The organism is Konateibacter massiliensis, from assembly GCF_900184995.1.
In the GTDB taxonomy this organism is placed as follows: domain Bacteria; phylum Bacillota; class Clostridia; order Lachnospirales; family Lachnospiraceae; genus Lachnotalea; species Lachnotalea massiliensis.
This window is the reverse complement of sequence record NZ_LT860098.1, coordinates 524,042-754,727: the sequence shown is the minus strand read 5'-3', so window position 1 is coordinate 754,727 and position 230,686 is coordinate 524,042. Positions and strand designations below refer to the sequence as shown.

Genomic DNA, 230,686 nt, shown 5'->3' with positions numbered 1-230,686 from the left:
AACGGGCAAGTCTTACAGTGGAGACTGCACTGGTATTACCTCTTTTCTTATTTGCAATTTGTTTTTTTATGTATTTTACGGAGGTAATAAGGACAGAGGCTGAAATCGGAAACGAGCTATATAAGCAAGGGAAAGACCTCGCACTTTATGCTTATGTATATAGCCGGGCAGAGAGCAACAGCTTGATTGCGAGCGGACAATTGAAAGATGTGGCAGCAGGAGCACTCAGCAGCGTGTATGTAGGCAGTCAGGTGAAACAGGAGTTAGGAGAGTACTATTATGAGCATAACCATATTGAGAGTGGAATAAATCTTCTGTTGTCCTCCTTTATGAAAGAGGACGATATGGTAGATATCGTGGCGCTCTATAAAATAGAAATTCCATGTAATTTTTTTAATTTAAGCCAGGTGCGAGTGATGCAGCGGGCAAGAATCAGGGGATGGACAGGCTATGAATCTGCGAAAGGAGAGGGAGAGGATGCCGAGGAGGAAATTGTATATATTACAAAGACTGGAACGGTTTATCATAGAGACAGATTATGCACCCATATCAAACTCTCCATCTCGACGGTAAGCAAGGGGGAGATCGCTCTGCTTAGAAACAGCAGCGGAGGAAAATATCATGAGTGTGAAATTTGCGGGGAGAGGCCGGACACTGATTTCTATTATATTACAGACACGGGAGACAGATATCACAAGGTGCGAGATTGTAGCGGTATCCGAAGGGATGTGACTGCGATTCCGATTTCTGAGGCAGGGGATAGGACACCTTGCTCAAGATGTGGGTATTAGAATAAGGAGGGCTTATGGATACAATAAAAATACTGGTGGCAAGTATGCTTGGAATTGCCGGAATAATGGATTTGGTATATAAGAGAATCAATGTATTGTTACTGTTCCCCTTTATCGTGGCAGGGGTTGCATGCAATTTTATATATAAACCTCTTTCCCTGCTCTCTATTCTAGGGGGGATGACAATCGGGCTGGCAGCGCTTTTGGTGTGCTTTGTCACAAGGGAGAAAATTGGAAAAGGAGACGGCATTGTTTTGGTTGTAACGGGATTGTTTTTAGGTTTTTTTGATAATTTATTTCTTCTTATGTCTGCCGCATTTCTTGCCGCAGGAGTTGGTATTTTACTTTTAATCGGTAAGCTGGTGGGAAGAAACTATGAGCTTCCGTTTATCCCGTTTTTGTTTCTTGCTTTTTTGGGGGGCTTAATGGTATGGAGTTAAAGGGGAGCTATACGATAGAGGCGGCTTTGCTTATGCCTCTTATTTTAGGAACGCTTGTTGCATTAATTTTTATAAGCTTTTTTCTGCATGACAGGGCGGTAATAGCCGAGGGTACGATCATTCTGGCAAACCGATATACAAACGAAAAAATCTTGTCAAATGCGCAGATAAAACAAAAATTGGAGGAGGAAAGTCAGAACGTCATTTTGAATAAAGTGATTGCAACAAAGGGAATCACGACAGATATTCAGGTGGAAAACAAAAAGATTACCGTGACATGCAGCGGGAAATTTCAATTTCCAAGTATGTATCTTGTATCATCGGTCTTTTTAAAAAATAATTATACAATAAACGCTGAAAAATCGATGAAACGGTTAGAGCCGGTAACATTTATCCGAAATTGCAGGATTTTAGAAAATTTGCTTGGGCGGTAAAAGATAGGGGGAGTTTTATGAACCGGGAGTTTAAACGGGATTTAAACAATAATTATATGATATTAAGTGATGAGGCAGCGGGGCTCGTTGAGGACTACCGCATGAGGATGTTGATTTCAAATGAGATTCCGGCTATATTGAGATGCAATGTAAGAAAGCTAGACGGAGTCGTAAAATATTTTTATGAAATAACCTCAAAGCAGCCGCTTGCCCGTATTTATGAAAAGAAGAAAATTGGGGAGACAGAGCTGAATGTGATTATCACAAGCTTTCTAAAGGTAATTGAAAACAGTGAGGAATATCTGCTGAATCCAAATGATTTTGTACTGGAACCGGATGTTATTTATATGAATATTGAGACCAGTCGGATATATTTTTGTTATATGCCGGGCTATGAACATGATATCAGCGAAAGTTTTCACGCGCTCACGGCGTATATTCTTGAGAGAATTAACCATGAGGACAAGCATGCGGTGGCGACTGCCTATGAGCTATATCGCCAGACGATGAATGAAAACTATTCCCTAAAAGATATTTTAAATTCCATTGCCAGTGACGAAGGGCAGGAAAATGAGGAAGGAAAAGAAGATATTGCTGAAAGTGAGACAGAGTTAAAACGTGGTAAGAGAATAGAGAAAGGCAGCAAAATAGAAAGAAGTAACAAGATAGAGGGGGGCAGAAAAATAGTGACAGAGCCGGCTTATCTTGATACAGAGGAAAGACAAGAAAATGATGCTTCCCAAGAAAAGGAAAGGAGTAAGAAGCTGTATGCAATGGGAGGTATCGTGATCGTGACAGCTCTGGCATTATTGAGTTATTTTCTCTATCAGAATAGAGAAGTTATAAGCGATTTAAAATTAAGTAATGATATTTTCCTAAAAATTGGCGGTGTGCTTCTAATTACAGCGGTGCTGACAGGTTATATGTTTTATAAAAAATATGAGGCAAAAAAAGAGGAGCAGGAGGAAAGCTTGATTGTCATGGAGGAGGAAGAAAAACGGGGCAGAACAGTGGCAGTGGAGCCGAATTGGGTATTAAAAAGGGAAACAGGAGCAGCAGCATCCCAAAACGTGACAAGATACAGTCAGATGGAAAGCGAAGGTTCTTTGATAAGTGAAACGGTAATAAGAAACTTTCAACCGGAGTCGGAGGCAGAAAGCTACGGAAACACCGTACTGCTTGCATGCCGTCAGCCACGGCACAAGCTTTCACCAAGCAAAGAGAAATATCCAAGCTTTGAGCTTTCAGAAAAAGCCTTTTTAATCGGAAAAATGGAAGAGCATGTGGACGGAGTGATACAAAACGAATCAATAAGCAGGATTCATGCGGAAATTAAAAAGGATGAGGGGAGCTATTATCTCACGGATTTGAATTCCACGAACGGAACCTTCCATAACGGAAAAAGACTGGAAGCAAATGAAACGGTGGAGATTTTTCCGGAGGATACACTTCATTTTGCAGCAGTGGAGTATGTGTTTCAATAAAGATATGTAGTTTTCAGTAAAAAATATCTGGCTTCTCGCTAATTGACATTCTTCTCGTAAAGTGTTAATGTCTCTTTATAAAAAAACAGGAGAGACTGACGATGTTTCGAGAACTTAAATATAAAATAGAAAGAAATGCTTTTTGCACGAATTTAATTGTTCTGATTAATATCATGGTATTTATTGTGCTGGAGCTTGGCGGCTCTACACAGGATTCCAGATATATGATAAACCATGGTGCTGCGGTTGCACCTCTTATCGTGGATTATGGGCAGTATTACAGATTATTTACATCTACGTTTTTACACTTTGGGATAGAGCATTTGTTCAATAATATGCTTGTGCTTTTCTTTCTGGGGGATAATCTGGAAAGAGCGGTCGGAAAAATCAAATTCCTCATTATATATCTGCTTAGCGGGCTTGGCGCCAGTGCTTTGTCTTGCGGTTACAATTATCTGCAGGGAGAGATTGTCGTATCGGCAGGTGCTTCGGGAGCAATATTTGGAGTAATCGGAGCGCTATTTTATATCGTAATCGTGAATAAGGGGCGATTGGAGGATATGACGTCGGCAAGGCTTGGACTGCTTGTCATTTTTACGTTATATCACGGTTTTTCCGAAAACGGAGTCGATAATGCGGCGCATATTGGCGGTTTAATCTGCGGAATTATTTTAGCAATTTTACTTTATCGGAGAAAAAAACATTCTTGCCCTTTAGACAGTGATATTATACAATAAGGAGTAGAGAATCGTTTGAGACAATGCAGGAGGTAGATATGAGAGTTAATATATATTACGGGGGAAGAGGATTGATTGATGATCCGACTTTGTATGTAGTCAATAAAATGCAGCAGGTGTTAACTGAGCTTAGGGTTGAGACGGTTAAGTATAACCTGTTTGAGCAGAAGAATGCCATTATGACATTGCCTCAGACGCTGAAGGAGGCAGACGGCATTATTTTAGCAACAACGGTAGAATGGCTTGGAATTGGCGGTTATATGCAGATGTTTTTGGATGCATGCTGGTTATATGCGGACAAGGAGAAGCTTAGTAATGTATATATGCAGCCGGTAGTTATGTCAACCACATATGGTGAGAGAGAAGCAAGTCTTACACTCTCAAGCGCATGGACTTTGCTAGGTGGTTTGGAATGCAACGGTATCTGCGGATATGTGGATGATTTGGCAAGCTTTGAGGTGAATGAGGACTACGCCGTTTTGATTGAAAAGGCATCGGAAAATCTATACAGAGCGATTTCACAAAAGCTGAAGAATTTGCCGACAAGCAATATGGCAGTAAAGCAGAATGTGCTGAGAACGAAGGGCATGGAGCTTTCACCGCAGGAGACGGAGCAGTTGTCCAAGTACGCTTCGGATGACCAGTATGTGAAGAAGCAAAAGGAAGATATTGAGGAGCTTGCAAATCTCTTTAAATCAAAAATGGATTTTAAAGAGGTATCGAATGAAATGGAATATATCAATGACTTTAAGTCACACTTTGTTCCAAACAAAGAGGTGAAGGTCAGCTTTGGCATTACTGTCACAGATAACCAAAAACGTCTTATTTTAGAGGTAAATCGGGGTGAGCTGAATTGTTACTACGGTGACCGGGAAAATGTAGGGGTTGACATAAAAATATCAAATCAGATTATAGAGAGTATTATAAACGGAAAAATGACGTTCCAAAGAGCCTTTATGTCGGGCGAGATGACGGCAAAGGGTGATTTTAAAACGCTTCGCCTGTTAGATGAAATATTTGTATTTTAATCTTATCAAGGAAGTCCCCCGCTTCTTCAAGCGAGGATGCAACTTGCCTGTTTCAGTAGGTGTTCAAGCACCTACTGAAATACCACGAAGTGGTAATAAGGTTATGAGTAAGTAGCGTAGCGGATTACGAATATCCGCTTTGACTAATGCAAGTGACAATTTTTGTGCCGGGAGGATATGACATTTCACCGGCACAAGTGTTAGTTAGGAGAAATCGGCAAGGTTATGTAAAAGGTTGTTCCGATGTTCTCCTGTGTTTCAAAGGTAATGCTTCCGCCATGCGCCTCCACAATATTTTTGCAGATGGGCAGACCAAGGCCGGAGCCATTTGCCTTATGTGTAACAAATGGTTCAAATATCGTATTTTGAAACTCAGCCGGTATTCCAGATCCATTATCCGCGATGGATATTTGAAATTTATCCGGATTAACATCCAGTATGGTTACCTGAATAGAGCCATTTTCAGGATTAACAGCATCTTTTGCATTTTTAATCAGGTTAGTTATCACCTGACGAATCTTAATGGCATCGCCGGTTATTTTCGGAAGTGATTTGCTGTATGTGCAGGTAAGCGTGCAAGAAGAATCGCAGATATCATTGCGAACAGCAAAACAAACAGAATCCACAAGCTCACCTATTTCAAATTGAGATAGATTTAAAATATCACTCTGGTTAAATTTGCTTAATTCATCAAGCAGCGAGAGGACATATTGAATATCAGCCATTGTTTCATTCCAAAACCGAAAGTCTTTTACCTCCGGGTGTTGGGCTTCAATCAATTGCAAGGAGCTGCTGATAAGCGTAAGCGGATTTCGCAGCTCGTGCGAAAACTTGCCGATATTAAAATTATAACTTTCGGCTAACCTAGATACTATATTTTTGAGCTCAGGATTTGTTTCCGTTAATTTTTCTAGTTGTTCTCTGTCATTGTTATTTAGCATTTATTAATCACCCCAACTAAGTCTAGCATTAAAATATAAATATTACAAATGAATTAATGTAACATAATGTGACATTATCAGGAAGGAGACTGTAAAATGAAGGATAATAACTGTATTTTCTGTAAAATCGCGCAAGGAGAGGTTCCGTCTGTTGTAATCTATGAGGATGACAAATTCAAAGTAATTTTGGATATGGGACCGGCAGCGAAGGGGCATGCATTGATTCTACCAAAGGAGCATGCTAAAAACATTTATGAGTTAAGCGAAGAAACGACAGCAGAGGCATTTGTTTTGGCAAAAAAAATGGCAGAGAAAATGACAAAAGCACTTTCCTGTGATGGCTTTAATATTGTTCAGAATAATGAGCCAGCTGCGGGACAGACGGTATTTCATTTTCATATTCATCTCATCCCCCGCTTTGAGGGTGACGATGCCAAGGTTGGCTGGAACACCCACGAGATAACAAAGGAAGAGATGGAAGCGATTGCTGAGCAGATAAAGGGATAGTATCTTGCAGCAATAAAAAAGAATGTGCAAAGCACATTCTCCGCGCACGAGAGGGTCTGCATTATTTCTGCGGACCCTCTGTTAATATGTGTATATTTTTTACATATCTTGAAGCAATTTTACGATAATACCAATCGCATCTGATTGCTTGCTTTTTGACATTTTGTCAATGTAAGATGATCTATTTTGATACACCTTGTCAATCGTGTCAATCAAGAGAGTATCATTCACTTTTTCCTCTTCTATTACCTCACTGAAGCCCTGCTTTTGAAAAGAAGCGGCATTTAATAGCTGATCGCCCCTGCTCGCGGCAGCAGACAATGGTATCAACACATTTGGCTTCTTTAACGCGAGAAGCTCACAGATGGCATTAGCGCCGGCTCTTGACACAACAACGTCTGTCATAGCAAATAAGTCTCGCAGCTCCTCTTTGATATATTCAAACTGAACATAACCCTTTGTATCGTTAAGAGAATCATCCAACTTTTCTTTTCCACATAAATGAACGACCTGATAACGCTCAAGAAGCTTTGGAAGAGCACTTCTGACAGCGTTGTTCACAGCAACGGCACCCATACTTCCGCCAATGACAAGGATGACAGGCTTATTTGCGGTAAAATTGCAAAATTTTAAGCCGGCAAGCTTATTGCCCGAAAGTAGTTCCTGACGAATTGGTGATCCGGAAAGTACAGCCTTTCCATCGGGAAAATATTGAAGCGTCTCCGGAAAATTGCAGCATACCTTATTTGCAAAAGGGAGAGACAGCTTATTGGCGAGTCCCGGCGTCATGTCTGATTCGTGAATTACAACCGGAATATGCAATCGTTTGGCAGCATAAACAACCGGAACTGATACAAAACCGCCCTTTGAAAAGACTATGTCAGGTTTTAGCTGCTTCATTATTTTAACCGCTTCATTCAGTCCTTTTAGAACCTTGAACGGATCGGTAAAGTTCTTTATGTCAAAATATCTTCGAAGCTTCCCGGAGGCAATACCATGATATGGAATATTAAAGTCACAAATCAGCTTTTTCTCAATGCCGTCATAGGAGCCGATATAATGAATATCATAATTTGCCTCCTTAAGCGTTGGAAGCAAAGCAATATTTGGTGTCACATGTCCGGCAGTCCCGCCGCCGGTAAGTATAATTCGTTTCATAAAAAAACAGCCTCCAGATTATTGTAATGCCTGACGAAGTGCTATCGCGAGCTGGTCAGGGCATGAAGTAGGACGGAAACCGCATCTGATGCCTTCTAAACGATGGATTGCATCGTTTATATCCATGCCTTCTATCAAGCGAGCAACGCCTTGGGTATTTCCGGCACAGCCGCCTACAAATTCCACTGATTTTATAATAGAATCTTCTATTTCAAAGTTAATTTCTTGTGAACAGACTCCTTTTGTCTTGTAGTTCATTTCAAGACCTCCTATCTACATTTCATGTTACTGTTCACACTTGCGGTGTTCACAGCAATATGATACACACAAATCACCAAAAACGTGATTTGGCGCTTGTAGCCCTCGCAAAATTGTGTAAACACATAATTTTGACTTCGCGGGATATTGCCCAGTAAACAGTAACCATTTCATTTCAAGTATAGCAAAAAATATTGAAATATACTAGGTTAATAAAAAAAAATTTGCTATAATGAAGCTATGGCATGGACAAACGAACATAGTATACAAAACTTAAACATAGAAATAAGGAGATTAAAATGAGCGTAACAGGTATCATCGGAGCGATGGAAGAAGAAGTAAATATTTTAAAGGATAAGATGCAGGTGACCGAGATTGTAAAAAAGGCGTCAATGGAATTTTACAAAGGAACGCTGAATGGTAAGGAGGTTGTGATTGTAAGAAGCGGCATCAGCAAGGTGAACGCGGCGGTGTGCACGCAGATATTGGTAGATGATTTTGGAATTTGCCGTGTGATTAACACCGGAATTGCAGGCTCTCTGCAAAACAAGATTGATATTGGAGATATTGTAATATCAAGCGATGCGATGCAGCATGATGTAGATGCGACGGGCTTTGGATATGAGCTTGGTGTGATACCGAGAATGGAGACGTCAACGTTTATTGCTGATAAAGAGCTGATTGATTTGGCAAAAAAGGTTTGTGAGAGAGAGATACCGGATATCACCGCCCATATCGGGCGCGTTGTGACGGGCGATCAGTTTATCTCGGATAAAGGTGTAAAGGATAGAATTGAGAACAATTTCCATGGCTATTGTACGGAGATGGAGGGAGCTGCTATTGCGCAGACCGCTTATCTGAATCAGATTCCATTTGTAATTTTGCGCGCCATTTCTGATAAGGCAGATGACAGCGCAACGGTAGACTATCCGACTTTTGAGAAAAAAGCAATTGAGCATTCCGTCATTTTAGTGGAGAATATGCTTAAAGAGTTGTAAAAATGTCAAAAACCCTTGTAAATAAAGGCTTTTTGTAAAACGATTTTCCCTTGTCCCATCTTTTTTTTCCATCCCGCATAAGCTATAATCGTTTATGAGGGAAAGCCATAAGGACATTTTGAGAATGGAAAGAGAAAGGGGTAGTTATTTTGGAAGAATTATTAAAAGGGGAAATCATTCGATATGCAATTATTATTGCGACCGTATTTGCGGTGGCTGTCAAGGTGGTACAGACACTTATTTATATTAGGCTGATGGAGGAGTCAGAAAATGTTCCTGCATCAAAAAACAAGTTGATTAAACAGATGAAGCTGAAATTTGAGAACTGCCATAAATTAAACTTGGGCGTGAACAACGTACATATTTTTGTAAATAAATATATGTATAAACACAAGGTAGGGAAAATAAGTATGTACCATTACAACCGTATTCCGATTGTAGCGGCGTGGCTTTGCGGCACGGCTGGGATAGCAAGCGGTTGTATCTGCTATTTAGCGAATTATAGTGTGAAAATGGGAGCACTCTATGAAATATACGGAATAGGCTCCATTCTTATTCTAAAGCTTGTAGATGTCATCCTAGATACGGATTATAAGAGAAATGTAGTTTACACAAATCTTGTTGATTTTTTTGAAAACTCGCTTCAAAATCACCTGACGCATGAGGTTGTAAATGTAGGTGCCATAACGGAGGAGGAGCGGGAAATGCTCGAGGAAATCCCGGCAATCAGTGAGGTGAAGAGAGAAAATAAAGAGGTTCTCTTGCACTATCACAAAAAGGATAAAAATAAAAAGCCGGATACGGAAACTTCGTTGGACAGCAATGCACAGGCGATTATCGAGGATGTACTGACTCAATTTTTATCTTGATTTCATAGAGCTACTTTGCTACAATATAGACTGATAAAATAATAACAATAAACCTGTGATATAAAGGAGTGTGTACAAATGGGAAATAAAGTTACATTTGATTATTCAAAAGCTTTATCGTTCGTAAATGAAACAGAAATCAGTATGATGGGCGACCTTGTAGAAGGCGCAAAGAAAAAGCTGGTATCAAGAAGCGGTGCCGGAAATGACTTTTTAGGATGGATTGACCTTCCGGTTGACTATGACAAGGAAGAGTTTGAAAATATTAAAAAGGCTGCACAGAAAATTCAAGGAGACTCAGATGTTCTCTTAGTAATCGGTATCGGTGGCTCTTATTTAGGAGCGAGAGCTGCAATTGAGTTTTTAAGACATAACTTTTACAATTCTGTTTCTAAGGAAACCAGAAAAACTCCTGAAATATATTACGTTGGAAACAGCATAAGCAGTACATATATAAAGCATTTGATGGATGTACTGGAAGGAAAGGATTTCTCTGTGAACATCATTTCCAAATCAGGTACGACCACAGAGCCTGCAATTGCTTTCCGTGTATTTAAAAAATTATTGGAAGAAAAATATGGAAAAGCAGAGGCTGCCAAGAGAATCTATGCGACAACCGATAAATCAAAGGGAGCATTAAAGATGCTTGCCACAGAAGAAGGCTATGAGAGCTTTGTAGTGCCGGATGATGTAGGCGGAAGATTTTCTGTTCTGACAGCAGTAGGCTTGCTTCCAATTGCAGTAAGCGGAGCGGATATCACAAAACTGATGGAAGGCGCGGCAAGCGGAAGAAAGAGAGCATTAGAAAATAAATTTGAGGATAACGATTCCTTAAAATATGCGGCAGTTCGAAATATCCTGCTAAGAAAAGGAAAACAGGTTGAGTTTGTTGCCAATTATGAGCCAAGCTTACACTATGTATCCGAATGGTGGAAGCAGTTATATGGCGAGAGCGAAGGAAAGGACCAGAAGGGTATTCTTCCAGCGGCGGTTGATTTGACAACAGATTTACACTCAATGGGACAGTTTATTCAGGACGGCGCCAGAATCATGTTTGAGACGGTACTTAATGTAGAGAAATCACAGTGCGAAATCCTATTGGAGGAGGAGCCGGTTGATTTGGATGGATTGAACTACCTAGCAGGAAAGAGCGTGGATTTTGTAAATAAAAGTGCAATGAATGGTACGATTTTAGCTCATACAGACGGTAATGTTCCAAACCTTTTGGTTCAAATTCCGGAGCAGAACGAATTCTATTTAGGTGAGCTGTTCTACTTCTTTGAATTTGCATGCGGTATCAGCGGTTATCTGTTAGGAGTAAATCCGTTCGATCAACCGGGTGTTGAAAGCTACAAGAAAAACATGTTTGCATTGCTTGGCAAGCCGGGATTTGAAAAAGAAAGAGAAGAATTATTAAAGAGATTGTAAAAATAAGACAGGAAAGCGTAGAGATTATGCTTTCCTGTTTTTAATATCATAGGAAATTGCGTTGCAATTTGTTAATATTCATTATCATACAACTTCGTAATGAAGTTCAACGAATTGATTAAAGCGGTTGATACTTTTCAATGATAAGGGCGTTTGAAAACTATTGTTTCGGAATAGAGGAATTCCCTTACCAAGTAAAATCGGAGAAACAGTGACAATAAGTTCGTCTACTAACTTTTCTTCGATAAAAGTGTTAAGCAAGTCTCCTCCGCCGACAAGCCAAATGTTTTTACCTTTTTTATTTTTTAAATCTTTTGAGAACTGAATGATATCTTCGCAGATAAAATTTACATGTTCGTTATCATCCTTCTTAGTTCTGGAAAAAACATAGCATTCCTTGCCTTTGTATGGAAAATTACCTTTTTCATGGTCAATAATCCAATCATAAGTTACTCTTCCGATTAGAATCGTATCTATTGTCTCATAAAACGTTGTATAGCCGTTATCGCCCTCACCTTCGACGGCGAATAGCCAGTCCAAGTTGTGCTCATCTGTGGCAATATATCCATCTAAGCTTGAAGCGATATACAATACTAATTTACGCTGACTCATCACCATACCCCCATCTTTTTAAAATCATCCAAATAAAACATTCCCGATAATCCGGCTAATCAAAGAAAGCATCTGTCTTGTATCATTAGGCCACGAGCAGTGAATGGTGGAACGTTCGTAGCTGATAATTCCCTGCATATTGTCCTCTGAATCCAACAACAGACACTGATAGTAGGAGGTGGAGGAAATACTTGCGAAATAATTATAAATTTCACCATATATAAACTCAAAATTACGGATGTTTGCGGCGCAATAGGAATCCTCCTCCTCTTCAAACTGTGCCAGATAGTCATCTTGAAAAAGTGCCGGAAGAGAAACGAGCACATTTTCATCATCAAAGCTTAAATTTTCATGGAGCTCACCTGAAACATAAATGGATATATTATGTAAATCATAAAACTCTTTTAAAGTTTTAAGCATATCAGCTAACGCATATTTTCCTTCAGAGTAAAGCAGGGAGGTTTGCTTTTTTACGTCAGCCAAGGTTGCTGTTGCTGTTTTAGGAGCTATCTGTGTGAGGATGGAATTATCGGCACAATTGCAGGAAACCGGACCGTGAAGCTGGTGATCATATATAATATAACGGTTTTTCCCTTTGTTTTTAGCAATATACAGCGAATAATCGGCAACCTTAAACAGCGTGTCATAGCTTTCGCCGTCTCTGGGATAGCAGGTAACGCCCATCGAACAGCCAAGCTGAAAGGCAGAGAGCTTTTCGCGATAAAGCCACTGAATATTGGCACGGATAGAGCGGAGCATATTTCGAAGGAGAGCCTCAGAATCTATATTTTCCAAAATAACCAAAAACTCATCACCGCCGATGCGTCCGGCTACACCATGCTGCTGTATCGTATTTTTCAAAATTGCGGCAACATCCTTTAGGATTTCATCGCCGAACATATGCCCGAACGTATCGTTGCACTGCTTGAAATTATCGAGGTCCATAATAAACAAATAGACGTTGTTTTCAGGAGAATGGCGCAAGGTTTTCTCGGCATATTTTGTGATTTCTCTTTTATTTAAAAGCCCGGTTAGTTCGTCTTTGTGCAGGGTGTCCATAAAGTGATTTTCTTTGAGCTCATGAATCGCATTAAAAGAAAACCAGACCCCAACCACTATTTTTTTATGCTGATGGTTTTTGATTGTAAGACCCTTCACCTTGGTCGTCTCAAAAATCTCACCATCGGATAAAATACTGGAGGTAAGCTGGTATTCAAAACTTTTGATGCAATTTTGGATGGACTCACACATATCAAAAAAGACAGACCAATCCACACAGGAAATATAATCATGATGTTGGACATCCTCCTTCCATGTGGAAAAGAGGCCGTTAAAATACATGACATTCTGCTTATCATTGACCCAGTAAAACTTGAATTTATCGGTTTCCGGGTCGTATTCAAAAATATTGTCCCCCGCAAGCGTAAATAGGGATTGATATTTTATAAGCTCGTGCTCAAGGCGGGCATGCTCATTTATAATATCGGATAAATACTGAAATTCAATTCTTATCAGCCTGTTCGCCTCGATGTAATTAAAATTGAGAAGCATATGATGATATTCATTATCGCTGTATAAAATTGAAAAAACATCAGTGACGCTTTTTCTTTTCTCAATGGACTTAATACACTCTGTCAGACGAGCACGGTCTTTGGGAAGTACTACCTTATAAATGGAAAAAAACAGATCATTTCCGATTAACGTGTACAAAGACTTATTTCCGTATTGCAGTGTCAGCTTCAAATCTGTAATTGCAATCGGAATTCTGGAATCGGAAATAGAATGAAAAGAAATATCCTGCATTTATACCCACCCCTGTAATTAAAAACAAATGATTAATAAGTTAGTCTTCTTCAATCACGTGAATTTCCAAAAAATCAAAATCAATTTCGTCAACAAAAGAATCCTTTGTAAAGCGAGCCTTACTGTGATGCTTAAATTCCTTGATATTTGATTCAAGCCAAATCGGTTTACTAAGGTCAAACGCATAGCAAATCTGTTCCAATGCATGAAAAACCTTGTGAGTTCTGGTATCTGCGGAATCATCTTCGATTGTTATATCCTTAATAAGGCGATTGCTTGTATATATTTTAGCCCACAAACGGAACATAGGTTAAAAATCCTTTCTTTAAATAACTAAAATATGGAAGTAGGAAAATTGTACCATACAAATATTATTATAACACTTATAAATAGGTTTCACAAACTGTTTATCGTAAAAATCAAAATTATTTAGCCCACTCTCTCTACCATGCTCTTTCTGTAATGCAGCGGTGAAATCCCATAATATTTCTTAAACAGCTTGCTAAAATGATATACATCATCATAGCCGACCAGATTGGCAATCTCCTTGATACTGTCCGAGTGAAGCGAAACAAGCATCTCCTTTGCCTTCTCAAGCCTTATTTTAATTAAATAGTTAATCGGTGACTCACCCGTCTCATCCTTGAAAATTTTGGAGATATAAACGGAGCTTAAATACATATTCTGTGCAATATTATCCAGCGAAATTTTCTCATTATAATGAGTGTCCAGATAAGAAATAATCTGATTTACCACATCATTTTTGTGGTGGCTGTCAAAATGATAGCTCTCCTGCGGATGGCTAGGTTCCACATTCTGGCGAATGATGAGAAGGAGAAACTGAATTAAATTTGCCTTTATCATAAAATATTTTCCGGCTTGGTTTGTCTCGTTCTCGGCAAGCATCGCATAACAGCACTTGATAAGCTCTTGTCTGAGCTTGCTGTTTGTTCGCATCAAATAATCTCCGTTTTTTAAAGTAATGATATTACACGGCATATTTTTAAAATGGAAATTCGTAAAGCCCACGAAAAATTCTGTGGTCGGCTCCTTTTCATTCAATACTATATTATTATGGTTTACACCGGAATTACAGATTAATAAATCACCGGCAGAAACGTCATAGGTAATGCCCTCCACAAGGTATTGACCCTTGCCGGACAAAATAAAGGTGATTTCCGTGAAATCGTGATTGTGGTAACGGGAATTTTTCGTCATTTTTCCCTTGCTTACAAATAGTACCGTAGGGTTTAAATCATTGTAAGTAATGTCGAATCTGCAGTCACACATATGTTCCTCCGTTGCTTAAAGATATTGCCAAAAACCTTTTTAATACTCATATTTTATCATGCTTCTTTATAATAATATACATCATGTGTGTCGAAAAGTACATTTTATTTTGGGCTAAATTTCGATATACTCCAATAACGATAAAGATAAAAGGAAGGGAATTTGGTTATGACACCGTATAAGTGGTTTTATACACATCTAAGAAAATACGCCAGATATATTTTGACCGGACTGGCAATTATCCCCATTGCGTCAGCGCTGGCGGTTATCAGCCCGAAGGTTTCAGGGTCAATTGTAGATCTCGTTATAAAGGGAGGACAGACAGGTTTACTGCCGCAGCTGATTTTGCTCCTTGTAGCGACAACGATTGTCCGAAGCATAATTCGTTTTGTTATGATTATGACTATGGAAAAGGCGTCTCAGGGTACACTCTACAGCCTGCGAGATTCCGTTTATAAGAGACTGCTTTTGCAGGACTTTACTTTTTATAATAAGAACCGAACCGGTGATTTGATGTCAAGACAGACCGGAGATATGGATGCAATCAGACATTTTATTGCGCATGTCATCTATGCCACAATGGAATCTGTCTTTGTGTTTGTCTTTGCGCTTATTATGATGTTTACGGTTAATGTGAAGATGGCGCTCTTGATGATTGTTGTTCTGCCATTTACGGCACTCACGACCTATCTTCAGGTGAAAAAAATCAAGCCTGCTTTTGTGAAAAACCGACTTGCATTTTCAAGCCTCAATGCGTTTGCACAGGAGAATATAAGTGGAAACAGAGTTGTAAAAGCTTTTGCAAAAGAAGACTATGAGATAGAAAAATTTAATAAGGAAAATGATAATTTCAGAGAAGTACAGTTGGAGGGTGCCGATATATGGGCAAAGTACATACCGGTTTTCGAATTTTTGTCAAACGTGCTGACCTTTATTTTAATGCTTCCGGGCGCAATTATGGTAGTGCGCGGTCAGATGACACTTGGAAATATGGTAACGATAAACGGTTATCTGTGGATGCTCACCACCCCGCTTCGTACTGCGGGCTGGCTGATTAATGATATTCAGAGATTTATGACATCCATTGAGAAAATATTTTCCACAATTAGCCATGAGCCGGATATCCAGAGGCCGAAGAATGCTGTTGTGAAGAAGAAGCTAAAGGGTACCGTGCGCTTTGAACACGTTTCCTATTATGCGGATGACGAGGATATCCTGCATGACGTGGACTTTGAAATCAAATCCGGACAGACGGTAGGTATCATCGGAGCGACCGGAGCAGGAAAGTCCACGCTTATGAATCTTATGTGCCGCTTTTATGATGCAACGCAGGGAAACATTTATGTCGACGACATCAATGTAAAAGATATGGATTTGTATTCGCTTCGCCAGAATATCGGAATGGCAATGCAAGACGTATTTCTATTTTCCGATACGATTGAGGGAAATATTGCCTATGGCAGACCGGACTGCTCCTTTGAGGAGGTAGAATGGGCGGCGAAGGTGGCAAATGCAGATGGTTTTATCAGAGCAATGCCGGACGGATACGATACTATTGTAGGAGAGCGGGGAATGGGACTTTCCGGAGGACAGAAGCAGAGAATTTCGCTTGCGCGGGCACTTTTAACCGATCCTGCCATCATCATTTTGGACGATACGACATCGGCGGTTGATATGGAGACGGAGACGAGAATTCAGGAGGAGCTTTCGGGCTTACAGAATAAAAAGACCGTGTTTATCATTGCGCATCGAATTTCTTCAATTAAGGATGCAGACGTCATTCTTGTACTGAATAACGGAAGGATTGTGGAACAGGGAACACATGAGGAGCTTATTGAGAAGAAGGGCTATTATCATACCGTGTTCAGCCACCAGTACGGAGAATTTAATCATTTGAAAAACAACAAGGATTTTAAAGAATACATAAAAGGGCAGAAGAGGAGGAAATAATTATGGCTAGAAATAAATATGATATTGATGAAACCTTAGATTCTGGCTTTGATTTGGGGCAATTAAAGCGTCTGGCGCACTATGTCGGACCCTACAAGGCGGACATGATAAAAGCGATTATTATTATGCTTGTATCCAGTGCTCTCTCCATGCTGACGCCAAGATTTTTTATGACGATTATGGACGATTATATTCCTGCCGGAAATATAAAGGGAATTGTAATACTCAGTGTTGCAACAATGGTGATTGCCGTTATTGTATGTGTCAGTCTCAAAACGAAAATTATTCTCACGAACCGCGTCGGACAAAATGTTATTCACGCGCTGCGAAAAGACTTGTTTGTCCATTTGCAGGAGCTGCCGTTTTCCTACTATGATGACAGACCGCATGGAAAAATTCAGGTTCGTGTGGTAAACTATGTAAATAATCTAAGTGATTTGCTTTCCAATGGTATTGTAAACACGATTACCGATTTGTGCAGCTTAATTTTTATCATCTTTTTCATGCTGAGTATTAACGTAAAGCTGGCAATCATCTGTATGTGCGGTATTCCGGTTTTGGCGGCTCTGATTTGGACGGTTAAGAAAAAGCAGAGAAGGGCATGGCAGATTGAGAGCAATAAACAGTCCAATCTAAACGCCTACATAGCGGAGAGCTTAAACGGTATCCGCGTAACGCAGTCCTTTGTAAGGGAAGAGACGAACCGAAATATATTCAACCAATTAAGCAGCGATTACCGGAGTGCATGGATGGAAGCAGTGCGCTATAATATGATGCTTTCCCCGATTGTAGATACGATATCCGTTTTGACAACGTCTTTGGTGTTTGTGCTTGGAATCAACTGGATGCTCGGCGGAGAAGCTGCAATCACGGCAGGTGTTCTGATTGCCTTCACCGGATATATCAGTCGTTTCTGGACACCGATTACAACACTTGCAAGCTTTTATAACTCTCTTCTAACTTCCATTTCCTATTTGGAGCGAATCTTTGAGACAATAGATGAGCCGGTTTTGGTAAAGGATGCAGAGGGAGCAACTGAAATGCCTGAAATTAAGGGTGAGGTGGAATTTAAAAAGGTAGATTTTGCCTATGATGATGGAATCAAGCGTTTGGATCAGGTAAGTTTTGGGGCAAAAAAAGGAGAGACCTACGCTATCGTGGGACCGACAGGAGCCGGAAAAACAACGATTATCAACCTGCTAAGCCGCTTTTACAATATTCAGTCCGGACAGATATTAATTGACGGCATTGACATTAATACGGTGACAATCCAGTCTCTTCGAAAGCAGATGGGCGTTATGCTGCAGGACAGCTTTATTTTCTCCGGTACTATCATGGATAATATTCGCTACGGAAACAAGGAGGCAACGGATGAAGAGGTCGTCTTGGCGGCAAAAACCGTATGTGCTCATGATTTTATAATGGATATGGAAATGGGGTATAATACGGAGGTAAACGAGCGAGGAAGCAGACTTTCCCAAGGACAAAGACAGCTTATCTCTTTTGCAAGAGCGTTGCTTGCAAACCCGAAAATATTGATTCTAGACGAAGCAACCTCAAGCATCGACACCGAGACGGAAATGATGCTGCAGGAAGGACTTGCAAAGCTTTTGGAGGGAAGAACATCCTTTATCATCGCTCATAGACTGTCTACAATTAAAAATGCCGATTGTATCATGTATATTGACAAGGGGCAGATTAAAGAGATGGGAAATCATGAGGAACTGATTGAGCAGAAGGGAGAATATTATAATCTTTATATGTCGCAGTACAGTTTTCTTGTATCATAAAAATCCTTTTGGATTTTTATGATACAAGAAAAAGATGCGCACTCGAGCGTGAGGAAGATGTCGGCTGCGTGTCCGCCCTCGGCGCAAAAATATGCTGGGGCACATTTTGTATCATAAAAATCTCATTAGGATTTCTTGCGTATAAGAAATAGGAGGGTTACAGCATGGAAACAGGAAAAATACACATTTACTGCGGGGACGGAAAAGGAAAAACCACGTCTGCTATGGGGCTTGCTATCCGCGCGGCTGGGTTTGGCATGAAGGTGCTTATCTATCAGTTTATGAAGGACAATACAACGAGTGAGAGAAATGTGTTAAATCAAATCTCGAATATTACAATAGTGGACGGTTTGGAGCAGGAGAAATTCAGTTTTCAGATGACCGAGCAGGAAAAAGCAGAGCGTCTTCGCTTTTATACGGATAAGTTTAAGGAAATTACCAGAAGAGCTGAGGCTGAGCAGTTTGATATGCTCCTTCTTGACGAAGTGATATACACGATACGGGCAGGGCTTATCAGTGAAGAGATGATACTCTCCTATTTGAAAGAAAAGCCCGAAGATCTAGAGGTAGTTATGACCGGCAATTCCCCAAGCGCCGCGCTTTTGGATGCCGCCGACTATGTGTCCGAGATAAAAAAAATCAAGCACCCTTTTGACCAAGGCTTGAGTGCGAGATACGGAATAGAAAAATAACGAAATCCTTAAAATATTGTGAAATTTTTGTCAAATAAACACAAATCCGCTTGCTTATGGTATAATTATTTCATAGGCGATTATATCATGCATACTGGTATAAGACCGCAGTAAGCTAAGAGGGAAGTGAATTTATGGATTTTACGGAAGTATTTTATGATGATATTGATTCTTGGAAAACAGTTATGTTTTTGTATAAATCAGCATTAAAAGAAATTGTGACAAAAATTGATATATTGAATGACGAGTTTCAGCATGTGCATCAATACAATCCGATTGAGCATGTGAAATCAAGGTTAAAAACACCGGAAAGCATTGTCAAAAAGTTGAAAAGAGAAGGGCATGAATCAACGATTGACAATATGGTGAAGTATATTAATGACATTGCAGGCGTGAGAATCACCTGCTCTTTTACGTCGGATATTTATCGGATTGCAGAGATATTGAGCAACCAGAGTGATTTGAAAATATTGGCGGTCAAGGATTATATTGAAAGCCCGAAGGAGAGCGGTTATAAAAGCTATCATTTGGTTGTGACTGTTCCGATTTTTATGTCAGATAAGGTGGTTGACACGAAGGTGGAAATACAAATTCGAACCATTGCGATGGATTTCTGGGCAAGCCTGGAGCATAAGATTTATTATAAATTTGAGGGAAATGCGCCGGATACCATTCAGGCGGATTTAAAGGAATGCGCTGACATGGTGTCTATGCTGGATGCGAGGATGTTGTCCTTGAATGAGGCAATTAAGCGGTGTGAGAGCGGTGAAAGCAAGGAAGCGGTGTAGAGGAGCAAAATGAAAATATTTGTAGATGCTGATGCCTGTCCGGTAGTAGGAATTGTAGAAAAAATTGCAAAAGAACACAATATTCCGGTAACATTGCTCTGTGATACCAACCATGTGCTTACGTCAAATTATAGTGAAATAAAAATAATCGGCGCAGGAGCGGATGCGGTTGATTTTGCACTGATTAATCTGTGCAGCAGGGGCGATATCGTTGTCACACAGGATTATGGAGTGGCAGCGATGGCGCTTGGAAAGGGTGCATTTTGCATTCACCAATCCGGGAAATGGTACACAAATGATAATATAGACCAGATGCTGATGGAGAGACATATAAGCAAAAAGGCACGGCGGGCATCCGGGAAAAATCATCTGAAAGGACCTAGGAAACGGACTATGGAGGATGATGAACGATTTGTGGAGGCTTTTGAGAGATTGATTGAGAAAGCTGTTAAGTAGAGAAATAGGGCAAAGAGCCTGTTTCCCAATAATGTTAATTAGTTAAGATAGTTGATAGTAGCCTTTTCTTAAAGGATAAGACACCCGAAAGCATGTTTAATGTTTTCAGGTGTTTTTTAATATCCTAGAAAAGTTCTCCGGGCACTGTAAACTAATGGTAAAAGTTGACAAGATATAAAAGTAGGTATATTATGTAGAAAAGAATGAGAAAAACGTTTTACGAGAAAAGTCGGAGAAAAATTAAAAAGAAAAAAATGGATAGGATGATAATATGATTAGTATAAAAGATGTGGCAGTTCGGGCGGGAGTTTCTATTTCTACAGTATCAAATGTACTGAATAAATCAAAATATGTCAGCCCCGAATTAGCAGAGCGAGTAGAAAAAGCAGTTGAAGATTTGGGATATGAAGTGAATCCCATTGCAGCCAGTATGAAGAGTAAAAAATCTGGCACCATTGGTGTAATTACAGAGGACATGTGTGGAGTTTTTTATCCTTATGTTGTAAGAGGGATTAACACAGTTGCAGATGAAAGAGGATATAAAATAATTATCTGTGATGTAAATGGGAAAAGAGGAGGAATAACAGCACTTGAAAAAGAAAGGGAGCTGTTTTATAAACTATTAGCGAGTCGTGTGGATGGAATTATTTTTGTTTCGTCAATATCAGGAATCGGCCAAGATAAATATTTTATTGATTTGAAAAAAATGGCAGATCAAAGACATAAAAAAACGCCAATCGTAAGTTTGGAGAGAGATTTAACTAGGATAGGAATTGATTCTGTCTATTTTGATAACTATAGTAATGCCCAAAAGGCAGTTCAGCATCTGGTTGAGTGCGGATGTAAAAAAATATGCCATATCGCCGGATCAAATGAATTGCAGATTGTTCAGGAGCGTATTGAAGGATACGAAAAATGTTTGGCTGAAAATTGCTTGGAATTGGATAAGGATACAATGATTGCATATGGAGACTATACTCATCAAAGCGGCTATATTGCGATGGAAAAACTGCTGAATGACGTGCCCGATATGGATGGGGTGTTTTGCAGCAATGATCAGATGGCAATTGGAGCCCTTAGGGTACTAAAAGAAAAGGGGAAGGCAGTACCGGAAGAAATAAAGCTAATAGGATATGATGATGTTTTTGTATCCAGCATTGTAGAGCCACCAATTTCAACAATACATATTCAGAAGAAAACGGCTGGAAAGAAAGCCGCGGAGATATTGTTTGATAGAATTGAACAACAAGGTAAAAATGATTTAGCGGTTGGTATAAAGCTGGAAAGCCGTTTGGTTATACGGAAGTCTACAATGGAGGGAGTAACGGAAGACTGGGATTTAAATGAGTGGTAAAAAATGAAATGCTTTTATTTAAGAAAAGACTGGCGTATAGTCAGTCTTTTTTTTGCTTAAAATGAAAAAACGTTTCTCTAAATGATAATGATGTTCATTAATTTATTCAATATAGATGTGCAATTTGTATAAAAATCACTGATAAAATATATTAAATATGACAGAAAAATTAAAATAATAAATTGATTTATTGACAAAAGTACTAGCAAAGAGTATATTAATCGTAGAAAAACGTTTTTCCAAACAGGAAGGAATAAAGGTGAAAGATATGGAATATGTCCTAGAAGCTACAGGTCTATGCAAATCCTTTGGTGGGGTACCCGTATTGAGTGGCGCAGAGCTTTCTATTGTACCGGGTGAGCTGCATGCTCTAATGGGAGAGAACGGTGCGGGGAAATCGACCTTGATGAAAATTATTATGGGAATTTACACAAAAGATGAAGGGAAGATTCGTCTTGACGGACAAGATGTAAATTTTACATCTGCAAGTGAAGCGCTAGCTGCAGGAATTTCTATGATCCATCAGGAACTAAGCCCAATTCCTGAAATGACAGTTGCTGAGAATGTCTATCTTGGAAGAGAAGAAAAAAAGATAAAGGGGCTGCCGTTTGTAAACAAGAAAGAATTAAACCGAAAGACCCAAAGATTACTTGATGAGTATGAGCTTTCAGAATTTATCAAACCAGAAATGAAAATGAAAAATTTGAATATTGCTCAGATACAGATGATGGAAATTATAAAGGCTGTATCTTACAATTCAAAAATTATTATTATGGATGAACCAACGTCATCACTTTCAAATAAAGAAACGGATATATTGTTTCAAATTATTGATAATTTAAAATCAAAAAAAGTTGGGATTATTTACATATCTCATCGAATGGAAGAAGTATTTAAGTTAGCTGATAGAGTATCAGTCTTAAGAGACGGCAAATTTATTGGATGTGTTAAGGTTTCAGAAGCGACACCGGAAGAATTAATTAATATGATGGTTGGCCGTGAATTGGAAGGTGGGTATCCAAAGAATACTGCTAAAAAAGGTGATGTAGTTCTTGAACTTAAGAATTTTACAAAAAAAGGTGTATTTGAAAAGGTAAATTTAAAAGTACATGCGGGAGAAATTTTGGGTATGTCCGGGCTTGTAGGCGCTGGGCGAAGTGAAGTAATGAGAGCGTTGGTCGGATACGATTCGTTAGACTCCGGAGAGGTTACCCTTGAAGGTAAGGCAATTAAAATTAAGCATCCAAGTGATGCGATTAAAAATCATATTATTATGGCTTCAGAGGATAGAAAAGAGTTGGGATTAATTCTGGATAGGAATATTAAAGAAAATATTTCGGTGCAAAATTTCAACAAACTAAGTAAAGCAGGATTTATTAATCAGCCTAAAGAAAAAAAGGTATGCGACGAGTATGCAAAACAGATGACAACTAAGATGAATGGAATTGAAGATATGGCAAGCAGTTTATCTGGTGGAAATCAACAAAAAGTAGTATTAGCGAAGTGTATGCTTTCAGAACCAAAGGTATTGATTATGGATGAACCAACAAGAGGTATAGACGTTGGCGCAAAAGCAAAAATTTACAGTCTTATGCAGGAGATGACAAAAAGGGGTATTGCAATTATTATGATTTCTTCAGAAATGCCTGAACTGATTGGAATGAGCGATAGAGTAGTCATTATGGCAGGCGGTAAGGTTGTAGGAGAACTAGAAGCAGAAGAGATAAAAAGCCAGCAGACAATTTTGAAATTAGCACTAGGAGGAGATTAACATGGAAAAGTTTAAAGAAAGAGGAACATCGCTCAGAAGTTTTGCACTTGTATTTGTAATTCTTGCGATTGTAATAGTAATGACCTTTGCATCACCAGTGTTTATGACATCAAAAAATATCATTAATATTATTCGACAAATTTCAATTAATGGAATTATTGCGGTTGGAATGACCTTTGTTATATTGACAGGAGGAATTGATCTTTCGGTGGGAGCTGTTGTAGCGATAACTAGTGTTATTGCGGGATATTTGCTGGAGCAGGGAACATATTGGCTTGTAGCGTGTCTTGCAGCTGTCTCAATTTCACTTGTTTTTGGAGCTTTCAACGGTGTAATGGTTGCTTATGTTGGTTTTCAGCCGTTTATCGCAACGTTAGCCACGGTTACTATGGGAAGTGGTATAGCACTTGCTTTTTCGGATGGAAAGCCATTCACCATCAAGGATGAAGCGTTTCTTGCAATCGGTCAAGGATATGTGGGTGCAATACCTATTCCAATCATTCTTCTTGTGCTTGTAGTTGCAGCAGGGTTAATTATTTTAAAAACGACAACCTTTGGCCGCTATGTATTTGCCATTGGTGGCAATAAAAATGCAGCAAAGCTTTCCGGTGTAAGAACAAAAAGAGTAGAGCTTATGGTTTATGTAATTTCTGCATTCTGCGCTGCCATTGTAGGACTAATCCTTTCGGCTCGTATCAGCTCAGGACAACCGACTGCCGGTGAGGGCTATGAATTGGATGCAATTGCTGCGACAGCTATTGGCGGAACCAGTATGTCAGGTGGTGTAGGCTCTCTTACGGGAACAGTTTTTGGTTTTATGATTTTGGGACTGGTGACTAACTCCATGAATCTTTTAAATATTAACTCGTTTTATCAACAAATCGTTAAGGGAATATTAATTGTCCTTGCAGTATTTTTAGATATGTATTCAAAGAGAATGAAAAAGTAAAGTGGCTTTAATATCAACATGATATTAAACATAAAACACCAAACAAATTAAAGGAGGATTTACAAAATGAAAAAGAGGGTATTAGGAGCATTGTTAGCAACAGCTATGGTTATGTCAATGGTAGTAGGATGCGGAAGCACAGATTCAGCAACAACAGGAAACACAGATTCAGCAACAGCAGAAAACACGGATTCAACGACAGCAGAGAAAACAACAGACGAGGCTTCAGGAGATCAAATTACAATTGGATTTTCCTCAAAAACAAATTCAGATATGTTTGTTAAAGCTATCGCAGATGCAGCACAGGCTGAGGCAGATGCAAGCGGTGTAAAGCTTGTAATGGCTGATGCACAAGGAGATGTCAACAAACAGATTAGTGATGTTGAAACATTGATTGCTCAAAACCTTGATGTACTGATTGTTATTCCGCAGGATGTTGAGGGAAGTGCGCCGGTAGTATCTATGGCAAAAGAAGCAGGAATTCCGATTGTTATTTGCAATGGTGATATTGCCGACAAGGACTATACTGCATTTGTAGGATGTACAGATCAAGAATCGGGTGAAATTCTTGGAACATGGTTCAATGAAAACCTTGAAAAAGGATCAAAGATTTGTATTATTGAAGGACCTATGGGACAGTCGGGACAGGTTGGTCGTTACGCTGGATTTGAGAAAGTCGGAATGCTTGACAATTTCGAGGTGCTTTCAGTACAGACAGCTAACTGGAAACGTGATGAGGCAATGGCACTTACAGAGGACTGGTTAACTACATATGGCGATGAGCTTAAAGGTATTGTGTGTGAAAATGATGATATGGCTTTAGGTGCACTTTCAGCTTGTAAAGCAGCAGGAAGAACTGACGTTGTAATCGGTGGCGTTGATGGACTTGATGATGCGGTTCAAGCAGTTAAAAATGGAGAGCAAGGAGTTTCTGTACTCCAGGATTCATCAGGACAGGGAGCTGGAGCTGTTGATGTAGCGATTAAGATTGTAAAAGGAGAAGACTATGAAGCAGATACACGTATTCCTTTCCAAGCAATCACAAAAGATAATGTAGATGCTTACCTTACAGGTGGAGTGGAAGCAATTTCAAAATAATTTTATTTTAAAATAAAAACTCACAACAATATAAAGGTATCACTCGATGATACCTTTTATTGACAAAGAAGGTGTAAATATGTTGAAAAAAATACCGAAAATTCTTCCTCCGGATTTGGTGAAATACATGATGGAAATGGGTCACTCCGATTATATCGTGATTGCAGATGCGGGGTTTCCGGGAACGGCTCATGCAAAACGTGTTGTTCGCATGGACAGTGTAGAGATACCTGAATTGTTAGAAGCCATTCTTCCGTTTTATCCCTTGGATTATTTTGTAGATAATTCTGTACGTTTAATGGAAAAGCTGCCGCATGAGCCAGAAGTTACTATTTGGGAAACTTATAAAAAGCTTCTTAAACAGTATGATACGGATAAGGCATTCAAGGAGTTTGTTTATCTGGAAAGATTGAAATTTTATGAAGAGGCTGAAAAAGCATATGTAGTAATTCAAACAGGAGATACATCACGTTATGGCAATATTATTTTGCAGAAAGGTGTATGTGTTTAACGATTATGAACTATAAAGAAGAAAAAAAATATGTTGGTCATAGAGACCAATTAATTAGAGCAAAGAAAATTCAACTTCAAGATGGTAAGGCCAATGGTGTGACGATGATTGATGTTCAAAATCGTTCTGGAATACATTTTGAGGTGAATGTAAGTCGTGGACTGGATATTACAAACCTTGATTTTTTGGGAGAAAACTTTGGATTTATATCTCCTTGCGGAATAGTATCTCCTGAGTACTTTGATGACAAGGGCCTGGGATTTCTTAAGAGCTTTACAGCGGGATTTATGACAACCTGCGGACTAAAAATAGCAGGGGCGCCATGTGAATATGAAGGAAATAAATATGGTCTTCATGGAAATGCTTCCCACACCCCGGCAGAGGATGTCACGTATGTGATAGAGGACGAGGAAGATAACCCTTATGTAAAGATAACCGGTACAGTCAGAGATGCAATTGTTTTTGGAGATAAGCTGGCGCTTAAAAGAGAAATAAAATGTGGCTATAAAGAGAGAAAAATTACAATTAAAGACAGAGTGGTAAATGAAGGATATAAAAAAGCGCGTCATATGATTCTTTATCACTGTAATATTGGATATCCTATTTTGACTTCAGAAAGCGAGATATTTATTCCGTCAAAGGAAATAAAAGCCAGAAATGCTCATGCAAAAGAAGGAATTAAGGACTGGATGAAGGCCCAGCTTCCTGATCCGAATTATGAGGAAATGTGCTATTATCACACATTAAAAAGTGATGAGCAAAAAATGACGGCAGTAGCAGTTTTTAATAAAGAATTGAATATGGGAGTGGCAATTGAATTTGATACAAATTCTCTAGATCATTTTATGCAGTGGAAAATGATGGGCGCAGGCGATTATGTAATGGGATTAGAGCCGTGTAATTCTACGATTGACGGAATTGAGGACGCCACCCTGAATGGATCCATGAAATACATTAATCCTGGCGAATGTATGGAACACACCATTACGTTTTGTATATTAAATAGTCACGAAGAGTTTGAAGCGATAAAACAAAGATTTTAACAAAGAGTTGTTAAGTGCAGCGAAAGAAAGGAATATGGATATGACAGAAAAAGAATTGACAATAAAAGCAGGAGATGAGCTGGATGCAAGACTTGCAGAGGCAAAAGCAACCGGAAATTTGGTTGTTTCAGATGCAACAGAGGATGAAGCGGTTGTTAAGAGTACCTTTGAAAAAGGAGAAGGGGTATTACGTCTCTTTCCGGCTTTTGTTCCGAGAAGATTTGGAAAAGCAGGTCACAGACTAAAACTTCATCCGGATGATTATTTTGCATTTGGTATGGAAAGAGGGTCTATTACTGAAAGATGGTTTGCCTCAACAATTGCAGCCCAAAATGGTGTACTTGCAAAAGCAGATGAAGGTATGGCGTATGTATGCGTGGACTATAACTCTGATGAAAAATTTTCTTTGAGAACAGCAGTTAAAGTTCTGGGCGAAGATTTAGTGGGAAAAGAGCTCATGGAGAAATACAATGGCTGGCCGATGTACTCCAAGTATTTTGATAACGAGAATCCATTATTCCATCATTTGCATTTAACATTTGAAGATGCAGCCAAAGTAGGAAAACTTGGAAAACCAGAATGTTACTATTTTCCAAAACAGCTAAATAATCATCTGGGAGAAGCAAATTATACATATTTTGGATTTGATCCGGATATTCAACCGGAAGAAGTGAAGGAAAGAATTCGCCGTTTTGCGGATGATGATACAAGAATAACAGATATTTCAAGGGCTTACAGAATTGAGCTGGGAACGGGATGGTATACACCGGCAGGAGTGATTCACGCACCGGCATCGGTTCTTACATACGAACCGCAGTGGAATTCAGATGTAAATTCAGTTTACGAAAACATTGTATCAGGAGAAATCTATCCTTATGAAATGCTTAATGAGGAATGTGAAGCTGATGACAATGGTGTTGATGCGGTGTTTAATCTTTTGGATTGGGAAAAAAATGTGGATCCGCATTACAGAAAACATTATTTCCGCAAACCTTTGATTGAAACGGAGACCAAGGAATACACACAAAAGTGGATCACATATGCGAATCCATATATATCGGCAAAAGAATTGACAATCAATCCGGGACAAACAGTTACGATTAAGGACGGCGCTGCATATGGCTGTATCTTTGTGCAGGGACACGGCAAATTTGGAGTTTATGACTGTGAGGCTGCTACTCTTCTTCATTTTGGACAGCAGAGCACAGATGAGTTTTTTGTATCTGAAAAGGCAGCAACAGAGGGCATTACAATTACAAACTTAAGTCAAGTTGAGCCTTTGGTTCTTCTGAAGCATTTTGGACCAAATTGTCCGGGTGTTCCGACGGAGGTATCAGAAAATTAATCCAAAGGAAAGTCCGGAGTACAAAAGCTATTCCGGACTTTGTAAAAAGCTGATTTCATCTTAAGGAGCGGAAAGGACAAAGCATGAAATATTTGATGGGAATTGATAATGGAGGAACATTTTCAAAGGTGGCAATATTCGATGAAAACGGAAAGCAGATTTCTGTCGCAAGTGAGCCAACGGTGACAATTACGCCAAAATCTGGTTATACAGAGAGAAATATGGATGAGCTGTGGGATGTGAATGTTGCGGCGATAAGAAAAGCAATTGAAAAGAGCGAAATTAATCCCGAGGATATTGCGGGGGTATCTTTTTCAGGACATGGAAAGGGATTATACATGGTTGGTTATGATGGGAAGCCATCGTATAACGGCATTGTTTCTACGGATACACGCGCATGGGCACAGGTAGAAAGATGGTACCAGAATGGTACAAATGAAAAAGTATATGAAATGACATTCCAAGAAATATTGGCTGTGCAGCCGGTCAGCTTACTTGCTTGGTTTAAAGAAAACAAACCAGAGGTGTTAGAGGCAACCAAGTATATTTTTGCTGTAAAAGATTATATCCGCTACATGCTGACCGGTGAAGCATATAGCGAATACACAGATTGCTCAGGCTCTAATCTGGTAAATTTCACAACAAAGCAGCATGATAAAGAGCTAATGAGACTTTTTGGGATAGAGGAATGCTATGACAAGCTCCCACCGCTGCGAAATTCTTTTGATATTTGTGGTCATATTACGAAAGCTGCAAGCGAAAAAACGCTCTTGCCGGAAGGGATCCCGGTTGCCGCAGGTATGTTTGATGTAAATGCTTGCGGAATTGCGTCTGGGCTATCGGATGAAGAGAAGATGTGTATGATTGCGGGGACTTGGAGTATCAATGAGTTTATTAAAAAGGAGCCGGTTACAAATGGAACGGTGGACTTAAACTCTTTCTTTTGTATCCCGGGATATTTTCTTGTAGAAGAAAGCAGTCCTACTTCAGCCGGGAATATGGAGTGGTTTATTAAAAATTTAATGAATTATGAGAAGATAGGAGCAAAGGAGGCACGGGGTTCGATCTATGATATCACCAATGAGTGGGTGTCATCTATTGAACCACAGGATAGTAATGTTATCTTTTTGCCATTTTTGAACGGATCAAATGAGGATCCTTTGGCGAAAGGGACGTTTATTGGGCTGACAGCATTTCATAGTAAAAAGCATATGCTGCGTGCGGTATATGAAGGAATTGTATTTTCTCATGTGACACATGTAAAAAAATTACTTAAAAATCGAGAGGTGCCTAAAAGCATCAGTTTATCAGGCGGAGCGGCAAACTCAGATGTCTGGATTCAGATTTTCGCAGATGCATTGCAGATTCCGATTGATGTAATTGAAGATAAGGAAATTGGAGCCCAGGGAGCGGCTATGGCGGCAGGAATAGCTGCGGGGATTTACAACGACTATCAGGATGCAGTAAAACGTACCGTTACCATTACAAAAACAATAGTTCCAAGAGTAGAATATAAAGAAATTTACGAAGAAAAGTACGCAACATATCGTGCTGTTATTGATGGACTTGGCGGTGCATGGAGTCACTTCAAGAATTAAATATGAGGAGTAATGTTGTGAAAAAATATAAAATCGGACTTTATGAAAAAGCAATGCGAAATACGCTGACTTGGCGTGAAAAATTGAAATGCACGAAAGAAAACGGATATGATTACTTGGAAATCAGCATCGATGCATCAGAAGAAAAAATAAATCGCATTTATATGAGTGCTGATGAAAGAAGAGAAATTGTAGATACGACGTTTGAAATTGGGCTTCCAATTGGTTCTATGAGCGTTAGTGCGCTTACGAAATACGCGCTTGGTGACTCATCTGAGGAAGTGCGCAAAAAAGCTATGGAAATCATGGAAAAATCAATTGAGCTTGCTGCTGATTTAGGGATTAGAACAGTGATGCTTCCTGGATATGATATTTATTTTGGTGAGTCAACTGTTGAGACAAAACATTATTTTTTAGAAAATGTTAAAAAAGCAGCACACATTGGAGCGAGAGAAGGGGTTCTTCTCGGGTTTGAAACCATGGAAAATAATTTTATGAATACCACAGGAAAAGGTGTCAAATATGTAAGTATGGTGGAATCACCATATTTGAAGATATATCCGGATACAGGAAATATTACAAATGCGGCAGTATTGGATAAACATGACGTATGTGAAGATTTGGGACTGGGAAAGGGAAAATTAATTGCACTTCATTTGAAAGAGACGTCCCCTGGAATATTTCGTGAGGTTCCGTTTTTCAGTGGACATGTAGAGTTTGAGCGACTTATTTCCACAGCATGGAACATGGGTGTTCGCCGTTATGTTACAGAATTATGGGATGTTGGACAACCGAATTGGGAGGATGATATCCGGTTTGCAAATAAAAGTATGAGAGAGATTCTTGACAGACAAAATTAAAGATTAGATGGGAGGAAGAAAAATGATAAAAATGGCGATTATGGGTGCAGGAGCAATTGCGAGTAAAATGGCATATACCGTCAATTCTATGAAAGATATTGAAGTATATGCAATTGCATCCAGAGAGATACAAAAGGCAGAGGTATTTGCTCAAGAGCATGGAATTGCTAAGGTCTATGGTTCCTATGAAGAGATGTTACGGGATGAAAATATAGATTTGGTTTATATTGCCGTTCCTCATACGCTTCATTATAAATGCGCTAAAATGTGTCTCGAAGCAGGAAAAAATGTGCTTTGTGAGAAACCATTCTGCGTAAATGCAAAACAAGCAAAAGAAATTATAACGTTATCAGAAGAAAAGCAACTGCTGTTAACAGAGGCTATTTGGACAAGGTACATGCCTTCCCGCAAAATGATTGATGATGTCATTGCAAGTGGTGTTATTGGAGAAGTGACCTCCCTTACTGCAAATTTAGGATATGAATTGAGCGAGGTGAAACGTATATGGGACCCTGAATTGGCAGGTGGTGCGCTTTTGGATGTTGGAGTATACCTGATTCATTTTGCAAGAATGGTATTCGGTGAAAAGGAAGCAGAGATTACAGCCAAGGCATTGTTTAAGGATGGTGTTGATATGGTAGACAGTATTGTAATGACCTTTGAACATGGAAAAGTGGCAACGATGCAATCTAATGTTTATGCGGTACAAAATAGGAACGGTTCCATATTTGGTACCAAGGGATACATTGAAATTACTAACATTAATAATCCTGAGGAAATCAGAGTATTTAATTCGGAATATAAAGAAATCCAACTTATAAAAGTACCGGAACAAATTACAGGATATGAGTATGAAGTGGAGGCTTGTATAAGAGCAATTGAAAAACGTCAAATTGAGTGCCCTGAAATATCTCATTCTGAGACCATTAAGGTTATGGAAATTATGGATAGTATTCGCACTGCCTGGGGTGTAACGGTGCCTGAAGTACAATAATCATGATTGGAATAGAAGGGTGCGAAGACAATGGAACAGTTAGAAATTTTGGAAAAGCAAGAAGAGATGCTCCGATTTAAAAGGTTTGACCATGAGGAAGCCTTCAAATTGGGAAATTTCATGGTTGAGTTTGCGAAAAAAAAGAAAAAAACAATTGCTGTTTCCATTCGTATGAACAGCGGATGCATTGTGTTTCAGTATTGCCCGGATGGAACGAATCTGTTGAATCAAAAATGGATGGAACGAAAATTTAATACAGTCAAATTAATGGAAAGAAGTTCACTATTATCTGCATTATTATGGGAAGCGGATGGTACCGCCACAGAAACTCACGGGTTGAAAAATGAGGAATATGCATTGTGTGGAGGAGGTTTTCCTATACGAATCGAAGGCGTAAGCGTTACAGTTGGAGCAGTTATTGCCTCCAACCTGTATCATATTGAAGATCATGAATATATTGTGGATTGTTTGCGAGAATATTTAAGCTGTAAAGATGTACCTGCATACCTTTATGAACATCCTTAATGATTGAAAGAAACCAGAAAATGGTATGAAATATGCCAAGTAATACTTGAAGAAAGGAGCTATAGAATATGAAACAAAAGGAATTGGTAGAAAAAGCACTGGAGAATGGGGGAGGCATTTTTAGACTGGCACCGACATGGGTACCACGTTCATTTTGTCGTCCTGGAAAGAGAATTAAGCTGCATCCCGATGATTATTTTGTGTTAGGGCAGAGGGGAGGCATTGATGAACGTTGGCTTTCTTCCACTACATGGGCTGAAAACGGACCAGGAACACCGGAGGATGAAGGACTAAGTTATATTGTAGTGGATGAGGAAGGAACAGAGAAAATACTACTCAGAGATGCAATTGAACTTATGGGAGAAGAGATTATCGGTTCTGTTCTTTGGGAGAAATATCATCGCTGGGCAATGTTTTCCAAGTTTTTTGATAACGCAGGGCCTCTTCCTCATCATATACACCACAGGCAGGAACATGCTGCCCGTGTAGGAGCAGATGGAAAACCGGAAATGTATTTCTTTCCGGCGCAGTTGAATAATCATGGCGGAGAATTTCCGTTTACCTTTTTTGGGTTTAATCCTGAGACAACGAAAGAGCAAGTGCTTGATAAGTTACAGCAGTTTAAAAAGGGCGATAATGATATACTGGGACTTTCCAGAGCGTATAAGCTTCAGCTGGATACTGGATTTCAGGTAGATCCTGGAATTTTACATGCACCAGGCTCACTTTGTACATATGAACCGCAATTTGCTTCCGATGTATATGCAATGTATCAGTCAGTGCTGATGAACGGACAAATTGTTGGTGAAGATTTATTGTGGAAAAACTGTCCGGAAGAAGAGTTGGGTAATTATGATTACTTATTGGATGTGATAGATTGGGATAAAAATGTAGATCCTGATTTCCACGAGCAGAATTATATGATACCAAAACCTGTTCGCCCATTAGAAGACATGAAAAAAGAAGGATACATTGAGGAGTGGATTTGCTATAAGTGTGATTGTGTTTCTGCAAAACGGTTAACGGTTCTACCAGGGCAAACGGTAACGATTGTTGATTCGGCACCATACGGCTTGATTTGTCTGGAAGGACACGGAAAATTTGGAACATGGGAAATAGAATCGCCTGCATTGATTCGTTATGGTGAATTGACTCATGATGAGTATTTTGTGACAGAAAAAGCTGCAAAAGAAGGTGTAAAAATTCAAAATCTTTCCTCCACGGACCCAATCGTGATTTTAAAACATTTTTCTGATAATCCTGATTTGATAATAGAATAGAGTGAGTGGAATAAAGGAGGAGATACAGTGCTTGAGAAATTAAAAAAAGAAGTATATGAGGCGAATATGCTTCTTCCGAAATATGGACTGGTCACATTTACTTGGGGAAATGTAAGTGCGATTGACAGAAAAAAAGGTCTTTTTGTAATCAAACCAAGTGGCGTGGACTATGATAAGCTGACACCTGAGGATATGGTTGTTGTAGATTTGCAAGGAAATAAGGTGGAAGGAAAATATAATCCTTCCTCAGATACAGATACTCATGTAGAACTTTATAATGCATTTGCAGATATCGGAGGCATTGTACATACACATTCACCTTGGGCAACGAGCTGGGCTCAGTCTGGCAGAAGTATTCCGTGTTATGGAACAACCCATGCAGATTACATCTATGGAGAGGTACCATGTTTAAGGTGCCTGACAAAAGAGGAAATAGATGGTGAATATGAGAAAAACACAGGGTTGTTAATTGTAGATTTTTTTAAAGAAAAAGATTATAAAGCAGTTCCTGCTGTCTTATGCAAAAACCATGGACCATTTACATGGGGAAAAAATGGAGAGGAAGCAGTACATAATGCGGTTGTTCTGGAAGAAGTCGCAAAAATGGCAGCACGCTGTGAAATGATTAATAAAGTGGTTGAGCCGGCACCGCAAGAATTGCAGGATAAACACTATTACCGAAAACACGGTGCAAATGCTTATTATGGACAGAAGTGACTAAAAAGGAGATAAAAACATGAAATTTTTTATTGACACAGCAAATGTGGAGGATATCAAAAAAGCAAATAACATGGGAGTTATCTGTGGTGTAACAACTAACCCATCTTTAATTGCGAAGGAAGGAAGAGACTTTAATCAGGTTATTGCAGAAATTTCTTCTATCGTGGATGGTCCAATCAGCGGCGAAGTAAAAGCTACTACAATTGATGCGGCGGGTATGGTTGCCGAAGGTAGAGATATTGCTCAAATTCACCCGAACATGGTTGTTAAGATTCCAATGACAGTAGAAGGCTTAAAAGCGACCAAAGTATTAGCAAGTGAAGGAATTAAAGTGAATGTTACCCTGATTTTCTCGGCAAATCAAGCGCTTCTTGCAGCTAGGGCAGGTGCAGCTTATGTTTCACCGTTCCTAGGACGTTTAGATGATATTTCGCAGCCGGGTATTGATTTAATCCGTACTATCGCAGAGATTTTCCAAATTTACGATATAGATGCAGAAATTATTGCGGCAAGTGTGCGTAATCCAATTCATGTTACTGATTGTGCATTAGCCGGATCACATATTGCAACGGTTCCTTACAGCGTAATTGAACAGATGACAAAACACCCATTAACAGACCAAGGAATTGAAAAGTTTCAGCAGGATTACAAAGCGGTATTTGGTGAATAAAGAAAAGGTGGTAGCAAATGAACAAATTAGAACTTCAAAAGATTGCCAATGAAATTCGTAAGGGCGTCATTACAGCAGTTCATAGCGCAAAATCAGGACATCCGGGTGGATCTCTTTCTGCAGCTGATATTCTTACTTATCTATATTTTGTAGAATTAAACATTGATCCGAAAGACCCTAAAAAAGCAGGCAGAGACCGTTTTATTCTTTCTAAGGGACATATTGCTCCCGGTCTTTACTCGACATTGGCTCACCGTGGTTTTTTCCCGGTAGAAGACTTAAAATCATTACGTCATGTAGGTTCTTATTTGCAGGGACATCCCGATATGAAGCATATCCCAGGTGTTGATATGTCCAGTGGTTCTTTGGGACAGGGAATTTCAGCCGCGGTTGGTATGGCATTATCTGCAAAGTTAAGTAAGGATTCTTTTCGTGTTTATACATTACTTGGGGATGGTGAACTTCAGGAAGGACAGGTTTGGGAAGCTTCTATGTTCGCCGGACATCGTAATTTAGATAATTTAACTGTTATTGTAGATAATAATAACTTACAGATTGACGGGGCGGTATGTGATATATGTTCCCCGTATCCGATTGACGAGAAATTCAAAGCATTTAATTTCCATGTAATCAATGTGGATGCTCATGACTTTGACGCTTTAGCAGCAGTATTTAAAGAAGCAAAAGAAACAAAAGGACAACCTACTGCAATTATTGCAAAGAGCGTAAAGGGTAAAAATGTATCCTTTATGGAAAATAACGCCGGATGGCATGGAGCAGCACCGAATGATGAACAGTACGCAGCTGCAATGGCAGATTTGGAGAAGGTAGGTGAAGCATTATGCCGGAAGTAAAAATGATAGCAACAAGAGAGAGTTACGGTAATGCTTTGGCTGAACTTGGTGCACAATATGATACCTTAGTGGTATTAGATGCAGATTTAGCAGCAGCGACCAAAACCGGTGTATTTAAAAAAGTATATCCAGACAGACATATTGATTGCGGTATTGCAGAGTGTAATATGATGGGTATTGCGGCGGGACTTGCAGCTGCCGGCAAGATTCCATTTGCCAGTACATTTGCTATGTTTGCAGCAGGACGTGCATTTGAGCAGGTTCGTAATTCAATTGGTTATCCACACTTAAATGTAAAGATTGGTGCCACTCATGCAGGTATCTCCGTAGGGGAAGATGGAGCAACCCATCAGTGTAATGAAGATATTGCATTAATGAGAACAATCCCGGGTATGACCGTCATTAATCCGGCTGATGACGTCGAAGCAAAAGCGGCAGTAAAAGCAGCAATGGAATATGATGGACCTGTTTACTTGCGTTTTGGAAGGTTAGCTACTCCGGTATTTAATGAGGAAGCAACCTATAAATTTGAAATTGGCAAAGGTATAGTTCTTCGTGAAGGGAAAGATTTAACGATTGTTGCAACCGGCCTTTGTGTAGCGGAATCTTTGGCAGCAGCTGAGAAATTAGCGGCAGAAGAAATTGAGGCGAAAGTAATTAATATTCATACCATCAAACCCTTGGATGAAGAGTTAATTATTGCAGCAGCAAAGGAAACAGGAAAAGTAGTTACTGTGGAAGAGCATTCTATAATCGGCGGGCTGGGAAGTGCAGTGTGTGATACATTATCTGCCAATGCTCCGACAAAAGTATTAAAGATTGGTGTAAATGATGTGTATGGAGAATCTGGTCCGGCTGCTGAGCTAATCAAGAAATATGGTCTGGATGCAGACGGTATTTATACAAAAATCAAAGCGTTTTTTAAGTGGTCTCAGTCTAGTTGTCAGCAATAAAAAAGCTGCCGTGAAAGGCATTAAGAAAGAAACAGCAACGATTGTTTATAAACTGAGCCGGAGATAAACCTCCGGCTTCAGTGTTTTCTATATCTTATTTTCTAAAAACTAAGCAATAAAAATTTTCCCCTAGTTCAAATCGCTTTACTTCTTCAAATCCATTTTCAGTTAAAATATCCGCGGCATCCTTCTCTGAAATCCTATGTTCTACGGGCGGTCCAATCGGAGTAACGGATTTATGAAATTCAATAACAGCTAACAATCCGTCATTTTTTAAAATCCGCTGTATTTCTTTTAACATTCCTGCCGCATCATCTAACTCATGAAGCACCGTACACAGAAGTGCAATGTCGCAGGAGGAATCAGGAACTTTGCTTACAGAATCTTCTATCAAAACATTTGGTGCATTGTTTCTTTCATGCAAAATTTCTCTCATGGAAGCGGATATCTCAGCCGCATAAATATTTCCCTTGGTTGTCTGAGCAGCGGCAAAGGTAAAAATTCCGGTACCTGCACCGATATCGCAGAAATCTCCATGTTCGGAAAGCCCGATTCTCATAAGTGTCTTTTTTGGATTTAATTCTTCAATCCGCTTTGGATTGTCTAATTTGTGTGTCATGATTTTGTACCCTTTTCGTATATGATAAATTCATTTGACGGGCAACTGGCTACTTGAAGTGGATTTCAGTCTTCCATACAGCAATAATACTCTTTTAACACAGAAATAACAGCATCAACTCTGTGATCAGCAATTGAATAAGTTACGTTCTGTCCGGACTTTTCCGAGTCCAAAATTCCGTGGGATTTCAAAAGTGCTAAATGCTGTGACAACGCTGATTGTGTGATGTTTGGCATCTTTTTCCCAAGTGCACCTACGGTTTTGGGACCCGCAATCAGCTCACAGAGAATAAGTAGCCGGTATTCATTGGCGAGAACCTTTAACATTTCAGCAATTTGCTTTGCTTTTTCTTCCATCTAAATCATCCTTTCTATGCTTAATCTGGCATATTCCCTGTGTCATAGTTCCCATTGGGCAATAGACACACCAAGAGCGGGGTTTAAATAGCATCATGGTAATAAGACCTAGCACTGTGGAGGTTAACATAACACTATAAAATCCAAAGGCAAACTGAGCCACCCACGGTGTTACACCGGGAACGCCAGCCCAATGCCACGGAAGCTTGAATACCCACAGCAATGTCACGACCTCCTTAAGTGACATACCTCCAAAGACAAGGTAGGTTGTGTAGAGCATCAGAATAAACATGGTCATAAAAAAGGTTAAAAATCCATAACGAAACCATTTGGAACGCAAAAATTTCGGAGGAGCAGCCTTTCGGGATAATCCAAATCTGCCGCCCAGAAGTTCAAAGAGCTGCCCGCGTCCGCAATACTTGTTGCAGTAAGCTTTGTTTCCGTTGATAATAGAAATCAAAAGAGGAATCATAAAGCAGAGGAGTCCGAACCACGCAAATAAAATATTGAAAAATCCTAGAATAAGATAAACAACAGACACAATCCAAAGGTAATCGTACCAGCGCTTTTGCTTTAACATAAAACTGCCTCCTTCGCCTCAATTGTGATAACCTGTGCAGGGCAGGCGGTCGCACATTTTCCGCAGCCGACGCATTTATTTGTATCAACGGATGCATATAATCCTTTGTATACTGATATTGCGTCGAGAGGACAGACCTTCACACAGCAGCCACAAGCGACGCAGTCTTTTGCAACATAAGCTTTTTTTTTTGCCATAATAATCTCCTTGATAAGTATATTAGTAATTTCTAATATACTTATTTATCTGCAAATTGTCAAGTGTTTTGGTATTTTTAATCATGTCATTATTCATTAATGACAAATTAACGTTTGTTCAAATTGAAATTTTAGTACTTTTGCCATTATAATGAGTGTATGAAAAGAAGATGACTGATCAATCATATCTTAAGTACCATCAATTTTTTTCGAAGGAGAGGGCAAAGATGAAAGAAAAAGTTCAAGTATTTGGTAGGTTTTTAAGCGGCATGGTAATGCCCAATATTGGAGCCTTTATAGCATGGGGATTAATAACCGCGTTTTTTATTCCGACAGGCTGGCTTCCAAATGAGAGTTTAAGCGGGCTGGTAGGCCCGATGATTACGTATCTGCTTCCACTGTTAATTGCTTATACCGGCGGTAAAACAGTCGCAGGAGACAGAGGTGGAGTAATCGGTGTTATTGTGACAATGGGTGTTATCGTAGGATCTGATATTCCGATGTTCTTAGGAGCTATGTTAATGGGTCCGCTAAGTGCATGGATACTCAAGAAATTTGATAAGGTAATACGTGAAAAAATTCCGACAGGATTTGAAATGTTGGTAAATAATTTCTCCGTTGGTATCATTGGTGCAATTTTAGCAGTTCTTGCAATGAAGGGAATCAGCCCGATTGTAGTGGGACTAAGTGCAGCAATGGAAGCAGGTGTTGGTTTCTTCGTAGATAACAACATTCTTCCGCTCGCAAGTATCTTTATTGAGCCGGCAAAAGTATTATTCTTAAACAACGCAATTAATCATGGTATTTTGTCACCAATGGGTATTGAGCAGGTAAGTGAAGCAGGAAAATCCATTTTCTTCTTACTCGAAGCAAATCCAGGTCCGGGTCTTGGAATTTTAATCGCATACTGTCTTGTTGGTAAAGGCTCTGCAAAGACCTCAGCACCGGGTGCAATTATTATCCACTTCCTTGGCGGTATCCATGAAATTTACTTCCCATACATACTGATGAACCCTGTTCTTATTCTTGCAGCAATGGCAGGTGGAGCAAGTGGAATCTTTACACTCAGTATTTTTGGCGGCGGCTTAGTAGCACCGGCTTCTCCAGGAAGTATTATCGCAGTACTTGCAATGACACCAAAGGGCGGTTACTTTGCAGTATTGGCAGGCGTTTTAGTAGCAACAGTGGTATCTTGTGTAGTAGCTGTACCGTTATTAAAAATATTTGGTAAAAATGTAGAGTTAGATGAAGCAAAAGATAAAGTGAAAGATATGAAAGCAGCTTCCAAGGGACAGAGAAGCGAAGCAGCAGCAACAATTGAAGTAGGATCTGTTCAGAAAATCGTATTTGCTTGTGACGCAGGCATGGGCTCCAGCGCAATGGGAGCAACCGTACTTCGCAAGAAATTAAAGGAAGCAGGACTTGAACGTATCGAAGTAGTTCACTCTTCCGTTTCCTCCATCCCGGCAGATGCCCAGGTGGTTGTAACACATGAAGAATTAAGAGAAAGAGCAGCACACAGCAATCCAAATGCGAAGCTCGTTCTGATTAAGAACTTCCTGTCAGCACCAGAGTATGACATACTGGTAAATGAATTGAAATAAAGGAAGGCACTAGGGGAAATATTATAATGATACGGACTGGGAGAGGAGAAATCCTCTCCCGGTCTAAGTTGACCTTGTTATCACTGTAAAAATTGTATAAGATAGAACTAAAGAAGAATAAAAAAGGGAGTGAGCATATGGTTTTTTCACCGCGTCTTCGACAAATATTACTGATTATGTTAGAGGAAAATGATATTGTATCAGTTAAAAATTTGGCAGATAAAATTAAGGTAAGCAAACGAACGGTGCAAAGAGAATTGGAATGTACCGCGCTTTCCCTGAAAAAATACGGGATATCCCTGCAAACGAAAACAGGCATCGGAATATGGCTGACTGGTGAAGAAACGGACAAAAAGAAGCTCCTTGAAGCGCTGCAGGCGGAAGACATAGTTGATTCTGCAGACAAAGAAGAGAGAAGAAAACGGTTAATCTTAGAAATATTAAAGGACAGAACACCTAAAAAGCTGTATTATTACGGAAATATATTTGGTGTAAGCGAGGCGACAATCAGCAATGATATGGAAGTCATAGAGGAGTGGTTTCACCAATTTGACTTAACCATCATGAGAAAACAGGGTTACGGTGTTGTCTTGGAAGGCAGCGAGAAAAATTACCGCCTTGCCGTGAGAAAATTTATTGATGAGAATATAGACAGCAAGCTTATCAAAAATCTCTTTGAAGGAAAAGAGAGAACAATCTTAGAAGTAATCGGAAACAAGAAAGGTGACATCTACAATCTTTTAAATGATGATATATTAAAGCAGGTTATTACTTGTTTCCTGAGCATACAGGACAAAAGAATACTGCGGCTGACAGAGAATTCGTATGTCGGTCTGATTCTTCATGTTACCATTGCGATTAACCGGATTTTACAGCAAGAAATTATAGAGCCGAATGAAGAATTACAAAAGCTGACACAGCGAGATGATGATTACAATTTGGCACTTCATATTGTAAATTCTTTGGAGGAGGAGTTTCAAATAGAGATCCCGGATATCGAGATAGATTATATCTGCCTTCACATCAAGGGAGCCAAGCTGCAATACGTCACGGAGGACGGAATGGAGGGGCAGAGTCAGAGAGAGCGGGAAGAATTATTAAACTTTATCAATGAGATGATAGAAGAATATGATGATAAGCTGTCCTATGAACTAAAGCAGGATGAGGAGTTTATCGTCGGGCTTTTGGCACATTTGCAGCCTACATTTGTCCGTCTGGGAAATCAGATGAACATCTACAATCCGTTACTGGAGCAGATTAAGGAGACCTATCCAGAAATATTCCAAAAATGTATGCGGGTAGGAGAATTAATTGAGAGACGCTATTCGTACAAAGTGCCGGAAGCGGAGGTTGGTTTTCTTGCTATGCACTTTGGTGCGGCGTCGGTTCGTCTTGAAAATCAGAAGGAGAACAAGAGGAAGGTTGAAATTGGAATTGTCTGTGCCAGTGGTATTGGTATATCCAGATTAATGCTGACAAAACTGAAGAGATTTTTAAGAGAAAGAGCTGCGCTTATGACGTTTGGAAAAGAGGATTTGACCCCTGTTGTGTTAAAGCGGGTGGATTTCCTTATTTCAAGCATTGATTTGAATGATGTCGCGGCGGATATTATAAGGGTCAGCCCTCTTTTGCCGGAGGAGGATTTGGTACAGATAGAGTCTAAGGTGAGGCTTTATGAGAAAACTCCGAAGAAAAAAAATGTAGAAACAGAATTTTCCAGTCAGCTTGAAACAGTCAATTTTGTGGTGGCTCAGATAAAATCTATGATTAAGGATTTTCAATGTATGAAGGTCAATAATGATATCGGGTTTGATGAGCTTTTGATGGCAGTGACAGAGAAATTGTCACCTTACAATGAAAAACGCATCTTAATTCAGGAAGATATTAAGCGAAGAGAACAGATTGCAACGCAGATTGTACCGGAACTGGATTTTGCTCTTCTGCACACGCGCACAAAGGGAGTTATAAAGCCAAGCTTTTCCATCTGTTTAACCAAAGACTTAAAAGCTTTTTCGGATCCTTACTTTAAGTCCATTCACGTTGTTATCATCATGCTTTTGCCAGACGATGAAAACATTGAAATAAACAGAAGAATACTGGGGCATTTGAGCAGCAGTCTGATTGAAGACGAGGAATTTTTAAGTACTATTTTTGGGGGAGATAAAGAGGAAATCAAAGGAATGCTTGCCAAACAATTGAAGATATATTTCAACCAGTATATAGACGGAGTGTAGCAAGAGGGTGTTGCCAAATCACTAAAATAAAGTGATGGGGCAACACCCTTTTTTTACATGCATAGCATAGTGACATTGTGCACAGAAAAATATGTATTATTTATATTATATTGTAAAATATCACATGAAATAATTTTGATTGATTTCAAGTTGATAAAATAATGCAACATTTATTAGAATTTTTCATGGATAAGTTATTTGAATTATATAAAATTAAGATGGACGGCATAGGAGAACCAAAACAAAAAATAAAGAGTCCCCCTATGCTGTCGTATCGTAAATAGGAGGGGACTAAGGGAGGAGAAGAAAAAGAGTTATGAAGGGTATTATGAAGAGAAGTAAAGGAGGCCTTGCAATACTGCTTGGCCTGAGTATGATTCTGCCCAGTATGCCCGGGGGCATAAGTTTTGCGGCAGGAACAGCTACTGTCTATGGGGCAGCTTATCAGTCTGCGACCAATATTGCAGACACCACATTGCCTGATTCGGTAGATGTGAGCGGGGTACAGACCCCTGTCACATGGTCGTTGGGGAAAAATACTTTTTTAGTTCCCTATGAAACCGTACAGGTAACAGGAAGTACAGAGGCGGGAGATACGGTGACCGCACAAGTGGAGGTAATTCCTTCTAGAGAAAACGAACTTGTATATTTTGTTGATGCAAGCCGGGATACAGGAAAAGAATCCAAAGCTTATACGTCAGTACAAGCTCTGACTCCTACCACTTTATTAAACAAAGCGGCAGATCAGGTGTATAATACAACGGACAAGTGGGGAAGAGTAGGAACCAACTTCAGTGAAAAAGGAACTACCGGACTGGATGTGACGAAAAAAATTCAGACAGGCTGGTACAGTTCCGGCAAAACAACAGCTCTTACTTACCAATATTATCTGGAGCCAGGAACTTATACTCTGACCGCCGGATTTTATGAGTGGTGGAATGGGAGAAGTATGAAGCTGGCACTAAGCGGAACGGGTATGACAAGCGTTACTTCGGAAACAGCTACCGTATCCGGTATTGGAAGTTCTACGGTAAAATCCGTAAACTTTACCGTAGACACTGCGTGTACTGTTACGATGGCAGTACAAAATGCCACAGGCGGGGAAGCTCCCGTGATTAGTTGGTTTGCTGTAGCCAAAGGAGAAGTGCAAATTCCGAACAAGCCTACAGAAATTGTTATAGACGGAGCAGATGTAGCAAAAGCTGCAGCTAATAAAAACGGATTGACCTATAAAGGCTTTGGTGTATTAAGCGGCAACAGTACTAGTAACCTTCTGATGGATTACAAGGAAGAATATCCGGAAGCTTATCAGGAAATGCTTGAGGTGCTGTTTGGAGGAGAACATCCGTTAATTGACCATGTGAAGATGGAAATGGGAAATGACGGAAATAACTCTACCGGTGCAGATGCGTGTACCATGCGTTTTGAGGACGAAGAAGCGGACGCTTCCAGAAGCCCGGGCTTCCAATTGGCAGCAGATGCAAAGGACATCAATCCAGATGTAAAGGTGAGCTTTTTGCGATGGGAAATGCCTACGTGGGTAAGCAGCGCATGGAGCAGCGACAAGACAGGTGCCGGCTATGAGGCGGTATATAAATGGTATAGGGAAACCATTTTTGATGCCTATGAAAAATATCATTACATAGTAGATTATGTGGATCCGGATAAAAATGAAACAACGGACCCGGATGAAGCATTTATAAAATGGTACAAGAACAGGGTAGCGACAGAAACAGAGTTTCCTGCGTATATGGATGAGGAAGCAATAGAAGCTTACCATAATATTAAAATCATTGCTTCTGATGAAAATACCAGTTTGAATATTGTACCTAGTATGAGAGCAGATTCCGTGCTTTACAATGCAGTGGATGCCGTAGGCTTCCACTACAGAGCAGGAGATGCAACCTCCACGGCAGATTACCGTACTATGGCTGATGTAGATGATAAGGAAGTATGGTACAGCGAAGGAGTTGCAAACTTTAGTTATTCTGAATATCATGAAAACAAGACAACGGCATATGGAGCCCAAACCATCGGTGGTTTCCAAAGTCCTCTGGGACTGGCAGATAACTTTATCAAGAGCTTTGTTTATTCCCGTAAGACTCATTATATTTTCCAGCCAGCCATCGGTTCCTTCTATGAGGGACTTCAGTATGACCATAAGGAAATTTTAAGTGCAAGAGAGCCTTGGGCAGGTTATGTTCATTATGATCCGTTTATCTATATGATGCAGCATTTTACTAAGTTTTCTAAAGTCGGTTGGGAAAATGAGGATAACACAGCCGGAATCTGGCGTGTAATTGCCAATGCAAGCGGCAATAACTCAAGCGGATCCGATCATTTGAAAAATGAAGACGGAAACCCAAGTTATATGACATTGGCTGCACCGGATAAGAGCAATTTTTCTGTGGTTATCGTAAATAACAGCAATAAAACACTGAATTATCAGATTAAAGCAAAGGATATGGAGCTGGCAGAAGGTGCCCCTGTAGAAATATGGGAGACGAAAACAGACAGCTATTTACAGTATCAGGGAGAGGCGGAGTATGCAGACGGGTATTATAATGTAACCGTTGCTCCGTATTCTATGATAACTGCAACTACCTTGGATACAGAACAAAATCCGGAATATACAGAGCGTTTGCCCGAAGAGAAAGAAAAGAGCGTACTGGATACAGATAGTACAGGAAGAACGCTGGATACTACCGACAATATCCTTTATGCAGATGATTTCAATTACAGCGGATATGATGCAGACTATTTGGAAAAACGCGGAAATGAACCTAGATATATTTTGGATGTAAGCGGTGCATTTGCCGTAGAGGATGGAAAGTTAAAGCAGTTACTTAGCAAGTCTGTCGGTCAATGGAACAACAATACGCCAAACTGCGTAGTAGGTGATTTCCGTTGGATGAACTATAAAGCAAGCGTAGATGTTACTGTAGCAGGTTCAGGCTATGGCGGACTGAATATCCGTCAGCAGACAGGGATGAACTTTGAAGGAAGCGGATACAGCTTGCAAATTACAAAGAGCGGAAGCTGGACCTTGAAAAAGCGCAGCACTACATTAGCAAGCGGAACCGTAACAGCAAACCAGAACGGAAGCTATAAGCTGGAGCTGGAGGGAAAAGGAAAGCTTATCACTGCAAGAATAGACGGGAAAGACGTTACTTCTTATGTAGACTCAAATCCGGAATACTTTGGAAGAGTACGTCTGGGATGCAATTGGGAAACTACCTCCTTTGATAATCTGGTAGTAGAAAAGCTGTCAGGTTATATCCCTTACGCGACAGAGCTGATAGATAATGCTTCAGATGAAGTGAGTTATACAGGTACATGGGATACTATTGCAGCGGGAGACGGTGCAAGCAGCTATGACTGGTATCGTACCAAGAGTACCACCTCAACCGCAGATTCTACGTTTTCTTTTGACATGACGGGAGCAGGCTTTGCACTTATTGGGGCAAATGATGCGACTGCCGTACTGGATATTACGGTAGACGGAGAAACAGTAGCGGAAAATGCAGCTACCAATTCCAGCAGCCAGCATTATTCCACCTATATGCTGACTGGCTTAGAAGATGCGGCGCACAGCGTAACTGTAACGGTAAAATCAGGGAAAATGGTATTGGATGCTATTCATGTACTTCCGCTGAATGCGACCGACAGTACCGCATTGAAGGCATTGATTGAACAGGCGGCAGAAATTCAGAATGAAGATTATACAGAAGCTACCTGGAATACATTCCAAAGTGCGCTTGAGGCTGCACAGGAAGTAGAAGCTGATGAGGCTGCAAGTCAAGAGGCGATTGATAATGCATATTATGCTTTAAAAGATGCCATAGACGGACTTAAAAAAGGAGATGCCATAGTATCAGCCGAAGAAGTATCCATTGCCGCTTATGCGGGTGGAAACTTAAGCCTTCCTTCCAGTCTGACCTGTACCACGGCAGCAGAAGAAGAGGTATCAAAAGAAGTGATTTGGGACACGGAAGACATTTCAGCCTTAACGGTATATGATACCCTGACCGTAACCGGAACCATAAAAGACAGTGGATTTGAGGTAAGTGCAACTGTTGAGGTTGTTCCGGCTAATCTTCAATACTTTATTAACGCCGGTACGGGAATTGGCTATGTAAATAATAATGCCGTCGCAGCGGTGTCCAAACCTTACAATGCCGTTTCAGCATTGGTGACAAATCTGAAGAACAACATCTCTGATGCGGCTTATACCTCAGAGAGTGGATGGGGTTTTGTGAATGACAGCACCTATAAGGTAAGTGCAACTGTAAGCGGCGGAGACCGTCCGGACAGCTATACAAGTACAGATAAGTATAGTGTTGGTCTGCGGGATAAGACAAGCGGAACACAGCCTATGGTTTACCGCTTTACTTTGGATGCGGGAACTTATGAGCTGACAACAGGATACCATGAATTTTACGGAAGCGGACGTCTCCGCGATATGCAACCAAGTGTAAGCTGGACAGATTCCACAGGAGCCAGCCAGACCGTAAACGGAGAAATTATTTATTTGCGCAGCGCCGATACCAAGGGAACGATATCCTTTACCCTGGATCAGGAAACGGTAGTGGAATATCATCTTATGAAGGTAGCCAACGAAGCGCCTATGTATAGCTGGATTGGAATTGCAAAGACAGCGGGGGATGAGGGAGAGACTGTTGATAAGAGTTCCTTGGAAACTGCAATCAATACAGCAAAGGAATTGGATAAAACCAAATATACACCGGAAAGCTATGCAGACGTGGAAGCGGCTCTAAGTGCAGCAGAAACTATATTGGCAGATGACATGGCATTACAGGAAACCGTAGATGCAGCAGCACAGGCGCTCGATAATGCAATTGCGAACCTGAAAGAAAAGACAGAAACGCAGGTAGACAAAGATGCATTACAGACAGCCGTTTCCAATGCAAAAACAATCGACAAAAGCCAGTATACAGCAGAAAGCTATGCAGAGGTAGAAAAAGCATTAAGTGATGCAGAAGAGGTATTGGCAGATACCAATACTACGCAGGAAGTTGTAGATGCGGCTGTAGAAGCACTCAATGATGCGATTGCTGACTTAGAAGAAATCGTAACCGTAGACAAAGCGGTATTAGAAGGCGCCATTTCCAGTGCAAAAGCAATCGATGGCAGTAAATACACCGCAGAAAGCTATGCAGAGGTACAAAAGGCATTAAGTGAAGCCGAGAGCATATGGGCGGATGCCAATGCCACACAAGAAGCAATCGATGCAGCCGTAAGAGCATTAAACAATGCGGTAGATGCATTGAAAGCAAAAGCCGTAGCAGATAAAACCGCATTAAAGGCTGTAATTAACAGTGCAAAAGCATTGGACAGCAGTAAGTACACGGCAGAAAGCTATGCAGAGGTAAAAAAAGCATTAAGTGCAGCGGAAAGCGTATTAATGGATGATGAGGTATCACAGGAAGCAGTAAACAATGCTGTGCAAGCATTGAATAATGCAATGGTTGCGTTAAAGGAAAAGGAAGTAGAGGCATCTTCTGTAGCGTTGAATTACAACAAGATTACGATGAAAAAAGGCAGTAAATTTAAGTGGCTGAGCACTGCTTTCACTCCGGATAACACAACGAATAAGACGCTTACATGGGCATCCTCTAATACAAAGATTGCAACAGTAGACAAAAATGGTGTCATATCAGCAAAAAAAACAGGAACTGCTACGATAACAGCAAAAACAGTAAACGGAAAGACAGCTTCGGTAAAAGTAACCGTCCAAACAGGTGATGTAAAGGTAAGTAAGATTACTTTAAATGAAAAGAAACAAACGGTTACCGTAGGAGACAAGGTAACGCTGAAAGCTACCGTAGCGCCAGTCAATGCAACCAACAGCAAGGTGACTTGGGCTTCTTCCAATACAAAGGTAGCCAAGGTAAGCTCCAAGGGCGTTGTCACCACAGTAGGCACAGGAACAGCTAAAATTACTGTAAAGGCAAAAGATGCAAGCAAGAAAACCGCAACCTTTACGATTACCGTAAAGAAACCGGGTAAGCCATCCATCACCACCGTAACCAGCAATGAGAAGAAAAAGGCTGAGCTGACATGGGGTAAGGTAGATAAGGCGAGCGGCTATGAGATTTATGCGGCGACGTCTAAAAACGGAACTTATAAGAAGGTAGCAACTGTTTCCAAAGGAAGTACAGTAACCTGCACCGTAAAAAAACTGACATCCAAGAAAACCTATTATTTTAAGGTAAAGGCATATATCACCGTATCCGGTAAAAAAGTATACAGTGAGGATTCCTCTAAAAAATCAGTAAAAATAAAATAAAGGATCATATCCTAAAGTGGCTACCCGTCTGTAATTGAAAATGCAGGCGGGTAGACTTTTATGCGCATGAAGGCAAGTGGAAGATGTCGCTACGTGACTTCATGCGGCGTAGAGTGTGAACTTTGCCCACACTTTTTAAGAATGTCCATATTAAATAGCGTCAAACTCAATTTTGTTTAAATTGATTTAAACAAAGAAAAAGCGCTATAATAAGCTTAGAAACAAAGAAAAAACAAGGAGAGACCTAAAGGAGTGATGGTATGTTTTTTAAAAGAAAAGAAGAGGAAGCGAATAAACCGGAGCTACTTCAGAAAAAAAATATTATATTAAATTGTCAACCAAAACCGAAAGAAGATGTGATTCGTCATGTCGGAGGGCTTTTATACGAAGGTGGATATGTAGATGCTGATTATGCGGATGCAATGATTTTGAGAGAGGAAACTTTTTCAACAAACATCGGAAACGGAATTGCAATCCCGCATGGAGTGGAAGAGGCTAAGAAAAAAATCCAGAATTCAGGTATTGCGGTTATGGTGTTTCCGGACGGAACGCTTTGGAATGATGAGAAGGTTTATATCGTAATCGGAATTGCAGGGGCAGGAGAAGAACACTTGGATATATTGGCAAATATTGCTGAAAAGCTGTCAACTCCTGAAGCAGTTCAAGATTTGATTGGAAGTGACACGGATACCATATTCAACACATTTACAGGAACGGGAGGAATGTAACAGTGATAATTACAGTGACAATGAATCCGGCGATTGATAAGACAGTAGATTTGGCAAGTTTTGAACATGGCAGTTTAAACCGTTTAACGAATGTCATCATGGATGCCGGCGGAAAAGGAATTAATGTATCAAAGACAATCAAAGAATTAGGCGGAGAGTCAATCGCTACCGGTTTTATCGGGGGAAGCGCCGGGACTTTTATTGAAAAAGCTTTAACGGAATTGGGAATCAAATCTGATTTTATTTCGGTAACGGGAGAAACCAGAACAAACCTAAAGGTTGTGGAGAAGAGCGGAGCTGTTACCGAGCTGAATGAGCCGGGACCGATAATCGGCCAGGAGGAAATTGCAGCGCTGACAGAGAAATTAGAAGGATATGCAAATCCAGACACCTTGTTTGTATTTGCGGGAAGTATTCCAAATGGTGTGGATAAAACCATTTACAGCACCTTAATTGAAAAGGTGAAGGCGAAAGACGCTAAGGTATTTTTGGACGCAGACGGCGAGCTGTTTGCCAACTCCTTAAAGTCAAAGCCGGATATTATCAAGCCAAACCGTTCAGAGGTAGAAGCATATTTTGGTATGGATTATCGTGCAAACGAGGAAGAGCTCGTTAGCATGGGACAGAATTTTCTTGATATGGGCATTGGAATGGTAGCGATATCCTTAGGACAGATGGGTGCATTGTTTCTGACGAAGGAAAAGAGCATAAGATGCCCGGGATTAAAGGTGGATGCTCATTCAACAGTAGGCGCAGGAGATGCTATGGTAGCGGCACTGTCCTATGGAACGGATAAGGGAATGGAAGTCACTGAATGTATCCGATTAGGTGTTGCGACGTCGGCCGGAGCGGTTACAACAAAGGGCACAAAGCCACCTTCCAAGGAACTTGTGGAGGAGCTTGCAAAAAAAGTCGAAATCATTAATTTGTAGCATAAATACTATGCCGATAAGGCACGTTCTATTAATGAATTATTTTGAAAAATGGAGGAAAAACAATGAAAACAAGAGCAGTCAGAATGTATGGAATGGATGATTTGCGTTTAGAGGAATTTGAATTACCGGAAATAAAAGACGATGAAATATTAGTCAAAGTCATCAGCGACAGTATTTGTATGTCAACCTACAAGCTGGTAAAGCAGGGAAAGAAGCACAAACGTGCGCCACAGAACATTGATACCAACCCGATTATTATCGGACACGAATTTGCAGGTGATATTGTTGCAGTTGGTTCCAAGTGGGAAGGGCAGTTCAAGCCGGGCCAGAAGTTTGCTTTGCAGCCTGCGTTGAATTATAAAGGAAGTCTTGCATCCCCGGGTTACTCCTATGAGTTTTTCGGCGGTGCGTGCACCTACTGCATTATCCCTCAGGAAGTAATGGAGCTTGGCTGTCTGCTTGACTATGACGGCGAGAGCTATTTTGAGGCATCCCTTGGTGAGCCGATGAGCTGTATTATTGGCGGATATCATGCAAATTATCACACGAACAAACAAAATTATGAACACGCGATGGGAACAAAGGTAGACGGCAACATACTTGTTATGGGCGGCTGCGGACCGATGGGACTTGGAGCGGTAAGCTATGGCTTATGCATGGAAAATAAACCAAAGAGACTCGTTGTAACAGATGTAAGCGATGACAGAATCAAGAGAGCAAGAGAAGTAATATCCGAGGCAACCGCTGCTGAGAAAGGCATTGAGTTGATTTATGTAAATACCGCAACGATGAGCAATCCGGTGGAGGAGCTTATGGCGTTGACGGACGGACATGGCTATGATGATGTATTTGTATATGTTCCGATTCGTGAGGTTGCTGAAATGGGTGATACCCTGCTTGCATTTGATGGCTGTATGAACTTCTTTGCGGGACCGTCTGATAACCAGTTTAAGGCAGAAATCAACCTTTACAATACACATTACACAAGCACACATATACTTGGAACGACAGGCGGAAATACGGATGATCTTGTCGAGGCAATTGATTTGGCATCCAAGAAAATGATTGAGCCAGCTGTTATGGTTACTCATGTAGGCGGATTAAACAGTGTGGCAGATGCAACCTTGAACCTGCCAAACATTCCAGGCGGAAAGAAATTAACCTATACACAGTTTGATATGCCGCTGACTGCAATCGATGATTTTGAGGAGTTAGGTAAGAATGACCCGTTATTCCAAAAGCTTGCAGAATCTTGCAAAAGCCATAAAGGCTTGTGGAATAGTGAAGCGGAGAAGATATTGTTTGACCATTTTGGTGTAAATTAAATTCTTGAGAAATATGATTTGACCAAAGATAAAAATACCCTGAAAGGTGAAAATTGACTTTCGGGGTATTTTTATATTATAGGAAATGAAGCAAAAAATAATACAATTTTATTTTTTTCCCCATAAAATGAGGAGTGCCCCGGCGACAAGACCGAGGCTATTATGAAAAAATTTATCTATATTGTGTAATGAAAACATTACGAAACTAGCGATTTTTGTCAAGATGTTTACATCTTTAACTTAATATCAGTATAGCAATCACTTATGAACAAAATATGAACACTGTATTAATATATTGTAAAAGATACACAAATGAAAACCGTATCGACGTCATAATTAGATAATAATGCACAACACGAAGATGCCATGATGCTTCAGCTATATGTAAAAACCGCAAAAAAGGCTTAAAGTGCATTCTATAATAAAAAGAAAGAATATGCAAAAAACAGTGGAAATATGTGTGAAAAGTAGTTAGAATGAAAAGAAGGAAGGAAATAAAGGAGGAATAGAAAATGGCTGGATTAATGGATATGATTAGTAATCGTGACAGCAGTATTGACAAGAGTATTGCTGAGACCACGATGCAGTGTTTGAGGGAAATGAAGAAGCAGACAGGAGAAAATGTCGAACTTGTAAAGAAAATCAATTCTTTGGTAGAGGCAAGCGTTACCAAAATAAAAGGAATTGAAGTTAAGACAAATGAACAGAATATAAATGATAAGGCAGTAGAAGAATTGAAGCAGGAAGTGCAGGAGATGAAAAGAGAATTTTCGGACGAGCTTACCCTGCTTAAAAATCAGTTAGATGAAAATATGAATAAGGAAAATGGCAAGCTTTATAAAAGTGTCAAGGCAATGCTGGAGGAGCATGAGGAAAAGCAGCAAAAGCAGATAAAATCCATAGGCCGCTTTAATAAGGTTATTCTGTGGTTTCTATTTCTTATCACTGTTTTGCTCGTCACAAACATTATAGGTATTATATAAAAATTGACAAAGATCCAACCAGCAAGAAAAAATGAGAGTTAAGAATTAGGTTTAGCCTTGTGGCACTGCCGAAGGCTGAATAGCAAGTTTTGAAAGGAATTATGAAAAAATGGGAAAAACAAATAATAAGATTTACATTATCGGGCATAAGAATCCGGACACGGATTCTATTTGTTCTGCGATTGCCTACACGGCACTCAAGAATAAAATATCCGATAAGGAGCATTGCGCCAGAAGAGCAGGGCAGATTAATGAGGAGACACAGTATGTCCTAAATCGCTTTGGTGTGGAGGCTCCGGCATATATGTCCGATGTCGGAACACAGATTAAGGATATTGAAATCAGAGAGACAGAAGGGGTAAGAAGCAGCATTTCACTGAAAAAAGCATGGCAGCTTATGAAAGACGAGAATGTAGTGACCTTACCTATTACAAATAAAGAGAATCATCTGGAGGGGCTTATCACCATCGGTGACATCACAACCTCCTATATGGAAGTATTTGACAGTGCCATACTGTCCGCGGCAAGGACACAGTATAAAAATATTTTGGAGACGCTGGAAGGTACGATGGTTGTCGGAAATGAACACGCTTATTTTGTGAAAGGAAAGGTGTTGATTGCGGCGGCAAATCCTGATATGATGGAAACCTTTATTGATCCGGACGACTTGGTTATTTTGGGAAACCGCTATGAATCACAGCTTTGCGCAATTGAGATGAATGCAAGCTGCATTATCGTGTGTGAGGGTGCCAAGGTATCCATGACGATCAAAAAGCTTGCAGAGGAGAGAGACTGCGTTATTATCAGCACCCCTCATGATACATATACAGTGGCAAGACTGATTAATCAAAGTATGCCGATTAAGTATTTCATGAGAAAGGACAACCTGATTACATTTAGGACAGAAGATTTTACGGAAGCGGTAAAAGATGTTATGGCAAAAAAGAGACACCGTGATTTTCCGATTGTTGATAAAAAAGGTGCCTATATCGGCATGATATCCAGACGTAACCTGCTCAATATGACAAGAAAACAGTTGATTTTGGTTGACCATAACGAGGCATCTCAGGCGGTAGACCAGGTAGAGGAAGCAGAGATTTTAGAAATCATTGATCATCACAGACTTGGTTCCTTGGAGACTATTTCTCCGGTATTTTTCAGAAATGAGCCTGTGGGCTGTACTGCTACAATTGTGTATAAGATGTATCGGGAGGCAAATATTGAGGTTGAGCCTCATATCGCAGGACTTTTATGTGCGGCAATTCTCTCCGATACACTGATGTACCGCTCTCCTACCTGTACCTCGGTGGATAAGGCAGCAGCGCAGGAGCTGGCACAGATAGCGGGAATTGATGTGGAAGAGTTTGCGCAGGAAATGTTCCGCGCGGGAAGTAATCTGAAAAACAAATCTCCTGAGGAGGTTTTCTATCAGGATTTCAAGAAGTTCAGCGTAAACGGAACTTCCTTCGGGGTAGGTCAAATTAACTCCATGAATGCTGAGGAGCTGGAAGAAATTAAGAGCAAGCTTCTGCCGTATCTGGACAAGGCATATAAGGAACACGGAATTGATATGCTTTTCTTTATGCTGACTAATATTATTGAGGAATCCACAGAGGTAATCTGTCAGGGCAAGGATGCAAACAGCGTGGTAGAGAGTGCGTTTGATGTAAAGTCTGACAGTGACTCTTATATTTTAAAAAATGTAGTTTCAAGAAAGAAACAGCTTATTCCTGCATTTATGAGTGCGATGCAGCAGTAAGCAGAAAGGGGCAGAAAATGCCGAAACAAGTATGGAAACCGGGAAATATGCTCTATCCGTTGCCTGCCGTTATGGTAAGCTGTGCGGATAAGGAGGGAAATGCCAACATCATCACGGTGGCATGGACGGGAACCGTGTGCACTGCCCCGCCGATGCTCTACATTTCCGTCCGCCCCGAGCGGCATTCTTATCAAATGATAAAGGAGACCGGGGAGTTTGTAGTCAACCTGACAACAAAGAAGCTTGCAAAAGCAACCGATTACTGCGGTGTCCGCTCTGGCAGAGATGTCGATAAGTTTCAGGAAATGAGGCTTACGAAGGGAAAAGCAGACAAATTAAAATATGCACCAATCATCGATGACAGTCCGGTCAGCATAGAATGTAGAGTGGTGGAGATAAAGCAATTGGGCAGCCACCATATGTTTCTGGCAGAGGTCGTGGCGGTGGATGTTGAGGAGTCTTACATGGACAGCAAAGGAAAATTCCAGCTAAACTCCTCTGATTTAATGGTGTATTCTCACGGCGAATATTATAATTTGAAGGAACAGCTTGGAACTTTTGGTTATTCCGTGCGGAAGAAAACAAAGGGGCAGGCGAAGAAGACGAGCAGAAGATAGGTCGGGAGGCAAAGATGAAAATAGCGGCGATATCAATTGAAAACTTCAAATCCATTAAGAAACTGACGATTGACGAAATCGACAATGCAATGATTCTAGTCGGCAAGAACAATACAGGAAAATCTGTGGTTATGGATGCTCTTTTAGCACTTTCGGAAGACTATGAGATAAAGGAGACCTACTTTTTTTCAAAGCATGCCAATATCGAGATAAGCGTTACGCTGAATATTGATGATGAGGATTTGGCAGGCATGAATGAACGTGGAATCGTGAGCCGGTATAAGCGCTATGAGATATGGGAAAAGGACTTTATAGAGAAGCTGCCTTGCTACTCAAAGGAGGAGGAGCAGCTTAAATTTACTTGTATTATCAATAAGGAAGGCAAGCGGCGTTACTACGACGGGGTAAAAAAGGACAATAAGTACATCAAAGAGGTACTTCCCAAAATCCATTATCTGGATTGTAGCAGAGATTTGAGTAACATTCAGAAGGATATTTTCAGTTTTCAGGGAAATAAGGCATTGGAGAAGCTCCGCTACAACAAATGCATGTTTGACGGAAAAAAGCCGTGCAGCCGTTGCTTTGAGTGTGTCGGTTTTATCCATCAGAAGACTCCTGAGGAGCTTGATATCATTGAGACTGCAAGACTTTTGGAATATAAGCTTTTTACGACGAATATCGAGGAATTTGAGAGCCGGGTAAATTACTATTTTCACAAAAACAACGGTGAAGCGCAGAGCGTAAAATATGTGATGAATTTTGACTATGATAAAATTCTTGCGACGGACACACTGGTTGATAACGTGGAGAGGGGCACTCTTGGCTCCATAGACGCCTTGGGAGCAGGCACTAAGAGTATTTATATCTTTTCTCTGTTAGAGGCGTATAATGAGCGTGCAAACAGCGTAAACAGCATTATTTTGATTGAGGAGCCGGAAATCTATCTTCACCCGCAGCTTCAAAAGGTGGCAAGTGAGATTTTGTACCGTCTGTCCAAGAAAAATCAAGTGATTTTTTCCACACATTCACCGAATATGCTCTTTAATTTTGCCAGCAGGCAGATTAAGCAGGTGGTGGCAGATGAGGACTATAACACTGCAATTAAAGAGGATGTAGACATCGACATCATTTTGGATGATTTGGGCTACACCGCTAATGATATGATGAATGTAAGTTTTGTTTTCATCGTGGAGGGTAAGCAGGACGGAAACAGACTGCCGCTCCTTTTGGAAAAGTATTATTCAGAAATCTACGATGAGGAGGGAATGCTAAAACGAATTTCCATCATTCCCACCAATAGCTGTACCAACATTAAGACGTATGCAAACCTAAAGTACATAAATAAGTTGTATCTGAAAGATCAGTTTCTGATGATAAGAGACAGCGACGGCAAAAATCCGAACTACCTTGTCAGGCAGCTTTGCAGCTACTATGAGCAGAGGGCAAAGGAGGATCTTGACAATGTACCGCGGGTGCAGCCGAAAAATGTACTTGTGTTAAAATATTATTCCTTTGAAAATTACTTTTTGGACCCGAAGGTTATGAGTAAAATTGGGGTCATAAAAACGGAAGAGGACTTTTACAATATTTTGTATGACAAATTTAAGGCGTATTTGTATAAGCTTCCGAGCATGAAGCGCATGATGAAGATTACAGGGGCGAGAATACGAAGCAAGGAAGACTTGAAGGCAAATATGGAGTATATCCGTATCTATGTCAGAGGGCATAACCTGTATGATATATTTTACAGTAAATATCGTGGGGATGCGGAGACAGAAATATTAAAGCGGTATATCGATGTGGCACCGCGGGAGAACTTTGCAAACATTTTGGATGGGATTGATCGGTTTGTCTATTTTGAGAGCCGAAGAAAAGATATGGAAGAGTAAAAAGATAGGAATTGGAACATTAGGCGGGGTATCCTCTGTTTAGGGATGCCCCGCTGGTTTTGTGGCACAGGATACCACACAGCTATTCGTTCTGTTCTTCTTGATCTAACTGTTTTTTAATTTTTTCCTGTTTTTTCGTATTCAGATAATTAAGAAAAAATAGTACAATAAAAGCCAAAAGGGTTGCGCTGATAAAAGTAACTGCTAACGCGGCGATAAAATAACCTATACCATCCTCCTTATAGCGTTCTGCGTATTGTATATAGTTTAAAATACCGTTAATCGCCGTTACTACTATTCCGCACACTATACTGTTCACAAAAGTGAGGGCTTTAGCCCGTTTTTCTTCACCGTATATGTTAAGTCCCGAGGACATGTACCGTATTATTATATAAAAGGACATTCCGAAGAAGCATATAAACTCAACGGCATATTGCTCAAATGGAGCGTTCAGCAGAAACTGTTGTACGAGCATTGAACAGAGAAGCGCAATCATTAAAATGCCATATGCTTCACTATTTATTTTACGGCGTTGTCCTATAACTCTTTCATCTTGCAAATTTTCCTTTTTCATTTCGATTCCTCCCAAAATAAATCATTTAATGTTTTACCAAGTGTCTTGCAAATTGCTATGCACAAGTTTAGTGTAGGATTATACTCCCCTGATTCTATCAACCCGATTGTTTGACGGGTGACGCCTACGGCTTTTGCCAAGTCCTCTTGTTTCATATCGGCTTCCATTCGGGCAATTTTCATTCTCTTGTTTTTCATGGAATACCTCCTTTATAATCTAATAGTACATTATATATTGCTAAATGTCAATTATATATTGCATTTTTAATTTTAAAAGACTATCTTGGGGTTTATGTTACTTCTGAAAGATATAATACCCTGTTACGCTGAAGTAGGGCAGCCTTGCCATAGCACGTGACTTCCTGCCTTTGTTCAATTCCTACTTTTTCAAAAAGCTTCCCCGAACGACTGCGTCAGTTCCAAAACGGCTTTTGATGGCGTCCATTGCCTTCTCAGCCTTTAGCTGTTTTTCATCCACGACAGTGTCAAACAGGGAGAGCTGAACCGGCTCATCCTCATGAGTAAGCTTTGTAGTGCGGATGCCGAGAAGACGGACCGGGTTGTGGTTCCAAAGCTCGTCCAGAAGAATGCAGGCGTATTTATAAATCTGTTCCGTAGTATTGGCGGAGTTTGAAAACTGCATTTGGTGGGACACGCTTGTAAAATCATTATATTTTATTTCCACGCAGATGGTTCCGGCAAGTTGTTTGGCGGCACGCAGACGCTTTGATACTTGCTCGGCAAGGCTAAGTAAAACATGGGTGATTTCGTCTCTCTCCGTTGCGTCAAAGGAGAGGGTGGTGGAGTTTCCTATGCCTTTTAACTCCGTCTGGTCGGCGACAACAGGAGTTTCGTCAATGCCATTTGCATATTGCCAAAGAAGTCTTCCGTGACTCTTTAAATGCGCCTCCAGAAGGTCTGGGGAGGTCTGTGCGAGCTCTCCTATGGTATGGATACCGAGCGTGTTTAGCGTTTTAACACTTGATTTTCCAGCCATGTACAGTTCGCTAAGCGGCAGCGGCCACATTTTTTCCCTGATTTCATTTGGAAAAAGAGTGTGGACCAAATTTGGCTTTTTAAAATCGGAAGCCATTTTTGCAAGCAGGCGGTTTGAGGATATCCCTACGTTTACCGTAAAGCCAAGTTCTCTGTAGACACGATCCTTAATTTGGGTTGCGGCTTCAATTGGGGATGAATATTGATGTGCAACAGAGGTAAAGTCCAGAAAGCATTCGTCAATGCTGAGCTTCTCCATATCAGGGGTGTAGTCGGCTAAAATGGCGAGCATTTTTCTGCTGTACTGACTGTAGAGGGCGTGATTTGGCGGTGCGATAACAAGGTTGGGGCACTTTCTAAGTGCCTGTGCGATTGGCTCGCCCGTTCGGATATTATATTTTTTTGCAGGAATGGACTTTGCAAGCACGACTCCATGACGGCTTTCCCTGTCGCCGCCGATGATGGAGGGGATGGTACGAAGGTCCGTGTGGTCGGGATTGCTTTTTAAATCCTCGACTGCGCTCCAGCTTAGGTATGCGGAATTTACGTCTATGTGGAAGATGATGCGATTCATTTTTTGAGGGGTGCCTTTCTTTGGGATTTTTGGTTGGGTGTGAGGGGTGTGGGACTCGATTGCGCGGGGCTTATCTCGTCGGGTGAGTGTACGACTCGATTGCACTGCGTTTATCTCGTCGGGTGGGGGATTTAGCCCGCAGTGAAGCTCGATTACGCTGCGCTTCATCTCGCTTACGGGCTTCGCCCTATGAAAAAGAAAAAAAACAAATTTCCTTATGTGCGAGCACAACGTAAATTTGTTTTTTTCTTTTTCGCACTGCTCATGTTAATAATAGTGTAACATTTTCCTTGCTATTTTGGAAGATTTTTTATAACATAGAGGTAGTATTTTATTACCATTCAGACTTCGATATTGTTTTGGTTATAATTGGATTTGGGATAGGAAAGTTGAGGAAAAGCGGAAGATGGATAATTTGATATTGATTGGGATGCCGGGAGTGGGGAAGAGTACTGTCGGTGTTATATTGGCTAAGGTTTTGGGATATCGATTTGTCGATTCGGATATAGTAATTCAGGAGAAAGAAAAAAGACTTTTGCGAGAAATTATTGAAACGGAGGGCGTGGATGGTTTTATTGAAATTGAAAACCGGATTAATGCCTCATTAGAGGCAGAGCACTCTGTCATTGCCACGGGTGGAAGTGTCGTGTATGGCAAGGAAGCGATGGAGCATTTAAAGAGTATAGGAAAGGTAGTGTATTTGAAGCTGTCTTATAACAAGCTCAAGAAGCGCTTGGGGGACATTAAAGGCAGAGGCGTTGTGCTGAGAGAGGGACAGACCTTGAAGGATCTGTATGAGGAGAGAACGCTTTTGTATGAAAAGTATGCAGATATTGTCATTGATGAGGAGAAGTTGACAATAGAGGACACCATTACAAAAATAATAGGGGCAATTCAAAATGAAGAAACTGACAAAATATAAAAAGAGAATACGGATAAGTTATGCTGCAGGAGCGTGTGCGACCTGTATGGTGATGCTTCTGATCAATCCTGTGACAAGTGACAGGGGAGACAGAGACGGAAGCTTTTACCATATTGTAGTCAATGGGGAAGACAAGGGGATTGTTGAGAAGGAAGATATGGCAAAAGAGCTTGTGGCGCAGGCACGAAAGCGAATTGCGGCGGAGTCTCAGGATATCATCTATATGGATTATAATTACGAAATTGTTCCGGATAAAAAAATTGTCGGAACGTTGGACGAGCTTGAACAGGTTGAGGAGAATGTTTACAATCAGTTAAAAGAATGTATTGTTCAAACAGAACAAAAAGCATACACAGTCAAAATTGATGATTTTTCGATTACATTGTCAAGCAAGGAGGCAGTGATTGAGCTGCTGAATGCAGTGAAACATGAATATGATGAAAATAACGAATTTTCAATTGACTTAGTGGAGGAAGAAAATCAGGAACTTTCTGCTATGGAGCCGAGCGTATATAAGATTTCCAAATCTGCAAATGAGGCAGATACTGTTTCGGAGGTAAGTTCTCAGGGAGAAACAGGCGAGATGGAAACTGATGTGCAGGCAGCAGAGAGCGATGTGCAGCAGGCGGAATCCGTGGATATAGAGAACCCGGATGAGGCAGAGGTTGCGGACGGAATACTGAATATTGGTTTTGAGCAGGAAATAGAAGTCGTGGAAACCTATGTGCCGACGGAAGATATCATGGATTTGGACGCCGCGATTAATATGGTAACAAAAGATCAAGAGCAGAATAAAATATATGAGGTGATATCCGGCGACTGTTTATCGGTTGTGGCGGAAAAGAATGATACTTCTGTGTCAAAAATTGTAGAGATGAATGAAAATTTGGAGGAGGATTCGGTGCTTCAGATTGGTGACGAAATTATTGTTACTGTGCCGGAACCGGAACTTTCAGTTATCGTGACAGAGCAGACGACCTATGAGGAAGAGTATGAGCTTCCGGTTGAATATGTGGAAAATGACAATTGGTATACGACAAAGCAGGAGGTAATTCAGGAGGCAAGTACAGGTTTTCGTGAAGTTACGGCAAAAATTACCTCAAGAAACGGTTCCGAAACGGACCGTGAGATTGTAAAGGAAAATATTATTACTGAGGCAATACCGCAGATTATAGAAATAGGAACACAGGAGCCGCCGACCTTTATCAAGCCGATTACCGGAGGAAGATTTACATCCGGCTTTGGAAAACGATGGGGCAGAATGCACGAGGGTGTTGACTGGGCAACTCCGACCGGAACTGCGGTCAAGGCATCAAGCAACGGTACGGTTGTCAGTGCCGGCTGGTCAAACGGATATGGCTATTGCGTTACAATAAAGCATGCCAACGGTTTGCAGACCAGATATGGGCATTTGAGTAAAATTTTGGTAAGCTCAGGTGACAAGGTTTCTCAGGGAGATAAAATTGCATTAAGCGGAAACACAGGCAGAAGCACGGGACCGCATCTGCATTTTGAAATCATTGTAAATGGAAGTCAGGTAAATCCATTAAATTACTTGAATTGACTTTGAAATATTGCAAATACTTTCTATATAAGAATTTCAAGAAAAGGTTGCCAGACGGCGTGTTTTGTTGTACTATAGTATAATGTGAAAAATAAATTTCACAATGTACGAAGAACATGACAGAAGAGACCCGAATAGTTACGTTAAGATAAAAGATAAGTGAATTGGAAGATAAATCGATAAAACGGATTGGAATATAATAATAGAGGTGTATTATGGAGCAATATATTATAAAGGGCGGGAATCCACTTGTTGGAGAGGTCGAAATCGGTGGAGCGAAGAACGCTGCACTGGCTATTTTAGCGGCATCTGTTATGACAGATGAGACAGTTTTGATTGACAATATGCCGGATGTCAGGGATATTAATGTGTTATTGCAGGCGATAGAGGAAATTGGAGCAAGCGTGGAAAGGGTTGACAGACACACAGTCAAAATCAATGGCTCCAATATCAGGGGAACAACAATTGATAATGAATATATTAAGAAAATAAGAGCCTCCTATTATCTGATAGGAGCATTACTTGGAAAATATAAAAAGGCAGAGGTTGCACTCCCAGGCGGATGCAATATCGGAAGCAGACCGATTGACCAGCATATCAAGGGCTTTAAGGCGCTTGGTACGGAGGTTGCCATTGAACACGGTCTGATTAAGACGAAGGCGGAAAATCTGGTGGGCAGCCATATTTATCTAGATGTTGTTTCAGTAGGCGCAACCATTAATATTATGATGGCGGCATCGATGGCATCAGGCAGTACCATTCTCGAAAACGCAGCAAAAGAGCCTCATATTGTAGACGTGGCAAACTTTTTGAACAGCATGGGAGCCAACATCAAAGGTGCGGGAACAGATGTAATCCGTATCAAGGGAGTTGAAAAGCTTCATAAAACTGAATATTCCATTATACCGGATCAGATAGAGGCGGGAACCTTTATGCTTGCGGCAGCGGCTACGAAGGGCGACGTTACCGTGAAAAAGGTAATTCCAAAGCACTTGGAAGCAATTACAGCTAAATTAGTAGAGATGGGCTGTGAGGTTGAGGAGCTTGACGATGCAGTGCGTGTTGTTGCATCTAAGAGGCTTACGCATACCCATGTAAAAACACTTCCTTACCCGGGCTTTCCGACAGATATGCAGCCTCAGTTTTCTGTTACACTTGCCCTTGCCTCGGGGACAAGTATCGTTACGGAGAGTATTTTTGAGAATCGTTTTAAGTATGTAGATGAGCTGACCAGAATGGGAGCGTCCATTAAGGTAGAGGGAAATACTGCAGTCGTTGATGGTGTGGAGAAATTTACCGGAGCACAGGTAAATGCACCGGATTTGAGAGCGGGAGCAGCGCTTGTCATTGCAGGACTTGCAGCAGAAGGCTTCACTACAGTAGAAGACATTACTTATATTGAGCGCGGATATGAGGATTTTGATGAAAAAATCCGAAGCCTTGGCGGAAATATTGAAAAAGTAGAGACAGAGAAAGACATCCGAAAGTTCAAATTGAAAATCGGTTGAGATAAGAGAAAGAAAACAGCCAAGTCCTCTGAATGAGAGACTTGGCTGCTTTTTTATATGATAGGAAATTCTGTCGAACTTCCTATCATATAAAAAACTATTTATGCACACCTCGCGGAGTGGATGTAGTTGTTACACAACCCGCTCGGGCGCAAAGCGTGAGCAACACTCACACTTTTTATAAGATTTTAGAAATATATAAATCAGGTTCCTGTGATAAATCAATGAATCCGGTTGTTGTTTTGACAACTGGTTTTGACAGATAAAGTTGGTTAATCATAATAATGGTGCCGGTTTCTCCGTTGTTCAATAAAACGTCATTGTTCATATAAGTGTTTACAATGCGCTCTAAGAAAGTGAGAAGATATTTCGGATCATATTTTCTAAGTCCCTCCGTCTCAAAAATGTGTATTACATCAAACGGGCAAAGAGGACCGCGGTATACACGCGCAGAAGTCATGGCATCATACACATCGGCAATTGCCACAATTTTGGCAAACTCATCAATTTCATTTGCGGTAAGGCGAGAAGGATAACCGCTGCCGTCGCATCTTTCGTGATGCATCAGAGCTGCATTTTTGATTCTTTCGTCGATATCCTCATTCTTTAAAAGATTATAGCCCTGGAATGGATGAGTCTTAATAATCTCATATTCTGCCAAAGTTAAACGTTCTGGTTTTTGCATGATAGAATCGGGAATCATAACCTTGCCCACATCATGAAGAAGTCCCGCAAGTGTCAAAACCTCGATATCTTCTTTGGAAAATCCCAGCCATTTACCCATTATGTTGCACATGATTCCAACGCTTATCGAATGATGATAGGTAACATCATCATACTCACGCATATTGTGAAGCATGTCAAACACGCCGATGGAGGTCAAGTTACCCGAAAAGATATTCAGCGTATTCATAAGCAGAGAATAGGTGTCAATAGGTGCAATACGATTGATAACCAAATTCATGGAATTTTGTAAATACTCCATATTTTCAAAAAAGGATTCACGAAAATGTGTAAACTCAGGAGTGATTGCCACTTTTTCCCTGTAGGTCAGTGTTGGAGTCTCCTCCTCTTCCTCTGTTTCGTCTTCCTCTTCCACAATGTTGATTGAGTCGATGGAATAAAATTCAAGTCGCATAATCATTTTATCTGTAAGTTTTAAATTTTCGGGAAGAATTAATTGCCCGCTCACGGTATATATATTCTCCGCTGTAATCATACCCGGAATTAAATCCTTAATCATAACTCGCCTCATAATAAACCCGCCCTTCATCTTAAAATTCGTACTATCTGTACTTATAATAGTAGTATAAGGAATTATGGGTTATCTTGTCAATTGGATTGGTACTATGGTATCATAAAAAATTAATGATATTTTTATAAACAGGATTGACGAATAATGTGATTTGGTGTATTCTAATTACGGATAGTAGGTAAAGCTATCTCAAGTTATGAAAATTCAATATTGTAAATATTTTTCTCTTATTCAGAGTGATGGAGATACAAAGGATCTGTGAAGTCACGGCAACCCCTCTTTAAGAAGGAAGGTGCCAACCTGAGCGAGTAGTCGAACAATAAGGGGATTTGATTAATTTGACTTCAAATCCGTTTATAACGGATTTTTTTTTATATCAATTAGGAAAGTTTTCCAAACTTCCTACGATATAAAAAATATTTATGCGCACCCCGCGGAGCGGAAGCTGTTGCTTTGCAACCCGTTTGGGCGCTAGGTGTGAGCAAAGCTCACATTTTTTAAACTAAGATTAATGTGCGATTTTGGCATCTTAATCTGACTAATTAAACAGTTCAGGTATGCAAACAGCATACAGTTAGGAGGAACTATGGAAAAACTATTATTTACATCAGAATCAGTTACAGAAGGACATCCGGATAAAATTTGTGATCAGGTATCAGATGCTATTCTGGACGCATTGCTAGAGCAGGACCCGATGAGCCGTGTAGCGTGTGAAACGTGTACAAACACAGGGTTTGTTCTTGTAATGGGTGAAATATCATCAAATGCAAACGTGGATTACGAGGCAATCGTTAGAAAAACAGTAAATGAAATTGGCTATGACAATTTGGAATATGGTTTTGACGGAAATAAGTGCGAGGTACTTATCAGACTGGACAAGCAATCAGCTGACATTGCAATGGGTGTTGATAAGGCTTTGGAAGCAAGAGAAAACAAAATGACGGAATCTGAGATTGATGCGATTGGTGCAGGTGATCAGGGAATGATGTTTGGTTTTGCCTCCAATGAGACAGAAGAATACATGCCATATCCGATTGCACTGGCACATAAGCTTGCTCTTCAGCTTACAAAGGTGCGCAAGGATGGTACCCTTAAGTATTTAAGACCTGACGGCAAGACACAGGTATCAGTGGAATATGATGAGAACGGCAAGCCGATTCATTTGAATGCGGTTGTGCTTTCTACCCAGCATGACAAGGATGTGACACAGGAACAGATTCATGCTGATATTAAGAAATATGTATTTGAGCCAATTCTTCCAAAGGACTTGGTTGACGAGAATACAAATTACTATATCAATCCGACCGGACGTTTTGTAATCGGCGGACCAAACGGAGACAGCGGTTTGACCGGACGTAAAATTATCGTTGATACCTACGGCGGATATGCAAGACACGGCGGCGGTGCATTTTCAGGAAAAGACTGCACAAAGGTTGACCGTTCCGCAGCATACGCAGCACGCTATGTTGCAAAAAATATTGTTGCTTCCGGTATTGCGGAGAAGTGCGAAATTCAGTTGTCTTACGCAATCGGCGTAGCTCATCCGATGTCAATTATGATTGACACCTTTGGAACAGGCAAGCTGTCCAATGAAAAGCTTGTTGAAATCGTGAGAGAAAACTTTGACCTTCGCCCGGCAGGCATCATAAAAATGCTTGACCTCAGAAGACCAATCTACAAGCAGACTGCGGCATACGGACACTTTGGACGTAATGACCTTGATTTGCCTTGGGAGAAATTGGACAAGGTTGATGTTTTAAAGAAATATCTATAAATAAAAAAGACTTCCTCCTGCCATGAAATATGGTAAGAGGAAGTCTTTTAATATCACAGGAAATTGCAAAGAAATTTCCTGTGATATTAAAACTATTTATGCGCACCTCGCGGAGTGGAAGTTGTTGCTTAGCAACCCGCGAGGGCGCGAGCAAAGCTCACACTTTCTTGCTTTTTTATAACACTAACTCAAATTCCTCGTCCCTGTTACAAACCAGATTATCACCTTCGACAGTCAGTCTTGCAACCTGAACAACAGTGCGTGCTTCCTTATAAGTCATCTCAAAATCTTTCGGCATATTACTTGGATTGTAGTCTGGGTGTACGAAGTAGAAGATAAACGCTTCATCACCCTTGCCATTTACAACGACATCGGCGTGATGTGCAATCTCCCCGTCATCCTTTCGGCTGCCCGCAGTATTTAAAATATCCGCCCTGCGTGTCCAGTTGGAGAAATCGGTTGTCTCATAGACACCAAGCCCGTTCCAGAAATCAGTAATCATAAAATGCCTTCCGTCCAACGTAAAGACATTCGGTCCCTCATGAGGAACATCGGTAATTTCTGCTCCTACAACCTCCCAATCATAGAGATTGCGGCTCACAGCACTATATGTGTGGCTGTCATGTACCTCATCCTTATACCACATTTTAAACAGACCTTTTTCCACCTCATAAATGCAGGCATCAATGACACGATTGGAAGAGAGGTTTAACTTTGACTCGAATTTCCAATCCCACATATTTTTTGCCGTGTAATGAAGAATGTGACGGGTATAGTTCCAGCTTGTAGGAATGCCCGGAACATAGGACACATACATATGGTAGGTTCCGTTTTCGTATATAATTTCCGGTGCCCAAAAGGTGTTGGTACCCGGCTCAAATTCCAGATTCGGAAGCGTCCCGCGGTACACCCAATCCACTAAGTTCTTGGAGGAGGCGACACCGATAAGCGTTCCATGGATATGGGAAACTCCGATGTTCACAGCGGTAGAGCGACGCTGGGTATAGAGCATCCAATAACATTCTTCTTCATGGTTATAGATAATGACTGGATCGGTAGGACCGTCATAAATTGGGTCACGAAACAGAGGTGCGGATGGGAACAGCATTTTGTTCATATTAAAATCCTTTCTTTCTCACATGAAATTCAAATATTAGTTGTATAATAGAATGATGAAGGAGTCAAAAAGTATTTTGCCTCCTGATACCTACGGATTGTTACGCACTTTGTGCTCTCACAATCCTAAAAACATTCGAAATCCGCCCTACTCGGGCTACTTTCTCATGTTTTGCGGGTCCCAACGTCATGTGTTTTCATGCAAGCATGAAACGCATGACCTTTTAACCCTGATATCGTAGAATAGATATAGTATAGCAAGTTTTAAACGGATTTACAATAATATAAATTAATTTAGAATAATATAAACAAAGACAAGGGTGAAAAGAATGAAAGATAGAACAAAAAAAATAATTGTACTGGAAATCGTAGTGCTCGTCGCATTGCTTTTCTTGTGGGGTATTTCCCACTTTGGAAAAAACAGTGGGGAAAGCATGGGAAGTACGCAGGAAGGCGCTCTTGAATTGCCAACCATGACGGTCACCTTTTTGGATGTAGGAAAGGGAGACTGTATGGTTATCGAGACGTCTGAGGGAGCGGTTATGATAGACACGGGATATGACGAGGACGGAGAAGATATCGTAAACTGGCTGACGGAGAAAGGCATTGACAATCTTTCTCATTTGATTTTGACCCATCCGGACAAGGACCATATCGGTGGTGCAGACACGATTATTGACGAGATAGGGGTTGGACAAATTATTGAGACAGATTGTGTGGTGGACAGCGATGACTACACGGAATATAAGGAAGCAGCACAAGATCGCGGCGTTACGATACTGACTTTAAAGGATACCAAGGAGATAACGCTCGGCAGTGCTGTATTTACGATTTATCCTCCGATAAGCACCGATTTTACCGGCGAAAATGACTATTCTCTTGTTACAAAGCTTGTATATGGAGCAACGGATTTTCTGTTTGCAGGAGACAGTGAGGAGGGAAGGATAGACGAGGTGATGCAGCAGATTCCGAATCTCAAAAGCATGGTTTTGAAGGTTCCTCATCATGGAAATCTGAAGGATAATTCTGAAGAATTTTTTAAGAAAGTGTCACCGAAATACAGTATTATTACAAATAATAGTAAAAAAGCTTACGAAGATGTTACAAAAATATTACAAAATTTAAACTCTCAGGTTTATACAACAAAACAGGGCGCCATAACAGTGCAAAGTGACGGAATTAATCTTTCGATAAGTCAGTAAATATCCTAAGTGAGAAGGATTTTTTGAAAGGATTATATAAAACAAAAAATCTTTTCTTCAAAAGGAAGTTTTAGGAAGAAAAGAAGAAAATTAAAGTTTAAAATTTGATAAATGTTAAAATTATTTTAAAAAAAGTAGAATTTGTAGACAATAGAAAGGATAATCGGTATAATATTAGTAAGCTATGGTGTTGAAGGGAGAAGCATATGAAGGATAGGAAAAACGTGTACAAAACATTCGCACTTATCACGCAGCTTGGTATCAGCATGTTGACTCCTATTTTTTTATGCGTATACGCCGCAGTTTTCTTGGAGGAGAAGTTCTCCGTTCCTGTATTTATTCCTATGCTTATACTTGGAATTCTCGCAGGCGGGAGAAATACCTACATTCTTGCAAAAAGTGTTATCGATGACGACAAGGAGTAAAGCAATGCTTAAAAAACTTCCTCTTATTGTCAAAGAGCTTTTCATCTCTATTCTCTTTTACGGTTTCGTTGTAGAAATCGTTGTGTTAAGCCTTTTAAAAGACAAAATTTTTTATTCCGTTGGTTTGGGCGTGGGTCTGCTGATTGCGATGGGTATGTGTATCCATATGTATCAATCACTGGATTATGCTACAGACATGGAAGAGTCTCAAGCAAAAAAGCATATCAGAAAGACTTATGCATTAAGAACAGCAATTATATTCATCTTGGTACTAATCATGTACTATTTTAACGCAGGAAGCATATTAACAGGTTTTATAGGAATTATGAGTTTAAAGGTAGCGGCTTACATACAACCGTTTACGCATAAATTATTAGAAAAATATAATAAAAAAGGAAGGTGATAATGTGGTAAATATTATCGCTGGTTCGATTCACCCTTTGGTGGCGGCAGGGGATGTGGACTTTATGGTTCACGGACTGTTGAAATACCATCTTTTGGGTCACGAACTATGGATTACTACGACACATGTAAGCTTGCTCATCGTCTCGCTTATCATTGTCATATTGTCAATCGCGATAAACAGGAAGATAAAAAAGGTAAACCCTGAAGATACGCCCGGAGTCTTGCAGAATGTTGCAGAGCTGGCAGTGGAAATGCTGGATAATCTGGTTGATAGTATTATGGGAGGCAAAGGGAAAAAATACGCAAATTATATTGGAACAGTATTTATGTTTATATTATTTTGTAATCTTTCCGGTCTGATTGGTATGAGGCCACCGACAGCAGACTACGGAGTTACATTTGCTCTTGGACTTATGACATTTTTGATCATTCATTATACCAATATCCGGGAAAACAAAGCGGATGCATTCAAGCGGCTATTCCAGCCTATGCCATTTCTTTTTCCCATCAATCTGATTGGTGAACTCGCAACCCCATTTTCAATGTCACTGCGTCTCTTTGGTAACATTTTGTCCGGCACAGTTATGCTGGCGTTAGTCTACGGATTACTTCCCGTTTTCGTTAAATTCGGCATTCCATCTGTTCTGCATGTCTATTTTGATATTTTCGCCGGTGCAATCCAGACCTATGTATTTTGCATGTTAACGATGGTATTTGTAACAAATAAAATGGCTACAGAAGAATAACAAGCTTTATTTATAAGGAGGAAATTATTATGACACAGATTACAAACGAAGGTTTAGTTTTAGCTTGCTCTGCAATAGCAGCAAGTATTTCAATGTTAGCGGGATTAGGTTCCGGACTTGGTCAGGGCTATGCAGCAGGTGCGGCAGCTGCTGCGGTAGGAAGAAATCCGGGTGCAAAATCCGATATTACATCCACAATGCTCTTAGGGCAGGCAGTAGCAGAGACAACGAGTTTATACGGCTTGGCGTTGGCATTTATTTTCTTATTTGCAAATCCGCTGATTGGAAAATTGTAGGAAGATGTGAGAGGCAGGATTTGAGATATACCCTGCACATTTAAAATAGAATCACGAAGGAGGGAGGTTGAACCTTGGAACGATTATTTAATCTCGACGTCCAACTGCTCGCTGACTTGGCTCTGGTTTCCGTTAATGTATTTCTTCTATTTTTATTTCTTTCCTACATGTTGTTTAATCCGGTCAGAAATCTTTTGGAAGCTAGAAAAAGCAGAATTAAAAAGGATCAGGATACCGCGATAAGGGAAAAAGAAGACGCAGCGCTTCTGAAGGAAGAATACGACAAAAAACTGAGAGAGATTAACCGAGAAGCGGAATTGATTTTGAACGATGCCCATAAGCAGGCTTTGAGAAATGAGGATAGAATCATCAACGAGGCAAGGCTGGAGGCACAAAGAATTGTTGAGAGTGCAAAAAGAGAAGCAGAACTCGAAAAGAAACGCGCTACCGATGAGTTAAAACAGGAGGTAATTGCAATTGCTTCCCTGATGGCATCTAAGGTGATAGCCGACAGAATTGATGTGACAATGCAAGAGGCATTGGTTGACGAAGCGATAGAAGAGATGGGGTATGATACATGGATAAGCTTGTAGCAAGAACCTATGGAAAAGCGTTGTTTGAACTGGCTTTGGAAGAAAATAAAATCGATTTGTTGGTGGAAGAAACTCTGGTTTTGAAAGAAATAATAAGTGAAAACGCAGAATTATATAAATTGATGGCTCATCCTGATATTACAAAAAATGAGAAAAACGAAATTTTAGATGAGATATTAAAGGGCAGAGTAAGCGAGGAGCTGACTGCATTCGTTCATATTGTTGCAGCGAAGAGCAGATTTGGCGAATTGATATATATATTGGAATACTTCATCAGCGAAGTGAACGAGTACAAAGGCATCGGTCTTGCGTATGTGACCGCAGCGATGGAGCTTACGAAGGCACAGCAGGACAGCCTGATAAAAAAGCTGATTCAAATTACGAAATATGAAGAAATAAGTTTGTCTGTGACAATTGACGAGTCGTTAATCGGCGGTATGATAGTCCGAATTGGGGACAGGGTCATTGACAACAGCATTAAGATGAAAATGAATGGGCTGTCAAAGCAATTGCTGCAAATACAGTTATAAGCTTTGGAGGCGCAGAATATTACGTAAAAATCAATGAGGAAAGAGGTGGATTTACACCATGAATTTAAGACCGGATGAGATAAGCTCAGTCATCAAGGATCAGATAAAAAAATATACCGCAAAACTAGAGGTATCCGATGTCGGAACGGTTATTCAGGTTGCGGACGGAATCGCACGTATCTACGGATTGGAAAATGCAATGCAGGGAGAGCTGCTGGAATTTCCGGGAGAAGTGTTTGGTATGGTATTGAATCTGGAAGAAGATAACGTGGGAGCCGTTTTGCTTGGAGATACCACAGCGGTGAGCGAGGGTGATACCGTAAAGGCAACAGGACGTGTAGCGGAGGTTCCGACCGGAAATGCGCTGCTTGGTCGTGTAGTCAATGCACTTGGACAGCCGATTGACGGAAAGGGTCCGATTCAGACCGACACCTACCGACCGGTAGAGAGAGTTGCGTCCGGTGTCCTTTCCAGAAAATCAGTGGATACCCCTCTTCAGACGGGAATCAAAGCAATCGATTCCATGGTTCCGATTGGAAGAGGGCAGAGAGAGCTGATTATCGGAGACAGACAGACGGGAAAAACAGCGATTGCCATCGATACGATTATCAATCAGAAGGGGCAGAACGTAAAATGTATTTACGTTGCAATCGGGCAGAAATCTTCGACTGTGGCAAATATCGTGAGCACACTGGAAGAGTATGGTGCGATGAATTACACGACAATCGTATCCGCTACGGCAAGTGAGGCGGCACCGCTTCAATATATCGCTCCTTATGCGGGCTGTGCAATCGGAGAGGAATGGATGGAAAACGGGGAAGACGTTTTGGTTATCTATGACGATTTGTCAAAGCATGCAGCAGCTTATCGTACATTATCCTTGCTTTTAAAAAGACCGCCGGGAAGAGAAGCGTATCCCGGAGATGTATTTTATCTGCACTCAAGACTCTTGGAGAGAGCGGCAAGGCTTTCAGACGAGTTGGGAGGCGGCTCACTTACGGCACTTCCGATTATCGAGACACAGGCAGGAGATGTTTCGGCCTATATTCCGACCAATGTAATTTCCATCACAGACGGACAGATTTATTTGGAGACAGAAATGTTTCACGCTGGTTTTCGCCCTGCGGTAAATGCAGGCTTATCTGTATCCCGTGTAGGCGGTTCAGCACAAATTAAGGCGATGAAGAAGATTGCCGGACCTATCCGTGTGGAGCTAGCACAGTATAGAGAACTTGCAGCTTTTGCTCAGTTTGGCTCAGAGCTTGATGAGGATACGAAGGAAAAGCTGGATCAAGGTGAAAGAATTAAAGAGGTGCTAAAGCAGCCACAATATGCACCGATGCCGGTAGAAAACCAGATTGTCATCATTTATGCAGCGACCAGAAAGTTTTTAATGGATATTCCGGTAAAAGAAATTTTACGATTTGAAGCAGAGCTTCTGGAATTTATCTCGACCAAATACCCTGATATTTTAGATTCAATCAGGCAGGAGAAGGCGATGTCTGAGGCGATAGAAGAGAAGCTTGTGATTGCAATCGGCGAATGTAAGGAAAATTTCGCATAATGCCAGAAAGGGTGAGAAAACATGGCATCCATCAGAGATATCAAAAACCATAAAGAAAGTATACAAAATACGCAGCAGATAACAAAAGCTATGGAGCTGGTTGCCACGGTTAAGCTCCAGAGGGCAAGAAACCGCGCCGAGCAGTCAAAGCCGTATTCAGAATATATGTATAAGGCGGTGGCGACGATGATTGCGATGTCAGGTGATATTATTCACCATTATCTGACAGCAATTGAGTCGCGAAAAAAGGCGGTCATTATGATTACCGCTAACCGAGGACTTGCAGGCGGCTACAATATGCACCTGACGAAAAAGATTATAAACAGCCATCTGGCAAAAGAGGATGTGTATCTGTATGCGGTCGGGCGAAAAGGAAAAGAATATATGGAGAGAAGGGGCTACGAGATAAAAGGAGACTACTCCGAGGTTATCAACGAGCCTATGTATAAGGATGCTGCCGAGATAAGCAGAGCGGTTTTGGAAGCGTTTGTGGACGGCGAGGTAGGAGAAATTTATCTGGCATACACCTCCTTTCAAAATACGGTCAGTCATGAGCCTATTCTGAGAAGAATATTGCCTGTCATCGTGGAGACGGATGTCGATTATTCTGACAGACGTTTTCGAATGAACTATGAGCCAAAGCAAGCGGAGGCTCTTCATATGATTGTTCCCCAATATATTACAAGCCTGATTTATGATGCGCTTGTGGAGTCCGTTGCCAGTGAAAATGCAGCGAGAATGCAGGCGATGGATTCGGCGACCAACAATGCAGAGGAAATGATAGAGAATTTATCTTTAAAATATAATCGGGCACGTCAAGGCTCGATTACACAGGAATTGACAGAAATCATAGCGGGTGCAAATGCAATCAGCTAGGATGAGGAAAGGAGTGAAGGAATGGCAGATAAAAATATTGGTAAAATCACTCAGATAATAGGAGCTGTGCTTGATGTGCGCTTTAGCGGAGGCAGACTTCCTGAAATAAATGAGGCCGTTGAGATTCTGACAAAGAGCGGTGAAACCTTGGTTATCGAGGTAGCACAGCATTTGGGAGATGACACGGTGAGATGTATCGCGATGGGACCGACGGACGGTCTGATCAGAGGCATGGAGGCTAAGGCAACACAGGGGCCTATAACGGTTCCGGTTGGAGAGAATACACTTGGACGTATGTTTAATGTTCTCGGAAATCCGATTGACAACAAGCCGAAGCCAGAGGTAGAAAAATATTTTCCGATTCACAGAAAGGCTCCGAAATTTGAAGAGCAGCTCACATCCACAGAGATACTGGAGACAGGCATTAAGGTTGTCGATTTACTGTGCCCTTATCAAAAGGGCGGAAAAATCGGTTTGTTCGGAGGAGCCGGAGTTGGAAAGACGGTACTGATTCAGGAATTGATTCGAAATATTGCCACAGAGCACGGCGGTTACTCTGTTTTTACGGGCGTTGGAGAGAGAACGAGAGAAGGAAATGACCTCTACCATGAGATGATGGATACCGGAGTTCTTGATAAGACAACGATGGTGTTCGGGCAGATGAACGAGCCGCCGGGTGCCAGAATGCGAGTGGGACTTACAGGGCTTACGATGGCAGAGTATTTTCGTGATGAAGGGCAGAAGGATGTTTTGCTGTTTATCGATAATATATTCCGCTTCACGCAGGCGGGCTCCGAGGTTTCCGCGCTGCTTGGGCGTATGCCATCTGCGGTGGGATATCAGCCTACCTTGCAGACGGAGATGGGAGCCTTGCAGGAGAGAATCACCTCGACGAAGAACGGTTCTATCACGTCGGTTCAGGCAGTCTATGTACCAGCGGACGATTTGACAGACCCGGCACCGGCAACCACCTTTGCCCATTTGGATGCGACGACGGTTTTATCTCGTTCCATCGTAGAGCTTGGTATTTATCCTGCAGTTGACCCGCTTGAGTCAACCTCCAGAATACTCGACCCTCGTATTGTGGGTGAGGAGCACTATAAGGTTGCCAGAGGGGTGCAGGAGATTTTACAAAGATACAAGGAGCTTCAGGATATCATCGCCATTTTAGGTATGGACGAGTTGTCCGAGGAGGAGAAAACGCTTGTAGCAAGAGCAAGAAAGGTGCAGAAGTTTCTTTCACAGCCATTCTTCGTTGCAGAGCAGTTTACCGGACTGGAAGGAAAATATGTACCGCTCATTGAGACGATACATGGTTTTCAGGAGATACTGGACGGAAAGCACGATGATGTGCCGGAGAGCTATTTTCTAAATGCCGGAAATATAGGTGATGTCACTTCCAGACTTAACAGATAAGGGGGAAGGCAAATGGCAGAAAAGGTATTCCAGTTAAAAATTTTATCCCCTGACCGAATATTTTATGAAGGCGATGCCGTTATGATAGAGTTGAAAACAACGGAGGGCGAAATCGGTGTCTATAAGGGACACAGCCCCCTTACCGTAATCTTGGTGCCGGGCATCATAAAAATTACGGAGAAGGGTGGAGAGGTAAAGCGTGCGGCACTCTACTCCGGCTTTGCTGAAATTCTAAAGGAAGAAGTGACAATTCTTGCGGAGGTGGCAGAGTGGCCTGAGGAGATTGACATCAATCGGGCGAAGGAGGCAAAAATCCGAGCAGAAAGAGCATTGAACAGCGAGGATTCGGATGTTGATACTCTGCGTGCGGAGATGGCGCTTCGAAGAGCCCTGACCCGTATTGAGCTTGGAGATAAATAAAGGAATGTGTCTTGACAGATAAGTGACCGGAAATTCGAGAGAATTTTCGGTCTTATTTTATATTATGCGCACGAATGCAAGTGGAAGATATCACTACGTGACTGCATTTTAATACATCGGTATATCCCACTGATATTTTTTCATATCAACGCAGCCATCAACAAATTCGATGCCGTCCGCCTCAAGCAAGGCAATTTGTTCATTTACACCACCGAACACAAAGGCTTCAGAAGGCTTTCCGTCCTTCGTGACAACGCGGTAGCAGGGAATGTTATCCGGGTCGGGATTGGAGTGAAGTGCATAGCCTACAACTCTTGCCCATCTCCTGTTTCCCGCAAGTGCGGCAACCTGCCCATAGGAGGCAACGTAGCCTTTCGGAATTTTTTTGACGACTTCATATATTTTATCAAAGGTATTCATGTGATTTTGTCTCCTTTTGGGTCATTTCTGTAATCAATCCCATTTTACCACCTTATATGGAAGATAGCCACTGCTTTTCCTAGGGAAATGTATAAAATCCCCCAAACTGTAAATACTTGGAATAACAAGTTAGAAGCATCACCAAATGGAGGGATTATTGATGAAGAAAACAATGGTATTTTTAATTGCAGCGATATGGATATTTTTGGGGATAAGTCACTTAAAAGAACAAGATATTGTGGATGACAGCAAAATTGTGGAGGCATTTAGCCAGCCTGCATTTTCAAATGAAGAGAGCACTATAAGTGTAAACGGTGAATACACCGGAGATTATCTAGGAACGGAAGGCGCAAAGGCGCTGTTGGCGCAGATAGCACAAGGGCTTGGAATTGACGATAACTTTGAGCTGACACAAAGCCGGGAAGAGGCGCGCGGTGAGGTGACCTTGACGAAAGAGGCAAAGCGTGCAAGGACAACGCTTAAGTTTATAACGGTGGAGGGGGAAGCGCAGGGCAGCGTACTGAACGTGACTCAGTATGTTTTCGCAGAGATTAAGCTCCTTGATACCGCAGATTGTGCGTTGGCTTACCGAAATATGCTTGAAGATATTGTAAAAAATAATCAGATAACCGGAGAGGTTACCTTGAGTCTCAAAGGAAAATACCCAAAAGGGCTTAATGTCAAGGAGCGAAACGTAATTGCGGATACCTTGCTTGAAAATATGGATACAAATATTGTGACGGAGCAGAGAACTGACGATTTATATACCATTTATGGCTACAGCAAGTATATAAGCGAATATAAAAAGGTTGGAGGCGAAAAAATAAATGTCAGTCTAGCGATGAACTATAATGAGGAGGAGGACGCAACCTATGTCTACCTGTCAACTCCTTTAATTAGTGAGGATTACTAGTGGTTACGCACCAATCTTTGCAAAATGCATATAGTATTGTATAATGATAAAAATAAAGGAGTATATATGGATTATAGAAGCTATATGCCCTATGGATATGGACAAATGCCCTATTACGCAGGCATGCGGTTTCCGGCTGATACAGGCGAGGAAGACTTGCTAGAGAGAGATACGGAATATATGAAAAGCCTTTTTCCGACGCAGGCAAAAACAATTCAGGCTCTTGTGGAGGAAGAATGTGATAAGCTGGAATACGAAGGCAGTATTATGTTTGATGAATATCCGGATAGGCTGGGGCTCAGAAAAATCGGAACAGACATTTACAATCAGATAGTCAAGGAGGAAGTGGAAGAGGAAGAAAAAGAGCCGGATGCAGACGATATTTATATGATGAACTACGGTTTCCACTATCGACCACCGGTATCCCACAGAAATCAATGCAGGGGCGGCTCCTGCGGTGGAGGTCCGACCAGAGATTTAATAGATGTATTATTGTTTAATGAGATTTTTCAGAGAAGATGTAGACATAACAGATGCCGCAGAAGGTTATATTGGTAAGGTGATACATGGTTGTCTAAACTAGGCTGTCAAAAAGGCTTTGTACTGATTTTGACATCTTACGAATCTATAAAGATTCAAAATAAGGTTGAGGTTTTACAATAAAGGAATTAAAATATAGTCATGGCAGTATGCCGTGACTATATTTAATAAGGTGGAAGACATGGAAGAATTAATTACATTGCTAAATAAATGCTTAGATGCGGAATTAATCAGAATTATAATCAGCAGCCCCAAGGAAAGCGAAGGTCCCTCCAAAATCGTGGTGAGACCGATTTTGCTGCGGGATGAATTGTGGTTCCAGGAGACGATTTATGTAGGTACGAAAGTGCTTCATAAGAATTATAAGGTTGAATTTATGCAGGAAGAGATTGTTAATAATATAACAAAAAACTTCAAGCAGCTTCAGTTGGAGCATAATGAAATGAATGCGACGGTGCTGGTAAGCAAAAAAGGAAAGCTGACGATACAAAAAAAGCTTAATGCATCAGCAGGGACCAGAGATATTACAGCTTTGACTCATAATAGGACAAAGCGTTATGTCATACCGGAGGGAAAACGGGTGGAATTTCTCGTGGACTTGGGCGTTATGACACAAGAAGGAACGATTGTTAAAGCAAAATATGACAAGTTCAAGCAGATTAACCGGTTTTTGGAGTTTGTGGAGGACGTACTTCCGAAGCTTTCGAGGACAAAGGAGGTTAAAATTATCGACTTTGGCTGCGGAAAATCCTATCTCACCTTTGCCATGTACTATTATTTAAAGGTGTTGAACGGATTGGATGTGAGAATCATTGGCTTGGACTTAAAGGAAGATGTCATAGATAACTGCAACAAGCTCAGTGAAAAATATGGCTTTGAGAAGCTGCGCTTTTATAAGGGTGATATTGCCAACTTTGAAGGTGTAGACAGCGTCGATATGGTTGTGACGCTTCATGCCTGCGATACGGCGACAGATTATGCCTTGGAAAAGGCGGTTATGTGGGGGGCAGAGGTAATTCTCTCCGTGCCTTGTTGCCAGCATGAATTGAACAGACAGATTAACAATGATATATTGGGGCCTGTATTTAAGCATGGGATTATCAAGGAGCGAATCGCGGCACTTGTAACGGATGCTTTGCGTGCCGAGCTGTTGGAGAGCAAGAGATACAAGGTGCAGATATTAGAGTTTATCGATATGGAGCACACGCCTAAGAATATATTGATAAGGGCTGTAAAAGAGGAAAAAACAGTAAATGATTTAAAAAATTATAAGGCATGCAAGGAATTTCTGGGAGTAACTCCGACACTTGAAAAGCTTTTGACAGAAGAAAGGGTGGGAGAACAAGCATGAGAAAGACTATTTTAAAAGGAGCTGTATTAGTAGTCGTTTTCTTGATTGGAATATATTTTTTAACCGTATTTCGGGGAAAAGAAGATGAAGATCAGATTACGACTATTGCAGAGCCCACGCTTCCCATTCTGTATGTGACAAGCTATCAAGAGGATTTAAATGAGCTTCACGGATATACGACGCAGATGGATGCAAACTATATGCGCGATACGATAACACCGCTTCCGGAAGGGCTGGCACTGCCGATTACGATAAAAAATTATGGAGCTTCGATAGAAAAGATTTCTTACGAGGTGAGAAGCCTTGATACGACAAGGCTTGTGGAACAGACAGAAGTGGAGGACTTTAAGGAAAGTAATGATACCGTCAGCGCAACCCTGAATATCAAAAATCTCCTTGAGGAAAACAAGGAGTATATACTTAAAATTGTCATCAGTACGAAGAATTATGAGAACATAAATTATTACACAAGAATTGTAAAAGGCGATAATCTAAGCGTGACGGAGAAACTGGATTTTGTAAAGGAATTCAATGAGAAGACTTTTGATAAGGTGGCAGCCGAGGACCTTGTCATCTATCTCGAATCAAATTCAAGCGGCGATAACAGCAGCTTCCATAAGGTGAATATCAATTCCAAGTTTGAGCAGGTGACATGGGGAAGCTTGAATGTAACACAGGCAAGTGTTCCTATCCCTCAGATTAAAGAGATTGACAAGCAAACGGCTGGCGTTGTGCTGGATTATGTTGTTGCCGTTCAGAATGAGGATGATACAAAGGATTACTATAACGTAGAGGAATATTATCGAATTAGATATACTCAGGAGCGTATTTACTTGTTGGATTTTGAGAGGACAATGAATCAGATTTTTGATGAGGAGAATTTGATTTATAAAGATAATCGTCTGACGCTCGGAATCAGAGACAGTGCGGTTCAGTTTAAGGAAAACAGCAGCGGTAAGATGGTTGCCTTTGTTCAGGAGGGGGAGCTGTACTCCGTCAACATAGCGGAAAATAAGCTGGTAAGGCTTTACAGCCTAAAGGATAATGTTCTGGATTCCAGAGAAAATTACAGCCAGTATGATATCAAAATTATGGATGTCAACGATGAGGGAAATATATCTTTTCTTGTGTATGGCTATATGACACGGGGAGATCATGAAGGGCAGGTAGGCATCGACGTGTTTACCTACAACAGCAATTTGAATGCTTTGGAGGAAAGTGTGTTTATTCCATCCACGAAATCCTATCAGATATTAAAGGAATCGGTGGAGCGGTTTGCCTACTTAAATGAGCAAAATGAGATGTATATTGATGTGGATAATGCGATTTACTGTGTGGATTTAACCGAGAAAAGCTATCAGGAGATAATCAGTAAGGATAGCCCGGACAGCTATGTATTTTCTGCGGATAACAGTATTATTACTTGGCAGAACGGAGAAGATGCGGTAAGTTCCACGGATATTATCATCATGAGCTTGTCAAGCGGACAGAGAAATACAGTTTCAGTCGGAGAAGATGAGCGAGTGATGCCGATTGGTTTTATGGGTGATGATTTTATCTATGGGGTAGCGAAAGCGGAGGATATCGGGACGGATTCAACAGGAGCCGCTTTGTTTCCGATGTATTGTATCCGCATACAGGATAATGCGGGAAATATGGTCGAAGAGTATCAGGTTGACGGCATTTATATTGTGGACGCTCACATACAGAGAAATGTTATACGCCTGACAAGAGCAACGCTTGGCGAGGACGGCTATTCCTACGTGGAAGATGACAGCATTATGAACAGCATGGAAATTGTGGCGGGGAAGACAAAGGAAAACTCCGTATCAACAGAGATAAAGCAGACACAGATACAGTTGATATTTGGCACTAACTTAAATGAGACGAAACCAACCATCATCAATCCGAAGCATATACTTGCAAAGGGTGATATTACACTTACTCTGAAAGCCTCCAAAAACCAGCAGGAGAAATATTATGTGTACGGAAAAGGACAGCTTCACGGAATTTATCAGGATGTGAGCGATGCAGTGAATGAAGCAGACAGCCTGTACGGCGTGGTGGTGGATGACAGTCAGGAATATGTGTGGGAGCGAGGAAACAGGCTTATCCGAACGACGATAAGCGGCATTACAGCCACACAGGATACAAGCGGAAACAGTCTTGCGGCATGTTTAGATGCCATATTAGAGCTTGAGGGAACGAATGTGGATTCTGCCTCTCTGATGGATCGAGGAGAAAATGCTGCTTCTATTTTGAAGGAGCATGTGGAAGGAAGGACAATTGAGCTTTCCAATGCATCTCTAAGCGCCGCCCTTTACTATGTAAGTGAAGGAGCGCCGGTTATAGCAAGGCTGAGTGACGGCACAAGAGTACTTATCATAGGCTACGATGAATTGAATATCAGTGTTATGAATCCGAAGACGGGCAAAATATATAAGATGGGTATGAATGACAGCACAAATGAGTTTGAGTCAACCGGAGGTTCCTATCTGACCTATATAAAAAGTGAATAATGAAATAAGGAATAAAGTGCCAAAAAGCTTTGCAAAAAGGCAGAGCTTTTTGGCATTATTTTCTGCTTATAATAGAGAATAACTATTTGACAAAGCAGGAAGCATAAGGTATAATTAGTCTGTTATGATTTGCTTTGTCTTAAGAACTGTATATAATAAGTTGAAATTAAGTTAAGCCCTATACATAGTGTATTAGAGCTTTTTTTTATACAATCAGGAAAGGAATTTGGAATAAATGGAAACAGTTAGATTTGATGAATTAGAACTATCGGATGCAATATTAAGAGCAGTTACGGAAATGGGATTTGAGGAGGCTACTCCAATTCAGGCGAAGTCGATACCGGTTGTGATGGCAGGCGGCGACGTAATTGGTCAGGCACAGACAGGAACAGGAAAAACAGCGGCATTTGGTATTCCGCTTTTAGAAAAAGTAGATGTAAAAAAGAAATGTTTACAGGAAATTATTCTATGTCCTACGAGAGAGTTGGCAATACAGGTTGCAGAGGAACTGAGAAGTCTTTCAAAGTTTATGCACGGATTAAAAATTGTACCAATCTATGGCGGTCAGGATATTGTGAAGCAGATTCGTTCCTTAAAGGCGGGAACACAGATTGTAATCGGTACACCGGGACGTGTTATGGACCATATGAGACGTAAAACGGTTAAATTTGAAAACATTCATACCATCGTGCTTGATGAGGCAGATGAGATGTTGAACATGGGATTTCGTGAGGATATTGAGACAATCCTAAAGGAGATTCCAGAGGATAGACAGACTGTATTGTTTTCTGCGACAATGCCAAAGGCAATTATGGATATCGCGAAGACCTATCAAAAAGATGCACAGACAGTTAAGGTAGTAAAAAAGGAATTGACGGTACCGAATATTGAGCAGTATTATTATGAGGTAAAGGCGAAAAACAAGGAAGAGGTATTGTCCAGATTGCTGGATATTTATGATCCGAAGCTGTCCGTTGTATTCTGTAATACAAAGAGAATGGTAGATGAGTTGGTAAGCGGTCTGCAGGGAAGAGGCTATTTTGCGGAAGGACTTCACGGTGATTTGAAGCAGTCCCAGAGAGATCGTGTTATGAACAGCTTTAGAAACGGTAAAACGGAAATTTTGATTGCCACTGACGTAGCGGCAAGAGGAATCGACGTAGATGACGTAGATATCGTTTTTAACTATGATTTACCGCAGGATGACGAGTATTATGTACACCGTATCGGAAGAACGGGAAGAGCCGGAAAAAAAGGAAAGGCATTTTCCTTTGTTGTAGGCAAGGAAGTGTACAAGCTAAAGGATATTCAGAGATACTGCAAGACAAAGATTATGGCACAGCCAATCCCATCCGTAAATGATGTAAAGAGCACGAAGATGGAAAAGGTGCTGGAGAGAATATCCAATATTATCGAGACTGAGGATTTAACCTCCATGATTGATATTATTGAGAAGCACTTGAATGAAGAGGATTATACCTCCATGGACGTGGCAGCAGCGTTTCTTTCCCTTGCATTGGGCGAGAAGCAGGAAGACCATGAAAAAGACTTTGATTTTGGAAATACCGGAGCAGAGGCAGGAATGGTTCGTCTGTTTATCAACATCGGTAAGAAGCAGAATATTCGTCCGGGCGATATCCTTGGTGCCATTGCGGGTGAGAGCGGTATGCCGGGCAAGCTGGTAGGCTCAATTGATATGTATGATAAGTATACATTTGTAGAAGTCCCGCGTGAGTATGCCTCCGAGGTTTTAAAAGCGATGGAAAACTCAAAAATTAAGGGTAAAAACATTAACATTGAACCGGCGAACCAAAAATAAAAGGATATAAAAGAATTTTAGGGAAAGGGTATGGTGTGAAACGATGATTGTAGAAGGTAAGAGTGGTAAGGTTGATAATTACAAATTTACGGCGATTGTATTTACCGGATTGTATATTATATTTGAATTGATTGCGCTGTTTAATAACACAGCGGGCAATGAGGAATATGCCGATTGGATGAAAAACGTAATCCTCTTTCAGCAGGTCGGAGTAGGAATCTGCGTAGTCGTGTACGACATCATAGCCTTTCATAAATGGTTTCAGTTTAAGAAGCATGACAAGTTGGCTTACTTTATTCATCCGGTTGTGGAGAAGATACTGGAAGTCATCTGTCTGGTATGCGGCGTAATTGGTTTTGGTGTGGCATGTTTTTATTAATAAAAGCGCATATATAAGAAGAAAGCCGATTTTTTGACAGCACTGGTCAATATTTCGGCAAAAAAAGTGCAAACGTTTGCTTTCAATATAAAGATTAGATAAAAAAGAATGTCAAAAAAACAAATCTTTGTGCACACTTATTTTAGCCGCAGTGCTATAATTATTATTGTAAAACCCCCCAATACATTATATAGTTTTTTGCTACACCCCCATAAAAAGAAATACCTTCTCCTAAAAAGGACAGCAGATCGAAAGGCTGTCCTTTTTAATTTGTCGGAATACATATATTTTTATAAATGTGCTCAATCCGACAAATTATGAATGGCATGGCTGAAGTGTAATTAGCCTAACCAGTGAACCTTATTTCTTCATTTCCGCAAAATTCCTTGTATATTAGTACAAGATATTATAAAATATAAGTAATATCTGTATATTCAGAAAGAGGAGAGCCTATTATGGATAGCATAGAAGATATCATTCAACGGCAGCTATATCTGGCACAGATGAGACCTGCCTTGAATCGGAACGCATTGTTTTCTGATGAGACGATGCAATACCGTACGCCGGTTGAACCGCCGGTCAATTCAAATGTTACAATTCGTTTCCGTGCAGAACGAGATAACCTTGATGCAGTTTATCTTGTGGCAGGGAATAATAAATATGAGATGAGCCGATACGAGACAAAAGGAGTATTTGATTTCTACGAGACGGAAGTTTATGTGGAAGAAGAGACTGTTTTTTATTATTTTGAAATCGTTACCGGAAGAATAAAAGTATATTTCAGCAAAATTGGTGTTACGAAGGATATTCAGGAACAATATTCCTTTTCTGTGATACCTGGCTTTTCTGTGCCCGAATGGGCAAAGGGTGCGGTTATGTATCAGATTTTTACCGACCGCTTTTATAACGGAGATAAAAGCAATGATGTGGAAAACAGGGAATATATCTATATCCAGGATGGAGTCACGAAGGTGGAGGATTGGAACAAATATCCGGAGGTCATGGGTGTAAGAGAATTCTATGGCGGAGATTTGCAGGGTGTGATGGATAAGCTTGATTACCTCAAGGATTTGGGAGTTGAGGTTATTTATTTTAATCCGCTGTTTGTATCCCCGTCTAACCACAAATACGACATACAGGATTATGACTATATTGATCCGCATTTTGGCAAAATTGTGAATGACGGAGGAAACTGTCTCTATTATGACGATGCCAACAATCAAAAGGCAACGAAATATATTAGGCGTGTTACGGATAAAAGCAATTTGGAGGCAAGCAATGAGCTTTTTGCAAGCCTTGTAGAAAAGGCACATGAAAACGGAATGAAAGTTATTCTGGATGGCGTGTTTAATCATTGCGGGTCTTTTAATAAATGGATGGATAGGGAACGGATTTATGAGAATGCGGAGGGCTATGAAGCGGGAGCATATATATCGGCAGACAGCCCTTACAGGAGCTTTTTTAAGTTTTCTTCCAACAATTCATGGCCTTATAATACTGAATATGACGGCTGGTGGGGGCATAGCACCCTTCCTAAGCTAAATTACGAGGAATCACCTAAGCTGTATGAATATATTCTTCAAATCGCCAGGAAATGGGTGTCAGAGCCATTCAACGTGGATGGCTGGCGTCTTGATGTGGCGGCGGATTTGGGACACAGCAATGAGTTTAACCATAATTTCTGGAAGGATTTCAGGAAAGCGGTGAAGGAAAGTAATCCAGATGCCGTTATTTTAGCCGAGCATTACGGTGATCCGAAGGAATGGCTGCTTGGTGACGAGTGGGATACGGTTATGAACTATGACGCCTTTATGGAGCCTCTTACATGGTTTTTGACAGGCATGGAAAAACACAGCGATGATTACCGGGATGATTTAAAGGGAAATGCCGGAAGTTTTTTTGGTGCTATGAGACACCATATGGCAAGCTTTAACGGATCGTCACTTCAGATTGCAATGAATGAATTGTCAAATCATGACCACTCTCGCTTTTTGACAAGAACAAACCAAATTGTGGGAAGAGTCGGAAAATACAAGCCTGAGGCGGCAAATGAAGGTGTGGACAAGAGTGTGCTCCGCGAGGCTGTTGTTGTTCAAATGACTTGGCCGGGTGCCCCGACCATTTACTATGGAGACGAGGCAGGAGTTTGCGGCTTCACAGACCCGGATAACAGGCGGACCTATCCATGGGGCGCGGAGGACATGGAGCTGATTGAGTTTCACAAGGCGGCAATTGCGCTTCACAAGAGCTATCCGGTACTAAAGCATGGCTCCATCAAGTTTTTGGCAGGTGAGAAGCATGTGATTGCCTACGGAAGATTTGACGAGACAGAGCAGATGATTATCCTAGTAAACAATGATGTGCAAGCGAGGAAGGCTGAGGTTCCGGCATGGGAAATCGGATTGCTGTACAACTCAAGATTGAGGCGTATTATGCTTACGACAGAGGATGGATATACGCAGGAAGACTTCTATTACAAAATGGACGGACATTACCTGAGAATCATGCTTCCGGCGCGAAGTGCGATGGTGCTTAAAAACTTGTAATAGTTCAGCCCTATAGAATTATTTCTATAGGGCAGACGCCCTGCATGAATAATGTGCTTGCCAATTGGTAATATAGTTGCTTAAATTGCATATTCTGGCACATTATGAATGGCATGGCTGAACTGTTACAAAAGTTGGATTAATTCCAAAAAAGTGCTTGCACTTTTATTTTGCTTATGTTATAACTATATATTGTCAGGACTGATTTGGGCAACCAAGTAGCCCTGTTCATATATAAAAATGGATGGATTCCCGAGAGGCCAAAGGGGGCAGACTGTAAATCTGTTATCGACGATTTCGAAGGTTCGAATCCTTCTCCATCCAGTGGGATATTTCCTAATATCCATGCCGGCGTGGCGGAACTGGCAGACGCACAGGACTTAAAATCCTGCGGGACTTATACTCCCGTACCGGTTCGATTCCGGTTGCCGGCAGTAAATTGAGAAAGAAATATGACATGATGTCATGTTTCTTTTTTTGTATCGTTGGAAATTATGTGTACCTCGCGGAGTGGAAGTAGTTGCTGCGCAACCCGCTCGGGCGCGGAGAATGTGCCAAGACACATTCTTTTTTCATCATAGGATTAAGGTGTCATGTTACAGGAGAAGGAGGAGTGAAATATGGAGAGATGTGATTGGTGCTGTGACGAAGGGCTTGCACAGAAATATCACGATGAGGAGTGGGGAACGCCGCTGCACGACGACAGGGGGCATTTTGAGTTTTTATCAATGGAGGTCATGCAGTGCGGGTTGAACTGGATGATGATGTTGAAAAAAAGAGAAATTTTCAGAGAGTGTTTTGACGATTTTGACTTTAACCTTGTTGCACAGTACGATGAGGAGAAAATTGAAACGATAATGAACACGGAGAACATGATAAGGTCAAGAAGAAAAGTTGAAGCGATTATAAACAATGCAAAGTGCTTTTTGAAAATTATTGCGGAATTTGGAAGCTTTGATGCATATATCTGGTCGTATACGGACAATCAGACGCTCGTATACAAAAAACATCAAAACGGACAGGCAGTCGCCAGAAATGAGCTTTCTGACAGGCTGAGCAAGGACATAAAAAAGCGTGGCTTTAAATATTTAGGGTCGATTACTGTGTATTCCCATCTACAGGCTTGCGGCATCATTAACGACCATGAGCGTAAATGCTGGATGTATGAGGAAATTATAAAGAGAGGGAATATAAGATATGTTGAGGAATGAGGAGTCTAAGATGGATATGGATATTTGGGAAAAATTATATTTGGCAGCAAAGGAACAGTACAATCCCGTTGAGGTCTCGCCTTTCATTTACGCACATCATGTTGTTTGTGCTTTGGAGGCAGAGGATGGGCAGATTTTTACCGGCTTCTGTATTGAGAGTGCGGCAGGCGTGATGGATTTGTGCGCAGAGCGCGTCGCGGCTTTAAATATGTACATGAATACCGGACAAACGGTTGTAAAGCGTATTATTGCATTTCGTGATGAGGCACCGCAGGGAGAGGGCGGTATGCCATGCGGAGCATGCAGGGAGTTTTTTATGCAGCTTTCGACCAAGAACAAGGATATGGAAATCATGGCAGACTACGATATTCGCAAGACAGTTCGCCTTGAGGAGCTGATACCGCATTGGTGGGGCTGGATAAGGGCGGGGCAGAAATAGCCAGAAAAAATATTTTTAAAGGGTTGACACAAACGCGTATTTCTGTTAAAATTTATCATGTTGCTAGCGAAGTAGGAAATGATGGATGTTCGCCCAGATAGCTCAGTCGGTAGAGCAGAGGACTGAAAATCCTCGTGTCGCTGGTTCGATTCCGGCTCTGGGCATTCACAGCAACGTTTCCATATATGCGGGTGTAGTTCAATGGTAGAACACTAGCCTTCCAAGCTAGATACGTGGGTTCGATTCCCATCACCCGCTTAGCCAAATACTTGGCGGTATAATTAAATATGCGATAGTAGTACAGTTGGTAGTACGCCACCTTGCCAAGGTGGAGGTCGCGAGTTCGAGTCTCGTCTATCGCTCTTTTTGAAATCTTGTTTCTTGTGAGGAAGCAAGATTTTTTAATATTATTTAAATTCTATTAATAACCATACCTAAATCCATTTTTTGGTTATTAAAATTGTTTTTCCCTGTTTTTTTAATTCTAATAATAAATTTCTAATTTCATCATTTGAGTTAAAAGTAAGATTAAAACTAAAGTTACCACCATAGGCTGCAACGGGTATGGACATTAATATAGTAGAAGCTACTACTATGTTAATAAGCGTTTGATATTCTTGGAATAGTGTGTTTCCTTCATATAAATCCGTTAATTAATTATTTATCGTGTATTTTGTTGCTTTGTTTCAGAATTCTGGATATTTTTCTTTTATTCTATTCCCCATTATTAATTTAGTCAAGTCGTTTTTCAAGATTAAATGACAGCCTTTATGTAGCTTCATCTTTAAAAGGTAAAACAATTCACACAAAATATATTGATTTTAACCCAATCTGTGGCAAGAAATATGGTACTAAAGTATTATGGTTTTTGAATGAATAGCCGATATATATACTAAATAAACCAAGTGTACGTAATTGGGTTTCCTATTGTAAAAGGATTTACAATGTAATAACAAGGAGGTTTCAGTATGAACGAAAAAGAGTACAGTGAAAAAACACAGGTTGGGAAAGGTTTCCATGTCCGTACAATATTAAATTTTCAAGCGGATGATAGAGTTAAAATGATATATGAACGTTATCGAAGCGGTAGAACGATAATTATGGATGACTTAGAATATTTATTATGGAAGAATCCAGAAGCTTTTGAAAAGCTTGCAAAAAGTATGCTTAGACCGAAGAGTCACAAAGGCTTTGATTTTTCTGCAATAGAGGCCGGAAATACGAGTTATATCAATGACGGAGTGGATACGAATGCACAAGAGGGACAATTTATTGATTATTCCTGCGCTTCCATGGAAGGACTTCCAGTTGAAACAGAGATTAATATTTCAAATATAATTGCGTCAGTAAGGGCAACCATTGAGAATATGAGTACGAAGGAATTGAATGAAATATCCAGAAACGTTTATGAACCACTGGAGTTATTAAAACGTATTGCAGTATTAAAAGAATTAGATGACTCACCAATGGATGAAAAAGTTATTTATACTTACAAGCTAAAGAAGGAGATTGATATTTCTATTTAATTTAACCATATGAAGTCTGGTAGGAGATAATCATGTGTGGTATATAAAGATATTATGTTACTGTTCACACTTGTGGTGTTCACAGCAATATGATGTACACAAATTACCAAAAACGTGATTTGACGCTTGCCGTCCTCATAAAATTGTGTAAATACACAATTTTGACTTCGCGGGATACTGCCCAGTGAACAGTAACGATATTATCAACAATGGTGCTGATGCATCTTGTGTTTTCTTGACAAAAGGATTGTAACGTGATATAGTCGAAACAATTGAATATAAGATCTTCAGGGCAGGGTGTAATTCCCTACCGGTGGTATAGCCCACGAGCCGCAAGGTTGATTCGGTGTAACTCCGAAGCCGACAGTATAGTCTGGATGAAAGAAGAAATAGGATAATGTGCAGTCGCATATGTTTGATTTTGTAGCTCTGGAATGGTGAATCATTTCAGAGCTTTTTTTGTATCATAGGAATACCCTGTGATATTAAAAATATCATATGTATTTGTGTGGAGAGAAAATGGTTGTTTCGCAGCCTGCGGGGGAGCGAGAGCAATCTCATACTTTGCTCTACACAGGAAATCGGATTTTTTGCACTGCTTTCAACACAAAATTATCTCAAACTCTAAGCCTTGAATTTATGTTCAAGGCTTTTTATATTATGCGCGCGAATGCAAGTGGAAGACAGCGCTGTTCATAATAAACCAAATTCAAAAAATCCTAAAAAGAAAGGAGAACTTATGCATCAGGAAGATTATATGAAAATGGCAATCGAGCTTGCTAAAAAAGGCAGAGGCTTCGTAAGTCCAAATCCCTTGGTGGGAGCTGTTATAGTGAAGGACAAAGCTGTGATAGGGCAGGGCTTTCATGAAAAATACGGGAGCCCGCACGCGGAGCGAAATGCCATAAATAGCTGTGTCGTGTCGCCAAAGGGCGGGACGCTCTATGTGACGCTGGAGCCTTGCTGCCATTACGGCAAAACGCCTCCTTGTACTGACGCAATTATCGAGAGCGGAATAAAAAAGGTGGTCATAGGCTCTTTTGATCCGAATCCCCTTGTATCCCAAAAGGGGATTGCGATATTGCGGGAACATGGTATTGAGGTGGTTGAACATGTATGCAGGGAGGAGTGTGAGCGGTTAAATAAAGTTTTCTTTCACTTTATCAAGACAAAAATGCCATATGTAACGATGAAGTATGCGATGACACTGGACGGGAAAATTGCAACGTTCAGTGGAAAGTCGAAGTGGATTACAGCAGAGACAGCAAGAGCACATGTGCAGCAGGAGCGCCATAATCATACGGCAATTATGGTAGGAGTTGGAACGGTGCTTTTGGATGATCCTTTGCTGACCTGCCGCATGGAGGGTGGTGTGAATCCGGTCAGAGTTATATGCGACAGCAGTCTTCAAACGCCACTGACAGCACAGGTAATTGTCACGGCAAAAGAGATACCAACCATAATCGCCACATCCTGTAATGATTTGCAAAAGTGGAAGCCTTATGAGCAGGCAGGTTGTGAGTTGCTTGCAATTCCTCCAAAGGGCAAACACTTGGATTTGCCAGAGCTGATGAGAAGACTTGGAGAGAAAAGCATTGACAGTATTTTGCTGGAAGGGGGGGCGGCACTTAACTGGTCGGCTTTAAACGAAAGAATCGTAAACAAAGTGTGCTGCTACATAGCTCCAAAGCTCTTTGGGGGCGAGAATGCCAAAACTCCCGTAGGCGGAATGGGTGTAGAGAAGCCATCGGATGCATTTTTATTAAAAAACAGTATTGTTATGCGGCTTGGTGAAGATATGTTGATAGAAAGTGAGGTCGAATACCCATGTTTACAGGAATTATAGAGGAGGTAGGGAAAATAACGGATATCAAAAAGGGTATGAAATCTATTGTCTTGACGATACAGGCAGAGGAGATTTTTTCCGATTTACATTTGGGAGACAGTGTTGCGGTAAACGGGGTTTGCCTGACTGTCACAGGATTTACAAATCATACGTTTACTGCCGATGTCATGCCGGAAACCCTGAACCGCTCGTCACTTTCTGCATTAAAGCAGGGAAGTCTTGTAAATCTGGAAAGGGCGATGCCCGTAAACGGAAGGTTTGGCGGTCATATCGTGTCAGGACATATTGACGGAACCGGCGAAATTGTAAGGATTGAAAAAGAGGATAACGCGATATGGTACACCGTGAAAGCCGAACCTGCCATTATGAGGTATATCGTAGAAAAAGGCTCTGTCACAATCGACGGTATCAGCCTCACGGTGGCAAGGGCGTATACGGATTGTTTTCAGGTATCCGTCATCCCACATACGGCAAAAGCGACTGCACTGTCTGCGAAGGTGGTAGGAGATACGGTAAACCTGGAAAATGATATCATAGGAAAATATATTGAAAAATTTATGCAGCCAAAAGCAGAGGAAAAGCCAAAGAGTCGTATAACAAAAGAGTTTATGGAAAAATTCGGATATTAAAAGGAGGTAAGACATGTTTGAATATAACACAGTGGAGGAGGCTCTGAAGGAGCTTAAAAAGGGAAAAATTATTCTTGTGACCGATGATGCCGAGAGGGAAAACGAGGGAGATTTTATCTGTGCTGCCCAATTTGCAACAACGGAAAATATTAATTTTATGGCAATACACGGCAAAGGACTAATCTGTATGCCGATGAGTGAAGCATTAGCAGACAGACTGCAAATCCCTATGATGGTTTCTAAAAACACAGACAACCATGAAACGGCGTTTACTGTATCCATCGACCATGTGGATACAACGACGGGGATTTCCGCTGCGGAGCGAAGCGTTACCGCGGTCAGAAGCGTCGAAGACGAGGCAAGACCAGAGGACTTTAGGAGACCGGGGCATATGTTTCCTCTGTTGGCAAAGGAAAACGGCGTGCTGGAGCGAGCAGGACATACAGAGGCAACGGTCGATTTGATGAGACTTGCCGGGTTGAAGGAATGCGGACTTTGCTGTGAAATCATGGACGAGGACGGCACGATGATGAGAACGCCGAAGCTTAAGAAGTTGGCAGAAAAGTGGAAGCTTAAATTTATTACGATTCAAGCATTGCAGGATTATCGAAAGAGACATGAGACCTTTGCGGAACGCAAAACAATCACTGCTATGCCTACCAAATATGGAGATTTTAAAGCATATTCTTATGTAAACCAATTGAATGGAGAACATCACATTGCCTTGGTAAAGGGTGAGATCGGAGACGGGGAAAATATATTGTGCAGAGTTCATTCTGAATGTCTGACGGGAGATGCGTTTGGTTCTCTGCGGTGTGATTGCGGGGAACAGCTCGCGGCGGCAATGCGGCAGATTGAAAAGGAGGGAAGAGGAATTCTGTTGTACATGCGACAGGAGGGAAGGGGCATCGGTCTGATTAATAAATTACGTGCCTATGAGCTTCAGGAACAGGGAATGGATACGCTTGAGGCAAATCTTGCCTTGGGTTTTCAGGGAGACTTGCGGGAGTATTACATAGGAGCACAGATACTACGGGACTTAGATGTAAAAACAATGCGTCTCCTCACAAATAACCCGGATAAGGTTTATCAGCTTTCTGATTACGGTATTGATATTGTACAACGCGTGCCAATCCAGATGGAAGCTACGGCGCATGATTTATTTTACTTAAAAACAAAACAAAAAAGAATGGGACATTTATTAAATTATAGCGAATAGGAGAGAAAAAAATGAAGGTATATGAAGGAAAATTAGTTGCAAAGGAAATCAAGATTGGAATTGTAGCATCCAGATTCAATGAGTTTATTACGTCAAAGCTGATCGGCGGTGCTCTTGACGGTTTAAAGCGCCATGAGGTGAAGGAGGAGGACATCGACCTTGCTTGGGTGCCGGGCGCTTTTGAAATCCCTTTGATTGCATCCAAGATGGCAAAGAGCGGCAAATATGATGCTGTAATCTGCCTTGGAGCGGTCATCAGAGGAAGCACAAGCCACTATGATTATGTGTGCAGTGAGGTTTCCAAGGGGATTGCGCACGTATCCCTTGAAAGTACCATCCCGGTTATGTTTGGTGTTGTCACGACTGAAAATATTGAGCAGGCAATTGAACGAGCAGGAACGAAGGCGGGAAATAAGGGATATGACTGTGCACTTGGTGCAATTGAGATGGTCAATCTGATGCGCCAGATATCATAGGAAATTTCTTCGAATTTCCTATGAAAAAAATATTATGCGCACCTCGCGGAGAAGAAGTGGTTGCTTCGTAATCCGCGAGGGCGCAAAGTGTAAGTAAAGCTCACACCTTTTTAATAAGTTCAATTCACTTTACATAAAACGAAAAAGCCTTGTACCGTGCGCTTCTATTTCGCAGGATAATTCATTGTCCGCCGGTGCCAAGGTTTTTTTGCTCCAAAGCTCAACCGCATGTCTGCCTGTAATTTCATAGCCTGATGCGCTCAATTCCTCGAAGGAAAGTGAAACATTTGCCGCCTCCTCAGATAGGTTAAAGAGTGCCACATAGACAGTGTTATCCTCAGTGCTCTTTGTACACCAGACAGCGTGTTTTTTATCTCTCACAATCTGCCTTGCACCCTGTGAATGAGAAAGAAGTCTTAATACATCCTGATTGGTAAGAATGGCTAGCGTCTCGTCGTCGAGCTTTGTAAGCTCGCAGCCAAGCATAATCGGTGAGCGGAAGATGCACCAGAGCGTCAGCATGGTCTGCTGCTCGGCTAAGGTCAAATTGGACTTTCGCTCTTTTCCAAATCCCTTTCCCAGATATCCCACAGGAAGCATGTCACAGTCCGGCCAGTTTCCCTCTGATACATGGTTTTGCCATATCTCACACCGCTCAAACATGTGCAGCAGAGATTCCCAATTATCCCATAAATCATCGGTAATTCTCCACATATTTGCGTGTTTTTCATAAGTCCATGCCTCGGTTGGAAGTGCCGGTCCAGGAGAAAGACTTAAAACAATAGGTCTGCCACACTTTTCAATGGCTTTGTGCAGCATTTTAATTTCCTCTTTGGCGGAAGGCATATCCATTCTGCAAATATCATCACATTTAATCAGGTCAACGCCCCACTCAGCGTATAGCTCCAGCAAAGAATCATAATATTTCTGAGAGCCCTCCTCGTTTGGAAGAAGCCCGTACATGTCGGGATTCCAAGGGCAGATATTGTAAGGGTTTGCAATCTCATTGGCAGTCTGTGTGCTTCCTTTCACAGCAGAGTGCATATGTGCCGCCATCCGAGGAATTCCGCGCATAATGTGAATACCAAATTTCAGCCCCAGTCCGTGGATATAATCTGCCAGAGGTTTGAAGCCGTTTCCGTCTGCCGTGGAGGGAAAACGGTCGAGGCAGGGAAAAAGTCTTGAAAATTCATCCATTTCAAACTGAGAGAAAGGGATGTACTGGTGCTTGTCCCGCTTTGTTCCGGCATCGTAGGCATACCATTCAATATCCGCCACGACATATTCATAGCCGTATTGCAATAAATTTGCCGCCATATAGTCGGCATTTTTCTTTATGTCTGCCTCGGTGACGGTGGTATCGTAATAATCATAGCTGTTCCACCCCATAGGCGGAGTTTTGGCAAAATTGTTTTTGTTCATAAGCCCTTCCTTTGCGTTGTGATTATTTTGTTATAAATCTATTATATCTGGGCTGTTGAAAGATTAAAATGTATTTTTTTATATAAAAAATGTAAAGCATACTTGACATATATAAAAAATAGAGCTATAGTAAATGTAAAGTTAACTTTACAAAAAATAAAAGGAGTTGAGAGACGGCGTGAAAAATAATTTGGAGGAAATCCGAAAGGAACGTGGAATTCGCCAAGAAGATCTAGCCAGTGAATTAGAGGTGTCAAGGCAGACAATCAGTTCCTTGGAAAAGGGAAGGTACAATCCTTCCATTCAGCTAGCATTTAAGATAGCAAGATTTTTTAACATGTCAATCGAAGAAATATTTATTTATGAGGAGGAATAGTTATGTTATGTAAACTAAGAGGTTTTAACCAGAATGCAAAATATCTTGGAGGAGCAATTGTAATAGGCTTACTACTGGCGGTATTTGGAATTGTGAGGGCACTTTATCTGCCGGAGACAGCACACGCAGAAACCCGTCTTATGGGAATGCTCACCGGATTTGGAAGCGCGATTGCAGCAGTCAGCGCGATAAGGCTGTTTACTCAAAAGCATTCTTCACCAGAAAAATTGAAGGAGAAGGAAATCAGCGCGAAGGATGAAAGAAATGTTCAGATACTGAGAATTGCATATACGATATCCAATATCGCAACAGGGATTATGTTAGCCGGAATGGTTTTTATTTTCAGTATGATGGGGAGCATTACAGAGTCCTATATCGCACTTGCTGTCCTGCTCCTCCAGTCTGGTATATTTTTGGCTGCACGCTTCTACTACTCTAAGAAAATGTAACGCGGGCCGCACCGGGAGCTTCTAAAAACTCCTAGTGCAGTACCTTTTTCAAAAGCCGCAGGGCGCCGTTGGTGTAAGGCGGGCTTAAAAATTTCATTTCAATGCTTCCAATTCTGGTCAGCACACTCTTTTCATGGGAAAAGGTAAGAAAGCTCTGCTTTCCGTGATAAGACCCCATTCCGGAGCTTCCGACGCCACCAAACGGAAGCTCCGGATTTACGATGTGCTCGATCGTGTCATTGATGCAGATACCGCCTGAGGCGATATGCCTTACAATGTCGTTTCTGGTCTGCTTGCTGCAGGTAAAGAGATACAGGGCAAGAGGTGTCGGCATAGTCTGAATAATCTCCTTTGCCTCCTCAATCGTCTCATAGGTAATAATCGGAAGAAGCGGTCCAAACAGCTCCTCCTTCATGCATGCTGCGGAGAGGTCGGAAATTTCCAGTAAGGTAGGCTCAATATACTTGATTTTGGCATCTTGTGCACCGCCGTAAATCAAATATTCCTCATCTGCTTTAAGGATACCGGAGAGCCGTTCAAAGTGTCTGTCATTTACGATTCTGCCATAGGAGGCGCTTGATTTTGCATCTTCACCGTAAAAGCGGAGAATGGACTTTTTAAGCTCCTCAACAAGATTATCTTTGACAGAGGAATGCACCAGTACATAATCAGGCGCAATGCAGGTTTGCCCTACATTGAGAAATTTTCCCCATGCAATCCGGCTTGCTGCCCATTTGATGTTTGCGGCCTCATCAACGATAACCGGACTTTTTCCTCCAAGCTCCAAAGTAACAGGAGTCAGATGCTTTGCTGCATGCTCCATCACAATTTTTCCGACCGGAATACTTCCGGTGAAGAAAATATAGTGGAAAGGAACTTTTAACAATGCCTGATTTGTATTAATGCCACCCTCCACGCAGCAAATGTAGCCGGGATGAAAAATCTCAGAAATCATTTTTGCTACAACCATGGAGGTCCAAGGCGTAAGTTCAGATGGCTTTAAAACAGCGCAGTTACCTGCACAAATAGCACCGACCAGCGGCTCAATCAAAAGCTGGAACGGATAGTTGAAGGGTGCCATGATAAGCACCGTGCCGTAAGGCTCATAAACCTTTCTGCTCCTTGCGGGCATAAGGTAAAACGGTGTTTTGACAGGAACATCCTTCGACCAGGTTTTCAGGTTTTTGATTGCCTCGCTGATACTTTTTTGTGTAAAGCCTACCTCGGTTGCATAGGATTCAAAGTTGGATTTCCCTAAATCTTTGTAAAGTGCTCTCATGATGGAGCTTTCATATCTTCGAATTGCCTTCTTCAGCTTGACAAGCTGGGCAATACGAAAGGATATGGAATAAGTCTTTTCTGTGCGGAAGAAACGCTGACATTCGTTGAAAATGTCCAGAGCTTCCTCGGTCGTAATTTCATTATAATTCATAAGCATATCCTCTATCTATTTCAAAAAGGTGTATTTACGGTTGCGTTTGGATTGAGATGTCCAAAGGTGCTTCGTGCTTGATTTACCTATGATGCCAAAAGGTGCTTTGCACTTCATTCTATTATAAAATATTGCTGGGTAAGCAAGCTTCCCCATCCATATTTTATATCAGAATACACCTTCGGTGCTTTTGGCATTTTTGACGTTTTTGGCACTTTTGAGACTTTTGCCGCCTCAATCTTATAATCAAATTATAAACAGGTTTTGTCTAAAATACAAACATAAGATTATTACAATTTAGGTGTCCGAGATTTCCTGTGGGGAGACTGCTTCGGTAGCTGTGTATTCTTCTAGTTTCCGCAAAATAGGGCTGATTAATTCATATCCGCTGTACAGGTCCTTAGAGTAGAGAGACTTCATCACCTTTTCATATAGCTCCTTGTCTAAGTTGCTTATAGCCTCAAGTTTTTTAGGCACACCGGAGAGATTGGCGGTGAGCTGGGTGAATTTCAGGCAACTGGCATAGTTTGCCTGACGGATAATCGCCTCCTGCACGCGAGTCCTTGAGGCAGGCTGCGTTGTGTGCGGCTTTGTAAAATGTACTGTGACAGTTTTAAAATGGTAGGAATATTCGTTTTTGCTGTAACCAGCAGCTTTTAGTCCGCCAATAAAAGCAAGCAGCAGCTTTTTATTTAAGAAGGTAAGTTTTACTTTTAGTGCCAAGGCAGAGGGGCTTGAATACCTTCCCGGCTTTAAGCCTGACGCAAAGCAAAATCCAGGGCTTTCGTGAAACAATACCTTATTTTTTCGCTTTAGGGTATAAGATACGATGCGGCATTGCTCATCGGAGAGGCTTTTATAAAACATCCCCTGAAATCCGGGAGCTTTGATGGCTTCGTGCTCGGTGCTGTATATGCCAATTTGGCAGCCGGTTGCCGCCAAATATTGTCCTTTCCAAAATTCAATCAGCCAATGCCTGTTATCAAAATCAAAAGTGATTGGCTCGCAGTCTACAATCATTCCGATTAACGGCATGGTGTCATCATAGAGCTGGCAGCAGCCAAATTGGTACTGAGGTGCTTCCTTGGAGGAGTGGAAAAAGTCGTGTTTTTGGGAATAAAAAAAGCCCGTCGAATCACGTATGACATTTAAGACAGCGGATTCTTCGGGCAAGGCGTCAGGGGAAGACGAGGGCTTTTTCTTTTTTACCCGGAGTAATATCGCTATACCAAATGACAATATAAAAAAGATACAGGTTGACATAATATACCAGATGGTCATTGCTATTTCCTTTCTGCATTTCATAGGTTTGGAGGAAGGTATCAAATGCCATGCCTAAAACAGCAAATAGTTCGCTGCATTAAGCATGGGAAAGCCTACCAGCAGCCGATTGGCATAGTGCTAGTAAGCTATAGTCTAGTATATTCATGAGAAGGGAAAATGTGACCGGTAAATAAGAATTTAAGAAAAATTAATTATCGTACATCTTTATTAGGTAGGAAGCAGTATTTTCCCCGGCTTCCTGTCCTACTGTATTGTATGCATCCTGCTTATAATGAAAAGGGTCCTTCATCATATGGAGAGCCGCCATGGTATCAAACTTGGTTGAAACTAAAACTGCTTTTTTATAGGAGTTGCAAAAATCTGTTTGTGCGTTTTGAATAGGAACATACTTTTGAGAGTCGTCCCGATGGTTGCCGATTCGGATTAAAAAACAGATTTCCACATGAGTTTGGAGCATTGTATCGAGCATGGCTTTCAGCTTGGTTTTATATTCTGCCTCAGGCATCGCGTTATCACCGTCTGTCTCGCCTTGACACCAGACCATAAAGGTTTTTCTGATCTGATAATTGTTTTGTAATAAAAATTCTTTTGCTGCGTTAAGCCTCTCTATGGCATCTGTCAAATAGTTTCCGCCGGGCTGCCATTCGTTTATGGAGGAACCTCCCTTGGAAGCAGAGACTCCAACAATCGGAATGCTTGTGGCTTCATAATAAGCATTGACAAAAGCAGAAACCAAAGAGCCTGTTTTCATATGAGGCTCATCAATACCGTTTATCTTGTTTTCATTAACGCCAAATGGCTCTGTGATATCATATAACATAGAAGAATCGCTGACGGCACGAAACTCGTATCCGTATCCGCTTGGTACAGCAGGAGCTTCCTGCGCATTTCCTCTTCCTGCCATGTTGCTTTGTCCCATAAAAAGTACTAAATCGATTGTCTTCATGGTATTTTCCTTTCGCGGGTGAGTGTTGGGTTGGTATAAAATCAATCAATATTATAGCACAGAAACGACGTAATGTAATACCGTTATGATTTATGCACAGTATTTCTGCGGAATTGACACCCTGTTGTGTGAATGATATAATGAAAGGCGCAAATAAATTGGATAATTGTACATAATTACCAAGGTGAAATGGAGTCAGAGATGAATGAAACAAAAATTTTTAAGAGGTTCATGCTGCGATACTTATTAATTGCTTTTCTTGTTGTATTGGGCTGTATCCCCTTTGCGTTTATGGCATATAAGCATATCCGTGATTATACGATTTCAACGAATGTGCAGAAAATAGAAACCGGAATCACAGAACTGGAAGATAATATTGACAAGATGAATATGGTATCCTCAATGCTCAGTGAGGACCAGAATATGATTTTGCTCAAAAAAAGCGAGGGTCAGATACCAGCAGATAAGGTTTTAAATTTGAAGTATTTGGCAAATCAAATGTTTGACATACATTGTATCTACGATTTTTCTCCTATGTTTTTTGTTCTTTTCCATAGTAATGATGCATTCGTCTCGACGAATCAGGTGAGTGATGATTTTATGCAGTACTATGGCAAATTTTTTGAAGTGGAGGGCATGACAGCGGCAGAATTCAAACAGATACTTTTTGACAGGGAGAGGACAAGCCCGTTTGTCTATGTCGAACAATTAAAATATAATGTTACCAATAAAGAGGTGATAACAAAGGATGCGGTTTTATATGTAGATTCCATAGAGGCGGGGGAGAATCTTACAACAAACAAGGCAGTCATAGCCTTTATCATTGATCCGAAGCAGTTGGCGGAAACGCTGTTAAGCAAAGAGAGTTTAAATGAGGGCGTCATAAAAATAGCCGATTCATCTGATAATATTATTGTCAACTATGGAGAAGGAGCCGATAAAATCGGTGAAATACAGGAAAGCGAATTTTTAAAGACCGACGCAGGGACATTAAAGCTCTTGAACTATATTAATATGAAAAAGGGCTTGAACATAACAGTCGGACTTCCGATGTCCCAAATAAATAATCAAATGGAAGACATTATTTTCTTTTTGCTTATCTATGCGGGAATTGGTCTGCTTGTCGCACTTATTTTGACGATTGCATTTTCGCTTCACTGGTATATGCCGATTCGTGATATGGTGAAGGAGGCAGAGCGTCTTGGAAACGGCAGTACAGGAAAGAAAAATGAGTTTGATTATGTGAGAGAATCACTTCTTAAACTGGTATCCGTAAAGGATGAACTGGAAACCAAAATATTGCTGGCAGATACTCAAAAACAAGCGATAGAGCTCGAGAATATTTTTATTAAAGGTTTTTATAAAAGAGAGGATGAGAAAAAATTTATCGACAAGTTTCCGCTCGTAAAGGAAGGCTACTATGTGGCATATCTTCAAATTCATAGTGAAATGGATGAAGATAAAGGGCAAAGGGCACTGGTTTTGGCAATTGAATTGCTAAAGCAGGATTTTTTAAAAGAATTTCTTCATGTCCGTTCGATGTCCAATACGGAAATTCTGTTGATTCCTGCTCTGGACCATATGGATAATGAGACTCTTCGAAAGATTTTTCTGGCTATGCAGGAGGAGATAACAAAGGAGTCGGATGTGCTTTGTCTGGTGGGACTAAGCCAGAAGGAAAGAGAGATAAGTAATATTAATGTGGCTTATGCACAGGCAAGACAGACGGTTCATGCTTATAAAAACATGAATACAAGCTTTGTACAATTTTATCAATACATCAATGATTCGGATAAAGGTTGCTTTAATATGAGCTTCTTAAACAAGCTGTATGAACTGATACTTTGCAGCGGGAAAAAAGAAATTGAGAAAATGTTTGAAGAGGCGAAAGAAGAATGTGTTGTTCATAAGGAAAGATATGAGTTTCACAAAGAAGAAATATACCATGCAATCAGTTTTGCCTATTATGCGGCAACCCAGCAATTAACCTTTATACCAAAGGAAGAACTTAAACTTCCGAAATACCAGCAAAATCATTCGCTTATTCAGTTTCTGGATATACTTGAACAATCTATTTACGGAATATGTGAGCGGATAGAGGAAAATAAAAAAAGTAAGAATCTTGAACTGAGAGACCGGATTATCAAATATTTGGAAGAGAATTACCGGAGAATGGATTTAACGGCGGATGTTGTAAGCAGCGAGGTTGGAATTTCTGAAAAGTATTTATCCACTTTTTTAAAGGAGCATACCGGAAAAACCTTCTCAGCATATATTGATGAGCATAGAATTGCCTATTCCAAACAATGCCTGCTGAACACAGCATGGAGCAATGAAAAAATTGCCGAGGAGTCCGGCTTTGGAGCGGTAAATACTTTTTACCGAGTCTTTAAAAAGCATACCGGGGTTTCGCCGAGTGTTTATAAAAAGAATATGATGGAGCTGGAAAAATAAGCATCCTAATAACCCATAGCTGCGGCATGGGTTATTTTAATATCATGAGAAAGTTCTTTGGAATTACCCATGGTAAACAGGCACTATCTTACGAAATGAGACAGTCTGAAAAAAGTGAGACAGAAGAATCCGGTGCTTTAGCAGTGATAGTAGAAAGTGAGTGTATACTTAGAATTAGCGATATTATATGATGAACCGGACAAAGCCGATAACGGCTCGTCAAATTAAATAAATCTTGGAGGAGGTTTCTAAATATGAAACGAAACAAATCAAAAGTAGTTGCTCTCTTGCTGACGACTGCGATGCTGCTCACATCATTTACAGCATGCGGAAGCAAAAATCAAGAGGGAGACAGCAATGGAAATGCTGCTGCGGGCAGTGAGGCAGGTAAGGAAACACTTACAATCGCATTGCAGACCAACAGTTTTATTACAGACTACGAGGAGAACTACCTGACGAAAAAGCTGGAGGAGGATTTGGGGATTGATATTGAATTCCAGTTTTTATCAGCAGACGCAGAGGAAGCAAAGACACAGATTGCCCTGATGGTTGCGTCCAAACAAAATATGCCGGATGTAATCTGTTCCGGAACGTTAACCCCGGAATCAATTTTGGAATATGGAAGTAAAGGTGTTTTTATTCCGTTAAATGATTGGATTAACGACCCTGAGAAGGCACCGAATTTTAATGCGATTCAGTCAGAAGAAGACAAAGCATCTATGCTTCGTGCATCCACAAGTGCAGACGGAAATATTTACAGTTTAACAATATTTGAACCGCAAACTTGGAATATGACGCCGTTTAGAATGTTTATCAACAATAAATGGCTTGAAAAGTTAAATCTTTCTATGCCGACAACAACGGATGAGTACTATGAGGTGCTCAAAGCATTTGCCGAGAATGATCCAAACGGAAACGGTACAAAGGATGAGATAGCAGCCTATGGATTTTCAGCGGGTACATACGGAGAAAACATTACGATTCCTCTTATGAACTCCTTTATTTACTATCCGGCGTCAACTGTTACAAATGCAGTTCTTACATTAGATGACGACGGACAGACCGTTATTGCACCGTTTATTCAGGAAGGATGGAAGGAAGGGCTTATTTATATGAACAAGCTGTGCGCTGAAGGCTTGTTGCCTGCTTCTGTTTTTACGGATGATAAGACTCAGTTTATGTCAGTATTAAATAACGAAGGCTCTAATTTGGTTGGATCTCTGAGTACGGGCTCTCTGTCCAGATGGAATGATTTTGATAAAAATATAAACGGTCAGGAATATGAGATGTTAAAGCCGCTTCAAGGACCTAACGGGATTGCATATTCACCGTATATGGAATACAATCCGTCACCAATCTGGTTTATTACCGCAAGCTGTGAAAATCCTGAGCTGGCATTGAAGCTGGGTGATTTATTTTACAGCAGTGATATTTCTAATATAACAAGATACGGCGAAGAGGGAGTAGACTGGAGCAAAGACGAAACAGAGCTGCTTAATCCGCTGTACTCCAATGCCTATATTGAAGCAGGAATTTATGAGAAGCCAAGTCTTCTAGTTATTGATGATATCTGGAGCAAGAATAATAATAAGTTCTGGAGAGATATCAATCCTAGATATGCAAGTGCGGATGACGGAAATACATGGGCTTATGCCAAGGAATATGATTCAACATTAAAGTCTTCCTATTTCTATGCGGATAACTATAACTATAATTATGAGGCTCATCCTGAGAAAATATTGCCGTCTTTAATTTATACAAGTGAAGAAGCACAGTCTCAGTCTGAAGCGATTGTAAATATTTCAACCTATGTAAGCCAGAGTATGGCACAGTTTATAACGGGTGCAAGGCCGATCAGTGAGTGGGATACTTATGTAAGTGACCTGCAGAACATGGGATTGGATACATGGCTTGCCAATGCACAGGCTGCATACGACCGCGAGCAGAAATAATGTTACAGTTTGATAGGTCAGATGAAACAAAATCTGACCTATCTTTCAATAAAGGAAAGGATTCAAGATGAAAATAAATTCAACACAAAAACTAACCGCTCCCAAGGTAGACTTAAAAAAGAGAATTCTTGCCAGATGGCAGATTTACCTTTTACTTATTATTCCGGCTATTTACATTATTATATTTGCTTATGTACCGATGGGAGGCTTGGTCATTGCCTTTAAAGACTACAATGTCCGCGACGGAATTTTTGGCAGTGAATGGGTAGGACTTGATAATTTTATTGAGTTTTTCCACTCCTATAAATTTACACAGGTGCTTAAAAATACCCTTACCATATCTTTTTACAGCCTCTTTATTACGTTTCCGATTCCATTGATTTTCGCACTGCTGCTCAATGCCTTTCCGCTAAAGCGCTATGCAAAAACAATTCAGACCGTAACCTATGTGCCTTATTTTATTTCCACCGTTATTATGGTAGGTTTGCTTACCCAGCTTTTAAATTACAGAACCGGAATTTACGGAAGTCTGTTTAGTCTCTTTACAGGAGAGATGGCACCGAATATTTTGGCAAGCGGACCGCTGTTTAAGCATATTTTTGTATGGTCGGCGGTATGGCAGACGACAGGCTACAGCGCGGTTATTTATATTGCGGCACTCTCCAATATCGACCAATCTTTGCACGAGGCGGCGATGATTGACGGTGCAAGCAGATTTCAAAGAATTTTATATGTTGATTTTCCGGGTATCCTTCCGACCGCAACCATACTATTGATATTGGCAGCCGGAAATGTAATGAATATCGGCTTTGAAAAGGTGCTGCTCATGCAAAATGACCTAAACCTAAATTACAGTGAAATTATCTCTACTTATGTATATAAGGTCGGATTGGCGAGCGGTGTCACGGATTTTTCACTGTCTGCGGCTATCAGTATGTTTAACTCGGTGATTAACTTTACACTTCTAGTCAGCGTCAATAAAATTGCAAAAAAAATAAGCGGTTCAGGAATTTTCTAAGAGAATTTAAGAAATGAGTGGTGATAGAATGAAAGCAAAATTAAATAAATTTATATGTCTAAGCTACAAGGATAAAATATTTTATATTTTATCCGGTACTGTATTAACAATATTTTTTCTGTTGGTATTGTACCCTTGTATTTTTGTACTCTCCGCCTCTTTATCGTCCGGGTCGGCAGTCCAGTCGGGAAAAGTATTTCTTCTTCCGGTTGAATTTAATATAAGCGGTTATGAGGCGGTGTTTAAAAACAGCAGTATTTGGCTTGGATTTTTTAATTCCATGTTTTATACGGTTTTCGGTACGGCAATTAATATTTTTATAACGCTGATTGCCGCATATGCCCTTTCAAGAAATGATTTGATAGGAAGAAACTGGATTATGCTGTTCTTTACGTTTACGATGTTTTTCAACGGCGGTATTATAACAAATTATCTTCTTATGGGAAATCTGGGTCTGCTCAATACAAGATGGGCTCTGCTGCTTCCGGGTGCTCTTAGTGTATATAATATGATTGTGGCAAAGACCTTTATCCAAAACAATGTGCCGCAAGAATTGCTGGAGGCATCCCAGATAGACGGCTGCAGTGATATCCGCTATTTTCTCAGCGTGGTGCTTCCGCTGTCAAAAGCAGTGATTGCCGTTTTGGTATTATTTTACGGTGTTGCGCACTGGAATACATACTTTAATGCCATGATTTACTTAAATGACAGGGATTTGTTCCCGTTGACCATTTTCCTAAAAGAAATTTTAATAGCAGGCGATATTGACCCGTCCACTGTTCAAGACCCTGTCTTGCAGGAAAAAATTTCTCAATTGGCAGGCGTTATCAAATATGCCCTTATTGTTGTGAGTATGATACCGGTACTGATTATTTATCCGTTTATTCAGAAGTATTTTGTAAAAGGTGTTACGATAGGAGCTGTAAAGGGATAGGTAGGAGACTGGCATGAAAGAAGAATTACAAGGATATTTATTACAAATGATAGAGCCGCTGAAAAAGTATTATTCAGACGGAAAAGCAGAATTGGATTTGGGCGCCTTTGCCGCCGGCTATGGAATGAAAATTGCCAAGATGGAAGGGATATCCAGAATACTCTGGGGACTGACTCCTTACTGGGTAGGCGGTGGAAAAGAAGAGGAATTCAGAAATATTTATAAAAGCGCTCTCATTAGCGGAACAAATCCCGAAAGCAAAGAATATTGGGGAGACCTTTCCGATAATGACCAGCGTATGGTCGAAATGGCAGCAATCAGTCTGAACCTTATAATGACACCGGAAGCGGTGTGGGAACAATTAAAGAAAAACGAGAAAGAAAATGTGGCAAAATGGCTGTATCAGATTAATAACTATACACAGCCGGATAATAACTGGAATTTTTTCAATGTAATCACAAATGTGGCATTAAAAAAATGTGGAATGCCGTATAGCGAGGAAAGAATGCAGTACGGAATTGAACGTTATGAGCAGTTTTATCTCGGAAACGGCTGGTATTCGGATGGCGTCAGACCACAGAAGGATTACTATGTATCCTTTGGTATTCATTTCTACTGCCTTCTTTATGCCAAGTTTATGGAGGAGGATAAAGAACACTGTACACAATACAAGGAGAGAGCAAAAAAGTTTGCCGAAACCTTTCTGTATTGGTTTGATGATGAGGGAAAGGCTCTTCCTTTTGGAAGAAGCCAGACCTATCGTTTTGCTCAGGTGGCATTCTGGAGTGTATTTGCAGCGGTAGTGGGAGAAGAATGCCCTTATCTGGGTGTTGTAAAAGGAATAATCGCAAGGCATTTCAGATATTGGATGAAGCAGCCAATCTTTGATTATGCAGGGTTATTAACGGTCGGATATACCTATCCAAACCTGATTATGTCAGAAGGATATAACTCTCCGTCTTCCCCCTACTGGGCACTAAAGGCATTTTTGTGCCTCAGCCTTTCGGATGATCATACTTTTTGGAAAGCAGAAGAGGAGGAGCTCCCGCCGCTTGCAGCCATTAAAAGGGTTAAGGAATGTGATATGCTGATCCAGCACAGAAAAGGAGAGGTGTCAGCATTGACGGCGGGACAGTACCCAACAGTGGAACATACGCATGCACCGGCAAAATATTCTAAATTTGCATATTCCTCAAGGCTTGGATTTTCCGTGCCCCGCTCCAATCTGTCCGTGGAGGATTGTGCCCCGGACAGTATGCTGGCATTTCAATGCAACGGCATGATTTATGTCAGAAGGAAGTGCTTGGAATATAAAGTTGAGGAAACTGCTGTCTACTCAAAATGGAGTCCGGTTGACGGAATAACAGTAGAGACGACACTTATTCCGACAGAGAAAGGGCACATAAGAAAGCATAACATTAAAAGCAGGTTCGCTTGCGTTGCCTATGAATGTGGTTTTTCCTATCCTTTCGGAAATAATGCGGCCGTAAAAGTAGACGGACATAGTGCCAAGATATATGATGAAAACGGCTATAGCCTGATTACATCAGAGTTTGGCGCCGGAAAAGCAATCAGGGCACTTCCGAATACGAATCTAATCTTTCCGTTGACCCAGATACCTTCTGTTGTCTATGAGATAAAAGAGGGTGAGCAGGAAGTGGAGGCTCATGTTATGACAGAGATGAAAGAAGGCTTGGTTGTAATAGGGAAAGGAGATTGCTATGAGTTACAAGTTAAAAGATGAGCAAAAGAAGTATGTCATAGAGGTATATGAAAGAGTTGAGAAGAAGCTAACGGCAGAATGCCGGCGGATTGGCGATAAAATCCCCTACATACCGACAGACGGAAGATATACAGATATGGCAGAAACATCAATCAATTGGTGGACAAACGGTTTTTGGGCAGGCATCATGTGGCAGATGTACCATGCAACAAATAAGACAGAGTTTAAGGAAAAGGCTGTCAATGTGGAAAAGAGGCTGGATACCGCTCTGGCAAATTACGAAAAGCTCGACCATGATTTAGGATTTTTGTGGCTGCCTTCGGCAGTTGCAAATTATCGTCTGACAGGAGATGAACAGTCAAGGTGCAGGGGGCTTATAGCGGCATCCCTCCTCGCTTCCAGATTTAATATAGAAGGTAAGTTTATAAGGGCATGGAATGCCCCTGCTTCCAGCAGTCTGATTATTGACTGCCTTATGAACCTGCCGCTTCTCTATTGGGCTTCAGAGGAGGAGGGCGACCCAAGGTTTGCGATGATTGCAAAGCAGCATACAAGGACGGCAATGAATTATTTATTGCGGCAAGACGGTTCCTGCAACCATATTGCGGAGATGGATGAAAATACAGGCGAATTTCTGGATAATCCGAAGGGACAGGGCTTTGAAAAAGGTTCCTCATGGTCCAGAGGACAGGCATGGTCAATTTACGGGATGACACTTGCCTATCGCTATACAAAAGAGACAGCATATTTGGATGCCGCAAAAAAGGCAGCGCATTATTTTATTTCCAATGCAGCCCTGACCGGATATGTATCGCTGCTGGACTTCAGGGCACCGAAGGAACCTCTTTATTATGACACAACAGCGACTGCCTGTGCGGCATGCGGGCTGCTGGAGCTGTCCGCATATGTCAGTGAACATGAAAAAGATTTATATGTGCAGTCTGCCTATCGGATGCTTCAAGGTATGTCAGAAGGGTTTGTCGACTTTGATATCGAGACAGACGGCATATTGCAAAAGGGTTCAGCAAGATATGACAGAGAAAGTGACAGAGAGGTACCGATTATTTACGGTGATTACTATTTTGTTGAGCTATTACTTCGATTTATGGAAAAGGATTTTATGATTTGGTAAAAAGAGACAGCAATTCTTAAATAATGGAGGAGATAAATTGAAATCACTTCAGATTAGAATTATAGATAAGGACGGTCTGGTGAAGGCTGAAGCAGTTGGAGAGGAACAGAGCGTTCTTATTTATAACGGAGTTTATGAAAAGGGAGATAAAATTGCGGTAACGCTCCCCAAAGCAATGGAATTTTATGTGATTCGAATAGATGACACATTAGAGGAAGCCTATGTTTTCATGAAAGACAAAGAGTGGGTGTACACGATTCCTTTTGAGGAAAAAAAGACTTCCTATAATCCAAAAGCTTTTAGCGGTGATCTCCATTACCTAACTTGCAGAAAAGCAAAAGAGTATGAGATTAACGGCTATAAAAATCTGGCTCTCAATGTAGTGGACCAGCATGAAGACACAGGCTGCTATCCACACGCATTTGCAAATGTTGAGACAAGAGGTGAAGCTGTGTTTGCGGTTCGAAACGCCATTGACGGAGTCATTGCCAATACTTATCATGGAAGCTGGCCTTTTGCATCATGGGGAATTAACAGACAAGACGATGCAGAGCTGGTCATAGATTTTGGAAGAGCCGTAGATATTGACAGGATTGTATTATATACAAGGGCAGATTTTCCACATGATAATTGGTGGACGCAGGCAACCTTTGAGTTTTCCGATCATTCTTCAGAGGCTGTAAAAATGGAGAAAAGCGCAAAGCCACATGAATTTTTTATCGTGAGAAAAGGAATAGAGCGGATTAAATTATGCAATTTAATAAAATCAGAGCATCCTTCGCCGTTTCCGGCATTGACGCAGATTGAGGTTTATGGAAATGAGGCAGAGCAATAAAGCAGCCAAGTCCCTCGCGGAGGGACTTGGCTGCTTTATTATGATGAGATAGGACTATAATGAATTCTCACATTGATATCTTGATTGTAATTTCCAAAGTTTTTTCCGTATATGGTAAGACCGCCAACGTGCTCGGAATTCTCCGGCACTTCAAATTTAAAGCGGATAGAGCTCTTATAATCCAAATGGAAATCTTGTATGGTGACATCAGAAATTTTGATTCCGTCAATAAAAGTACCTTCCTTATTGATGACCAATAGCTTTAACAAGCCGTATTGGTTCCAGCCCGGATACCACCAGTCAGGGTTGAAGATTCCTTTTTTATCACCAAAATCACCGGGGCTTGTCCATGTTCCGATGCATTTGTCGTTAATGTGGAAATGAATGTCACTTGGCCAGTCGTCATTGCTTCCCGGAGCTTCGGAGCTTAATTCCACGGAAAGGCTGATTTGATCAATTTTCTGCGAAGCAGGAATCAAATTTGGAATCACATATTCCACGTAGCCGTGTGTGAGCCATAAAATGCCTGCGTCATAGCGGTCAGAATGAGAAAAATAACGTGGGTCATCTACCTGCCCGATCAAAGCATCATAGGAAGCGATTCCACAGGTAGGATATACGCTGTAATCGGAATAGTGACCGACACAGATATTGGTTTCATATATATTGCCAGGGGTCTCATCGGAATCGAGCTCAATGAGAATTTTATCTAAATGAACATTGCAGATTTTCTGGTTTCCGTGTCCGGTTGATTCACTGGAAATAGTAATAATACCGCAGTCTTCCAGCTTTTTGATATGGCTGGTGAGAGCGCCGTTTGTAATATTGAGCTTGGAAGCCAGCTCATTCATATTCATGTTTATATTTTCCAGCAAAAGTTTAATGATTTCAATTCGAATATCGGAACCAAGTGCTTTGAATATAGTTAAGCCTTCATCTAATGATTTAATGTGTAACATAATTTCCCCCATTCTATGGTGTAAAATGAACAACCTGTATAAATAATTCCCCAATCTTTGTGAAATGTCACAAAAAATATAAGATAATTTAGTATATTATATCTTTATCAAGATAATAAGTCAATGAAGAACTGAGAGAATTGTAACAGTATGAAAACGAAATGATAACCTTGTGTACTAACCTTCTAAACAGCCGCATACAATGTAAAAACACATGAAGCAGAGGGATTTTTTTGAAAGGATATATTGAAGAGAGAGCAGTGGACATTGCCAATTATATCATCAGCAACAATGCGACAGTGAGGCAGACGGCAAAGCAGTTTAGCATTAGCAAGTCTACGGTACATAAGGACGTGACGGAGCGTCTGGTAAATATCAATCCGGCATTGGCAAAACAGGCGAGAAAAGTTCTTGACATCAATAAGTCGGAGCGGCATATCAGAGGTGGATTGGCGACAAAAGAAAAATACCTGCACCAAGGCTATCATAAGAGTTATTGAGTTTTTGTAAAATAATTTAAAAAAAGCAAAAGAACCACTTAAACTTTACATAATTTGTGGTATGATAGACGAAGGTAATATATATAAAAAACAAAAGAAGGAATAGATATGTTTTCGAGGAAAGATTTAGTCAGATTAATAGTTCCGCTTATTATTGAGCAGCTATTAGCAGTAACAGTAGGAATGGTAGGTACGATTATGGTTTCCGGCGCCGGAGAAAGCGCAGTATCCGGCGTATCCTTGGTAGATAGTATTAATATTTTGCTCATTACCGTGTTTGCCTCGCTTGCGACGGGCGGTGCTGTAGTCGTGGCACAATATATTGGACAAAAGAATAAGGAAAGGGCCTGCGAAGCGGCTGATCAGCTTCTTTTGGCGGGAGGCATCATCTCAATCATCATTATGGCATTTGCCCTAATCGGCAATAGTACCATATTAAGGCTGGTATTCGGCAATGTGGATCAATCAATAATGGATAATGCTGTGGCATATTTTTTGATTACGGCATTATCCTATCCGTTTTTGGCGATTTATAATTCCAGTGCGGCTCTTTTTCGTGCAATGGGAAATTCGAAGATTTCCATGTACGTTTCCCTGGTGATGAATATTATAAATATAGTGGGTAATGTCATTTTTATCTATGGCTTCTCGATGGGTGCAGCAGGTGTTGCATGGTCCGCGACGATATCGCGAGCCGTGGCAGCTGTCATTATGTACGTTCTCCTTCGAAACGAGAAGAATCCGGTACACTATGCAAGGCGGGTAATTTTACGGTTTGACCGGAATCTAATAAGAAGAATTCTCGCCATCGGCGTTCCAAACAGCTTGGAAAATGGTATGTTTCAGGTGGGAAAAATCCTTGTACTAAGCCTTACGACAAGCTTTGGTTCGGTTGCAATAGCAGCGAACGCAGTTTCCAATACGATAGCGGCGTTTGCCTGTCTACCTGGCTCTGCGATGGGACTAGCCCTTATAACGGTTGTGGGTCAGTGCGTCGGAGCAAATGACTACAAGCAGGCGAGAAAGTACACCAAGCAGCTTCTATCGGCATCCTATGTCATTATGGGAGCACTTAATTTACTTATTTTAGCCGCAACCCCGTTTATTGTATCGTGGTTTAGCCTGTCGACGGAAACCGCCTCGGTGACAAGATGGATTATCATGTATCACAGCATTTGCTGTATGATTATCTGGCCGGCATCCTTTACATTGCCGAATGCCCTGCGTGCCGCAAACGATGTAAAGTTTACGATGGTAATTGCAATTATTTCTATGTGGACATGGCGTATTGCGTTTAGCTATGTTCTCGGACAATACTTCGGGCTTGGAGTGAAGGGAATCTGGATTGCTATGACAGTGGACTGGCTGTTCCGTGCTATTTGCTTTACCGTGCGTTTTATCTACGGAAAAAGCTTGAAGGAGAGGCGACCGGTTCAAACGGCATAGAGGCTGGCTGCGTCATCTTGTTTTGACTTCAATGTTCTGATACCGTAGCTTTATTACAAGAAACGGCAATTCTGGCATAATTTTGTGTCGGATTTATTAATTATTATGCATTTTATGGCTTGTCAATAAGACATGCTTATCATATAATGGTAGAAACGAATTAGAATAAATAGGAGGAAGCACTTGTGGGAAGAGAAATGGTATTGGTACTCGACTTTGGTGGTCAGTACAATCAGCTCATTGCAAGACGTGTAAGAGAATGTAATGTATATTGTGAAGTTCATTCTTACAATATAAGTTTAGAAAAAATTAAAGAATTAAATCCGAAGGGAATTATTTTTACCGGAGGACCAAACAGCGTATATGGTGAGGATTCACCGCGCTATGAAAAGGCAATCTTTGAGCTTGGAATTCCAATTCTCGGAATCTGCTATGGCTCACAGCTTATGGCATATGCCCTTGGCGGCAGCGTAAAGACCGCTCCCGTAAGTGAGTACGGCAAAACAGAAGTGACGATAGACAAAAGCTCCCTTTTATTCGGCGATGTGGCAGAAAAGACAGTTTGCTGGATGAGCCATACCGATTATATCGAAAAAGCACCAGAAGGCTTTACCATAACCGCTACAACACCGGTATGCCCGGTGGCAGCAATGGAGCTTCCTGAGAAAAAACTTTATGCAACTCAGTTCCACCCTGAGGTTATGCACACACAGGAAGGTATTAAAATGCTTTCTAACTTCCTATTTAAAGTGTGTGATTGTGCTGGTGACTGGAAAATGGACTCCTTTGTAGATAATGCAATTGAAGCAATTCGTGCCAAGGTTGGAGATGGAAAGGTTCTTTGTGCACTGTCCGGCGGTGTTGATTCCTCCGTTGCAGCTGTTATGCTTGCGAAGGCAGTAGGTAAGCAGCTTACCTGCGTATTTGTTGACCACGGACTTCTCAGAAAAAATGAGGGCGACGAGGTTGAGGCAGTATTTGGACCGGATGGCCCATATGATTTGAATTTTATCCGCGTAAACGCTCAAGATAGATTTTATGCAAAATTAGACGGTGTCGAGGATCCTGAGACGAAGAGAAAAATCATCGGTGAGGAATTTATCCGTGTATTCGAGGATGAGGCAAAGAAGATTGGTGTCGTGGATTTCTTGGTACAGGGAACAATTTATCCGGATGTCATTGAGAGTGGACTTGGAAAATCAGCGGTGATTAAGAGCCACCATAATGTAGGCGGACTTCCTGATTATGTAGATTTTAAAGAAATTATTGAGCCACTTCGCGATTTATTTAAAGATGAGGTAAGAAAAGCTGGATTAGAGCTTGGAATTCCAGATTATTTAGTATATAGACAACCATTCCCAGGTCCTGGACTTGGAATTCGTATTATCGGGGCTGTAACACCGGAAAAGGTGAAAATGGTTCAGGAGGCAGACGCGATTTACAGAGAAGAGATTGCGAACGCCGGAGTTGATAAGGGACTTGGACAGTATTTTGCAGCGCTGACCAATATGAGAAGCGTTGGTGTTATGGGCGATGAGAGAACGTATGATTATGCGATTGCTTTAAGAGCGGTAACTACCTCCGACTTTATGACAGCGGAGAGTGCGGAGCTTCCTTGGGACGTGCTTGGGAAGGTGACTAGCAGGATTGTGAATGAGGTGAAAGGGGTTAATCGTGTGCTTTATGATTGTACGGGGAAACCGCCTAGTACGATTGAGTTTGAATAGTGGACAAAATGCTCTAAAATGCTTGTTTTAAAAGTATATTAGAGCATTTGTTTTATCCTATGATGTTAAAAATATAAATTGGAGATACAATAATCGTGCCATAGGTTGTATGGATATAGAGGTGTGATCCAAACCCTGATTCAAATGATATTGAATATTTTCAGGCGTGAAAAAAGAATGGAGGAATATCGATTACTCAAAGGTGATTGAGAAATATGAAAAATAGGACAAAGGAAAAAGTGGAAAAAAGAAAAAATTGCAAGACAATCCAAAATGATGATACAACAGTAAAAGAGAAAGAAATACAAGACAAGAAGGAAAATAGACGTTCGATTCGATTGGGAACGATTATTGCAATAGTTGCCATCTTGAGTACGATATGTACCATATTATATAAAATGACAAGAAATGTAATTAATATATGGCCTGAAAGTGGACATTTATATTATATTTATATGTGGATATTGTTTTTAGCGCCATTAGGGGCTACTGTTGTAATTTTCTTTGAAATTATATGGTTTATTATTGGGGATTTAAAACGTTATAATATATTGGATGAAAAGTATGAAGAGTATGATACGTTATCAGATAAAAGATATTTCCGTTTGATATCAGATTTTAAATTTTTAATTGAGGTGCTAGTTTTTATTATTCTATTGGTAATTCCAGTTTCGATATATTTGTATGAAGCACCATTTAAGTATGTTTATGTGGGAGCAGTAATGGTATTATGTATAGTAGGAATATTTATTTTTATACCTCAACTAAAAAAGAAAAAAATCCAATTTGGTAAGATTATAATATTTTTCAAAAGAATTGGTACTTGGGTTTTAACTTGCTTTTTAATATTCACATTTGTTATTTTACAGCATAAAGTTGCGCATCTTGAAGTGAATTATGAAAGTGATGGAATAATAACTTTAATTAATAAATCGGATGAAAATTTCGTTAGTCTTAAAGTGTCTGTTGGAAATAGTGATTTGGTTAATTCTTTTGTTGAAGATAACATAGACAAGAGTGAATTGTTATTTGCAAAAGAAACAAAGCATATAAGTGCAAAAAATGACGAAGGAAATGAAATTGGATCGGCACAAGTACTTAGTGGAGAGATATTGTATTGGAAGTATCAATATTTGCTCAATGATGTGAAGTTAGAACCTGGATCATATATAATTGTCATTACAGTACAACAAGATAATAGAAGTATTGAAATTATGAATGAGTTTAAGTTATCAAATGGTATATATACGTTCGGGCAGAATAGGATTGAAAAAGAATATTGAAAAATAATTTTAAGAATGGCTTGGATACAGGTGGATGAGTATTATGAGGGGTGGAGAAAATATCGGTAAAAAATAGCAAGGTTTGTTCTCCTTGCTATTCTTTAAAACTTATTTGTACCATAAAGGTTGAGCAGATGGGTTATAATATTTGTGATTCTTATTATCTTTACACGTATATTTGATAGCAGGTGGAGTGTTCCGGCTAATTCGATATACAATTTGGTCAATTTCTTGGTTTGCGTCAATAAATGTTCTTATCCAACCTTGAATATATAGAGAAGGTGGGTCAAACGTACTTCGTCTGCCATAACCAATATCTTGCTCTATAATAAATAATTGAGCAAGAACGGCTGTAATGTCGATGGGATTGATATGCTGAACATATGCATATTTTTTTAGGCTTGATATACATTTGAGCGGATCTTCACCATAAAAAATTTTATCAAAAGCAAGTAAGAGTTTATTGTTATACTTAGGGTATTCACGGGATCTTAATTTAAGGTCAATAAGTAAGCGAAGATGATTTGGTCTAAAAGGTTTATCATCACCAATTTGTAAATAGATTTGAAAATTAGTTTTAATATCATAATGTTTAAATCGTTCTGAAAGAGCACTTGGTCTGTATACTAAAATTGTCTCATAACCATTGAAATAAACTTTAGTCATTTGGTCAAAAGGTAAATTTTCAATTATTTCAAGCATTTCGTCGTATGTCATGGTAAAAATCCTCCTATTTGTTTTCTAAAGAAACAATATATTTCATAAATTCTTTTTTAAAGTAAAAAGCACGGTTTTTATCTGAAATATACCTGCCATATTTTTGTGAATATATTGGTGTATATGGTTTTGAATCTTTAGTTCGGATTTGAATAAATTTACCATTAACAGTATGTAAACTTGCTTTATTTGAAAGCGAAAGTTGCTGATTCATTTGCTCGCAAATACTATCATAATCAGCTTCAAGTTGTTTTTTTAATTCAAAATATTGGGGCAAAGACAAATCAACTTCAATGCAAGGGAGATACATCCATTCATCAGGTAAACCATCTTTACTGATTGGGACGTATAATAGATGTTGCAGTTTGGTGAAAAGTTTTGTTTCGCAAAAAGGTTTATGATAAAGAAGTTCATCTATAATAGAAGCTGTTTGTGTAATAAACATTGTCTCTAAAGGTTTACCAGTACGGTCACATTTATTAGTTTTTAATTCCCCATCTTCAAAATCTAGAGTTGTGTTTGATAATTGGAGCCCAATTGTTAGTTCAAGAATCTGCCCTGTTTTACCCTTATTTACAATAATGTTGTGATAATGTTCGGGATTAAGATAGCAATTAAATGGTATGTGAGCTAATTGGTTAATTTTTGTTTTTGCATTAATTAGTTTCATTAGTAATTACCCCTCCTTAAAAAATTCTGTAATTTCAATATCAAGTACGTTTGCAATTTGGTTTAGTACAGATATGGAAAGGCTCTTATCACATTTTATAGCTTCAATTTTTGATAGGTAACTGATACTTATTTGTGCAGCATCTGCAAGCTGAACCTGTGTCATATGTGCCTGCTCCCTATAGCGCTTTATATTTGAACCAATAACACGATAAAGCTCAGTGTCTTTAGAAAATTGCATATTCATACCTCTTTCACTATTTGTGAATATTATCTCATGTATGCTACTTTATATAAATTCACTTATAGTGAAAAAAAATAGCATTTGATTGTGTGGATGAATTAGAGTATAGTAAAACTATTAAACATAAAGGAGGTATGACATATAAGTTTACAACCAAATAATTTTAGGCTTGAACTGACAACAATCTGGTCATTTCCAGAACGAGGAAGTTGGGCAACGCACTCAGGAAAGTATCGAGGTAATTGGTCACCATACATACCAAGAAATCTTATATTAAGGTATTCAAAGCCAGGCGACTGGGTCTTAGATCAATTTTTAGGCAGTGGAACCACTCTTGTGGAAGCTAAATTGCTAAATCGAAATGCGGTTGGTATAGATATTAATCCGCAATCTATTTTAATTTCTAAAAATAACTTACAATTCCAATGTGAGACAATTTCAAAAATGCACATACAACAAGGAAATGCTACAAATCTTGATTTTATTAAGGATGGAAAAATTGATTTTATCTGTATGCATCCGCCATATGCTAATATAGTCAAGTATAGTAAAGACGTAATAGGTGATATTTCGCTATTAACTGTAGAGGAATTCTTATGTAAAATGGGAAAAGTTGCATCTGAATCATATCGAGTTCTGAAAAAAAGTAAGATGTGTGCAGTAATGATAGGGGATATTAGGCGTGGCGGAAAAGTAGTTCCTCTTGGATTTCAAGTAATGAATATATTTTTGGAACAGGGTTTTTTTCTAAAAGAAATCATTATCAAAGAACAGTATAATTGTCGTTCGACAGATTATTGGGAAAAACAGAACAATGATTTTTTACTTTTGGCACATGAATATATTTTTGTGTTTCAGAAGTAAGTTTAATTCACAAAGAGTGAAAGTTTAGGTTGTCATTTTGGACATTTCAAACTATAATTAGATAGTGGGAATTTATCCACTTGATGGATTAGAGAAGAGGAAGAACCTATGAGCAATTCTAATATAGCACCGTTTATAAAATGGGCAGGTGGAAAGCGTCAGTTGCTGGCACAGATAAGAGAGAGAATGCCAGAAAGTTTTAATAACTACTATGAACCATTTGTTGGAGGCGGTGCAGTTATTTTTGAGCTGCTTCCAACGAGTGCGGTGATTAATGATATTAACAAAGCTTTGGTAAATGCTTATAAACAGATTTGTAATGCTTCAGATGAATTTTTGAAAAATTTAAAAGAGTTAGACGAGGCTATGTGGGAAGATGGAAAAGAGTATTTTTATTCTCTTCGTGAACATTACAATGATAAGCTGATGAGAGAAGAATTTGATGTTGAGTTGGCAGCACTGTTTGTATTCATCAATAAGCATTGTTTTAACGGTTTATATCGTGTGAATGGTAAAGGATTATTTAATGTGCCGTATAACAATAGTCGCAGTACATCTTGTGATGAAAATTCTATTAAAGCAATATCTGAATATCTAAAAAATGTAACAATTTTGGAAGGTGATTTTCAAGCTGCATGCCAAAATGCTAAAAAAGGTGACTTTCTTTTTATTGATAGTCCATATGCTCCTTTGAATCCTACATCTTTCGAGTCATATACAAAAGAAGGGTTTGATATAGAGAGTCATAAAAGATTGGCAGGCCTGTATGATGAATTAACAAAAAGAGGTTGTTATTGTATGCTGACAAATCATAATACAGAACTTATTAATGAATTGTATGGTAATAAGGGATATAAGATTGATGTGGTAAGTGTAAAGAGAATGATTAACTCTGATGCAGCAAATCGTGTTGGAGAAGAAGTAATCATTTGTAACTACTAAGGAGGAAAGCATGGGGTATAGTGAAGAAAAGGATAAGATAGTTGATTATGTTACGAAAGATGGAGATATAATTGAACTTGCTCCAAATAGAAGTAATGAAAAACAATATTATAAAGAGGTTGAGATTTTAAACAACTACAAGAAGTTAGCAATTAGATTTCCGGGGTATAAAACAACAAAAACAAAATGTGATTACTGTGTTTATTTAGTTGAGGGAAATGTAGAAAAACCAATTTCACATGTTGAAATCATGCAAGACCTTTACAATAAAACAAAAGAAGAGAATAGTAGTCATTTAAAAAAATATGTTGAGGACGTTGCTCTCATAGGAAAAGATGTTAAGAAAGAAAACTATGATAATATAGATTTCAATAGTGGTTTTACATTTGAAGAACTAACTGGTTTAATGGTTTATATAGCGATTCAAGAAGATATTAATTATCCTGGAGAACGTTATCAAGGAAGAAAGATGTGTTTTTATAGATATTTAGAAGCTATTTATTGTAAAAATGAAGGAAATCATACATTTGATGAAGCGGTTCAGAGAGCTAAAGCGAAAGGGTTCCCTCCTCGAAAATGGGTTGATGTTGGAAATTTATATTATAATATTGACCAAATAAAACGTTGATAAGTTATGGAGAAAAAATGGAAAACTTATTCAAAAAGAAAGTGCCGTTTTATTATGAGACTGAGGAAACCCAGTTAATACTGGGTGATTCCTTGAAAATTCTTGCAAAGATGAAACCAGACTCTGTAGATATGATATTTGCAGATCCGCCTTACTTCCTAAGTAATGATGGTATCACTTGTCAAGGCGGGCAGATGGTTTCAGTAAATAAGGGGTCATGGGATAAAATAGGTTCCAGTAAAGAAATAAATGTTGAAGATAAACACAAGTTTAATAGAAAGTGGATTAAGTTATGTAAAAGAGTACTAAAACCAAATGGAAGTATATGGATATCGGGGACACTACACAATATTTATTCGATAGGTATGGCTTTAGAACAGGAAGGGTTTAAAATTATTAATAACATAACCTGGCAAAAAACAAATCCACCACCAAACTTAGCATGTCGATGCTTCACTCATTCTACTGAAACAATTCTATGGGCACAGAAGAATGACAAGAAGTCTCGGCATTTTTTTAATTATGCAAAAATGAAAGAAATAAACGGTGGAAAGCAAATGAAAGATGTTTGGGTGGGAAACTTAACCAAACCTTCTGAAAAGAAAGAGGGAAAACATCCAACGCAGAAACCACAATATTTGTTAGAAAGAATTATGCTTGCATCGGTAGAAGAAGGACAAGTTGTAGTAGATCCATTTTGTGGCTCTGGAACAACAGGGGTAGAAGCTTTAAAATATGGGTGCAAGTTTATTGGAATAGATAATACGGAAGAGTATCTACAAATAACACAGAGGAGATTGGAGAAGGTAGCAAATGACAACTAGAAATTTTGACGAATGGCTGGCGAAATTCAAAGCGAGTATTTCTACATATGACTATTATATTGATTTTGACAAGGTGGTACGGAATGTTGAAGAGATTAAAGTGGAACTAAACATTCTTAATTCACTTATTGGTTCAAAAAATATAGAAGAAGAATTTGAAAAAATTATTACAAAATATCCTGAGACATTATCCTGCGTTCCATTATTACTTGCAGTTAGAGGAAACGAGATATATGCACAGGATGAAAAAGGTGAATTTTTATATAATTTCAAAAAAATGAATTATAGTGTCGAGCAGTACAAAGTGTTTATGAGAAATACTGGACTGTTTGATATAATTGCTAACCATTTGGTAAATAATCTTGTGGATTACGCTCTTGGAATTGAGACTGGACTTGATTCCAATGGTCGTAAAAACAGAGGTGGACATCAAATGGAAAATTTGGTGGAAAAGTATATTATATCAGCAGGTTTTGTTAAAGACATAAGTTACTTCAAAGAAATGTATTTGATTGATATTGAAAGAAAGTGGAATATTGATTTGTCAGAATTATCAAACCAAGGGAAGGCAGCTAAAAGGTTTGATTTTGTAGCTAAGACAGATAATATGATATATGCAATTGAAACAAACTTCTATGGGGGTGGAGGCTCTAAGCTTAATGAGACTGCCAGAAGTTATAAAATGTTATCTCAGGAAGCGGATACAATTGATGGATTTACCTTTGTATGGTTTACTGATGGGATTGGCTGGAAGAGTGCCAGGGGGAATCTGAGAGAGACATTTGAAGTGATGGAACATGTTTACAGTATTGATGATATGGAAAAAGGAATAATTAAAAATAAATTTTTATAGGAGACTTTGAAAATGTATACACAAGAAGAAAAGAATGCATTTGTTAATGTTGCAGAATCTCTGAAAAAATATAGGAGAGCAGATCTAATTGATGAAAGTGGTAAAAGCATACTAGATAAACTCTATGTTGATTTACTTCCAAGTGATGTAGTACTGAATAAATGTTTGCTAGATAATACAACATTTTTAGTTGGAAGAAAAGGGACTGGAAAATCAACCATTTTTTTGAAGCTAGAGAATGAATATCGAAAGAAAACGCAATATTTACCATGCTATGTTGATGTAAAAACAATTTATGAATCGTCACAAGCACAAGCAATAAATCAACAATACTTGTCTCAATATTTTGATGAAAATAATTTGAATAAATACTTAATTAGTCGTAATTTTATACAAAGTGTATTAAAAAGAATATATGAGGAAATTGATGAGCAACGCCAAACAATTTTGAGTAAAGTTGCTGGAGTATTGACCGGAAACAGTAATGAAGAAATAAAAAATAGAATCTCAGAATTAAGAAAAAAAATTGATGATAATGAAATATTTAAAAGTATAGAAATTCCTGTTTTACAACAAAAAAGTGTCAAAAAATCTAATGGGAATAAAGAAGCAATACAAGATGCTGAAAAAAGTAATATGGGAGTGTCGGTTTCCATGTCTAAAATGGAAGCTAAAGGTGAAGTGGGATCTTCATCCAGTATAGCAAGTGAAAACAGTAATAGCACTGAAACGGAGTATACTGATATTTTATTAAAAGTATTTGAAATAAAACATATAATTTCTGAAGTTAAAAATATTCTAAAAAGCATGAAGATTACAAAACTTATAATAATGTTAGATGATATATCGGAAATCGAAACTACATCTTTACGATCATTCATTGATACGATTGTTGCACCTTTGAATAATTGGTCTGATGAGTTTATTAAATTTAAGGTGGCTTTTTACCCTAGTAGGGTACATTATGGTATGATTGATCCAGGTAAAATAGATATAATTCATTTGGATTTTTATGAGTTATATTCGGAATTCGATGCGAATAAAATGGAAGAAAATGCGATTGATTTTACTAAAAGGCTTCTAGACAATAGATTTGAATATTTTACTAAAGGATTTGGGAAATATTTTGATGATAAACAATCATTTAATGATATCTATGCGACCTTCTTTAGAGTTTCAATGAATGTACCGCGTATTATTGGTTATATATTGTCATATTTATATCAAAGTGTAATTATTTATAATAAAAAAATCACAAGACAAGATATTGAAAATATTTCAGAAAAATACTATGAAGAAAAAATTGATGCTTTCTTTAAGTCAAGTACATATTGTTTAATGTCTATTGATGAAAAAAGAGACATAGAACAGTTAAAAAAAATACGTGATGCAATTGTTAGTAAAGCAAAAGATATAAAAAGTCAAATTGTGAAGGGGGAACTAGAAGGAAAACTATATTTAAAGAACTTACCATACTCAAGTCACTTCCATATACTGCAAGAAACAGATAAATATTTGGATTCTTTAGAATTAAATTATTTTATCACTAAGTATGAAGAGCGATCTAATAGAGATGGCAAGAAAGTAAATATTTATTGTTTGAATTATGGACTAGCAAAGAAAAATAACATATTGTGGGGAAAGCCGAGTGGAAATGAGAGTAGAACATACTTTATAGAGAGACCATTTAATTATACAAATCTTGTCCTTGAACAGATTAAAGAGGTAAAAGTGATTAGGTGTACTAACCAAACATGTGCACGTGTTTTTGATGAATCAGAATTAGATGGTTTAAAGTTTACAGGATTTAAGTGCCCAAACTGCCATTCGGAAGTTAAAATTGAATCAAGAATTGATTCTGATGTTGAAAGAGATATGAATATTTCAAATCAACTACCCTTGGTAAATAAGGAAGAATTATTAATTATATTAGAGCTTTGTACTAGAGAACAATTTTCGCCGGCTAAAGATATTGCTGGAGAGGTTGATATTAATTCATATAGATTATCAAAAATTTTCAAGAAATTAGATGAAGAAAAAGGTGTTGTAATAAGAAAAATGGATGTTAATCCATACGAATATAAAATATCTGATTTAGGAAAGGGATATGTTGTAGAGTAACTATATACTGTAAGTTTTGATATTAAATTGATATTAAAAGCTTTTGAAAAACCATATAATATGTATAATAAGTGTAAAAACTTAACGAAAATATATTAAGTTAAATCAAAAAACATCACATACATCTTTTTCGGTAGGGAGTTTGAATAATACTCGCTAGTTTATAAATTAATAAAATCAAAAGGGGCTGTAAAAAAACAGCTCTAAAAGAAAAATCGCTGAGGTCGTGAGACTTCAGCGATTTTTTGGTATAATTTATTTATGCTAATAAAAAAATCTACCAATGACAATTTTACATCAAGACAGTTAAAATTGCCATTAAATATTGAAAAAATAATCGACATTTCAGATCCAGTATATACTTTATGTGAAGTAATGGATCACATTGACCTTATACCATACTTTGTAGAAAAGAACTACAAAACAGGTCGTCCAAGATGTGATTCAGATAAAATGCTTAAAGTTATACTGTTCGCTTTCATGGAGCATGGCATCCGTTCATTAAGAGATATTGAAAAGCTCTGCAAAACAGATATCAGATATATGTATCTTCTTGATGGTATTAAAGCGCCATCCTTTGCTACTTTTGGCAACTTTATTCGCAATGAATTAACGACTTCAATAGAACAGATTTTTTGTGATATCAACACATATATTTTTAAAAAAGAACAGGTTGATTTAGACCATACTTATATCGATGGAACCAAAATCGAAGCTAACGCAAATCGTTACACCTGGGTATGGAAAAAATCATGCATCAGAAATAGGAACAAGGTATTTGAAAAGATTTCATTTCTGATTGATTCTATGAATTCAGAGGTCCTAGGTTTTTTGGGAATTAAACTTGAAAAAAGAGAAGAATATGCAATTGATTATGTCAAAGAAGTGCTAGAAAACTATGAGAATGCAACAAATCTTGATATTACAAAATTTGTTTTTGGTATAGGTCGTAGAAAAAGTATGCATCAAAAACAGTACCAGGAAATGGAGGGATATCTTAATCGTCTGAAAAAATATGCAAATCATATCGAAGTGTGTGGGGAAAAAAGGAACAGTTATTCAAAGACTGATCATGATGCTACATTTATGAGAATTAAACGCGATTATATGGGAAATGATCAGCTCCTTCCTGCGTACAGCCTGCAGGTTGCAGTATGTGATGAATATATAGCCGTGGTAGATGCAAAACCTTATGCCTCAGATATGGAATGTTTTGTACCATTAATGGAAAAATTTAATGCTATTTACGGTCACTATCCAAAGTATCCTGTTGCGGATGCGGGATATGGTTCTTACAATAATTATCTTTATTGTGAGGAGTATGGAATGGAAAAATATATGAAGTTCACCATGTTTGAAAAAGAAACGAAGAATGAAAAATATCACAACAATCCATACCGAGCAGTTAATTTCAAAAGAGATAATAAAGGAAATCTTATCTGCCCGAATGATAAAAAATTTATTTTTAAATATAAAAAGCACGTATATAAAAATCAGTATGGTCGTACAGAATAAATATACGAATGTGAAAACTGCAATGGATGTGCCTTTCGAAGCGAATGCAACAAGGGAACACAGGGAAACAGAACGGTAAGCCTGAAGCGAGAACTGACAAAAATACATCAAGAAGTGATAAATAATTTGGAGTCAATCCATGGTGCCTTGTTGTGTATGAATCGAAGTATCCAATCAGAGGGAACGTTTGGAATAATTAAGTGGGACAGATCCTATAAAAGACTATTGCGAAGAGGTGCAAATGCTGTAATTTTGGGATTTAGATTGATTTCCTGTGGTTATAATCTCTACAAGTATTATAACAAAAGATATCGAGCATCCATAACCGCTTGAAAGAGTAATATAAAATGTGCAATTCGACGCCTATGAAGCCATAGGCTTAATAAGTGACTCAATTTTTACGGATAATAATAAAAAATGAAGCAAAAATATAGAGGCTGTTTTTTTACAGCCCCTTTTTTGTCTGCTGTAGCAACTTATAATATGAAACGCCACAAAATAATTAGCAGTATATTTTTTGTAGATTCCTACTATGAGATTTATAATCAAAAGTAAATGTAGATGCTCGGAGCAAAACGACCACAAATAAACTACAGACTATAAAATATATAAATATGCTGTAAAGGGTCAAAAATAAAAATAAGATTAAACAACAGTTATAAAAAACATCTTAAAATCATATAAAACCATAATGCTTTTTACTACAAAACCCCCGCCACCATCCCTCCTCAATTAATCCCTTGCTCCCAAAATCCTAAAAAATTTAATAAATTACATCTTGCTTATATCAAATTAATTGTGTAAAATATAATCAGAAACAATAACAGTAATAATTACTATTAAACTAAAGGAGGTTACACATGGCAGATCATTGGACAGAAACAGAAGCAAATTTAACAGAAGGAACAAAAAACATTACCAGAGCGATTAAAACGTTTATGGAAGAGCTAGAAGCAGTCATGTTTTACCAGCAGCGTGTGGATGTTACGACAGATAAGGAATTACAAGAAGTATTTGCTCACAATAGAGATGAGGAAATTGAACACGCTTGTATGACGTTAGAGTGGTTACGCCGTAATATGGATGGCTGGGATAAAGAATTAAAAACTTATCTATTTACCTCTGGAAGCCTGCTTACAGTCGAAGAAGACGCAACAGAAGGGGGAAGTGCTTCGTCAGAAGGCTCAAATACCTCAGCAGGACTTGGAATCGGAAAACTGAAATAATATCTAGATATACATCGTAACCCGGCAACGGAATGAAAAATTAGAAAGGAAGGAATGATTTTATGTATAGAGAATTAGCACCAATTAATCAAAATGTATGGAAACAGATTGATGAAAGAGCAAAAGAGGTCTTTTTATCTACATTGATTGCAAGAAAAGCAGTTCACGTATCGGATGAAAAAGGAACTGATTATGTAGCATATAACCACGGGAAGTTAGGAAAAGTCAGCTATGAAGATGATGTAGCTTACGCTGGATATCAGGTTACACCACTTGTAGAAACAAGAATAGAATTTACTTTAAATCGCTGGGAGCTTGACAATGCGGTTAGAGGAAACAAGAATATTGATTTCTCCAATTTAGAAGCAGCGGTGAAGAAGATTGCTTTGTTTGAGGAAAAGGCAATTTGGAAAGGTAATCCTGAAGCTGGTATTCGTGGATTAACAGAGGTTTCATCGGAAGTTATCTCGTTTGGAACGGATGAGCAAAGTATTAAAAGAAGTATCACAGAGGGTATCTTAAAATTAAAAGGAGCTTTTGTGAATGAAGGTATGGATTTGTTTGTATCAAGAAGTATTTATACCACAATCATGTCACTTCCAAGTCAGACTCCTTTAAAAGCAGCGATTGAAGAGATGATCGGCGGAAAGGTATACTCATCTGAAATTTTAGAGGGCGCACTGTTAGTACCTCATGATAATGAAAATCTTGATTTGGTATTAGGAGAAGATTTTTCATTAGGATACCAGGAGCATACGAAAAAAGAGGTTACTTTTTATATAAAAGAATCTTTTACTTTCCAGATTTTAGATGATAGTTTGATCGTAAAATACGCAGAATAATAATCGATGATTACTAAGACAGATAAGTAACACCGATGTTAAAAAATATTGAAAGATTTTTAAAATAATAAGTTATGATAGTAACAGACCACCAGTGTGAATGAAGTTGTTAAGTAGTCATTATCTTTATCATACCCCGTATACGGGGCATATTCATTGTGAATGGGTTATTGTAAGATTAGTACTGAAATAGCTTATGAAATGGAGATGGTTTAGTGGTAGTGTATGAGCGCCTTTGGGAAACAATGGCACAAAAAAATATATCAACATATCAATTAATCAGTAATCACCATTTCAGCAAGGGACAAACTGATCGACTTAAAAATAATGCAAATATTGAAATGATTACAATTAATAATCTGTGCAGAATACTTAATTGTAGAATAGAAGACATTGCAGAATATATACCAGATTAAAAATAAAAAGAAATAACTTGTTTACAGTTTATTATTTCAGAATAATTAATTTGAATCAATTGATTGTTTTAAAATATATAAACTTTGATGTGACCCCTAAAAGTTAGACTTTATTGCGAAGTGGATTTTCCACTTCGCTTTTTTTTATGCTGCCAAGAGTCTGAGTCTGTATTCAACAGGACTCATCCATCCTAGTTTCTCTTTTATTCGTTGCTTGTTGTAATACTCGATATATTATCTATATGTAATAAGTAAGAAGATAGATATTCAGATTGTGGTTGATGGTGAGGGATAAGAAAACAGCTTCTTTTGCTGTAAAACGATTTATGGAATATTATATAATTTATCATACAGAGGTGCCTAGGGTAACTATAAAGGAAATGTTAACTGTAAAGTAAAGACTCCATCTGAAGTAGAAAGTTCCATCCAGCCATGATACTTTTCTGTAAGGTACTTGATACTCTTTAGACCGAAACCATGGGATGTTTCGTCATGCTTGGTAGTGTGAGGAAGCATCCCATTTTCCACAGGAACTCCCTCATAGGGATTATTGACCTGGATATTTAGAAACTGTTTTTTCTGACTGATTCGAAAATTAATTACACGCATTTCTTCAGAAGGAAAGTCCTCTACATATTCGATAGCATTGTCAATGGCATTACCAAGAATGGTATAAAGATCGGCAACACGAAAAAATGATAAATTTACATTATCAACAGAACAACTTAAATGAATTTGATGCTCAGAACAGACCAATCCTTTTTCAGCAAGAATAGTATTGATTACATCGCTGTCACTATGAACCATTTGCTGGTAGAAAATGATATCTTTCTGAGCTTCTTTTATATATTCTTCACGTTCAGCATTACTTATTTGAGAGAGAACCTTTAGCTGGTGTTTCAAATCATGGCATTTTCGATTAATAATAGCAATACTTTCTTTGGACATTTCATAATGATTTTCACTGTTGTGAAGGTATTGTTCAAGCTTGGCATTTTCTTTGTAAATGGTGCGTGAACGGAACATACCATATTCTACGGTAAGCAGGAAGATACTAAAGGTAATGCCCATAAAGCAGGAAGTTTGTAAAAACTCCTCAGAGTAACTTTCAAACAGGTGCTGATAATGCATCAGAGTTGTAAGCATGAGGGCAAAAACAAAGAGATAGAAACAAATATTCTTCCAATTATCTTCAAAAAGATGCCCTTCACATTCGGACAGATGCTTGGCAAAGGTACGGTAAATGAATGCGTATAAAATTGCACAAAATAATGTAGAGATGAATACATAGAATAACAAATGCTGGTGGAGTCCGGGGGATAAGTAGCGAACCACGAACAGATGAATAACCACGTAACAGATATTTTGAGCGGCAAAAGCGGAAATTGTGATAAAGATAGAGTCACACCAATTAATAAAAAAGCAGAATTTAGCAAAGAGAACTCCAACAAGAACAAATGAGGGATACCATAATCCAAGGAGTATAATATGGTCAGGATCTGCTTTACTATGAAAAATTGGAAAATAAAGTAGCGCTGCCAGAGAGAGGCATACAATACTTGCAGCACAGCGTATGACAAAATGATTTTTTTTCGGAACAAATGGAATTAAGAAAATGAGCAGCGCAGGAAGAAGCTGAAGTTCTAAGCGCATCTCTTCAAAGGCAAGTACAGGTGTCATTCGGATAAGCCTCCCATGTATTTTGTGAATGCAGACAAAAAAGAAGCCCTTTTTGTTCTGCTGATTTTAAGTTGGGTTCCATGGACCTCGATTTCGTTTCCGTGTATGGAATCCATATATTTTAAGTTTATCAGATAACTTACACTACTTCGGGAAAAGTAAAATGATGCAAGTTTTTTTTCTATTTCATTTAAAGTGTTACGTGTTTTAAAGGTACCCTTTGAAGTATGAAAAATCAGATAGTGAAGCTGGGATTCGATGTAATATATTTCAGAACTCATAATACAAACATATCCATCAATAGTGTTCAAACCAAGTCGGCAGTTTGTTTCCTGCTTGACATATCGCATTGCTTTTTGAATTTTCAGACGGAAGTCAGAGTAAGATATTGGCTTCAATACATAATCAATGGCATCTACAGAGTAGCCATCTACCGCATACTGTGGCATGTTGGTAATGAACATAAGAGGCACATCTGAATCAATCTGACGTACGCGTTTTGCTGCATCAATACCATTTAATTCAGGCATATCTATATCAAAAATAAGCAGCTGATAATTTGCTGAAAAAGAATCAAGAAAAGAAAGTGCACTTGAAAATACCTGTACAGAATATGGCAGATTCTGTTCATCCATATATTTTTTCAAGCATTTTTCAAGATAGGATGAATCATCTATTTGATCGTCTATAATTGCAATTTTCATATACCCCTCCATATTTTAATCATTACTTCTTTTATTATATCAAATAAATTTTTATGTGCCATGTAAAAACTGCCAGAATTCGTACCGAATATGAAAGAAAAGGTACAGAAGAATTTTTTCTGATAAAATTAAGTTAGTTATTTTAAGTCAGTTGCAAATAAAAGGAGGAAGCTATGGAAAAAAAAGAAAAAAAGGTGAAGAAAATTCGCAGACCAAGTCGAATTGCCTTTGGTTTGATGAGTTTTTTACTGGCAATTTTGCTGGGTGTGAATGTGGTGGTTGCGAATGTGGTATCGCCATATTTCGGATTTGTGAATAATTTCTTATCAGAGGCGCCAACAGATGAAGATGCATTAAACGCAACAGAAGCATCTGCGAAGATTACACAGGAAATGGAAGAAGAAGGAATCATTATGTTAACCAACAATGGTGCACTTCCATTGAATGGGGAGAAGAATGTTAATGTATTTGGAACAGGGTCTATAGATTTTACTTATGGTGGAACCGGTTCAGGATCCGGTGATTCAAGTAAGAATACTACATTGATTCAGGGGCTTGAAAATGCGGATTTTATCACAAATACAGAGATACAGAAATATTATGAAGAAAATGCTAAAGCAAGAGAGAACAAAGAATTATTAGGTAGTGATTTTGGTATCTATGAAATTCCAGCAGACCAATACGATACTTCATTAATAGAGAATGCGAAAGCATTTAGTGATGTAGCTATCGTTGTATTTTCCCGTGTTGGAGGGGAAGGATTTGACTGCCAACTAGAGATGGAAGGAATTGAAGGCGGAGATGCTGGAAAAAGTTACTTAGAATTACAGGATAGTGAACTTTCAGTCCTTCAGATGGCTGAAGAAAATTTTGGAACAGTAGTTGTTATTTTAAACAGTCCAAACGTAATGGAACTTGGTTTTTTAAATCATGAAGCGGTAGATGCTTCTCTTTGGGTTGGATGTCCAGGAAGTACAGGATGTAATGCAATTGGTGAAGTACTTACCGGTGCTGTGAATCCAAGTGGTCATACAACAGATACATTTGCATATGAAGTAGAAAGCAACCCAACTTATTATAATTTTGGTGGTTATGATTATACAAATGCAACTTATGTGAATACAGCAATGTTTGCAGGAACATCATCAGATGCTACAGCAGGTGGTGATAATTATCATTATGTAGAATATCAGGAAGGTATCTATGTTGGATATCGTTACTATGAGACTGCAGCAGCAGACGGGTTTATTGATTATGATGAAACAGTTCAGTTCCCATTTGGATATGGACTTTCCTATACATCATTTGATGAACAGATTACAAGTTTCACAGCAGATGGAAAAAATGTTTCTATGGAAGTAACAGTAACCAATACTGGAGCTACCGCAGGAAAAGACGTTGTTGAAATATATTACACAGCACCTTATACAATTGGTGGAATTGAAAAGAGCCAGGTGGTTCTTGTAGATTTTGCTAAGACAAGCTTGTTGGAAGCAGGCGCAAGTGAAAAAGTTGTAATCGAATTTAGTTATGAAGATATGGCAAGCTATGATTACAGTGGAGTGAAAGCCGAGGGTGGCGCGTATGTATTAGAAGCTGGAGATTATGCAATCAATCTTCAGGAAAATAGCCATAATATCATTGATAGCCGTACCGTAACGGTAGATCGTGACTATATCTATAACGAAGAGAATGATGATGCAAGAAGTACTGATGAAGTTGTAGCAACAAATCAGTTTGATGATGTAAGCTTTGGCACAGGAATTACTTATCTAAGTCGTGCCGACTGGGCTGGTACAATGCCAACAGAACGCGTAGCTGCTTCGAAAGAAGCTACAGATAAACAGTTAGCAGAGCTTACTGGTGAAAGAACCTACGATGATAGCGAGACAGAAGATATTATCTTCAAAAAGAATGGCTTACAACTGAAAGACATGAAAGGCCTCGATTATGATGATGAGAAATGGGATCTGATTTTACAGCAGCTTTCCTTAAATGATATGGAAATGCTAATTTCCAATGGTGGATGGTGTACCTTCGCAGTGAAGAGTGTTGGAAAACCATATTTATCAGAATGTGATGGACCAAACGGTGTAAATAATATTATGGCCGGAGTTACCGGAAATCAGTTCGCAGCCCAGAGTGTACTTGGATTCACATGGAATACGGAACTTGCAGAACGCATGGGAGAGGTATTTGGTCAGGAAGCAATTGCTTATGGAATCTCAGGAATTTATGCTCCTGGACTTAATATTCACAGAAGTCCATTCAGTGGACGTAACTATGAGTATGTATCGGAAGATGGAACATTAACAGGTATAATTGGAGCTGCTGAAATAAAAGGCATTCAGTCATGTGGCGTATATTGCTATACAAAACATTATGCATTAAATGATCAAGAAACGAATCGCAGTCAAGGTGGACTCTGCACTTGGGCAAATGAGCAGGCAATGAGAGAAATCTATATGAAAGGTTTTGAACTTGCAGTAAAAGATGGCGAATCAATGGGAATCATGTCTTCTTACAACCGTATAGGAACTACTCCGGTTGCAGAAAGCTATCAGATGCTTACAACAGTACTTCGTGATGAATGGGGATTTGTTGGATGCGTAATTACAGACTGTGTTATGGCATGTTATACACAGGATATCAATGCATCGTTAAGAGCTGGAAATGACTTACAGCTTACAATTATGGCACAATCCGGTCTTACAGATGAGACAAAGAATACACCAGCAGGACATCAGGCAATGCGTAATGCATGTCACAATATCCTTTACATGATTGCAAACAGTAGTGCATTAGAGAATAATCCAAGTCACTTGTACGGCTTTCAGATCATTTTAATTCTTGTAGATGTTGCATTATTTGCATTATTCGCACTATATTATGTACGCAGACATTTTAAAATGAAACGTTGGAAAGAGAGCTTGATTGTAATCGAGTAATGTAATGGTATTAATCCTTAGGAATTATGAATTCCTAAGGATTTTTGTTATGGGTCGTGACCCTGTTGAGCACGCGAAGCGTGCGAAATATAAAGCACCCCTTCATCAAACGGGTGGTCATGATTACAGGAAACTGCAAACTATTTATGCGCACGAATGCAAGTGGAAGACGTCCCTACTCTTTCACCAACCCCCAAATCTTCCCAACCAAATATCTATAAAAATACAAGTGCAAAGTAGAATACCCAAATCCACCAATCATCCCGGTTATAAATCTTCTTCGATTAGTAGACTCACATATCTGGGCATACTGAAGGCCCCAATCCGTAAGCATAACTCCGGACATCAGCAAGCAATACCGAATAGGAATTCTTTTCTTTATAAACACAACACTCGCTAAAATTGCAGACAAAATAACCCCGGTACATCTTGCACATACCGGGAATTGATAACCTTTGTAGAAAAAACTCCTCTCAGGCATCTGGTGACATCCGAGTTTTGAACCTTTTTCCATCCAGTATAACCACTGCTTATCTGTCATTGCTATACCCTGAATTTTTTGCCGCAATGGCTGCATACCCAATATGATTTGTTGGTAATCTGCTTGCCTTTTCCGCAAGCCCCGCATAAAACACCGATAGGACCGAACAGAATTGCTCCGCAGCAACCTTTGCCGAAATAAAAGTCTTTTCCTGAAGTAGTTGTTTCCGTAATTACTTGGCAATCATCATTGCCGCATTTTGGACATCTCATAAGTACCCCCTTAGAAATAAATAGTATATGAAAGCATACAATAATAATATACCCTTTTACTTTTGTATATATATCCCATTTTAACATGAATAAACAAGAATAGAAATAAAAAAATAGAAGTACGTCTATTGACAATGGTAAAAAGATTGTGTACAATTAAATTAAAATCAATTAAAATAAAAATTTAACAAAGTTACAAACCCCTAACCCGCCAACCGTCACCACCCAAAAAAGGAGATCAAAATCATGAACATAGCAATCCGCTATTACTCAAAAACCGGAAATACCAAAAAACTTGCAGACGCCATCAGTCAGACAACAGGCACCCCGGCAGAAACTACTAAAACCTCAATTACAGAGCCGGTAGACATCCTATTCCTAGGAAGCTCCGTATATGCAGCCGGCGTAGACGCGGAGGTAAAAGAATTCATTGCTTCATTGGATAAGGAAAAGGTAAAGAGAGTTGTAAACTTCAGCACGGCTGCCCTTCTTCCATCTACCTACAAGCAGGTGAAACAGTTGCTGGAGCAAAAAGGCATAACAGTAGACGCTCAGGAATTCCACTGCCGAGGCAGTTTTAAAATGCTTCATAAAGGAAAACCTGATTCAGAAGATTTAAAAGAAGTTCAAAGATTTGCAGAGAAAATAATAAAATAAATAGAAGAATGAAACAAAGAAGATAGTTAAATAAAAAGGAGAACCACCATGCAACGTTATGATATCGCAATTATCGGAACCGGACCCGCAGGGCTATCGGCTGCGATAACGGCAAAAATTCGCAATAAAAGTATTTTATTAATCGGAAACAAGGACTTAAGCACGAAGGTGCAAAAGGCACATACCATACAAAATTATCTTGGACTCTCCGTTGTCGGAGGAGAGGACTTGGGAAAAGCATTCCAAGAGCATCTCGACAAAATGGAAATTGAGATTACAGAGGAAAAAGTAAATGCCATTTACAATATGGGCGACTATTTTGGAATTCAGGGCGCAGATGAAATCTATGAGGCAGATTCTGTTGTTTTGGCAACAGGCGTCGTTCTTGGCAAGCCATATCCGGGCGAAATTGAGCTGCTTGGAAAAGGAGTGAGCTACTGCGCAACCTGCGATGCACCGCTGTATAGAAATAAAACGGTAGCCATTATCGGCTTTAGCCCGAAAGAAGAAGCAGAGGCAGAATTTATGGCGGAGATAGCCAAAAAAGTTTACTATGTTCCGAGGTACAAAGAGGAGGTTTCCCTTTCAGAAGCAATCGAGGTTGTTCGCGAGGTGCCAAAGGCAATATGCGGGACACAACAGGTAGAAATGCTGCAAACAAGGGAAAATAATTATGTGGTGGACGGAGTTTTCATTCTCAGGGAAAGTGTTGCGCCAAGCCAGCTTGTACCGGGACTGGAGACCGAGGACAATCATGTCGTTGTAAACCGACAAATGGAAACGAGCATGGAGGGCTGCTTTGCTTGCGGTGATATCGTTGGAAAGCCGTATCAGTATATCAAATCAGCCGGAGAGGGAAACATCGCGGCGCTGTCAGCCGTGTCCTATCTGGATAAAAAGAAAAGAGAGCGAAAAAGTGCATAAAGGATTAAGATAAGGGAGGGTGAAAGCAATGAGCAAAGCTGCAAATGAAAGTTTGTCAAGGCAGAGCGAAATAATGAGAGTATCCGGAACCGGAATTGTCACCAATGTTATATTGGCGATTTTAAAGTTTTTTCTTGGAACAATATCGGGCTCTATTGCGATTTCTTCAGATGCAGTCAACAATCTTGCTGATTCTTCTTCCTCACTTATTACGATGATAGGGACAAAGCTTGCGCAGAAGGAGCCAAACGAGAAGCATCCATTTGGCTACGGCAGAATCGAATATCTGACGAGCATGATAATTGCCATCATCGTCTTGGTGACCGGCGCAGAAATGACAATCACTTCTGTAAAAAATATTTTGGAGCCGCAGCAGGTATCTTACTCTACACTTACACTTGTTATTTTATTTCTTACTATTTTTATAAAAATAGGGCTTGGAATTTATACAAAAAATGCCGGAAAGAAGCTTTTATCAGGCGCTCTGGTTGCCTCCGGTGCAGATGCCCAAAACGATGCGGTTATATCTGCGGTGGCACTGATCGCGGCTCTTGTATATCGTTTTACAGATGTTTCAATTGATGCCTATGCAGGAACTGTCATTTCTATATTTGTTATTAAGACTGGATACGATGTGCTTCGCGAAACGCTAAATCAGATTTTAGGTGAGCGCGGAGGCAGAGAGCTTTCAGAAAATATATATGAGGAAATTAGGGCGGAGAAAGGAATTCTAGGAGTTCACGACCTTATTTTAAATAATTACGGACCAAACACTTACACCGGAAGTATCAATGTCGAGATTGATCACGACAGGACGGTGGAGGATATTTATCCGATTTTACATAGGCTTCAGGTAAGGATTTTTCAGAAGTTTCATGCTTATTTGGTTTTTGGAATTTACGCAGTCAATAGTGCGTCGCCAATTTCTAAGCGTGTGTGGGAGATTTTATCAGAGTTTGAGGCGCAGGAAAAACATTGTTTGGGCTGCCACGGCATAGTGGTGGACGAAGAGCAGAAGCAAGTCTTTTGCGATGTTATTTTAGATTTTAAATGTGACAGGGCAGCCTTGCAGGAGAAGGTTCAAAACCTACTGCTGGCAGAGCTTCCGGATTATCAGGTCATCGTCACAATTGATACGGAATTTGCATAGAGTAAAAGAACTTGATATAGATTGTGGGTTTGCCACACTTGGATGATATATAAACCTCGGAGAACCGTTTTTGGGACTCTGGGGTTTTTGAAACAAGAGAGTTTTTTCATTTATATCTTGTGCACGCTTTATTTAAAATAGTAGTTGACAAATCCGATTTTTGATATTATATTTATGATAATATCAAAACAAATATAACAATAAACCTAAAATAACAAGAATGGCTCAAAAAGTCTTGCAAACCGCGTACAACAAGGGGGAATCAAAATGAAATATAAGTGTGGAATGTATGGAGGCTCCTTCAACCCACTTCACTTAGGGCACGTCCGCTGCATCATAGAAGCCGCAAACCAATGTGAGGATTTAATTATTGTGATCAGTGAAGGACTAAACCGCGATGAAATCGACGTCCGAGTGCGGTACCGTTGGATTTATCAGCTTACCAAACACATTGGAAACGTCAGAATATACATTTTAAATGATACCGCAAAAACCAAGGAGGACTACACAGAGAAGTACTGGCTGGAGGATGCCGCTAAGGTAAAGGTATTTGCGGGGAAGAAAATAGATGTGGTTTTCTGCGGAAGCGATTATGATGAAAACAGTTTTTGGGCGAAATGTTACCCTGAATCAGAACACATCTTTTTTCAGAGGGACGATATTTCTTCCACAAAAATAAGGGAGAATCCGCTGGCTTGCTGGAGTTGGCTTCCAAGCGTGGTGAAACCATATTATGTAAAAAAGGTGCTGCTCATAGGCGGGGAGAGTACAGGAAAGTCAACGCTGACCATAAATCTTGCAAATTACTATAACACAAATTATCTGGAAGAGGTCGGGCGTGATATCTCGGAGCGCTCCGGTACGGATATGCTTATGCTCCCGGAGGATTTTACAGATATATTGCTGGCGCATAAAATAAGGGAACGCGAAGCGATTTTGCAGAGTAATCGAGTGCTTTTTGAGGACACGGACTGCCTGATTACAAAGTTTTACATTCAATTTCTGGAGGGGAAAGGGAAAGCGGCAAATGAAACGCTGGCGGATGCGATTGCAGAGCTTAACCGATATGATTTGGTTCTTTTCTTGGAGCCGGACGTAAAATTCGTTCAGGACGGGGATAGAAGTCCTGTGATTGCAGCTGACAGAGAGCGATACAGCAATCAAATCAAGGAGCTGTACAGGCAGAAGAATATCAGCTTTGAGGTGATATCCGGCGATTATCAGAAGAGATTTTTAAAGGCAGTTGAACTTGTTGACAAATTATTGAAAGAGGGGAAATAAGTATGGAAGAAAAAAATACAAAATTAATGACAAAAATCACAGGCTTTATGACACCGTTTCAGTATTTTGAGGTGCTGCTGTTAATCAGCTTTACCGCATATTTTGTGATGATTGATAAGGAAAGCACGACTTTGTATCTGGCTATCAATGCACTTTCTGCCATATGCGGTGTGTTCTGTGTGGTACTTTGCGCCGGCGGGAAAAAGTCTCAGTACTATTTTGGCTTTGTGAACATAGCGGCGTATATTATTATAGCTGCCACCGGAAAATATTACGGTCAGGTAGCGCTGAATCTGCTTTATTACCTGCCGACACAGTTTATCGGTATGTATATGTGGAAAAAACATATGAATATCGAAAAGGATGTGGTTAAATCAAAGAAAATGGGCATCAACCAGATTGGACTTTATCTTTTGGGGATGACTGTTGGTGTTATTATCTGCCGCTATATACTGGAGATGCTTGGCGGAAACCAGACGTGGCTGGATAGCACGACACTTGTGATATCGCTTGTTGCCAACGCACTTATGGTACTTCGATACAAGGAGCAATGGGCACTTTGGATTGTGGTTGACATAATTACAGTGACAATGTGGGTTTTGGCAGGTGACTGGATTCAGGTATCCATGTGGTCAGTCTATTTGCTCAATGCATTTTACGGCTTTTACCAGTGGTCGTTGATGAGCAGAAACAATTATGCAAATGAATAATATAGGTGGAAAATATGAAAAAAACAAGCAAAGAAGAAGATTTTTTGAAAAACTATGATATAGAAAAATATGACAGACCGTCTATCGCGACAGATATCGCAGTATTTACGATTATGGCGGATGAGGAGGATAATTATCGAAAACTTCCTGAACAAAAGTTAAAAATACTTCTGATCCGAAGGGGGACACATCCTTATCAAAATGCATGGGCACTGCCAGGCGGGTTTGCAAGGAAGGACGAAACTATCAGGGAGACGGCAGCGCGCGAATTGTATGAGGAGACTCATATCGAGAGAGCCTACATGGAGCTTGTCGATGTGTACAGCGACAAGGGCAGGGACCCGAGGGGATGGGTTATCTCCAATACTTTTATGGCACTGATGGACGGAAATAAATGCAGGCTGCACGCAGGGGATGATGCCGGAGAAGCACAGTGGTTTGACATTGAGCTAAAAAAAGAGACAGAAAAGCGAGATTATATAAAGAGTGAGGACAGCGTTGAGCTTGAGATAATATATAGCTTAAAGCTTTGCTTTCAAGATATCAAAATTTCCTGTAGGCTGCGGGAGACAAAGCTTTTTAAAGAATACCATGAATCAGTTCATTATGAGATACTGGAGTCAGACGGTCTGGCATTTGATCATGCGATGATTATTGTCTGCGCGCTGAAAAAGCTTCGAAGCCACGCGGAGATAGACGGAAAAATTGTCTTTAACCTGATGCCGGAGTATTTTACGCTGACACAGCTTCAAAAGGCATTTGAAATTATATTGGATGAGGAGCTTTTGGCGGCGAATTTTCGCAGAAAGATAGCAGAGCTTGTAAATGAGACGGATAAGGTCATGGAAGGGGCAGGGCACCGCCCAGCAAAGCTGTTTAAGAGAAATGTGGAGGCATTTTGTAAAAGCGGGAAGTAAATTTATAAGGGAGATAAGAAAGTGATTTATCTGCACAACGATTCTATTTCACGAATCATATTGCGAACCCCTCTCAAAATGTTTATAATAAAATATAGGATTTATCACTATTGTAAACAAAGTCTATGACGCATCATAGCAATAAAGGAGCAATTACAAATGAGTTTTACACATCTGCACGTCCATACAGAATACAGTCTGCTGGACGGTTCAAATAAGATAAAAGAATATGTACACCGCGTCAAAGAGCTGGGGATGACAAGTGCGGCAATCACCGATCATGGGGCAATGTTCGGCGTGATTGAGTTTTATAAGGCGGCGAAGGAGGCAGGCATTAAGCCTATTCTTGGCTGTGAGGTATATGTGGCGCCAAATTCCAGACTTGACAGGGAGCTGACAGGCGGCGATGACCGCTATTATCACCTTGTTTTGCTGGCAGAGAATAACACAGGTTACAATAACCTGATGAAAATTGTATCGAAGGGCTACGTTGAGGGATTTTATTACCGTCCTCGTGTCGATATGGAGTTGCTTGAAGAATACCATGAAGGAATTATTGCACTGAGTGCCTGCCTGGCAGGTGAGGTCCAGAGATACATCACCAGAGGACTTTATGAAGAGGCAAAAAATGTAGCCTTAAAATATGAAAAAGTATTTGGAAAAGGAAACTTCTTCCTTGAACTGCAAGACCATGGGATACCAGAGCAAAAAAATGTAAATCAGCAGCTTCTTCGTATGAGCAAGGAGCTTTCCATTGAGTTAGTTGCAACAAATGATATTCATTACACCTATGAGGAGGATGAGAAGCCTCATGATATTCTGCTTTGCATTCAGACGGGCAAGAAATTTGCGGATGAAAACCGTATGCGCTATGAAGGCGGACAATATTATGTAAAGTCGCCGGAGCAGATGGAGCAGCTCTTCCCTTATGCTAAGGAAGCGCTTGAAAATACCGGAAAAATTGCGGACCGCTGTGAGGTGGAAATTGAATTTGGTGTGACGAAGCTGCCAAAATATGATGTACCGGAAGGCTTTACCTCTTGGGAATACTTAAACAAGCTCTGTTTTGACGGACTTGCGGCAAGATATCCGGATGTGACTGAGGAGTTGAAGGAGCGTCTGAACTATGAGCTGAACGTCATCAATACGATGGGCTATGTCGACTACTTTTTGATTGTGTGGGATTTTATCAAATATTCCAGAGATAATGACATTATGGTAGGACCGGGTCGAGGCTCGGCGGCAGGAAGTATTGTTTCCTACTGTCTTGGTATCACAAATATTGACCCGCTTCGCTACAATCTTCTCTTTGAGCGTTTCTTGAATCCGGAGCGTATTTCTATGCCCGATATCGATATCGACTTTTGCTATGAGAGAAGGCAAGAGGTTATTGACCATGTGGTGGCACAGTACGGAACGGACCGTGTGGTGCAGATTGTCACCTTCGGTACGATGGCGGCGCGAGGCGTTATCCGAGATGTAGGGCGTGTTATGGACTTGCCTTACGCCTTTGTGGACTCTATTTCCAAGATGATACCGATGGAGCTTGGTATTACAATAGAAAAGGCGCTGAAGAGCAATTCTGAACTTCGTAAACTCTATGAGGACAATGAGCAGGTAAAATATCTGATTGATATGTCCAAAAGGTTAGAGGGACTGCCAAGACACACCTCCATGCATGCGGCAGGTGTTGTAATCAGCCAGAAGTCAGTGGATGAATATGTTCCGCTCTCCAAGGCATCGGACGGCTCAATCACGACCCAGTTTACGATGACCACGCTTGAAGAGCTTGGACTTTTGAAGATGGACTTTCTGGGGCTTCGAACGCTGACTGTTATTCAGAATGCGTGCCGCCTCGTGAAAAAGAGCAAGGACATCGACCTTGATATGGATAACATTGACTATGATGACAAGCTTGTATTAGAATCCATCGGCACCGGAAGAACCGAGGGTATATTCCAGTTGGAGAGCGGCGGTATGAAGAGCTTTATGAAGGAGTTAAAGCCGCAAAATCTGGAGGATATCATAGCCGGTATCTCCCTTTACCGACCGGGACCGATGGACTTTATCCCGCAGTATATAAAAGGAAAAAACAGCAGCGGAGCAATCGTGTATGACTGCCCGCAGCTTGAACCGATTTTGGCACCGACCTACGGCTGTATCGTCTATCAGGAGCAGGTTATGCAGATTGTGCGTGATTTGGCGGGCTACACGCTTGGACGAAGCGATTTGGTGCGAAGAGCAATGTCAAAGAAGAAAACGTCTGTTATGGAAAAAGAGCGTCAGAACTTCGTTTACGGAAACGAGGAGGAGGACGTAAAGGGCTGTATCGCAAACGGAATCGGGGAAAAGGTGGCAAATAAAATCTTTGACAACATGATTGACTTTGCCAAATATGCATTTAACAAGTCCCATGCTGCATGCTATGCGGTTGTTTCCTACCAGACGGCATTTTTGAAATATTATTATCCGGTGGAGTTCATGGCGGCGCTTATGACCTCAGTTCTAGACAATACAAATAAGGTATCCGAGTATATCCTGGTTTGCAGAAGTATGAATATTTCTATCCTACCGCCGGATATCAACGAAGGGGAGGGCAATTTCTCCGTTTCCGGAGATTCCATCCGTTACGGACTTTCCGCAATTAAGAGTGTAGGGCGTCCTGTTATCGATTCAATTGTGGCAGAGCGTGAAGAAAACGGCAAATTTCAGGATTTAAAGGACTTTATCACAAGACTTTCCGGAAAAGAAGTGAATAAGCGTACAATTGAAAGCTTTATCAAGGCGGGCGCCCTTGACAGTTTAGGCGGCACGAGACGGCAGCTTATGATGGTCTATGTTCAGGTGCTGGATCAGGCGAGCCAGGAGAAAAAGAATTCTGTTTCCGGTCAGATGACTTTGTTTGATATTATAAGCGAGGAGGAGAAGGAGCAGTTTGACGTAAAGCTTCCTGATGTGGGAGAATACGACAAGGAAACGCTGCTTGCCTTTGAGAAGGAAGTCATGGGAATCTACATCAGCGGTCATCCGCTCGAGGAATATGAGGAGGTTTGGCGCAAAAATGTGACGAATTTTACTTCTGATTTTCTGATTGATGAGGAGACGAATACCATCAAAGCGGAGGACGGAAGACGAGTTGTGGTCGGTGGCATGATAACGAGCAAGAACATTAAGCATACGCGAAATGACAAGATGATGGCATTTATTACAGTTGAAGACTTAGTTGGAGCTGTTGAGGTCGTTGTTTTCCCGAATGACTACGAGCGAAACTCCGCGAAGCTCATTGTGGACAACAAGGTGTTTGTTCAGGGTAAGGTAAATGCGGAGGATGAGAAGGACGGAAAAATTATCTGCGAGAAAATCATTCCGTTTGACGCTCTGGAAAAAGAGGTATGGATTAAATTTGCAAATAAGGAATTATTTCAGGAAAAAGAAGAAACATTATATAATATGATACAAGCCTCTGACGGAAATGATGGAATTATCATCTATATTGAGGATGTAAAAGCGATGAAAAAACTGCCTCCGTCAAGGAACATTAGGGCAGATAAAATGCTTGTTGGTGAATTAGTAAAATATTTTGGCGAAAAAAATGTAAAAGTTGTAGAAAAGAATATTGAAAACCTTACCAAAATGCATTAGAATAGAGAATAATGTTAATTTATTGGCAAAGTTTTAACATTTAACATAGGACAGTTACCACATGGGAGGTATTGAAATGGCAAAAGAAATTAAGACAATCGGTGTTTTGACAAGTGGCGGCGATGCGCCGGGTATGAATGCCGCAATCAGAGCAGTTGTGCGCAAGTCACTTGCAAATGGCATAAAGGTTAAGGGAATCATGAAGGGCTATAACGGCCTCTTAAATGAAGAGATTATCGATATGGACGCAAGAAGTGTATCCGACACGATTCAGCGCGGCGGTACCGTGCTCTATACAGCAAGATGTGCAGAGTTTAGAACTCCGGAAGGACAGCAGCGCGGTGCTGAAATTTGCAGAAAGCATGGCATTGACGGACTTGTCGTAATCGGCGGAGACGGCTCCTTTGCAGGTGCACAGAAGCTTGCAGCGCTTGGTGTCAGCACAATCGGCGTTCCGGGAACAATCGATCTTGATATTGCTTGTACAGACTATTCAATCGGATTTGACACAGCAGTTAACACAGCGATGGAAGCAATCGACAAGGTTCGAGATACCTCCACCTCTCATGAGAGATGCAGTATCATTGAGGTTATGGGAAGAAATGCAGGCTATATCGCATTATGGTGCGGTATTGCAAACGGCGCAGAGGATATCTTACTTCCTGAGAAATACAACCATGATGAGCAGCAGTTGATTAACAACATCATCAACAACAGAAAAAAAGGCAAAAAGCATCATATCGTAATCAATGCGGAAGGTATCGGACATTCGGAGGCTATGGCAAGAAGAATTGAAGCAGCTACCGGAATTGAGACAAGAGCAACCATATTAGGACATATGCAGCGTGGCGGAAGCCCAACTTGTAGAGACCGTGTGACAGCTTCTATCATGGGCGCTTATGCAGCAGATTTACTTGCACAGGGCAAGTCAAACAGAGTGGTAGGCTACAAAGACGGCGCTTATGTGGACTTTGATATTGATGAGGCTTTGGCAATGCAAAAGGGAATTGATGATTACGAATTTGAAGTGAGCAGAGTGCTTGCTATCTAGTCAAATAGATACAAACAAGAGGAATCCCAGACAGATTCACTTGTTATAAATAATAGAAAATGGTGTGTAAGCTGCTGCGGTAGTCTGCATGCCATTTTGTATATCATAGAAAATTTTTTATGATAAAAGCTATCTATGCGCACCTCGCGGAGTGGAAGTTGTTGCTTCGCAACCCGCTCGGGCGCGAAGTGTGAGCGAAACTCACACTTTTCATAAAATTATAAGGGTGAATAACTGTGTTAGAAAAAATAAAAAATTATAAAATGTATAAATTTAGCACAACGCAATTGGTTTCCCTTGGATTTCTGGGGGTTATTTTAATTGGGACAATCCTGCTTTCCCTTCCTATATCGGCGGCGGACGGGCAGAAAACGGCTTTTATCGATGTGCTGTTTACGGCGTTTACCTCGGTCTGCGTGACGGGGCTTACAGTTGTGAGTACGGCTGACCACTGGAGTCTGTTTGGAAAAATCATTATACTAATTCTCGTACAATTAGGGGGACTCGGTGTTGTTGCCTGTGTGACGATGTTTTTGCTTGTGGCAAATCAGAAAATCACGCTGAATCGAAGAATTATTATACAGGAGTCCTACGGGCTTGATACGATGGACGGCATGGGAAAGCTGATACGAAGAATTGTGAAGGGAACCCTGACTGTGGAAGGAATTGGAGCGGTTTTGTACAGCATTCATTTTATTCCTCAATTTGGATTAATTCCCGGAATTTGGCGGGCGGTTTTTAGCTCAGTATCTGTCTTTTGCAATGCAGGTATGGATATTTTGGGAAATACAAGCTTCACGGAGTACAGGGGAAATATTCTGATTAATATCACGACCATGGCACTTATTATAATAGGAGGAATTGGTTTTCCGGTCTGGTGGGATGTTATTCGTGTCACAATTGAAACATGGCAAAAAAATATAAAAGAGAGGCAATTTTTTGACAAATTAACACTTCATTCAAAGCTTGCAATTGTGACAACCGGAATTTTGATTTTGGGAGGCTTTGTCAGTATATTTTTGCTGGAATATAACAATCCGCTTACCATGAAGGAACTATCGCTTGGAGAAAAAATTATGTCCTCCCTGTTTCAGTCTGTCACGACGAGAACGGCAGGAATTATGACGCTTCCGCAGGAAAATTTTACAAATGCTTCCGCCGTGGTCAGCATGGTGCTTATGTTTATCGGAGGAGCGCCGGCAAGTACCGCCGGAGGAATGAAGGTAACGACGATTGCAATGATTATTTTGACGACGATATCCTTTGCAAAGGGCAGAAGTGATACAGAAGTCTTCAAACGTAAAATTGCTCCGGATATTGTCCGTATGGGGCTTGTTGTGGTAACACTTGGAGTTATGATTTTTTTAACCGCAGTTATCCTGCTTTCTGCAACGGAGGATGCCCCTTTGATGGATGTCGTTTTTGAAATCAGTTCCGCGCTAGGAACAACGGGTCTGTCCAGAGGATTTACACCATACTTAAGTGAGGCAGGCAAGGTTATTGTGATGATTGTCATGTACATAGGAAGAATTGGACCGATTACTCTCGTTGTAGCGCTGACGAATAGGAAAAACAGTAGAGATATGGGGATTCATTACCCTGAGAAAAGAATTATGATTGGATAAGGAGAATGGGCATGCGAATGAAGGAGTTTGCGGTTTTCGGACTTGGAGAATTTGGAAAAAGCGTGGCACTTAATCTGGCAAAGAGCGGCTGTGAGGTGCTTGCGGTGGACAAGGACAGTGAGAAGGTAAGCGAGATAGCGGATGAGGTTACCTATGCGGTCACGGCAGACGTGGCGGACTTTAATGTGCTGAAATCACTTGGCATTAACAATCTGGACGGTGTGATTGTTGCGATGGCGGAGAGCTTGGAAGCAAGCATAATGGCAACTATTTTTGCAAAGGAGCTAGGAGTTCCTTATGTCATGGCAAAAGCATACACCGAGGTACAGGCGACAGTGCTTCGAAAGGTAGGAGCCGATGCGATTGCCTTTCCGGAATATGAAATGGGACTTCGAATTGCTAAAAATTTAGTGTCCGGTCACTTTATGGATTTTGTGGAGCTATCCTCCAAATTCAGTATGGTTGAGATGGAGCTTCCGCACTCATGGGAGGGAAGAACACTTCGTGAGTTAAACCCAAGAGACAGGTTAAAGGTAAATGTTATTGCGGTAAGAACCGGTGAAGATGTAACCGTAAACCCAAACCCGGATTTACCATTTGAAAAGGGGCAAATTCTTATTATTGTGGGCGATAACCATATGCTGGAAGGCTTGAACAATCAGGAATAGCCTCCATGAGCAGAAAGGAATGCAATGATTACAAGTATAAGCAACAAGCAGGTAAAACATATAATTCAGCTTAATAAGAAATCAAAGGCTAGAAAAGAAGAAGACGTCTTTATCGTGGAAGGTATTAAGATGTTTCTGGAGGCACCGAGAGAATTAATCAGGCAGGTCTATGTGTCGAAAACATTTCTTGCAAAAGAGGACAATAAGAGGCTGTTAGGTGACATTAACTATGAAGTGCTGGAAGACAGTGTGTTTCTTGCTGCCTGCGATACAAAGACACCCCAGGGTATTTTGTGCATTGTGCAGCAGCTTCATTATGAGCTTTCGGACATACTGGCAAAAGAGCCGGCTCACATCATGATTTTGGAGGATTTACAGGACCCGGGAAACATGGGAACCATTCTTCGAGCAGGCGAAGGAGCGGGAGTGTCCGGCATTATTTTGAGTAAAAATTGTGTTGATATTTACAATCCAAAAACAATACGTTCAACCATGGGTTCCATTTATCGTGTGCCATTTTTTTACACAGAAGACACAAAAAATACAATAAAAACTTTGCAAAAAAATAAAATTTCTGTTTTTGCCGCCCATTTAAAGAAAAGTCAGGATTACGAAAAGCTTGATTTTACCAAGGGTTGCGCCTTTATGATTGGGAACGAGGGGAATGGTCTGAGCGAAGAATTATCCGCCATGGCAGATTCCTATTTGAAAATACCGATGGAGGGAAGCGTAGAGTCCTTAAATGCTGGTGTTGCGGCTTCTATCCTCATGTATGAAACGGCAAGACAGCGTCGAAATAAGTAGTATAACCAAAAAATAGTATGCTTGACAAATAAAAGTAATTCTGTTACAATAACTCCGTAATAAAAGTTAATAATTTTGTAATAATTGTAATAAAAAAGCATTAATTTAATGATAATAATGCAATATATTTCAATGGCAATACAGAATTAACGCAGTTGAATTATTTATCAATTCAATTGTGACTTTAGGAGGTATACATGAAGTTAGGAAACAGAAAGGTAGTTATAGGCGGTCTGGCGGCGGTAGCATTTACGTCAATGACAGCATTTACGAATGTAACACCGGACACTACATCTGATACTGCTCCATATAGTTTGACAACATCAGTAGAATATCAGAGCTTAACAATGGCGGCAAGCAGTGGAATTGGAAAATATTCATCACTCTATATGCCAGGTCAGGTAACGACAACACTTGATGCTATTGTGGCAGACCAAGTACCGGCGGGAGGAAAGACCTCCATGAAGACGCAGGCGGGTATTGCCAAAATTTTTACGCAGAGCGTAACATTGGCTGCATTAGAAACCGTGAATACGGAGAGCAGCACAGAATTAAGAAAGACAGCCTTGAACACTGACAGCGTATCAGAGAATACGGCTGAGGCAGCAGGCAGTGAAGAAGTATCAGAAAGTGATACAACGGAGGTTCAAGAGACGGTAGAGGAAGCTCAGACTGAGGATACAGCCGAAGAGGTTGCACAGTCAGAGGATACTGAGGCAGAAGATGCACAGGACGTAACCGAGGAAGATACCTCAAGTAATGTTTCACAGCAAGAAGTAAATGAAGCAATCGAGAATGCTGAGAACACTCAGACAGAAATTCCGGATGAAGAAAAGCTTGCAGCGGCAAAAGATGCTGAAGTGAAATCCGAATGGTCTGACAAGGTAATGGCAAATGTAGAAGAGTCTGTAAACATTCGAAGCGATGCAAACGAGGAAGCTGAAGTTGTAGGTAAGCTTTACAAGGGCGCAGAGGGAGACATCCTTGAAAAAGGTGACGAGTGGACAAAGATCAGCTCAGGTTCCGTTACAGAAGGCTATGTAAAAAATGAATATTTGGCATTTGATGATGAAGCGCAGGCTTTGGCAGAACAAGACGGACAATTAGTTGCTACAGTTAATACGGACGCATTGAGAATTCGAGAAGAAGCAAGTGAAGACGGAGCTGTTTTAGATATGGCAGAAAACGGCGAAGAGCTTGACGTAATCGAAGAGGAAGGCGATTGGGTAGAAATCCAGTTTGGAAGTGATACAAGTGCCTTTGTATCAAGTCAGTTTGTAACTGTGGATTACGTTCTTGGAACAGCATTGACAATAGAAGAAGAAAAAGCAATTCAGGAAGAAAAGGCAAGAAAAGAAGCAGAAGCCAGAATGGCTGAAATTGCAAACAGCGAAGATGCAGCTTTACTCGCAGCCGTGGTTCGTATGGAAGCCGGCGGAGAGTCTTACGAAGGTAAACTGGCAGTAGCCAGTGTGGTAGTAAACCGTATGAATAGCGGAAGATACCCAAGTACAGTAAGCGGAGTTGTTTATCAGAGCGGACAGTTCCCGGGTGCAGCAAACGGAACACTGGCAAACTTTTTATCAAGCGGTGTTGGCGGAGACTGTAAGAAGGCAGCTGTGGAAGCATTAGCAGGAATTACAAATGTAAGCTACTTGCATTTTAACTCCGTATCCAGAATTGGCACAGATGGTTATGTAATCGGAAACCACTGTTTCTACTAAAATAGATTAAGATTAAATATTAAAGAGATCATTCTACTCATGAGCAGAATGGTCTTTTTTTATAGCATAGGAAAGTTCTCCGAACTTCCTATGCTATAAAAAATATTAGAAATCAAAAGAAAGTATTATTTTTTAGGGGAATATGTTTATTTTTTAAAATAATAATAGAAAACAAAAGATATAAACTTTAAAAATCCTTTTAGAAACAGTAATCTAAGAGCATAGAAAAGGAGGACTTCATATGAAAAAAAGACAGTTTTTAAAAAGAAGTGCAGCATTATTACTGACAAGTGCAGTTTTGCTAAGCGGCTGTAGCACCGGGGGAAGTGAGACAAGCAGCAATGGAAGCAGCAGCACGGAGGATACGAAACAGGAAACGGCGGCAGAAGAAGAAATTACGCTGAACGTAGCGATGTGGGATTATACCTCTTTGGAGTACCACAGTAAGCTGGTAGCTGCCTTTGAGGAGGAATATCCAAATGTTAAGGTAAATGTAATTGAGTCACCGGCAGATGATTATTCTGACAAAGTAGCGGTTATGATGTCGGGGGATAACGATATTGATGTTGTGTTCATCAGAGACACTGCGTCTTATACCTCAATGATAGCAAAAGGACAGCTTATGCCGATTGACAGTCTGATACAGGAAAACAACATTGATTTGTCTGTGTATGGCGGAATGGTGGAGCAGTATGCGGTGGAAGATTCCATTTACGGGCTGCCTTACCGTAAGGATATCTGGATGTTATTTTACAACAAGGACTTATTTGACGCAGCAAATATTCCATATCCTAGTGAGAGAATGACACTCGAAGAATATAGAGAGCTGGCAAAGCAATTGACATCAGGAGAAGGCGGTGGAAAGATTTATGGTGCCTTGAACAACAAATGGACACAGTCGGTTTCTAATCTTGCCATGCAGACCGGTAACTATGATTTAATGTCAGGAAATTACGACTTTTTGAAGCCTTACTATGAGACGGTAATCGGAATGCAGAACGAGGATAAGACGGCTATGGATTATTCTACAATTGTAGCAAGTAATATCCATTACAGCGGACCTTTCTATAATGGACAGGTTGCAATGATGCCGATGGGCTCATGGTTTATTAACAATATGATTGAAAATTTAGCAAACGGTACAACGACTGTCAATTATGACGTTGCCCCTCTGCCTTGTGAGACAGTGGAAGGAATGGACAGCAAAGGTGTAGGTGCAATCACACCGGTAGCAATCGGAGCAAATACAAAGCATCAAGACATGGCATGGAATTTTGTTGAATTTGTCACCGGAGAAAAGGGAGCACAGGTTCTGGCATCCTGCGGAATCCTTCCGGCATATAACTCGGATGAAGTATTAGAGACATTAGTAGGAAATGAAGGTTTTCCGGAGCACGGAAAAGAGCTTCTTCTCAATACAACAGATGTAAGCATCGAGTTTCCTTTGGGAGATATCTGGAGCTCCATTAACAAAATTATCGGAGAAGAACATGAGCTGATTATGCTGAACAATAATTCGGCAGAGGCAGGAATTACAATTTTGAACAAACGTGTTCAGGATGAAGTGCTGAAATAATCGGATTTGATAACAGACTGGCCTCTGGTCAGTCTGTATGCCTAAAGAGGAGGTATATTATGAATTTACGTAAAAAGCGGGTGCTTAGACAGAATTTGGTGGCTTACGCTTTTATTCTTCCAAACTTTATCGGATTATTTGTCTTTACCTTGCTACCGGTTCTGTTTGTTTTCTTTCTAAGCCTGACAAAATGGGATAGTGCAAACCCAATTCAGTTTGTGGGAATTTCTAATTTTACAAGAATGTTTTCAGATTCCACGTTTCGGATTTCCTTTTTTAATACATTTTACTATGCGGTTGGAACAGTTCCTATCACGTTGATTGCGGCATTGGGACTTGCTCTGATTTTAAATACGAAAATAAGAGGAAGAAATATATTTCGAACAGTATTCTTCTTTCCATATGTCGCATCGTTGATTGCGGTAGTTGTTGTGTGGAACATGCTTTTTCACCCTGATATGGGACCGATTAACGGGCTGTTGTCCGCAATCGGCGTTGATAATCCTCCAAGATGGGGAGCATCCACAAAAGCAGCGATGCCTACGGTTATTTTATTCTCCGTCTGGAGGTATATGGGTTATTACATGATTATGTATCTGGCAGCCTTGCAGGGAATACCAAGAGACCTCTATGAGGCGGGAAATCTGGACGGAACAACACCGTTTCAAAGATTTCGCTATATCACTCTGCCGATGCTCACACCGACGACCTTTTTTGTTGGAATTATGTTAACCATTCAATGCTTTAAAGTATTTGATATTATCTATGCTATGACAAACGGAGGACCGGGACGTGCCACAAATGTCCTAGTGTATTATATTTACAATCAGGCTTTTTCAGAGTTTGATTTTGGCTATGCAAGTGCAATGTCCGTTGTTTTATTTGCGATTGTTTTGATAATTACATTGGTACAGTTCCGATCAGAAAGAAAATGGGTTAGTTATATGTAAAAAAGAGGTGAAAAAATGAATTTACAAACGAAACAAAAAATCGTAAAATTGAGTATATACATTCTTTTGATATTTCTAAGCCTTGTTGCGATTGTACCTTTTATTTGGATGCTGTCGGCTTCTTTCAAATTGAATAAAGATGTATTTACTTATCCGGTCACATGGATTCCTGAGACAGTCCGGTGGCAAAACTACGCGGATATATGGGATAAAATTCCCCTGTTTACTTTTATTAAGAATACGGCAAAGCTGACGATAATCATCACACTGTTGCAGCTTTTTACAAGCAGTCTCGCAGCTTATGCGTTTGCTAAGCTGGAATTTAAGGGAAGAGATCTTTTATTTATAGCCTATATATCTACAATTGCAATACCTTGGCAGGTATATATGATACCACAATATATTATGGTCCAGAAATTCGGGTTGGTAGACACCCACATGTCATTGATTATATTACAGGCATTTTCGGCATTCGGAGTATTTTTGATGCGGCAGTTTTATATCAGTATTCCGAGAGAGCTGTCAGAGTCGGCTAGGATTGACGGTTTGGGTGAATTTGGGATTTACTCAAGGATTATGCTTCCGCTTGTGAAGCCGGGTCTTGCGACACTCACCATATTTACTTTTGTAACGATATGGAATGATTTTATGGGACCTCTCATCTATCTGAATTCCACAAGCAAGAAAACGATACAGCTAGGACTCAGACTTTTTGTGACCCAGTTCTCAGCAGAGTATTCCTTGATTATGGCAGCGGCACTTGTGACGTTGATACCGGTGCTGATTGTATTTTTGGCATTGCAGAAATATTTTGTGGAAGGAATTGCCACGAGCGGTATCAAAGGATAGAGGTATAATAAAAGAGATTTAGAATGATAAAATAAAATGAATAGAAGTATCCCCTTGGGTTTAGCAGAAGGCAGTATCTAAATCATAGGGGATTCTTTTGTGTATGGGGACTCTTATGAGAAAAAAATTATTGGGAACGATAAAAGCAAAATTAACCTTTACGGCAGTGATATTTGCACTTGCCTTATCGGTGTTAATTAGTAGTATTATTTATGTAAACTATCAAAAGCTTTTGATAGACAATATGATTGATGTGACAGGTGCCAATTTAAGGCTGGTCATGGATAAGCTTGACGAGGATTTTGAGCAGATTATATCGATTATGGAATGGGGAACGATTAACAGCAATCTGGCAGGACTGTTAGAGCAGGAAAAAATCAGTGACGCCAACAGCGTTCAAGTGGTAAGCTTTATTAAGCTGTTTTCCAGTATGATGGACAGTTCGACGGTGAGCGATAGCTTTCAGAATGTTATTATAGGCGGGAATACAGAGGTAGTCATGCAGATGGGAAAAATGTACGGTGATTTGCAGGACATTGATATATGCAGGAACAGTGAATGGTTTTTACCCCTTTACGAGGCAGATAATATTGAATGGATCGGCTTGGCAAAAAACGAGTTCACTTACAGAAAGTCGGATTATATCATCCCGATTGTAAGACCAGTATACAGCTATTTGCGTCATGAAAACGTGGGATTTATTGTGATTGGAATTGACAGTGAACTGCCCTATGAGTATTTGAAAAATTATTCCGGCTATGAAGATTCAAGGGTTTACATGATGAATGACAAGGGTGAAGTGATAGCGGACAAGGACAAAGAAAAAATCGGTTCCGTTCTTGAGAACTATAATGAGATTTTAGAAAAAATCGGTGACCGGAAAGAAGGAAGTACGGTCTGGGAAAGACAGGGAGAAAAGATTACGGCGGTATTCCGTCAATCGGATATCACGGGCTGGTATATGGTGCAAGAGCTGTCAAAAGAGGAGATAAAGGAACAAAAAAAGGTAATGGTAAACATTATGCTGTCCATTGTAATCGGAATTGGTATTATGGCATGTTTGCTGCCCTTTGTGCTAAGTTACTCTATGAACCGTCCGATCAAGAGAATATTAAATAAAATTGAGCGGATATCAGAGGGGGATTTCTCTGTGGATGTCTCGATGAATACAGAGGATGAATTTGGAAAAATCGGAAGCGGCATCAATCAGATGTCCAGCAATATCGTTTCCCTGATGGAAAAATCCGTAAATGATGAGAAAAATAAGAGGGAGCTGGAATTGAAAGTACTGCAGACACAAATCAATCCTCATTTTTTATATAATACATTAAACTCTATTAAATGGATGGCGACAATTCAAAAAGCCAGCGGTATCGGGGAAATGGCAACGGCACTCTCCCGTTTGCTGCGAAATATGGCAAAGGGAGTGGCAGATGAAATCACAATCGATAAAGAGCTTGCGATTATAGAGGACTATGTGACAATACAGCGTTTTCGTTATGGAGAGTCCTTTCGGGTTGTCTATGAGATTCCTGAGGAACTGAAAAACTATAAGATTATTAAATTTACCCTTCAGCCGTTAATTGAGAATGCTATCTTTCACGGATTGGAGCCTAAGTCTGATATAGGAGTCATCATGATACAGATGAGAGAGCAGGAGGAAAGCCTGCAGATTACAGTGGAGGACAACGGAATCGGCATGACAGAGGAACGCATCGGTCAGATTCTGCATGGAGAGAAGGAAAAGACGAAAGATAGCTTAAGCGGTATGGGGATCAGCAATGTAAAGGAACGGCTGCAGCTTTACTATGGTGCGGATTATGGGCTGGTGATAAACAGCAAAGTGAATGAGTATACCAAGATTATGATTACACTTCCAAAGAGAAAATAAGGAGAGAGGATTTCGGTATGTATAAGCTGATTATAGTTGATGATGAGTTGCTGGTTCAGGTGGGAATCAAAAGTATGCTGGATTGGGAAAAGGAAGAGATTGATATTGTCGGAATGGCATCAAACGGAGAACAGGCGTATGAACTTATTGAGGAGAAGGAACCTGATATTGTGATAACTGATATCAAAATGCCTGTGATGGACGGAATTGCCCTGATGAAACAGTGCAAGGAAAAGCTTTCCTACATGCCGCAGTTTATTCTTCTCACGAGCCACGAGGAATTTAGCTTTGCAAGGGAGGCGGTGAGCCTTCAGGTGGTAGATTATCTGGTAAAGCTTGATTTAAACGCAGAAGTTTTGACAAATGCAATTCATATGGCAAAAGAAAGAAGCACTTATAGAAAGCAAATTCCGTCTGTGAACCCGAAACTTACGTCCAAGGAGCAGATTGAGAAAATATTTAAAAGTGCCCTCAATAATTTTATTGAGGGAAAGCAGCTTCGAGAGCTTGTCTCGGATATAGATGAGCGTCTGTGCGATAATCTGTATCTCCTTTGCTTCGCCCTAACAATGAAAAATCGTGCGAATATGATTAAAAGTGAGGAAGAGAACATTTACCATTGCGTGGAGAATACCTGCTTTGAGATTATAAACAAAATACATTGCGGCTATGTGATACCCATTGATTCCTACCAGTTTTTAATGATTGTCTCCGCAAAAGAAACAAAAAATGGTGATTTAATCAGGATGAAAGTCCAGGAAATGCTGGAACGTATGATACAGGTCAACGGAGAATATTTCAACGTGGAGTTAAAGATAGGGTGCAGCAAGTTCAAGCATCGGATTGAAGAGCTGTTTCTTGCATATAATGAAGCGAGGAGGGGGCTTTTGGGCAAAAGAAACCTTGTATTTTTTGATGAGGTGGAAGAAATGGCTCTCGCCCAGAAAAGCTTTGATATTACCTTGTTTAGCAAAGAGATTATAAGCTGTTATGAGCAGGGGGATGCACAGGGGATTCATACGATTTTTAGAAATATAGGGGATTTGTTCAGGGAGATGAACCCGCGTATTGAACAATTACAGGATTGCTGCAATAAGCTGCTGTATTTTGTGCTTACTTCGATGGATAAGGGAGAAAAAATGATTTCCTACACGATAAAAAATGAAGAGTCCGGCTTTCAATATATTAACGGTCTGAAATCGGTCGGTGAGATTGTAGATTGGCTGGCATCGCTATCCCGTGCAATCTGTGAAGAGATGTCGCTCGAAAATAAAGATTATTCCAGTCGCTTGGCAGTCGAGACAAAGAACTACATCAAAGAGCATGTGGAAGGAAAGCTTCTGCTCACAGATGTAGCCGCTCACCTTGAGGTGAATTCCAGCTATTTAAGCCTTATTTTTAAGCGGTACAGCGGAATAGGATTTTCAGATTATGTCAACCAAGTAAAAATAGAGCACGCAAAAGCGCTTCTATGCTCCGGTGAGCTGAAAATATATGAGGTGGCAGAGCGGTTGGGATATGACAATGCTTATTATTTTAGCAGAGTCTTTAAAAAACATACAGGAATTACGCCGAAGGAATATACGGTTAAAAGCATGACACAAAGCGACTGACCATGAGCCTTGAGGGGAATCCTTAGCGAGGTATTTTACGAGTTGACGATTTATGATATAATGGACTAAGGAAACTTAAGGAAATGAGCGAGGGACATTATGGAAACGGTAATCAATATTTCAACAGCGGCTGGAAGTGCTGTCATGGCGAATTTATTTTATATCAATCTGGTACTGTCTATTGTTATTGTTTTTTTTCAGCGGAAGGATCCAAAATCCGTGTGGGCGTGGCTGCTGGTTATGTATTTTGTTCCGATTGTAGGATTTATTTTGTATATGCTGATAGGGCAGGATATGCATAAGAGAAGAATGTTTCGGACCAAGGAGATTGCAGACGAACTAAATTCCGCAATCCGCAAACAGGAGGAGAGGATTTTTAAAAACGAATTTAAGTCGGGAAGCAACGATATCAATGAATTTTCTGATTTGATTCTCTACAATTTGGAAAGTGCTGATGCGGTTTACACGGATGATAATGAAATTGAGATTTATACAGACGGTGAAACAAAATTCGATGCTCTGATAGAGGAGATTCAGAAGGCAAAGCAATATATTCATGTACAGTATTATATTATCAGGAGTGATGAGGTTTTTACTCGTATTATGGAAGCCTTGATTGAGAAGGTAAAAGAAGGTGTGGAGGTCAGAATCCTGTATGACAGTATGGGATGCAGATATCTAAAGAAAAGTGACGTGAAAAAGCTGAGAGAGAACGGCGTTATGACCGCAGAATTTTTTCCGGCATTCTTAAGGCGGCTTCACCTTCGTATTAATTACCGTAACCACAGAAAAATTGTGGTGATTGACGGAAAGACGGCTTTCGTGGGCGGCTTCAATGTGGGAAAGGAATATATCGGAAAGAGCAAGAAATTTGGCAATTGGAGAGATACCCACCTAAAAATCACGGGAAGCGCGGTGATATCGCTTGGAGTCCGTTTTATTCTGGACTGGAATTATGCCGCTAAAGAAAATTTGTTTCATACCGATAAATACTTTGAGGAAAAGAAGCTGGAGACAACCGGAAGCAACGGGATACAGATTATATCCAGCGGTCCTGACTCTATGAATCAAAATATAAGAAATAATTATGTGAGGCTGATTAACAAGTCGCAAAATAATATTTATATCCAGTCGCCTTATTTTATCCCGGATGACGTCGTGCTGGATGCACTAAAAATAGCGGCAATGTCAGGAATTGACGTCAGAGTCATGATACCGTGTAAGCCGGACCACCCGTTTGTATACTGGGCGACTTATTCCTACATGAGTGATTTGCTCAGTGTCGGAGCAAAATGTTACACGTATGACGACGGATTTTTACATGCCAAGGGTATGGTCATTGACCGGAAGGTAGCCTGCTATGGCACTGCAAATATGGATATCAGAAGCTTTAAGCTGAATTTTGAAGTGAATGCGGTTATCTATAATCAGGATACCGCGGCAAAGCTTGAGAATATATTTATGGAGGATTTGAACCACTCCACGCAGATTACTCCTTATATTTACGCAAACAGACCGTTTATTATCCGCTTTAAGGAGCAGATTTCAAGACTTTTGTCGCCCCTATTATAGGGAAAGGAAGGAAAATGAGATTAGTTGCAACAGAGATGATTGATGCATCAATGGTTTTGGCGAGAAATGTTTATGCCGGTGAATGCCTGCTTATAAAAAGCGGTACATCCAATGTATCAAGATATATTGCCAATTTAAAAAATATGGGAATTCATTATCTGTATGTGGTGGATGAGCTGAGCCAGGATATTGATATACCGGATGCGGTGTCTGAGGAAAACAGGCAGCGTTGTAAGGATATATTGATGAATACGTTAAATGATGTGCAGGGAGGACAGACGCTAAAGCTTAACAAGCTGGCGGACAATGTAGAAAATATTATAAGTGATGTGATTGGCAATCATGATTTGCAAGTCAGTCTGACTGATTTAAGCGCATCCGATGAATATACATTTTCTCATTCTGTCAGCACTACGGTATACGGACTCTTGATTGGAGAAAACCTGGGTTATTCCAGAAAAAAGCTTTCCTCATTGGCGATGGGAATTTTACTTCATGACATTGGCAAGGTTGTATTGGATCATGATATTGTCTACAAGGAGGATGCTCTGACCGATGAAGAGTTTGAGTATGTCAAAAAACATACGGAATGTGGTTATGAGCTGTTAAAGGATGCGCCAAATATTCCTGCAGTGTCAAAGGAAATTGCATTGAATCACCATGAGAAATTGGACGGAAGCGGATATCCAAGAGGACTGAAAGGGGAACAACTTACCGAATTTGCACGGATTAGTGCAATTGCGGATGTCTATGATGCCCTGACCTCTGACCGATGCTATCGCAAGAAATGGCCGACGAATAAGGCAGTCGATTTTTTGATTGAAAACAGTGGAACAAAATTTGATGCTGATTTGGTGAGAATATTTATCCAGAGAATAGCCGTTTATCCGAACGGCTCCATGGTACGCCTGTCAGACGGAACGCTTGCTCTTGTAAAGGAACAGAACAGATATATGCCGTTAAGACCGGTTGTCAAGGTAATAGCGGATAAATATGGAGACAAGGTTCAGCCTTATGAGATAAATCTGATGGATGTGCTCTCCGTTACGGTGACGGAATCCGAGATAGAAATAACAAAGAGTGTATTAGAACAAAAACGAGAATACACAATGGAAGAAGAAGCCTATATGTAGAAAAAAGTGATTTTCCTGTGAATTTACTTTCATTTTTGTTGAAAATATGTTATAACGATATAGGTGTATAAAACAGCACGGAAGGGAAACGAAAATGAGAAAAAATATTAAATTAGCAGCCATATTAATCAGTGCAGCAGTGTTAATGGCAGGCTGTGCAAAGAATTCAGAGACGAAAACAGAAGATACAACAACAGAAACAGAAAGCACTACATCAACAGCAGATGTGGATTATAGCCAGTATGTTACGCTTGGAGAATATAAAGGAATTGCAGTGACAACGCAGCCGGTAGAGGTGACAGATGAGGACATAGAAGCACAGATTCAGTCTAATCTGGAAAGCAGTGCGACAACTACGGAAATTACTGACAGAGACACTGTAGCAGAAGGAGATATTGCCAACATTGACTATGAAGGTCTTTTGGACGGAGTAGCTTTTGACGGCGGTACAGCACAGGGATATGATTTAACAATTGGTTCCGGCCAGTTTGTTGATGGTTTTGAGGAGCAGTTGGTTGGTGCAAAGGTTGGAGAGACTGTCAGCATTAATGTAACTTTTCCGGAAGAGTATGATGAGAGTTTAGCGGGCAAGGATGTAGTGTTCAACGTTACAATCAACTCAATCAGTACAGAGACAGTACCGGAGCTTACAGATGAATTTGTTCAGGCAAATTCCGAGGTTAAGACAGTTGATGAATACAGAGAGTATATTGCAGCCCAGTTACAAGAGTCAATGGAAGCTGATGCAGAAAGTACCAAACAGGGAGATATTTGGACAACCGTTAAAGAGAACTGTCAGATAACCGAATATCCTCAGGATTTAGTAGATAAATATAGCGAGCAGATTAACACCATGTATTCTGCATATGCAGAGCAGATGGGCGTTACCGTGGATGAGTTTATGTCAAGCTATGTCGGAACAAGCGTTGAGGATTATGCAAAGCAGGTTGCGGCAGAAGAGATGATATTCAGAATGATTGTAAAGGATGCAGATTTGACTGTATCAGATGATATATTCAATGAAAAAGCTGCTGAGATGGCAACTACTTACGGTTACGAGTCTGGAGACGCATTGGTAGAAGCTTATGGCAAAGAGGAGCTGATGGATAGCGTTCTTTGGGATGTTATGATGGACTACCTTGTTGAGAATTCAGTGGAAGCATAATAGATAACCGAATAAAATAACTAGATAAATATAATAACTGAAAGATAGGAAACTTTTGTATCTTTCAGTTATTTTTGTATAAAAAACTTTATTTTAAGGGGGGACGCTTATGAAGCTTAAAAAAGTATTGCACCAGATTTTTCAGACCTCTGTTTTTCGTCTTGTATTTATCATTGTGATTCTGATACTGCCGATTAATATCCTAACCCTGGTTTTCAGCAGTCTTACGATCGAGGAGGTTGAGAATCAGATATCCCTGGAAACGCAGAGCGCATTGAATCTTTATATGTCCCAAATTGACAGTGCGATTGAGAGCATCACAATGAAAATGCACGAGACGGCAATCAACGATATTGATTTTGGAAGAATCAATGTAAAGGAAGTAGACGATAAGGAGGAATATTACAATCAGCTGCAATCGGCGGTCAATCTTAAGAACACCTTTGATGGTATCCGGGAGGACAATAAGCTGGTGACCGGAGTTTTTGCGGTGTTTCCTCAGAAGGACGTGAGCATTATAAGCAGCAATTATAGCACTTACGATAAGGTTGTGACAAGCTATGTGAAAGAACGGATTGAGGATGAAACGGTAGAGAATCTCAAACAGTGGGAAATTGTAAGCGTCGAGGATACAGAAAATATTCTTTTTATCTCAAAGTATAAGGAAGGCTACTATGGTGCATGGATTAACTTGAGCCGCCTTGCGGATAAGATGGAGATTTTCGGGGACAGTGGTGATACAATTCGAGCTTTTACGGATGAAATGGGAAATAGCCATTATTCAAACCAGAGTGATTTTACGGCTGTGGAGCTTGATAAGGAACATGGTTCATATGGAAGCGAGTCATATGTCCTTGTAAAGGCAAAATCTAAATATGCAAATCTCTATGTTGTTCAGATTTTATTTAAAAATGCAATTACAAATGATTTGCCAGCCATTGTGCAAATACTAAAGGTATGCTCCGTGCTTGCGCTTTGTATTTTGCCTATTATGATTGGTGCGCTGCGAAGATGGATGATTTCACCGATTAACCGGCTCTCAGAGGCTATGCAAGAGGTAGAGGCAGGAAATATGGATTTTCGGATTGCGGAGGATGTCCATACAGGAAGTGAGTTTGAACAGATTAATCGTAATTTTAACCATATGATGGAGGAAGTGTCCAATCTAAAAATTGATGTCTACGAAGAGCAGCTAAAAAGCAAGGACATCAAGATGCGCTTTTTGAGCCAGCAGATACAGCCTCATTTTATTTTAAATGCCATGAATATCATATATAGCTATGAGCCGGAGGAATACCCGCTCATTCAAAAGATGATTCTTTGCCTGTCAAAGTATTTTCGCTATGTGGTCAATGCGAATGTTGATTTTGTAAAGCTTTGCGATGAGATGGAGTATATTCGAAATTATTTTGAAATTCAGCAGGCAAGATATCCGAAAACGTTTTTTGCGGTTGTGGAGTTTGACGAGGAGATTGCCGATTGCCTTGTTCCTCCCCTCCTTATCCAGAATTTTGCAGAAAATGCTATCAAACATTCCTTGAAAATTGGGAACAAAATTGATATTTTTGTAATAGGACAAAATATGGATGGCAAATATATTAAAATCAGAATGGTTGATACCGGAGAGGGTATCAAGGATGAATTGATTGAAAAGGTTGAAATATTTAGAAAAACAAGAATATATCAAGACGGGCTTGGTGTTGGAATCCAGAATGCGATTGAGCGTCTGGACACCATATATGGAGAAGAAGCACGGCTTAAGATTTTGCAAGTGAATCCACACGGAACAGAGGTAGAGATGATACTTCCTCTGAGAAGGGGAAAGGAGGAAGAAGATGCTGAATACGATTTTAGTTGACGATGAGGTAGTTGCGGTGAATGCTCTAAAACGGCGGGTAGATTGGGAGAAGTACGGCGTAGAAAACGTCTTTACCGCCAATTCCATGCAGCAGGCGCAGGAGGTTTTCAAGAAAGAAAAGATTGATTTTATGCTATGCGATATTGAAATGCCGCAGGGAAACGGTTTGGAGCTTTTTGAGTGGGTTAAGCTGTATTATCCCACAACGGAATGCATCTATCTGACCTGCCATCCTGAGTTTGAGTATATGAGAAAAGCTCTTAGACTGGGGTCCGCCGACTACCTGCTAAAGCCTGTCGATTATGCAGAGCTGAATGAGATTATCACTCAGCTTGTGGAACGGCTTAAAAATAAAACAGAGGTGGAAAAGCTTCCGGGAGAGCTTGTGCTCAAAATTGCCAAGGAGGAGGCAGATAAAAGCCATGATAATGCAGTGCATGCTGCCAAACGTTATATTCTTGAGCATATTCAGGAGACGATTTATGTGGAGGATATCGCCAATGTGGTCTTTTTAAATTCTCAGTATCTGATGCGTATTTTCAAAAAGGAAACAGGGCTGTCGATTTTGGAATTCATTACGGAGGAGAGAGTGCGCTTGGCAAAAGAGCTGTTAGTGAATACGGATTTTCCGATTAATAAAGTGGCGGACAGCGTAGGCTTCAATCATTATTCCTATTTTACAAAGATATTTAAGAGAAGTACGGGTGTTGCGCCTGCGGTTTATCGCCAGAATCATAAGGAGTCTGTTTAACAGGCTCCTTATTTATATGCTAGGAAATTCAGAAGAATTATCAATAAAAGTCATAAATGTATCATCGGCAAGTCATAATTATTCTATCGAAAAGAAAAAAAGCCTGTTAATATAAATGCAACCAATCAATAAAGCATTCAGTGTATAGGGAGGAAAACACATGAAGAAAAAGTTTTTGAGCTTATTTTTATCAGCAGCCTTAGTTGGGTCTATGCTTGTTGGCTGTGGTTCATCAAGCCAGGGTACAAGTACGGAGTCGAGTACAACAACAGAGAGCAATGCGGCGGAAGGAACAGCTTCCGGTGCCGATGAAGGAGAACCATATACAGTGGCAATCCAACTGGTTAATATTTCAACGGACCTCACCGATGTGGAGAAGGTGGAAGAGGCAATCAATGAAATTACTGTACCGGCAATTAATTGTAAAGTTGATATCCAGAATTTATTTATCGGAGATCTTCCGACCACGACTTCTATGAATATTGTAAGCGGTGAAAAAATGGACCTTGTATGTGTAGGATTGACACAGAACTTAAGCGATATTGCAGATGACGGAATTTTGATGCCGATTGACTCTTATTTGATTTATGCACCGACCCTTGTAAATTTGGTATCCGATTACCTGATTGCAGGACAGATTGACGGTGTTCAGTATGCACTTCCGGTAAATCCTTATCTGGCATCCGGAAGAGGTTTTGTATATAACAAGGATATGGCAGAGGAATATGGAATTGAAATTAAAGACGGTGCAACCTACGCTGATTTTGAAGAGGCATTCGAAATTTTAAAGGAGCACGGTATTTATGGAACTTCAATGGGTAATGCAGCAACTCTTGGATTACAGTTTTGGTATAATCTTGAAATCTTCGGAACAAACGGAGATTACGGTATGATTTCAGATCCGGCGAATAACACGACAATTGAAAGCGTATACGCAAGTGATGAATTCAAGGAATATGCTGATATGATGAAAAAATGGACAGATGCAGGCTATATGCCTTCCGACTCTTTAACCGATTCGACAACCGTACAGGAATATTTTAATTCACAAAATATTTTTGGAACATCTGCAAACTACAATATGTCTGAGTTTGCTACATGGGGCACGGGAAAATCCTTTAACATTGATATTGCAGAGATTCAGGATCCAGTTATATCAACCTCATCTGTTGTAGAAAGAATGTGGGGAATTGCATCAAACAGTGAAAACCCTCAGAAGGCGATGGAGTTTTTAAATTATATATATGAAAATGCTGATGTTGCAAATCTCTTACAGTATGGTATAGAAGGAGAAAACTATACAATTGTGGAAGGTACAACAAGAGTGACAACGGCGGAAGGTGCGACTACCGGAACAGCAGGTTACACCTCCATGTTTACCCAGTTCGGAAATCCGGTTGATACTTACACAGCAGCACCAAACACAGACAGCTACCCGGATGATGTAAAGGCTTATAACGAAGGCGTTCCAAATTCAGCAATCTTAGGCTACTCCTTTGATGTGACAGAATTTTCCGCAGAGGCGGGAGCAGTGTCCAACGTAATTGCAGAATATATGCCAAGGTTAGTAACCGGACAGGTGGACGATGTGGACAGCTATCTTGCAGAGTTTTTAGCGGCACTTGACAAAGCAGGCTACAACGATATTATTGCAGGAAATCAAGCACAGTTAGACTCATTTTTATCAAAGAATCAAGAATAAAAAGATGAATAGCGGAGGGAGGAGACGTTCTCCTCCCTCCGCTATATTATAGGAAATTCTTACACTTTTTTATGAAACAGGAGGTATAAACGTGGAAGCGGTTAAAAAAAATACAAAGAAAAAGATAAACTGGAAACGGTGGATTCCCTTTTATTTGATGGGAGTGCCGGGCTTCATTTACTTGTTTATCAATAATTATATGCCTCTTGTAGGCTTGCAGATTGCATTTAAAAACTATAAATATAATTTGGGTATCTGGAATAGTGAGTGGATTGGAATTAAGAATTTTGAGTTTTTGTTTAAGACGGGCGATGCTTTTATCATGATACGAAATACGCTGCTCTACAATTTATTCTGGATTGTCCTTGGCGTAATCGTTGGTGTTGGCTCATCCATTCTTCTCAATGAGGTGATGAACAAAACGGCTAAAAAATTCTACCAGACTGTTATATTGATGCCATATCTCATATCAGCGGTTGTAGTTGCCTACTTGGTATTTGCCTATCTATCCCCCGGTACAGGACTTTTCAACAGTATCATCACGGCTCTTGGAGGAAAGAGTGTAAGCTGGTATGGGGAGGCAAAATATTGGCCGTTTATCCTGACCTTTGTAAATCAGTGGAAGGGAATCGGATTTGGAATGATTTTATATTTGTCAAGCATCGTTGGAATTGATGGCTCGCTCTATGAGGCTGCATCCTTAGACGGTGCTACAAGATGGCAGCAGCACAGGAAAATTACAATTCCACTGCTTCGTCCGACTATTATTATGCTTGTTATTTTAAGCCTGGGTCAGGTTTTTCGCTCAGATTTCGGTCTATTTTATCAGGTGCCGATGAATCAAGGAGCACTTTATGATGCGACACAGACAATTGACACTTACGTATACCGTGCCTTGCTACAGCGAAATGATATCGGTATGTCCTCGGCGGCTAGTTTTATTCAGTCGGTGGTAGGCTTTATCTTTATCATGGCAGCAAATCAGGTTGTGCGTAAGCTGGATAAAAACAGCTCACTATTCTAAAAGGAGGTTCCTATGATATCAAAAGACCAAAAAAGATGGCAGCTTGCATCTCACATTATTTTAACCATTTGTTCTCTGCTTGCACTGCTTCCGTTTGTTCTGCTCATTATTATATCGTTCACCGACGACAAAACCGCTATGGCGAACGGCTACAGCTATTTTCCGGAAAAATGGTCACTCGGTGCTTATGAGTATCTTCTTCAGGACATCGGACGATATGCGAGAGCATATGGCATGACCATACTTGTGACTGTGATCGGAACGAGCGTCTGCCTTATTATGACCTCGATGCTTGCCTACATGCTCTCCAAAAAAGAGCTTCCGGGCGTAAAGGTATTGAATTTTCTCGTTGTGTTCACGATGCTTTTTAACGGCGGACTTGTTCCGACCTATATGATTTACACACAGGTTTTTCATATTAAAAATACGATATGGGCACTTATTGTACCGAACCTGCTTATGAGTGCGTTTATGATTATGCTTGTACGAAACTATTTTCAGAACAGCATACCGGAGGAATTATACGAATCAGCCAGAATTGATGGTGCAAATGAATTTTATATTTTCTTTAAAATTGTATTGCCGCTCTCTGTGCCAATTCTTGCGACAGTCGGGCTGATGACAGGTATTGCTTACTGGAACGATTGGCAGAACGGTTTGTATTATTTGAGCAAGGATAAAGCGGCAAATTTATATACCATTCAAAATATTTTAAATGAGATTAATACGAATATTTCATTCTTGGCAAGCACAAATGTAGGAGGGATAGACACCTCAGAGCTTCCGACAACAACTGCAAGAATGGCAATCGCCGTGATTGGTATTTTACCGATTTTGGTTGTATATCCTTTCTTCCAGAAATATTTTGCGAAGGGGCTAGTGATGGGAGCAGTGAAAGGTTAGGAGTGCCGGAAAAGGAGTGTAGAATGAAAAACGATAAAATAGAAATAAAAATAAATAAATTACTTGCACAGATGACCTTGGAAGAAAAAGTAGGTCAATTGCAGCAATGCGGCCCCTCATTGGTAGGGGCCTTTGAGGTTAGCTTTGAGGAGCTGCTCGACATGATGTTTGATAAGAAGATAACAGAAGAAGAGTTTGGAAGGCTGATGAGCACGGCAAAGGAAGACTTCCACGAGGACGAGCTTCGTGCAGGAAAAATCGGTTCTTACAATGGAATCAAAAGCGCGGGGACAACAAATCGCCTGCAAAAGATAGCCGTGGAGGAGACAAGACTTGGCATTCCCCTGCTTTTTGGATATGATGTGATACATGGCTACCGCACAGTTATGCCGATACCGCTGGCGGAAGCTTGTGCGTGGGAGCCTGAGCTGTGGGAAAAAACTGCGCGTGTTGCGGCAAAAGAGGCGACAGCTTCCGGTATTCACATGACGTTTGCACCTATGGTGGACGTTGCAAAGGATGCTAGGTGGGGACGTATCAGTGAAGGGGCAGGCGAGGACGTCCGCTTAAATGCCCTCTTTGGAGCGGCAAAGGTAAAGGGATTTCAAGGAGATGACCTGGCAAGAGAGGACGCCTTAGCTTCCTGTATAAAACACTTTGCCGGATACGGTGCAGGGGAAGCGGGAAAGGATTACAATCGGGTTGATATGTCTTTGCAGCGGTTTTATGAAGAATATCTTCCGGCATATGAAAGCTGCATCAAAGCCGGGGCAAGGGCAGTTATGCCTGCTTTTAATGACCTAAACGGAGTTCCTTGTACGGTAAATGAGTGGCTTTTGAAAAAGGTGCTTCGAGGAGATTGGGGATTTGACGGCATGACGGTGAGTGATGCTAACGCAATTGCAGAGTGTGTCAACCACGGCATTGTAGAGGATAAAAGAGAGGCGGCAAAACAGGCATTGGAGGCAGGTGTTGATATGGATATGAGTTCGAACAGCTATATCAATGAGCTTGCAGCACTGGTCCGGTCCGGAGAGCTTGATGAAAAAGTACTGGACGATGCCGTTGCCAATATTCTAAGAATTAAATTTGAACTAGGATTATTTGAGAATCCATATCAGACAAGTGAAAAGCGAGAGAAGGAAGAGTTTCTAAGGACGGAGCATAGAGAGCTTGCCAGAGAAGCCGCTCAGAAATCGATGGTCCTTTTGAAAAATGAGAATGTGCTGCCTTTAAAACCAAAGAGCAAAATCGGAATAGTAGGCAATCTGGCAGACAGAAGAAGCGAGATGACGGGAGCATGGGCAATCGGTGCTGACGGGGAGGACTGCATAAGCCTTGTAGATGCCTTTAAAGAACAAAAGATTGACTTTATCTACATTGCGGGCACGAAACAAAATGAGGAAACAAAAGAGATTTCGGTAGTCAGAGAAGAGCTTGACCGGTTAAAAGACTGTGACATTGTGATAGCGGCAATCGGGGAGGATAAAGACCAGAGCGGAGAAGCGGCAAGCCGTGCAGATATCACGCTTCCCAAATATCAACTGGAAATGCTTGCACATTTACTGGAGATAAAAAAGACGGTTGTCGCGGTTGTATTTAACGGAAGACCCCTTGCAATACCTTGGGTTTCCGAGAATATCCCGGCTATTTTGGAAGCATGGCATCCGGGTGTGGAAGCAGGCAATGCTATTCTTGATATTTTATACGGCAGAGTAAATCCAAGCGGTAAGCTTACGGCGACGTTTCCCTGCAAATCAGGACAATGTCCGGTTTACTATGCGCATATGAACACGGGAAGACCGGGAGGAAAGAGCAAATTTACCTCAAAATATCTGGACACACCTCTAAAGCCGCTTTATCCGTTTGGATTTGGGTTAAGCTATACGGAATATGGGTACAGTAACTTTATATTAAAAAAAGAAAAGGACTGCTTTGAGGCATCTGTGAAGGTGAAAAACAAAGGTGAATATGACGGAGATGAGATTGTGCAGTGCTATTTCAGAGATGTTGCGGCAAAGCGCGTCCGTCCGGTAAAGCTGCTGGTGGATTTTAAGAAGGTGCATGTAGGGGTTGGTGAGGAAAAGACAGTGATGTTTTCCATACCGTTTGAAAAGCTTGGTTATTATGATAACGAAATGAATTATGTTGTGGAAAAGGGAAAATTTGAAATTTTTATCGGGAAGAATTCAGTGGACTGCCTTGCGGGAGAGATAGAGCTGTAGAGCATGAAGTTTCGAGAATGTAGAATTGGATCTATTTACCACAGATTTCGGTTGCATCCGCCATGTCAGCTCAAGAATATGCCCTGCACACCCTTTTACTGCTATAATCTTGCACAAAACATACTCACATCATTCCGGTAATAATAGCTGAAAATACAGTTATAGAGCGAAACTCCTTACAAAAAAGAAATAAAAGTGTTATAATAGAATATAGCTAGAAAAAATCTCATAAAAGAGGAAGGAAAATTTACGGCAGATGGGTAGGAGAAGAAGGAAACTTTAAACGTTTTTGCAGGATAGAAAGTAAAGGAGATTGAATATGTTTCAGGTTGGCGATACGGTTGTGTATGGAAACAATGGAATATGCAAGGTGGAGGATGTAGGACAGCTAAAGTTGAGCAGTATGACAAATAACAGGATTTATTATACGCTGATACCCATTTATGATACCAATGGCAAGGTTTTTGTTCCCGTAGATAATAAAAAAGTATTTATCCGCCATGCTATGACAAAAGAAGAGATAACAGATTTGCTTGGTGATTTGCCTGATTTAGAGCCTATGTGGATTGCGGATGAAAGAGGGCGGGAGCAGGAGTACAAAAATGCCATAAGCAGCTGTGATTGCCGTAAATTAATACAGATTATCAAGACGCTGCATTCTAGGAAAAAGCAGCGTGAAGAGGACGGAAAAAAGGTAACGATGGTAGATGAACGCTATTTCCATATGGCAGAGGAAAAGCTATACGGAGAGATGGCTGTCGTCCTTGGTATAGACAAGGATGAGGTAGGCGGATATATTCAAGAATTTCTGGAGAAAAAGCAAGACGAAAGAAATGAGTAAAAGCAGCCTACATTACACCGATACTAAAATGATTGAAAAAAATTTAAAAATATGATAAAGTATTAAAAGTCGAGTAGCAAGAGCGTAAATCCAGATTTGGATTTGCGCTCTTTTTTTATACCATAGAAAATTGCTTTGCAATTTCCTATGATATAAAAAATATTATGCGCACGAATGCAAATGGAAAGATGTCACTACGTGACTGCATTCGGCGCAAAAAAATCAGACAAGTCCCCTTATGAGTAGAGAGTTAGAGCTGACACAGACTTGTCTGCTTTTTATCTTTGAAAACTAACAATATTAAGATAGGAGTAAATGTATGAATAACAAAGAACATGTAGTTGAAATGAAGAAAGTAAATACCACCGCCGTACTTATTGTACTGGTATTAAGTGCTTTTTTGGGGCTGTTTAATGAGACAATCCTAAATGTTTCTCTTAACATCCTGATGGAGGATATGAAGGTGACGGCAGGCACGATACAGTGGATTGTCACAGCCTATATGATTATCGTTGCCGTTATGGTTCCGATTACAGCATTTTTAATCCAGACCTTTGAAATTAAAAAATTATACCTCAGTGCAATGAGCGTTTTGTTAATCGGAACAATCGGTGCAGCATTGTCTGACACCTTTGTCATGCTGCTTGTTTCCCGTATGGTACAGGCATTCGGCACAGGAATGATGGTGTCCATTATGATGACGGTTGTACTCTTAATTACACCGCATCATAAGCACGGAAGTGCAATGGGAATCTGTTCCTGCGCGATACAGTTAGGACCTGCTTTGGGACCGACTGTTTCAGGATTTGTTTTAAAATATTTTGAATGGCATATGCTGTTTTATATGCTTATACCCGTTATTATCCTGCTTATGGGCATGGGTTATATTTATATTGCAAATATCACAACGCTGTCAAAACCGAAGCTGGATATTGCTTCCCTGCTCTTATCAACCGTGGGTGTCGGCGGAGTTGTCTATGCCTTAAATGAACTGAGCGCAGGCGGAAATATGCTTGCAGGAGCTGTTATTCTTTTGGTCGGACTGGGAGCCGTATATTTCTTTTGCAAACGCCAGTTGGTGCTCAAGGAGCCGATGCTTGAGATAAAAACGTTTCAGCACAGAAAATTTTCTATCGGTGCCGGGCTTGTTATGATTTCCATGATGACAATTTTTACAATGAATGTCATGCTTCCTATGTTTTTGCAAGGAGCACTCGGAGCAACCGCTTTTATCGCGGCACTGGTTATTCTGCCCGCGACACTTGTAAACGGTGTAATGTCACTTTTGAGCGGAAAAATATATGATAAAATCGGTTCCAAGTTTTTGTTGCCTTGTGGTTTTGCGGTTATATTAATCGGGCTGTCCATACTGTATTTTTCAAATACCGAGACACCTCTGCTTCAAATTATGATGGTTTATATTTTGTTTTGCATCGGAATCGGAAGCACACTGTCACCGTCACAGACGACAGCGCTGAGCAATCTGCCGAAGCCGATGTATCCTCATGGCGTAGCCATTTTAAATACCTTGCAGCAGGTAGCGGCAGCAATCGGTTCCTCTCTTTATCTGGGAGTTATGGCATCTGCACAGCTTAGAGCATTAAACACAGATCATACGGCTGAGCAATCTGTTTCAGCAGGCTTTTCCTCGGCGCTTCTTGTTATGGGAGTTGTGCTTATACTTGGACTTATTCTGTCCGTTCAAATCAATAAGCACTCCCAAAAGGGGAAGAAAGAAGAATTGGAAAAGGTAAGCTAATAATAGAAAAAACGGCCGTCATTACCTAAATGACGACTGTTTTCTATCTATCGAGCTTTCTCAAGACTATACATAATATTTCCCTGCTTTCCATCAATGCGTCCGTGCTCATTTACTGCTTTTGCCGCAAACAGATCAAAACCATGTATGGAAACCGGCTGGTGGTCATCTTCCCCGGCGAGGATAAGATCGCAGCACTCGATTACATTGTCGAGCAGCTCCTTCGGGGAGGAAAAGGTACCATGATTACGGTAAATACGGTCATAATCCTTCTCATATTTCTTGAGATTTAACAGGCTGTCTCGATATTCTGATACCGTGGAGGAAAATTCATCAAACAGCAAAACTCCCACACCGCATGCATCGCCGAAAATAATCGTTCGCTCTTCTACAAGCAGCGGACATAAAATTCCCGGTGTATGTCCCTTCACGAGAAGCATTTTAATTGTAATTCCACCCAAATCAAATACGTCTCCGTCTACGACAGGCTTTATCTTTTCTGTGCGGGTAGGTACCAAGTCCTTCTCTGTGAAATGAGACAGCACCTCAAATGATTTTGCCTCTTCAAGACGCTTTTCCATCACGCCGAAGCTTGTAAACACAGGCAGGTCAGCGGGATTTATATACACCTCGTCAAAAAGTGCACAAGCTCCCATATGGTCATGATGACCGTGGGTGAGAAGAACAAAAACAGGCTTATCCGTTATTGTCTCTATGTATTCTCTTAGGTTTCCGTAGCCGCAGCCGGTATCAAGCAAGCACGCTCTACTGTCGCCTACGACAAGATAACAGCAGACACCGCCGATTTCTGTAATACGATAGAGTCGTTCGCTTAATTTTTCTGATTGATAGTATTCCATTGTGTCTCCTTTTACTACTATTTTATAGTTTCATCCAACTTCATAAAGGACATTACGACGAAACCGCTTATCAAGCCGATGGCAAGGGTTGCGCCCAATGCAATATAGTTTGAAGTTGAGCCGCCCACAAAGGCAGGAAGCAAATAGATTCCGTTGCTTGTGTTTAAAATATATGCGGTCAGATTAAAAAGTCCTGCCGCAAGACCTGTAATAAAGCCTGCAATCGCTCCGGCATACAGCGGTGTTTTATAAGGAACGCTTAGCCCGTATAAAAGCGGCTCGCCGACTCCTCCGATAAACCAAGTGATAATGTAACTGATTGTCAGAGTGCGGTTTTCCTTCTTTTTAAATTTTAATGCACAGGCAATCGCAACACCGGTGCCAGCCCAGCTTGCAGCGAGGACGCCGGGTTCCATAAAGGTGTCATAGCCAAGCATTGGGAATGTGACAAATAAATAAGTAAACAGTACAGGGTGCATACCGGTCAATACCAAAATAGCAAATGTTCCGCCGATAATTGCGACTCCGAGAGGTCCGGCTACGCTGTTTACACTGATAATTGCGTTACAGATATATGTTCCGAAGAAGGCTCCTGCCGGTCCAAACACGCACAGAGCGAGAGGAAGCATAACAAGCAGAGTACCGAAAGGTACTAGAAAAACCTTCAATACATCCGGTGAGTACTTTTTGAGGAATTTTTCCACATAGGACATAATCCATATAATTAAAATCATCGGAATAACAGTGCTTGCATAATTTTCTGTCATGGACGGAATACCGTAAACGCTAAATGGCGTGCCTTCCGTCGCGATATTAATAAAGGTCGGATGAACCAGCACAGCGCCTAAAAGCATTCCGATCGGGATACTGCAGCCCAGCTTTTTTGCAGCGGAGTAGCCAAGAAATATCGGCAAGAAATAAAATCCCGCGTCGCCCACAAAGGAAAATAGAATGTAAAGGCTGCTTTCTTCTGTGATAGCCCCGATAAGCTGTGGTCCAAGCACAGCCGCCACTGTTCTGCACAGGGAAGCCGCGAGTAAAATTGGAATCAGCGGTGTCAGGCTGCCGGACAGATAATTAAAGACAGAGCTTAAAATAGATTTTGCTGTTAGCTTTTTCTTTGAGCCGTCTAGGTTTTCGGTTACAGCTTCCTGCTCGGTGAAACCACCAATCTGAATCAGCTCGGTGTAAACCGCCTCCACAGTTGTTCCGATGATGACCTGATACTGTCCCCCGGACTGAACCACACCGGCAACGCCTTCAATCTGTTTGATTTCCTCTTGATTCGGTAGCTTGTCATCCTTTAAGTCAAAACGAAGCCTTGTCATACAGTGTGTAACCTGTTTTACATTTTCTTTGCCACCGACAGCTTCTAGTACCTCTTTTGCTGTCTTTTGATACATATCCTTCTTTCCCATAATCAAAAATCCTCCTTTTGCCTTTTGGCAATTGCTTTAAACAAGGCAACTATAACAATTATTTTACCCTCTGTAAATGATTTGAGACGGTTTTGACGGGCTGTTTCAGAAAAAGAGAAAAGAAAGTTGTTTTTTGAAACAATGTTTCATATTTATGCGCACGAATGCAAGCGGAAGATGTCACTACGTGACTGCATTCGGCGCGACAAAGCAGCCAAGTCCCTTATAAGTGAGGGATTAGGGAGTTGATGCGGACTTGTCCGCTTTATTTTTGTACTATTTTCCGTTTAACTCAAATTCTTTCGCCGCATAAATACCTTTCCGGATATGTGCCAGGTTTTCATCATATTTTTTTTGTAATACACAGGAATAGATTAAGTCGAGAAGAAAGGCAAAAGAAATAGTGGAGCATATCGTGGAGATACCCCCTGTTGTAATTTTGCCCTCCATTCTGGCGATAGAGAGATGGTGGGTTGTCTGATTCATAAGCTGGTTTGGACGCTCGCTTGTGATAGACAAGGATTTCAATTTGTGTTTGTGCAACATTTTGGCTATGGACAGGCTAAAGTTTGATTCGCCTGAATAGGACAGAAATAAATTAAAGTGATCCGGAAACAGATTTGTGCTCCGGTGTACCTGTCTTGCTCTGTCTTTTTCCACAAAAATATCATAGCCCAGCCGGTTCATATTGCTGGCAAAGGAGTGAGCCGTCTCATAGGAAACGCCCTCACCGTATAGATCAATGGCTTTGCAGCCGGCAATGTCCTCTATCAAAGCTTCCCATTTATCAAGATGAATCATCTCTTTTGTCTCTTGGATTGCCTTTTTTTCAAGCCCTGCAATACGGTCAAAAATAGTTTCATAGGGCGTATCGGCATCATAGGGAAAATCAGCGTCTATCGTCAGATATTTCTCATCGGTGCTGCTCCACTCCGCATATAGCTGCTGTTTAAACTGCTCATAGCTGTCAAAACCCATTTTTTTTGCAAAACGTACCACGGTAGCAGAGGAGACAAACGCCTCGGAGGAAATCTCACGGGTACTCATATTACAGACCCGCAGAGTATTGGCGAGAATAAAATCCGCTAAAATCTGTTCGCTGTTTGAAAGGTCTTCCTTTTTCTGTAATTTATATATCAACATTTTTCCCACTTCCTTTCGTATATGGAATAAGTATATACGAATCAAAGCGGTAATTGCAATTTTTTACAATGTTATTTTTGCAACATTTTAATAGAGAATCTTATACTAATTAAAAGCAGTATAAAACAAAAAAATATTGACCAAAATTATGTTGAGTAATACTATTCAAGGAGGCAGGACATGAGTGACTTATTAGTCAACTATTTAGAGGGGCTTATTCCGGTAAGCTTCGCAGTTGTTCAGGATGGAAAAGAAAAAAGAGTCGGAGAAAACAAGCCGGAATTTACTGTGACGGTAAATAAAATGCCGCCTGCAAAAGATTTTTTAATAAGCACATCGCTTGCGCTTGGTGAAGCCTATATGCGAGGAGATATCGAGGTAGATAAGGACCTCTACTATATACTAAATTTATTTTTGGGACAGATGGGGAAATTTACAACAAACCATAATAAACTGAAAAAGCTTATCCTGACATCAAAGACAAAGGCAAATCAGAAAAAAGAGGTACAGTCGCATTACGACCTTGGAAATGACTTTTATAAGCTGTGGCTGGATGAGACGCTAAGTTATTCCTGCGCCTACTTTAAAAATGAAGACAACACTCTTTATGAGGCTCAGATAAATAAGGCAGATCATATTTTGGAAAAATTGCAGCTTAAGGAAGGGATGAACTTGCTTGATATCGGTTGCGGCTGGGGATTTCTGCTGATACGAGCTGCCAAGAAATACCATGTAAAAGGCACGGGTATTACCTTGAGCCAAGAGCAGTTTAAATATTTTGAAGCCAAAATCAAAGAAGAAAAGCTGGAGGATTACCTGACTGTCCGCCTTATGGACTACCGAGACCTCCCTAAGCTTAAGGCAAGCTTTGACAGAGCTGTCAGTGTCGGAATGATTGAGCATGTCGGACGAGGAAAGTACGAGGAATATTTAAGGTGCATCAGCGAGGTACTAAAACCGGGCGGACTGTTTTTGCTACACTATATCAGTGCATTGCGAGAATATCCGGGCGATGCGTGGGTAAAGAAATACATTTTCCCGGGTGGTATGGTTCCGTCACTTCGCGAGATTATCAATATTTTTCCTGAATATAACTTTTATACGCTTGACGTGGAAAGTCTGAGAAGACATTATAATAAGACGTTGCTTCACTGGAGAGAAAATTTCGTGGAACATAAGGCAGAGATTGAAAAGGAGCGCGGAACGGAGTTTGCCCGTATGTGGGAGCTTTATCTATGCGCCTGTGCAGCTACGTTTAACAACGGAATTATTGATTTACACCAGATTTTGATGTCAAAGGGAATTAACAATGAGCTTCCGATTACCAGAGTTGTGTAAAAAACATTGCAACAGACTGAATAAATCCTGAGTATACGCACGGTCAATGCGTATACTCAGGATTTTTTGCTAAGCAGGTTTTTCCAGAGAAAAACAACATCTAGATTACATCATATTCCTTCAGAAGCTTCTCTATGTCTGTACCGGAAATACGATCAAGCAGTTTCTTCACAACCATTTTTTCCTTTATTCCGAGATGCATATCGGTAACTTTCTTTCCGTCACGAAGTTTAACCGTTGAATCCAGCAGGGCACGAATATCGTATACGCTGCCCCATACTTCCGGGACACCACGGTCCACATTCAGAAGAGTATAAACGGCTTCCATACCGGTTCGCATAGAATACTCTGTAGTAAAAATGGTATCTCTTGGTGTTTCTGCAAACTGGCCGAGGAATGCAAAGTTAACTGCTCCATCCGGTACTACGTTAGGGCGGTCGCCATATGCTCTAGGCATAAAGAATGCATCAATGTAAGGCATCATGACAGGAACAGTATTTGCGCTGTTTGTTGCCAGTTCCTCAATTTCATTTTCCGGAACGCCCATATGATACAGCCACTCCATACAGATTTCTTTACCGGTACAATCTCGCATAGGCTTCTTTATATAATCACCAATCTTGTCAGTAAACAGACTGTACACCCAAACCAGACAATGATCCTTAGGTTGCTCACGGAATTGAGGCTGTCGGTTGATAGTCCAGCTCATCAGCCAGGAAGAGTCTTTTGCTGTGACAATACCCCCGGTAACAACCTTGCCGGTAAAAGGATCACGTTTACAAATATTCTTAATATAAGGAATAATGCGCTGATCAAGAGTTTCGACTGTTGCACTCATCCAGTTGGTCTGCTCCGGGTCATAACAGAACTTATCAGGATTGCCGAAAGCAGGATCCTGTGCCGCAATCTTACGCCACATATCCCAACCGCCGCCGGGCTTGATTTCTTTGTTAAAAGGAGCAGGTGTATTCTGGTCACCCATGGAAGAGTTTTCTACACAGCCGCCATTGGTGATGAATACCAGATCATTTTCGGTGAGATCAATGCCGTCCTCCTGACCGTTTCGGATAATATCAATACGGGTTGCCGCCTTCTTTTCAGCGGAACAGTCAAACTGAACATTAACCACTTTCACTCCAAAATGGAACTGAACCCCATAGCTTTCCAGATACTTCAACATAGGAAGAATCATAGACTCATACTGATTATATTTGGTAAAACGAAGAGCCTTGAAATTAGGAAGCCCACCGATATGATGAATGAAACGCTGGATATATAGCTTCATCTCCAATGCGCTGTGCCAATTTTCAAAAGCAAACATGGTACGCCAGTAGAGCCAGAAGTTGGAATTCAATACTTCATCACTAAAAACATCGGTGATACGTTTGTCCTGCAAAGCTTTATTTGGAGTGAAGAACAGTTGCATAATTTCCATCGAACCTTTGTCGGAAATAGCAAACTTATCCTCTGTATGAGCATCCTGTCCACGGTTTACGGTGGCACGGCAGAGGGAGTAGTTAGGGTCCTCTTTGTTCAGCCAGTAATATTCATCCAGAACGCTGACACCTTCGGTTTCGATGGAGGGAATAGAATGGAACAAATCCCACATAACCTCAAAGTGATTATCCATTTCTCGTCCGCCTCGCATAACATAACCGATATTTTCATATTTGTAGCCATCGCAGGCTCCTCCGGCAAGTTCCTCTTTTTCAAGAATATGCACATGCTCGCCCTTCATTTGACCGTCACGAACGAGATAGCAGGCAGCAGTCAGTGCAGCCAGTCCGCTTCCGATGATATATGCGGATTTACTGTCAACGCCTTCCGGCTTTTTAGGTCTTGCAAAAGACTCATAGTTACCACTAGAATAATACATATTATTTACCTCCTGTAAGTGTTTTTCTTTTGATAACTGTATTGTAGCAAACTTCTATGTGCAGCCCAATAAACAAAAAAAACGCCGTGATAAAAGTTTTATCACGGCGAAATAATCGATGTTTTTTTAATCAATTGGTTGATTTTGATGTAGGTTTATCGGTTCGATAACGTTCCAGAGCGGTGCCGATATTGCCTGATACCAGCAGTGACAGACGGTCTATAATATGTTGCGGATTCTCCTTCATATTATGCTTCACCCAATCCAGCATAAGCCCTACAAATGCAAACTTATAAAAATCAGCAATAAATTCTTTATCCTCTTGTCGAAGGGACATACCTTTTGCCTTTTCTTCCACAACATCAATCATTAAATCGTAGGTCAGCTTATAGAGATAAATTTCAACCTGCTCCCGACTCACAGAATGATATACATTTAAGATAAACGGTTTATTATCCAAAACGGCTTCAAATATTTGAAGGAAGCCCTGCTGCCAAGTATCGTAAGTTTTTTTGCCTTCTAAAGCTTTTTTAGCGTCTTCCACACAAGACCACTCCACAAGATCATAAATATCCTTAAAATGATAGTAGAAGGTCATTCTGTTAATACCGCAATCATCCGTAATATCACTGATTGTTATTTTATCCAACGGCTTTATTGACAGCAAATTTTTAAGTGAAGTTTCTAATGCGCGTTTCGTAACTTGTGACATAATTTACACCTACTTTCTTTAGATATTCACTTTTATGCGTATAGCACTTATTATACTACTTGTATTATAAAAATTGCAAATCTGCAATTTTTATAGTTTATACGTTGTTGGAAATAATCTTAAAAATGACAGGGCAAAATCTAAAGTATACCCCCTTGCAGTTTAGGCTTATTTTATTGATAATTACATTAAGCAATCGCGATAAAGCTAAAATAATTTATAGGAGGATTTTACTTATTATGAGATGGAAAAGAGTTATTGCTGGCGTTTGTGCAGGAGTTATGCTTACTGTGACGCTGACGGGCTGCGGATCTAAATCTGCTGATACAAGCAGTACTGGCAGCCAGACTGAGAACACCACTGCACAGGCGGAAAACCCAGGGGAAGCTTCCAATGTGACAGACATAGAGCTATGGGGAACAAACACAGGGTATTTGCCCGTAGAAAAGGACAGTGAACTGTATAATTTTTATAAAGACTTGATTGGAGTTGGCATTATACAGCCATACGTAGAATGGAACGGTGGAGCGACCTATCAGGAGCAGTTGAATCTGCGAATTGCAGCAGGAGAAATGCCGGATGTTTTTGCACCTGTTGACGGAATGGAGGCAAACTTAATTGAAAGCGGAGCACTGCTGGACTTGACAGAATTATTGCCGGAGTATGCACCTAATCTCTGGAACCTGATTCCGGAAGAGGTTTGGAATGTTATGCGTGCCAATGATCCGACAGGACAGGGAAGAATTTATACAATTCCGAATGTAATCAGTTATGGACGTGATGGCGGAATGATAAGACAGGACTGGTTGGATGCATTAGGACTTCAAATGCCTACCACACAGGAAGAGTATGTTAATGTGCTGAGAGCATTTAAAAATGATGATCCGAACGGAAATGGAGTGCAGGATGAAATACCGACAGGCGGACGTGCGGAAGCTCGATGGATGGATCACTTATTTGCAATGTATGGAATTGCAATTCGCGAAGGCTATCCTCAATGGGATACGTATGACGGTGAGCTGACTTATTCTGCTGTAACGCCAAATATGAGAGATGCACTTGAGTGGATTTCATCCCTTTACGCAGAAGGTTTAATTGATCCTGAATCTTTACTTAATGATAAAGCGGCATGGGACGGAAAAATCAATTCTAATCTCGTAGGAAATTGGTTCCATATTCCACAGGAAACCTATATGTATGCCGAAACAATAGAAAGCACGACAGGTGCTAAGCCTGATATTACAATATTACCGGCTCTCTCAGCGCCGGGATACGAAGGTTACTACACCTCCATGAAGATTACGGGAATAGGTTATGTTGTAGCAAATACGGATGATGAAGAAAAGATTATGGCAATTATGAAGATGCTGAATGCATATGCAGATACTTCATTGTGGAATGATTATTATAATGGAGTGGAAGGTATGCACAGCACAAAAGTTGGTGACAACTTAGTAAGACTTCCGGATGATAAAAAAACACAGCAGAATCTGGTACTTACTCCTTATAATAGTATTGCGACAGTTGATTTCCAGAGCCAGTTGTTAAAAGGACAGATGACACAGGAAAGAGAGTGGTCTATCTCACAGTCTATCCGCAATTTGCAGGATAATCAGCAATATGTAAGACCAATAGCTGGTGACGGTATTCCGGCATCTATTTATAACAACTATCCTGATATTCAAAATAGAGCACTTTATATCGAATATGCAACGAAAATCATTATAGGTGAATATCCGATTGAAAAATTTGATGAATTTGTTGAAAAATGGTATGCAAGTGGTGGTGAAGAGGTGACAAAGGCTGCCAGAGACTGGTATGGGTCACTGAAATAAATAAGAGAAGACAGAACTAGAAATAAGGGGAAAATCAGGCTGGCAAGCCGGACTATTTTCCCCTTATTGTTATATATTCATGAGAGCAGTGAATAAGGAGAAAATTATGCCAAGAACAGAGTATGAAATTATGACAGGCTGGGAATTTGCATTAAATAAATTGGAAGAACAGAATTTTAAACCAATAACACTTCCGCACGATTGGGCAATCAATGCGCCGTTTCATAAAGAAATGAAGCAGGGAGCGGCACAGGGATATCGGGAGCGATGGGGAAAAGGGTGGTATCGAAAAAAGGTAAAACTATCTAAAAAAAAGAAAGGCTATCGCTATTATTTGGATTTTGGGGCGGTATATGAGAATTGTACTGTCTGGATCAATGATAAGAATGTAGGAGGCTGGAAATATGGCTACAGTTCCTTCCGATTGGATATTACAGAAGAGGTGGAGACAGGGGATAATCAAATTTTTATTGAAGTAGATAATACGGTAGCTCCTGTCGATAGATGGTACAGTGGATGCGGTATTTATCGCACGGTTAAATGGATAGAAGCAGAGGAAAAGCATCTTGATGAGAGAGAAATAGTTGTTACAACCACATTAAAAGAAAAAAATGCATACATCTTTGTAGATACAGGAACATCATCACGGGTTAAGGCGTCTTTAAAACTGTGGGAAAAGGCTGAAACAGGTATAAAGTATGAGGAAGAGGCTGAAAACGGAGTGATTTCTTTTCAGATAGAAAATGCAAAATTATGGTCGGCAGAGGAACCCAATTTATATTTGCTGTCGGTATCGCTCATAGATGGTGAGAGGGAAGCAGATAAAGTAGAGATGCGAATCGGCATTCGCGAAATTGCTATGATTGCAAATCAGGGTATGTATGTAAACGGAAAAAAGGTGATACTGAAGGGAGTGTGCCTTCATCAGGAAGCAGGCTGCTGTGGAATTGCTGTCAAGAAGGAGATTTGGCGGGAAAGATTGCTGACATTAAAAGAGATGGGCTGTAATTCCATTCGTGCGGCTCATCATACCCATTCTGAAGAGTTTCTTGATTTATGTGATGAAATTGGCTTTTATGTCTATGAAGAATGCTTTGATAAATGGACAGCAGGTCTATATGGCAGATATTTTGATACGCAGTGGAAATTAGATGTGGAGGCGATGGTAAAGCGTGACCGCAATCGTGCCTGCATCTTTATATGGGGTGTGGGAAATGAAGTAGAAAATCAGGCACAAGCTTCCATGCTTGTAATTCTAAAAATGCTCAAGGAATACATTCTGACAATGGATAGCACCAGACCAATCACCTATGCCATGAACCCGCATTTTAAGAGAGAAAGCATGGTAGATGTATCAAAGATTGAAGATATCCAGCAGTTCGTTGATGAGGCAGACGATACAGAGATTTACGATACCATAGAAAGAGTGGAACGCATCAAAAAGATTGCTGAAATTGTGGATGTTATCTCTTGCAACTATCAGGAACAATGGTATTCCCTAATACATGAAATGATACCGGATAAACTGATTTTAGGTACAGAAATTTTTCAGTATTTTATGGGTCACAGTGAGCAGATGCAGAATTTCACGGATAAAAATCCTTCCCTGATTCCCTATGAATACAATTACTGTATCGGAGGAATGATTTGGACCGGATACGATTATTTAGGTGAATCGATGGGATACCCTGCCAAGGGTTGGAGCGGGGCGATGCTTCGAACAAACAATGAGCGCAGACCCAGCTATTATATAATGCAGAGCTATTGGAGTGAAAAACCGATGGTACACTTTGCAGTGATGGATTATTCCTTATCGGATGAAGGGGTAAAGGAGCATTGGGATACCCCTATTTATGCAGAACACTGGCATTTTCCACAGTTTCATAAGACAGTAATTCCTTATATCATTTCGAGTAATTGTGATGAGGTGAGGTTATATCTTAATGAGAAGCGTTATTACCTGCCAAAGCCTGCCGATTGCCTGAATCATATAATATCAGGATTTCTTCCATACCAGCCCGGAACGGTGGAGGTAGTTGGCTATTTAGACGGAGTGGAGGTTTGCCGGAACACTACAGTAACACCGGATATAGCAGTAAAGCTGGAATTTGACAAAAAAATAGTAAAACTACCGATGGAGGAGGGCTACCAGATGCTGCTGACAGTGCGGGCAAAGGATGAAGCCGGGGTCCCTTATTTTAGGGAAAGTTCCCTTGTACGTTTTCGAACAGAAGGACCGGTGCGTATTCTGGCGGTGGACAGCGGAAATTTGATGAGCAGTGAGCCATATAATGAGGAATTTATACACATGTATCATGGGTGTGCAAGTGTGCTGGTGGCTTTGACAGGAGAAAAAGCAAGAGCGGTGGTATGGGCGGATACAGACGGAATGAGCAGTGCGAGCTGTGTAATCAGCTATATTGAGGTATAAAAATGGACATTGAAACATTAAAAATATGGGATGAGCTCCCAATGAATATGAGGCCTAAAATAAGATACTGGCTTCCGGCGGCAGCGGTGGAGGAAGAGGATATCAGAAAGGAAATTCAGGCTTTGTATGAGAGAGGGTTTGGCGGCGTCGAGGTAGTATCGTTAATTGTATCAGATGCGGCATTCCTAAATGACATAGTGAAAGGTGATGCGGGCTGGGGCGGCGAGCGTTGGAATTGCGTTATGAAAGTGGTAAGTGAAGAGACAGGAAGGCTTGGTATGTCTATGGATATCACAAACGGTCCCGGCTGGCCCATATCTTCACCCACTATTTTATCGGCAGATGATGAGGCAGTGCTTTGTGAGCTGACATTTGGTGAAATGATGGTGAACGCCGAAAGTGATTACACTGGTGAGCTACCTAGCCCACGCAGCATCCAAAGTGAAGGAAAAACGCAGTTGGTACATGCGATGGCATATTTACAAAAGAATGCCGGCATTTTGCTAACAGACAGCTACATAGATTTAATGCCCTATGTAGAAACAGTAGAAGATAAAGAAATTTTAAGCTATCGTTTCCCAAAAGCAGAGAAGGAAAGCTGGAAGGTATTTGCATTTTATAGCCAGCCCGCCATTCAAAAAACAAATGTTGAGCAGTGTTATGTGATAGACCATTTAAGTGAAAAGGGAGCAAGAGCTTGCGAGAATTATTGGGATACCATTTTCTCAGAGCATTGCTATGACTCTATGGAATCATTTTTCTGCGATTCGTTGGAATATAAGGTTTCTTTGGATTGGACACCTGATTTATTGGAAGAGTTTCAGAAGAGAAGGGGCTATTCGCTTTTGCCCTATCTTCCATTTATCGGCTCAGAGGGGTATTATCCGCCTTGCGATGTCCCGGGCTATCAGTCAGAAGGTTTTTTGATTTCTGATATGGTTAATAATGACTATAAGGAGACGCTGACACAGCTATACTGTGAAAACCATCTGTCTGCGCTCGAAAAGATGGCAAAGAAATACGGAAAAACAATTCGTTATCAGGCAGCCTATAATAAACCGCTTGAGGTTGAACGAAGCGGATTATTTGTCACAGTTCCGGAGAATGAGGCATTGGGACGTCCGGCGCTGGATTTTCAAAAGACAATGGCGGCAGCCGTTCACCTTGGCAGAAAGGAACGATATTCCTTTGAGTGTGCGGCGGAGTTTGGTAATAGTTATGGGCAGGACTATGAGGACCTCTTTTGGTGGGTGAAGCGAAGTCTTATGGCAGGCATGAACGCCCAAGTGCTTCACGGAGCTTCTTACTCTGGCGGATACAAGGGGGAAGCTTCTGTAAACGGTAATCTTCCAAACGTGCAATGGCCGGGTTTTGAAGGTTTCATGAAAAAGGTGTCCAACAACTGGAATCGTACGCTGTCAGTATCAGATGCAAGAGCTTGCATGGATACGATAACACGCTTAAATATCTTGTTTCGAAAATCGGCAAAAGTTGATTGTGTGATATTCAGGGCAAGCTATTTAAATGATGGGCTGGGCAGTGAATTTTGCCTCTATGATGACGGCGGAGCATTATCAAACAGTGGATACAGCTATGAATTTATATCCGAGTATCTGTTACAGATGGCGGGGGAGAACATTGTGCAGGACCATGTTTTTGACAAGGAAGGTGCAGGTTATAAATGCCTGATTATTCCGGAAACAGAAAAAATCTCAACCGAGTTTTTGTGCACAATAAAAAGATTTGTTTTATCGGGACTTCCGATTGTGTGGGTCGGAGAAAAACCGGTATGCAGCAGATATTACGGTGAATGGAGTACAGACAAGAAACAAAAAGAATGGAAGATTGAAATGGATTTGGTCTGGAATTTATCCGGTATTGCACACGTAGATAATCTGGAAATGGTTCCTAAGATGCTAAAACAACTGGAAGTCAAACCTGAGATATGGCTGGAAGGCGAAATGGATATAGCGACGGCGACGAGAGTTGAGAAAGAAGGGCAGAAAAAATACTTTATGCTCTATGGATATAATCGTGTCGAATATGCACCGAATACTCCAAATACGAATGAGCTGGCATGTAGTGCAGTTTATAAGAAGGGAACGACAAAAGGCAGCTATGTCAGACCGGGAAGTGTGAGTCGAAAGAATATTCAGGTAAGATTAAAAGGAATGGGAACGGTTTATCGGTGCAATCCTTGGAGTGGTAAAAAAGAAAAAGAGATATTTTTCTATGACAAGAATACAGGATATATGACGGGCCGGATTGAGATAGAGGAGGACGAAATGGTTATTTTTGCTTTGTTTTCCGGTGAGATGGAAGAAAAAGAGAAGGCAAAAGTAACAGTGGAAACATATCCGGTACAGTTTACGACGCTTGAGTTGGAGGAATTTAAGCCGAACGCTGAGCAGGAGATATCCTTTTTGAGAAGTCGTTTTTCAGCAGATAAAATAAGAATAGACCTCAATAGCCTTATGCCATGGAGAATGCTGGATGAAAAGCTGGAGCATTTTGGCGGAAGGGGAACCTATTCCGGTTTTATTGATATCAAAGATGAAAAGCCAGACGATAGAAAGTATATATTATCGCTAGGTAATGTATCAGACACCTTTACTGTATTTGTAAACGACCAGCCTGCGGACTTCCCGGACCAGGTGATGAAGAGAGTTGATATTACAGAGCTGCTTCACAGCGGAAGAAATACAATCAAAATAGTTGTGACATCTAATTTGTATAATCGTGTTTTTGTGGAGGATCCGGCAAAAGGATTGCGTTATCTCCCACGTGATTATGGAATATGGGAGAATGAATACAAGAAAGTGGAGCTACGTGTTTATAAAAGATAGGAGGCACATATGACAGAGGAAAAATTAAAAGAGCTATTAAATGACATGTCCTTGGAAGAGAAAATAAACCAACTCGTGCAAATACCGGGCAGCTACTATGAGAAGGAAGCGGTTGTGACAGGAGGAATGCAAAGTAATCGCTTTTCAGAAAAACAGCTAAACCAGGCAGGAAGTATTTTAGGAATTTCAGGAGCAGAAACTTTGCGGGAAATTCAGAAAAACTATATGGAAAAACAGCCGCACCATATTCCACTTTTGTTTATGCTGGATGTGATTCATGGGCTTCGAACTATTTTTCCGATGCCTTTGGCACTGGGTGCAACTTTTGATGAGGAACTTGTAAAGTCAACTGCGCAGGCAGCGGCGAGCGAGACAGCGGTGAGCGGGGTACATGTGACCTTTGCTCCTATGGCAGATTTGGTAAGGGATGCCAGGTGGGGAAGAGTAATGGAGTCTACCGGAGAGGACCCTTATTTAAACAGCATTTTGGCGGAAGCGATGGTTTCAGGCTTTCAGGGAGCGCAGGTAAAGGGGCAGGACAGCATAGCAGCGTGTGTAAAACATTTTGCAGCTTACGGTGCGCCGGAGGGAGGAAGAGAGTATAACAATGTAGAGCTTTCCGAGCATACGTTAAGAGAATATTATCTTCCTGCCTATGAAGCCGGAATACGAGCTGGAAGTGAGCTTGTTATGACCTCCTTCAACACCTTAAACGGAATACCATCCTCAGGAAACCAATGGCTCCTTCGGGATGTACTGAGGAAAGAAATGGGGTTTGACGGCGTCGTTATCTCAGACTGGGCATCTATTGAGGAGATGATTCCTCATGGCTTTTGTGCGGACAAACGCGAAGCAGCAAAAAAAGCGATAGAGGCAGGGGTGGACATTGATATGTGTACCGACGTGTATGCAAATAATCTGCAAAAACTCGTGGAGGACGGGGAGATTGACGAGAGACGTATTGATGAGTCTGTGCTTCGGGTTTTAAGATTGAAAAACAGGCTAGGCTTGTTTGAGAATCCGTTTAAGGACGGTGACGCAGAGAGAGAAAAGGAAGTTATTCTTTGCAGTAAGCATAGAAAACTAGCGAGAGAGGCGGCAAAAGCTTCTTTTGTACTATTAAAAAATGAGAAGGACATTCAGACAGGCAAAAAGCTGCTTCCAATAGAAGCCAAGGCTAGGGTAGCGTTTATCGGTCCATACGCTGAGAGTAAGGAGTTGCACAGCGCATGGGCGATTAAAGGCGAGGCAGAAGATGCGGTCAGCATAAGAGAGGCGGCAGAGGAAGCGCTTGGAAGGGGGCAGGCTGTATTTGCACAAGGCTGTGGTATGCTCCAAAGAGAAAATTCAATGAATTTAAGCCGTAATGCTGGTCATACATTGACAGAGAGGGAGCTTGGTATTTATGCGGAGGAAGAAGAAAAGCAGATGGAGGAGGCGCTTAGAGCTGCAAAAAGTGCAGAGGTTGTGGTGCTTTGTCTAGGCGAGCACAGGCTTATGAGCGGTGAAGCTGCGAGCCGTGCAGATATCAAACTTCCAAAGATACAGTTGGAGTTGTTTCGAAAGATACAAAAGGTAAATCCAAGAATTGTAACCGTCGTGTTTAGCGGACGCCCGCTTGACTTGCGGGAGGTTTCGGAAAAATCAATGGCAGTGCTTGAAGTATGGCTGCCGGGGACGGAGGGAGGCCATGCCATTTTGGACGTGCTTACAGGTGAATATAACCCTTCCGGTAAACTGCCGATGAGTTTTCCATATTCTGTAGGGCAGGTGCCTGTTTACTATAACGGATATGCAACGGGGCGCCCAAAGATGAGCGGGGAAGAAGGATTATTTTATCGCTCTAAATATTTGGATATTCCAAATGAGCCTTTGTATCCGTTTGGATATGGATTGAGCTACACAGAATTTGAAATTTCAAAGACAAGATTAAGCGCAGCTAATGCAGATAGAGACAATCCCCTGATAAAAGTGTCTGCAACTGTAAAAAACACAGAAAAAAGGTCCGGAACAGAAACAATGCAGCTTTATATACAGGATATTTCTGCCAGTGTGGTGCGCCCGGTGAAAGAATTAAAAGGCATTTGCAAGGTTACATTAGAGCCGGGAGAGGAGAGAAATGTAGAGTTTCAGATTACGGAGGAAATGCTGTGTTTTCATAATATGGATAACAAGCTTGCCAGAGAAGCAGGAAGCTACCGTGTATGGGTTAGTAATAGCAGTATAACAGAGGATGGAGTGGAATTTGTAATAGAATAGTAAACAATAAAAGGAGGAGAAGCTTATGAACAACAGGAACCGTTTACAGGAAGTTTTGGAAGGAAAAGAAGAAAATTATATACTGCCCTTTTTCTGGCTTCATGGAAAGGGAGAAGCGATTATTCGCGAATATATCCAGAAAATCGAGGAGACAGGTATCAAGGCGGTTTGCTTAGAGTCCAGACCTCACCCTGATTTTGTCGGACCGAAATGGTGGGAGGATGTGGCTCTTATTCTGGAGGAGTCAAAAAAACGAGGAATGAAGGTGTGGATATTAGACGATTCACACTTTCCGACGGGCTTTGCAAACGGAAAGGTAAGACTTGCCGAAGACAGCCTAAAACGTAAATTTTTGGTTCACCGGGAATTCGATATAGAAGGACCGGTACAAGATTACCGTATTCGAATCGACTTGGAGCATGGTCTTTCTGAAAAAGGAAAGCCGCTGTCAAAGCGTCCGACAAGGGTGGTAGCCTGCCTGATGACAGAGCGTGGAAAAGAGAAAATCTGGATTGACAATACAAGAAATATAACGGAATTTTTTGCAGATGGCTGGCTTAGCTTTCAAGTACCGGAAGGCAAGTACCGCATTAGCGTAATTTTGGAACAGACCGGGGGAGTTTCCAGTCAGGAAGATTATATTAATATGATGGACAGAAACTCCGTAAAGCTTTTGATAGACGAGGTGTATGAATCACATTACAGTCATTTTAAAGAGTATTTTGGCAATACGCTGGCAGGCTTTTTCTCTGATGAGCCCGGCTTTTACAATCTGACGGCAGAGACCGGTTTTTCAATGGATATGAAGATGGGAACGGAGATGCCGCTGCCTTGGGATAAGAGGGTAGAACAACTTTTGGAGGAGAGATTGGGTGAGGAGATGCGAGTGAACCTGCCTTTCCTCTGGTTCGAGGGCAGGGAAGCCGCACAGAAGATCAGATATCACTATATGGACATTGTGACGGAGCTTTACCAGGAAAATTTTTCGGATTATATCGGAGAATGGTGCCAGGAGCACGGTGTTGAATACATTGGACATATCATTGAGGATAACAATACTCATGCCAGACTTGGCCCAAGCTGCGGGCATTATTTTAAGGCGCTTCACGGACAGCATATGTCAGGAGTCGATGTTATACAGCATCAGGTTATGCCTGAAATGAATGAGGCATATTACAGCTTCAGTCTGGGCAAAGAGGCAGACGGTGCATTTTACTACTATGGTCTTGCAAAGCTTGGAACTTCTATGGCGCACTTGGAGAAGAAGACAAAAGGACGTGCCATGTGTGAACTTTACGGAGCCTATGGCTGGATGGAAGGTCTGTCCTTGATGAAATGGCTGACGGACCATATGCTTGTCCGGGGTATCAATGTATATGTTCCGCATGCATTTACGGAAAAAGAATTTCCGGACCCAGACTGCCCTCCTCATTTTTACGGGAGAGGAAAGAATACCCAGTATCCTTATATGAAATATCTATTTCAATATCTCAACAGAGCTTGCCATCTGCTAAACGGGGGAAAGGCAAGCATCCATGCGGCTGTTTTATACCACGCAGAGTTGGAGTGGGCAGGTGATACCATGATGTTCCATCAAATCGGAAAAGAGCTGATGGAGAATCAGATGGACTACGACACGGTTCCTTTGGAAAAGCTGCTATCCATGGAGGCAAAGGGAACTGAGCTGGTGGGAGAGCTGACTTCTTACCGTTGTCTTTTTATTCCGGCTGCACAAAAATATCCTTCCTCTTTGAAAACGTGGCTTCAAAAAGCAGTACAGTCAGGGCTTCCAATCTACCAGGTGACCTCTGAGAAAATAGAGGCAGAAGAGCTGTTTATACCTGCCATAGCGGAGGAAGAGATTGAGAAAAAGGCAAAGGAGCATGGCTGCAAGGATATTGATATGACGGAGAAAATACCGTATCTGCGTTATTATCATTATATTCAGAATGAAGAAAACACGAGAGTTCATATGTTTTTTAATGAATCGACGAAACGGCAGGTAAATACCGAGATTTGCCTGAATTTAAGAGAGAATGCCGCAATCTACATTTATGACCCGTATGAAAATTGCCTGACACAAAGAGCGGATTGGAAAAACGGAAGAATAACACTGCAGCTTGCACCGACGCAGACACTTTATCTGATTGAGACGGATAGAAGCTATCAGGCTTCAATAGAAGAGAATATTGAGCTCGTGGAGGAAAAAAGGGAGTTTGAGTTTGAGATATCCGCAGCATTTTATGAGAATCCGGACCAAACAGAATATATTGATACAACCAGAGAATTAAAGGACTTTTTCTGGTGGAGACCGGAATTTGCAGGTTATATTTATTATAAGACGTGGATGGAAAAGCAGGAAAATGCATGTGTGCTTGACCTTGGAAAGGCTTATGAAGCGGCAGAGGTATTTGTCAATGGAAGGTCGGCAGGTGTAAGGCTTAACCCACCGTATCGCTATGATTTAACGGGCATGTTAGAAAAAGAGAAAAACGAGATTATAGTCAAAATCGCAACTAACCTTGTTTATGCACAGTGTGACAGGTTTTCCAGAAATGCAATCATACCGCCTATGGGGCTTATTGGTCCTGTTACGTTTCACACGGAAAGAAAGCCACAGGCATTTAACCCATATCTTCCGTCCTATGAATATATTCCTGACGGAGAACCCCATGTGTTTGGTGACAGGGTTTATATTTACGGCAGCCACGACGCATTTGACGGAGAGCTTTATTGTATGAAGGACTATGTATGCTATTCTGCCCCTGTGACAGATTTGACAGACTGGAGGTTCGAGGGAACTATCTATGAAAAGAAGCAGGACCCGCGAAATGAGGATGGAAGCCATTGCCTGTGGGCGCCGGATGTCACAAAGGGATTGGATGGCAGATATTATTTGTATTATTGTTTGGACGTATTGCCTGAGATTGGCGTGGCGGTATGTGATACTCCTGCCGGAAAATATGAATATCTCGGTATGGTCCGCCATGAGGATGGAAGCATTTTGGGAAGAAGAGAAGGCGATTTTACTCAGTTTGACCCGGGAATTTTTATTGATGAGGATAAGACAATTTATCTTTATTCCGGCAATGCTGCCCGCGTGATGGATGACAAGGAGAACAAGTCCTCACAGGTTATGAGGTTAAAGAAGGATATGCTCACAATAGAGGGAGAAGTAAAGCCGTTGATTCCTTCCATTTTTAACAGCGCGGGAACAGGTTTTGAAGGACATGAATTCTTTGAGGCAAGCTCAGTGAGAAAAATTGGAGAAACGTATTATTTTGTATATTCCGATATAAGAAGCTCTTCCCTGTGCTATGCGACGAGCAGCCGTCCCGATTCAGATTATGCGTTTGGGCGAGTGCTTGTAGACATATGTGATATCGGTATGGAGGGAAGAAATGCTCCTGTAAACTTCCCGGGTAATACACATGGGGGCATAGAGTTTATTAACGGAAAATGGTATCTGTTTTATCATCGTCAGACGAATCATACTCAGTACAGCAGGCAGGGATGCGCAGAGGAAATAAGGATTCTTTCCAACGGTCATATTCCTCAGGTGGAAGTGACCTCCTGCGGGTTAAACGGAGGACCGCTCCAAGGGATTGGCAGATATGAAGCCAGAATTGCCTGCAACCTATGGGGAAAGCACGGAGTTGCTGTTTTAAGAAAAAAAGAAGAAACGAGTAAATACCCATATTTTACGCAGGACGGAGAGGATAGGGAATGCTGTCCGAACCAGTATATTGCGAATATGAGAGACGGTGCAGTGGCAGGTTTTAAATATTTCTCATTTTATCATAGAGAAAAAGACTATAAGATAACCGTAAGAATAAGAGGAAACGCAGACGGCAGGCTCTTGGTTATGAATGAGCCGGAGGGGGAAGCTTGTGCCAAGATTTTAATAAAAACAGAAAGTAATGAAAAGAAGACATGGAGGGCTTTTACCGGAGAGGCACACATTCCGGATGGAGTTCATGCTCTGTTCTTTTGTTACGAAGGAGAAGGAAGCATTGATTTCCTTGACTTTGAACTTGCATAAATGATTGTAGGGGGCAAAAGGTGTACAGCACCGGATTGCCCCCTTAATTATAAAAAACAATTTCACTTCTTAAAATAGGCATAGAAAAATATAAAATTAGCCCGTTGTGATGCCTCTTTCAATATTAGATAATAAAGAAAAGGCATTTAGGAAGAAGAAAAAATAAATTTAGGAGGTTTGTCAGATGTCAAAAAAAAATACGGCAGTCACTATGCCGTTGCCAAAGAGTAAAACGAGCTTAGTGCACAATATAAAGAAATACTGGCCTTATTATATTATGGTATTGCCCGGAGTGGTGTTCTTTATCCTGTTTAAGTATGTACCAATGCTTGGAAGCGTTATCGCTTTTCAGGACTATTCAGTTTTTAAAGGAATTTTAAGCAGTGAATGGGTAGGCTTAAAGCATTTTAAGACACTTTTTACATACTCAGATTTTCAGAGGATTTTTACAAATACGTTACTGCTTGGTTTGCTGAAAACCGTGTTGATTTTCCCGATACCGGTTGTGTTGACCTTAATGTTAAATGAGGTAAAGAATATAAAGGTAAAAAAGGTTATCCAGACTTCCATCTATATCCCTTATTTTCTCTCATGGGTTATTGTGGGCGGCTTAATTTTTGATTTGTTCGGAGTCGGAGGACTTTTTAACAATGCCCGCAATGCTCTTGGAATGGACACCGTGTTGGCGATGCAAAAAGAAACATGGTTTCGCCCTATTTATGTAATCTCCTCCATTTGGAAGGAAGCAGGCTGGGGAACGGTTGTATATCTGGCGGCAATCAGCGGAATCGATCCGTCTCTCTACGAGTCGGCTGCCATTGACGGAGCTTCCAGATGGAGCAGAATTAAGTATATTACATTCCCGCTTTTGATACCTACTATTTTGACGCTGTTCCTTTTGAATATCGGAAGCTTCCTGGAGCTTGGCTTTGATCAGGTATTCAACCTGATAACACCGATGACATATAGCGTGGGAGATATTTTCGATACCTATGTTTATCGCGTCGGTATCCAGAAAGCACAATACAGCTTTACGACCGCAGTGGGATTATTCCAGTCGGTCATTGGTCTTATCCTTGTAATGACGTTTAATAAGCTGGCAAATAAATTTTCAGATGATGGAGGACTGTGGTAATGAAAGAATCCGTAAAAGACCAAATATTTAGAAATGTAATCACGTTCTTCCTGCTTATACTCGGTTTTATCGCCCTTGTACCGCTGATTAGTGTTGTTGCAATGTCGTTTAGTTCCAAGGCTGCAGCAGATATGAACATTGTTAATTTGCTTCCAGTTGGCTTTACACTGGAATCATGGAAATATATCCTGACAGATAACGGATTGTGGAGAGCATTTTTTATTACGTTTGCCGCTACCGGAGTCGGCACAGCGCTAGCTCTCACCGTGACATCACTGATGGCATATCCGCTCTCAAAAACAGAATTTAAGATGGGACGATTGCTTATGCTCTTTGTCATTATCACTATGATTTTTAAGGCACCGATTGTGCCGTACTTTTTGACAGTAAAGGGAATGGGATTGTTTAACAATCCGTTGGTATTGGTTCTTCCCCACATTTTGACAGCTTATAACTTAGCAATTATGCGAACATTCTTTAAAGCATTTCCGGCGGAGGTTGAGGAGGCAGCCAAAATTGATGGCTGCGGCTATTTCAAAATGCTGTATAAAATAATTCTTCCGTCCTCCAAAGCGGTATTGACAACGGTAGGCTTGTTCTATGCGGTAACCATCTGGAATCAGTTCCAGCACCCGCTGATGTTTATTCAGGATACCAAGTTATTTCCGCTTCAGCTAAAAATACGTCAGTTAATCGGCGGAGGCAGCGAAATTGCCAATGTATCCTTGGTGGCAAATGTAAACTACACAGAAGCCACGCTGAGTGCGGCGACAGTGGTGTTTGCGATTATTCCGATTATTGCGGTTTATCCGTGGCTTCAAAAGTACTTTGCACAGGGCGCAATGCTTGGCTCGGTAAAAGGTTGATGGCAGGCGGCAGCTTGAAAGGTTTGACGCGGCTGTAGAAAAATGATATGCTCAAATAAAGTAATAAAGGCTTGAAAAAACACACAAAATATGGCTTAAGAACAACAAGAGACTGGTTAACATAATAACTAGTCTCTTTGGGTTAATGTCATAGGATTAATCATAGAAACATTTACAGTGGCGAGGGAAAATAATGCGTAAGATTATAGAAAATTTTAAAAATATGAAGCTTAGAAAAAAGCTGATTATCAGTTATCTGCTCGCATGCGTCATTCCGCTTATGGGGGCATGCTTGATTATCTATGGGGTTTCAGTAAAAAATTTGCAGGAGACCTCTCTTGAGCTTGCCTCGGCGTTCAGTTCGCAGATTGTGATGAATATAGATGATTTTATCGAGGAATATGACAGGGTTACGAAGACAGTTTTGGTGGATAACGATATTATTTATAAGCTTGATAATAACAATGAGGCGACCGTAATGGAGAGAGTCAATTATCAGTTGGATTTACGAAAAATTATGATGCGCCTTACGACGTTGAAGCCGGAAATTGAAAATATTTGTTTTTTGACAAGTGAAGATCAGTTTTACCAATTTAACAATGAGGGAACTTTTATATCAAAGGAAATTTTAAAGGAGCAAAAATGGCTTCAGGACATTGTGGCATCAAAAGAAAATCTGGTTATAACAGCGGTGCATGACCGCTCCTACTGTGATAGAAATCAGGATGGAATTGTTTTTACAGTGGGAAGAAAAATTTTGGATTACAGCGGCTCTTACGCAGGGGTGCTGCTGCTTGATTTGGAACCGGCAGGATTGATTGAGCTAAGCGATGAATTTTTACTTACAAGGAACCAGTACAATATAAAGATAAGCATTACGGATTCCAACTATGGAATTTTATATGATTCAGATGTGGCAAGCGGCAGAATTACATGGGAGGAGGCAAAAGCAGAAAACACACCTCTTTTGGATAATAAGCAGGAGAAGGACTATCTAATCTTATCAAATGAGACAAAACAGGGAGACTTAAAGGTAAACGTAGTCATACCAAAGAGCAGCCTGCTTTTTAAAATCAATAGGATTGGGTATGTAACGGGCTTTGCGGTGCTTGGCTGCATGGTCGTTATCATTATCATATCCTCTTTTTTCAGCAAAATGATTACAAAGCCGATTGGAAGGCTGCAAAAGCGTATGGGACAAGTAGAAGAAGGAGAATACAAGGAGCTTCTGCAAAAGGAATCGGATGATGAAATCGGAAGTTTGGTAAACAGCTATAATCGCATGGTGCTTCGCATTAAAGCATTGATAGAGGATGTCTATATCGCTGAAATCAAGCAAAAGAATGCAAGATATCTTGCCCTGAAAACGCAGATTAACCCTCATATGCTCTACAATACGCTGGAATCAATCCGCATGAAGGCACTTGTGAATGGGGCAGATGAGGTAGCGGATATGATTAAGATATTGGCAAAAATGTTTCGAACGACACTTAGTGACAGTACAATGCCACACAAAATAAGCGATGAACTAGAGTATGCGCAAAATTATATAAAGCTTCAAAATATGCGTTTTCAAAATCTCTTTTCCCTTGAGGTGAAGCTTGATGAAAAGATACAGGATGTTCCTGTTATTTCGATGGTGCTCCAGCCTATTATTGAAAACAGCATCAAGCACGGACTAAGAGGACGGGGGATTGCGCTGCATATTGTGGTGACAGGAGAGCTTTTAAACGAAAATGCTGTTGCCATTCAAATATGTGATAACGGAAAAGGAATGCCGCCTGAACGAATGGAGAAGATAAACGCTCTTCTTTTCATGGCAGAAGTTGATAAGCTTAAGCTTGAAGAGAAGGACGAGGGGAAAAAGGCGGGAATTGGATTAAAAAATATAGCGGAACGAATCAAGCTGTATTATGGGGATGACTATTATTTAAAGGTAGTAAAAAGTGGGGAAGATGGGACTGTTGTAGAAATTTGTATTCCTGCCGTGAGAGAGCAGGGCTCAAAGGAGGAGAACCTATGATTTACCGGGTATTGGTAGTAGATGATGAGCCAAGCATTGCAGAAGGAATCAGTTTCCTGATTGAACGGCTTATGCCGGACTGTCAGGTGGTGGCTCTGGCATTTGACGGAAATGAGGGATATGAGAAGGCACTTTCCTTAAAACCTGATATTATTCTGACTGATATCCAGATGCCGGAGTCAGACGGACTTGACATGCTTCGCCGATTAAAGGAAGCGGGACTTTGCGCAAGGTTTATCATTTTGAGTGGATATGCAGAGTTTCAATATGCCAGAACAGCTATCGGCCTTGGAGTGGAGGAGTATATTACAAAGCCTGTGGAGGAAGAGGAGTTGTGCACAGTGCTGACAAATACGTGCAATTTGGTGCAGAATGAGAAGGAAAAGCAGGAACAGGACCAAAAAATGGAGCACACAATTCGGAAATATGCCCTGCGCGATATTTTGGAAGGAACGGAAGGGACACCGGAAACAATCCGAAGAGATCTGCAAAGCTTAGGCTTTTCTACGGCGTGTAAATGGTATGTATGCGCAATTGTGGAAAGGAATCGAGACAATTTAAACAAAGAAAGAGGGTTGTTTTTGGAAGAGGTAAAGGAGCTGTCCACACAGCATTTAAGCTCTTACAAAGAAAGTATTGTGATTTCTGATACGGAGGATTCGGCGGTCATAATAGCCGCATTTGACAAGGAGGAGCAGGGCTTTTACGAGTCAATGGCAAAATTAAGGAGGGCGCTTTCTGAAAAGCTGGGAATTTCAGTCAACATCGGAACCGGCATGATGTATCGCAGAGCGGAAGAGATCAGAGCTTCTTTTAAGGAGGCACGGTGTGCCTTGAATTATAAAATTATTAAGGGCTTAAATTGTGTTATCACCTATGAACAAATTTGTGATATAGATTCAAAGCCCAAATCGGTTGCGGAGGAGGATATCAAAAAATTTGAGAGCTGTGTCGATAATATGGACGATAAGGGATATAAACTGGTTGTCGAAGATATTTTTCGAAAGCTTGAAAAGGAAAGGGATTTATCGCCGACGGATCTCCAAAGAATCAGCCTTAATTTAATTCTGCTTGGAATTCGAAAAATGTCTTTTATGCAGATACAGTTGAATGAATATTTAGGAAAAAATATTTTCTCACTGGAAAGTATCGAGAAATTCCAAACGACCACACAGCTAAAAAACTGGATTTTTAATATGTTAAAGAGTATGAATGAGTTGATGTTAAAAAACAGTGTGCCGGAAAAAAGGGATGTGGTTGAGGAAGCTAAGGAATATATGAATAAGAACTTTAACAAAAATATAAGTCTGAACGAGATTTCAGAGTTATTCTTTATTAATCCTTATTATTTCAGCCAGCTATTCAAAAAAAAGACAGGGGAAAACTATCAGACTTATTTGATTGGCTTGAGAGTTGGCAGGGCAAAAAAACTTTTGGAGGAGACTGACTTAAAGATTTATGAAATATGTGAGTTGGTCGGCTATGTGGATATCAACCATTTTAATAAGGTGTTTGAGAGGATTGTCGGAGTGAAGCCTAGTGAGTATAAAAAGAAGCTGGGATAAAAATAGGCTTTAAATCCATAGTAAGAGGAAGCTGCGAGCAGCTTCCTCTTATATTATAACCACCTATCAACAATCATTAATTCGTTTTAACAAAAAGTCCGCCTCTCTTGGAAGACAAAATTGCAAGAACAACTACGACAGCAGAAATCAGCAAGGTAACAATCATTCCCCAGCTTGTAGCGCTGTACTGTACAAGAACAGGTGCTGCAAGAAGAGATACCATGTTGATAACCTTAATCATCGGGTTCAATGCAGGTCCTGCGGTATCCTTCAAAGGATCACCAACCGTATCACCTACAACGGCTGCCTTATGAGATTCAGAGCCTTTACCGCCATAGATGCCGTCTTCGATGCTCTTCTTGGCATTATCCCATGCACCTCCGGCATTGGACATAAATACCGCTAAGAGCTGACCGGAAACAATAACACCTGCAAGGAAGCCTCCGAGTGCCTCAACACCGAGTAAGATACCTACAATCAACGGACTTAAGATACCGATAAGAGCGAGAGGAAGCAATTCTCTCTGTGCAGAAACGGTACAAATATCAACAGCCTGCTGATAATCCGGTTTAACTTTTTTCTCCATAAGTCCAGGTATTTTAAGCTGTCTGCGGACTTCCTCAACAATCTTGGCTGCCGCACGGGTTACAGCATTGATAATAAGTGAGGAGAAGAGCCAAGGAATACACGCTCCGATTAAAACGCCGACAAATACAATCGGTTCGGAAACACGGATACCGGTTTCAAAAATAGTTTCGGTAGCGCCCATCTGAGTCTGAATCTTTGTGATATCTGTCAGGTAGGAACCAAACAGTGAAACAGCAGCGATAACGGCTGAGCCGATTGCTACACCCTTTGTGATTGCTTTTGTTGTATTTCCGGTAGCGTCCAAGTGATCCATAATTTTTCTGGCATCATCGTCAAGACCGGAAAGCTCTCCAATACCGTTTGCATTATCGGCAATCGGTCCAAAAGAGTCCATCGCTACGTTGTTACCGGTAAGAGTAAGCATACCGATACCTGTCATGGCAACACCATACAGAACATATGTTACACCCATATCACCATAAATAAAGGTAGAGGAGAGGATGGTAATAGCAATTACGATTGTCTGCCATACTGCACTGTCATAACCTTCTGCGATACCTCTTAAAATAAGTGTTGCGGAGCCTGTCTTGGAGGAAGCTGCAATGTCCTTAACAGGTCTGTAATGTGTATCTGTAAAATATTTTGTAATTTCATCTAATACTAAAGCAAGGATGATACCTACTGCTACTGATAAGAAAGGTCTCCACTCAGCCATGTAGAAATGGGAGAGAAGTGCGAAGGAAGCCAAGCTTATAATGGCAGATACATGGAATCCTTTGTTAATGGAAGCCATTGCGTTGCCGCTCTTTAAATCATCAGAGCCTTTTACTAAATATGTACCAAGGATAGAGGAGAGAACACCGATACCTCTAACTAACAGCGGGAATACAATCCATTTTAGGTTTCCGCCGTCAAGGTGCATGAGTGCCAGACCAAGGATAAGTCCGGATACAATTGTAACCTCGTAGGATTCGAAAATATCGGCTGCCATTCCGGCACAGTCACCAACGTTGTCACCTACTAAGTCTGCAATAACAGCAGCATTTCTTTCATCATCTTCCGGCAGGCCTGCTTCTACTTTACCTACAAGGTCTGCGCCTACGTCAGCCGCTTTTGTGTAGATACCACCGCCAACTCTCATGAAAAGAGCAAGAAGTGTACCACCAAATCCGAAACCGAGCAAAGCGTCCGGTGCGGCAACACCAAATATCATAAATATCAAAGTTCCTCCGAGAAGTCCGAGACCGTCTGTCAGCATACCGGTAATGGTTCCCGTTCTGTATGCAATCTTAAGGGCTTCACCAAAGCTTCTTCTTGACGCCGAGGCAACACGTACATTACCTTCAACCGCCATTCTCATACCGAACTGACCAACCATTAGGGAGAAGCATGCACCCATAACGAAAGCGATGGCACGTCCAAGTCCTATGATGATTTTGACAGTTCCCTCCGGTCTGCCCGCGAAACGCTCTAAAGCTTCTTCTGAAGGCGGAACCACATAAACGGATAAAAATAATACTGCAGTAAGGATAACAATAAGCGGTACAATGCTTTTTAACTGTCTTTTCAGGTAGGTATCAGCGCCAGACTTGATGGAACCCCATACCTCTTGCATTTTGTCCGTACCCTTATCATACTTCATAATTTGATTTCTAAGCAACATTGCATAGCCTAGGCCTAAAAAGGAAATCAGAAGAACGCACCAGATTGCAACTATCTCAAATGTAGTTGCATTAGTAAAATTAGCCATAAAATTACCCTCCTATGATGAAATATTATAATGATTGTTAGATACATTATATCACACTCAAATTAAAATTAACACATTTTACTAAATTTTTATAATTAAATTTTGAGTTATTAGAAGGTTTACATAAAACGAGCAAAAAGGACTAAAAGCCTGAAAAATAGAGCAAAATGTAGAATTTTTTATGCATAAAATCATGAATATTCGACTTTAAATAAAAAATAAAATGAATTATACAACTATTTTTTCTAAAAAATTTAAAACTGGGGGGTTAAAAAATTCCTTAAGATGTGATAGAATGTCAATACTACATGATATAATGGGTGGGAATTTTTGAAAAGCATTAATGAGAGCTATTTATATAAAGATTGAAATAGAAAAAAGCAATGAGAAAACAGTTTAAATGTATTCTCATTGCTTTTCGCAAAGTAAAAGGATAATTACGGAGTGATGTGGTGACGACTATGATAAAACGCTTAAAACACGGATTTGAAAACTTAAAATTACAGGATAAGATGCTGGTAGTGTACCTGCTTTTTGCAGGAGCATTCTGCTTTATTTCCATTGTTGCGCTGCAGCTCAGCTTAAATATTTATGACAAGAAGCTGTATGAAAAATCCTTGCAGGAGCTGGATTTTTTTACACAGGAGGTAAATGATGGATTGGAGGATATTGAGAATCTAAGCTACACGCTGGCGATGAATACAGAGGTGCAGGAGCACCTGGCTGAGGCGGCAGGATCCCGCTATCTCTCACAGGAGTACTATTATCATCTTCACCAGCTTCGCAGTATTTTTCTGGACGAAATTAACATTCATCCGCTTGTCCAAAATATCATGTACGTGGATCGAAAAAATGTCAGCTTTCTGACCGGAACAGACAGAGGACCGATTGAGGAGGAGACGTATCAGGAGCTTTTGAAAGGCTTCGAGGAAAAGCGCGGCGGCTATGTGGCAGAGGCTCCCACTGAGGATTATCCTTATCTGGTGTCAGGCAGGGATATCCTTGAGAAGAAAAATGCAAGCTTTGACTATCTTGGTACCCTGTTTATCACAAGTGATATTTCGGGAATGATAAAGAAGAAAAAGGAGTCTTTGGAATCGGTCAACTCAACGCTTTTTGTCTTTTCTGATAAGGGGATTATTTACAGCGAGGGCGAGGAAGTGCCGGATATGTCCGAGTTTGACCAGAATCAGGGCTATCAAATTGTGCGGTATCAGGGTGAACGCTATTTTATGTGCTATTTGAAATCTGCCGAGAATAACTGGATTTATGTAAACTACTTCCCGTACAGCGAAATATTCGGACAGACGATGCTCGTTCGTTATCTAATGCTTGGATTGTTTGTGTGTATGTTCTTTTTTATGGTTGCCATTATGAAGAAGGTTTCCGCCACGATTACCCGTCCGTTAAAAAGACTCTCTGAATCAATGCAGACGGTGAAGAACGGCGATTTTAACAGCGCCAGAGAGCTTTTGCCGGCAGAGAAGCGAATGGACGAGGTCGGTATGCTCTCACAGGAGTTCTTGGTCATGCTTGAGCGGATTGATGTGTTAATTCATGAGAATTATACAAAGCAGCTGCTCATAAAGGATACGAAATATAAGATGCTTCAGGCACAGATTAACCCGCATTTTCTGTATAATACATTAAATGCCCTAAACTGGCTTGTGAAGGCAGAGCGCAATCAGGAAGCAGGCAAAATGATTATGGAGCTTGGAAAGCTTCTTCGAGCATCCTTTGCGCAGGAGTCTTATGCCACCGTGGAGGAAGAAATTGAGATGGCAAAGAGCTATATCACAATCCAGCAATTCCGTTATCAGAAGCGGGCGAACTTTCATATCGAAACGGAGGGAGAATTTACCGGCTATCAGGTGCCGCGTATGATTTTGCAGCCGTTGATTGAGAATGCCATTTATCATGGTGTAGAGAAATCCCTGGTAAGCTGCGATATAGTAATAAAAGTAATCGAGGAAGAGAATGAAATTATATTGAAGGTTAGGGATACGGGTCCGGGGATGGATGAAGAGGAGCTTAGGATGGTAAGAGATTTTACAATTAAGCCGAAGGGACATGGAATAGGCTTGAAGAATATATGGGAGCGATTAAAAATTGCTTTTCCAAGCTGTGAGATTTTAATTGAAAGCGTGCTTGGAGAGGGGACAAGTATTACAATCCGCATTCCGAAGATGACGGAGGTACAGAATGTATAAGCTTTTGATTGTGGATGATGAAGAAATTGAATGTGAGGGAATGGCACAGTTTATTCCTTGGAAGAATTATGATATTGAGCTGGTCGGAACGGCATGGAACGGGGTTGACGGTTTTGAGAAAATACAGACATGCCATCCGGATATCGTCCTCACCGACATTAAAATGCCTGTTATGAACGGTATTGAGTTGATTAAGAAGACGAGAAAGAGCTTTCCTGAGGTAGAATTTATCGTGCTTTCAGGCTATGGCGAGTATGAATTTACCAGTCAGGCGATGGAAGAGGGCGTGCGCCATTATATTTTAAAGCCTTGCGATGAAGAGAAAATTGTCGAGGTGATTGAGAAGGTAAAGGCGGGTATTTTGAAAAAGCAGCAGCAAAAGGAGGAAAGCAGCCAGTATCACGACACGGTGCGGAGACTTTTGCCAAGAGCGAAGGAACAGATTTTTCGAAATATGCTCTTAGACCGCGAACAGATTCAGAGAGAATATCAGCTGTTTCTGGCGGAGCTTGAATCGGAGGAGCAACAGGTTCGAGTACTTTCGATGCGCTTTGAAAACAAGATTGATTATCTGGAGCAGTTTTGCCTCGAAAACATTGTAGGAGAATTACTGGGCGAAAAGAACATTATTTTATCCGCTTCGATACAAAATGAGGTGCTGTTTTTAATTAAGGCAGAAAAGATGGAAGCAGTTGAAGCGATGCTTGACCGGACCAAGGTGGAGATGAAGAGAATAACGAGTTTTTCCATTACAGCGGCACTTAGTGAACAAGGATCACTCCATGAGGTAAACACCTTGTATCTCCAGATTGAGGAGCTGTTTCGAATCGGATCCCTTGAACACGGAGACAAATTGCTGCATTATGAGCTGTTTCGTGAGATGCAGGGAAAATCCTCCAGACTGGTAGACTATTCGCGGCTTGGCAGTATTACGGAGTACAATGATATTTTGTTTGAGCTGCATCTTGCCTTTATAAAGATGGAGTTGGAAAATTATATGATAAAGCAAAAAGAAGAAGTGTGCAGATGGATTTTCAAAGTCCTCTATGGGGAAGAAGTCTCCTTCTCCTACCGGAGTGTAGGTAAGGAGCAGGCATGGGAGCTTTTTGAGCAAACAGCAGAAGGAATTATCAAAAGAAAGCAGACAAAAGAAGTACAGACCAAAGAAGATTTGCGGGTCAGAAGCATTCTTATGTCAACCTATAAAAACCTGCAAAATCCTGAAATGAGTATACAGTATCTGGCAAAAGAGGTTCTTTACATGAATGAAGACTATTTTGGAAGAATATTTGTTAAGAACCAAAAGGTGAAATTTTCAACCTTTCTGCTGGAACTTCGAATTGAATTGGCAAAACGTCTCCTTACGTATAATTCGGATATGAAAATCTCTGAGTTGGCAGAGCTTGTAGGCTACCCTGCCGACGGACAGTATTTTTCAAAGGCGTTTAAAAAAGTGGCGGAAATGTCGCCTACGGAGTATCGCGATATGGTGAAATAAAGAAATAGAAGAAAACCGACTTTTTGGATAAAATAAAAAAGTCGGTTTTTTTCAAGTCATTACTCCGAAAATTCCATTCAAAACAGAAAGGTATTTGATTAGAATAGCATTATAAACATTGAAACACAAAATGAAAAGGAGAAGGGAAAATGAAAAAGACTTTAAAAAAGGTTTTAGCACTTGCACTTGCAGGCAGCATGGTATTATCACTTGCAGCTTGCGGCGGCTCTTCCAAGGAAGCAGCAACCGGAGAGACAACGACAGATACAACAGAGACAACAACAACCGATACAGCAAAGACGGATACAGATACCGCGGCTGATACAGGAGACAAGGTTACAATTAAAATTGCATGGTGGGGAAGCCAGACAAGACATGAGCTGACACAGAAAGTGTTGGATTTATATACGGAGAGCCACCCAAATATTACATTTGAGACCTCGCCGTCAGGCTGGGACGGCTATTTCGACAAGCTGTCAACGCAGACTGCTTCCGGCTCAATGCCTGATATCGTGCAGATGGATTATCTCTACCTGAGTACATATGCAAAGAATGGCTCAGTAGCAGATTTACAGGAATTTATTGATGACGGTACCATCGATGTGTCCAATATCGATGCAAATCTGTTAAGCACAGGAAATGTAAATGACAAGATGGCTGCGTTGGTATTATCCACCTCCATGCTCAGCATTGGATATAATCCGGCAGTTTTTGCTGAGGCAGGTGTAACAGAGCCTACAAGCGATTGGACATGGAGTGATTTCCTTGACATCAACAAGCAAATTTATGATAAGACAGGTAAGTATGGCATTTCTATTGACAGTGTAGCCGATACAAACCTTTTTAACTACTGGGTTAGACAGAATGGTGCAACACTGTTTAGTGAAGACAATAAGTCTTTGGGCTACACAGATGACAAAATATTTGAGGATTTCGTTAACATGTGGAGCGGTCTGATGGACGCGAAGGCTATGCCAAATCCTGATGAGTATGCGCAGATTTCTACATTGGGTCAGGAGGCAGGACCGGTTGTAACAGGCGATGCTGCAATGATTTTAGAGTGGAACAACTATGCTTCCAAGGTAAGCACAGTAAATGAAAATATTAAAATGGTTACACCGCCGCTTTCCGACAGCTCTCAGAATCTTGGCTTATGGTCAAAGCCGGGCATGTTCTTCTCTGTGGCAGAAACTTCACAGGTGAAAAAGGAAGCAGCAGAATTTATCAACTGGTTTATCAATTCAGAGGAAGCAAATGATGTTTTATCAGCAGAGAGAGGTACCCCTGTATCATCAGTAATCCGTCAGCATATGGTTGATGGCGGAAACCTGACACAGCAGCAGACGGATATGTTTAACTCAATTGATGCTGCTACGGCACTTTGCGGAGAAACACCGGCACCGGATCCAGTTGGAATGTCTGAGGTAAATGGGGCATTTACAAATGCTGCAAACAGTGTTTACTATGGTCAGACAAGTGCTGCAGATGCAGCAGCCAGCTTCCGTGAAGAGGCAAATGCAATTTTGGCAAGAAATAATTAGCACGAAAAGCAGAAGAGGAGGGAGACATACCAGTCTCCTTCTCTTTTGAAGAAATGAGGTTGAAACTGTAATGAAAACAAAGACTTTAGTTAAAAAGAAATATAAGCGGCAGGATAACATTGCGGCATATTTAATGCTTTCCCCATGGATTGCCGGATTTATCCTAATGTGGCTGATTCCGATGGTGATTTCCATTTATTATTCCTTTACCGATTTTAATCTGTTAAATAAGCCGCAATTTATCGGTGTCGATAATTATGTCAGGGCACTTACCGGAGATAAAACCTTTTATAAGGCGTTGGGAGTTACCTTTGCATATGTTTTTGCACTGGTGCCGCTTCGATTAGCCTTTGCCCTGTTTGTCGCCATGCTTTTAAATAAGAAACACAAGGGACTTGGACTTTACCGTACCTTGTATTATGTTCCTTCTATCATTGGCGGCAGCATTGCAGTTTCTGTAGTGTGGAAGCAGATGTTTGGCAATCAGGGTGTCATCATGTCACTGCTTGGAAGCCTTGGAATTGACCAGAAGGTATCCTTTCTTGGCAATACTCATACAGCACTCGGTGTAATCGTTGTGATGGGTGTGTGGCAGTTTGGCTCTTCCATGTTGATTTTCCTTTCTGCATTGAAGCAGATACCGTATTCGCTTTACGAATCGGCTATGGTGGATGGCGCGAAGCCTTGGAAAGTATTTACTAAAATTACGCTTCCAATGCTGACTCCTACCATTTTCTTCAATCTAATTTTGCAGATTATAAACGGCTTCCGCGTATTTACGGAGAGCTACGTTATTACGGACGGAGGACCGCTGGACAGCACACTTTCCTATGTATTATATTTGTATCGCCGCGCCTTTACCTATTTTGATATGGGATACAGTTGTGCTCTTGCATGGATATTGGTAGCAATTGTCGGTGTATTCACCGTATTCTTATTTAAGACTCAGAATAACTGGGTACATTACGAAGCAGGGAGGGACTAGAAAATGGGCATGAAAAACAAGAAAAAAGTCAATTCTGCTATCTTCCACATGGGAGCCTGCCTGCTTGGATTTATTATGATTTATCCGCTGCTCTGGCTGCTGGCAAGTTCTTTTAAGAGTAACCAGACGATGTTTCAGGATGCCTATTCCCTTATCCCAAAGGTGTGGGATGCCGCAACAAACTATAAAAGTGGATTTGCAGGAATTGGAGGAGTACCGTTTAGTACCTTCTTCTTTAACTCCCTTTTTGTCACCGTTGTGGGAATGCTTGGATGTGTCATTACCTCTCTGTTTGCGGCTTATGCATTTTCCAGAATTAAATTCCGCTTCGGAAACCTTTTGTTTGGTTGTGTCATGATGACCATGATGATACCGGCTCAGGTAATGGTTGTGCCACAGTATATAATCTTGAAAAAATTAAATCTGATTGATACAAGAATTTCATTGATATTGCCTTGGTTTTTCGGCGGAGCGTTCTTCATCTTTTTGATGGTGCAGTTCTTTCAGGGGATTCCAAGAGAGCTTGACGAGGCAGCCGAAATTGACGGATGCGGACGTATTGCAATCCTGTTTCGAATATTAGTGCCTGTTGTAAAACCGGCGATTATCACTTCTTCCATTTTTGCTTTTTACTGGATTTGGCAGGATTTCTTCCAGCCGTTGATATTTGTAAACAGCACAAATAAGTTTACAATCCCGTTGGCGCTCAATATGTACTTAGACCCAAATTCGTATAACAATTACGGCGGACTGTTCGCCATGTCAGTGATATCCTTGCTGCCGATTATTCTGTTTTTTATTATTTTCCAGAGATATCTGGTGGATGGTATTGCGATGGACGGAATTAAAGGCTAATAAAATAAAGAATAAAAAAGGTGCTGTAAATTGAAAAATTTTGGCGCCTTTTTTAGAAGGAGATAAACATGAGTATTATTATAAATAAGAATACAGCAGTGACCGCCCCTATTGCGATAAAATCGGTACAGATAGCGGCGGAAAATTTAAGAAGAGATATAAGAAAGACATGTCTAGATACTAAAGGAGAGGGGGCAGAAATCCGGCTTTTACTTTCGGAAGGAGAATTTGAAGCGGAGTGCTTTGCGCTGATGGTATCTGAGGAAAGGCTGGAAATCAAGGCAGCGGACGAGTTAGGTTTTATCTACGGAATCTACGAGGTGAGCCGAAGTATTTTAGGAGTGAATGACTTTTGGTTTTGGAATGATCAGGAATTTATTCCGAAGGAGAGTTATGAAGTTAGTTCAAACTATCTTAAAAGGTCGAAGCCGTTTGCTATCCGATACAGAGGATGGTTTGTCAACGATGAGGTTTTGCTCCATACCTGGTATGTAAACCGCAGGAAGGATGAGCCATGGGAGATGGTGTTTGAAGCGCTGCTCCGGTTGGGTGGAAATATGGTGATTCCGGGAACAGACAGGAATGCTCATCTTTACCGTGACTTGGCAGCGGAAACGGGACTTTTTATCACGCACCATCACGCAGAGCCGCTTGGAGCGGAAATGTTTGCGAGAGCCTATCCTGATCTGAATCCATCCTATGAGGAGCATCCGGAAAAGTTTGAGAGGCTTTGGAGAGAAGGGATTGAGAGGCAAAAGGATAAAAAGGTTATCTGGAATTTGGGCTTTCGCGGGCAAGGAGACTGTCCGTTCTGGGACAATGACCCACGTTATGACACGGACGAGGCACGCGGTGAGTTGATGAGTATGCTGATTAAAAAGCAGTATGATTTGGTGAAGGAAAATGATAAAGATGCCCCTTGCTGTACCAATCTATACGGTGAAACAATGGAGCTGTACCAGAAAGGGCATTTAAAGCTGCCGACAGACATTATTAAAATCTGGGCGGACAACGGCTTTGGTAAGATGGTGACAAGGCGTCAGAATAACCACAACCCACGAATTTATGCACTGCCTGAGAAGAAAAATGAAGAGAGTCATGGAATTTATTATCATGTTTCTTTTTATGATTTACAGGCGGCAAACCATATCACCATGCTTCCAAATTCCCCGGAGTTTGTGAAAAAAGAGCTGGGAGAAGTGCTAGAGAAAGGTGTAGATGACTTCTGGATTATCAACTGCTCAAACGTGAAGCCTCATGTTTATCTGCTGGACTTTGTCGGAGAATTCTGGAGAGAGGGCAGTGTAGATATTGAAAGGCAAAGAGAAAGCTATGTCGAGCGCTATTATGGCGGCGAGGGCGTGGCAGAGATTGCAGACTGTCTAAAGGCTTATCCCGAATATGCATTTGCGTATGGAAAGGAAGAGGATGAGCATGCCGGAGAGCAGTTTTCAAACCATGTTGCCCGCATTTTGATATCGAGATATATGGGGGATAAGCAAAGGGCAGACGAGCTGCTTTGGCTGATGGAGGATGATACTCTAAGCAAACAGGTGAAAACATATCAAAAAATGTGCTTCGAGGCAAAAAAACAGTATTATCAATACTTTAAAATGTGTGAACAGACGGCAGCTTCTCTGGAGGGGCATAGTGAATGTCTGTTTCGTGATTCTCTGTTTTTACAGGCTCAAATCCATTATGAATGTTTTGAGGGAGCTTATAAGGCAGCTAAAAGTCTAACTGAAGCAATTGAGAAGAATTATCAAAAGGCTTTTTATCTCGCAGGCAAAGCAAGAAAGCACTATCTGAAAGCTGATGAGGCAATGCGAAGCCGTGAACATGGTAAATGGAAGGACTTTTACGAAAATGAATGCCTTGCCGACGTAAAGCAGACCGCATGGGTTCTTTCGGGACTTATGAGCTATCTTCGCAATTTGGGTGACGGACCTCATTTTTATCACTGGCAGCGAGAGTTTCTGTATGCCAAGGAGGACAGCCGTGTCATGCTGATTCTGAATATGGAAAATCATCTGACGGATGAAGAAATTTTTTCATTGATGGAGGAACGGTTTGAGGAGAGCGAGACAAAGTAGGGCATAAAGATAAGAATAAGGAAGGTGTACATTCTCCGCACCTAAGAGAGGGCACAGCAAACACTTCCACACCGCGAGGTGCGCAAAAAACCGGGCAGAATTGCAAAAACCAACTCTGCCCGGTTTATCAATCAATCTAATTATACAGCTGTATAACCACCGTCAATCGGCAAAATAGCACCGGTTACATAGGATGCTTCCTCACTTGCTAAGAAAATTGCTCCTGCATTTAACTCTCCTTCGTTTCCGTAGCGTCCCAACGGAACCGTAGCCTTCATATAAGCACTAAAAGCATCTGTTTTCAGAGTGCTTTCCGTAAGCTCCGTCATAAAGTAGCCCGGACAAATTGCATTACATGTAATGTTATATTTTGCAAGCTCGGCAGCAACCGCTCTTGTGAAGTTGACAACGCCGCCCTTGGAGGAGTGGTAAGCAACCGTATCAATTGCAGTGTTTCCTACCAAACCGTACATGGAAGCGATATTGATAATTCTTCCATAATTATTTTTCTTCATAATATTAGCAAATGCTCTTGTAACATAAAATACACTGTTTAAATCTGTATCAATCGTAAATTTCCACTGTTCATCTGTCATATCAAGAACTCCCGCATTTTCTGCGGAACCGGCACAATTTACCAAAACGTCAACCTTGCCGAATTCTTTTTCCACCTGCTCTGCAACCTGATTTATCATTGCGGAATCGGTAACATCACATTTTAGCGGTAAACATTTTACACCCATTTCACGAATAGTAGCAGCCAGAGCTTCCAGTTTTTCTAATCTTCTTGCGGTTATGACAAGGTCAGCACCCTGTGCAGCAAACCCCTTTGCCATCTGAGCTCCAAGTCCTGATGATGCACCTGAAACAACAACAACTCTTCCTTTTAAATTAAACATAAAACAACCGTCCTTTCTCGTTAGTTAAGACTAACAACTGTTTTAAAATTATAATGAAATGTTGCTAATATTAAGTATAGTTACTATTTTTGACAAAGTCAATCGATAATGGTGGGATTTTTTACCTATTTTGCTGCAAAATCCGGATTATAGTTTATATCACTGAAAAGAAAAAAACAAAGTCAATTAGTGTCGAAAAATGTTGAAGAAGTTGTGGATTTACAGTATGATATAGGAATAAAGGACTGCACGAATAAGGAGGTGAAACCATGTACGAGACTCTACTTATTGCGGCACTTATTCTCATGTTTGTGATATGTATTTTACTGGGAGTTTGGGTATCTATTCTTCGCAAAAGAGAAAAAGAACTGCTTACAAAACAACTGGATATTGAGAAACTAAATGAATTGCTTCTTGTTTCTGAGCGCATTGTCAACTCTGCGGTGGAAGGAATTCTGATTACAGACAGCGAGGGTACGATTATAAGAGTGAACGAGGCGTTTGAAAAAATGTCAGGATATAGTCAGGAAGAGCTTATCGGTAACAATCCGAGAATGATGAAATCAGGAAAACAGTCATCTTATTTCTATAAAGAAATGTGGAAGAGCATCACCGACAACGGATATTGGGAGGGAGAGTTATGGGATAAGAAGAAAAACGGTGAATTGTATCCGAAGTATATGTCTATCTCGGCGATGAAGCATGCCCAGAAGGATAAGGATTATTACACTGCAATTTCCGTGGATTTAAGCAATATCAAAAAGGCAGATGACAACCTTTACACACTGGCATACTATGACTCTTTGACCGGAATTCCGAACCGAACTCTGTTTTTTGAGAGGATAGACAAGGCTGTTGTCTGTTCTGCACAGAATTCCAGAAATATGGCATTACTTCTGCTCGATTTAGACGGTTTCAAAGCGGTCAACGATACACTCGGACATTCGGTAGGAGATTTGACGCTTAAGGAGGTCGCGGCAAGAATTAAGTCCTGTATTCGGAAAAATGATACGGTTGCACGAATCGGTGGTGATGAATTTACGGTATTGTTGGAAAATGTACCTGATATCAATTATATCAATGAGGTAGCGCAAAATATTATTCATAATGTGATGAGACCATATTATATTGAAGATAACGAAGTGAAGCTTGGAGTCAGCATAGGAATTGCAATGGCGCCTGATGATGCCACAAATTCGGAAGAGCTGGTAAAAAAGGCGGATGCCGCCATGTATAATGCAAAGAAAGCGGGAAAGGGAACTTACTTTTTCTATTCGGAAAAATCCCAGGAGATTTTGGGGAAGGCAAAGAAGCTAAAGGATTTTATAGAATTTTCACTTGCGTTTGATGATAAAACAATTTATCATGATGAATAGAAAAATGAAAATTTAGGGAACTTTAGGAGATATACAAATGAAGAAGAGCATTATACAGAGATATTTAATTTTAAGTATTTTATCAGGAGTTATAATGGGAGTGATATTTCCCATGTTTGCCAGCCTGTTTATGACTGCAAAATCTGAGACAGCGGCATCTTATTTCACGGTGGCATGTGTGTTTGCCGGCATTATAGTTGGAGTGATTTCTTTTGGAATTGGGCGGGTGACGCTGATTAAGACAATCGGAAAATTAAATGAGCATTTCAAATATATGGGCGAGGGTGATTTTACGCATGAACTTCATATTGAAAGTGAGGATGCCATCGGTGAGCTAGCTTATAACTTAAATGAGATGAAGGATTCCTGAAAGAGCTGATTAACACGGTGAAGGACAAGTCCGCTGTCATAGACAGCGTTGCAAATGGAAATGTGCAGGGCTTGTCCGAGCTTCACCAGCAAATTGAAGAGGTTAATACATATGCGGAAGACGTATCGAGTGATATGGAGGTTGTTTCCCAAAATGCGGCAGTTCTTAATTCTGTTTCATCTAAGATTGAAGAAGCAGTCAAGTTGATCGCCAAAAAAGCGACAGAGGGAAGCGATATTTCGGAGGATTTTTCGCAAAAAGCAATCTCTGCCAGAAGTTCGATTGAAGGCTCTATCAAAACCGCTGAAACGCTTTTGCAGGAGACGAGCACAAGACTGGAGGAAACCATTCAAAATGCACAGGTTATCGATGAAATCAGTGTGCTTTTGACGGCAATTATTCAGATTTCATCAAGGACCAACCTTCTTGCATTAAATGCTTCAATTGAATCAAGCCGAGCGGGTGAAGGCGGAAAAGGCTTTTCTGTCATTGCACAGGAAATCCGTGAGCTGTCTCTCAACGCTGCGGATAATACAGGAAAGATTGACGTAGTTATCAAGGAAGTAGTAAAAGCGGTAAAAGAATTAATTCAGGAATCAAGTGAACTTTTGAATTTTATATCAAACAATGTAAAGAAGGACTATCATGATTTCTCTAAAATAGTGGAGCAGTATAGCAGTGATGCTTACCACATCAACTGCATGGTCGGGGATTTCCGGGATACCGCACAGCAGCTTTCTTCCTCTATTGCAAGTGTTTTTTCACGGATTGAGGATATTGTAAAGTCGGCAGACAACAGCTCGGATAAGGTGAACTTGATTTTCCAGGAAGTGCAGGCTTTGCTTAGTGAGGCGACTGCCTTGGTAGGAGAGACAGATTTGTTAAATGAAAGCTCAGGGCACTTGAAGAGCTCGATTGCGGATTTTAAGTTGAATTAAAGATAAGATAGGATTTGAATAAATGGAGCTGTTGCCTGAATTGGCGGCAGCTTTTTTATACAATAGGAAAGTTCTCCGAACTTCCTATTGTATAAAAAACTATTTATGCGTACCTCGCAGAAGTATTCCGAAATGGAATATATCAACTCTAATATGGAATTGATATCAAAATACCGATTTCGTATAATGAAACTAATAATAGTATATCGGTGAGGCAATGGAGGAGGTAAATATGGCGTATAAGCTAGAGTTTGATAATGAAAAGTACACGGTTGAGACGGTGATATTGGATGACAAGGAGCTGACTTACCGCGCTTTTGAAAATATTGTATATGTGAAAAATCCCGTAGATATAAAATATCATTCGCTGAGTATTTTTGTGCCGGAGGCATATTATGAAGAAAAGACTTTTGGAGCATGGGATTTACATACGGCACCAATCTTTTTTCCGAACACCGTGGGCGGCTATATGCCGGGACCTGTCGAGCGTCCGGGGAAAAATTTTATGGGAGATACGAATGCCACGTTTTATGCGCTGCTTCGGGGCTTTGTCGTTGTGTCTGCCGGAGTGAGGGGCAGAGGTCTAAAAAATAAAGAAGGAAAGTTCATTGGTACGGCACCGGCCTGTGTTGTGGATCAGAAGGCGGCAATCCGCTATCTTCGCTATAACAAGGGAAAGGTACCGGGGGATGTGGAACGGATTATCACAAACGGAACAAGTGCCGGCGGTGCGCTTTCTTCTTTGCTTGGAGCAACGGGAAATCATGCTGACTACGAGCCGTATTTGAAAGAGCTTGGTGCGGCTAAGGAGAGAGATGATGTTTTTGCGTCCTCCTGCTATTGCCCAATCACCAACCTAGACCATGCGGATATGGCGTATGAGTGGGAGTTCTGCGGCTTAAATAATTACCACAGAATAAAATTTGGTCCGCCTGCAAAAGGTGAGGTAAGACCGACCATGACACCGGTGGACGGTGAGATGACGAGTCTTCAGCAGGAACTTTCCAAGGAGGCGAAAGCGTTGTTTCCGGCTTATTTAAACGGGCTGAAGCTTAGAGACGCGGACGGAGCAGTCATGGAAGCGGATGAGGACGGAGACGGAAGTTTTAAGGAGTTTGTGACGAAACAGATTATGGCATCGGCGCAGCGGGTGTTGGACCTTGGTAAGGATTTACGGAATATGCAAAGCCCGTCTCATAAGGCAACAGCCGGAAGCCTTGACTTTCTGACCGTGGAAGCTGGAAAGGTGACAGCCGTTGACTTTGAAAAATATGTGCTTTTCCGAACCAGAATGAAGGAGACACTGGCATTTGATAACATTTCAATGGGAACACCTGAAAATGAGCTGTTTGGAACCGCAGACACCGAGTTTCGCCATTTTACAGAGTTTAGCAAAAGGCATAGTGCTGTAAACGGTGAGCTGGCAGACGAAAAGCAGGTTAAGATGATGAACCCGATGAATTACATCGAAGATAACAAGGCTGACACGGCGAAACATTATCGTATTCGCCACGGTGCGGTGGATAGAGATACTTCACTTGCGATATCGGCAATACTGACGCTGTTTCTTCGAAACAATGGTGTCGAGGTGGATTATCACCTGCCTTGGGGTGTTCTTCATGCGGGTGACTATGATTTAGATGAGTTATTTGAATGGATGGATGCGATATGCAGTAGTATTTGATTGTCAATATGAGCTATATAATGGAACTAGCCACCTCTTATAAAATGATTATACTTGACAAATTTGCCTGCGTTAATATAATTAAAAGAAAATGGGGGTGATTATAATTATATTGCAAAAAAATACAATTATTAAAATATCATTATTATTTATACTGGTTTTTTTATTTTTACTTGGAATAATATTAATACTTAAAAGCAATTCATGGGGGATAGGGAGTGAACTGAGTATGAATTTAGCCGGAAGTATTATTTCAATTTTTGCTGGTTTTGGATTATTATTTGAAATAAAAAATAGAAATTTTATTGATTGATATAACAAAATGGAGAGGAGTCCGTTGCTTATTTTTTGGGAATGCAACGGACTCCTCTCTGTTTTATCTTGTATATACCTTATTTATTTTACATTCACAATATATTGGTTCAAAATAGCTTCCAGCATCTCCTGACGGCCGGAGGTGTTCTTTGTCACACCATGCTCAAGTGAATAAGCTTCCAGCTCTTTAAAGCCAACCTTGCCCTCAACAATGTCCTTGCCAAGTCCTTCTGTGTAGCTTGCATAGCGTTTTGCCTTGAAATCCTCTAACACTTTGTCATCCAGCAATGCGGCAGCAACCTTCAAGCCGTGAGCAAAGGTATCCATTCCGGCAATATAGGCAAGGAATAAATCGTCCTCCTCAAAGGAGCCGCGGCGTACCTTAGAGTCAAAATTGAGTCCGCCCTTTGTCAGTCCGCCTGCCAGTAAAATTTCATACATAGCAAGTACGGTGTCATAAAGGTTAGTCGGGAATTGGTCTGTATCCCAGCCAAGCATCGGATCACCTTGATTGGCGTCAACACTTCCGAGTACTCCGTTAATCCGGCACTGATTCAATTCATGCTGGAAGGTGTGCTGTGCAAGCGTTGCGTGATTTGCCTCAATATTCAGCTTGAAATAGTCGATTAAATCGTATTTTCTTAAAAAAGCAAGTACGGTAGCTGTGTCAAAATCATACTGGTGCTTTGTTGGCTCCTTCGGTTTTGGCTCAATTAAGAATTGTCCGGTAAAATTGATTTCCTTTGCATAGTCAACCGCCATTTTCAAAAGGCGTGCCAGATTGTCAAGCTCCAAACCGGTATCTGTGTTTAGAAGTGTCTCATAGCCCTCACGTCCGCCCCAGAATACATAGTTTTCGCCGCCAAGCTCTTTTGTAATTTCCATCGCCTTTTTAATCTGTGCGGCAGCGTAAGCAAATACAGTTGCGTTGCAGGAAGTTCCTGCGCCGTGAACAAATTTGTCATCGCCGAAGGCATTTGTTGTGCCCCAGAGACACTTGATTCCGGTGCGCTTCATTTCCTCTTTGATTACTGCAACAATTTTATCCAAGATCTCATTTGTCTCTGCAAGAGTTTTTCCTCTCGGTGCAATGTCTGCATCATGGAAGCAGAAAAACGGAATCTGCATCTTTTCCATAAATTCAAACGCTGCATGTACACGCTCGATTGCCTTTTCAACGGAATCTTCCGTCACATCCCAAGGACGGTACATTGTAGCTCCGCCAAACGGGTCGTTTCCCATATAAGTAAAGGTGTGCCAATAGGACATGGCAAAGCGGCAGTGGTCCTTCATCGGTTTTCCAAGCACAAGTTCTTCGGGGTTATAAAACTTAAAGGAAAACGGGTTTTTGCTCTCTGCTCCCTCATAGTTGATTTTTCCTACATTAAAATATGACATATTGCTCCTCCTTTATAAAATGATTATCGTTATCTGTTACCTTTATTATAGCGGTTTATGGGAAAAAATCATGGGCTTTCTTACCCAATAAAATAGTACAATCTTACCTTTTAGCTTTCCTTTTTTTTGTTTTTTTATTATAATAGAATTTATAATAGGGAGGAGAAGTACATGAAAGGTGAATTTGAGATTATACAGTCTGATAGTATTAAATCGGTCAATCTGCTGTTCAATAAAATCAAATATCGTTCGCCCCATATGCACAAGGAGTTTGAGCTTGTTTACAATCTTGGTTGTGAGGCAATTTTTCATGTGGGAACGATGCGAAAATCATTTCAAGCCGGCTCCTATGTGATTTTTAACCCCAATCAGGTTCATGAGATTGAGGCGGCAGGGCAGAATCCTTTTATGATTTGCCTTCAGATTGCACCGGAGTTTTTTGAAAACGTTGCCCCGTATATCTCCTATCTGGAATTTGACTCCTTTTATCTTGCAAAATATGAGAATGACAGACTTCACAAACTGATGTTTGAGCTGTCAAACGCCTATCTTTGCCAGGGAGAACATTACAGCTTGGAATGTGCGGCACTTGTTTATCAGATATTCAAAGAGCTGTTGGAGGAGTTTCCATACCATATTACAACGGAGCTTGAGAAAAAGAGCAATGAAGAAAAGGCACTGCGCCTAAAGCGGATTCTTCGCTATGCCAAAAACCATTATATGGAGAAAATAAGCTTAAAATCGCTTGCTAAGGAGGAAAATTTGTCCTTGAACTATCTGTCGCGCTTTATCAAGGAAAATTTAAACCGCTCCTTTCAGGAATACATTGGAGAGCTTCGTTTTAATCAGGCAAAATATTTGATTCGCAATACAAATAAGAGCCTGCTGGAGATTTGTCAGGAATGCGGTTATTCCGACTATCGGTATCTCTATCAGGTATTTATGAAGCATTATGAATGTTCGCCAAAGCAGTACCGCAGTCTGAGTGTGCAGGAGGGTGCCGTCGCGGCGCCGGATTCTATCGAGACAAAGCTGTTTAGGCAGGAAGCTTTGGAGATGATACGAGATAAAATGAAATTAAAAACACCAACGAATATAGAGGTAACCAAATGATACTGGAAAAGCTGCGTAATCAGTCAGGATTTACGGGAAGTGAAAAAAGCATAGCGGACTACATCTTAAGCCATGCGGAGGAGGTGCAGCAGTTTACGGCAGAGGAGCTTGCCAGGGAGACGCTGACGAGCAAATCCTCCGTTATACGGCTGTGTAAGAAGCTTGGAACGACAGGGTATCAGGAATTGAAAAAGCTGATATTTGCGGAGAATGCGCTGGCGAACAAAGCACCTGATCCCGCTTCGCTATTCGCTCTCGACAATAAGAGTAAATATTCTGATTATATGAAAACACTTGATTTTCTCTATGAGAGTGTGCTTTCCAAAATGCATGAGCAGCTCGATCACAATGTGATAAAACGGGTTACGAACCAGCTCAACCAGATGGACCGGATTGATTTTTATTCCTCCGGGCTTGGCTATGCGATTGGAGAGGCAACGGCGCATAAGTTTGGCACGATCGGAATTGAAAGCTCTGCGTTTACTTCCATCAATGAGGCATTTTGGGTAACAAATAAGAACAATGTCAAGGTGGCGGCTATCGTGATCAGTCTCTCGGGCAGAAACCCGTCCATCATAAACATTGCGAAGTCATTGAAGCGCTATGGTATTTATGTGGTCGGCATTGCGGGAGCTGCCTCAAAGGAGATGAAGCAGCACTGTGATGAGGTTGTCCTTATGGTGGAGGGGAATATTCCGGCAGGCATTGAGCACAGTGCCATCGGAATCAGCACGAATTATATTTTTGACCTTATCTATATGGGACTTCTCGTAAAACGCTATGATAAACAGAAGGACCTATATTTGAAAATGAAACGGAATTTTGAAGGTGTAACAGAAACCGAAATTACTTAGAAAAACAAAAAGGCTTTCCGGACTGACACGATAGTGTCAAAAGGAATAGCCTTTTTCTGACAGTTTGGTCCAAACTCCTTCTAAATAAAGAAAACAGTTTTTGGTTATGCTATACTTTGGTTAACAGGAAACAGAAATTGATCGCATAGGAGGAGAAAAGAATGAGTTTACCAAAAAATTTTCTATGGGGCGGTGCTACCGCTGCAAATCAGTTTGAAGGAGGAGTTTTTGAGGGCGGTAAGGGCTTGAGCACTGCTGATGTTGTGACAGCGGGAAGCCATACCGTATCCAGAAGAATTACCTTTACGACAAAAGAGGGCGAAGAATGTGCACAGGATATCATGCCTTACAAAGGACTGCCGGAAGGCGCTGTGTGCGGCTTACAGGACGGTCAGTATTATCCAAGTCATGTCGGTATTGATTTTTACCATCACTATAAAGAGGACATTGCGTTATTTGCAGAAATGGGTTTTAAGTGCTTCCGCCTCTCCGTCAACTGGGCAAGACTATTTCCGGTTGGTGACGAGACAGAGCCAAATGAGGAAGGACTTAAATTTTATGACGCCGTGTTTGACGAGCTGAGAAAATATAACATTGAGCCGGTAGTTACGATTTCCCACTATGAGACTCCCCTTGGACTTGCAAATAAGTACGGCGGCTGGCTTGACAGAAGATGCATCGGCTTTTTCGAAAACTACTGCAGAACCTTATTTACCCGCTACAAAGGAAAAGTAAAATATTGGATGACTTTCAATGAAATTAACATTATGGGAATGCTGCCGTTTTTTGCAGGCGGTGTGACACAGATGACACCTCAGGTACAGGCTCAGGCGGTACATCATCAGTTCGTTGCCAGTGCAAAGGTGGTAAAAATGGGACATGAGATTGACCCTGAGAACAAGATAGGGCTTATGATTGCTTATGGAGCAACCTACGGCTTGACAAGCAGGCCGCAAGACCAAGCCTTGGCGATGGAGAATACCAAAAAATATCACTTCTATTCCGATGTTATGGTAAGAGGATATTATCCTGCGTATCAGCTTAAGGAATATGAGCGCCAAGGCGTAAAGCTTGAAATGGAGGCAGGTGACGATCAGATTCTAAAAGAAGGCTGCGTGGATTACCTTGGTTTCTCTTACTATACTTCAAGTTGTGTATCTTCGGAAGAAGGAGAGGATATCGGCGGTAATTTCTCCATGGGTGTAAAAAATCCTTATGTCAAAGCAAGTGACTGGGGCTGGCAGATTGACGGCATTGGCCTTCGTATTGCATTGAATACGCTGTGGGAGCGCTATCAGAAGCCGCTGTTTATCGTGGAGAACGGTCTCGGAGCAGTTGATAAGGTGGAGGCAGACGGAAGTATTCAGGATGACTACCGCATTGCTTACCTAAAAGAGCACATTGAACAGATGGATATCGCTGTAAACGTAGACGGTGTTGATCTGATGGGATACACGCCTTGGGGCTGTATTGATTTGGTATCTGCCGGAACCGGAGAGATGAAGAAGAGATATGGTTTCATCTATGTAGACAGGGATGATGAAGGAAACGGAACACTTGCCCGCTCCAAAAAGAAATCCTTTGATTGGTACAAGAAGGTGATTGCGAGCGACGGTGCTGATTTAGAGAACTAGAATACAACAAACCCTCAAATGTCTAAAAAGGTTTACAAACTTATCCAATTGGATATATAATAATCTCGAAGTAGCAAAGAAAGAGGTATTTTCATGGCTTATCGAGATTTGCAGAGCTTCCTGACGGATTTGGAGGCAAAAGGGGAATTAAAGAGAATAAAGGTACCGGTATCACCGGAACTTGAAATAACTGAAATAGCGGATCGTGTGAGTAAATCGCACGGTCCTGCTTTGCTGTTTCAAGAAGTTAAGGGGTCAAAATATCCCGTTGTGATGAATGCAATGGGAAGCTACAAGCGTATGAGCATGGCGCTTGGAGCGGAGAATCTGGACGATATCGGTGAGGAAATTGCCCGCTATTTAAATTTTGAGCAATATTTTTCAATAAGCGGACTGGTGAAAAGTATTCCGAGATTTTTTCGGCTTTTGCATGTGTTTCCGCATAAGAGTTTTCGGCGCGGGAAATGCCAGCAGGTTATTGAGAGAGAGCCTGATTTGTTTTCCTTGCCTGTGCTAAAGTGCTGGCCGGAGGATGCAGGGAGGTTTTTTACGCTGCCGCTCGTATTTACGAAAGAGGCGGGAAGCCGCCGGCAGAATGTCGGTATGTACCGGATGCAGATTCTAGATCGGACAAGCACAGGGATGCATTGGCACAAGCACAAGGATGGTTCCAAAATATTTGCTTCCTATGCTGAAAAAGGTCAAAAGATGCCGGTTTCGGTTGCGCTTGGCTGTGATCCGGCAATCACCTATGCCGCGACAGCACCGCTCCCAAAGGAAATTGATGAGATGATGCTGGCAGGCTGGCTTCGAAAGAAAGGCGTCAAGCTTGTGAAATCTGTCACAAATGATATTTATGTTCCGGCAGATGCCGAGTTTATATTGGAGGGGTATGTGGACCCGACCGAGGAATTGGTGCTGGAGGGTCCTTTTGGCGACCACACAGGCTATTACTCACTGGCGGATTTTTACCCCCGTTTTCATGTGACGTGTATTACCCACAAGAGGGAGGCGGTTTATCCTGCGACTGTGGTGGGCAAGCCTCCGATGGAGGATTGTTATATGGCGAAGGCGACGGAGCGTATTTTTCTGCCTCTCTTGCAGATGCAGATACCGGAGCTGGTTGATTTGAATCTTCCGCTTGAGGGAGTTTTCCACAACTGTGCCATTGTTTCGGTTAAGAACAATTATCCCGGCGCGGCACGCAAGGTTATGAATGCGATGTGGGGCATGGGGCAGATGATGTACACAAAGCTTATTGTCGCTGTGGATGAGACGGTGGATGTTCAAAATCTTGAGAAGGTGAAGGAAGCGGTTCTAAAAAACGTGAAGGTAAGAGAGAGTCTTTTCTTCTGTGAAGGTCCGCTGGATGCACTGGATCACTCATCCGGCAAGGCACTTTACGGCTGCCGTCTCGGTGTAGATGCAACCAAAAACAATCTGCCTGCGGAAGAAGGGTTGGAGGACACAATCGTGATTCTGCCAATCAACAAGACAAAGGATTTCGAAGGAAAACAAACCGTGACGGAATACATGGGGATAAATCCCGAGAAATTTGTTATCTGTGTGGATAACACCGTTGATCCAAAGGATAGTTCAACGGTGATGTGGAAGGTATTTAACAATATTGATGCGGGAAGAGATTTGGTAATTCTCGGACAAAAGATTGGCATTGACGCGACAAGAAAATTAAAGAGTGAGGGACTTACGAGAGAGTGGCCGAATGACATTGAGATGACAGAGGAAATGAAGCGCGCGGTCACGGAAAGGTGGACAGAATATGGAATTGATTAAAAAGATAGGAAGAAAGATACAGGCATACGGAAAGCTTGTTATGTTTTCACATACGATATTTTCCTTCAGCTTTGCCTTGGTTTCCATGGTTCTTGCCGCCAAAGGACTTCCGAAGATTTCGACGCTTATCTGGATTTTGGTTTGCTTTATGGGAGCCAGAACCGGTGCAAATGCAATAAACCGCGTTATTGATGCAAAGATTGATGCGAAAAATCCAAGAACTGCAGGCCGGCAGCTTCCGCAGGGCGAGATGAAATCGGGCGAAGTAATTGTATTTACCGCAATCTGTTTTATCGCCATGCTGTTTGGTGCGTACAAGCTAAATTGGCTTTGCTTTGCACTCTCACCGATAGCACTGTTTTTACTTATCATTTACTCCTACTGCAAGCGCTTTACCTACCTCTGCCATCTGGTACTGGGTGTGACCTGCGCCTGCGCTCCGGTTGGCGCATGGCTTGCCGTGACAGGGCGCTTTGAGTTTATTCCGCTTGTAATGGGAGCTGCGAACACACTTTGGGTTGCAGGCTTTGATATTATTTACGGTTGTCAGGATTACGAGTTTGACACACAAAACGGACTTCACTCCATACCGGCTCGTTTTGGTGTGAAGGGCGCGCTTATGATTGCGATGCTGTTTCACATCATTACGCTTTGCTGTCTGATTTTGATAGGCATCTTAGTGCCGCAGTTTGGTATTATTTATTTTATCGGCATCGGAATAATCGCAATCCTGTTTGTCGCAGAATACCGCATGGTTTCGCCGACAAACCTCACTAATGTAAACATTGCCTCCTACAGTGTCAACCAGCTTGTCAGCATCACCTTGCTGGTGTTTGGACTGCTGGACGCGTTTGTATGATAGATACCAGAGTCAAAAGGTCATGCGTTTCATGCTTGCATGAAAACACATGACCTTGGGACCCGCAAAACATGAGAAAGTAGCCCGAATAGGGCGGATTTCGAATGTTTTTAGGATTGTGGGAGCACAAAGTGCGTAACAATCCGTAGGTATCAAGGAGTAAAATACTTTTGAACCCTTCATCATAATAAAAAATCGCGAGAATATTTGTTAAAAAAATATCAAAAAGGATACAGATGAAAATGAAGAAAATAATTTTAGGGCTGACAGGCGCAAGCGGAAGCATCTATTTTCTACGCCTGCTGGAGCAGCTATCTATGCGGGACATGGAGATACATGTTGTGGCATCTTCTCTTGGGGAAGAGGTGTTAAAATACGAAACAGGCACCACTTTGTCCGAGGAGATAGAGCGCTTGAGCAAAAATAAGGCAAAAATTGTGCATGAGGATAACAGCAATCTGTTTTCCGCTGCTGCAAGTGGCTCCAGCCGATTTGATGGGATGGCAATCGTGCCCTGCTCAATGTCGAGTCTTGCCAAAATCACATGTGGAATAACGGATACGCTTCTTACAAGAGCGGCGGACGTTATGCTGAAAGAGCGGCGAAAGCTCGTGCTTGTACCGCGGGAAGCACCTGTCTCCACCACACATTTGCAGAATATGGCAAAGCTTTCAGGAGAGGGAGCCGTTATTCTTCCGGCTATGCCCGGCTTTTACAACCATCCTCAGACGATGGATGATTTGATTAATTTTGTCGTGGGAAAAACCCTCGACGCATTAGAAATTGAAAATGAATATTATGAAAGATGGGAAGGACACTATGAAAAATAAGATTATTACAACACTGTTAGTTTTTACAATGCTGCTTGCAGCAGCAGGCTGCTCAAAAAAGGAGGAGGCGGTATCCGCCGACGCTCCGAAGGAAGTGATTCGCATCGGTATGATGTCATCCTCCGATGTTATTCCTTATGTACTTATCAATGAAAATAATCTTGCAGACAAATATAATTTTGAACTGGATTTGCAGGTGTTTACTTCCGCTAAGGACCGTGACGCTGCATTTCAGGCAGGAGAACTGGATGGTGTGCTTACCGATTATGTAGGTATCTGCATGTATCAAAATGCTGGATTTGATGTAAAAATCACAGGTATCACAGACGGTGATTATATTCTGGTAGCAGGTAAAAACAGTGGCATTACTGATATCAGCCAGATTGCAGGAAAGAGCATTGCAATTTCAGAAAATACTTTAATTGAATATACATTGGACAGTATTTTGAAAGCAAATGGAATGGAAGCAGCAGACGTGGTAAAAGAGGTTGTTCCGAGAATTCCGGATCGTTTGGAGCTTCTTAGAAATGACCAGATTGACCTTGGACTTTTGCCGGAGCCTTTTGCAACACTTGCCTTAGCAGACGGAGCAATCCAGCTTGGCACTGCAAATGAGAATGGACTTTACCCTGCTGTTTCTGCATTTTCACAGACCGCACTGGACAGCAAGAATGAGGCGATTCGCAACCTTTACAAGGCATATAACGAAGCGGTTGACTACATGAATGAAACAGATTTGTCCGAATATGAAAAAACAGTAATCGAGGCAGTCGGCTATCCGGAGGAAATGATCGGTAAAGTTGAAATTAAGCCATTCCGTACAAGCCAGCTTCCGCCAAAGGAAGATGTTGAGGCAGCCGTGGCATGGGCAAGTGAAAAAGGATTATGTGATGCTTCCTTGACCTACGAGCAGGTTACTTACGATGTTTACAGTGAGGCGAAATAACAGGTGAAAAACATGCTGATAATCGATGAAATTTCCGTAAGCTACAAAAGAAAGGGCAGTCAGGTGCCGGTGCTCTCCGATTTCTCCCTCAATCTGGGGGAGGGAGAGATACTTGCCGTGTTAGGGCCGTCTGGCTGCGGTAAGTCAACGCTGATTCAGGTGCTTGCAGGAATGCTCCTGCCTGACAGCGGTGCGGTTTACATGGAGGGAGAAGGTGCAAACGTACCTTTGAACCCTAAATTTCATAAAATTGCGGTTATCCCTCAAAATTGCGGTCTTCTTCCGTGGAAAACCCTGCGCCAAAACTGCCTTCTTCCGCTTAAACTCCGAAATCGCCATGTTGAGGAGGCAAAGAAAGCAGAGCTGGAAGAGATGTGTCGCGAGCTGCAGCTTGATACCCTATTGGAGCGCTACCCACGCGAGTTAAGCGGCGGGCAGGTGCAAAGAGGAGCAATCGCCCGCGCTTTTTTGCAGGAGCCGGATCTTTTGCTGATGGATGAACCGTTTTCTTCCTTGGATGCAATTACGCGTTTAGACGGCTGGGAGCTTTTCTTGAAGATTTGGCGTCAGAAGAAGCCGACTACGATACTGGTGACGCACAGCATGGAGGAGGCACTGTATCTTGGGAAGGAAATTCTTGTACTTGGAAGAGAAGGCGGCAGACAGCTTGCACGCATTCAAAATCCTTATTTTGGCGAGATGGAGCCGGAGGAAGGCGATTTTCTTGTGCAGAAGAAACGGCTTCATAAGCTTTTGCAAGCAGATGAGAATGAGAGGGAGGTGCAGTTTTGAAAAAATTAAGAACGCATTGCCTTCATTTTCTGGAAGGGTTTCTTCTCCTGAATCTTCTCTGGTATATCGGCTATCTGGCAGCGAATACGACAGTAGTTCCCAATCCTGTTGATGTGTATGCCAACTTTGGAAGAGTATGGAAGGACCATATTTTGATACATATCCTCATCAGCCTCAAGAGGATTGGAATCGGGCTTGCGCTTTCTCTGGCGGTAGGTGTCCCGGTCGGAATGCTTATGGCATATTCAAAGGGAATAAACAAGGTGCTTTATCCGCTTGTCTATTTCAGCTATCCGATACCAAAGACGGCACTGCTCCCGGTTGCCATGCTCTTGCTTGGCATGCGTGACGGCTCGAAGGTTGCGATTATATTTTTGATTATTGTCTTTCAGGTCATTGTCGCCGTGCGAGACAGCATTCAAAATATTGATTCCTCCCTTTATCTCGTGACAGTCAGTGCAGGAGCTTCACCGCTTCAGGTCATTTGCCACATCACCCTTCCTGCAATTTTGCCGGAGCTGCTCACGAGCCTTCGTATTTCCCTCGGAACAGCGGTGTCCGTATTATTTTTTGTGGAAGGTTATGGAACAAGATACGGAATGGGGTATTATATTGTGGATTCGTGGTCTAGGATTGATTACATCGGAATGTACAGTGGAATTATCGTAATTTCGATTGTAGGCTTTTTGCTCTTTGCAGTGACGGATTTCCTTTCTGAGAAGCTTTGCGCTTGGAAATAAAGGAAACTGGTTTATGATATAAAAAGATTATGAGAGCCCGTCCGGCGGTGAAGCCGGGCGGGTTTTTGTGACCAAGGCTATTCTTCGGGTATCAAAAAATTTTGCTCTGTCCGGTGCTTGAGCAGTATGACCCACCGTGCAATCGGCTGTGCAATACATAATTCAACCGCAAACGAAATTGAAAAATTTCTCGGCCACAGATAGAAGAAGCGACGGATAGGAAGCATGGTGACAGCACCGGTGCCAATCCATGTTCCGATTATGGTCAGGAAAATAGACATAAGGAAAACCGTGCATAAGATATTGACGAGCATCACAGTATTAAAGCTATCGCCGTCCTTCACGATTTTGTGGGTGAGCCACTCAGCGGGACGATAGGTCAGCAATACCAGGGAAATAACGCTCAGCCATATAAACGGAATAACCTTCAGGGCATCTGCCCATACATACAGATGAAATCCTGCCTCAAAGCAGGTAATAAGCGGCGCAATAATATTTACCGAAATGACTGAAATAACAGTCATAAACAGCGCAAATTCTTTCTTGTTTCTAGGTAACTTCATGTAAAAATCCATTTTAAATCCTCAGCTTTCTTTTGATTTTCTGCGAAAAAAAGCGTGAAACCAACAAATGGTCTCACGCTGAACAGTTATACGCAGTGATTAAACTTTTAGTATTCTATCATAAATTTTTAGAAAAAGTCAAGATAAGTTTCATTTATTGTCAGTTGCTAAAAAGCACAGCGATATAGTAATATGGAAATATCTAAAAGGTTCGTTAAGGAGGCAAATGATGAAAAAAGAAAACAAAAAACAAGAACACTGCCCGCACTGCAAGAGACATTGCTCCCTTAACAATCCTCATTGCAGTAAAGGCGAGGCATGGGCGAAGGAAAAAAAGAAGCAAAAGAAAAATAAAGTGAAATCAGTCAAAAAACAGAAACAAAATGTTAATAAGCAGATAAGTGAAGAGGAAAATAAGACACTGCTTTATTTGCTGCAAGACTGCAATACCTTGCTTGCAAACCAATCAGCAGAGGGAACCACTGCTTTTTCTGTGCTAAAGAAAAAGGAACGCGAATACTTGGAGTCGGTATTGAGAAAGCTATCTAAAAGGTTAAAGAAGAAAGGGGAGGAAAGCCATGAGTGATATGAATCAGGATATTGTGGACAAGTACACCAAGGTCTGTATCTGCAAGGCAATCAACAAAAGCACGATGAAAAAGGTGATTGCCGAGGGAGCGGATACGCTGGAAAAGGTGCGAAAGGCTACCGGGGCGGGAAGCGGGAGCTGTGGCGGCAGACGATGTACTCCGAAAATTTTGGAGCTTTTGGAGGAGTCTGAGCAACTCCATTCTTAAGGGCAAAAAGTTGTATATAAAAAGATGTAAAGGATATGCAATCATAGATGCATAAGGCAAAATAATGCATCTATTAATACATAAAAGCTGCAACAAGATTTAAAATAATATATAATGAAGTCATTGGTGATATAAAGCACTCGAAAGGGATTGAGGGGGACAATGTTTAGAAATTTATAACTTTACAAGAAAAATCCACCACAGGAAAGGAGCAGAACATGGAATATAACTGTATGACATGCAATCACCTGTGTACCTCCAAGATTGCGCTTTTTGAGCCGCTTTCCGTTGAGGAACAAAAGGAACTGATTGCGAAGGCACAGCACCTTGACTACAAGAGGGGCGATACTATTTTTCATGAGACGGATACCGCGGATAAAATCATGATTGTCCGCTATGGAAAAATAAAAATAAACCGTTACTCCTTTGAGGGAAAAGAATATGTTTTGGATATCCTTGTGGATGGAGATATATACGGAGAACAAAATATTTTCGGCGGAAAGAGCTTTGGGGCAAATGCCGTCCCGCTCGGTGAGGCGGGAGTCTGTTTGATTTCTCAGAGCGATATCCAGGCTTTGATTTTAAAAAGACCTGAAATCGGTGTGAAAATATTAAATGTAGTAGGGGAAAAGCTTTCTCTGACCAATGAACTGGTCCGGCTCTTGTCCGTCAACGATGCCAAGGCAAGGGTAGCGGGCTTTCTTTTACTTCGAAGCAGCCGAATAAAAGGAAAGACGATAGAGCTGACGAGAGAGGATATCGCCGCCTATATCAATATAAGAAGAGAGACCATAAGCCGAAAGCTTGGAGAATTGCAGGCAGAGGGTGCAATCAAGCTGGAGGGTAACAAGAAGATCCATGTACAAAATACAGATATTCTGCGAGAAATTTTTGAAAATGCCGATTGAGTAAAAACTTTTATATATTTTTTGAAATAATGATTTGAATCACATTTTTATTCTTTTAACTTGGATATACTATGCTTACAAAAGGAACAAAACATTTTGAAACATAGATATATAGGAGGATAAAAAATGATTACGAACGACATGAAGGTAACAGATGTAGTAAAAGCATATCCCAGAGCGGTTGAAATATTTAATGATTTTCACATTGATTATTGCTGCGGAGGAAAGGACAGGCTGGAGGATGCAGTTGAGGAGCTTGGAATTGATCCAAAGAGTTTTATTGAGCTGCTGAATAAGAAGCTTGTGAAGGAGGGTTCTCACACAGAGAACAGAGAGGTGCTTGAGGTAGGGCGTTTGAGTGAAATGGAAGTGCCTGAACTTATCGACTATATCGTTGATACTCATCACACAAAGGAGAGAAAGCTCCTTGCGGAAATTGATGGGCTGATAAATAAAGTGCTTCTTGCACACTACGAACATCACCAGGAACAGCTTGTTTCGCTGCACGGACTTTTTTCCGATTTGAGAAAAGAGTTACAGGAACATTTTGCAAAAGAAGAAAAACTCACGTTTCCTTATATGAAGAAAACCTATTTAGGCGGCGGAAGCCCTGCATATGTAAAGGAGCTGGAGGATGAGCACGAGGCAGCAGGAAGTATCATAAAGGAGATTGAGGTGTGCACCAATGATTTTACGGCCCCGGAGGACGGCTGTGCCTCCTATCACCTGACGTTTCAGAAACTGCACGAGTTAGTGAAAGATGTTTATATTCATATCTTTACGGAAAACGCACTATTATTTCAGAAATATGAAGGAGGAATACAATAATGAAGAAGCATGTAAAAAACAATGTATACTGGGTTGGATTTATGGATTGGGAACTGGAGACCTTTCACGGATCGGAATATTCCATCAATCATGGCTCAAGCCAAAATGCCTACCTGATTAAGGAAGAAAAGACAGTCTTAATCGACACGGTTTGGAAGCCTCATTCTACGGAATTTATTGACAATTTGGAAAAAGAAATTGATTTGAATGAGATTGATTTTATCGTTGCAAACCACGGTGAGGTGGATCACAGCGGTTCCCTGCCGGCACTGATGGAGAAAATACCAAACACTCCAATTTACTGTACGGCAAGCGGTGTAAAGTCTTTGACAGGTCAGTATCACCATCCGGAATGGAATTATCAGGTTGTAAAGACCGGCGATTCAATCGATATCGGAAACGGAAAGAAGCTTATTTTTGTTGAGATGAAAATGCTTCACTGGCCGGATAGTATGGCGACCTACATGACCGGAGACAATATCCTGTTTTCAAACGATGCATTCGGACAGCATTATGCGGTGGAGGAGCTGTTTAACGACAAGGCGGACCAGTGCCGTCTGTGGGAAGAAGCGAGAAAATACTATGCTAACATTTTAAATCCGTTCTCTGCACTTGTAAAAAAGAAGGTTGAAGAAATCCAAGGCTTAAATCTGCCGATTGATATGATTGCCACAAGCCACGGCTCCATTTGGAGAGAAAATCCGATGCAGATTGTGGAGAAATATTATGAGTGGTCACAGAACTACCAGGAGGACCAGATTACGGTTGTCTACGACACGATGTGGGACGGAACCAAACAGCTTGCTCACAAAATTAGTGCTGAGATTGCACAGCTTGCACCAAATACAAGGGTAAAAATATTTAATATATCAAAGACAAACAAAAATGATATTATGACAGAGGTATTCAATTCCAAGGCAATCGCAGTTGGAGCACCGACAGTAGGAGGAAGTGTTATTTCTTCGATGGGAGGCTGGCTTGATTTCCTCAAGGAGTTAAAGTTTAAGAACAAGAAGGCTGCAGTGTTTGGCTGCTATGGCTGGAGCGGCGAGGGCACAAAGGTGCTTCGTGAGAGATTAGAAAACGCAGGCTTCTCCGTAGTGGAAGCAGAGGCGAAATGCCAGTGGAATCCGGAAGAGGAGGATTTTAACAAGGCAGCGGAGATTGCCAAGGCATTATGTGAATAGAAATTCTAATACAGCAAAGGGAAAGACAACATGAGATATCCTAGATTACTAAAAAAAGGTGATACAATCGGAGTATGCGCGCCCTCCTCAGGAGTGGCGCCTTATCTGCATGGAGTGCTGGAACATGCAGTTAAAAATGTGGAACAGTTAGGCTACAAGGTCATATTGACCGATTCTGTAAGACATGATGAAAAAATGGTGAGTGCAGATGCAAAAACCAGAGCAAAGGAATTTATGGAGCTATACATGAATGAGAAAGTGCGAGCAATTATCCCGCCCTATGGAGGAGAATTTTTGATGGATATGCTTCCGCACCTTGATTTTGATGAACTTTCCAAACTGGAAGCAAAGTGGATTTGCGGCTATTCTGACATCACCACGCTGCTTTTGCCGCTAACTTTAGTTAGTGATATTGCAACCGTTCATGGCTCAAGTTTTATGAACATGGGCTTTAAAAATATTGACCCATCGGATTTATTTCTATATAATCTATTATCAGAAGATAAAACGATACAGCACAGCTCTGAAAAATACGGTGAATTTTGTAACTACGGGGATGAAACAGGGGAGACATATATTCTGGATAAGGAAACTCTGGTTATCCCGATTGGAGGCTCGCCGGAGGGAAGCTTTTCGGGGCGGATGATTGGCGGGTGTATGGATGTGCTTTGTCCCTTGATTGGAACAAGGTTTGCAGATACTTCTGCTTTTTTTGAAAAATATAAGAATGATGGTTTTATCTGGGCACTTGAGAGCTGTAATATGAATTCTACACAGCTTTACCGTGCCTTTTGGCAAATGCGGCAAAACGGCTGGTTTCTCCATTGTAAGGGACTCCTAATCGGACGTCCTTACGGATATTCGCAGCAGCAGGACTTCAATCTTGCAGATGCCTTTCGGCTGGCGTTTGACGGCATGGATATCCCAATACTATTCGGCTGTGACATCGGGCATATTCCACCCCAGATACAGTTGATAAACGGCTCCTTTGCCACGGTTGAGTTTAAGGACAATAAGATGAAAATTATGCAGGAGCAGATTTGACGGGAGAGAATAATTAGTATATATTTGATAGAAAATAATTAGGGGAAAAATGAACATGAAAAAAATAATAATGATATTACTGGCAATTTTTACAATGAACGTATTTGTGGGGTGTACTGAGGAAGAAAACAATGTGGTTGTAACGGATGGAAACTACATAATGAAGCAGTACGGGGAAGAGATAGCAGGGCTGCCTAGCCTTACCATTGAAGGTGATAAAATTTCATTTTCCTATGATATGTTGAGCAGTTACTTGCCATATGGAAGCTATACGGTCGAGGAGGACTTGCTGACAATGACAACCGATGACGGAAAATATTCATAGATATCGTAAACAGGAATAAGAAAAAGTTTTTGAAAATCGATCTGCGGGGGATTAACGTTGTCAGGCGTGCCATCAAGAAGTTTGACAGGAGTGAGCAGAACGCAGTTGAGGTTCGAAAGAGGATATATAAGCTGTAT

Annotated in this window: 196 protein-coding genes, 5 tRNA genes, 2 pseudogenes and 2 riboswitches (2 of these 205 cut by a window edge); of the genes and pseudogenes, 164 read left to right on the top strand and 39 right to left on the bottom strand. The window is 40.8% G+C overall.

Annotated features, from left to right (window positions below):
- From CTY48_RS04710 to CTY48_RS04685, 6 genes are all read left to right on the top strand, one after another.
- Positions 1-791, top strand: the 3' portion of a protein-coding gene (locus tag CTY48_RS04710; protein ID WP_143452691.1) for a hypothetical protein. Its footprint begins 70 nt before the window's first position; only the last 791 of its 861 coding nucleotides appear in the window; its start codon lies beyond the left edge, outside the window; it ends in the stop codon at positions 789-791.
- A gap of 14 nt (positions 792-805) precedes the next feature.
- Positions 806-1,231 carry a prepilin peptidase gene (locus CTY48_RS04705; RefSeq protein ID WP_099467360.1) on the top strand — a complete coding sequence of 142 codons (426 nt, stop codon included), beginning with the start codon at positions 806-808 and terminating at the stop codon, positions 1,229-1,231.
- Positions 1,222-1,665: a TadE family protein gene (locus CTY48_RS04700; protein ID WP_099467359.1), complete on the top strand. Its 444-nt coding sequence runs from the start codon at positions 1,222-1,224 to the stop codon at positions 1,663-1,665. The genes CTY48_RS04705 and CTY48_RS04700 overlap by 10 nt, the downstream gene beginning before the upstream one ends.
- Positions 1,666-1,682: 17 nt before the next feature.
- The gene (locus tag CTY48_RS04695) at positions 1,683-3,149 is read left to right on the top strand and encodes a DUF6382 domain-containing protein (protein ID WP_099467358.1); all 1,467 of its coding nucleotides are present in this window, start codon (positions 1,683-1,685) and stop codon (positions 3,147-3,149) included.
- Positions 3,150-3,250: 101 nt separating this feature from the next.
- On the top strand, positions 3,251-3,886 hold the full coding sequence (locus CTY48_RS04690) for a rhomboid family intramembrane serine protease (protein ID WP_099467357.1): 636 nt from the start codon (positions 3,251-3,253) through the stop codon (positions 3,884-3,886).
- Positions 3,887-3,924: 38 nt separating this feature from the next.
- Positions 3,925-4,914, top strand: a complete 990-nt coding sequence (locus tag CTY48_RS04685; RefSeq protein ID WP_099467356.1) for an SCP2 sterol-binding domain-containing protein — start codon at positions 3,925-3,927, stop codon at positions 4,912-4,914.
- Positions 4,915-5,114: 200 nt separating this feature from the next.
- Here CTY48_RS04685 and CTY48_RS04680 read toward each other — a convergent pair whose 3' ends face one another.
- Positions 5,115-5,855 (bottom strand): sensor histidine kinase, encoded by a 741-nt coding sequence (locus CTY48_RS04680; protein WP_099467355.1) that lies wholly within the window; start codon positions 5,853-5,855, stop codon positions 5,115-5,117.
- Between the two features lie 96 nt (positions 5,856-5,951).
- Here CTY48_RS04680 and CTY48_RS04675 point away from each other — a divergent pair, with 96 nt between their 5' ends.
- Positions 5,952-6,362, top strand: a complete 411-nt coding sequence (locus CTY48_RS04675; protein ID WP_099467354.1) for an HIT family protein — start codon at positions 5,952-5,954, stop codon at positions 6,360-6,362.
- 99 nt (positions 6,363-6,461) lie between these two features.
- On the opposite strand, the gene CTY48_RS04670 is transcribed toward CTY48_RS04675, so the two are convergent.
- Positions 6,462-7,520 (bottom strand): undecaprenyldiphospho-muramoylpentapeptide beta-N-acetylglucosaminyltransferase, encoded by a 1,059-nt coding sequence (locus tag CTY48_RS04670; protein ID WP_099467353.1) that lies wholly within the window; start codon positions 7,518-7,520, stop codon positions 6,462-6,464.
- A gap of 18 nt (positions 7,521-7,538) precedes the next feature.
- Positions 7,539-7,778 carry a TIGR03905 family TSCPD domain-containing protein gene (locus CTY48_RS04665; RefSeq protein ID WP_099467352.1) on the bottom strand — a complete coding sequence of 80 codons (240 nt, stop codon included), beginning with the start codon at positions 7,776-7,778 and terminating at the stop codon, positions 7,539-7,541.
- Between the two features lie 299 nt (positions 7,779-8,077).
- Here CTY48_RS04665 and CTY48_RS04660 point away from each other — a divergent pair, with 299 nt between their 5' ends.
- From CTY48_RS04660 to CTY48_RS04650, 3 genes are all read left to right on the top strand, one after another.
- Positions 8,078-8,776: a 5'-methylthioadenosine/adenosylhomocysteine nucleosidase gene (locus CTY48_RS04660; RefSeq protein WP_099467351.1), complete on the top strand. Its 699-nt coding sequence runs from the start codon at positions 8,078-8,080 to the stop codon at positions 8,774-8,776.
- A gap of 149 nt (positions 8,777-8,925) precedes the next feature.
- Positions 8,926-9,645 carry a hypothetical protein gene (locus tag CTY48_RS04655; protein WP_099467350.1) on the top strand — a complete coding sequence of 240 codons (720 nt, stop codon included), beginning with the start codon at positions 8,926-8,928 and terminating at the stop codon, positions 9,643-9,645.
- A gap of 78 nt (positions 9,646-9,723) precedes the next feature.
- Positions 9,724-11,073, top strand: a complete 1,350-nt coding sequence (locus tag CTY48_RS04650; RefSeq protein ID WP_099467349.1) for a glucose-6-phosphate isomerase — start codon at positions 9,724-9,726, stop codon at positions 11,071-11,073.
- Positions 11,074-11,157: 84 nt separating this feature from the next.
- Here CTY48_RS04650 and CTY48_RS04645 read toward each other — a convergent pair whose 3' ends face one another.
- The 4 genes from CTY48_RS04645 to CTY48_RS04630 form a co-directional block, all read right to left on the bottom strand.
- Positions 11,158-11,685, bottom strand: a complete 528-nt coding sequence (locus CTY48_RS04645; RefSeq protein WP_236354730.1) for a dihydrofolate reductase family protein — start codon at positions 11,683-11,685, stop codon at positions 11,158-11,160.
- 24 nt (positions 11,686-11,709) lie between these two features.
- The gene (locus CTY48_RS04640; RefSeq protein ID WP_099467348.1) at positions 11,710-13,488 is read right to left on the bottom strand and encodes a GGDEF domain-containing protein; all 1,779 of its coding nucleotides are present in this window, start codon (positions 13,486-13,488) and stop codon (positions 11,710-11,712) included.
- A gap of 40 nt (positions 13,489-13,528) precedes the next feature.
- Positions 13,529-13,795: a hypothetical protein gene (locus CTY48_RS04635; RefSeq protein WP_099467347.1), complete on the bottom strand. Its 267-nt coding sequence runs from the start codon at positions 13,793-13,795 to the stop codon at positions 13,529-13,531.
- Between the two features lie 122 nt (positions 13,796-13,917).
- Complete coding sequence (locus CTY48_RS04630; RefSeq protein WP_099467346.1) at positions 13,918-14,778, bottom strand: AraC family transcriptional regulator; 861 nt, start codon at positions 14,776-14,778, stop codon at positions 13,918-13,920.
- Between the two features lie 168 nt (positions 14,779-14,946).
- Between CTY48_RS04630 and CTY48_RS04625 the strand changes: the two genes are divergently transcribed.
- From CTY48_RS04625 to CTY48_RS04525, 21 genes are all read left to right on the top strand, one after another.
- Positions 14,947-16,728, top strand: a complete 1,782-nt coding sequence (locus tag CTY48_RS04625) for an ABC transporter ATP-binding protein (RefSeq protein WP_099467345.1) — start codon at positions 14,947-14,949, stop codon at positions 16,726-16,728.
- A 2-nt stretch (positions 16,729-16,730) separates the two neighbouring features.
- Entirely contained in the window at positions 16,731-18,518 is a 1,788-nt protein-coding gene (locus CTY48_RS04620) for an ABC transporter ATP-binding protein (protein ID WP_099467344.1), read from the top strand.
- Positions 18,519-18,682: 164 nt separating this feature from the next.
- Positions 18,683-19,210, top strand: coding sequence for a cob(I)yrinic acid a,c-diamide adenosyltransferase (locus CTY48_RS04615; protein WP_099467343.1), 528 nt, complete (start codon positions 18,683-18,685; stop codon positions 19,208-19,210).
- A gap of 134 nt (positions 19,211-19,344) precedes the next feature.
- A complete protein-coding gene (locus CTY48_RS04610) occupies positions 19,345-19,998 on the top strand; it encodes a GTP pyrophosphokinase (RefSeq protein WP_099467342.1) in 654 nt (217 codons plus the stop codon).
- A 9-nt stretch (positions 19,999-20,007) separates the two neighbouring features.
- The gene (locus CTY48_RS04605; RefSeq protein ID WP_099467341.1) at positions 20,008-20,454 is read left to right on the top strand and encodes a YaiI/YqxD family protein; all 447 of its coding nucleotides are present in this window, start codon (positions 20,008-20,010) and stop codon (positions 20,452-20,454) included.
- Between the two features lie 271 nt (positions 20,455-20,725).
- A complete protein-coding gene (locus tag CTY48_RS04600) occupies positions 20,726-21,808 on the top strand; it encodes a LacI family DNA-binding transcriptional regulator (RefSeq protein WP_099467340.1) in 1,083 nt (360 codons plus the stop codon).
- 268 nt (positions 21,809-22,076) lie between these two features.
- On the top strand, positions 22,077-23,579 hold the full coding sequence (locus tag CTY48_RS04595) for a sugar ABC transporter ATP-binding protein (RefSeq protein WP_236354761.1): 1,503 nt from the start codon (positions 22,077-22,079) through the stop codon (positions 23,577-23,579).
- A gap of 1 nt (position 23,580) precedes the next feature.
- The gene (locus CTY48_RS04590; RefSeq protein ID WP_099467338.1) at positions 23,581-24,528 is read left to right on the top strand and encodes an ABC transporter permease; all 948 of its coding nucleotides are present in this window, start codon (positions 23,581-23,583) and stop codon (positions 24,526-24,528) included.
- A gap of 66 nt (positions 24,529-24,594) precedes the next feature.
- A complete protein-coding gene (locus CTY48_RS04585; RefSeq protein ID WP_099467337.1) occupies positions 24,595-25,626 on the top strand; it encodes a substrate-binding domain-containing protein in 1,032 nt (343 codons plus the stop codon).
- A gap of 79 nt (positions 25,627-25,705) precedes the next feature.
- Entirely contained in the window at positions 25,706-26,137 is a 432-nt protein-coding gene (locus CTY48_RS04580; RefSeq protein ID WP_099467336.1) for an RbsD/FucU family protein, read from the top strand.
- A 5-nt stretch (positions 26,138-26,142) separates the two neighbouring features.
- Entirely contained in the window at positions 26,143-27,180 is a 1,038-nt protein-coding gene (locus CTY48_RS04575) for an aldose 1-epimerase family protein (RefSeq protein ID WP_180272636.1), read from the top strand.
- A gap of 40 nt (positions 27,181-27,220) precedes the next feature.
- Positions 27,221-28,525: a cupin domain-containing protein gene (locus CTY48_RS04570; RefSeq protein ID WP_236354728.1), complete on the top strand. Its 1,305-nt coding sequence runs from the start codon at positions 27,221-27,223 to the stop codon at positions 28,523-28,525.
- 83 nt (positions 28,526-28,608) lie between these two features.
- Positions 28,609-30,123, top strand: a complete 1,515-nt coding sequence (locus tag CTY48_RS04565) for an FGGY-family carbohydrate kinase (protein ID WP_099467334.1) — start codon at positions 28,609-28,611, stop codon at positions 30,121-30,123.
- A gap of 17 nt (positions 30,124-30,140) precedes the next feature.
- Positions 30,141-30,983 (top strand): L-ribulose-5-phosphate 3-epimerase, encoded by an 843-nt coding sequence (locus tag CTY48_RS04560; protein ID WP_099467333.1) that lies wholly within the window; start codon positions 30,141-30,143, stop codon positions 30,981-30,983.
- A 22-nt stretch (positions 30,984-31,005) separates the two neighbouring features.
- Positions 31,006-31,977, top strand: a complete 972-nt coding sequence (locus tag CTY48_RS04555; protein ID WP_099467332.1) for a Gfo/Idh/MocA family protein — start codon at positions 31,006-31,008, stop codon at positions 31,975-31,977.
- Between the two features lie 30 nt (positions 31,978-32,007).
- A complete protein-coding gene (locus tag CTY48_RS04550; protein ID WP_099467331.1) occupies positions 32,008-32,502 on the top strand; it encodes a heme-degrading domain-containing protein in 495 nt (164 codons plus the stop codon).
- A gap of 68 nt (positions 32,503-32,570) precedes the next feature.
- Complete coding sequence (locus CTY48_RS04545; protein WP_099467330.1) at positions 32,571-33,782, top strand: hypothetical protein; 1,212 nt, start codon at positions 32,571-32,573, stop codon at positions 33,780-33,782.
- 27 nt (positions 33,783-33,809) lie between these two features.
- Positions 33,810-34,499, top strand: coding sequence for an L-ribulose-5-phosphate 4-epimerase (locus tag CTY48_RS04540; protein ID WP_099467329.1), 690 nt, complete (start codon positions 33,810-33,812; stop codon positions 34,497-34,499).
- 19 nt (positions 34,500-34,518) lie between these two features.
- Positions 34,519-35,172: a fructose-6-phosphate aldolase gene (gene fsa / locus CTY48_RS04535; RefSeq protein ID WP_099467328.1), complete on the top strand. Its 654-nt coding sequence runs from the start codon at positions 34,519-34,521 to the stop codon at positions 35,170-35,172.
- Between the two features lie 17 nt (positions 35,173-35,189).
- Entirely contained in the window at positions 35,190-36,026 is an 837-nt protein-coding gene (locus CTY48_RS04530) for a transketolase (protein WP_099467327.1), read from the top strand.
- The gene (locus CTY48_RS04525) at positions 36,014-36,979 is read left to right on the top strand and encodes a transketolase family protein (RefSeq protein WP_099467326.1); all 966 of its coding nucleotides are present in this window, start codon (positions 36,014-36,016) and stop codon (positions 36,977-36,979) included. The genes CTY48_RS04530 and CTY48_RS04525 overlap by 13 nt, the downstream gene beginning before the upstream one ends.
- Positions 36,980-37,073: 94 nt before the next feature.
- Here the strand turns inward: CTY48_RS04525 and CTY48_RS04520 are convergent, their stop codons facing one another.
- The 4 genes from CTY48_RS04520 to CTY48_RS04505 all read right to left on the bottom strand — a co-directional run bounded on the left by CTY48_RS04520 (position 37,074) and on the right by CTY48_RS04505 (position 38,731).
- On the bottom strand, positions 37,074-37,598 hold the full coding sequence (locus CTY48_RS04520) for a class I SAM-dependent methyltransferase (protein ID WP_099467325.1): 525 nt from the start codon (positions 37,596-37,598) through the stop codon (positions 37,074-37,076).
- A gap of 65 nt (positions 37,599-37,663) precedes the next feature.
- Positions 37,664-37,954, bottom strand: a complete 291-nt coding sequence (locus CTY48_RS04515) for an ArsR/SmtB family transcription factor (RefSeq protein ID WP_099467324.1) — start codon at positions 37,952-37,954, stop codon at positions 37,664-37,666.
- A complete protein-coding gene (locus CTY48_RS04510; protein ID WP_099467323.1) occupies positions 37,926-38,534 on the bottom strand; it encodes a 4Fe-4S binding protein in 609 nt (202 codons plus the stop codon). The genes CTY48_RS04515 and CTY48_RS04510 overlap by 29 nt, the downstream gene beginning before the upstream one ends.
- Positions 38,528-38,731 carry a 4Fe-4S binding protein gene (locus CTY48_RS04505; RefSeq protein ID WP_099467322.1) on the bottom strand — a complete coding sequence of 68 codons (204 nt, stop codon included), beginning with the start codon at positions 38,729-38,731 and terminating at the stop codon, positions 38,528-38,530. Before CTY48_RS04505 ends, CTY48_RS04510 begins: the two co-directional genes overlap by 7 nt.
- Positions 38,732-38,958: 227 nt before the next feature.
- Here CTY48_RS04505 and CTY48_RS04500 point away from each other — a divergent pair, with 227 nt between their 5' ends.
- From CTY48_RS04500 to CTY48_RS04455, 10 genes are all read left to right on the top strand, one after another.
- A complete protein-coding gene (locus CTY48_RS04500) occupies positions 38,959-40,335 on the top strand; it encodes a PTS mannitol transporter subunit IICB (RefSeq protein WP_099467321.1) in 1,377 nt (458 codons plus the stop codon).
- Between the two features lie 137 nt (positions 40,336-40,472).
- On the top strand, positions 40,473-42,569 hold the full coding sequence (locus CTY48_RS04495) for a BglG family transcription antiterminator (protein WP_099467320.1): 2,097 nt from the start codon (positions 40,473-40,475) through the stop codon (positions 42,567-42,569).
- A 328-nt stretch (positions 42,570-42,897) separates the two neighbouring features.
- Positions 42,898-48,879: an Ig-like domain-containing protein gene (locus CTY48_RS04490; protein ID WP_180272635.1), complete on the top strand. Its 5,982-nt coding sequence runs from the start codon at positions 42,898-42,900 to the stop codon at positions 48,877-48,879.
- Between the two features lie 260 nt (positions 48,880-49,139).
- Positions 49,140-49,607 carry a PTS sugar transporter subunit IIA gene (locus CTY48_RS04485; RefSeq protein ID WP_099467318.1) on the top strand — a complete coding sequence of 156 codons (468 nt, stop codon included), beginning with the start codon at positions 49,140-49,142 and terminating at the stop codon, positions 49,605-49,607.
- Between the two features lie 2 nt (positions 49,608-49,609).
- Positions 49,610-50,539 carry a 1-phosphofructokinase gene (pfkB, locus tag CTY48_RS04480; RefSeq protein ID WP_099467317.1) on the top strand — a complete coding sequence of 310 codons (930 nt, stop codon included), beginning with the start codon at positions 49,610-49,612 and terminating at the stop codon, positions 50,537-50,539.
- Positions 50,540-50,604: 65 nt separating this feature from the next.
- Complete coding sequence (locus tag CTY48_RS04475; protein WP_099467316.1) at positions 50,605-51,867, top strand: zinc-binding dehydrogenase; 1,263 nt, start codon at positions 50,605-50,607, stop codon at positions 51,865-51,867.
- 512 nt (positions 51,868-52,379) lie between these two features.
- On the top strand, positions 52,380-52,850 hold the full coding sequence (locus CTY48_RS04470) for a hypothetical protein (protein WP_099467315.1): 471 nt from the start codon (positions 52,380-52,382) through the stop codon (positions 52,848-52,850).
- Between the two features lie 109 nt (positions 52,851-52,959).
- The gene (locus tag CTY48_RS04465; RefSeq protein WP_099467314.1) at positions 52,960-54,609 is read left to right on the top strand and encodes a putative manganese-dependent inorganic diphosphatase; all 1,650 of its coding nucleotides are present in this window, start codon (positions 52,960-52,962) and stop codon (positions 54,607-54,609) included.
- Positions 54,610-54,626: 17 nt separating this feature from the next.
- Positions 54,627-55,226, top strand: coding sequence for a flavin reductase family protein (locus tag CTY48_RS04460; RefSeq protein WP_099467312.1), 600 nt, complete (start codon positions 54,627-54,629; stop codon positions 55,224-55,226).
- 14 nt (positions 55,227-55,240) lie between these two features.
- Positions 55,241-57,115, top strand: a complete 1,875-nt coding sequence (locus CTY48_RS04455) for an ATP-dependent nuclease (protein WP_099467310.1) — start codon at positions 55,241-55,243, stop codon at positions 57,113-57,115.
- An 82-nt stretch (positions 57,116-57,197) separates the two neighbouring features.
- On the opposite strand, the gene CTY48_RS04450 is transcribed toward CTY48_RS04455, so the two are convergent.
- The 3 genes from CTY48_RS04450 to CTY48_RS04440 form a co-directional block, all read right to left on the bottom strand.
- Entirely contained in the window at positions 57,198-57,689 is a 492-nt protein-coding gene (locus CTY48_RS04450) for a DUF6773 family protein (RefSeq protein ID WP_099467308.1), read from the bottom strand.
- Positions 57,686-57,886, bottom strand: coding sequence for a helix-turn-helix transcriptional regulator (locus CTY48_RS04445; protein WP_099467306.1), 201 nt, complete (start codon positions 57,884-57,886; stop codon positions 57,686-57,688). The genes CTY48_RS04450 and CTY48_RS04445 overlap by 4 nt, the downstream gene beginning before the upstream one ends.
- 181 nt (positions 57,887-58,067) lie before the next feature.
- Positions 58,068-59,258: a DNA polymerase Y family protein gene (locus CTY48_RS04440; protein WP_099467305.1), complete on the bottom strand. Its 1,191-nt coding sequence runs from the start codon at positions 59,256-59,258 to the stop codon at positions 58,068-58,070.
- A 406-nt stretch (positions 59,259-59,664) separates the two neighbouring features.
- Between CTY48_RS04440 and CTY48_RS04435 the strand changes: the two genes are divergently transcribed.
- The 3 genes from CTY48_RS04435 (at position 59,665) to CTY48_RS04425 (ending at position 63,252) form a co-directional block, all read left to right on the top strand.
- Positions 59,665-60,180: a shikimate kinase gene (locus CTY48_RS04435; protein ID WP_099467304.1), complete on the top strand. Its 516-nt coding sequence runs from the start codon at positions 59,665-59,667 to the stop codon at positions 60,178-60,180.
- The gene (locus tag CTY48_RS04430) at positions 60,158-61,744 is read left to right on the top strand and encodes a peptidoglycan DD-metalloendopeptidase family protein (protein ID WP_099467302.1); all 1,587 of its coding nucleotides are present in this window, start codon (positions 60,158-60,160) and stop codon (positions 61,742-61,744) included. Before CTY48_RS04435 ends, CTY48_RS04430 begins: the two co-directional genes overlap by 23 nt.
- Positions 61,745-61,959: 215 nt before the next feature.
- The gene (locus CTY48_RS04425; RefSeq protein WP_099467301.1) at positions 61,960-63,252 is read left to right on the top strand and encodes a UDP-N-acetylglucosamine 1-carboxyvinyltransferase; all 1,293 of its coding nucleotides are present in this window, start codon (positions 61,960-61,962) and stop codon (positions 63,250-63,252) included.
- Positions 63,253-63,430: 178 nt separating this feature from the next.
- On the opposite strand, the gene CTY48_RS04420 is transcribed toward CTY48_RS04425, so the two are convergent.
- Positions 63,431-64,495 carry an HD-GYP domain-containing protein gene (locus CTY48_RS04420; RefSeq protein ID WP_180272634.1) on the bottom strand — a complete coding sequence of 355 codons (1,065 nt, stop codon included), beginning with the start codon at positions 64,493-64,495 and terminating at the stop codon, positions 63,431-63,433.
- A 236-nt stretch (positions 64,496-64,731) separates the two neighbouring features.
- A riboswitch (SAM riboswitch) is annotated at positions 64,732-64,833 on the top strand.
- Between the two features lie 260 nt (positions 64,834-65,093).
- On the opposite strand from CTY48_RS04420, the gene metK reads away from it, so the two are divergent.
- Entirely contained in the window at positions 65,094-66,281 is a 1,188-nt protein-coding gene (gene metK, locus CTY48_RS04415; protein WP_099467298.1) for a methionine adenosyltransferase, read from the top strand.
- 175 nt (positions 66,282-66,456) lie between these two features.
- Here the strand turns inward: metK and CTY48_RS04410 are convergent, their stop codons facing one another.
- Positions 66,457-67,398 carry a family 43 glycosylhydrolase gene (locus tag CTY48_RS04410; RefSeq protein ID WP_236354726.1) on the bottom strand — a complete coding sequence of 314 codons (942 nt, stop codon included), beginning with the start codon at positions 67,396-67,398 and terminating at the stop codon, positions 66,457-66,459.
- A gap of 328 nt (positions 67,399-67,726) precedes the next feature.
- Here CTY48_RS04410 and CTY48_RS04405 point away from each other — a divergent pair, with 328 nt between their 5' ends.
- The 11 genes from CTY48_RS04405 (at position 67,727) to atpC (ending at position 75,870) form a co-directional block, all read left to right on the top strand.
- Positions 67,727-68,599: a ComEC/Rec2 family competence protein gene (locus tag CTY48_RS04405; protein ID WP_099467297.1), complete on the top strand. Its 873-nt coding sequence runs from the start codon at positions 67,727-67,729 to the stop codon at positions 68,597-68,599.
- 206 nt (positions 68,600-68,805) lie between these two features.
- Positions 68,806-69,024: an AtpZ/AtpI family protein gene (locus tag CTY48_RS04400; protein WP_099467296.1), complete on the top strand. Its 219-nt coding sequence runs from the start codon at positions 68,806-68,808 to the stop codon at positions 69,022-69,024.
- Between the two features lie 4 nt (positions 69,025-69,028).
- On the top strand, positions 69,029-69,427 hold the full coding sequence (locus CTY48_RS04395) for a hypothetical protein (RefSeq protein ID WP_099467294.1): 399 nt from the start codon (positions 69,029-69,031) through the stop codon (positions 69,425-69,427).
- Between the two features lie 64 nt (positions 69,428-69,491).
- Positions 69,492-70,175, top strand: a complete 684-nt coding sequence (atpB, locus tag CTY48_RS04390; protein WP_099467514.1) for a F0F1 ATP synthase subunit A — start codon at positions 69,492-69,494, stop codon at positions 70,173-70,175.
- A 29-nt stretch (positions 70,176-70,204) separates the two neighbouring features.
- Entirely contained in the window at positions 70,205-70,471 is a 267-nt protein-coding gene (gene atpE / locus CTY48_RS04385) for an ATP synthase F0 subunit C (RefSeq protein WP_099467293.1), read from the top strand.
- 74 nt (positions 70,472-70,545) lie between these two features.
- Complete coding sequence (gene atpF / locus CTY48_RS04380) at positions 70,546-71,064, top strand: F0F1 ATP synthase subunit B (RefSeq protein ID WP_099467291.1); 519 nt, start codon at positions 70,546-70,548, stop codon at positions 71,062-71,064.
- Entirely contained in the window at positions 71,049-71,594 is a 546-nt protein-coding gene (gene atpH, locus CTY48_RS04375; protein ID WP_099467289.1) for an ATP synthase F1 subunit delta, read from the top strand. Before atpF ends, atpH begins: the two co-directional genes overlap by 16 nt.
- Positions 71,595-71,652: 58 nt before the next feature.
- On the top strand, positions 71,653-73,158 hold the full coding sequence (gene atpA, locus CTY48_RS04370; protein WP_099467288.1) for a F0F1 ATP synthase subunit alpha: 1,506 nt from the start codon (positions 71,653-71,655) through the stop codon (positions 73,156-73,158).
- A 21-nt stretch (positions 73,159-73,179) separates the two neighbouring features.
- Positions 73,180-74,034, top strand: coding sequence for an ATP synthase F1 subunit gamma (atpG, locus tag CTY48_RS04365; RefSeq protein ID WP_099467286.1), 855 nt, complete (start codon positions 73,180-73,182; stop codon positions 74,032-74,034).
- Positions 74,035-74,055: 21 nt separating this feature from the next.
- Positions 74,056-75,450, top strand: a complete 1,395-nt coding sequence (gene atpD, locus CTY48_RS04360; RefSeq protein WP_099467285.1) for a F0F1 ATP synthase subunit beta — start codon at positions 74,056-74,058, stop codon at positions 75,448-75,450.
- 12 nt (positions 75,451-75,462) lie between these two features.
- A complete protein-coding gene (gene atpC / locus CTY48_RS04355) occupies positions 75,463-75,870 on the top strand; it encodes an ATP synthase F1 subunit epsilon (RefSeq protein WP_099467283.1) in 408 nt (135 codons plus the stop codon).
- Between the two features lie 108 nt (positions 75,871-75,978).
- Here atpC and CTY48_RS04350 read toward each other — a convergent pair whose 3' ends face one another.
- The gene (locus CTY48_RS04350; protein ID WP_099467282.1) at positions 75,979-76,290 is read right to left on the bottom strand and encodes an MGMT family protein; all 312 of its coding nucleotides are present in this window, start codon (positions 76,288-76,290) and stop codon (positions 75,979-75,981) included.
- A 160-nt stretch (positions 76,291-76,450) separates the two neighbouring features.
- On the opposite strand from CTY48_RS04350, the gene CTY48_RS04345 reads away from it, so the two are divergent.
- The 19 genes from CTY48_RS04345 to ribH all read left to right on the top strand — a co-directional run bounded on the left by CTY48_RS04345 (position 76,451) and on the right by ribH (position 93,703).
- A complete protein-coding gene (locus CTY48_RS04345) occupies positions 76,451-77,203 on the top strand; it encodes a YwmB family TATA-box binding protein (protein WP_180272633.1) in 753 nt (250 codons plus the stop codon).
- Positions 77,204-77,269: 66 nt separating this feature from the next.
- Positions 77,270-77,761, top strand: coding sequence for a hypothetical protein (locus CTY48_RS04340; RefSeq protein WP_099467280.1), 492 nt, complete (start codon positions 77,270-77,272; stop codon positions 77,759-77,761).
- Positions 77,762-77,924: 163 nt separating this feature from the next.
- On the top strand, positions 77,925-79,094 hold the full coding sequence (locus CTY48_RS04335) for a class I SAM-dependent methyltransferase (RefSeq protein ID WP_099467278.1): 1,170 nt from the start codon (positions 77,925-77,927) through the stop codon (positions 79,092-79,094).
- Positions 79,091-81,613: a hypothetical protein gene (locus CTY48_RS04330; RefSeq protein ID WP_099467277.1), complete on the top strand. Its 2,523-nt coding sequence runs from the start codon at positions 79,091-79,093 to the stop codon at positions 81,611-81,613. The genes CTY48_RS04335 and CTY48_RS04330 overlap by 4 nt, the downstream gene beginning before the upstream one ends.
- A 235-nt stretch (positions 81,614-81,848) precedes the next feature.
- Complete coding sequence (locus tag CTY48_RS04325) at positions 81,849-83,432, top strand: DEAD/DEAH box helicase (protein WP_099467276.1); 1,584 nt, start codon at positions 81,849-81,851, stop codon at positions 83,430-83,432.
- Between the two features lie 43 nt (positions 83,433-83,475).
- Positions 83,476-83,811: a hypothetical protein gene (locus CTY48_RS04320; RefSeq protein ID WP_099467275.1), complete on the top strand. Its 336-nt coding sequence runs from the start codon at positions 83,476-83,478 to the stop codon at positions 83,809-83,811.
- A gap of 455 nt (positions 83,812-84,266) precedes the next feature.
- Positions 84,267-86,357, top strand: a complete 2,091-nt coding sequence (locus CTY48_RS04315) for a glycoside hydrolase family 13 protein (protein ID WP_099467274.1) — start codon at positions 84,267-84,269, stop codon at positions 86,355-86,357.
- A 242-nt stretch (positions 86,358-86,599) separates the two neighbouring features.
- Positions 86,600-86,681 (top strand) — tRNA-Tyr (locus CTY48_RS04310).
- 23 nt (positions 86,682-86,704) lie between these two features.
- Positions 86,705-86,791: transfer RNA gene (locus CTY48_RS04305), tRNA-Leu, on the top strand.
- A gap of 186 nt (positions 86,792-86,977) precedes the next feature.
- The gene (locus CTY48_RS04300) at positions 86,978-87,568 is read left to right on the top strand and encodes a DNA-3-methyladenine glycosylase I (RefSeq protein WP_099467273.1); all 591 of its coding nucleotides are present in this window, start codon (positions 86,978-86,980) and stop codon (positions 87,566-87,568) included.
- Positions 87,569-87,578: 10 nt separating this feature from the next.
- Positions 87,579-88,007 (top strand): cytidine deaminase family protein, encoded by a 429-nt coding sequence (locus tag CTY48_RS04295; protein WP_236354725.1) that lies wholly within the window; start codon positions 87,579-87,581, stop codon positions 88,005-88,007.
- A 91-nt stretch (positions 88,008-88,098) separates the two neighbouring features.
- Positions 88,099-88,171: transfer RNA gene (locus CTY48_RS04290), tRNA-Phe, on the top strand.
- Positions 88,172-88,194: 23 nt separating this feature from the next.
- A tRNA-Gly gene (locus CTY48_RS04285) sits at positions 88,195-88,265 on the top strand.
- 31 nt (positions 88,266-88,296) lie between these two features.
- Positions 88,297-88,369 (top strand) — tRNA-Gly (locus CTY48_RS04280).
- Between the two features lie 606 nt (positions 88,370-88,975).
- Positions 88,976-89,533 carry a hypothetical protein gene (locus CTY48_RS04275; RefSeq protein ID WP_099467272.1) on the top strand — a complete coding sequence of 186 codons (558 nt, stop codon included), beginning with the start codon at positions 88,976-88,978 and terminating at the stop codon, positions 89,531-89,533.
- A 279-nt stretch (positions 89,534-89,812) separates the two neighbouring features.
- A riboswitch (FMN riboswitch) is annotated at positions 89,813-89,926 on the top strand.
- Positions 89,927-90,272: 346 nt separating this feature from the next.
- Positions 90,273-91,379 (top strand): bifunctional diaminohydroxyphosphoribosylaminopyrimidine deaminase/5-amino-6-(5-phosphoribosylamino)uracil reductase RibD, encoded by a 1,107-nt coding sequence (gene ribD, locus CTY48_RS04270; protein WP_099467271.1) that lies wholly within the window; start codon positions 90,273-90,275, stop codon positions 91,377-91,379.
- Positions 91,361-92,008, top strand: a complete 648-nt coding sequence (locus CTY48_RS04265) for a riboflavin synthase (protein ID WP_099467270.1) — start codon at positions 91,361-91,363, stop codon at positions 92,006-92,008. Before ribD ends, CTY48_RS04265 begins: the two co-directional genes overlap by 19 nt.
- 13 nt (positions 92,009-92,021) lie before the next feature.
- The gene (locus tag CTY48_RS04260) at positions 92,022-93,227 is read left to right on the top strand and encodes a bifunctional 3,4-dihydroxy-2-butanone-4-phosphate synthase/GTP cyclohydrolase II (RefSeq protein WP_099467269.1); all 1,206 of its coding nucleotides are present in this window, start codon (positions 92,022-92,024) and stop codon (positions 93,225-93,227) included.
- Between the two features lie 11 nt (positions 93,228-93,238).
- Positions 93,239-93,703, top strand: coding sequence for a 6,7-dimethyl-8-ribityllumazine synthase (gene ribH / locus CTY48_RS04255; RefSeq protein ID WP_099467268.1), 465 nt, complete (start codon positions 93,239-93,241; stop codon positions 93,701-93,703).
- 129 nt (positions 93,704-93,832) lie between these two features.
- Here ribH and CTY48_RS04250 read toward each other — a convergent pair whose 3' ends face one another.
- The gene (locus CTY48_RS04250) at positions 93,833-95,125 is read right to left on the bottom strand and encodes a glycoside hydrolase family 27 protein (protein WP_099467267.1); all 1,293 of its coding nucleotides are present in this window, start codon (positions 95,123-95,125) and stop codon (positions 93,833-93,835) included.
- 178 nt (positions 95,126-95,303) lie between these two features.
- Here CTY48_RS04250 and CTY48_RS04245 point away from each other — a divergent pair, with 178 nt between their 5' ends.
- Both CTY48_RS04245 and CTY48_RS04240 read left to right on the top strand, forming a co-directional pair.
- The gene (locus CTY48_RS04245) at positions 95,304-95,501 is read left to right on the top strand and encodes a helix-turn-helix transcriptional regulator (protein WP_099467266.1); all 198 of its coding nucleotides are present in this window, start codon (positions 95,304-95,306) and stop codon (positions 95,499-95,501) included.
- A gap of 2 nt (positions 95,502-95,503) precedes the next feature.
- Positions 95,504-95,950 (top strand): hypothetical protein, encoded by a 447-nt coding sequence (locus CTY48_RS04240; RefSeq protein ID WP_099467265.1) that lies wholly within the window; start codon positions 95,504-95,506, stop codon positions 95,948-95,950.
- A gap of 31 nt (positions 95,951-95,981) precedes the next feature.
- Here the strand turns inward: CTY48_RS04240 and CTY48_RS04235 are convergent, their stop codons facing one another.
- The 3 genes from CTY48_RS04235 to CTY48_RS04225 form a co-directional block, all read right to left on the bottom strand.
- The gene (locus tag CTY48_RS04235; protein ID WP_099467264.1) at positions 95,982-97,382 is read right to left on the bottom strand and encodes an aldehyde dehydrogenase; all 1,401 of its coding nucleotides are present in this window, start codon (positions 97,380-97,382) and stop codon (positions 95,982-95,984) included.
- Positions 97,383-97,679: 297 nt separating this feature from the next.
- Complete coding sequence (locus tag CTY48_RS04230; protein ID WP_180272632.1) at positions 97,680-98,663, bottom strand: DUF4474 domain-containing protein; 984 nt, start codon at positions 98,661-98,663, stop codon at positions 97,680-97,682.
- Between the two features lie 190 nt (positions 98,664-98,853).
- On the bottom strand, positions 98,854-99,612 hold the full coding sequence (locus CTY48_RS04225) for a sialate O-acetylesterase (RefSeq protein ID WP_099467262.1): 759 nt from the start codon (positions 99,610-99,612) through the stop codon (positions 98,854-98,856).
- A 201-nt stretch (positions 99,613-99,813) separates the two neighbouring features.
- Between CTY48_RS04225 and CTY48_RS04220 the strand changes: the two genes are divergently transcribed.
- The 7 genes from CTY48_RS04220 to CTY48_RS04190 all read left to right on the top strand — a co-directional run bounded on the left by CTY48_RS04220 (position 99,814) and on the right by CTY48_RS04190 (position 109,660).
- A complete protein-coding gene (locus tag CTY48_RS04220; protein ID WP_180272631.1) occupies positions 99,814-102,066 on the top strand; it encodes a helix-turn-helix domain-containing protein in 2,253 nt (750 codons plus the stop codon).
- A 254-nt stretch (positions 102,067-102,320) separates the two neighbouring features.
- Positions 102,321-104,018: a type 2 periplasmic-binding domain-containing protein gene (locus tag CTY48_RS04215; RefSeq protein ID WP_099467260.1), complete on the top strand. Its 1,698-nt coding sequence runs from the start codon at positions 102,321-102,323 to the stop codon at positions 104,016-104,018.
- A 67-nt stretch (positions 104,019-104,085) separates the two neighbouring features.
- Positions 104,086-105,036 (top strand): ABC transporter permease, encoded by a 951-nt coding sequence (locus tag CTY48_RS04210; RefSeq protein ID WP_099467259.1) that lies wholly within the window; start codon positions 104,086-104,088, stop codon positions 105,034-105,036.
- 13 nt (positions 105,037-105,049) lie between these two features.
- Entirely contained in the window at positions 105,050-105,970 is a 921-nt protein-coding gene (locus CTY48_RS04205) for a carbohydrate ABC transporter permease (RefSeq protein ID WP_236354724.1), read from the top strand.
- 13 nt (positions 105,971-105,983) lie between these two features.
- A complete protein-coding gene (locus tag CTY48_RS04200) occupies positions 105,984-107,714 on the top strand; it encodes a DUF2264 domain-containing protein (protein WP_099467258.1) in 1,731 nt (576 codons plus the stop codon).
- Positions 107,692-108,825 carry a glycoside hydrolase family 88 protein gene (locus CTY48_RS04195; protein WP_099467257.1) on the top strand — a complete coding sequence of 378 codons (1,134 nt, stop codon included), beginning with the start codon at positions 107,692-107,694 and terminating at the stop codon, positions 108,823-108,825. Before CTY48_RS04200 ends, CTY48_RS04195 begins: the two co-directional genes overlap by 23 nt.
- 37 nt (positions 108,826-108,862) lie before the next feature.
- On the top strand, positions 108,863-109,660 hold the full coding sequence (locus CTY48_RS04190; protein WP_099467256.1) for a discoidin/SUN/FTP domain-containing protein: 798 nt from the start codon (positions 108,863-108,865) through the stop codon (positions 109,658-109,660).
- Between the two features lie 38 nt (positions 109,661-109,698).
- Here CTY48_RS04190 and CTY48_RS04185 read toward each other — a convergent pair whose 3' ends face one another.
- Positions 109,699-110,619, bottom strand: coding sequence for an ArsR/SmtB family transcription factor (locus tag CTY48_RS04185; RefSeq protein ID WP_099467255.1), 921 nt, complete (start codon positions 110,617-110,619; stop codon positions 109,699-109,701).
- A 233-nt stretch (positions 110,620-110,852) separates the two neighbouring features.
- Between CTY48_RS04185 and spoIIID the strand changes: the two genes are divergently transcribed.
- The 4 genes from spoIIID (at position 110,853) to CTY48_RS04165 (ending at position 115,575) form a co-directional block, all read left to right on the top strand.
- On the top strand, positions 110,853-111,119 hold the full coding sequence (gene spoIIID, locus CTY48_RS04180; protein WP_099467254.1) for a sporulation transcriptional regulator SpoIIID: 267 nt from the start codon (positions 110,853-110,855) through the stop codon (positions 111,117-111,119).
- Between the two features lie 108 nt (positions 111,120-111,227).
- Positions 111,228-112,565, top strand: coding sequence for an MATE family efflux transporter (locus CTY48_RS04175; protein ID WP_099467253.1), 1,338 nt, complete (start codon positions 111,228-111,230; stop codon positions 112,563-112,565).
- Positions 112,566-112,762: 197 nt separating this feature from the next.
- The gene (guaA, locus tag CTY48_RS04170) at positions 112,763-114,292 is read left to right on the top strand and encodes a glutamine-hydrolyzing GMP synthase (RefSeq protein WP_180272646.1); all 1,530 of its coding nucleotides are present in this window, start codon (positions 112,763-112,765) and stop codon (positions 114,290-114,292) included.
- A 215-nt stretch (positions 114,293-114,507) separates the two neighbouring features.
- The gene (locus CTY48_RS04165; RefSeq protein ID WP_099467251.1) at positions 114,508-115,575 is read left to right on the top strand and encodes a hypothetical protein; all 1,068 of its coding nucleotides are present in this window, start codon (positions 114,508-114,510) and stop codon (positions 115,573-115,575) included.
- A gap of 108 nt (positions 115,576-115,683) precedes the next feature.
- On the opposite strand, the gene CTY48_RS04160 is transcribed toward CTY48_RS04165, so the two are convergent.
- Genes CTY48_RS04160 through CTY48_RS04150 form a run of 3 tightly spaced genes read right to left on the bottom strand, consistent with a single transcriptional unit; the run spans position 115,684 to position 117,202 of the window.
- Positions 115,684-116,292 (bottom strand): hypothetical protein, encoded by a 609-nt coding sequence (locus CTY48_RS04160; protein WP_099467250.1) that lies wholly within the window; start codon positions 116,290-116,292, stop codon positions 115,684-115,686.
- Between the two features lie 13 nt (positions 116,293-116,305).
- A complete protein-coding gene (locus tag CTY48_RS04155; RefSeq protein ID WP_099467249.1) occupies positions 116,306-116,962 on the bottom strand; it encodes a PDDEXK family nuclease in 657 nt (218 codons plus the stop codon).
- A 6-nt stretch (positions 116,963-116,968) separates the two neighbouring features.
- Positions 116,969-117,202, bottom strand: a complete 234-nt coding sequence (locus tag CTY48_RS04150; protein WP_099467248.1) for a helix-turn-helix domain-containing protein — start codon at positions 117,200-117,202, stop codon at positions 116,969-116,971.
- A 144-nt stretch (positions 117,203-117,346) separates the two neighbouring features.
- On the opposite strand from CTY48_RS04150, the gene CTY48_RS04145 reads away from it, so the two are divergent.
- The 10 genes and pseudogenes from CTY48_RS04145 (at position 117,347) to CTY48_RS04100 (ending at position 127,436) form a co-directional block, all read left to right on the top strand.
- Positions 117,347-118,069: a TRM11 family SAM-dependent methyltransferase gene (locus CTY48_RS04145; protein ID WP_099467247.1), complete on the top strand. Its 723-nt coding sequence runs from the start codon at positions 117,347-117,349 to the stop codon at positions 118,067-118,069.
- Positions 118,070-118,177: 108 nt separating this feature from the next.
- Entirely contained in the window at positions 118,178-119,011 is an 834-nt protein-coding gene (locus CTY48_RS04140; RefSeq protein WP_099467246.1) for a DNA adenine methylase, read from the top strand.
- 10 nt (positions 119,012-119,021) lie between these two features.
- Entirely contained in the window at positions 119,022-119,639 is a 618-nt protein-coding gene (locus CTY48_RS04135) for a hypothetical protein (RefSeq protein WP_099467245.1), read from the top strand.
- A gap of 17 nt (positions 119,640-119,656) precedes the next feature.
- Positions 119,657-120,463: a DNA-methyltransferase gene (locus CTY48_RS04130; RefSeq protein ID WP_099467244.1), complete on the top strand. Its 807-nt coding sequence runs from the start codon at positions 119,657-119,659 to the stop codon at positions 120,461-120,463.
- A complete protein-coding gene (locus tag CTY48_RS04125; protein WP_099467243.1) occupies positions 120,453-121,316 on the top strand; it encodes a type II restriction endonuclease in 864 nt (287 codons plus the stop codon). Before CTY48_RS04130 ends, CTY48_RS04125 begins: the two co-directional genes overlap by 11 nt.
- 12 nt (positions 121,317-121,328) lie before the next feature.
- Entirely contained in the window at positions 121,329-123,437 is a 2,109-nt protein-coding gene (locus CTY48_RS04120) for a MarR family transcriptional regulator (protein WP_099467242.1), read from the top strand.
- Positions 123,438-123,698: 261 nt separating this feature from the next.
- Positions 123,699-125,285, top strand: a pseudogene (locus CTY48_RS04115) (transposase).
- Between the two features lie 527 nt (positions 125,286-125,812).
- Entirely contained in the window at positions 125,813-126,178 is a 366-nt protein-coding gene (locus tag CTY48_RS04110; protein ID WP_099467241.1) for an encapsulin-associated ferritin-like protein, read from the top strand.
- A gap of 62 nt (positions 126,179-126,240) precedes the next feature.
- Positions 126,241-127,020 carry a family 1 encapsulin nanocompartment shell protein gene (locus tag CTY48_RS04105; protein ID WP_099467240.1) on the top strand — a complete coding sequence of 260 codons (780 nt, stop codon included), beginning with the start codon at positions 126,241-126,243 and terminating at the stop codon, positions 127,018-127,020.
- Positions 127,021-127,235: 215 nt separating this feature from the next.
- Positions 127,236-127,436 carry a helix-turn-helix domain-containing protein gene (locus CTY48_RS04100; RefSeq protein ID WP_099467239.1) on the top strand — a complete coding sequence of 67 codons (201 nt, stop codon included), beginning with the start codon at positions 127,236-127,238 and terminating at the stop codon, positions 127,434-127,436.
- Positions 127,437-127,580: 144 nt separating this feature from the next.
- Here CTY48_RS04100 and CTY48_RS20080 read toward each other — a convergent pair.
- The 3 genes and pseudogenes from CTY48_RS20080 to CTY48_RS04085 all read right to left on the bottom strand — a co-directional run.
- Positions 127,581-127,678 (bottom strand): annotated as a pseudogene (locus CTY48_RS20080) (IS3 family transposase); the annotation flags it as partial.
- A gap of 127 nt (positions 127,679-127,805) precedes the next feature.
- Positions 127,806-129,116, bottom strand: a complete 1,311-nt coding sequence (locus CTY48_RS04090) for an ATP-binding protein (protein WP_099467238.1) — start codon at positions 129,114-129,116, stop codon at positions 127,806-127,808.
- Positions 129,113-129,820, bottom strand: coding sequence for a LytR/AlgR family response regulator transcription factor (locus CTY48_RS04085; protein WP_180272630.1), 708 nt, complete (start codon positions 129,818-129,820; stop codon positions 129,113-129,115). Before CTY48_RS04085 ends, CTY48_RS04090 begins: the two co-directional genes overlap by 4 nt.
- A 173-nt stretch (positions 129,821-129,993) precedes the next feature.
- On the opposite strand from CTY48_RS04085, the gene CTY48_RS04080 reads away from it, so the two are divergent.
- Complete coding sequence (locus tag CTY48_RS04080; RefSeq protein WP_099467236.1) at positions 129,994-132,768, top strand: glycoside hydrolase family 3 protein; 2,775 nt, start codon at positions 129,994-129,996, stop codon at positions 132,766-132,768.
- A gap of 175 nt (positions 132,769-132,943) precedes the next feature.
- Here CTY48_RS04080 and CTY48_RS04075 read toward each other — a convergent pair whose 3' ends face one another.
- Entirely contained in the window at positions 132,944-133,309 is a 366-nt protein-coding gene (locus tag CTY48_RS04075; protein WP_099467235.1) for a DUF2085 domain-containing protein, read from the bottom strand.
- 2 nt (positions 133,310-133,311) lie between these two features.
- A complete protein-coding gene (locus tag CTY48_RS04070; RefSeq protein WP_099467234.1) occupies positions 133,312-133,521 on the bottom strand; it encodes a hypothetical protein in 210 nt (69 codons plus the stop codon).
- 246 nt (positions 133,522-133,767) lie between these two features.
- Between CTY48_RS04070 and CTY48_RS04065 the strand changes: the two genes are divergently transcribed.
- The 28 genes from CTY48_RS04065 (at position 133,768) to CTY48_RS03930 (ending at position 170,486) form a co-directional block, all read left to right on the top strand.
- Complete coding sequence (locus CTY48_RS04065; protein WP_099467233.1) at positions 133,768-134,178, top strand: flavodoxin family protein; 411 nt, start codon at positions 133,768-133,770, stop codon at positions 134,176-134,178.
- 48 nt (positions 134,179-134,226) lie between these two features.
- Positions 134,227-135,102: an NAD(P)/FAD-dependent oxidoreductase gene (locus tag CTY48_RS04060; RefSeq protein WP_099467232.1), complete on the top strand. Its 876-nt coding sequence runs from the start codon at positions 134,227-134,229 to the stop codon at positions 135,100-135,102.
- A gap of 28 nt (positions 135,103-135,130) precedes the next feature.
- Positions 135,131-136,252: a cation diffusion facilitator family transporter gene (locus CTY48_RS04055; protein ID WP_099467231.1), complete on the top strand. Its 1,122-nt coding sequence runs from the start codon at positions 135,131-135,133 to the stop codon at positions 136,250-136,252.
- A gap of 267 nt (positions 136,253-136,519) precedes the next feature.
- On the top strand, positions 136,520-137,533 hold the full coding sequence (locus CTY48_RS04050; protein WP_099467230.1) for an AAA family ATPase: 1,014 nt from the start codon (positions 136,520-136,522) through the stop codon (positions 137,531-137,533).
- Positions 137,534-137,535: 2 nt separating this feature from the next.
- Positions 137,536-138,243, top strand: a complete 708-nt coding sequence (gene pnuC, locus CTY48_RS04045; RefSeq protein WP_236354722.1) for a nicotinamide riboside transporter PnuC — start codon at positions 137,536-137,538, stop codon at positions 138,241-138,243.
- A gap of 14 nt (positions 138,244-138,257) precedes the next feature.
- Complete coding sequence (locus tag CTY48_RS04040; protein ID WP_099467228.1) at positions 138,258-139,160, top strand: NUDIX hydrolase; 903 nt, start codon at positions 138,258-138,260, stop codon at positions 139,158-139,160.
- A 159-nt stretch (positions 139,161-139,319) separates the two neighbouring features.
- Positions 139,320-142,802, top strand: coding sequence for a DNA polymerase III subunit alpha (locus tag CTY48_RS04035; protein WP_099467227.1), 3,483 nt, complete (start codon positions 139,320-139,322; stop codon positions 142,800-142,802).
- Between the two features lie 76 nt (positions 142,803-142,878).
- Positions 142,879-143,853, top strand: coding sequence for a 6-phosphofructokinase (gene pfkA, locus CTY48_RS04030; RefSeq protein WP_099467226.1), 975 nt, complete (start codon positions 142,879-142,881; stop codon positions 143,851-143,853).
- 236 nt (positions 143,854-144,089) lie between these two features.
- A complete protein-coding gene (locus CTY48_RS04025) occupies positions 144,090-145,478 on the top strand; it encodes a TrkH family potassium uptake protein (protein WP_236354719.1) in 1,389 nt (462 codons plus the stop codon).
- Between the two features lie 11 nt (positions 145,479-145,489).
- A complete protein-coding gene (locus CTY48_RS04020) occupies positions 145,490-146,146 on the top strand; it encodes a potassium channel family protein (protein ID WP_099467225.1) in 657 nt (218 codons plus the stop codon).
- A 24-nt stretch (positions 146,147-146,170) separates the two neighbouring features.
- A complete protein-coding gene (locus CTY48_RS04015) occupies positions 146,171-146,950 on the top strand; it encodes a TrmH family RNA methyltransferase (RefSeq protein ID WP_099467224.1) in 780 nt (259 codons plus the stop codon).
- Positions 146,951-147,147: 197 nt separating this feature from the next.
- Positions 147,148-148,674 carry a cell wall hydrolase gene (locus tag CTY48_RS04010; protein WP_099467223.1) on the top strand — a complete coding sequence of 509 codons (1,527 nt, stop codon included), beginning with the start codon at positions 147,148-147,150 and terminating at the stop codon, positions 148,672-148,674.
- A gap of 241 nt (positions 148,675-148,915) precedes the next feature.
- Positions 148,916-150,250 (top strand): ABC transporter substrate-binding protein, encoded by a 1,335-nt coding sequence (locus tag CTY48_RS04005; protein ID WP_099467222.1) that lies wholly within the window; start codon positions 148,916-148,918, stop codon positions 150,248-150,250.
- A gap of 59 nt (positions 150,251-150,309) precedes the next feature.
- Entirely contained in the window at positions 150,310-151,200 is an 891-nt protein-coding gene (locus CTY48_RS04000; protein ID WP_099467221.1) for a carbohydrate ABC transporter permease, read from the top strand.
- Positions 151,201-151,215: 15 nt separating this feature from the next.
- Positions 151,216-152,049: a carbohydrate ABC transporter permease gene (locus tag CTY48_RS03995; protein ID WP_099467220.1), complete on the top strand. Its 834-nt coding sequence runs from the start codon at positions 151,216-151,218 to the stop codon at positions 152,047-152,049.
- 115 nt (positions 152,050-152,164) lie between these two features.
- Positions 152,165-153,940, top strand: coding sequence for a sensor histidine kinase (locus CTY48_RS03990; RefSeq protein WP_180272629.1), 1,776 nt, complete (start codon positions 152,165-152,167; stop codon positions 153,938-153,940).
- A gap of 17 nt (positions 153,941-153,957) precedes the next feature.
- On the top strand, positions 153,958-155,553 hold the full coding sequence (locus tag CTY48_RS03985; protein ID WP_099467218.1) for a response regulator transcription factor: 1,596 nt from the start codon (positions 153,958-153,960) through the stop codon (positions 155,551-155,553).
- A gap of 96 nt (positions 155,554-155,649) precedes the next feature.
- Positions 155,650-157,125 carry a cardiolipin synthase gene (gene cls, locus CTY48_RS03980; RefSeq protein WP_408609834.1) on the top strand — a complete coding sequence of 492 codons (1,476 nt, stop codon included), beginning with the start codon at positions 155,650-155,652 and terminating at the stop codon, positions 157,123-157,125.
- 14 nt (positions 157,126-157,139) lie between these two features.
- Positions 157,140-158,258: an HD-GYP domain-containing protein gene (locus tag CTY48_RS03975; RefSeq protein WP_099467216.1), complete on the top strand. Its 1,119-nt coding sequence runs from the start codon at positions 157,140-157,142 to the stop codon at positions 158,256-158,258.
- A gap of 94 nt (positions 158,259-158,352) precedes the next feature.
- Positions 158,353-159,423 (top strand): trigger factor, encoded by a 1,071-nt coding sequence (tig, locus tag CTY48_RS03970; protein WP_099467215.1) that lies wholly within the window; start codon positions 158,353-158,355, stop codon positions 159,421-159,423.
- 109 nt (positions 159,424-159,532) lie between these two features.
- The gene (locus CTY48_RS03965) at positions 159,533-161,281 is read left to right on the top strand and encodes a sensor histidine kinase (protein WP_099467214.1); all 1,749 of its coding nucleotides are present in this window, start codon (positions 159,533-159,535) and stop codon (positions 161,279-161,281) included.
- The gene (locus tag CTY48_RS03960) at positions 161,259-162,032 is read left to right on the top strand and encodes a response regulator transcription factor (RefSeq protein WP_099467213.1); all 774 of its coding nucleotides are present in this window, start codon (positions 161,259-161,261) and stop codon (positions 162,030-162,032) included. Before CTY48_RS03965 ends, CTY48_RS03960 begins: the two co-directional genes overlap by 23 nt.
- Positions 162,033-162,192: 160 nt before the next feature.
- A complete protein-coding gene (locus CTY48_RS03955) occupies positions 162,193-163,734 on the top strand; it encodes an ABC transporter substrate-binding protein (protein ID WP_099467212.1) in 1,542 nt (513 codons plus the stop codon).
- A gap of 91 nt (positions 163,735-163,825) precedes the next feature.
- Complete coding sequence (locus CTY48_RS03950; RefSeq protein WP_099467211.1) at positions 163,826-164,758, top strand: ABC transporter permease; 933 nt, start codon at positions 163,826-163,828, stop codon at positions 164,756-164,758.
- 12 nt (positions 164,759-164,770) lie between these two features.
- Positions 164,771-165,661: a carbohydrate ABC transporter permease gene (locus CTY48_RS03945; RefSeq protein ID WP_099467210.1), complete on the top strand. Its 891-nt coding sequence runs from the start codon at positions 164,771-164,773 to the stop codon at positions 165,659-165,661.
- A 23-nt stretch (positions 165,662-165,684) separates the two neighbouring features.
- Complete coding sequence (gene bglX, locus CTY48_RS03940) at positions 165,685-167,886, top strand: beta-glucosidase BglX (protein ID WP_099467209.1); 2,202 nt, start codon at positions 165,685-165,687, stop codon at positions 167,884-167,886.
- Positions 167,887-168,205: 319 nt separating this feature from the next.
- Positions 168,206-168,727, top strand: a complete 522-nt coding sequence (locus tag CTY48_RS03935) for a CarD family transcriptional regulator (RefSeq protein ID WP_099467208.1) — start codon at positions 168,206-168,208, stop codon at positions 168,725-168,727.
- Between the two features lie 319 nt (positions 168,728-169,046).
- Positions 169,047-170,486 (top strand): DHA2 family efflux MFS transporter permease subunit, encoded by a 1,440-nt coding sequence (locus CTY48_RS03930; RefSeq protein ID WP_099467207.1) that lies wholly within the window; start codon positions 169,047-169,049, stop codon positions 170,484-170,486.
- 47 nt (positions 170,487-170,533) lie between these two features.
- Here the strand turns inward: CTY48_RS03930 and CTY48_RS03925 are convergent, their stop codons facing one another.
- The 3 genes from CTY48_RS03925 to CTY48_RS03915 form a co-directional block, all read right to left on the bottom strand.
- Positions 170,534-171,346, bottom strand: coding sequence for an MBL fold metallo-hydrolase (locus tag CTY48_RS03925; RefSeq protein ID WP_099467206.1), 813 nt, complete (start codon positions 171,344-171,346; stop codon positions 170,534-170,536).
- 17 nt (positions 171,347-171,363) lie between these two features.
- A complete protein-coding gene (locus CTY48_RS03920) occupies positions 171,364-172,764 on the bottom strand; it encodes a PTS transporter subunit EIIC (protein ID WP_236354718.1) in 1,401 nt (466 codons plus the stop codon).
- 276 nt (positions 172,765-173,040) lie between these two features.
- Positions 173,041-173,907: a MurR/RpiR family transcriptional regulator gene (locus CTY48_RS03915; RefSeq protein ID WP_099467205.1), complete on the bottom strand. Its 867-nt coding sequence runs from the start codon at positions 173,905-173,907 to the stop codon at positions 173,041-173,043.
- A 180-nt stretch (positions 173,908-174,087) separates the two neighbouring features.
- Here CTY48_RS03915 and CTY48_RS03910 point away from each other — a divergent pair, with 180 nt between their 5' ends.
- On the top strand, positions 174,088-175,245 hold the full coding sequence (locus CTY48_RS03910) for an SAM-dependent methyltransferase (protein WP_099467204.1): 1,158 nt from the start codon (positions 174,088-174,090) through the stop codon (positions 175,243-175,245).
- Positions 175,246-175,345: 100 nt separating this feature from the next.
- On the opposite strand, the gene CTY48_RS03905 is transcribed toward CTY48_RS03910, so the two are convergent.
- Both CTY48_RS03905 and CTY48_RS03900 read right to left on the bottom strand, forming a co-directional pair.
- Positions 175,346-177,121 carry an oleate hydratase gene (locus CTY48_RS03905; RefSeq protein WP_099467203.1) on the bottom strand — a complete coding sequence of 592 codons (1,776 nt, stop codon included), beginning with the start codon at positions 177,119-177,121 and terminating at the stop codon, positions 175,346-175,348.
- Positions 177,122-177,251: 130 nt separating this feature from the next.
- Positions 177,252-177,833, bottom strand: coding sequence for a TetR/AcrR family transcriptional regulator (locus CTY48_RS03900; RefSeq protein WP_099467202.1), 582 nt, complete (start codon positions 177,831-177,833; stop codon positions 177,252-177,254).
- Positions 177,834-178,072: 239 nt separating this feature from the next.
- On the opposite strand from CTY48_RS03900, the gene CTY48_RS03895 reads away from it, so the two are divergent.
- The 9 genes from CTY48_RS03895 to CTY48_RS03855 all read left to right on the top strand — a co-directional run bounded on the left by CTY48_RS03895 (position 178,073) and on the right by CTY48_RS03855 (position 196,835).
- Positions 178,073-179,668 carry an extracellular solute-binding protein gene (locus tag CTY48_RS03895; RefSeq protein WP_099467201.1) on the top strand — a complete coding sequence of 532 codons (1,596 nt, stop codon included), beginning with the start codon at positions 178,073-178,075 and terminating at the stop codon, positions 179,666-179,668.
- A 106-nt stretch (positions 179,669-179,774) separates the two neighbouring features.
- The gene (locus CTY48_RS03890; RefSeq protein ID WP_099467200.1) at positions 179,775-182,099 is read left to right on the top strand and encodes a glycoside hydrolase family 2 TIM barrel-domain containing protein; all 2,325 of its coding nucleotides are present in this window, start codon (positions 179,775-179,777) and stop codon (positions 182,097-182,099) included.
- Positions 182,100-182,101: 2 nt separating this feature from the next.
- Positions 182,102-184,945, top strand: a complete 2,844-nt coding sequence (locus CTY48_RS03885) for a glycosyl hydrolase (protein WP_099467199.1) — start codon at positions 182,102-182,104, stop codon at positions 184,943-184,945.
- A 9-nt stretch (positions 184,946-184,954) separates the two neighbouring features.
- Positions 184,955-187,204 carry a beta-glucosidase BglX gene (gene bglX / locus CTY48_RS03880; protein ID WP_099467198.1) on the top strand — a complete coding sequence of 750 codons (2,250 nt, stop codon included), beginning with the start codon at positions 184,955-184,957 and terminating at the stop codon, positions 187,202-187,204.
- 25 nt (positions 187,205-187,229) lie between these two features.
- On the top strand, positions 187,230-191,246 hold the full coding sequence (locus tag CTY48_RS20020; protein WP_143452690.1) for a family 43 glycosylhydrolase: 4,017 nt from the start codon (positions 187,230-187,232) through the stop codon (positions 191,244-191,246).
- A gap of 184 nt (positions 191,247-191,430) precedes the next feature.
- Positions 191,431-192,381: an ABC transporter permease gene (locus tag CTY48_RS03870; RefSeq protein ID WP_236354716.1), complete on the top strand. Its 951-nt coding sequence runs from the start codon at positions 191,431-191,433 to the stop codon at positions 192,379-192,381.
- Positions 192,381-193,247, top strand: a complete 867-nt coding sequence (locus CTY48_RS03865; RefSeq protein ID WP_180272628.1) for a carbohydrate ABC transporter permease — start codon at positions 192,381-192,383, stop codon at positions 193,245-193,247. The genes CTY48_RS03870 and CTY48_RS03865 overlap by 1 nt, the downstream gene beginning before the upstream one ends.
- Before the next feature lie 193 nt (positions 193,248-193,440).
- On the top strand, positions 193,441-195,270 hold the full coding sequence (locus tag CTY48_RS03860; protein ID WP_099467196.1) for a cache domain-containing sensor histidine kinase: 1,830 nt from the start codon (positions 193,441-193,443) through the stop codon (positions 195,268-195,270).
- The gene (locus tag CTY48_RS03855; protein WP_236354715.1) at positions 195,267-196,835 is read left to right on the top strand and encodes a response regulator; all 1,569 of its coding nucleotides are present in this window, start codon (positions 195,267-195,269) and stop codon (positions 196,833-196,835) included. Before CTY48_RS03860 ends, CTY48_RS03855 begins: the two co-directional genes overlap by 4 nt.
- Positions 196,836-196,911: 76 nt before the next feature.
- On the opposite strand, the gene CTY48_RS03850 is transcribed toward CTY48_RS03855, so the two are convergent.
- On the bottom strand, positions 196,912-199,173 hold the full coding sequence (locus CTY48_RS03850; RefSeq protein ID WP_099467195.1) for a sodium-translocating pyrophosphatase: 2,262 nt from the start codon (positions 199,171-199,173) through the stop codon (positions 196,912-196,914).
- Between the two features lie 461 nt (positions 199,174-199,634).
- Between CTY48_RS03850 and CTY48_RS03845 the strand changes: the two genes are divergently transcribed.
- From CTY48_RS03845 to CTY48_RS03820, 6 genes are all read left to right on the top strand, one after another.
- On the top strand, positions 199,635-201,383 hold the full coding sequence (locus CTY48_RS03845; protein WP_099467194.1) for a sensor histidine kinase: 1,749 nt from the start codon (positions 199,635-199,637) through the stop codon (positions 201,381-201,383).
- Positions 201,376-202,881, top strand: coding sequence for a response regulator transcription factor (locus tag CTY48_RS03840; RefSeq protein ID WP_099467193.1), 1,506 nt, complete (start codon positions 201,376-201,378; stop codon positions 202,879-202,881). Before CTY48_RS03845 ends, CTY48_RS03840 begins: the two co-directional genes overlap by 8 nt.
- Before the next feature lie 149 nt (positions 202,882-203,030).
- Entirely contained in the window at positions 203,031-204,422 is a 1,392-nt protein-coding gene (locus CTY48_RS03835; protein WP_099467192.1) for an ABC transporter substrate-binding protein, read from the top strand.
- 70 nt (positions 204,423-204,492) lie between these two features.
- Positions 204,493-205,407, top strand: a complete 915-nt coding sequence (locus CTY48_RS03830; protein WP_099467191.1) for a carbohydrate ABC transporter permease — start codon at positions 204,493-204,495, stop codon at positions 205,405-205,407.
- 3 nt (positions 205,408-205,410) lie between these two features.
- Positions 205,411-206,262 (top strand): carbohydrate ABC transporter permease, encoded by an 852-nt coding sequence (locus CTY48_RS03825; RefSeq protein WP_099467190.1) that lies wholly within the window; start codon positions 205,411-205,413, stop codon positions 206,260-206,262.
- A 68-nt stretch (positions 206,263-206,330) separates the two neighbouring features.
- Positions 206,331-208,355: a glycosyl hydrolase 115 family protein gene (locus tag CTY48_RS03820; protein ID WP_099467189.1), complete on the top strand. Its 2,025-nt coding sequence runs from the start codon at positions 206,331-206,333 to the stop codon at positions 208,353-208,355.
- A 140-nt stretch (positions 208,356-208,495) separates the two neighbouring features.
- On the opposite strand, the gene CTY48_RS03815 is transcribed toward CTY48_RS03820, so the two are convergent.
- Positions 208,496-209,254, bottom strand: a complete 759-nt coding sequence (locus tag CTY48_RS03815; protein ID WP_099467188.1) for an SDR family NAD(P)-dependent oxidoreductase — start codon at positions 209,252-209,254, stop codon at positions 208,496-208,498.
- Between the two features lie 269 nt (positions 209,255-209,523).
- Here CTY48_RS03815 and CTY48_RS03810 point away from each other — a divergent pair, with 269 nt between their 5' ends.
- From CTY48_RS03810 to CTY48_RS03795, 4 genes are all read left to right on the top strand, one after another.
- Positions 209,524-210,630, top strand: coding sequence for a sensor domain-containing diguanylate cyclase (locus tag CTY48_RS03810; protein ID WP_099467187.1), 1,107 nt, complete (start codon positions 209,524-209,526; stop codon positions 210,628-210,630).
- Between the two features lie 37 nt (positions 210,631-210,667).
- Positions 210,668-211,000 carry a HAMP domain-containing protein gene (locus tag CTY48_RS03805; RefSeq protein WP_099467186.1) on the top strand — a complete coding sequence of 111 codons (333 nt, stop codon included), beginning with the start codon at positions 210,668-210,670 and terminating at the stop codon, positions 210,998-211,000.
- A gap of 17 nt (positions 211,001-211,017) precedes the next feature.
- The gene (locus CTY48_RS03800; RefSeq protein ID WP_099467185.1) at positions 211,018-211,938 is read left to right on the top strand and encodes a methyl-accepting chemotaxis protein; all 921 of its coding nucleotides are present in this window, start codon (positions 211,018-211,020) and stop codon (positions 211,936-211,938) included.
- Between the two features lie 232 nt (positions 211,939-212,170).
- A complete protein-coding gene (locus tag CTY48_RS03795) occupies positions 212,171-213,622 on the top strand; it encodes a subtype B tannase (protein WP_099467184.1) in 1,452 nt (483 codons plus the stop codon).
- Positions 213,623-214,018: 396 nt separating this feature from the next.
- Here the strand turns inward: CTY48_RS03795 and xylA are convergent, their stop codons facing one another.
- A complete protein-coding gene (xylA, locus tag CTY48_RS03785) occupies positions 214,019-215,335 on the bottom strand; it encodes a xylose isomerase (protein WP_099467183.1) in 1,317 nt (438 codons plus the stop codon).
- A gap of 171 nt (positions 215,336-215,506) precedes the next feature.
- Between xylA and CTY48_RS03780 the strand changes: the two genes are divergently transcribed.
- From CTY48_RS03780 to CTY48_RS03740, 9 genes are all read left to right on the top strand, one after another.
- Positions 215,507-216,448 (top strand): helix-turn-helix transcriptional regulator, encoded by a 942-nt coding sequence (locus tag CTY48_RS03780; protein ID WP_099467182.1) that lies wholly within the window; start codon positions 215,507-215,509, stop codon positions 216,446-216,448.
- The gene (locus tag CTY48_RS03775; RefSeq protein WP_099467181.1) at positions 216,445-217,302 is read left to right on the top strand and encodes a MurR/RpiR family transcriptional regulator; all 858 of its coding nucleotides are present in this window, start codon (positions 216,445-216,447) and stop codon (positions 217,300-217,302) included. Before CTY48_RS03780 ends, CTY48_RS03775 begins: the two co-directional genes overlap by 4 nt.
- A 161-nt stretch (positions 217,303-217,463) precedes the next feature.
- Positions 217,464-218,936: a 6-phospho-beta-glucosidase gene (locus tag CTY48_RS03770; protein ID WP_099467180.1), complete on the top strand. Its 1,473-nt coding sequence runs from the start codon at positions 217,464-217,466 to the stop codon at positions 218,934-218,936.
- Between the two features lie 93 nt (positions 218,937-219,029).
- Positions 219,030-220,730 carry a menaquinone biosynthesis decarboxylase gene (locus CTY48_RS03765; RefSeq protein ID WP_099467179.1) on the top strand — a complete coding sequence of 567 codons (1,701 nt, stop codon included), beginning with the start codon at positions 219,030-219,032 and terminating at the stop codon, positions 220,728-220,730.
- Complete coding sequence (locus CTY48_RS03760; RefSeq protein WP_099467178.1) at positions 220,717-221,589, top strand: UbiA-like polyprenyltransferase; 873 nt, start codon at positions 220,717-220,719, stop codon at positions 221,587-221,589. The genes CTY48_RS03765 and CTY48_RS03760 overlap by 14 nt, the downstream gene beginning before the upstream one ends.
- 242 nt (positions 221,590-221,831) lie before the next feature.
- The gene (locus CTY48_RS03755; RefSeq protein ID WP_099467177.1) at positions 221,832-222,419 is read left to right on the top strand and encodes a UbiX family flavin prenyltransferase; all 588 of its coding nucleotides are present in this window, start codon (positions 221,832-221,834) and stop codon (positions 222,417-222,419) included.
- The gene (locus tag CTY48_RS03750) at positions 222,409-223,365 is read left to right on the top strand and encodes an ABC transporter substrate-binding protein (protein ID WP_180272627.1); all 957 of its coding nucleotides are present in this window, start codon (positions 222,409-222,411) and stop codon (positions 223,363-223,365) included. The genes CTY48_RS03755 and CTY48_RS03750 overlap by 11 nt, the downstream gene beginning before the upstream one ends.
- Positions 223,366-223,377: 12 nt before the next feature.
- Positions 223,378-224,157, top strand: coding sequence for an ATP-binding cassette domain-containing protein (locus CTY48_RS03745; protein ID WP_099467175.1), 780 nt, complete (start codon positions 223,378-223,380; stop codon positions 224,155-224,157).
- The gene (locus tag CTY48_RS03740) at positions 224,154-224,897 is read left to right on the top strand and encodes an ABC transporter permease (RefSeq protein WP_099467174.1); all 744 of its coding nucleotides are present in this window, start codon (positions 224,154-224,156) and stop codon (positions 224,895-224,897) included. Before CTY48_RS03745 ends, CTY48_RS03740 begins: the two co-directional genes overlap by 4 nt.
- A 77-nt stretch (positions 224,898-224,974) precedes the next feature.
- Here CTY48_RS03740 and CTY48_RS03735 read toward each other — a convergent pair whose 3' ends face one another.
- A complete protein-coding gene (locus CTY48_RS03735; RefSeq protein ID WP_331463137.1) occupies positions 224,975-225,460 on the bottom strand; it encodes a hypothetical protein in 486 nt (161 codons plus the stop codon).
- Positions 225,461-225,689: 229 nt separating this feature from the next.
- On the opposite strand from CTY48_RS03735, the gene CTY48_RS03730 reads away from it, so the two are divergent.
- From CTY48_RS03730 to CTY48_RS03695, 8 genes are all read left to right on the top strand, one after another.
- Complete coding sequence (locus CTY48_RS03730; protein WP_099467172.1) at positions 225,690-226,046, top strand: hypothetical protein; 357 nt, start codon at positions 225,690-225,692, stop codon at positions 226,044-226,046.
- Positions 226,039-226,257 (top strand): (2Fe-2S)-binding protein, encoded by a 219-nt coding sequence (locus CTY48_RS03725; protein ID WP_099467171.1) that lies wholly within the window; start codon positions 226,039-226,041, stop codon positions 226,255-226,257. Before CTY48_RS03730 ends, CTY48_RS03725 begins: the two co-directional genes overlap by 8 nt.
- Positions 226,258-226,475: 218 nt before the next feature.
- Positions 226,476-227,165 (top strand): Crp/Fnr family transcriptional regulator, encoded by a 690-nt coding sequence (locus CTY48_RS03720; protein ID WP_099467170.1) that lies wholly within the window; start codon positions 226,476-226,478, stop codon positions 227,163-227,165.
- A gap of 126 nt (positions 227,166-227,291) precedes the next feature.
- Positions 227,292-227,993 carry a DUF542 domain-containing protein gene (locus CTY48_RS03715; protein ID WP_099467169.1) on the top strand — a complete coding sequence of 234 codons (702 nt, stop codon included), beginning with the start codon at positions 227,292-227,294 and terminating at the stop codon, positions 227,991-227,993.
- Positions 227,993-229,180: an oxygen-binding di-iron domain-containing protein gene (locus tag CTY48_RS03710; RefSeq protein WP_099467168.1), complete on the top strand. Its 1,188-nt coding sequence runs from the start codon at positions 227,993-227,995 to the stop codon at positions 229,178-229,180. Before CTY48_RS03715 ends, CTY48_RS03710 begins: the two co-directional genes overlap by 1 nt.
- Positions 229,181-229,210: 30 nt before the next feature.
- The gene (locus CTY48_RS03705) at positions 229,211-230,224 is read left to right on the top strand and encodes a S66 family peptidase (protein ID WP_099467167.1); all 1,014 of its coding nucleotides are present in this window, start codon (positions 229,211-229,213) and stop codon (positions 230,222-230,224) included.
- A 55-nt stretch (positions 230,225-230,279) separates the two neighbouring features.
- Entirely contained in the window at positions 230,280-230,549 is a 270-nt protein-coding gene (locus CTY48_RS03700) for a hypothetical protein (RefSeq protein WP_099467166.1), read from the top strand.
- Positions 230,550-230,578: 29 nt separating this feature from the next.
- Positions 230,579-230,686: the 5' portion of a hypothetical protein gene (locus tag CTY48_RS03695; protein ID WP_099467165.1), read on the top strand. It continues 324 nt past the right edge of the window; only the first 108 of its 432 coding nucleotides appear in the window; it begins with the start codon at positions 230,579-230,581; the stop codon falls past the right edge of the window.

What these genes read in the sequence shown, in the direction of transcription:
- CTY48_RS04705 (WP_099467360.1), top strand. Translation starts at nt 806, where the DNA reads ATGGATACAATAAAAATACTGGTGGCAAGTATGCTTGGAATTGCCGGA.
- CTY48_RS04700 (WP_099467359.1), top strand. Translation starts at nt 1,222, where the DNA reads ATGGAGTTAAAGGGGAGCTATACGATAGAGGCGGCTTTGCTTATGCCT.
- CTY48_RS04695 (WP_099467358.1), top strand. Translation starts at nt 1,683, where the DNA reads ATGAACCGGGAGTTTAAACGGGATTTAAACAATAATTATATGATATTA.
- CTY48_RS04690 (WP_099467357.1), top strand. Translation starts at nt 3,251, where the DNA reads ATGTTTCGAGAACTTAAATATAAAATAGAAAGAAATGCTTTTTGCACG.
- CTY48_RS04685 (WP_099467356.1), top strand. Translation starts at nt 3,925, where the DNA reads ATGAGAGTTAATATATATTACGGGGGAAGAGGATTGATTGATGATCCG.
- CTY48_RS04680 (WP_099467355.1), bottom strand. Translation starts at nt 5,855, where the DNA reads ATGCTAAATAACAATGACAGAGAACAACTAGAAAAATTAACGGAAACA.
- CTY48_RS04675 (WP_099467354.1), top strand. Translation starts at nt 5,952, where the DNA reads ATGAAGGATAATAACTGTATTTTCTGTAAAATCGCGCAAGGAGAGGTT.
- CTY48_RS04670 (WP_099467353.1), bottom strand. Translation starts at nt 7,520, where the DNA reads ATGAAACGAATTATACTTACCGGCGGCGGGACTGCCGGACATGTGACA.
- CTY48_RS04665 (WP_099467352.1), bottom strand. Translation starts at nt 7,778, where the DNA reads ATGAACTACAAGACAAAAGGAGTCTGTTCACAAGAAATTAACTTTGAA.
- CTY48_RS04660 (WP_099467351.1), top strand. Translation starts at nt 8,078, where the DNA reads ATGAGCGTAACAGGTATCATCGGAGCGATGGAAGAAGAAGTAAATATT.
- CTY48_RS04650 (WP_099467349.1), top strand. Translation starts at nt 9,724, where the DNA reads ATGGGAAATAAAGTTACATTTGATTATTCAAAAGCTTTATCGTTCGTA.
- CTY48_RS04645 (WP_236354730.1), bottom strand. Translation starts at nt 11,685, where the DNA reads ATGAGTCAGCGTAAATTAGTATTGTATATCGCTTCAAGCTTAGATGGA.
- CTY48_RS04640 (WP_099467348.1), bottom strand. Translation starts at nt 13,488, where the DNA reads ATGCAGGATATTTCTTTTCATTCTATTTCCGATTCCAGAATTCCGATT.
- CTY48_RS04635 (WP_099467347.1), bottom strand. Translation starts at nt 13,795, where the DNA reads ATGTTCCGTTTGTGGGCTAAAATATATACAAGCAATCGCCTTATTAAG.
- CTY48_RS04630 (WP_099467346.1), bottom strand. Translation starts at nt 14,778, where the DNA reads ATGTGTGACTGCAGATTCGACATTACTTACAATGATTTAAACCCTACG.
- CTY48_RS04625 (WP_099467345.1), top strand. Translation starts at nt 14,947, where the DNA reads ATGACACCGTATAAGTGGTTTTATACACATCTAAGAAAATACGCCAGA.
- CTY48_RS04620 (WP_099467344.1), top strand. Translation starts at nt 16,731, where the DNA reads ATGGCTAGAAATAAATATGATATTGATGAAACCTTAGATTCTGGCTTT.
- CTY48_RS04615 (WP_099467343.1), top strand. Translation starts at nt 18,683, where the DNA reads ATGGAAACAGGAAAAATACACATTTACTGCGGGGACGGAAAAGGAAAA.
- CTY48_RS04610 (WP_099467342.1), top strand. Translation starts at nt 19,345, where the DNA reads ATGGATTTTACGGAAGTATTTTATGATGATATTGATTCTTGGAAAACA.
- CTY48_RS04605 (WP_099467341.1), top strand. Translation starts at nt 20,008, where the DNA reads ATGAAAATATTTGTAGATGCTGATGCCTGTCCGGTAGTAGGAATTGTA.
- CTY48_RS04600 (WP_099467340.1), top strand. Translation starts at nt 20,726, where the DNA reads ATGATTAGTATAAAAGATGTGGCAGTTCGGGCGGGAGTTTCTATTTCT.
- CTY48_RS04595 (WP_236354761.1), top strand. Translation starts at nt 22,077, where the DNA reads ATGGAATATGTCCTAGAAGCTACAGGTCTATGCAAATCCTTTGGTGGG.
- CTY48_RS04590 (WP_099467338.1), top strand. Translation starts at nt 23,581, where the DNA reads ATGGAAAAGTTTAAAGAAAGAGGAACATCGCTCAGAAGTTTTGCACTT.
- CTY48_RS04585 (WP_099467337.1), top strand. Translation starts at nt 24,595, where the DNA reads ATGAAAAAGAGGGTATTAGGAGCATTGTTAGCAACAGCTATGGTTATG.
- CTY48_RS04580 (WP_099467336.1), top strand. Translation starts at nt 25,706, where the DNA reads ATGTTGAAAAAAATACCGAAAATTCTTCCTCCGGATTTGGTGAAATAC.
- CTY48_RS04575 (WP_180272636.1), top strand. Translation starts at nt 26,143, where the DNA reads ATGAACTATAAAGAAGAAAAAAAATATGTTGGTCATAGAGACCAATTA.
- CTY48_RS04570 (WP_236354728.1), top strand. Translation starts at nt 27,221, where the DNA reads ATGACAGAAAAAGAATTGACAATAAAAGCAGGAGATGAGCTGGATGCA.
- CTY48_RS04565 (WP_099467334.1), top strand. Translation starts at nt 28,609, where the DNA reads ATGAAATATTTGATGGGAATTGATAATGGAGGAACATTTTCAAAGGTG.
- CTY48_RS04555 (WP_099467332.1), top strand. Translation starts at nt 31,006, where the DNA reads ATGATAAAAATGGCGATTATGGGTGCAGGAGCAATTGCGAGTAAAATG.
- CTY48_RS04550 (WP_099467331.1), top strand. Translation starts at nt 32,008, where the DNA reads ATGGAACAGTTAGAAATTTTGGAAAAGCAAGAAGAGATGCTCCGATTT.
- CTY48_RS04545 (WP_099467330.1), top strand. Translation starts at nt 32,571, where the DNA reads ATGAAACAAAAGGAATTGGTAGAAAAAGCACTGGAGAATGGGGGAGGC.
- fsa (WP_099467328.1), top strand. Translation starts at nt 34,519, where the DNA reads ATGAAATTTTTTATTGACACAGCAAATGTGGAGGATATCAAAAAAGCA.
- CTY48_RS04530 (WP_099467327.1), top strand. Translation starts at nt 35,190, where the DNA reads ATGAACAAATTAGAACTTCAAAAGATTGCCAATGAAATTCGTAAGGGC.
- CTY48_RS04525 (WP_099467326.1), top strand. Translation starts at nt 36,014, where the DNA reads ATGCCGGAAGTAAAAATGATAGCAACAAGAGAGAGTTACGGTAATGCT.
- CTY48_RS04520 (WP_099467325.1), bottom strand. Translation starts at nt 37,598, where the DNA reads ATGACACACAAATTAGACAATCCAAAGCGGATTGAAGAATTAAATCCA.
- CTY48_RS04515 (WP_099467324.1), bottom strand. Translation starts at nt 37,954, where the DNA reads ATGGAAGAAAAAGCAAAGCAAATTGCTGAAATGTTAAAGGTTCTCGCC.
- CTY48_RS04510 (WP_099467323.1), bottom strand. Translation starts at nt 38,534, where the DNA reads ATGTTAAAGCAAAAGCGCTGGTACGATTACCTTTGGATTGTGTCTGTT.
- CTY48_RS04505 (WP_099467322.1), bottom strand. Translation starts at nt 38,731, where the DNA reads ATGGCAAAAAAAAAAGCTTATGTTGCAAAAGACTGCGTCGCTTGTGGC.
- CTY48_RS04500 (WP_099467321.1), top strand. Translation starts at nt 38,959, where the DNA reads ATGAAAGAAAAAGTTCAAGTATTTGGTAGGTTTTTAAGCGGCATGGTA.
- CTY48_RS04495 (WP_099467320.1), top strand. Translation starts at nt 40,473, where the DNA reads ATGGTTTTTTCACCGCGTCTTCGACAAATATTACTGATTATGTTAGAG.
- CTY48_RS04490 (WP_180272635.1), top strand. Translation starts at nt 42,898, where the DNA reads ATGAAGAGAAGTAAAGGAGGCCTTGCAATACTGCTTGGCCTGAGTATG.
- CTY48_RS04485 (WP_099467318.1), top strand. Translation starts at nt 49,140, where the DNA reads ATGTTTTTTAAAAGAAAAGAAGAGGAAGCGAATAAACCGGAGCTACTT.
- CTY48_RS04475 (WP_099467316.1), top strand. Translation starts at nt 50,605, where the DNA reads ATGAAAACAAGAGCAGTCAGAATGTATGGAATGGATGATTTGCGTTTA.
- CTY48_RS04470 (WP_099467315.1), top strand. Translation starts at nt 52,380, where the DNA reads ATGGCTGGATTAATGGATATGATTAGTAATCGTGACAGCAGTATTGAC.
- CTY48_RS04465 (WP_099467314.1), top strand. Translation starts at nt 52,960, where the DNA reads ATGGGAAAAACAAATAATAAGATTTACATTATCGGGCATAAGAATCCG.
- CTY48_RS04460 (WP_099467312.1), top strand. Translation starts at nt 54,627, where the DNA reads ATGCCGAAACAAGTATGGAAACCGGGAAATATGCTCTATCCGTTGCCT.
- CTY48_RS04455 (WP_099467310.1), top strand. Translation starts at nt 55,241, where the DNA reads ATGAAAATAGCGGCGATATCAATTGAAAACTTCAAATCCATTAAGAAA.
- CTY48_RS04450 (WP_099467308.1), bottom strand. Translation starts at nt 57,689, where the DNA reads ATGAAAAAGGAAAATTTGCAAGATGAAAGAGTTATAGGACAACGCCGT.
- CTY48_RS04445 (WP_099467306.1), bottom strand. Translation starts at nt 57,886, where the DNA reads ATGAAAAACAAGAGAATGAAAATTGCCCGAATGGAAGCCGATATGAAA.
- CTY48_RS04440 (WP_099467305.1), bottom strand. Translation starts at nt 59,258, where the DNA reads ATGAATCGCATCATCTTCCACATAGACGTAAATTCCGCATACCTAAGC.
- CTY48_RS04435 (WP_099467304.1), top strand. Translation starts at nt 59,665, where the DNA reads ATGGATAATTTGATATTGATTGGGATGCCGGGAGTGGGGAAGAGTACT.
- CTY48_RS04430 (WP_099467302.1), top strand. Translation starts at nt 60,158, where the DNA reads ATGAAGAAACTGACAAAATATAAAAAGAGAATACGGATAAGTTATGCT.
- CTY48_RS04425 (WP_099467301.1), top strand. Translation starts at nt 61,960, where the DNA reads ATGGAGCAATATATTATAAAGGGCGGGAATCCACTTGTTGGAGAGGTC.
- CTY48_RS04420 (WP_180272634.1), bottom strand. Translation starts at nt 64,495, where the DNA reads ATGATTAAGGATTTAATTCCGGGTATGATTACAGCGGAGAATATATAT.
- metK (WP_099467298.1), top strand. Translation starts at nt 65,094, where the DNA reads ATGGAAAAACTATTATTTACATCAGAATCAGTTACAGAAGGACATCCG.
- CTY48_RS04410 (WP_236354726.1), bottom strand. Translation starts at nt 67,398, where the DNA reads ATGAACAAAATGCTGTTCCCATCCGCACCTCTGTTTCGTGACCCAATT.
- CTY48_RS04405 (WP_099467297.1), top strand. Translation starts at nt 67,727, where the DNA reads ATGAAAGATAGAACAAAAAAAATAATTGTACTGGAAATCGTAGTGCTC.
- CTY48_RS04400 (WP_099467296.1), top strand. Translation starts at nt 68,806, where the DNA reads ATGAAGGATAGGAAAAACGTGTACAAAACATTCGCACTTATCACGCAG.
- CTY48_RS04395 (WP_099467294.1), top strand. Translation starts at nt 69,029, where the DNA reads ATGCTTAAAAAACTTCCTCTTATTGTCAAAGAGCTTTTCATCTCTATT.
- atpB (WP_099467514.1), top strand. Translation starts at nt 69,492, where the DNA reads ATGGTTCACGGACTGTTGAAATACCATCTTTTGGGTCACGAACTATGG.
- atpE (WP_099467293.1), top strand. Translation starts at nt 70,205, where the DNA reads ATGACACAGATTACAAACGAAGGTTTAGTTTTAGCTTGCTCTGCAATA.
- atpH (WP_099467289.1), top strand. Translation starts at nt 71,049, where the DNA reads ATGGATAAGCTTGTAGCAAGAACCTATGGAAAAGCGTTGTTTGAACTG.
- atpA (WP_099467288.1), top strand. Translation starts at nt 71,653, where the DNA reads ATGAATTTAAGACCGGATGAGATAAGCTCAGTCATCAAGGATCAGATA.
- atpG (WP_099467286.1), top strand. Translation starts at nt 73,180, where the DNA reads ATGGCATCCATCAGAGATATCAAAAACCATAAAGAAAGTATACAAAAT.
- atpD (WP_099467285.1), top strand. Translation starts at nt 74,056, where the DNA reads ATGGCAGATAAAAATATTGGTAAAATCACTCAGATAATAGGAGCTGTG.
- atpC (WP_099467283.1), top strand. Translation starts at nt 75,463, where the DNA reads ATGGCAGAAAAGGTATTCCAGTTAAAAATTTTATCCCCTGACCGAATA.
- CTY48_RS04350 (WP_099467282.1), bottom strand. Translation starts at nt 76,290, where the DNA reads ATGAATACCTTTGATAAAATATATGAAGTCGTCAAAAAAATTCCGAAA.
- CTY48_RS04345 (WP_180272633.1), top strand. Translation starts at nt 76,451, where the DNA reads ATGAAGAAAACAATGGTATTTTTAATTGCAGCGATATGGATATTTTTG.
- CTY48_RS04340 (WP_099467280.1), top strand. Translation starts at nt 77,270, where the DNA reads ATGGATTATAGAAGCTATATGCCCTATGGATATGGACAAATGCCCTAT.
- CTY48_RS04335 (WP_099467278.1), top strand. Translation starts at nt 77,925, where the DNA reads ATGGAAGAATTAATTACATTGCTAAATAAATGCTTAGATGCGGAATTA.
- CTY48_RS04330 (WP_099467277.1), top strand. Translation starts at nt 79,091, where the DNA reads ATGAGAAAGACTATTTTAAAAGGAGCTGTATTAGTAGTCGTTTTCTTG.
- CTY48_RS04325 (WP_099467276.1), top strand. Translation starts at nt 81,849, where the DNA reads ATGGAAACAGTTAGATTTGATGAATTAGAACTATCGGATGCAATATTA.
- CTY48_RS04320 (WP_099467275.1), top strand. Translation starts at nt 83,476, where the DNA reads ATGATTGTAGAAGGTAAGAGTGGTAAGGTTGATAATTACAAATTTACG.
- CTY48_RS04315 (WP_099467274.1), top strand. Translation starts at nt 84,267, where the DNA reads ATGGATAGCATAGAAGATATCATTCAACGGCAGCTATATCTGGCACAG.
- CTY48_RS04300 (WP_099467273.1), top strand. Translation starts at nt 86,978, where the DNA reads ATGGAGAGATGTGATTGGTGCTGTGACGAAGGGCTTGCACAGAAATAT.
- CTY48_RS04295 (WP_236354725.1), top strand. Translation starts at nt 87,579, where the DNA reads ATGGATATGGATATTTGGGAAAAATTATATTTGGCAGCAAAGGAACAG.
- CTY48_RS04275 (WP_099467272.1), top strand. Translation starts at nt 88,976, where the DNA reads ATGAACGAAAAAGAGTACAGTGAAAAAACACAGGTTGGGAAAGGTTTC.
- ribD (WP_099467271.1), top strand. Translation starts at nt 90,273, where the DNA reads ATGCATCAGGAAGATTATATGAAAATGGCAATCGAGCTTGCTAAAAAA.
- CTY48_RS04265 (WP_099467270.1), top strand. Translation starts at nt 91,361, where the DNA reads ATGTTTACAGGAATTATAGAGGAGGTAGGGAAAATAACGGATATCAAA.
- CTY48_RS04260 (WP_099467269.1), top strand. Translation starts at nt 92,022, where the DNA reads ATGTTTGAATATAACACAGTGGAGGAGGCTCTGAAGGAGCTTAAAAAG.
- ribH (WP_099467268.1), top strand. Translation starts at nt 93,239, where the DNA reads ATGAAGGTATATGAAGGAAAATTAGTTGCAAAGGAAATCAAGATTGGA.
- CTY48_RS04250 (WP_099467267.1), bottom strand. Translation starts at nt 95,125, where the DNA reads ATGAACAAAAACAATTTTGCCAAAACTCCGCCTATGGGGTGGAACAGC.
- CTY48_RS04240 (WP_099467265.1), top strand. Translation starts at nt 95,504, where the DNA reads ATGTTATGTAAACTAAGAGGTTTTAACCAGAATGCAAAATATCTTGGA.
- CTY48_RS04235 (WP_099467264.1), bottom strand. Translation starts at nt 97,382, where the DNA reads ATGAATTATAATGAAATTACGACCGAGGAAGCTCTGGACATTTTCAAC.
- CTY48_RS04230 (WP_180272632.1), bottom strand. Translation starts at nt 98,663, where the DNA reads ATGACCATCTGGTATATTATGTCAACCTGTATCTTTTTTATATTGTCA.
- CTY48_RS04225 (WP_099467262.1), bottom strand. Translation starts at nt 99,612, where the DNA reads ATGAAGACAATCGATTTAGTACTTTTTATGGGACAAAGCAACATGGCA.
- CTY48_RS04220 (WP_180272631.1), top strand. Translation starts at nt 99,814, where the DNA reads ATGAATGAAACAAAAATTTTTAAGAGGTTCATGCTGCGATACTTATTA.
- CTY48_RS04215 (WP_099467260.1), top strand. Translation starts at nt 102,321, where the DNA reads ATGAAACGAAACAAATCAAAAGTAGTTGCTCTCTTGCTGACGACTGCG.
- CTY48_RS04210 (WP_099467259.1), top strand. Translation starts at nt 104,086, where the DNA reads ATGAAAATAAATTCAACACAAAAACTAACCGCTCCCAAGGTAGACTTA.
- CTY48_RS04205 (WP_236354724.1), top strand. Translation starts at nt 105,050, where the DNA reads ATGAGTGGTGATAGAATGAAAGCAAAATTAAATAAATTTATATGTCTA.
- CTY48_RS04200 (WP_099467258.1), top strand. Translation starts at nt 105,984, where the DNA reads ATGAAAGAAGAATTACAAGGATATTTATTACAAATGATAGAGCCGCTG.
- CTY48_RS04195 (WP_099467257.1), top strand. Translation starts at nt 107,692, where the DNA reads ATGAGTTACAAGTTAAAAGATGAGCAAAAGAAGTATGTCATAGAGGTA.
- CTY48_RS04185 (WP_099467255.1), bottom strand. Translation starts at nt 110,619, where the DNA reads ATGTTACACATTAAATCATTAGATGAAGGCTTAACTATATTCAAAGCA.
- CTY48_RS04175 (WP_099467253.1), top strand. Translation starts at nt 111,228, where the DNA reads ATGTTTTCGAGGAAAGATTTAGTCAGATTAATAGTTCCGCTTATTATT.
- guaA (WP_180272646.1), top strand. Translation starts at nt 112,763, where the DNA reads ATGGTATTGGTACTCGACTTTGGTGGTCAGTACAATCAGCTCATTGCA.
- CTY48_RS04165 (WP_099467251.1), top strand. Translation starts at nt 114,508, where the DNA reads ATGAAAAATAGGACAAAGGAAAAAGTGGAAAAAAGAAAAAATTGCAAG.
- CTY48_RS04160 (WP_099467250.1), bottom strand. Translation starts at nt 116,292, where the DNA reads ATGACATACGACGAAATGCTTGAAATAATTGAAAATTTACCTTTTGAC.
- CTY48_RS04155 (WP_099467249.1), bottom strand. Translation starts at nt 116,962, where the DNA reads ATGAAACTAATTAATGCAAAAACAAAAATTAACCAATTAGCTCACATA.
- CTY48_RS04150 (WP_099467248.1), bottom strand. Translation starts at nt 117,202, where the DNA reads ATGCAATTTTCTAAAGACACTGAGCTTTATCGTGTTATTGGTTCAAAT.
- CTY48_RS04140 (WP_099467246.1), top strand. Translation starts at nt 118,178, where the DNA reads ATGAGCAATTCTAATATAGCACCGTTTATAAAATGGGCAGGTGGAAAG.
- CTY48_RS04135 (WP_099467245.1), top strand. Translation starts at nt 119,022, where the DNA reads ATGGGGTATAGTGAAGAAAAGGATAAGATAGTTGATTATGTTACGAAA.
- CTY48_RS04130 (WP_099467244.1), top strand. Translation starts at nt 119,657, where the DNA reads ATGGAAAACTTATTCAAAAAGAAAGTGCCGTTTTATTATGAGACTGAG.
- CTY48_RS04125 (WP_099467243.1), top strand. Translation starts at nt 120,453, where the DNA reads ATGACAACTAGAAATTTTGACGAATGGCTGGCGAAATTCAAAGCGAGT.
- CTY48_RS04120 (WP_099467242.1), top strand. Translation starts at nt 121,329, where the DNA reads ATGTATACACAAGAAGAAAAGAATGCATTTGTTAATGTTGCAGAATCT.
- CTY48_RS04110 (WP_099467241.1), top strand. Translation starts at nt 125,813, where the DNA reads ATGGCAGATCATTGGACAGAAACAGAAGCAAATTTAACAGAAGGAACA.
- CTY48_RS04105 (WP_099467240.1), top strand. Translation starts at nt 126,241, where the DNA reads ATGTATAGAGAATTAGCACCAATTAATCAAAATGTATGGAAACAGATT.
- CTY48_RS04090 (WP_099467238.1), bottom strand. Translation starts at nt 129,116, where the DNA reads ATGACACCTGTACTTGCCTTTGAAGAGATGCGCTTAGAACTTCAGCTT.
- CTY48_RS04085 (WP_180272630.1), bottom strand. Translation starts at nt 129,820, where the DNA reads ATGAAAATTGCAATTATAGACGATCAAATAGATGATTCATCCTATCTT.
- CTY48_RS04080 (WP_099467236.1), top strand. Translation starts at nt 129,994, where the DNA reads ATGGAAAAAAAAGAAAAAAAGGTGAAGAAAATTCGCAGACCAAGTCGA.
- CTY48_RS04075 (WP_099467235.1), bottom strand. Translation starts at nt 133,309, where the DNA reads ATGACAGATAAGCAGTGGTTATACTGGATGGAAAAAGGTTCAAAACTC.
- CTY48_RS04070 (WP_099467234.1), bottom strand. Translation starts at nt 133,521, where the DNA reads ATGAGATGTCCAAAATGCGGCAATGATGATTGCCAAGTAATTACGGAA.
- CTY48_RS04065 (WP_099467233.1), top strand. Translation starts at nt 133,768, where the DNA reads ATGAACATAGCAATCCGCTATTACTCAAAAACCGGAAATACCAAAAAA.
- CTY48_RS04060 (WP_099467232.1), top strand. Translation starts at nt 134,227, where the DNA reads ATGCAACGTTATGATATCGCAATTATCGGAACCGGACCCGCAGGGCTA.
- CTY48_RS04055 (WP_099467231.1), top strand. Translation starts at nt 135,131, where the DNA reads ATGAGCAAAGCTGCAAATGAAAGTTTGTCAAGGCAGAGCGAAATAATG.
- CTY48_RS04050 (WP_099467230.1), top strand. Translation starts at nt 136,520, where the DNA reads ATGAAATATAAGTGTGGAATGTATGGAGGCTCCTTCAACCCACTTCAC.
- pnuC (WP_236354722.1), top strand. Translation starts at nt 137,536, where the DNA reads ATGGAAGAAAAAAATACAAAATTAATGACAAAAATCACAGGCTTTATG.
- CTY48_RS04040 (WP_099467228.1), top strand. Translation starts at nt 138,258, where the DNA reads ATGAAAAAAACAAGCAAAGAAGAAGATTTTTTGAAAAACTATGATATA.
- CTY48_RS04035 (WP_099467227.1), top strand. Translation starts at nt 139,320, where the DNA reads ATGAGTTTTACACATCTGCACGTCCATACAGAATACAGTCTGCTGGAC.
- pfkA (WP_099467226.1), top strand. Translation starts at nt 142,879, where the DNA reads ATGGCAAAAGAAATTAAGACAATCGGTGTTTTGACAAGTGGCGGCGAT.
- CTY48_RS04020 (WP_099467225.1), top strand. Translation starts at nt 145,490, where the DNA reads ATGCGAATGAAGGAGTTTGCGGTTTTCGGACTTGGAGAATTTGGAAAA.
- CTY48_RS04015 (WP_099467224.1), top strand. Translation starts at nt 146,171, where the DNA reads ATGATTACAAGTATAAGCAACAAGCAGGTAAAACATATAATTCAGCTT.
- CTY48_RS04010 (WP_099467223.1), top strand. Translation starts at nt 147,148, where the DNA reads ATGAAGTTAGGAAACAGAAAGGTAGTTATAGGCGGTCTGGCGGCGGTA.
- CTY48_RS04005 (WP_099467222.1), top strand. Translation starts at nt 148,916, where the DNA reads ATGAAAAAAAGACAGTTTTTAAAAAGAAGTGCAGCATTATTACTGACA.
- CTY48_RS04000 (WP_099467221.1), top strand. Translation starts at nt 150,310, where the DNA reads ATGAATTTACGTAAAAAGCGGGTGCTTAGACAGAATTTGGTGGCTTAC.
- CTY48_RS03995 (WP_099467220.1), top strand. Translation starts at nt 151,216, where the DNA reads ATGAATTTACAAACGAAACAAAAAATCGTAAAATTGAGTATATACATT.
- CTY48_RS03990 (WP_180272629.1), top strand. Translation starts at nt 152,165, where the DNA reads ATGAGAAAAAAATTATTGGGAACGATAAAAGCAAAATTAACCTTTACG.
- CTY48_RS03985 (WP_099467218.1), top strand. Translation starts at nt 153,958, where the DNA reads ATGTATAAGCTGATTATAGTTGATGATGAGTTGCTGGTTCAGGTGGGA.
- CTY48_RS03975 (WP_099467216.1), top strand. Translation starts at nt 157,140, where the DNA reads ATGAGATTAGTTGCAACAGAGATGATTGATGCATCAATGGTTTTGGCG.
- tig (WP_099467215.1), top strand. Translation starts at nt 158,353, where the DNA reads ATGAGAAAAAATATTAAATTAGCAGCCATATTAATCAGTGCAGCAGTG.
- CTY48_RS03965 (WP_099467214.1), top strand. Translation starts at nt 159,533, where the DNA reads ATGAAGCTTAAAAAAGTATTGCACCAGATTTTTCAGACCTCTGTTTTT.
- CTY48_RS03960 (WP_099467213.1), top strand. Translation starts at nt 161,259, where the DNA reads ATGCTGAATACGATTTTAGTTGACGATGAGGTAGTTGCGGTGAATGCT.
- CTY48_RS03955 (WP_099467212.1), top strand. Translation starts at nt 162,193, where the DNA reads ATGAAGAAAAAGTTTTTGAGCTTATTTTTATCAGCAGCCTTAGTTGGG.
- CTY48_RS03945 (WP_099467210.1), top strand. Translation starts at nt 164,771, where the DNA reads ATGATATCAAAAGACCAAAAAAGATGGCAGCTTGCATCTCACATTATT.
- bglX (WP_099467209.1), top strand. Translation starts at nt 165,685, where the DNA reads ATGAAAAACGATAAAATAGAAATAAAAATAAATAAATTACTTGCACAG.
- CTY48_RS03935 (WP_099467208.1), top strand. Translation starts at nt 168,206, where the DNA reads ATGTTTCAGGTTGGCGATACGGTTGTGTATGGAAACAATGGAATATGC.
- CTY48_RS03930 (WP_099467207.1), top strand. Translation starts at nt 169,047, where the DNA reads ATGAATAACAAAGAACATGTAGTTGAAATGAAGAAAGTAAATACCACC.
- CTY48_RS03925 (WP_099467206.1), bottom strand. Translation starts at nt 171,346, where the DNA reads ATGGAATACTATCAATCAGAAAAATTAAGCGAACGACTCTATCGTATT.
- CTY48_RS03920 (WP_236354718.1), bottom strand. Translation starts at nt 172,764, where the DNA reads ATGGGAAAGAAGGATATGTATCAAAAGACAGCAAAAGAGGTACTAGAA.
- CTY48_RS03915 (WP_099467205.1), bottom strand. Translation starts at nt 173,907, where the DNA reads ATGTTGATATATAAATTACAGAAAAAGGAAGACCTTTCAAACAGCGAA.
- CTY48_RS03910 (WP_099467204.1), top strand. Translation starts at nt 174,088, where the DNA reads ATGAGTGACTTATTAGTCAACTATTTAGAGGGGCTTATTCCGGTAAGC.
- CTY48_RS03905 (WP_099467203.1), bottom strand. Translation starts at nt 177,121, where the DNA reads ATGTATTATTCTAGTGGTAACTATGAGTCTTTTGCAAGACCTAAAAAG.
- CTY48_RS03900 (WP_099467202.1), bottom strand. Translation starts at nt 177,833, where the DNA reads ATGTCACAAGTTACGAAACGCGCATTAGAAACTTCACTTAAAAATTTG.
- CTY48_RS03895 (WP_099467201.1), top strand. Translation starts at nt 178,073, where the DNA reads ATGAGATGGAAAAGAGTTATTGCTGGCGTTTGTGCAGGAGTTATGCTT.
- CTY48_RS03890 (WP_099467200.1), top strand. Translation starts at nt 179,775, where the DNA reads ATGCCAAGAACAGAGTATGAAATTATGACAGGCTGGGAATTTGCATTA.
- CTY48_RS03885 (WP_099467199.1), top strand. Translation starts at nt 182,102, where the DNA reads ATGGACATTGAAACATTAAAAATATGGGATGAGCTCCCAATGAATATG.
- bglX (WP_099467198.1), top strand. Translation starts at nt 184,955, where the DNA reads ATGACAGAGGAAAAATTAAAAGAGCTATTAAATGACATGTCCTTGGAA.
- CTY48_RS20020 (WP_143452690.1), top strand. Translation starts at nt 187,230, where the DNA reads ATGAACAACAGGAACCGTTTACAGGAAGTTTTGGAAGGAAAAGAAGAA.
- CTY48_RS03870 (WP_236354716.1), top strand. Translation starts at nt 191,431, where the DNA reads ATGTCAAAAAAAAATACGGCAGTCACTATGCCGTTGCCAAAGAGTAAA.
- CTY48_RS03865 (WP_180272628.1), top strand. Translation starts at nt 192,381, where the DNA reads ATGAAAGAATCCGTAAAAGACCAAATATTTAGAAATGTAATCACGTTC.
- CTY48_RS03860 (WP_099467196.1), top strand. Translation starts at nt 193,441, where the DNA reads ATGCGTAAGATTATAGAAAATTTTAAAAATATGAAGCTTAGAAAAAAG.
- CTY48_RS03855 (WP_236354715.1), top strand. Translation starts at nt 195,267, where the DNA reads ATGATTTACCGGGTATTGGTAGTAGATGATGAGCCAAGCATTGCAGAA.
- CTY48_RS03850 (WP_099467195.1), bottom strand. Translation starts at nt 199,173, where the DNA reads ATGGCTAATTTTACTAATGCAACTACATTTGAGATAGTTGCAATCTGG.
- CTY48_RS03845 (WP_099467194.1), top strand. Translation starts at nt 199,635, where the DNA reads ATGATAAAACGCTTAAAACACGGATTTGAAAACTTAAAATTACAGGAT.
- CTY48_RS03840 (WP_099467193.1), top strand. Translation starts at nt 201,376, where the DNA reads ATGTATAAGCTTTTGATTGTGGATGATGAAGAAATTGAATGTGAGGGA.
- CTY48_RS03835 (WP_099467192.1), top strand. Translation starts at nt 203,031, where the DNA reads ATGAAAAAGACTTTAAAAAAGGTTTTAGCACTTGCACTTGCAGGCAGC.
- CTY48_RS03830 (WP_099467191.1), top strand. Translation starts at nt 204,493, where the DNA reads ATGAAAACAAAGACTTTAGTTAAAAAGAAATATAAGCGGCAGGATAAC.
- CTY48_RS03825 (WP_099467190.1), top strand. Translation starts at nt 205,411, where the DNA reads ATGGGCATGAAAAACAAGAAAAAAGTCAATTCTGCTATCTTCCACATG.
- CTY48_RS03820 (WP_099467189.1), top strand. Translation starts at nt 206,331, where the DNA reads ATGAGTATTATTATAAATAAGAATACAGCAGTGACCGCCCCTATTGCG.
- CTY48_RS03815 (WP_099467188.1), bottom strand. Translation starts at nt 209,254, where the DNA reads ATGTTTAATTTAAAAGGAAGAGTTGTTGTTGTTTCAGGTGCATCATCA.
- CTY48_RS03810 (WP_099467187.1), top strand. Translation starts at nt 209,524, where the DNA reads ATGTACGAGACTCTACTTATTGCGGCACTTATTCTCATGTTTGTGATA.
- CTY48_RS03805 (WP_099467186.1), top strand. Translation starts at nt 210,668, where the DNA reads ATGAAGAAGAGCATTATACAGAGATATTTAATTTTAAGTATTTTATCA.
- CTY48_RS03795 (WP_099467184.1), top strand. Translation starts at nt 212,171, where the DNA reads ATGGCGTATAAGCTAGAGTTTGATAATGAAAAGTACACGGTTGAGACG.
- xylA (WP_099467183.1), bottom strand. Translation starts at nt 215,335, where the DNA reads ATGTCATATTTTAATGTAGGAAAAATCAACTATGAGGGAGCAGAGAGC.
- CTY48_RS03780 (WP_099467182.1), top strand. Translation starts at nt 215,507, where the DNA reads ATGAAAGGTGAATTTGAGATTATACAGTCTGATAGTATTAAATCGGTC.
- CTY48_RS03775 (WP_099467181.1), top strand. Translation starts at nt 216,445, where the DNA reads ATGATACTGGAAAAGCTGCGTAATCAGTCAGGATTTACGGGAAGTGAA.
- CTY48_RS03770 (WP_099467180.1), top strand. Translation starts at nt 217,464, where the DNA reads ATGAGTTTACCAAAAAATTTTCTATGGGGCGGTGCTACCGCTGCAAAT.
- CTY48_RS03765 (WP_099467179.1), top strand. Translation starts at nt 219,030, where the DNA reads ATGGCTTATCGAGATTTGCAGAGCTTCCTGACGGATTTGGAGGCAAAA.
- CTY48_RS03760 (WP_099467178.1), top strand. Translation starts at nt 220,717, where the DNA reads ATGGAATTGATTAAAAAGATAGGAAGAAAGATACAGGCATACGGAAAG.
- CTY48_RS03755 (WP_099467177.1), top strand. Translation starts at nt 221,832, where the DNA reads ATGAAGAAAATAATTTTAGGGCTGACAGGCGCAAGCGGAAGCATCTAT.
- CTY48_RS03750 (WP_180272627.1), top strand. Translation starts at nt 222,409, where the DNA reads ATGAAAAATAAGATTATTACAACACTGTTAGTTTTTACAATGCTGCTT.
- CTY48_RS03745 (WP_099467175.1), top strand. Translation starts at nt 223,378, where the DNA reads ATGCTGATAATCGATGAAATTTCCGTAAGCTACAAAAGAAAGGGCAGT.
- CTY48_RS03735 (WP_331463137.1), bottom strand. Translation starts at nt 225,460, where the DNA reads ATGAAGTTACCTAGAAACAAGAAAGAATTTGCGCTGTTTATGACTGTT.
- CTY48_RS03730 (WP_099467172.1), top strand. Translation starts at nt 225,690, where the DNA reads ATGAAAAAAGAAAACAAAAAACAAGAACACTGCCCGCACTGCAAGAGA.
- CTY48_RS03725 (WP_099467171.1), top strand. Translation starts at nt 226,039, where the DNA reads ATGAGTGATATGAATCAGGATATTGTGGACAAGTACACCAAGGTCTGT.
- CTY48_RS03720 (WP_099467170.1), top strand. Translation starts at nt 226,476, where the DNA reads ATGGAATATAACTGTATGACATGCAATCACCTGTGTACCTCCAAGATT.
- CTY48_RS03715 (WP_099467169.1), top strand. Translation starts at nt 227,292, where the DNA reads ATGATTACGAACGACATGAAGGTAACAGATGTAGTAAAAGCATATCCC.
- CTY48_RS03710 (WP_099467168.1), top strand. Translation starts at nt 227,993, where the DNA reads ATGAAGAAGCATGTAAAAAACAATGTATACTGGGTTGGATTTATGGAT.
- CTY48_RS03705 (WP_099467167.1), top strand. Translation starts at nt 229,211, where the DNA reads ATGAGATATCCTAGATTACTAAAAAAAGGTGATACAATCGGAGTATGC.
- CTY48_RS03700 (WP_099467166.1), top strand. Translation starts at nt 230,280, where the DNA reads ATGAAAAAAATAATAATGATATTACTGGCAATTTTTACAATGAACGTA.